This window comes from Campylobacter sp. GTC17093 (assembly GCF_055397635.1).
On the sequence record NZ_AP038832.1, the window covers coordinates 1,326,446 to 1,557,131 of the forward strand.

Genomic DNA, 230,686 nt, shown 5'->3' on the forward strand with positions numbered 1-230,686 from the left:
AAGATAGCCTAAAAGAGTATGAAGATAAAAAAAATGAGCTCACACTAACCAGAAAAAAGCGTTCAAATGCGCTTGAGAAATCAAAAAAAGATAAAGATATCTACCTTTCTAGGTTAACAAAACTTCAAGCACAACAAGATGAACTTAGAAAGACACTTGAAGAGTTAAAGATATTAAGTGCAAAAGAAGATGAAGAAAGAAGGCGAAGAGAAGAAGAAGCTAGGACTAAAACTTCCAAGTCTAAAAAAGGCTCACAATCAGATAGTGATGTCAAAGTTGTTGGCTCAAGCTATCAAAAGGGTAGTGTTAAAAGATATTCTGGAGAGAAAACTATTGCTCCGCTTGAAAATTTTAGTGTAAAGCAGAAATTTGGGAACTATGTTGATTCGGTTTATAATATAAAGATATTTAATGAATCAGTTGTTCTTTCTTCAAATGAACCAGATGCAAAAGTAAGAAGCGTGCTTTCTGGGCGAGTTGTATTTGCAAAAAATACAAGTGTTTTGAATAATGTTGTTATAATTGAAAATCCAAATGGCATTCATACTATTTATGCTCATCTTTCACAGATTGCGCCAACTATAAGTGTAGGAAGCAAAGTTTCTAAGGGTTATACCATAGGAAGAGTCAAAAAAGATTTAACATTTGAGGTTACACAACAAAACTATCATATAGATCCACTTGAGATGATTTCTTTTTAAATTATATAAGTTTAAACCATTTTTTGATAAAATATAGGGTTAATTAGGAGTCAAAAATGGATAAGAAAAAAAGAATACTGGTTAAATTTTCAGGTGAAGCTCTTGCTGGAACAACAGGGTTTGGCATAGATGTTTCGATACTTAAACAGATTTCATCTCATATAAAAGAGCTTGTTTTAAATGATATTGAAGTTAGCATAGTAATTGGTGGCGGAAATATTATAAGGGGTGTAAGTGCTTCAGCTGGTGGCATAATAAAAAGATCAAGCGGTGATCATATGGGAATGCTTGCAACTGTTATCAATGCCATTGCAATGAGAGAGGCTTTAGAAAATGTTGGAATGGATGTAAGGGTTCAAAGTGCAATAAAAATGGAAGCAATTTGTGAAACTTTTATCCTGGGTAGAGCCCAAAGACATTTGGAAAAAGGGCGTGTTGTTATCTTTGCGGCAGGAACTGGAAATCCATTTTTTACAACCGATACGGCTGCAACACTTAGAGCGGTTGAAATAGGTGCTGATCTTATAATAAAAGCTACAAAGGTAAATGGTGTATATGATAAAGATCCAAATAAATTTGAAGAAGCTACATTGTTAAATGTTTTAAGCTATGAAGATGCTTTAAAAGACAATATTAAGGTTATGGATGATACTGCAATTGCTTTAGCAAAAGATAATAATTTACCCATAGTAGTGTGTAATATGTTTAAAGAAGGAAATTTACTAAAAATTGCAAACGGTGATTTTAGTGAGTGTTCTATAGTGAGAAATTTAAATCAGGAGATATAATGAGAACAGAAGAAATCGTATCAAAAGCGCTTATAAATTTTAAAGGAGATAGATATAAGCTTGCACTTGCTGTTTCAAAAAGAGCTAAAGCGCTTTCTATGGGAGAAAAACCTCTTATAGATATGGATACTAGAAAGATGAAATTTGCCGATATTGCTATATTGGAAATAGCTGATGGAAAAGTTATAATAGAGGCTGATGTTGAAACAAAAAAATAGTAGTCTATTTTTAGAAGATCTTTTAATGGAATTATCTTATTGCAAAGATCTTGAGTCTGCTAAATCGGCGCTATTTAAATTTTGCACGCCAAGTGATAATGTAAAAGAAGCTATTGAGTTTTGCATAAATGCTCACAAGGATCAAACTAGAAAAAGTGGAGAGCCTTATGCTATACATCCGATACTTGTAAGCACTATAGTTGCTTACATGGGTGGAGAAGAAAGCATGGTTCTTTCAGCTCTTCTTCACGATGTTATAGAAGATACATGCTGTGGTTTTGAACAAATAAAAGCTAAATTTGGACTTGAGGTCGCAAATTTGGTTGAAGGCCTTACAAAAATAGTAGAGATTAGAGATGATCAACTTGTGCAATCAGACTCTAATGAAAGACTGGCAAGATCCGCTCTCAGTTTTAGGAAAATGCTACTTGTCTCAATAGAGGATGTTAGGGTTTTAATAATAAAGCTCTGTGATAGACTTCATAATATGTACACACTAGATGCGCTTTCGCCAGAAAAACAACTTCGAATAAGTGAAGAAACTCTAGTTGTTTATGCTCCAATTGCACATAGGCTAGGAATTTCTTCTATAAAAAATTTGCTTGAAGATATGAGCTTTAAGCATGTTTTACCAGAAGAATATGAAAAAATAGATGGTTATATTAATAAATTTAAACAGCAACTTCAGTTAAAGTTAAATAGTTTTAGCGACGATTTGACAAAAATTTTGCTTCAAAATGGATTTAGTGAAAATGATTTTATTATAGAAAAAAGACTAAAACACCATTACTCAACATATTTAAAAATGCAAAGAAAAGGCATTTCTATAGAAGAAGTTTTGGATTTATTAGCAGTTAGAATTTTGGTTAATAAGCCAAAAGATTGCTATTTAGTTTTAGGATGTTTGCATACAAACTTTAGTCCACTTATTTCTAGATTTAAAGATTATATCGCTCTTCCAAAGCAAAATGGCTATCAAACTATACACACTACACTTTTTGTAGATAAAGCCATAATAGAAGCTCAAATTAGAACTTTTGATATGCATAAGACTGCAGAATACGGCGTTGCAGCGCATTGGAAATATAAAGATGGCGAAAAGCTCCCAAAACCACATCTTGAATGGTTGGGGGATATTTCTACCATAAATCAAGATGATGAAAATCCAGAAGAACTTTATGAATATGCAAAAGATAGCTTATATATAGAAGATATAAATGTTTTATCTCCAAAAGGTGAAATCATAACTTTACCAAGAGGCGCAACCGCTCTTGACTTTGCTTATGAGATACATAGTGAAGTTGGTCTTCATGCAAAAGAAGCGTATATAAATAAAAGTAGAGCACCACTTCTTGCTGAGCTAAAAAATGGTGATTTTGTAAAAATTGTAACGGATGAAGTCCCAAGATATCGTTGTTCTTGGCTTAACAATGTAAAAACAGGCAAAGCAAAAGCAGCTATTAGAGGATTTTGCAAACAAAAGATAAAAGATATAAATAATTATATTGCTATTAGTATACTTTGCTCCACATTTAATACAAAAAAAAGAAACATTTTAAGATGGATTGAAAATGAAAATTTAGGAAAAAAAGTTTTTAAAATTGTTAATGACTCTGTATTTTTTAAAGATGTTGTGAATGCTTTGAAAAAATATCCAAGACAAAATATGACATTTTCTTTAAATTTTGGCAATAAATATGAGATAAAAAAGCAAAAATTTGATAATATAGTTGTGTATTCTAATTACAAAATAAATGATGTAGAATTTGACTACTGTTGTAACCCTAAGAGGGGTGATGATATTATAGGTTTTAGAAATAACCATAGTGTAATAGTTCATCATAAACTTTGTGAAACTGCCTCTAAGCTTATGCAAGCAGGCAAAGAAATGATTTTTGTAAAATGGACTAGAAATGCACCGCTTAGATATAAAATTATATTAAGCTTAGAAAATAAAAGAGGCTCTCTGGCAATTTTTTTAGGATTTCTTGCTAAAATGCAGGTTGATTTAGTTACAATTACTTTAAAAGAGAGTTATGATAGACAGTCAGATTTTTTTGAACTTACTATAGAAGTAGGTGAGAATGTTGATGTAAATGAACTTAGAGAAAAAATGAAAGATAGATATAAAATAGTAGAATTCATGTCTTTAAAAGATGCATATTCTGAGTAAAGGATTAATATGATAGAAGAAATTATAAAAGAACTAAAAAGAGGCGTTGCAGAGATAATAGATATGGAACGCATAGAAGCGCTTATAAAAAGATATTATGAAAAAGGTGAAAATTTTTATGTAAAGATAGGACTTGACCCAACTGCACCAGATTTACATCTAGGACATACTGTGGTATTGCAAAAAATGGCTTTTTTGCAAAAACATGGTGCTATAGTGCAGTTTTTGATAGGAGATTTTACAGCTCAAATTGGTGATCCAACTGGCAAAAGTGAAACAAGAAAAAAACTTGATGCAAAAACAGTTCTTAAAAATGCAAAAACATACGAAGATCAGGTTTTTAAAATTTTAGATTCTTATAAAACCGAGATTAAGTTTAATTCAGATTGGATAAATGATATCGGGGCATCTGGATTAATAGAGCTTTCTAGTACATTTAGTGTAGCTAGAATGCTAGAAAGAGAAGATTTTACAAAAAGATTTAAAAGTGGAGCTAGTATATCTATCAGTGAGTTTTTATATCCACTTTTGCAAGGTTATGATAGTGTTGAAATGAAAAGCGATATTGAAATGGGTGGAACTGATCAAAAATTTAATCTTTTAATGGGTAGAACTCTTCAAAGAACTTACAATATTGGTAAAGAACAAGCTATCATAATGATGCCTTTACTTGAAGGCTTAGATGGTGTAAATAAAATGAGTAAAAGTCTTGGCAATTATATTGGGGTTACAGAAGAACCAAATGATATGTATGGAAAACTTTTAAGCATTAGCGATGATTTGATGTGGAGATATTATGAGCTTTTGAGTGAAAAAAGTTTAGTAGAGATTGAAGAGATTAAAAATAGTGTAAACAATGGAAGTATGCATCCAAAAATTGCAAAAGAAAATTTAGCTTTAGAAATAACGACTAAATATCACGGAAAAGAAGCTGCAAATTTAGCAAAAATTGAGTTTGACAATATTCATAGTAAAAATGAAATTCCAACAGATATGCATAGTTTTACTATAAAAGATAGCCCGCTTTGGATCGTAAAAGCACTTGTTGAGTGCAAGATGTGCTCCACTAACAGTGAGGCAAGAAGAAAAATAGCTGAAAATGCGGTAAGTATAAATAAAAGTAAAATTTCAGATGAAAAATTGCAATTGATTTCAGGGGAGTATGTATTACAAGTAGGTAAAAAAAGCTTTGCTAAATTAAGGGTTATATAATGAGTTTTTCAAGTTTGAAAATAGGAAAATATGAGATTAAATTCCCGATCATACAAGGTGGCATGGGGCTGGGCATAAGCTGGGACAGACTTGCTGGAAATGTTAGCTTAAATGGAGGACTTGGAGTTATTAGCTCCGTTGGAACAGGATATTATGAAAACAAAGCTTATATAGAAAAAGAAATAAACTCAAAACCATACAATAGTGAGAATTTTTATTCATCTAAGGCTTTAAAAAAGATCATAGAAAATGCTAGAAAAATTTGTGCCAACTCTCCTCTTGGTGTGAATGTTATGTGTGCAGCAAATGATTATGAGAGAATAGTAAAAGATGCTTGTGAAGGTGGTATAAACATCATCATTTCTGGAGCAGGGCTTCCTACTAATTTACCTGAATTTACAAAAGATTTTAAACATGTTGCATTAGTGCCTATTGTTTCGTCTGCCAAAGCTCTTAAAATAATTTGTAAAAGATGGACAGGAAGATACGGTAAGCTTCCTGATGCTGTAGTGTTAGAAGGACCAAAGAGTGGCGGTCATCAAGGTTTTACTTATGAGCAGTGCATAGATCCCGAATATCAGTTAGAAAAACTTATTCCACAAGTTAAAGAAGAGATAAAAACTTGGGGAGATTTTCCGCTCATTGCAGCTGGTGGTATTTGGGATAAAAATGATATACAAAAAGCTATGGAACTTGGAGCAAATGGCGTTCAAATGGGTACAAGATTTATTGGAACTCACGAGTGTGATGCTCATAATAATTTTAAAGATACTTTGTTAAATGCTAATAAAGAAGATATTGAGCTTATAAAATCCCCAGTTGGCTATCCTGCAAGAGGTATTAGGACAAATCTTTTAAATTTGGTTGATAAAAGGATTGGACCAAAGATACAATGCATTAGTAACTGCGTTTCGCCTTGTCATAGGGGCGTGGAGTCAAAAAAAGTAGGATATTGTATAGCAGATAGACTCTATGATGCTTACGCTGGAGTTAAAGAAACCGGATTATTTTTTACTGGTGCTAATGGATATAAGTTAAAAGAAATAATAAGCGTAAAAGAACTATTTAAAAAGTTAATAGATGGTGAAAATTCTTAAAATAATATGTATTTTATGTGTTAGCTTTTGCTTGTGTTTTGGTGCATTTGCTGATGATATAAAGGCTTTTGATATGAATTTTAATTCTGCATCAAAAAGTGCAAAACTAAAGTACTATCACTCTATGAAAAACATTTATATCCAATCAATTCTTAAAAATAATAAAAACTTAAAAATAGACTCTCTAAAAAGGCTCATAATAAGCTCGCAAGCCTTAAATTTAGATTATAGTGAATATGAAAAAGAGCTTGCTGGACTTGGTGTAGCAAATTCTCAGACAAAACAAAATATAAAAGAAGAAATAAAAACTCAGCCAAAAACACAAAGCAGAACAATATCTAAAAAATTACAAAATCAAGATGTTGAAAATTCTTCACAAAATGAAACATTAAAACTTTTGGAAGTATCCAAAGTAGATTCTAATTCTATAAGACTTAAATTTAACAGAGCTCCGCTTAGTAGAGAAGTTAAAGAGTTTAATTTAAACAATAAAACTACAAATCGCTTTGTTATGGATTTTAACGGTCTTTTAATGGGCAAAACAAGAAGTATAAAAAATTACATAAGTGATGAGATTAGAATAGCCCAGTTTAACAATCAAACTCTAAGAGTTGTTTTTAGTGATAGTAATAAATTAGAGTATAATATATCAAGGGATGATAACTATATTATAATAACTTCAAATAAAAAACCAATTAATAATAATGCCTCAGTAAATAATGGTACTACAGTTGTAATTCCTGCTAAAAAACAGACAAATATTCAAAGAGCTGATAACGTAAAGATAAATTCTGCAAGAGCGAATAATTCAAAAGTACAAACAAAACAAATTATATCCACAGATAAAGTAAAAAGATCATCTAAACTTATAGTCTTAGATGCTGGTCATGGCGGTAAAGATGCAGGTGCAATTGGAAATGGGTATTATGAAAAAAATATAGTTTTGCAAGTTGCTTTAAAAACAGGAAAGATTCTTAAAGATATGGGTTATCAAGTAGCTTATACTAGAAGTAGTGATAAGTTTATAAATTTAAGGGATAGAACAAAAATGGCAAATGATAAAGCAGCGAGTCTTTTTATATCTATTCATGCAAATGCGGCACCAAATTCATCAAAAGCTAAATCAATGAGTGGTATAGAGACATTTTTCCTAAGTCCTGCAAGAAGTGAAAGAAGTATGAATGCTGCAGCACTTGAAAATAAATCCGACATAGAAGAAATGAATCACTTCTCAAAAATGACATTCTTAAATTTTTTAAATCGAGAAAAAATAATCTTATCAAACAAACTAGCTATAGATATTCAAGCAAATTTGCTAAATAGTATAAAATCAAAATATCAAGTAGTTGATGGCGGTGTTAGAGAAGCTCCATTTTGGGTTTTAGTTGGTGCTTTAATGCCTGCTGTTTTAGTTGAAGTTGGATACATTTCACACCCATCTGAAAGCAAAAAAATAGCAAGCGATGATTATCAAAGTGCATTAGCTAGAGGCATAGCTAGAGGCATAGAGGATTATTTTGCAAAAACTTCTATGTAAATTTGTGCATTTTTGATATAATTTTTAAGTTTAATATAATATAAAGATACAATATGATAGAAGTTAAAAATTTAGTTAAATTTTATGGCGATACAAAAGTTATTAATAGTGTTAATTTTAGTATAAAAGATGGTGAAATTTTTGCTCTTGTTGGACATAGTGGAGCAGGTAAAAGCACTTTACTTAGGTGTCTAAATGGTCTTGAGAGCTATCAAGATGGAAGCGTAAAAGTAAGTGGTAAAGAGATAAATAAGTTAAAAGAAGGCGAACTTAGAAAATTTAGAAAAGATGTTGGTATGATATTTCAACACTTTGCTTTGATGAGCAGAAAAACTGTTTTTGAAAATGTCGCAACACCACTTATTTTTTGGAAATATGATAAAGAATATATAAAAAAAAGAGTTAATGAGCTTTTAGATATTGTTGGGTTAAAACATAAAGAAAATGCATATCCCAAAGAGCTAAGTGGTGGACAAAAGCAAAGAGTTGCAATTGCTAGAGCACTTGCTTTAAATCCCAAAATTTTACTTAGCGATGAAGCAACTTCTGCTCTTGATCCAAATACTACAAAACAAATTTTAGAACTTTTGAAAGATATAAACCAAAAACTTGGCATTACTATAGTTATAGTTACTCATGAAATGGAAGTTGTAAAAAACATAGCAAATAGGGCAGTTTTATTGGTTGGAGGAGTTATAAAAGATAGTGGGCATATTCAAGATATGTTTTTAAAACCAAGCGATGAGATGAAAGAATTTTTGGGAGAAGATGAGATATTGCCTCAAGAGGGTGTAAATATAAGATTATTTTTTCCAAAAGAAGTTGCATTTGATTGTGTTATCACAAATATGGCAAGAAAACTAGATAAAAATTTTAATATCGTTTGGGGGCGAATCGAAAAACTTGGAGAACAGGTTTTAGGACTACTTGTTATAAATATAAAAGAAGAAGACAAAGACAATGTTTGTGAGTATTTAAAAAATAGCGGTGTTATTTGGGAGATTGCATAATGAAAACATTTTTTATAACATCTTTTGTAGTTTTGTGTCTTTTTTTCTTATATCCTTTTTTTATGGGAGAAAGTATTTTTGCAACTATTGATGGTTTTTTTATAGAGCCTGTTTTTGATACCATATTTGCATCGCTTAATGATAAACTTATGGATGTTTTGGGAACACATACATACAAGATAGCATTTGAAATTCTTCTAAAAGCAACTTGGGAAACTCTATATATGAGTATAACTGCTACATTTTTTGCTTCTATCTTGGGTCTAGGACTTGCTATAATTCTCGTTTTGACAAGGCGCGGTGGTCTAATGGAAAACACGAAAGTTTATTTTGTGCTTGATATTTTAGTAAATACGCTTAGAAGTTTTCCTTTTATAATACTGATAATAGTTCTTTTTCCGCTTGTTCGCGTTATAATTGGTACAAGTATAGGCACTGATGCTGCTATAGTTCCACTTACTATAGGCACTGCTCCTTTTATGGCAAGACTTATAGAAAACGCTCTAATTGAAGTTGATAGCGGAATAGTTGAGGCCGCAAAGAGTTTTGGCGCTAGTAAAATGCAAATTATTTTTAGAGTTGTTTTAGTTGAAGCAATTCCTGCGCTAATAAATGTTATAACTCTTAGTATGATAGTAGTTATTGGTTTTTCTGCTATGGCTGGAACACTTGGCGGCGGCGGTCTTGGTGATGTTGCTATTAGATATGGTTTTCAAAGATTTAGAGCAGACATAATGGCATATACCGTAATAATACTTATTGTTATGGTACAAGTTTTTCAAAGTACTGGAGATTCTTTATATAAAAAATCAAAAAGATAGGATATTATATAAATTTAAAAATAAATTTAATACAATCTTAAAATTAATTTTAAAAAGGTACATTATGAGTTCAGATATGTCTGACATGTGTGAAATGTGTCATTGCTTAAACATGCGTTGCCAAAAGCCTTTTTAGTCAAACACTTAATTTCCTTTAAGTGTTTTAGCTTATAAACATTTAAAGGAAATTTATGAAAAAATTACTCATAAGTTTATTTATAGATTCAAATTTAACACTTAGTTTATATGCGCAAAAACTTATAGTTGGCGCTACGTCTATCTTGCATGCTGAAATTGTTGATTTTATAAACCCTGAGCTTAAAAAAAGCTGGTTATGATACGATGCCAGTTCGCTAGTTTATAGAAGCAAAATATGATTGTTAGTGCATTTAAAAGGAGAGAAATATGAAAAAAATAGTTTTTAGTTTAGTTTTGTTATTTTTAGTAGCTAGTTTTGCAAACGCTACTGAAAAAATAGTAGTTGGTGCAACACCTGTTCCACATGCTGAGATTTTAGAGGTTATTAAACCAGAGCTTGCAAAAGAGGGATATAGTCTAGATATAAAAATCTTTAATGATTATGTTATTCCAAATATAGCAACAGATAGTGGCGAGCTTGATGCTAACTTCTTTCAGCATTTGCCATATCTTAAAGAGTTTAATAAAAACAAAGGCACAAAGCTTATAAATACAGTTTCAGTTCATATTGAGCCAATGGGAATATATAGCAAGAAGATTAAAGATTTAAAAGATCTCAAAAAGGGTGCAAAAGTTAGCATACCAAATGATCCGACAAACGAAAGTAGGGCTTTAGAGGTTTTAGCTACGGCTGGACTTATAAAATTAAGCAATGCAGAGCTTAAAACACCGCTAGATATAACAGAAAATCCTAAAAAACTTAAATTTGTAGAGATTGAAGCAGCTAGTTTACCAAGAACACTTGACGATGTTGATATTTCTGTTATTAATACAAATTTCGCTTTAAATATCAATTTAAATCCTAAAAATGATGCGCTTGCTCTTGAAAACAAAGATAGTCCATATGCAAATATCATTGTAGTTAGCGAAAAAAATAAAGATAGTAAAAAGACAAAAGCTCTTAATAAAGCTATCCAAAGTGAAGCTGTAAAAAAATTCATAGATGAAAAATACAAAGGCGCTATACTTCCAGCATTCTAACATTTTAAAAATAGCTAAATTTAAAATTTAGCTATTTTTATTTTATTTACATATATATACTACAATCCCATTTCATTTTAAAACAAGGCAATTATTTGAAAAACAAAGAACTCACACTTATAATGATAATATCAGCTCTTTTTGTAGCTTTTTATAATATTTCATTTTTTAGAAATATTTCTGCAATTTATGATATAAAAGAAAATTTTATATATTATATTTCTATAATTATAGCGCTTTTTTCTTTTAGCGTTTTCTTTTTCTCGCTTTTAAGCTCTAGTTATACTACAAAGCCATTGCTTATTTTAGTTGTTTTGATTTCATCTGGTACGGCTTATTTTATGGATAATTATAATATAGTTATAGATAATACGATGATTACAAATATAATTGAAACAAACTTAGCAGAAACGTCTGATTTGCTTAGCTTAAAGTTATTTTTGTATATTTTATTTTTAGGTATTTTTCCTGCAATATTTATCTATAAATTTAAGATAAACTATCCAAAATTAAAAACTAGAATTTTATCAAAGCTTAAAACTTTAGCCATTTTTTTACTCATTATAGTAGTTATTATGTTTAGCTTTTCTAAATTTTATACATCTTTTTTTAGAGAACACAAACATTTAAGATATAGTATAAATCCATTTTATTGGATGTATAATATTGGAGATTTTACAGTTAAATCTTTAAAAGGTGGGAGTGGTAAATTTCTAAAACTCGGAGAGGATGCTGTAATAATTGAAACAAATGATAAAAATAACAAAAATAATCAAAAAAAAGAACTAGTTATAGTAGTAGTAGGGGAGGCTGCAAGGGCTGATCATTTTAGTTTAAATGGATATGATAGAGAGACAAATCCTCTTTTAAAACAAGAAAATATTATTAATTTTAAAAATTTTACAAGCTGTGGCACAACTACTGCAGTTTCTGTTCCTTGTATGTTTTCTAGTTTAACAAGGGAAAATTTTAATAATGATAAATTCAAAAATCAAGATAATGTTTTAGATATTTTAAATAGGGCTGGAGTTAAAGTTTTGTGGAGAGATAATAACTCTGATTCAAAAGGCGTGGCAACTAGGATGGAATATGAGGATTTTAGAACTTCACAAAATAATAAAGTTTGCGAAGATGGGGAGTGCCGTGATATTGGTATGCTTGATGGATTAGATAAATTTATAAATAAAAATAAAGATAAAGATATCTTAATAGTTCTTCATCAGATGGGAAATCACGGCCCAGCTTACTACAAAAGATACCCGAAAGAATTTGAGAAATTTACTCCTGTTTGCGATAGTAATGATTTACAAAAATGTGATCAACAAAACATAATAAACGCTTATGATAATGCTATTTTATACACAGATTATTTTTTAAGTAAAGTTATCAAATTTTCTAAGAAATATTCTGCAAAATACCAAAATGCTGTAATTTATATAAGTGATCATGGCGAGAGTTTGGGGGAAAATAATATTTATCTTCACGGTTTGCCATACGCTATTGCTCCAAAAGCTCAAAAAAATGTAGGAGCTTTTATATGGCTTGATAAAAATTTTTATGATGTTGATCGTAAAAAACTTGAAGAAAAAGTAAAAAATGGCGAGTTTTCGCAAGACTATTTATTTCATACTTTGCTTAGTATTTTTGAGATAAAAAGCGAAATTTATGACAAAAATTTGGATATCTTAGATGGCACTAAAAAATAACATATTTGTTACGCCCCCCCCCATTTTTGCTAACTTTTATATCGTATTTTTTGAATTTACAAAGCTAGGTCTAAATTTATTAATTACTTTTTTATTTGTATACTTATAGCTACTGCTGGTGAGATTAAAAAAATAACAAATATGCCTTGCTCTAAGAATCTTGAAATTTATGGTGGAGATTATTTTTATATCAGTATTTTTCAAAATATCCACAAAATTTACATCTAAAACAAATTTTAATAACTTTATTTCTTTAGCTTTAAATTGAAGCATGGGAATTTATAAGGATACATTTGTAAGTTTATAGTTTCTATGCTTATGACATGGTTTGAAGTACTTATAATTTCTAGTTTAGTTTTATTGTTATTTTCTTTTTATCATTAGGAATTACTATTTTTATGTAAAAAATCAACACCAAATTTTACAGCTTTTGGGCAAACTTTAGAAAAAAGATTTTGGCTGATTATTTTTTGTAACTCATCTTCTTTGCTTAAATCATAACCCAAAATACCTCTACACTCCAAACTTTTAAACTCTTTTAAAAATGCTTTATCAAATTTAGCTTTTATCTCTTTAGGATCTTTAAATTTAAGCCCAAAAGCCATATATGCTCCAGTTACCGCTCCGCATGTTGTACCTGTGTGCATACCACCTTCAAAGCATGCGCTTAAATTTTTTATCATATCCTTTGTTAAAATATCGCTACAGCTTTGATTTAATACGATTTGCGTGCAGTTTTGCCTACACCTAAAAGCAGTTCTAGCTTCTTCTTCTGTCATTTTTTATCCTTTTTTACTCAAATTTTGCATATAAAACTATTTTAAAGCACCACTACAGCTAGATCCTGCTCCAGCTACGCATCCAAGACAGTGCTGTTTTAATATTATATTCTTGCTAACTTTATTTAAATTTTCCAAATTTTCATTTAAGCTAAGTCCCAGCATTTGATTAAAATCACAGTTATAAATTTGCCCATCAAAACCAACTGAAATCTGATTTTTACACATCAAATTTGGTATGATAGTTTCGTTGAAATTATCTTTTAAAAGTTTGATATAATCTTCTAATTTGCCATTTTTTTCAAGATCGTTTTTAAATCTACCTATAGGCATATTTGTTATCGTAAAAAGATGACTAAAGACTATGCCATAATTATCAAAAAGCATTTTTTTGTAATCTTGTTCAAGTCCATTTTGATCTCCTGGTAAAAATGCTCCACCTGGATTATAAACCAAATTTAGCTCCAAATTTTTGCCATATCCAAGCGAGTTTAGGCTCTTTAAAATTTTTATAGATCTTTCAAAGACGCCAGCACCTCGCTGTTTATTAACATTTTCTTTTGTATAGCAAGGAAGACTTGCTACAAGGGATATCTTATTTTTAGCATAAAACTGGGCTAAATCTTTGTATTCTTTTTCATCCAAGATAGTTAAATTTGTTCTAACTATGATTTTTTTTGCAACATTTCTTAAGTTTTCTATTATGTATTTGAAATTAGGATTCATCTCTGGTGCTCCGCCTGTGAGATCAAGTATTTCAAATCCGCTATCTTTAAAAGACTTTATAATTGCATCGGCAGTTTTTTTATCCATTACATTTTTGCCTTTTGGACTTGCTTCAACATGACAGTGATGACATGCTAAGTTGCAAAGATTGCCCAAGTTTACTTGCATTGTGGTAAATTTATCTGTTGTTAAAATGTCTTTTAAAAACTCATCTGCTTTCATTTGCTCTCCTTTTATAAAATTTAAACTTAAGCAGGTTTTTAAGGTAGTTTGTATTTGGTGTTTCATGGATGCCTACAAACTCACTTGTTAAGTGTTTTACATTTTTTATGCCATTTTTTTGAAAGTTTCCAGCACAAGTTGCGCAGTATGTATAGACATTTTCTGCATTTTTTTCTTTTATTATATTTATATTATTTTGATAAACTTCTGGCTCATCTTTTTTAGCTAGTCCGCCCATTCCACAGCAATTTACTTTTTTAAAAGTATTATCAAATTTGATATAGTTTTTAAAGTTTTCAAAAATTTCTTTTTGAAATTTATCAGGGCAGGGGAAAAATAGATTCATTTTTTCTTCTATATTTTTCATAAGCCCAAGTTCTTCAAGTTTAAGATATATACTTGAAATTTCTATGCCATTAAATTTATAATGATTTTTAAAAAAATAGTAGCAGTTTGGGCACGCTGTTATGATTTTTTTAACACCTTTATTATGAAGTAACTCTTCTAAATGATTTTTTGTTTTACCAAACTCTAAATTTGCTTCATACAAAGGTTTTCCGCAACAATCAATGCTAAAATCAATGCCTTGTTTGCCTAAAAGTTCTATTAAGTACTCAGTAGTTTTTGGAAAATATCCAGGAAAGTTACATCCAAAAAACATAAGTTCAGATGATTTTAAATTTGAGTTATTTGCGTAGATATATGGGGATTTAAACGGACTTTGTTTTGAGAAATTTAAATAGTTAAATTTTTTTGGTTTTTGTTTTCTAAGATAAAGCGAAATCTCCACTCCATCTATATTGACAGGGCAAATTTGTGTACAAATATCGCATAAAAAACAGCTATAAGCAAGATCTGGACGATTATAAAAATCAACTAAATTCAAATCATATTTAGTTAAAAAATCGCATTTTTTAGTACAAGCTGAACAGTTTATACATTTTTGTAAATTTTTAGGTTTATGCATTATAAAACCTTGCTATCTTCTCATCGCTAAACCCCGTTTTAAACATAAGACGAGAAAACTGCATCTTAAGCATGGTTTTTAATATGCCATTTTGCATAAATCTTCTAGAACTTGTCATGATAAATCCATCTAAGATTTTAAACTTAAAACCATTTTTTTTAGCTTTTAAGCTAAAATCATAATCTTCCATTATGGAAATTTCTTTAAATTCCCCAAGTTTATAAAAAAGTTCTTTTTTTATAAACATTCCTTGATCTCCAAAAGCGATGCTTTTAAATTTAAGTCTTAAATTTGACATAAAAGCGCAAATTTTCATTAAAGGTTTATTGCTATCAAATTTGATTTTAAATGCGCCAAGCTCATGTATTTTTAAAAAGCTTTCAATTTTTAAAATACTATTTTTGTTAATTTTACTATCAGCATGCAAAAACCAAAGTATTGGATATTTTGCATGTTTTGCCCCAAAGTTCATTTGAGTTCCTCTTCCTTTTTTAGATTTTAAAAGTTTGAAATTTTGCGTATCATAGCTATTATTATCGCCACTTACAAATATAAGCTCAAACTCACCTTTTAAATTTAAAAATTGCTCTAAAAAAGTACTTAAATTTTTTTCTTTATAAATTGGAACTATGATGCTAACCATCGTTTCAAATTCCTTATAAACTCTTTTCCTAAATAAAATTTTATCTTTTCATAAGCAGGACTTTTTTGTTTTTTTGTATTATTTACATACGCCATACAACACCAAGAAAATCCACGAAATAGTGTAAATTTATAGTATTTATTAAATAATTTTTCACTAAAACTTACAGATTTGGCATATTCATTTAAAAATACATCCATCTGCTCTTTTTTTAATACAACATCGCTTTTAAAAAATGTTGTAGTTGGAACTAAAAAATGAGCTAAATCTTGTTCTTTATCTCCAATTAACGGCTTTTCCCAATCAATGATGTAAGATTTTTTACCTATAATAAAATTTGAGTTATTAAGCTCAGTATTTATAATGTTTTTAGAAGAAATATCATCTTCTAACCCCATTGTCTTAAGAGTAATTTTAAATATTTCAAGCATATCCAAAACATCACTTTTTGCACCATCAAAGCTTTCATATATACTTGACATTTTTAAGCACTCTTGAAACATTTCTAAAAATGGCTTTTTTGCTACTATCAAATTCGAGCCATTTGTATCAAAAGAGTGAAGTTTGGAGAGTAGGTTTGCTGCTATTTTTAAGTCTGTTTCGTAATTTAGGACTTTGCCGTCTAAAAATTCCATACTAAAACCACCTAGTGGCAAAAATACGCTTTTATCGAAAAAATCATATACTTTAGGGGTAATATCAAGAGGTTCTAAAAACTTAAGCGCATTATACTCGTAAAGACTTGGATTTTCAACATTAATTTGTGAATCTCTTTTTATTCTAAGTATCTTTTTAATGCCATTTTTACAATATGAGAAATTTGCATTATATTCTCCTTTAGCTAAAAAATTGGTTTTGCACCCCACTATAAAATCGGCTATATCGTTTATTGTATCTATATCTGAAATTTTAGGAGTTATTTCATAGCTTAAATTTTCTTTTTGGACGGCACATATTGTTTTATCAAATACAAATTTGCTGCTAAACTTCTCAAGATTAAAAATGCTTTTATTTGGTTTTTTTAATCCAATTAGCGAATATCCTCCATCGTCGCTTGGCGAGATAACAACATCTTTAAAATCTAAAATTTCAAATGAAAGATTTAAAATTTCAGGTCTTAAATCACTTAAATCAGAACCTATTAAAATAACCTTTTCATATCCAATAGAAAGAATATCATTAAATGCATTTGACATCTTTTTGCCTATATTTTTACCACTTTGTTTTTTAACTTCATAATCCTTAAATTCGAAATTTCCATCAAGATATATAAAAATTTTAGCATTAATTGTATTTAAAATTTTTAAGTTTTTTTCTATGAGAAATTTTTGTAAATTTGAAGCATTATCATCGCCCATGAAATAGGCTAGGCGAGTTTTACAAAAGCCCGGTATCGGAGCTTTTGTAAAGAATATAATCGCGTTTTTCACTTAACTAGATTGTAGTTATAGTTTTTAATGCCATCTGCATTGTAGACATTTTTAATGCCTTTATCTTCTAGCTTTTTAGCGGCTTGACCACTTTGTTTTCCTGTATTGCAGTAAAAAATGATTTTTTTGCCATTAAATCCTTGGAATTTATCCATATTAGAATCAATATCGGCCAAAGGTATGTTTAAGGCACCCTCTATATGGCCAGCATCAAACTGATCTTTTGTCCTAACATCGACAATAACGCTATTTGGATTTGCAATTTCTTTTACAACTTGATCGCCTTTTAGGTAATTTGAGCTTGCTTTTGTAGAGTCTCCCCCACCGCACGCAACAAAAGATAAAGCAATAAATGCTAAAAGTAGAGTTTTTAAACTTTTCATGAAAGTTCCTATATAAATTAGTAAAGACAACCTGTCCTCTAAAACCACAATTATATCAAAAATCGTTTAATATAGTTTAAATTTAAAGACCAATTTGACTGATTGCAAAACAAATTATCTTAAAATAATTTTTATCATTCATTAATATTTATAATATATAATTTTTCTAAATTCAATTTTAAAGGATGGATATGAAAAAATTATTACTAGCAACTTTAATTTCAGGAACAGTACTTTTCGCAGCAGATGCTGATGCAGCAAAGACTTTTGATCCAAAGAGTGTTGAACATATAGTAATCAAAATGGATTTGCTTGGAGAAAATGGCAAGAATAAACAAGTTGGTGAAGTTGTAGCTATAAACACATCTTATGGTGTTGCATTTTATCCAAATTTAAAAGGTTTGCCTGTTAAAAATGCTGGACAACATGGTTTTCACATTCATGTTAATCCAGATTGTGGCTTAACAGAAAAAGGAAAAGGAATGAAAGCTGGCGGTCACTGGGATCCAGATGATACAAAAATGCATTCATTTCCATGGGATGATAAAGGTCACAAAGGTGATTTACCAGCACTTTTTGTAAATGCTGATGGCAGTGCAAACTATCCAGTTCTTGCTCCAAAGATTAAAAATATTAGCGATCTAAAAGATCATTCTTTAATGGTTCATGTTGGTGGAGATAACCATAGTGATCATCCAGTAGCAGTTGGCGGAGGTGGCGCTAGAATGGTTTGTGGTGTTATAAAATAAGTAAAAAGCCTAGTTTCTAGGCTTTTTACTTCAAATCATATAAAATTCTCTTTTTTTCTCCAAGTATTTTTATATTTTTTAGCAAAAGCTATAGATAATAAAGTAGCTATTATGGTTATTAATAGTGCAATAAGAAGACCATTTTTATCTCCAGAGTTTACGCCTATATTTACGAAAATTGGTGTCCATGGTAAAAACCCAATACATGAGCTTAGAATATAAGTTTTAAAATTTATATTACACATAGCTGGTATGTAGTTTAGAACATTATATGGAACTACTGGAAGCAATCTTAATATGCAAAAAGATATAAAAAGATTTTTTTCGCTTAGGTGTTTTAATCTATCTAGAAATTTAGGATATTTTAAATCTTTTCCTAGAAATTTGGCTATATAAAACATTAAAGTACAATTTATCATTGCTCCAGCCATTGTATAAATGCTACCCCAAAATAAACCAAAAAATGCGCCGCTAATTACTGCTAAAATAAAAACAGGAAAGAAAAATATTGGCAAAATTGCAAAACAAAGTAAAAATGCTAAATTTGCAAAAATGCCAAAATTTTCTATAAATTCTCTAACATCCCTAGCGCTTATAAAAAAAAGAGGAACTAAGCTTAGAAGTAAAATAATGTTAATTATGATTAGTTTTACTATATTTTTTTTCATAAATGTTTTTTGCTATATAGATAATAATGCTTATTGCAAATAAGAGCATAAGTGAAATAAAGATTAATCTAGCTCCACCGCTAAAGTTTCCACCAAAATAACTATATACAATAGTTGCTGGAAGTTGACCAATGCCAGTTGCTACAAAAAATGGAATAAATTTCATTCTTGTAAGACCTGCTGAGTAACTAATAAGATCAAAGCTGACAAAAGGAAGTAATCTGCAGACCAAAATGGTATGTTTGCCATATTTTTGGAAATATTCATCGCTGCTATCAAGAACTTTTTTGCTTACAAATTTTTCAACTACGTCTCTTCCAAGATATCTAGCTATGATAAAGCAAAGCGCTGCTCCAACCATGGATGAGCTCCACGAAAGAGCTACTCCTCCAATCCATCCAAAAATAGCCGCGTTTGAAAGAGTTATTAAAAATTGTGGAATAGGTGCTAAAATGGAGGCCAATATCATCAAAAAGAAACTTACAAATGCAGCTATTTTACCGTAACTTCTTAGAAATTCTATTACTTTTTCTATGTTTAAAGAACTTAAAATAGATATGCTTTCATTTATCCATGTATTAAAACTTGGCACAAAAAAGTAAACTCCTAGACATAATACAATGACTACAAGCACATAAATTTGGGATTTTTTCATAAAATTTCCTAGCATGTTATAAGATAAACTATCTTCTAATAATTAGGATTTTAACTTATTATTTATTAAAAATATTTTAATTTTTATAAGAGTATAATTTATCAAAAGTAAAATGAAATTAATTTCGTTAAATTCTGCGTTATAAGGATTGGTTTTGTATTTTAAACTTATACAATTCTTAGAAGATAAAGCTATAAAATATCTACTATTTTATAGCTTTTAATATACTATCTATCTCTTTACTTTGTCCAAGTCTGTAAAGCGCAAAATCGTATTTTATAGGATCTGTTTTATCAAATTCTCTTAACTTCTGTGTTAACTCCATAACTGCTCTAAAATCATAACTTTTTCTACTTATCAAACCAAGTTTTAGGGCAACTTTGTGTGTGTGCGTATCAAGTGGAATTAGTAAATCTTTTTTATCAATTGAGCTAAAAAGACCAAGATCGATATCGGTATTTCGAATCATCCATCTTAAAAACATATTATATCTTTTATATGGAGAAACTGGCTTTTTATAGACAGAACCAAAGTAAAAATTATATCCAAAAGAGTTGTATTTATTTAGAGAATATATAAATTTCATAAGATCATTTATGCCATCAATTATCTGCCCAGAATTTTTCATACCACTTGCGATAATTTTCTCTATATTTCCGTATTGCTTAAGTCTTTTATGAGTTATGAAAATCTCACTTACATCTAAAACGCTTTGAAATCTGTATTTATGGTTGGTGTAGAATTTTTTTATTTCGTCATCGCTTTTATCAAGCAAATCAAAATTTAGTGAGTTTAGAAATTTAACTATCATTTTTGCATTACCATAAGCAAAAAGGGCGCATATAAGGGCGATATTTGGATCTTTATATCTGCTAGCAATTTGAAGAGGATCTGGTGCTGCTAAAAGATTTTCATCGCAATTTTTTAGGTTTGCGTGAAAATCAAGCAGACTTTTTAGATTGGTCATTATTGTTTTATAGAAAGTAGTGTATCAAGCATTTTTTCAACTGTTGTGATAATTTTTGCACTAGCTCCATAACTTGATTGAAATCTTATCAAATTTGTAAGCTCTTCATTCATATTTACACCACTTATTGATTGATGCTCTTGCAAAGCAGTTGTATATAGTGCTTTATTTGTTTCATGAGCATTATTATTTGTTTCTGTTTCTGATGCAATTTGAGTTGTTAAAAATCTATAAAATCCTTCTATGCTTTCTTCTTTGATAAATGAATTTTTGGCATTGAAATCGAGTTTTTGATATTGAAGTTTTACCATCTCATTTGCTACTTCGTTGTTGCCATCAATTGGAGCTTTAAATCCTTGAATTTTAGATGGATCGTCTTTTAATGCGCTAGATAATTTTATATCTTTTGCACTATTTCCATCAAAGAATCTATTTAGACCCATAATACCAGGAAAATTTGTGCCTTTATCTTCAAATGATATAAAATACTCTCCATTGCCAAATTTAGGATTAATAGAAAGTTGTCCTATATTTTTTTGTTCATTATATCCATATGATGCACTGAAATAATCATCAACATCATTTAATGTGTTTTTATCTCCGTTGTCATCTTTATTTGAATTAAATTGCGCTATTATAGAGTTTGAGTTCGTGCCACCCATGGTTGTAAGTTGATCTACTGATATAGTTTTTCTAGCAACTTCCACTCCTTGTTTATTATAAACTACTACATCAAAAGTTCCTTCTTTGATGCCGTCGTTAAAATTTTTAAGAGAGTTTTCTGGTCTTAAAAAGTTTAAATCATTTGAATTTGCTTTTGTTTGAGATGATTTGGCATAGACATTATTTGTTTGAGTAATTAATGTTCTAGCAAAAGTATCGAGGTTATCTATATATTTTTGTATAGTTCCATCAGTTGTTTGTCCAGTTGAGCTATCTATATATCTACCGCGAAGCTCAAGTTCTGCCCCAATTTGACCGCCTGTTATATTTGGCATGATGTTTGTAAGTCTTCCATCTTGTCTCTGATAATAAATAGCTTGAAAATCAGTTGCAGAACTTTCTTTTTGTAAAACTAGAGGATGAAATGTAGTTCCTTCAACTATGCTAAATCCACCTAAATTTAGACAATAGTCTTGCCCCATATCTGTGATATTTCTATCTACACTCATATCACTTTCAAGAGATCCTTTAAAGGCAGTTATGTTTGCAAGTTTTGCCATTGCTTTTTCAAGCTGATCTCTTTTATCTCTTAAATCGTTTGCGTTGTTGCCTTTTACTGATTCTATTCTGTTTATTTCGGCATTTATATCTGCTATTTGTTTTCCTAATCTATTAAACTCCTCAACATTTATTTTTAGTTGATCGTTTACTGTTTGCTTCATTTTATAAAGCTCATTAGAAGTTTTTTGTATATTTTGAGTTAGAGTTTGTGTGAGCTGGGCAAGATTTATCTTTTGAGAACCATCTGCTGGTTTTGATGCAAAGTTATTCCAAGCTGCAAAATAATTCTCTAAATCTTTTAATATACCAACATCTTTCAAATCAGGAAATCTATGTGCAATTTCTTGTAATATATCTTGCTTATAGCCCGTATAAGAAAGCGCGCTTTCTGAATTTTTTAATCTAGCATAAGCAAATTCATCATGAATTCTTTTTATTTGATCTACTTTTGTGCCATTTCCTATATCTCCAGGAATATTATGAAAAGGCTCTACGGCTGATTGAACAACTCTTTGTCTTGTATAGTTTTCGTTGTCTATATTTGATATGTTGTGACCAGTTGTGCTTAATTGTATCTCAGCAGCATTTAAGCCCGAAAGCCCAATTCCTAAAGTGCTAAAGATTGCCATTTTAAACCCTTAATTTGAAATTTGAGTTAAAAACTTGCTTGCCTTCCTTGTTATAACCTTCGGAATTTTGCCCAAACATCTCTTTTACAAGTGAGTTGTAGTACTCTTTTATAACTACAACGTATTTTGAATACTCTCTGTTTTTACTTTGTAAGAGAGTAAGAGAGTCTTTAAGCTCGGCTAACTTGCTTTTATCCTCATCGTCTAATATGCCAGCAAGATCTGTTCCACTTTTTTCTTCTAACATTTTTAAAAGCTCTCTATCAAGAGTTTTTTTGGAATTCTCGAAGTTTTTAATTAGGATTGTTTTTATTTTTACGCTTTTTTCTACTTCTTCGTGCTTTGCGTTTTTTATATTGTCTATGTCGGTTTGTGTGATTTCTATAAGTTGTTTTAATGATGAGATTGCATCATCTAAGTGTTTTTTTATCATTTTTAGTCCCTTGAAAGCTCAAGGGACTAAAATTAAAATAGTTCGTTAGCTATTGCCTTTGCTGTTTTGCCTAGATCAACTTTGTAAGTTCCATCTGCTATAGCTTTTGCTATTTGGCTAACTTTACTATCATTTTCAGCGCTTTGAGCTGTTGTTTTTGAATTTTCTAATTTTTTTTCGTCATTTTTAATTTTATTAAGCGAAGAATCTGCTACGAAACTCGCTCCGACTGAATTAATCATCTCATATCCTTTATAGTTAGAACTCTTTGCTAACTATATCGGCACTATTTTAATTTTATGAAGACCTTTCTTTCAAAAAATTAAATAACATGTCGCTAAAACCAAAACCTCCACTCAATGCTTTACTCATAGTATCGTTATACATAGAGCCATAAATCTTATCTCCAGCATCTTTTGGAAAAAGTGGATTTTCGTTTTTTATAGACAGATCAAGAACTGTTTTTACTAAAAAAGATTCGAAAGCATCGGTTTGTTCTCTTAAGGCTTTTTCATCAAATCTTGGTTTATTTTGAGTTATTTTTTTGTCATTTGCTTGATTGTAAGCATTTATTGCTAGTGAATTATCTATATTCATTACATTATCTCCAAATCTGCGTGTATTGCGCCAACTTCTTTTAAGTTTTGTAAAATAGCTATTATATCTTTTGGTGTTGCGCCAAGTTTATTTAAAGCTCTTGTTACATTGGCAACTGTTGTTTTTTGTGAACCAATATTAAGCGTATTCATGACTCCATTAACAGTTGTTTGCTCACCAAGGTCTATTACATTAGCAGCTGTATTTTCTGGAGCTGGATTATAACTTTGAGGTTCTATTTTTAACGTTATTCCACCATGCGTTATAACAATTGGATCAACTGTTATATTTACTCCGCTTACGATAGTGCCAGTTCTTTCATTTATAACTATTTTTTGTTCAGGCTTATAATCAATGTCGGTTTGTAAAATTTGAGATAAAAAATCCACCATACTAGAGCCTTCTGGTTTCATTAGTCTTATTGTTCTAGGATCTGTTGCAACAGCAACTTCGCCATATACTCTATTTATTGCATTTTGGATATTTGTTGCGCTGTTAAAGCTTGTTGTTTTTAAGCTAAGATCTGCAAAATTTTGATTATAAATATCATACAAAACTTCTTTTTCTACAACCGCACCATCTGCTATAGTTGCTACTGTTGGATGGTTTCCGCTTGAATTATTTCCGGTACCTTCATTTTTTCCACCTATACTTATAGGGCCTTGTCCTATAGCATAAATGTCTCCATCAACTCCCTTTAATGCTGTCATAAGTAATGTTCCACCTTGTAAGCTTTTTGCATCGCCTAGTGAAGATACTACTATTTTGATTCTATCACCTTGTCTAGCAAATGCAGGAAGAGATGATGTAACCATAACTGCAGCTGTATTTTTTGACTTAATATCTGCTTGATTTATCTTCATTCCAACTGTTTGAAGCATATTTGCAATTGATTGTAGTGTAAACTGAGATGTGGTACCATCGCCACTGCCTTTTAGGCCTACAACCAAACCATATCCTATGAGTTGGTTTTCTCTTACGCCTACGATATTTGCGACATCGCCAACTTTTGCAGCATTTAATGTGCTAATGAAGACAAATAGCAAAAATAGTAATTTTATAAACCTCATCATCTATCCTTAATAAATGAAATTTATAAAAACAAAAGCAATAAGTGTTCCAAATAATAAATATTTTATAAAGAATAGTAGCTAAGAGAACTTTTACCAAATTTGCGAGTTTTTTCTAGGCTAAATTTTTCTAAATTTTCTGGCATTTCTAAAGTGCTCATATGTTCTATTATAATAAGATAAATATTATTATTTTTGATATTTTTTATCATATTAAAAACATCATTATAAATTTTCTCAAACCCTTCTCTTATTTCAAAAGGCGGATCTATATAAAGTATGAGTTCTTCTTTTAAATTTAAAAGCAACTTTGGAAGCTCAATAAAGCAGTCACCATATATAGGTATCAAATTTTGCTCATCTATACTTTTCATGTTTGATTTTGTTATCTCATAAGCAGATTTATCTTTTTCTATAGCAATGCCCATTTTAGCATAATTGCTATATGCTTCAATTGCCATTAAAGCACTTCCTCCAAAACACTCTATGAAAAATTTTCCATGAAGTTCATTTCTTATAGTATCAAAAAGAGAGCCTTTTACTATATTTTTAGTGCTTCTTGTCGTTTTTAAACTAGGAAGAGATAGTTTTTTACCTTTAAGTCTGCCTGTTGATATAGTTGTAAAAAGTTTATTTTTTGAATTCATTTTTTATAAGTTCCGTTAAATCTAGTCTAAATTTATCAAATAAGGCATTAAATTTATCATCAAAAGTATTTGAAATGTGACCCATGTTTTCATGATGTTCTATTTGCATAGCTGAGTAAAAATCTTCTAACGTGTAAATAAGATCTTGTTTGTTAAATGGAAATTTTAAGTATGGAGAATTTTCTCCGATGATGAAAACTGGCTTATTTGCTTCAATTTTCTTATCGCTTATGATAAGATCGCAATCTTTCCTACGTGCAGCAAATTTACCAAGAAAAAGCATGGCTGCTTTTTGCAATAAAATACACTCACATTCAAAAGATATTTTCATTGTTTTCCTCCATTTCGTTTTGTTATTTTAACTAAAAAAACAAAATTTGCAACATTTAACTAAATAAAATATACTTTTTGTCGATATAGTTGTAAGAAAATAATTTTAAGGAGAAAATTATGGAGATATTGAATGTAGCTTCAAGCCAAATAGACAGTTCTATCTCTTTAACACAACCTCAAAATAGTGCTAGGACAAATTTTGTTGCAAAAACAGAATTAAATAGTGGAAACGAGGGCGATTTGAACAAAAAGGATACTTTGTCAAATGAAGAGATAAACAAAGTAACAGAGCGTTTGAATGAACAAATGGAGTCGTTACAGACAAATATAAGATTTGCTTATAATGACAAGATAAGTTCTCTTTATGTAAATGTTATGGAAAAAGATACAGGCAGAGTTATAAGAAAAGTACCTACAGAAAATATGATGAAATTAAGTGAACATTTTAAAGAGATAATAGGTTTATTAGTAGATAAGGAAGGATAAATAAATCATGCCAGCAATAAAATCATTAGGAATTGGAAGCAATGTTTTAACAGGCGACATAATAGACAAATTAAAAGCAGCCGATGTAAAAGCTCAAATAGATCCAATTAATAAAAATATAACAGATAATGTTGCAAAACAGAAAGATGTTACAACTCTTTCTACTTTTTTAACATCATTGAAAACATCAGTAGGAACTTTAGGAAATGAGGTAACATTCTTAAAGAGAAAAGCAAATGTAACAGGAGATAGTGCGAGTGTGAGTGTTGCTTCTGGTGTTAGTTTAAATAACTTTAATATAGATGTAAAAAAACTAGCGCAAAATGATGTTTATCAAACTTCTAAATTTGGCAGTGCTACAGATATAGTTTCTGGTGGTGGAAAACTTTTTAATGATGGTAGTTTCACTATAAGCATAGGAACTGGTAGTGACAAAAAAGACTTTAAAATAGATGTAAAACAATCTGATACATATGAAGATATAGCTGCTAAAATAAACAAAGCAAGCGAAGGCGCTATATCTGCTAGAATTTTAAATGTTGGAGATGGAAAATCACAACTTATAATTCAATCAAAAGATTCTGGAACAAATAGCGCGATATCTTTTAGTGCTTCAAAGGTAGATGATCCAAATAATGCTGGAGCAAAAATAGATGATGCAAATTCTTTAAAGATACTTAATTCTCTTGGTCTTGGCAATACAATGGTTGATAAACTTGATGAAAAAGGCAACCCTGTACTTGATGAGTCTGGCAATAAAGTTCAAATAACACAACTTGAGGCAAATCATATTCAAAAAGCACAAAATGCTGAGTTTTTATATAATGGTGTAAATATGACAAGACAAAGTAATAAATTTAGTGATATTATAACTGGTGTTGATATTACTTTAAAAAAAACAGGCAAAACAAGTGTAAATATAGTAAATGATACTTCTAGTTTAGCTTCAGAATTAGAAAATTTTGTAAAATCATACAATGACCTCATGAATAACTTAAATGCTTCAATTGACTATAATGAAAAAACAGGTATGGGAGGTGTTTTGCAAGGTATGAATGAGATAACTGGTATAGAATCAAGCATAAATAAAATTCTTTTTTCTACTTTGCAAAATGCTAAAACGGTGGTTGATGTTACAAAATTAAAAAATGGAAAAGAGATTAGACAGATAGTTGCTGTGCCATCTTCTATATATGATTTTGGTATTAACATGTCAAAAGATGGTCTTTTAAGTTTTGACAAAGTTGCTTTTGATAAGCAAATAAATGAGAATTTTGATCAAGTTAAGGAATTCTTTGTAGGAAAAGATACTCATTCTAAACTATCTTATGAATCAAAAGATATAACAAGTGGTGCCATTTCTGTAACAAGTGGTGCTTTAAGAATAGGTGATAAAGAAATTCTATTTAAAACAGATGCTGCCAACACTAAAGAGCAAAATGCATTAGCACTTTTAGATGCTATCAACAAAGCTGATATAAAAGGTTTAAAAGCTGAGTTAAATGCTCAAAAAACTGGTATAAATTTTACAAAACAAGATGGTGGATCAATAGAGATAAGTGGTAGAGATGATGTACTTCAAGCTTTAGGATTAGAAAGAGTAACTCTTTATTCTAATTCAGAAACACAAAAAGGTGTATTTGCAAAACTAAATGATGAATTATCAGGTATGATTAGTCAAGAGACTGGTAAAGAAGGAAGCATAACAAAACTTTCTAACCATTTGATAAAAGAAAATAAAAATCTTAGCGATGAGAGAATTTCAACTCAAGAAAAATTAGACGAGAGATATAGCAGAATGGAAAACCAATTTGCTCAATACGATCAAATAATAGGTAGATTAAATAGGCAGTTTTCAGCACTTCAAAGTATGATAGATGCAGAACTTTCAAGAAAATAAAAAGGATAGTAAAATGCAGAGCAACGCCGCGTATTCAGCTTATATGCAAAACAGTGTGGGGATAGAGTCTCCAAAAAAACTTATAGAAATGCTTTATGAGGGGATACTCAAATTTGTTTATAGAACAAAAAAAGCTATAGATGATGATGATATAGAGGCAAAAGTTTATAATATAAACAGGGCAAATGCTATCTTTTTTGAGCTTATAAACTCTCTTGATTATAATCATGGCGATGTTGCTCACTATCTTGCAGGGCTTTATACAAGGGAAATTCAACTTCTAACTGAAGCAAATATTTCTAACGAAAAAGCGCCTCTTGATGAGGTTATCCATGTTGTAAAAGAACTTTTAGAAGCGTGGAAGGAAGTTACAAAAGAAGATGAACTGGCTTGATCAATTTAAAATCGCTATAGCAAGCAAAGATAGCGAAAAAATTCTCACTCTTATAGACAGTATGCCATCAAATTTTAAAACAGTTGATGATATGCTGTCTGCTTTAAGTCTTACTAAAGAGGCTTTAAATTTTATAAATTTTAAACGCGATGTTTTGGCTTCTGAATTACAAAAATTTAAAAGGGTTAGAAAATACGCCGATTATTTTTAATAGTTGCTTCAAAAATTATTATAACATTCTTGTGTATATTTTGTTTTTCTGGATGTGCTGTTTTTACTGGATACGATCAAGATATACATGAGTATGAAAATGATGTATATCTACAAAATTGTGATTTTAAAAGATACAAAAACGCAATAGATTCAAATGATGATAGGCTTTATTGGGCATTAAAAGGCGGAATGCTTGCTAGATATTGCAAGAATTATAATCAAAGTAATATATTTTTCGATGTGGCAGAAGATGAGTTTAGAAATTCTGTTGATTTAAAGGGATTTGTCTATACTTTAACTCAAGATTTTACCTCAACCATACTTAATGATAATATTCGTGATTACACTGGAAATGTATATGAGAGGATTATGGCAAATGTGTACAAGGGGCTAAATTTTATGTCACTTGATAATATGCCATATGCTAGAGTTGAGTTTAATAGGGCTTTATATAGACAACAAGTTGCCAAAGAACAATATGTTGATGAAATAAATAAAGCTAGAGAAAATGCCATAGCAAAAGCTAGTAATATGGGATCAGATACTACTTATAATATGCAAAGTATAAATGAAGCATATAAGTATTTTGATGAAAAAAGTTTTTATTATGATATAACTTCAAATTTTATAAATCCTTTTGCAACATATATGAGCGGTCTTTTTTATTTGCTAGATAAAGATTATCTAAAAGCTCAAAATATGTTTGAGGAGCTTGTTTTAGCTGATTCTAAAAATCCACAACTTTCAAATGATCTAGATTATGCTAAAAACAGAAATGAAAATAAACAAATTTGGCTAATTTATGAAAATGGTAAAAGCGTAGGATTGAAAGAAGAAATATATCATATTCCACTTTTTTTATTTAGCGATAGAATATATCATATTGGACTAGCCTTTTCTGTGCTTAGCGAGCCAAAATATTCTTTTTCTTATATAAATTTAAATGGTTATAAAACATCTATTATAGCTGATATGAATGCAATAATAGCTACTGAATACAAAAGCAGCTCATATATAAAAATTATAAGAGCCATTTTAGGCTCGATTTCTAAAATATCCATGCAATATGGTGCATCGAGATTAGACAATGGTTCATATATAAGTACGCTTTTGTTGTCTATATACTCTTTTGTGACAACAAGAGCAGATATTAGGCACATTAGTACCATGCCTTCAAATTTTCAAAGTGTTAGTATTAAAAATACGGGAATGGCAGTTATTAGTGATGAAAACGGAGCTATTATAACAAATATTGAAGTTAACAAAGATAAAAATGTTATAATTTACGTAAAATCATTAAGCAAAGATTTTAATATAATTGATAAAATTGAAATTTAAAAGGAAAAATAATGGCAAAGATTTTTTACTTAGTTTTGTTGGTAATATTTTTTAGCGGATGTAGTTTTTTTGGAGATACACAAAAAGAGCTTTTAGATCATAAGATAGTAGTTTTAGATGATAAATTTTATGATGATTTTAAGCTTTTAAATGTTGCATCTAGAAAAAATACCGATGGATTTACTGAGATTGAAGCTATGTTTGCAAATACAAAAACTAAAAACATCAAAGTTGCTTATAGAATAGATTGGTTCGATAAAGATAATTTTTTAGTTGATACTATTATGTCAAGATGGAAAGTTATAAATGTAGATTCTTTAAGAAATTTTGTTATAAGAGGTGTTTCCCCATCTATAAAAGCTGTGAATTATCAAGTTAGGATAATGTATCCAACAAAAGATGATGAGCTTAGAAATAACCCATTAAACTATGAATATCAAGGAAAATAGATGAAAAATTTAGCTTTAATAAGTGTGATTTTTGCGATTTTTTTAGTAGGTTGTACACCAAAAACACAGTACATCAGTGGCGGTATAAAAAGTGAAGAAAACGATATTATGACTATGGGGATTGATGCTGCTGATTTTGATGCAGCAGCTATTGATGCAACAGAAAGTTTATTAAAAAGTGGTGTTTTTGATAAAAAGGGAAAAAATAAAAACATACTAGCTATCGGCAGAATTACAAATGATACGACTCAGAGGATAGATACGGATCTTCTTACAAAAAAGATAAGGATAGAGCTTCTAAATTCAGGAAAAGTTCTTGTAACAACAGCTTTAAGTGAAGGCATGGCTGAAGATAGGATGACATATCAAACAAGAAATCTTAGAGAAAATGAAGAGTTCAAACAAGATACAGTGGCAAAAAAAGGCACACTTTACGCACCAGATTATAGTCTTAGTGGTAAAATTATACAAAGAAGTGCTAACTTAGATAGAAGTAAAAGAGTAGTGGATTATTATTTCCAACTAACTCTTACAGACGTAGAAACAGGCTTAGCCCTTTGGGAAAATGAGAACAAGATTAGTAAAGTTGGCTCAAATAAAACAGTAACTTGGTAGGTTAGTCTCTAACTTGCCCATTTCCTATGATTTGATATTTGTATGTGGTAAGTTCTTTTAGTCCCATTGGACCTCTTGCATGAAGTTTATTTGTGCTTATTCCAATTTCAGCACCAAATCCAAACTCTCCGCCATCGCTGAATCTAGTTGATGCGTTCACATACACACATGAGCTATCGACTAAATTTAAAAACTTTTGTATATTTTCTTCGTTTTGAGAGATAATAACTTCGGAGTGAGACGAGCTAAATTTATTTATATGATTTAATGCTTCGTCTATACTTGAAACAATTTTTAAGTTTGCTTTATAGTCTAGATATTCTGTATTAAAGTCTTTATATGTAGCTTTTTCGCACTCTATGATTTTATTTGTTTTTTTACAACCTTTTATGTTTATATTTAACTCATTAAATCTAGCTTTTAAAAGTGGTAAAAACTCACTAGATATATTTTTGTGTACAAGTATCGTCTCAACTGCGTTACAAGCTGATGGTCTTGAAAATTTAGCATTGATACATATTTCTAAAGCTTTTTGTAAATTTGCAAACTCATCAACATATGCATGACAAAGCCCTTTATCGTGTTTTATAACTGGTATGGTTGAGTTTTTGCTAACCATTTTTACTAAGCTTTCACCACCTCTTGGGATGATTAGATCTATAAATTTATCCATTTTTAAAAACTTTTTTATCTCATCTCTTGATATATCAAGATAACTAATGCACTCTTTTGGGATGTTAAATTTTTCTAATGAGCTGTGAAGAGCTTTTATGATAGCTAAATTTGAGTTTATTGCTTCTTTCCCACCTTTTAATACGCAAACATTTGAACTTTTTAAGCATAAAGATGCAACTTCTGCTGTAACATTTGGACGAGACTCATAAATGATACCAATTACTCCAATTGGGATTGATATTTTGCTTATTTTAAGTCCAGCGTAATTTACCCAACCATCAAGTATATTTCCTATTGGATCTTGTAGATTTGCTACTGTTTTTAGCGATTGGGAGATATTATTTATGCGTTTTTCATCAAGCATTAGCCTATCTTGCATTGCTTTACTAAGGTTACTTGCATTTTGCATATCTATTTTATTTGCTTTAATGATATCTTTAGAGTATTTTAAAATCTGTTCACTCATATCAAGTATGATATTTTTTTTAATCTCTGGATTTAATTCAAGTAAATTTTTAGATGCAAATCTTACTTTTTTGAGTGTATTTATCATGTTATTTTGCTCTTTTTAATCAAATTTAAACTAAAAAATTGGTATATTTTAACATTTAAAACTTAAAATATTGGAGATAAAATTGGAAACTATATATGATATAGCTATAATAGGAGGAGGGCCTTGCGGTATTGCCTCTGTCGTAGAATCTAAAAAAATGGGCTTTGAACATGTTTTACTTTTAGAAAAAGGTGATAATCATTCTCAAACTATAAGAAAATTTTATAAGGATCGCAAAAGGGTAGATAAAGAGTATAAAAATATGCCATCTGTTGTTATAGGAAATGTGCCTTTTGAGACAGCTTTAAAGGAAGAAGTTCTTGATTATTTTGATAAGCTTTTGGATGAAGAAAAGATAGATACCGAGTTTAATATTGAAGTTGAAAAAGTTATAAAAGTTGAAGATATTTTTAAAATTTCAACTCCAAAAACCGTTTATAAAGCTAAAAATGTAGTAGTTGCTATAGGTAGAATGGGTAGACCAAATAAGCCAGATTATAAAATACCATCAGCATTAAACCCAGTTGTAAATTTTAATCTAAATTCTTGTAGCGGTAATGAAAAAATTATAGTTGTAGGTGGGGGAAATTCTGCTGCTGAGTACGCAATAGATCTTAGCAAAACAGATGAAGTTACACTTTGTTATAGAAAAGATAGTTTTACAAGATTAAATGAGATAAATGAAGCCGAGCTTCTCGGTCTTGCTAAAGAGCAAAAACTTAGTTTGAAATTAGGTATTGATATAAATGAACTCGAAGATCAAAATGGTAAGATAAAAGTTATTTTTAATAATGGAACAAACGAAGTTTATGATAGGATTATTTATGCTATAGGTGGTTCTACGCCTGTTGATTTTTTACAAAAATGCTCAATTGAGATAAATGAAAACTCTCAGCCTGTAGTAGATGAAAATCTTATGACAAATATACCAGGTCTTTATGTTGGTGGAGATATAGTTACTAAAAATGGTGGTTCTATTGTATTTGCATTAAATCATGCCCATAATATTATAAGTCATATAAAAACTACAATGTAGTTTATAAGGAGATTTTGGTTGAGGTTTTTATTGGCTTTTCTAACACTACTTGCTGTGTGTTTATTTGGTGCAATTTGTTATGTGTTTTATGATACAAAATCACCACAAATAGCACATAATTATAATATACAAAAAGAGCACAGGGAGCTTAAATTTAGTGATTTGCCTCAAAGTGTTCAAAATGAATATATAAATAAAAATGATTTATCTCAGTATGGAGATTATATGACTCCATATTCTTATGCCTTAAATTTTGAGATAAATAGCCAAGATGGTGAGGTTAAGGGAAGTAATGAAGATCTAAAGGCTCAAATAATATCATTAAGAAACCAAAATAAGCTGTTGTATATAGATAATATTGATCTTGCTAATAAAAACTGGGAAGCTATAATTCGTCTTAGGGATCAGAAAAAAGACATAGAAAATGAAAAAAAAGAGTTTTTGGATAAAAATTTAAAACTTATGAGCGAAGCACAAGATCAGCACTATAAAAATATAGATGAGCTCACAAAAAGATTAAATGATGTTCAGCTTGAAAATATGCAAAATGCTAAATCTTATGAAAAAAAGATAGTTGAGTTAAGAAATGAAATTGATTTAATGCAAAAGATTTTGCATGATAAGGAAGTCGAATTTAGTGGTAAACTTGCAAATATTGCATCAAAAGAAAAACAAAACAATTCCACTTTAAATGAGAAAAACAATTATTTGGTAGAACAAATAAAAGATATGAAAACAAAAAATGCGCAAAATTTAGAAAATTTAGCAAAACAAAGCAAAGAATATGAGATTCAAAAAATAGAGCTAAAGCAAGCTCTAGATACGAAAGAAGCATATATAAATGAACTTTTGGGTAAGCATACTATCGAGCTTGCTGATTTAGAAAAGAAAAACAAATTAGCTCTTTTAGATGCTAGAAACGAGTTTGATAAAGAAAAAGAAGTATATATTAAAGATTTGGAGAAAAAAGATGAGGAGATTAAAAATCTAAACAATACTGTGCTTGAGGAAAAACAAAGTTATACAAATCAAATCTCGGGTCTTGAAAATAGACTAGCGCAAACACTTGCTGAAGTGACAAATCTAAAAGATAAAAATTTGGAGCAAAAATACTTTCTTAAGATAAATGAACAAAACTCTACTATAAATAGTTTGCGAAACGAGCTAAAAGGAATACAAGATAAAAATACAAGCAATATTATAGCAAATTTACAAAACGAGATAAGGCTAAAAGATGGTCAAATTTTAGAATTAAATCAACAAGTTGATAAATTTAAAGATGATAATAAAACAGCAAAGCAAATAGATGAAAAAAATTATAAAATTTTAAATGAAAAAATAGCATCTTTGTTAAGTGAAAAATCGTATTTGCAAACTACCTTAAATGCAAAAATTGATGAATTAAATAGCAAAATAAGCGGTCTAAAAGAAGAAAATGCAGCTAAAACTTTAAATTCAAATTTGGTTTTAAATTATGGGATAAAATCTAGAGAATATGAAGATAAAATAAAAATACTTAATAAAAAGCTAAGCGATATAGAAGATGAAAGACAAAATTCTCTTGATATGAAAAAAGAAAATGAGAAACTAAAAACTCAAGTCGCTCTCTTAAGTAAAACAAAGAAAAGCAATTTTGATACACAAGCTTTTAAGGGTGATAAAGATACAACTTTACTAAAAGAGAAAAACGAGATATTAAGTGCGGATATCAATAAGCTAAAAACACAACTTTTAAACAGTGAAAAACTTCTTTTGGATGTTGTAAGTGAAAATGAAAAACTAAAAGAAAATAGAATTTCTAGCAATCAAACAAATGATATCATAGCAAAATATGAAAAAAGCTTACAAAACTTAAAACAGCTTGAAATAGAAAATAGCAAACTAAGACATGAAATTTTAGCGTTAGATAAAAAAAGTATAGAAACGATAGTGCCAAAGAAGGCCATAGCAATAGATTCAATAACATGCGAGGATTTAAACGCTAAAAACAAACCAAGCGTAATGTGTAAAAATTTAGTTAGCGAATTTTTACAAAAATACAACTCTAATTTTACTTTTGTTGTAATTCCTATAAATGATTCAAATTTGGTAAGATCGGTATCGCAAAAATTACAAAATACTGGAGCAAGCGATGCAAATAAGCTTGCAAACTATGCCGTAGGATACGAAAGAGCAGAAGTTGGTGCTGAACTCATAAAAGATGAGTTTGGAGATTTTTCTAGGATATCTTATGCAAATGAGATCATAACAAAGCCGAACAAAAAAGGCTTTATGATAAAAGTATATAGATGAAACTTTTTCAACCAAAAGATGGATATCGTTACAACAGTGATACTGTAATGCTTTATAATTTTATAACAAAACTAAATGGGAATGTTTTAGATGTTGGCTGTGGATGTGGTATTTTAGGTCTTTTATTAAAAAGAGATTTTGAAAAAATTTCTTTAACAATGATAGATATATTAGAAAAAAATATCCAAATTTCTATCAAAAATTCTAATAACAACCTTTTAGAGGCAAATATAATAAATGGCAATTTTTGTGATATGAACGAAAGCTTAAAGTTTGATTTTATAGTATCAAATCCACCATTTTATAATGATGGAGCATTAAAAAGTGAAAATATGCATAGAAATTTTTCGAGATATAGCTCAAATTTGAGCTTAGAAAATTTTTTAGATAAATCATATAAACTTTTAAAACCAAAAGGAGCTATATTTTTTTGCTATGACGCAAAACGAATTCATGAGATAAGTTTTTTACTTTATAATCTTAAATTTACTCTAAATAAGGTACAATTCGTGCATCCAAAAGTTACTAAAAAATCAAAACTCGTTTTGATAGAGGCTAGGAAAAATTCTAAAAGTCTATGCGAAATTTTACCACCTATTTTTGTTAATTGTGATAATGGATATAGTGATGAAGCAAAGGAAATTTTTGCTAAAGCTGATTTATTGAGTGTTGATTATGAGTGAATTTAATTATGTTTTTGATGGATCTTGCTGTGAAAAGTGCGGAGGAAAATGTTGCACTGGGGAGAGTGGTTATATTTGGATAAATAATGATGAAATAGCACTCCTTTGTGAGAAATTAAATATGGACTTTGATGAGTTTAAATATAGATATTTAATCAAAGTTGGATTTAAATTTAGTCTAAAAGAGAAAAATTGTTATAATGGAAGGGCTTGTATATTTTTTGATGAAGAAAATCTAAATTGTGGTATTTATGATTTTCGTCCAAAACAGTGTAGGACTTTTCCATTTTGGGAATATTTTAAAAATCATTTTGATAAATTGGAGAAAGAATGTATTGGTGTAAAAAAATTGTATTGATGACTCTTTTGTGTGTAAGTGCTTTTTGCATAGATTTAACTAAAATAGAGACACAAAGATTTAATTTAATGCAAGCATTTTTATATGAAAATAGTGGAAACTTTGAAGAAGCAAAGTCTTTATTGCTTAAATTATATGATCAAACTAGTGAAAAATTATATCTAAAAGAAGCTATTAAGATATCTTTTTTAAATAAATCAAGTGATTTTGCAGAGCTTTTAAAAAAAGGTAATGCGGTTTTAAGAGATGATCCAGAATTTATAAGACTGGAAGTTTCAGATATGCTTATGAGAGGAAAATTTAATCTTGCCAAAAATAAAGTTCTTAATCTTATAAAAAAGGATCAGGATCCTAAAAACTTTTCAATACTTGGTATGATTTATATCTATGAAGCGGATTATCAGACTTCTGTTAAATATCTAAAAAAAGCTTATGATTTGGATCCAACTGAAAAAAATCTAATGCCAATTGTTGAAGTTTTGGATAAAAATTTATATAAAACAAAAGATGCTTTAAAATTTTTACAAGATCACATAAATAAAAATGGCTGCACTAGTGATACTTGTGAAACTGCTGGTGTACTTTATTTAAGAAGCAATGATTCTAAAAAAGCTATAGAAATGTATGAAAAACTTTATGAGAAATACTCAGATGATAAATATTTGCAAGCTATTATACAGATTTTTGTTATAGATAAAGAGTATGCTAAAGCGATAAAATATCTAGAAAATAGATATCCAAATAATGATATTTTAGCAGATCTTTATGCACAAATTGGCAAATACAAAGATGCGTATAATTTTGTAAAAAATAAATTTCATAAAACAAAAGACCCTCTATATCAAGCAAAAATGGCTATATATAGATATGAAGATGGTAAAAATAAACCAAGTAAAGATATGTTAGATGAAGTTATTTATAATTTTGAAAAATCAGTTTATACTCTAGAAGATCCTATATTTTATAACTATTATGGATATTTGCTTATAGAGCATGAAATTGATATAAAAAAGGGCTTGGATTTAGCAAAGAAAGCTCACGAACTTGATCCAAATTCTTTTTATATTATAGATTCTGTAGCATGGGGAGAATATAAAATAGGAGATTGCAAAAGCGCAAAAAATACAATATCTAAAATATCAAACAATGAAGAATTCATAAATTCAGATGAAGGAAAGGCCCATATAAAAGCTATAAATGAATGCTTGGCAAAAGGCATGAAATGATACTTGATAAGATTATAAAAAAAACAAAAGAGGATTTGGAAATTCAAAAAAAAGAAATCCCTTTTGATATATTAAATCGTACTATTTTTAGCGTTTCAAATATTCAAAGAGATGTAAAAAAAGCCCTTAAATCAACTTATAATGAACCATTTAGGCTAATATGTGAAGTTAAAAAAGCAAGCCCTAGCAAAGGTATAATAAGGGATGACTTTGATCCTATTAATATAGCAAGTATATATCAACAAAATGGTGCAAATGCGCTTTCAATTTTAACTGAACCACATTTTTTTAAAGGAAGTTTGGATTATTTATCTCTTGTAAGAAAATATACAAATATACCGCTTTTAAGAAAAGATTTTATAATAGATAAATATCAAATTTTACAAGCTTATTTGTATGGAGCTGATTTTATATTGCTTATTGCAAAAGCGCTTAGTAAAAAAGAATTAAAAGAATTTACTGAGCTTGCATTTGCTTTAGGAATGGAAGTTTTACTTGAAGCACATGATAAAGAAGATATAATAAAGGCTATATTTGCAGGAGTAAATATAATAGGGATAAATCATAGGGATTTACAAACTTTTGATATGCATATGGATTTGTGCGAAAAGCTTATACCAATTATTCCTAATGGAAAGATTATCGTAGCAGAAAGTGGTCTTAATTCTCATGAACAACTTGTAAATTTAAATAAGTTAGGCGTGGATGCATTTTTAATAGGCGAATATTTCATGAGGCAAGATAATATAGGAAAAGCATTAAAAGACATGAAAGGTTAGAAATGCAGCATTTAAATGCTCCTTGGAGATCTGAGTATTTTGAGAAAAAAAGTGACTGTTGTGTATTTTGCAATATTGTAAAAAATTTGCAAGATGATGAAAAAAATGGCGTTCTTTTTAGGGCAAAACATTGCTTTGGGGTAATGAATCTTTATCCGTATTCGCCTGGACATTTTATGATTATACCATATAAACACATCGATAATATTGAGAGCTTAGAAGAAGAAGCTTGGCTTGAAATGAGCTCATATGTAAGAATTGGAGTGGAGGTTTTAAAAAAAGCAGTAAATGCTAGTGGGATAAATATTGGTATGAACTTAGGGGCTGATGCTGGGGCTGGAATTTGCGAGCATGTACATTATCACTTAGTTCCAAGATGGCAAAGGGATACAAATTTTATAACAACTATAGCTGAAACTAGAGTTGCTGGAGTTGATTTTGAAAATTTATATAAAAAGATAAAGGAAGCTTTTAGTAAATTCTAATAACTACCCCCCCCCTACATGTATCTCTACATCTAGGGGGTATATATTTAGAAAGTATATTTTGAATATATGTTTTGTTTATTTTTAAAACCTATTCTTCCTTACACCTTCAACTATCTCTTTAGACATAGTATCTAGTTCTTTTGTTATAGCGTTTGTATTATTAGCAATACTTACATTTTCTTTTGTTAAAGCATCAACATCTGCAACAGAGTTATTTATCATAGATATTGCTTCAGTTTGTTCTCTTATGCTTTCACTCATCTCATTAATGCTTTGAGTTAATACATTTACATTAGCTTCTATTTCAGTAAGTGACTTACCTGTTTTTTCAGCTAGTTTTCTAACTTCATCTGCAACAACTGCAAAGCCACGTCCTGCTTCTCCAGCTCTAGCTGCTTCTATTGCAGCATTAAGTGCTAGTAGGTTTGTTTGTTCTGATATATCTTTTATTATAGTAATAACATTTTTAATCTCTTCAGATTGAGCTATAACTTCTGTTGTTTTTTGATTGATTGAGTTCATAGAACTACTCATCTCTTCAACTGCAGCCGCACTTTCTTCTAGAGCATTTGCTTGTTTGTTGGCTGAAGTGGTTATTTGATCTACTGCTTTAGATAAAGAATCTGCTTTTTGTTGTAAATTTTCTGCTTTTTCTAAATTTGATTTTAACATGTTTGATACAACATCACCAAGAGAGTTAATACCTTGAGCTATAGTTCCTTTATCTTCTATTCTAGAAGTAAAATTACTTCCTTTGTATTCATCTAAAAGTTTAAATATACGATTGCTATCATCTGCAATCCTACTACTTAAAACTTCTTGGAGCTCTTTAAATGTTCCTTTTAGTTTATTTAAAGATGGATTTGAAGTATTTGCATCCATAGTAGCTAGGAAATCACCTTGTTTTATCTCATCTACAAATTTATTAGACTTAGCTATAAACTCATTTTCTTCTTGTAAATTTATTTTTGTTTTTTCTATATTTTCATTGATGGCTTTTGCCATATTTCCAAATTCGTCTTTAGAAGATATTTTTATATTCTCAGCACTGCTTTTTTCGTGATTAATAAATTTAAAGAAATCGTTAAGTCCGTTTTGGATGATTGAGATTGGTTTTAGCATTAAGCTCAATATTATAAATATCGCGCCAATTGTTATAAATATAAATACAACGGCTAGTATTGCTGAATTACGAAGCTGTATTGAAACATCTTCATATGCTATGGATTCATCTACTGAGATAGCGAATTTCCAACCATGCGAATCTGTTGCATAAAACATAATTCTTTCTGATCCATTTAGTGAATATTTTTCAATACCTTGTTTATTTTGCATAATAGTATTGTAAACATTACTCATGTCACTATAAACTTCTTGAAAATTTTTACCAAGCATTCCTGGATCTTTTGCACCAACTATTATACCCTTATCATTTAGAAATAAGCCATTTCCACCCTTAACTTTTAATGCGTTTATTTTATCACTAAAGACTTTTAATGAAAAGTCAGACGCTATAACTCCTTTAAAAGTAGAGTTATTGATTATAGGAGAAGATGTTGAAATTACTAAAGCTTTTGTTTCGGCATCTATATAAGGATTTGAAATTGCTGTTTTTCCAGCACTTTTAGAATCTTTATACCAACTTCTTTGAGTTGGTAAATATGAAGTATCTGGAACCCAATCTCCACTATCAACAAAAGTATTGTCTTCAAAAGCCATAAAAGTAGATTTCGAACCACTTGCGCCAGCTCCAAGTTTTACAAGATCTGAAATTTGAGCTCTATCGTATGAGTTTTTTGGAGCTATTAGTTTAGCTGCATTTTCATTTGATCTAATTGCATTTTTAAGAAATTGCTCTACAAATTCTGAATTAGCAATAGCAAGTTCTGTGTTTGCAGACTCTATCTCCTTTGATATCATCTGTTTAGAACTACTATAACTTAAAAAAGTAAAGATGCCATATCCAAATATTAACATAAGTGCAAGAAATACAAATATCTTTTGCTTTAAACTCATTTTTAAACTCCTTTTATTGACTATATTTAACTTTTATTGTTAATTAATTATTCTATATAATAAATAAGTAATTGTCAATATAAATTTGTTTCCAAAATATATCCAAAATTGTATATAATAAAAATTTAGTTTTGAATATATCTTTGAAGTATTATCATTGCACTAAGGCTATCTAATTTTCCGTCTTTTTTCTTGTGATTAGCTATTGCAAAATTGCTAGCTTCCTTGCTTGTATAACTTTCATCAACAAAAATTATCTCGCCTTCAAAATTTATTAGGCTAACAAAATGTTTTATACGTCGCTTCATTTCATCTTCGCTACTTCCGCCAAGAGGAATTCCAACAACTAGCTTTGTGGCTTTGTATGCCGATAATACATGTTTTACATCATCTGAAGCTTGATTGCGATTTTTTCTTATGATGGCATCAAGTGGCAATATTACACCATTTTCATAAGCTATTGCAATGCCAATTCTTTTTAGTCCTACATCTATAGCTACTGTCATTTTATGCTCACATTAAGGCCTATTATATCGATTTTACCAAGAAGTTCGTATTCGTAAATTTTATTTCCAAATCTATTTAAACAATCTTGTAAATTTGAATTAGTTTTTATGAAATTTAGTATCTCATCTTTTTGATAATTAATCAAAGATTTGTTACCAAACTTCGCACCTAATTCATCAAAGTCATCCAAAAGTGTTGCATTCCCAAATTTTAAGAGAGAATTAGTGCCAGAACTTTCATCAATTCTTTGTGGAAAAACATATATTGGGATTCCTAATTCTTTGGCTATTTTAGCACTAGACATAGATCCGCTATTTATGTCAGCTTGAGCTATTACAATAGCATCGCAAAGTCCAACTACTATACGATTTCTTTCTAAAAATCTATACCTAAAAGGCGGTTCGTTTTCTTTGTATTCACTTAAGATAAGAGCATTTTTTTCTATTTCGCTTAATATGCTTGCATTTGCTTTAGGATATATGATATTAAGTCCATTTGCAAAAACAGCTATAGTATATGGTAAACTAGCTTTATGTGCTGCTATATCACATCCAATAGCACCTCCACTTACCACACAAATACCATAATTCTTAAGTGTAGAACAAAGATTGGTTATTAAGTTTTTGCTATATTGAGATATTTTTCTTGAGCCAACAACAGCTATTTTAGGCATATTTAAAAGAGCCTTATTGCCTTTGAAATATAGTTTTTTTGGCGGATTTTTTAGTTTTAGAAGAGCTGGTGGAATACTATCTAAAATTTCCATAAACTTCCTCATAAAGTTTATCTACATACACAACTTCAACATCTTTTAGCATATCTTTGCTTTTTTGCAAGGTTTTTAATGTTACATCGTGCGGATGACCTATCGCTATAGCATATCCTCTTTTTTTGGCTATAGCAATAGCATCTCTAAGTTGAGATTTTATCTCGTATTCTGTAATAGAATTGTCTAAAAATACATCTCTAAATAAATATGGCATATTGTATTTTTGGCTTAGAATTTGAACTTTGCTATTTGATATTGTTTTGCTATCAAGAAGTATTAAATTTTGAGATTTCAAAATATTCATCAGTTTATCAAGGGATTGATAATTTGATGTAAACTCACTTCCTGTATGATTATTTATAATTTTAAGTCTAGGAAAATCATTTTTTATTTTGATTACTCTTTTTAAAATTGTGTCACTGCTATCAGTTACATGAAGAGTATTTGGCTCCTCGTTTTTATAGTTAAGTGCACTCATTGGCATATGAACCATATAAAAGCTAAATTTATTTGCAATTTCTGGTGTGTTTGGAGTTCTTTTAGATTTAGGAAATATAGATGGTGTTATTTTAAGGTTAATTTTTTTTATTAGTTCTGCTTGTGATGCAGTAGAAACATCATCAATAATTATAGAAAGAAGTGGTTTTTTACCTTTTCTATTTATGACTTTAGCTGTTTTATCGTAAGTTGCTTTTTGTGATTTTTTTTCTAAATCATCATATTCAATCTTTTTTATTTTTTTTGGGGCTTGAATTGGAATTGTAATATTTTCTTCTTTTGAGATATTTTCTTCTATTTTTTGGTATTCGTTTTTATTTTGAAGAGTGTCATTTGCATCTAAAAATTTAAAAAATTCACTCAAGTTTTGCTCTGCTAATTCTTGCTGTTGAATGTGGCTAGTTTGCATGTTTGTTTGATATTGTGAGTAGTTTATATCTAAAAGAGTTTGTTCTTGTTTTGTTGTATTGATATCTTCTTTTTTTGGGATGTTATCTTCTTTTTTAGATGTTTGGATTTGATTTTGTAATGGTAAAAATATTTCTACTTTGGCGGTGGTATTTTTATCGTTTATAAATTTTTTTTGACCATTTATAGCAACACCATAAATAGCTGCAAAGAAAACAAGTATTATAAAAATACAAAAAATAAACCATTTAAAAGTATGCGTACTAGCATGCTTTTTTGAAGACTTTTTTTTACTCAAGATATTAATTTTTTGATTGATCTACTAGTTTGCCTTTTTTTATCCAAGGCATCATTCCGCGAAGCTTTTCACCAGTTTTATTTAAAAGAGAAGCTTGAGACATTTTTCTTTCAGCATTCATTCTAGTGTATCCTGCTTTTTTCTCTAAGATAAAATCTTTAGCAAATTTACCATTTTGAATTTCTTTTAAGATTTCTTTCATAGCTTTTTTGCTTTCTTCATTTATAACTTTTGGACCGCTTACATAATCTCCATACTCAGCTGTATTTGATATAGAATATCTCATATCAGCCATGCCGCCTTGATATATTAAATCAACTATAAGCTTTATCTCGTGTAGGCATTCAAAATAAGCCATTTCTGGTTCATAACCAGCTTCTACAAGTGTTTCAAATCCTGCATTTATAAGAGAGCATAGTCCACCACACAAAACAGCTTGCTCGCCAAAAAGATCTGTTTCTGTTTCATCTTTAAAAGTTGTTTCTATGATACCGCTTCTTCCACCACCTATTGCGCAAGCATAGCTAAGTGCAAGCTCTCTTGCTTTTCCAGATGCGTTTTGTTCAACTGCTATAAGATCAGGAATACCGCCACCTTTTACAAATTCGCTTCTTACAGTATGACCAGGAGCTTTTGGAGCTATCATGATACAATCTACGCCATCTGGTGCTTGGATTTGACCAAAGTGGACATTAAAACCATGTCCAAAAGCTATAGCGCAGCCTTTTTTTAGATTTGGTTTTATTTCATTTTGAAAAATTTCACCTTGATGTTCATCTGGTGTGAGTATCATGATAAGATCAGCTTCTTTTGTAGCTTCGCTAACGCTTAGAACTTTAAACCCTTTTGCTTCAGCTTTTGCCCAACTTTTGCCATCTTTTTTTAGTCCCACTATCACTTCAACACCACTATCTCTAAGATTTTCAGCGTGAGCATGACCTTGTGAACCAAAACCTATCATGGCAACTTTTTTGCTTTTTATAAGAGATAAATCGCAATCTTTATCATAAAATACATTTATAGCCATATGACATCCTTTTTGAAATAATCAAGAAGTGCATTATAATGAAAAGTAGTTAATAAACTACTGAATTTATTCATCAAAAAACAGTTCACTCTTTAATCTTATAAGGGATAAAAATGCCAAAATTGTACTTTGCTCTCTTATGTAGTCTCTGTTGCCTTTTAGAAAAAATCTTTCAACATTTATGCTTCCATCTTTTGAGCCAGAGCCTATAAATACTGTTCCAACTGGCTTTTCTATGCTTCCACCATCTGGTCCTGCTATACCACTTATTGCTAAAGCAAAATCAGCTCCACTTGCTATAAGTGCACCATTTATCATCTCTTCAATACACTGTGAACTAACTGCACCATAAGTTTCAAGAGTGCTTTGCTTAACGCCAAGCCAAGTTGATTTTATATCATTTGCATACGTTACAAGTGAGCCATTAAATGCTGCAGATACACCACCATATGAGCCAAATTTTGCAGCAAGTAAACCACACGAACAACTTTCTGCAAAAGTAATTTTTAACCCTTTTTTTATAAGCGTATTTGCTATATGTTTTATAGGATCTTTTTGCAATATAATTTTTTGGGAAAAAAGAGTTTTTGCGCTTTGTAAAAATCCTTCTATTTGGCCAAATTTATTTTCTTCTGCTCTAATAATTGTCCAGTTTGTAACTATTTGGCTTAAATTTATTGTGATATCATATGTTTTAGCAAGTGGCTCAAGAAGAATTTTTGCGCTTTCGCTATCTAAATCAAATATTGAAAAATAAGCAAAATTTCGTTCAAAATCGCTTAAAAATATTGGTAATTCCGACGTTGGATTTGCATTTATTAGATTTACTTCCGCATTATTGATTTTTACTATAAAACTTCCATTTGTAAATTTACTAACTCTACTTGGAACCAACATGCCGTCTTTTAGTTCTAAAATGTCGCTAGTTAGTGTTGCTAGAATTTTACTTGCTATATGGTAGTTATCATCGGTTGTAAATATTGTCAAAATATCATAAGAAAAAGTATAATGTTCTATACTAAAAGGAAGATTTTTATCGTTTTTATTGATATAATTTATCACGCCTTTTTCACCAAAATAATCTTCGTATTTTTCATATATGTACGATAAAAAGGAACTATTTAGTATTATATCTTCACCAATTATTAAGATTCCATGTTGCATATTTGACCTTTCATTTGATTAAATTTTTAGCTATCATAGAAATTTGATTTATATCCATATCTTCTTGGATAATTCTACTAAAGTCATTTTTGAATTTCTCTAAAATATTTTTTTCATTATCTATCATTAGAATAGTTTTAATTTTGACATTTTTGTTTGTTTGTCTATCTAGTAATAAACTTGAAATGTTTTCTAAATTTAAATTAGGAATATTGCTATCAATGATTACTAGCTTGTACGATATCTCTTTAATGTGTTTTTCAAAATCGTATAAATTTGTTACAAAGTCTATATTTTCACAAAATTCTAAGAATTTATTTTTCATAAGTGTATTTTGTAAAACGGATTTTTTAACTATCAAAATATCTTTATTGTATATGCTTTTATTCTCAGTAAGATAGCAAATTTCTGGTTGCTTTAACTGTAAATTAGGGATTATTTTATGTTCTGGTATAAGTTTGTTTAAAAGTTTTGATAGAATATTTATTTTTATTGGTTGTGATATAAACTCATCAAATCCCTTATTTTTAATTGATGCATCATTTGTTTTTACGTTATTATCTATAATTGCAATTATTGGAGAATGACCTATCTTGCTTTCTTTTTCGAACTCTATTATACTTTTTATATTGTGTTCATCGAATTTTACAGCTGGTTCTATTTCTATAAATATAATGTCGTATGATTGTTGTGTGTATTCGCTTATAAGCTCTTTTGTAGATTTAACAATTGTGGTTTCTATATACAAATAAGACAGTATGTATTTTATGAGTTTTTGCATAGTTTGATTTGTTGTTAGAACAAGTGCTTTTGCACTAAATTTATCATCTATTTTTTCTATTTTATTTTTTATTATGTAGTTTGGATTTGATTTTTTTATAGATAATATATGCTGTATGGTTTTATCAAGTTGTGTTAATTTTATAGGCTCACTTATGCAAAATATATTTTGGTCTAGTTCATTTGTGTCTATTGAGCTTAGAATTTTATAGTTTGCGCTAAGTATGATTGGTTTGTCAAATTTACTTTTTACACCTATATAATCATCAAATCTTATAAATATAAGATCAAATTTGTAAGTATTTTTTTTAAGACTGTTGATATCTTCAAAAAATTCTACATTTATTTTTAAACTTGATAAATATTTTTCTAAAAAATTATTAAAATAATCACTGCAAGATGAAAGAACACCTATTTTTATATTATAACTATTTTTTGTCATAGTAATATTTATTTCTTTTACTTGAAGATAAAAAATAAATTTATTTCCATTTTTTGGACTTGATTGAATACTTAAATCACCTCCCATAAGTACTGCTAACTTTTTAGATATACCAAGTCCTAGGCTCATATATTTTTTATTATTTGTGTCATCTTCTTGTAATGAGCTTACAAAGATTTCATCTATTTTTTCTAAATTAATATTTGCACCATTATCTTCAACGCTAAATTCTATTTTTATTTCATCTTTTGGTAAGTCTTCTATTTTGATTATACGAATGATTATTTTACCGCCAATTTGTGTAAATTTGATAGCGTTATCTATAAGATTAATTAAAATTTCTTTTATTTTGATTAAATCAGCGTTTATATAATTTGATAAATTTGGATCTATAAAAACATAAAATTTGATGTCTTTATTTAATGCTAGTAGTGCAAAAGCTTGGGTTGTTTTTTCAAATTCTTGTATTGGCAAAAAAGCACTCATATTAATTAAAATTTGATTATTTTCTAACTTTCTATTTTCTTTAATATTTTTTGCCATATTAAATATATTTTGAGCAATTTCTTTTATGTTTTTAGTTAAAATACTTGGAGATGTTTTATCTATAAGATCTATATAGCTAATGATACCTTGAAGAGGAGCTTGTATTTCGTGAGCTATATTTGATATAAGATCATTTTTTATCTGATTTGTATGTTGAAGAAAGTTTATAGTTGAAATCATACTTTTTATAGACTCATCTATATTTAGAAATGTTTTTTGTATCTGTTTTTTTGAATCAAAATTTAAGTTAGTTTTTTGATCTAAATACCCTTTTTCTTTTAGATTATCTATAGTATAAGTAAAGTATTTTATAAGATGATTATAGTTTTTTATACTTATAATAAAACCCAGAAAAAATAAAAAACATAATGCTAGTAAAAATGAATAAATTTGTATTTTTTTAACTAAGCTATTTTTATATTCCTCAAGGTCTGATAATATATTTTGATATAAGATATTGTTATATTCATTTAGTAGTGATATTTTATTATTTGCTACTTCTGTCCATTTTCTATAAGGTGTATCAAAAATACCTCTAGAAGCATCCGATATAGTTTTTGTTTTTATGGCTGTGTAGGATTGAAATACATCATTTACTTTTTCTTTTGGCATATATGTATATAATTTTGACTTCAAATCATTTGATATAAGCATAAATGGATTTATGTCTGTATTTTCTAATACAATATCTATCCAAAACTTAGCTTGCTTATCGTCTAGGGAAGTATTTGTTATAAGAAGATTATTTATATAGTCTCGTTGAAAATTCATTGTATTTATGATGTATTGAGAAAAAATCATATAATTTATTAATGAGCTGGATTTTATCTGAGAAGTATGATCTAAAATTTTTGTAAGTTTTTGTATTATTTCGCTATTTAGTTGTTTATAAATATCAATATATGGTGCATATAAAAGCTCAAAACTATCCATTTTTGGATTTTGCCTAATTTTGTTCATTTTTGTTAAAAATATATTGATATCTTCGCTAATATTTTCTTGATAAACATATTTTATAAGTCTATTTGTATTTTGAATTTCGCTAGTAAAAATTTTTACATTGTAGCTATTTTTTTTATCTAGTGTTAAAACTCCAACTTCAGCTTCTTTATCGATAGTTATTTTGAGTTGTTTTAGTGCCAAATACTCTTTAAGAAGAGCTTTGGTATTATTATTTTCTATACATTTTTCATAATTTATATAAATCAAATACAGTAGAGCAAACATTAAAGCAAGTATGGGAATGCCACTTGTTATTTTAAATATGTTTTTTAATGTTAGAGGCATGCTCATGGTCTATCCTTGCAATTTCGCATTTTATAAAGATACATTTTACCAAAAATTATCAAAAACTCATTTGAAATATCAAGTAAATTTAAATTTGCTTGATATTTACAGGGCATTTTATTATAAATTGAAGAGTCTAGTATTTTTAAGATCTGTCTGTTTCAAGTATTGTAGTAAGCAGTGTGAAGTACTTTTTTGTGCAATAAGTAAAAATATCACGACTCTAGGAACACTATATTTATCATTTAAAATAATATTTATTTATATTAAATTATATATTTTTAATTTTACTTGCTACACTTATGTTTGTTAGGGATTTTATTTCTTCAAAACTAGCTTCATAAATTTTATCAAACGAACCATAATAATTTAGTAGTTTTTTGATACTTCCATCACTAATGCCAAGATTTTTTAGCTTAGAGCTTCCTAAATCCATCTTCCTTTTTGTTTTTTGATGAAAAGATATTGCGTATCGGTGCGCTTCATCGCGAAGTTTTTGAATGAACTGCAAAATTTTATTATCTGGTTCAAATTTAAAAACGCCATTTTTTGTGTAAATTTTATCTCTTGCAGAGCCTTTTGCGCGGTGTGCTTTCGCATCTATTTTTTCTTTTGAGATTGCAATAACATCTATGTTTGCACCGCAACTTTCAATGATTAAATTTGCTAAATCAAGCAAAGCTTGCCCACCATCTATGACCCAAAGGTCTGGCGGGCTTAATTTATCAAATTTTTTTGCACGAAGCGTTAAAAACTCGCTCATCTGATCATAATCATTTTTACTTTGTAAATGTGCGTGTCTATACCCATCTTTTGCGAAATTATCAAGCTCAAAACACACCATTGAGCCCACATTTGCAACACCTTGCATATGTGAGTTGTCAAAAATTTCTATCCTTATAGGAGTATTGTTTAGGTCAAAAGTTTGTTTTATGAGATCTAATAGCTCGTAGTTGTTATTTTTTAGATGCTTTTGAATTTGTAAATCGCAGTTTTTATAAGCAATATCACAAATCTTTCTTTTTTCGCCTATTTTTGGAGTTTGAATGCTAAATTTAATGCCATGTCTTTTGCTTAAAATCTCACTTACTAAAGTGTTATCTTCAAAATCCTCGTAAGTGTAAATTTTAGAAGAGTTTACTGGACTTTGAGCAGGATAAGCTTCGAGTATAACTTGCTTATAAGCCTCGCTTAAATCATGCTCACTTGCGTTTTGAACCCTTGAGATGATGTGCTTTGAGTTGCTTATCTTGCCATCTCTTACATTGAAAATCACAGAGCAGATTATGTTCTTATTGGTTCTTATTGCAACCACTTCAAAATCTTCGAGTTTAGCTAAATCGACTTCTACTTTTATTTGCATATCTTTTATAGTTGCTATTTGATCACGCACGATAGCTGCTTCTTCGTAGTTTTCATTTTGTGCGTAGGATATCATTAAATCTTGTAAAAAAGGCGTAAATAAATTTGGGCTTTGGATATATTTTATGGCATCATTAACAATTTTTGCATAATCTTCTTTTGAAATTTTATTTTCACAAGGTGCGTGACAGCGTTTTATCTGATGAAAAAGACAAGCTTTTTTGCCTTTTATACATGATTTTTTCTGCACAAGGGGAAATTTAAGATACAAAGCGTTTAAAATTTCCCTGCTTCCTTTAAAATAGGGTCCAAAATACCTGATATTTTTACCTTTTATAACTTTTCTTGTGATCTCAAAACGCGGGAAATCAGCACTTAAATCTATATAAATGTAAGGATAGGTTTTATCATCTCTTAGCAAAATATTGTATTTTGGTTTTAGCTGTTTGATAAATGAGTTTTCAAGTATCAGTGCGTCGCTTTCAGAGTCTGTTATGATGTATTCTAGATGTGAGCTTTGATTTATCATGCGAGTTATACGCATACTTAAACGAGGATTTGGTGAGAGTTCGCCACTAAAACTAAAATAGCTTCTAACTCTGTTTTTAAGGTTTTTTGCTTTACCTATATAAAGAAGTTTGCCATCTTTATCAAAATACTGATAGACGCCAGGATTTTTAGGAAGTGCTAAAATATCATCAATTAGCATTTTTTAGCTCTTCTTTTATCTCTTCAAAAATTTCATGTAGTTTTTTAGATGTAGCTAAGTTTTTAAACTCCCCTCGCGACAAATGCGAATAGTCTTTTTTTATTTTTATTATTTTATTTTCTTCTTTTGGTTTTTTTATGATGATTTGTATATTTTTAACATCTGATAAAGTGCTATCTTTGTTGATTTGGCAGTATTTTTTTAATAAGTTTTTTATCTGATTTATACTACTATCACTATTTAATTCTTGCTTAAATGCAGGATGTGAAACAGCTATGTATATAGTTTCATCTTTGCAAAATGTGTAGTTTATGATGCTATTTTTAGCTCTCCCAAGCAAAGAAATGAACTCTTTTGTTTCGCTAAATTTTTTTAACTTACCAAAAGAAGGGGTATTTGACATATGAGTGATAATCTCTTTAACGCTTTTCATAAGATTATTTTAGCATTTTTTTTATTAATTTTCTTTGCGGCTTGTGGATACAAAGCACCACCGTTTTATTCTATAGAAGATGCAAACAAAACAACAGATGAAAATTTTATCATAAATTATGATGAAAAAACAAAATAGGGCTTTGTATAAATAAGTTTAAATTTGATACAATTGCCTTTAGTTTAGTTAAGATTAAATAAATTAGGATTTTTTATGAAAACAGCAGATATTATAGTTTTAGACTTTGGTTCACAATACACTCAGCTTATCGCTAGAAGATTGCGTGAAAATGGAGTATATGCGGAGCTTTTGCCATTTAATGTGAGTTTAAATGACATTAAAGCAAAATCGCCAAAAGGTATCATTTTAAGCGGTGGTCCTGCTAGTGTTTATGCAAGCGATGCTTATTTTTGTGATGAGGGTGTGTTTTCTTTGGGTGTGCCAGTTTTGGGAATTTGTTACGGAATGCAACTAATTGCTCATAAATTTGGAGCAAGCGTGGTTGCTGCGTCGCATAAAGAGTATGGCAAGGCAAATTTGAAGTTTCAAAAAGAGCATGATTTGTTTAAAGAAACTGATGACAATCAAGTTGTTTGGATGAGTCACTCAGATAAGGTTGAAAACTTACCAAATGGTTTTGAAACTATAGCAACAAGCGATAATTCGCCATTTTGTGCATTTGGAAATGAAGAAAAGAAAATTTATGCTCTTCAATTTCATCCCGAGGTTGCTCATTCTGAGTTTGGAGATAAAATCTTAAAGAATTTTGCAAAATACATTTGTGGTTGCGAAAGCACTTGGAATATGGGAAGTTTTGCTAAAACCCAATGTGAAGCAATAAAAGCAAAAGTTGGAAATGATAAGATTTTATGCGCAGTTAGTGGTGGTGTAGATAGCTCTGTGGTTGCAGCACTACTTGCCCACGCTGTGCCACAAAACTTAATCGTTGTTTTTGTAGATAATGGACTTTTAAGAACAGATGAGGCAAAGCAGGTTGAGGCTACATTTAAGCTAAAATTAGGTGTTGATTTAATCAGCATAGATGCAAGCGAGCTATTTTTAGGAAGACTTGCAGGAGTTAGCGACCCTGAGCAAAAAAGAAAGATAATAGGTGCAACTTTTATAGAAGTTTTTGATAAAGAAGCTAAAAAGCATGAAAATGTAAAATACCTTGCACAAGGCACTCTTTATACAGATATCATCGAAAGTAGCGTAGTTGGTTCAAGTAAAACGATAAAATCTCATCACAATGTTGGTGGACTTCCAAAAGATATGAAATTTGAGCTAATTGAGCCTTTAAAAGAAATTTTCAAAGATGAGGTTAGAAAGCTCGGAATAGAGCTTGGATTAAGTCCTGATTTAGTTTATCGCCATCCATTCCCTGGACCTGGTCTTGCTATACGTATAATGAGCGATGTGACAAAAGATAGACTTGAGCTACTTAGAAAAGCTGATGTTATCTTAAGGGATGAGCTTAAATCAAGCGGTTGGTATAATAAAACTTGGCAAGCATTTTGCGTCCTTTTAAATGTAAATTCAGTTGGCGTAATGGGCGATAACAGAACTTATGAAAATGCAGTTTGTGTGCGTGTAGTAGATGCAAGCGACGGCATGACTGCGAGTTTTTCAAGACTACCATATGATTTGCTTGAAAATGTAAGTAAGAGAATAATAAATGAGGTTGATGGGATTAACCGCGTGGTGTATGATATAAGTTCTAAGCCACCTGCAACGATAGAGTGGGAATAATTAAATTATTTTTACTATGCTATCTAGGGTATAGATATTAATTTATTGAAGGATAATTATAATGAATCTATTTTTGTGTTCTTACACTGCCGGTGTTAAAAAAATACTTTCATGCTTTCTAAAACCGTTTAATATAAAAGAGATTCTTTTTATACCAACAGCAGGAAATGTTGAAAATTATAGAGAGTATATTACGCAAGCGCAAAAAGTATTTGAAGAAATGGGCTTTAAAATAAATGTAATGGATATAGCTAAAAAAGAAGAATTGCAAATTACTAAATCATTAGAAAAAGCACAAGCTCTTTATATTTCAGGTGGGAATACATTTTATTTATTGCAGGAACTAAAAAGAAAACATATGATCGATAAGATTAAGGATCGCATTAGTGCAGGTATGCCATATATTGGTGAATCTGCTGGAGCTATAATTGCTCATAAAACTATTACTTATAATGAGATTATGGATGATAGAAAGATGGCTGTAGAGTTAAAAGACGATAAGGCTTTGGGAATTTTTAGCCATGCTATTCTTCCGCATTTTGGTGATCAGCCATTTGTAGATACAAGTAAGCTAACTTTTGAAACTTTTAAAGATTTAGTTGATTTAATCCCAATAAACAATAAAGAAGCAGTAATAGTTAAAAAATCTGGCTACGAAATAAGAAAAGAATTGTAAGGATTGTTATTTTATAAAAATTTAGTTAACTTTTGATTTCTATGGCTATAAAAAGATAAGAAAAATGATATACCTAATTTCGCATACTAAATTTGATGATAAGAGTGTTAAACACTTGCAAGTTTGTGATATTAAATTTAATAAATTTGATCTACATTTAGCAGATTTTGACGCTCTTGTTATAACTTCAAAAAATAGCATAAAAGCCTTAGGGTATAATCAAATAAAACCTGTAAATTTAGAAGTTTTTAGTATAGGTCAGGGTTCAAGTGACGAAGCTTTAAGATTTGGTTTTGGCAAAATTTATACATCTAAAAACTCACATGGAGATGAGTTTGCTAGTGAGATTGCGCCACTTTTGCAAGATAAAAAAACACTATTTTTAAGAGCAAAAGATGTGCTTTCAGATGTAACAGACATTTTAAAAGGAAATGGCGTAAGTTTAAAAGAGATTATAGCTTATGAAAATGGTTTTTTAAATTTATCAAAAGAGTTAATGCCTCCTAAAAGTAGTATCCTTATCTTTACATCTCCATCAAATGTCGAAGGATTTTTAAGAAATTACGAGCTAGATGGCAGTTACAAAGTTATCGCTATAGGTAAAAAAACAGCCAAAAAACTGCAAAATTTCCCAAATTTGATAGTAAGTGAAAGTCAAAATATAAAAGATTGTATAGGGATTGCAAAAAATTTGTAGTAAATTCTAAAATCATAACACTATTGGACATAAATTTAAGTATTGTTTTGTTATAATTTATCGCCTGAGCGAAGCGTCAGTATTTTTTGAGGGTCCAACACATAAAGTATGGCGATGATGTATATAGTTCGTGTGATGTGGTTTCGCTTGAGCTTTTTAAAAAGCGAGAAATTGCAACCTGTAGGGCTAATCTAGTCGCAAATTTGGCTTTTCGGGCCGACCATTTATAGCAACGCCCGCTTGGGTATTTCATTTTGGAGAATATATTTGAAAATTTTGATAATAGGAAGCGGTGGCAGAGAATACGCCATAGCGATAAAACTTCTTGAAAACAAAGATAATTCACTTTTTTTTGCGCCAGGAAATTGAGCTACGCATAGTCTTGGTACAAATTTAGATATAAAAGATTTTGAAAAATTAGCTGATTTTTGTGAACAAAATAGCATAGATTTAACCATAGTTGGTCCAGAAGATCCGCTTACAAATGGTATTGTGGATGTATTTAAAAAAAGAAATTTAACTATATTTGGACCAAGTATGGATGCTGCAAGGCTTGAGGGTAGTAAAGTTTATATGAAAAATTTTCTTAAAAAATACGGTATAAAAACGGCTAGATTTTTAAGCTCAAGTAGCAAAGATGAAATTTCCAAATTTATAGACACATTGGGCGAAAAAATAGTAGTAAAAGCTGATGGGCTTTGTGCTGGTAAAGGTGTTATCATAGCTACATCTAAGGATGAAGCAAAAAAGGCAGCTTTTGATATGCTTAGTGGAAAAAGCTTTGGGGATGCTGGAAAAAACGTCGTGATTGAGGAATTTTTAGATGGATATGAACTTAGCTTTTTTGCTATTTGTGATGGCAAAAATTTTCTAAGTCTTCCTTTTGCCCAAGATCATAAAAAACTTAGTGATGGTGATATGGGGCCAAATACAGGTGGTATGGGTGCATATGCACCAAGCCCATTAGCCGATGAGAAGCTTTTAAAAAGAGTTGAAAATGAGATAATAAGAGTAACTCTTGATGGCATGATAAAAGAAAATGCGCCATTTTGCGGTGTGCTTTTTGTTGGGCTTATGATAGTTAAAAATGAGCCTTATGTACTTGAGTATAATGTTAGATTTGGTGATCCAGAATGTGAAGTTTTGATGCCTTTAATAAAAGGGGATTTAGGAAGCATTTTAAAAGATGCTAGTTTAGGAAAACTAGGCAAGATAGAACTTCATGATAAATTTAGTGTTGGTGTTGTGATGGCTAGTGAAAACTATCCTTACTCCTCTTCGCCAAAAGAGGAAATTTTTATTCAAGATGTGCCAAATGATAGTTATATTTGCTATGCTGGTGTTAGTAGAGAAAATGATAAATTATATTCAAATGGTGGAAGAGTTTTAGTATGTGTTGGTAGTGGAAAAAGTATAAAAGAAGCCCAAAAGAATGCTTATAAGCTTTGCGAAAATATAAAATTTAAAGGTGCAAAATTTAGAAAAGATATCGCGTATCAGGCATTAAGATGAGCGATGAGATATTAAAAAAGTTAAATATAGAAGGCATGGAGGTTGCTTCTGCAAGTAAAAGAATGCTTTCTTATGCTATAGATGAAGTTCTACTGAGTATACTTTTTGTAGTTGCTTATTGGAATTCTTTTACATTAAGTGATGATTTTGAACAAACCGTTACTATGGTTTCATCGCTTAGTCTTCAACTTGCAATTTTAAAAATTTTATATCAAACATTTTTTATATGGTTTTATGGGGCTACTATAGGTAAAATAATTTGCAAAATAATTTGCATTGATGTGGTAATGCTCTCAAAGCCAAAATTAAGCGTAGCTCTTTTAAGGGCAATTTTTAGAATAATTAGTGAGAGCTTATTGTATCTTGGTTTTGTTTGGGCATTTGGAAATGAACTAAGACAAACTTGGCATGATAAAATTGCAAAAACAGTGGTGATAAATGCGTATTAAAAAAATAATTTTCTTTCTTTGTATATTATCTACAATTTCGTTTGCTAGAGTTGAAAATTTAGAGCTTTTAGCTGATGATATTAGCCGTGAAAACAATACAACTATAGCAAATGGTAATGTTTTGGTTTTTTCTCAAAGTTACCTTGCTACTGCTGATAAAGCAATATATCATGATGATGATAACAGTAGCATAGAGCTCTTTGGAAATGTAAATTTAATGTATAAAGATGGATATATAAGTAGGTCTTCTTATTCTAAATTATATCTAGAAAACAAGAATATAACATCAGATATATCTTTTATGATGAATAAAAAAAATGAAATTTGGATGCAAAGCGAAAATGCTTGTGATGACACAGAATATTATAATACAAGCGGTTCTGTTGTATCAAGCTGTAATGTAAATGATCCTGATTGGTCTATTAAATTTAGCAGTGGAATGCTAAATAAAGAGAGTAAATATCTACATCTTTTTAATCCAAGATTTTACATTGGCAATGTGCCTGTTTTTTATCTGCCATATTTTGGTTTTCCAACGGATAGAACACGAAGGACTGGACTTTTGATACCAAGTATTGGCTATAAACAACGAGAAGGATTTTTTTATAAACAACCTATATATTTTGCGCCACAAGATAGATGGGATTTAGAACTTGATCCACAAATTAGAACAAATAGAGGTACTGGAATTTATGGTACTTTTAGATTTGTTGATTCGCCTGATTCAAAAGGCAGTATTACAACTGGTATTTTTGAAGAAAAAGATGAATATCAAAAAGACCATAAAATAAAAAATAGCACACATAAAGGTTTTGAGCTAAAGTATGAAAGAGATAAGCTTGCAAAGTATCTATTAGATGATAGCTACAAAGAAGGACTTTGGATTGATTACACTTCATTAAGAGACATAGAATACCTTAAACTTCAAAATACAGGATCTGGGTATGATAAAGATGATTCTTTGATAGCTTCAAAATTTAACTATTTTCTTTCAAAAGATAATCACTATGTAGGTCTTTATGGCAGGTATTATGTAGATTTATATGAGCTAGCAACAAAAGGAAATAATGACAAAACGGTTCAAGAGCTTCCTACTGTGCAGTATCATAAATTTGTTGATTCTCTTTTTATACCAAAACTTCTTTATTCTGCAGATTTGATGTATCATAGGTATGATCGAGATATTGGTGCAACTGCAAATCAAGTTGAGTTTAATTTACCTGTAACTTGGAGTACAGATTTGGCAGATGAGTATTTAAAATTTAGTATTAAAGAAAATATATATGCTACAGATATTAAATATTCTGATAATAAAAGAATTATTAATGGCGAGCTAGGTGAGGTAAATAACAATGATTATTTAAATACTTATACTCAAATTGCATTGTTTACGGAGCTTTCAAGACCATATGAAAACTTTTTTCATACTATAAATTTTGGAATTGATTATGTAATTCCAGGATATGAAAAAAATAACATAGATAAAAAAATTTATGGTGGACCTAGATATCTAGATGATCCAGATTTGTTTGAGAGATACTTGGAAGATAACTTTGTAAATGTTATGGATGAAAAATATCTTTATGAAACAAGCTCTGTTAGCATGGTACAATATTTTTACAATAAAGAAGGTAGAAAGATTTTAAGACATAGTGCTGAAAGTGGCTATAATATAGATAAAGATAAATACTTAAATTTAAAACATAAAGTTTCTATTTTCCCTCTTCCAAATTTAGCTTTACACAATAGCTTTGAGTATAATTTTGAAGAAGATATTTTTGAAAAAGTTCAAAGCATGATGAGCTATTCTCAATCAATATTTTCATTTAGAGCTTGGCATAATTACGAAAATAGAGGAAGAAGTTCATCTACTAAACAATATGATAGGGAAGAGTATTTTGGTGTAGGAAGTAGTGTAAATATAAATAGGTCGTATTCTATTTTTGGAACAACTGAGTATAATTTCGAAGAAGATTACACTAAGATGTGGGCTTTAGGATTAAATTATAGAAGAAAGTGTTGGGGTTACACTCTTAAATTCCAAGAAGATGTAGAACCTGAGTTTACAAGTGCTGGTCCTGGAATGGAAAAGAAAAAAGCTGTATATTTGTATTTTAACTTTTATCCAATCGGTAGTGTTGGATATGATTATTCTACAACAGAGTCTGGTGCAGATAATAAATGATTAGTTTAGAAGAACTGCAGTTTGAAAATCAAATAGAGGCAGCTAAAAAGATAGTAGAAATTTTGCCAAATGATTTGGGCTATAATGATTATTTAATGGTTTGTTCATCTCTTGATTCTGTGGTAGTTGCAGATATTGTCGCAAGAGAACTAAAAGTAAGCTACGAGATAATGTTTTGCGAAAATATCTATGCGCCATATAATGATGAATGTGTTATAGGTATGGTAAGTGAAACTCAAGAAATAGTTTTGCATGAAAATTTAATAAATTCTTTTGGCATAACATTAGGTTATGTTTTTGGGGAGGCACATAGGAAATTTGAAGAAAAAGTTTTAAAAAATATATATAAGTATAGAAAAGGAAATTTATTAGGTGAATTAGCAAATAAAAACATTTTGCTTATCGACGAAGGTTGTGAGACAGGTCTTACGGCTGAAATTTGTGTAAAGACTTTATTGAATGAGGGAGTAAAATCTATAACTTATCTAACGCCACTTATTTCAATAGATATCGCCGATGAGCTAAATGTTTTGGTGGACAAAGTTTATGCTGTTCATAAAATTGCTAATTTTGTTGGTGTGGATTTTTATTATAAAAATAAAATCATTCCTAGTCCGGAAATTATAATGTCCATACTTGAGGAGAGTCCATACTACTTGCCACTTCAAAAAGGAGATAAAAATGCAAGTTAAGATAGAGGTTAATAATCAAAATGAGATTTTTGATATAGATAAGGTTGCAAAACAGGCATCTGGTGCTGTTTTAATGCAAGTTAAAAAAACGGTTATATTAGCAACAGTTGCTAGAGAAGAAAATCAAGTTGAAGAGGACTTTTTACCCCTAACAGTTCAATATATAGAAAAACAATATGCTGCTGGTAGAATTCCTGGGGGATATGTAAAAAGAGAAACAAAACCAGGTGATTTTGAGATTTTAACATCTAGAATAATAGATAGAAGCTTAAGACCGCTTTTCCCAAAAGGATATGCATATCCTACCCAAATTGTAGTGTATGTTTTATCTGCTGATCCTGAAGTAGATTTGCAAGTTGTAAGCTTAAATGCTGCAAGTGTAGCTCTTTATCTAAGTGATATACCTATTTCTGCCCCTGTTTGTGGCGTTAGGGTAGGTTGCATAGATGATAAATTTGTAATAAATCCAAGCAATAGCGAGCTTTCTAACTCAAGTTTGGATCTGTATGTTGCAGGATTAAAAGATGAACTTTTAATGATAGAAATGAGAAGTTTGCCGACATTAGATACTAAAGAAATACCAGTAAGTGATCTATCTGATACCATTGTAACTCAAAATATGAATGAGTTTAGTGAAGATAGAATGGTTGAGGCCATTGAATTTGCAAGATCTGCAATATTAAAAGGAAGCAATGCTTATGAAGAAGCTTTTGTAAATCTAAAAAAAGAAGATGCTAAAATCCAATTAAAACCAGAAGTTGAAAATGAAAGTATAGCTATTTATATAGATGAGTGTTATAAAAATGATGTAAAGAATGCCATAAATAAAATGGCTAAAAGCGAAAGAGCAAGCGAGCTAGATGCTATAGCTAGGGCAATATGCGATGATGAAATAGCTATCAAACAAGAGTGGGATTTGCAGACTATAAAAAATGTTTTAGGTAAATATAAAAGAAAGATTATTAGAGATCAAATAGTAAATGAACACAAAAGGGCTGATGGAAGAGGACTAAAAGATGTTAGACCTATAAGTATAGAAACAAATATTTTGCCAAATGTTCATGGTAGTTGCTTATTTACTAGAGGACAAACTCAAGCACTTGTTGTAACTACTCTAGGTTCTGATAGTGATGCTCAAATGAGTGAAACTCTTACGCAAAAAGGATCAGTTGCAGAAAGATTTATGTTTAACTATAATTTTCCTGGCTTTTGTGTTGGCGAGGCAAGTCCTTTAAGAAGCCCTGGAAGAAGAGAGCTTGGACATGGAAATTTAGCTAAAAGAGCCTTAGCACCAAGCATAGAAGAAGCTTCTCCTTATACTATAAGAGTTGTAAGCGAAATTTTAGAAAGTAATGGATCTAGTTCTATGGCTAGTGTTTGTGGCGGTTCTCTTTCTATGAGGGCAGCTGGTGTAAATACTGTAAAACTTGTTGCTGGCGTTGCAATGGGTTTAGTTTTTGAAGGCGATAAACATGCTATTTTAACTGATATAATGGGCCTTGAAGATCATGATGGAGATATGGATTTTAAAGTGGCAGGATCAATTGATGGTATAACTGCACTTCAAATGGATATCAAGCTTGGCGGTATCAGTTTGGATGTACTTAAAGAGGCGCTTTATCAAGCAAAAGATGGTAGAGAGCATATCTTAGGATTAATGGAAAAAGCAAATGATGAAATTGTATTAAATGATGATGTATTACCTAAATTTGAACTTTTTAACATAGATCCAAGCAAGATAGTTGATGTTATAGGACAAGCTGGAAAAACTATAAAAGAGATTATAGAAAAATTTGCAGTTAGCGTTGATTTGGATAGAGAAAAAGGTGAAGTTAAGATAGCTGGAGATGCTAAGAAAAATGTTGATGCTGCAAAAGATTATATAATTGAAATAATATCTAAAGATAAAAATCAAAAAAGAAGACCTAATGCTTACAATAAAAAAGAGCCTGTTAAATTTGAAGTTGGAGAAGAGTTTGATGGTGAGGTTAAAAATGTACTAGATTTTGGTGCGTTTGTTTCATTGAGAGATGGTATTGATGGACTATTACACATATCAAAGATAAAAACACCATTAAAAGCGGGGGATAGAGTAAAGGTAAAAGTTGGTGAACAAAAAGGTGGTAAAATATCTCTAGATTTAGTTGAATAAAATTATGTAAAAATATAGAGAAAGAGCTTATCTTTCTCTATTAAGCATAAATTTAAGCTTTGGCTATATATTCTATCTCCACTAAAACATTCTTTGGTAAATTTGCTATACCAACCGTGCTTCTAGCTGGTTTTATATCGCTTGTAAAATAACTTGCATAAATTTCATTTACCTTGGCAAAATCATTTATATCTTTTAAAAATATAGTAGTTTTTACTATATTATCTAAAGATGAGCCAGCTTCATTTAAAACAGCTTTTATGTTTTTCATAACTTGATGAGTTTGTTCGCTTACATTCTCACTTATGATCTCTCCATTTGGGGTTAATGGAATTTGTCCAGAGCCAAATATAAAACCATTTGCGCTAATTGCTTGTGAATATGGTCCAATGGCCGCTGGTGCATTTTGAGTTATAATTTTTTTCATTTTTGCTCCTAAAAATAAATTTTTTAAATTATATCATTTGTTATCTTTTGCTAAACTATAAAATTTTTATAAATTAACATAAATGCAAAAGCTAAAATTACAATAGCTGCAAAATAAGATAACTTAGTGGCTAGTTTATCACTTATAAAACCTCTGTTTTTATAAACAAAAAGTGGCATTAAAGAAATCCATGAAAATATAGCCATTATTAAACCAAAAATTATTATTGTATTTGTTGATTTATCGCTACTTATAGTTGCTATGCTTAGCCAAAATCCTATAGTGTAAGGATTGCTTATAGTTAGTATAAAACCTTTAAGAAAAGTTTTTGGCTTTGTTGAGAGCTGCATTTCTTTAAGTGATATTTTTTTTCTTGCATTTTTTATTAGTGCATATGATATAAATAATAAAAATATGGTTCCAAATATAGCTAAAAATTTTAAAATAATTGGCTGGTTTAAAAAATTTAAAACCCCATAATTTAGAAATAAGAGATAAAGAATATCTGCACACATTGCTCCCATGCCAAATAAAAATGCATATAAGTATGATTTTAATGCGTAAGACATTATTAGTATATTTATTGGTCCTATAGGAACAGCAGCACCATATCCTAGTAAAATTCCTTGAAAGAAAAAACTAATCAAGATAACAATTCTTTCTTAGGCTCGCCTAGATAGTATCCTTGAAACTCATCTATGCCAAGTTCTACGCATATATCAAAAACCTCTTTTGAAGATACAAACTCAGCTATAGTTTTTATATTTAGATCTTTTGCAAATGCCACAATTGCTCTTGTCATTATGTATGAGTTTCTGTCTTTATCTATATCGCGTATTATAGAGCCATCTATTTTTAAGTAATCAGGAAGCAATTTTAGTAAATATGCAAAGTTGCTATATCCACTACCAAAATCATCTATGGCTATTTTTGCACCCATTCGTTTGATTCTTTTTATAAAGTTTTCAATTCTTGATATATTTTCTGCACTTTCTATATTTTCTTCTTCTAGAATTTCAAATACAACTCTATTTCCTATGTTGTATTCGCTAAGTTTTTCTATAATGAAAGAACTTACATTTCCATCTAGCATGTCTGTCTTTGATACATTTACAGATATTACGGCATTTGGATTGTTTTTGATTGTTTGGAAAGTTTTATCTATGAGTATAGTTTCTATCTCGCTGTATCGTTTTGTTTTCTTTGAAACCTCTAGGAAAACAGCAGGACTTATAGTGCCTTCTATATCATTTACAATTCTTATTAATGATTCATATTTTATGACATTTTTATCTTTATCAAAAATAGGCTGAAAATACGGTATAACTTCGTTGTTATATATGGCTTTGTTTATCATATATGATTTTGATATATTTGATTTGAATTTTTTTATCTGATCAATTTCTTTAAAATAGCAAACATAATCTTTGTTTAAGCTCTTTGCCATTTTTAAAGCCGTAAATGCTTTTGCTAGCGTATTTTCTGGCTCTAGTGATAATCCCATTGTCACATGAAGTTCTATAGAGTAATCAAGTGTATTTTTTGGCGAAGTTACATTAAAAATTCTACCTTTAAATTTACTAACCAGTTCTTTTGCTATATCTTCGTATTTTTCTATATCAAAAAGTGAATTTTCAAGTAGTACAAACTGATCGCCAATAAGCCTATATGCTATTAAGTTATTTTCTTTAGCAAATTTTTGTAAAACGCTTCCTAGTTCTATGAGCAATTGATCGCATATATCCTTTCCAAAATAGTCGTTCATTGTTCTAAAGTTGTCTATATCTAAAACTATTATTTTTGGCATATCCATATCTTTTAAATCTCTGTTTATAGCTACTTGATTTAAAAGCCCAGTAAGTGGATCAATATATAATCTTTGTTGTAACTCTATATTTTGATTATAAAGTTCTTTATTTTTTTCGTTTATTTCATTTTGTATTTTTGAAATGAAATTAGAATAAAACTTATAAAACATAAACATTATAATCGCAGATAAAATAATCATTCCAATGCCAAGTAAAATGTTTGTTTTCATGTTATGGACTATCCAGTATCTAAAATCATGATTTTTAGCTAAATCATTTTCTAAGATAGAAACTACTTCAAATCCGATTATCAAATTTTCGTTTATTTTTTTAAAATGAACTATCTTTTTAACATATTTGGAGATGTCATAAAATCTATATATTTCATTTTCATTTATGGTTTGTATATAGTCATTTTTTGTTATTATAGATTCTTTATTTGAGATGTCTTTAGACTCTAGGTTTGGATGTCTAGAACTATAATAAATGATAGGTTCAGAAGAGTTTATAGAGCCTATAACCCATATTGAATCAGAGTCATTTTTTATATATTTATCAAAGCTAAAAGTTTTTATATCTTTTGCTTGTTTTAAATCATATTCTATGGTATCAATGATTTCTTTTGCATCCAAAAATTCAGTTTCTGTTTTAAAGCCATTATCAAGATAGTATTTTGATAAGAAAAATAAAGCATTTATAACTACTATAAATACAAAAAGTGCGATAGAAACTATTATAAGTTTGTTTTTTATATCATTTATACTTAAATTTACTTTATGCTCTTCTTGCATTATTTTGCCTTAAATACTATTAAATTAACCAAAATATTATACTTAAATAAAGTAAACTTGAGCATTATAATCTCACTATCTTTGCGCCAAAGCCACCTAAATTTGGTGGTGCATCAAAAAACTCTTTTACGCTAGGATGTTCTTTTAAAAACTCTTTTACAGCATGTGCTAGCTTTCCCGTACCAATGCCATGCTTTATCACAACTTCATCAAAACCTACAACCAAACTATCTGAGATAAACTTATCAACTTTTTGAAGTGCAACTTCAGTTCTGAGCCCATGTAGATCAAGTATCATACTCGCATTTTGTGGCTTTTGGATGTTTAAATTTACAGATGGGTTTTTTTGAGTTATTTGGTTGCCACTTGGTTTTACTGAGTTTAGTGAAACTCTTAGTTTGATTCCATCGCTTAAAATTATAACTTCATTTTTGTTTAGCACTATTATCTCGCCTTTTATGTTATTATATTTTACTTTATCGCCAACGCTAAATTTGTGCTCATTTTTAGCCTGTTTTGGTAAAACTATCGCCTTTTTAATCTCATTTGCTTTGTTTAAACTTCTTTGCTTGTCTTTTGTATCTTTTAAATTTATAGTTCTTTTAGCTTCATTTATAGCCTTAAAATATTCACTTTCAAGTCTATTTATCTTGTTATGTAGTATCTCATCATTTTTTTCTTGTTGGTCTTTTAAATTTGCTATGAGTTTGTCAAGTTTTTGTGATTTTATATCATTTTGTATGATTTTTTCTTTCAGTTCGCTTTGTGTGTTTATGGCTTGAGATATAGCTAAATTTAGGTTTTCTTTATCTTTGCCATAAGCCTTTTTAGCCTCGCTTATCAAGTTTTGATTTATGCCATATCTTAAAGCAGTTTCAAAAGCGTAGCTTTTGCCTATAACGCCTTTTAAAAATTCAAATTTAGGAGCTCCTTTTTCTTCGTCATAAAGTGCTGCAACAAGTTCTACATCATCATTTTTGCTAAGCAGCATTGCAAGGCGTTTGTGGTGAGTTGTGATAACCATTTTTATATCATTGTCTATAAGTTTATTTATCATCACGCTATAAAGACTTGCTGCTTCTTCAAAATCTGTTCCAAGTTCTATCTCATCAACGCCGATTAAAATGGATTTTTGGGAAAAAAGTTTAGAAAATTTAAGCATTCTACCAGCAAATGTTGAGATATCATTTTTTACATTTTGTGGATCTTCTATAATGGTTTCAAAACTTTTAAATGTGCCAATTTTTGATTTTGCGCTATTTATGCTCATTGGCAAAAGGTATTTTGCAAGTAGGCTAGCACTTATTATGGATTTTAAAAGCATACTTTTTCCACCCGCATTTACGCCTGTTATTAACAAAACTTTACCTGTAAATTCTACGCTTATTCTTTTTGGATGTTTTAGGGCAGGGTGTGCAAACTCGCTTAAAATGATATCTTTTGAGTTATCTGGTAAAACAAAGTTCAAATCCAAACTTTTTGCCATCATTGCTCTTGCGCTAAGAGCATCAAAGGTATCAAAAGCTTGGTTTATAAATTTTAAAAACAGATAGTTTTTTTGTAAAATTTGGCTAATTTTCACACAATGTTCATAAATAATCTCTTCTTTTTTGTCTATTATTTCGCTTTGTTCGTTTTTTAATTTACTTATATTTGTTGGGAAAATATAGAAAAATCCGCTACTACTTCTTCCTATCACGCTACCTTTTATAGCGTGGTTAAATCCACCTCTTAAAAGTAGAGCCTCGCTATCATTTATATAGTGAATTTGTGTATCAACAAGATATGGAGTTAAGCTTTTTGAGTAGATTAGCTTTTTAAGTTCTGTGTTTATTTGCTCTTTTTTGATTTTATAAGCTTCTTTTAGACTATAAAATCTTTCGTCTATCTCATCTTTAAACTCGCCATTTTTATCAAATTTTCCTGGTAAATCTTCTAAAATAGTTGGAATATCTATTTTTTGCAACCACTCATCAAGTCTTGATTCAAATTTGAGCTTTTTTAGGTATTTAAAATATCCTATGATTTTAGCAAATTCATAAATTTCGCTTATATGAAGTATGGATTGTTTTGTTAGCCTTATAAGGGCGTCATCAAGATTTGAAACGCTTGGTGGTGCAATAAACTCGCTATTTGATAAAATTAAGATTTTTTCATAGTTAAGCTTGCTATCGCCACCTAAAAAAAGCGGCTTTGCTCTTGATAAAAACGAGTTAAAATTTTCTATATAGTTTTGTAAATCAAGGTTTTTTAAAATCTCTTCATTCATTTACTTTGCAATCCTTGATACTTATAATAACACCTTTTAAATTTATAAACTCATTTTTTGGTATGAAAGTTGATGTGCCAAACTCGTAGTTAAAACCGCTTTTATTTACATCATAATTTCCACATTTTAAAACCTTGCCTTTGTTAAACTCAGTAACTAAGGTAGTTTTTTGCTCACTTATAGCTGAAAATTTGCTTTCATAGATAAAAATGAGAGTTGTTATTGTTACTACGGTAAAAAGTATGATGAGTTTGGATTTTTTACTAAGTTTTTCATCGCTTATATTGTATATTGTTATAGCTATTACGATAATGACTAAAAATAGCACAAATCTCATATTGCGCCTCTTAGCTGATATGTTATATCTCCTGCGCCAAATCCTATAACTATACCTTCATCTACTAGATGTTTAACCTTAAATTCATCATAATATGTTATTGCCCCATCTTCGTTAAAAACTCTTTGTGCAAAAGCTGGTTTCAAACATTTAAATTCTGTTTTTAAGCTTATTCCATTATCGCTTTCTCCACCTGAATAAACAGGAAGTATTATCATATCATCAATGCCTTCAAAGCATGTTTTAAAACCATCTAAATTTGCTTTTAGTCTAGTAAAACGGTGTGGTTGCCAAATGACTGTTATTTTAGAAATTCCAAGCATTTTAGCATACTCTTTTACGCCTTTTATAGTTGCTTTTATCTCTGTTGGATGATGTCCGTAATCATCTATTAAAACATAATCTTTACTAGCCTTTAATATGTCAAAACGCTTTTTTATCCCTTTATAACTTGCCAAGTTCTCTCTTATGCTCTCAAGACCCACTTCGCAATTTGCCGCAAGTATGGCTAAAGATGCGTCTATTGCTATATGCTCTCCTATTCCAAAAACCTCAAATGTGCCTAAATTTTTAAGGTTAAAACTCATATATGGTTCATAGTTTCTTAAAACCATTTTAAGATCTGTTATGTCTTTGCTTGGAAATAGTTTTATACAGTCCATTTTTAGCGTTGATAAAAACTCATCTTCAGCATTTATCACTCTAACTTTTGCTCTTTGTAAAAAGCCTGTGTAAGCAGCGTAAAATTTATCCAAATCATAATCATAATGCTCCATATGTTCTGGTTCAGCATTTGTTACAACTGCTAAGTATGGATTTGAGTTCAAAAAGCTACTATCGCTTTCATCTGCTTCAAAGATGACATTTTCACTTTCAAAATATTTCATATTTGAACCAAATTGTTTTGATATGGCACCAATGATAACAGAGCCATCTATTAAGCTTGCTAACATAGATGAAGTTGTACTTTTACCATGAGCTCCTGCTACTGAAAACACTCTTTTATCATTTAGTATAAAAGGCAACATTTCTTTTCTTGATAGGCATTTTATACCTTTTTCTTGAGCTGTTACTAGCTCTATATTGTCGCATTTTATGGCAGCTGAATACACTACTAGGTCTTGATCTTTTATAATATTAGCATTATGTGGAGTTATAACATGCATTCCTTCATTTTTTAAGTCTATTGTGGTTTGAGTTTCCTTGATATCAGAGCCACTTATTATCACATCTTTTTCTTTTAAAAACCTTGCAATTGCAGAAATCCCAATTCCGCCTATGCCTATAAAATGAACTTTTTTCATAAAATTTCCTAAAATTATTTTTATAATAAATTGTAACAAAAAATGACTTAATGTTTTATCTGGAAATTCAAATTTACTATGATATAATTAAGGCTCTAAAAGGAGTTTTTGGTGTATAAAAATAAAATTTTAGTTTTGGGTGCTGGATATGGTGGATTATCTTTTTTAAAAAACTTAGCGCAAACCACTTTAAATAATTGTGAGGTAACATTAATAAATCAAAACTCATATCATTATCATAGCGCTCTTTTGCATAAAGTTGCAAGCGGAGAATGCAAAAATAGGGCGATATATGAGCTAAACGAAGTACTTGATGATAGGATAAATTTAGTTGTAGATAGTGTAGTTGATATAAAAAAAAATATGGTTATAACAGTACATGGTGAGTATATATTTGATTACTTGGTAATCTCGCTTGGTTATAGCATAGAAGATTTTGGTATTATTGGCGTAAATAAGCTTCACTCTTTAAGTAATTACGAAAGTTCATTAAGTTTAAAAGAAGAAATTTATGAAAAAATCAATAATTACAAATTTACAAATGATAAAAAAGATCTAAGCTTTATTATTTGTGGCGGAGGACTTAGTGGGATTGAGCTTGCTGGTTCATTATCAAATGAGCTTAAAAAATATGTAAGAAAAATAGGTATTGATGAAAGAGAACTTAATATTTGTATAGTTGAAGCGCTACCAGATATTTTATCAATTTATGATCAAAAACTTAGAAATACAGCCAAAAAAAAGCTTGAAAGTATGGGGATAAAAGTATATGTAAATTCCAAAATAACATCTGTTTCATGGGATGAAATAGAAATTGAATATTTTGGAAAACTTAAGGCAAATACTATTATTTGGACAGCTGGAACAAAAGGAAATGTTTTAGTTAAAAATTTGCATTTTAAACAAAATAGATCTAGGATAGAAGTAGATGAATATCTTCATCCAATAACAGGAGAAAAAAATATTTTTGCCATAGGGGATAATAGTTCTTTTATATTAGAAAATGGTAAAGCGCATATTCAAAGTGCACAAATAAGCCTTAAAATGGGTAAATATGTTGCTACGAGCCTAGAGAGTATGATAAATTCTCAAAACAATATAGAAAAATTTAGCTTTAAATCTCTTGGAAGCGTTTGTTCTATTGGTTATGGATACGCGGTTGGAAAAGTTCTTGGTTTTAAAGTAAGTGGATATTTTGGTCATATAATGAAAGTTTTAATAGAACGAAAGTGGGATTTTATCTTAGATAATTTAAAAGGTTTGTTTAAAAACGATAATGATTGATATTTTTAATTGCATAGCCATTTATTTTATCCTAGTATAATTTGATAAAACGAAAGGCTATGTATGTTTAAAATTTTTATAACTCTACTTTTTACTTTTAGTATACTTTTTTCGCAAACTTTAAAAAACGATGATTCGGTTTTAACTGGCAAGCTTGAAAATGGTCTTACTTACTACATAAAACAAAATAAAACTCCTCAAAACACAACTTATCTTTATCTAAATTTAGCAGCTGGTTCAACAAATGAAAAAGATAACGAGCAAGGTTTGGCACATTTTATCGAGCATATGGTTTTTAATGGTACTGAGGATTTTAATAAAAACAGTCTTATAACAGAACTTGAAAGACTTGGTGTTAAATTTGGTGCTGATTTAAATGCTGCAACAAGTTTTAATAACACATTTTATAAGCTTGAGATAAAATCGTCAAAAGAAAATCTAAAAAGTGGTTTTAAAGTTCTTGAAAATATGGCAAGTAAAGCTCTTTTTGATGAAACTGAAGTTAAAAAAGAAAAGGGCATTATCATAGAAGAAGATAGGATGAGGAAAGATAGCTCTGAGCGTATATTCAAACAAGAACTCCCTTATATCTATAAAGATAGTATATACACAAAAAGACTTCCAATAGGTAAAATTGAAATTGTAAGCTCGGCAACTCCTACTCTTTTAAAAGAAGTTTATGCTAGAATTTATCAGCCAAAACTTATGAGCTTAATAGTAGTTGGCGATTTTGATGTAAATGATGTAAAAAGGCTTATAGATGAGCATTTTGTAAATATCAAAAATACAAAAGATGTTTTAGATGTAGATAGAAGTATAAAATCTTGGAATAGACTTGTAGTATTTAATGCTCATGATAGCGAGATCACAAGCGAGAGTGTAAGAGTATATTTTGAGGGCGATGCAAACATAATAAAAACAAAAGAAGCTTATAAAGATGATATAATAAAAAGATATTTTACCAAACTTTTTTCACAAATGAGCTCATATTTAGCTGATAAAGGTGTGATAACAAACGATATTTATTTTTATAATTACAACATTTTTGATCAAAAATCTTTAAATATTTTTGATCAAAAAGTAGTTTCAAATGACTATATGGGAAGCTTAAAAAATATCTTTTCTTTGATAAACAAAGTTAGGAAAGATGGCTTTGATAAGGTATATTTTGAGGCTGCGAAGAGCGATTTTCTATCACTAAATGAAATGCAATTTAAAAAAAGCATAACAAAAAGCTCTAAAGAGTATGTTATGGATATATTGAATTTTGTTCAAAATGGAGATGCTTTCCTTGGTCCAAAAGATGACTATGAAATAACAAAAGAGCTTTTAAATGAAATCACATTAAATGACATAAATGCCAAATTTAAAGATATGGTAGAAAAAAATGGCATAATGGTCGAGTTTTTAACAAAAGATAAGGTAAATATAGATGAAAATAAGATAAAAGCTATAAAAGACTCAAAGCCAATGGAAGTTAATTTTGCTTCAAATTTACCAAATTCTTTGGATGTTGGAGAGTTGAAAAGCGTTAAATTTGTAGATAAAAAGATTGATAAAAGTGGTGTTATAAAATATAGTTTTCAAAACGATATAAATGTTTACTATAAACCAAACGATAGACAAAAAAACAAGATGACATATCTTTTTAGCTCAAAAGGTGGTTTTAGTAATCTTGATAGTATTAAATTTCCTGCGATGAGCGTAGATATATCAAATGGAAGTGGTATTGGTAAATATAGTGATTTTGAGATAAATGTTATAACAAAAGGCCAAATGTTTAGTTTAAATAAATTTATAAATGAAACTTCAAGAGGCTATAAGGGTGAGAGTTCTCAAGATGACTTTGAAAACATGCTAAAAGCTCTGGTCTTAGATGTAAAAGCTCCAAAATTAAGCGATGAATACATGGCTAGATTTAAAGCCAAATCAATAGATGCGCTAAAGAAAAACAACACAAATCCAATGTTTTTATTTTTAAAAAAATATAATGAAAAATACTATAATGGTAATGAAAAAAAGAGATTTTTAGAAATCTCAGATATAAATAAATTTGATATAAATAAGGGTAGAAATTTTATAACAAAAGCTTACTCAAATCCTTACGCGTTTAATTTAATAGTAAGTGGCGATATGAGCGAAGATAAGTTTGAAGAACTTATAAACAAATATATAGGCTCTATGAGTACAACAAAACAAGTTAGCGAGATAAAAGATGATGGTATAAGGGCTGTTAAAAATGGCTTTTTTGAGGATTTTACATCTAGCGATGAAAGAAGTTTAGTACAGATTAAATTTACAAATAACGACATAAAATTTGAGCCAAAAAAAGATATAGTTTATGAGGCAGCTTCAAGTATACTTAGTAATATATTAAGAGAAAATATAAGAGAAAAAGATAGTGAAGTTTATTCTATAAGTGCAGCTCATGATATAAATAAATATCCATACCCAAGGGCTATTGGTCTCATAAACTACTCATCATCACCTAAAAATGCTAAGTCTATAGTAGAAAAAACAAAGAATATTATCAAGAAATATCAAAAAGAATTAGTTGATGAGGTGTATTTGCAAAATTATAAAAAATCTGCTATTATCGCTCTTGAAAAAGATATGGATAAATCATCGTTTTGGATAAATTATATAAATAAAAGTATATTAAATGATGAACAAATTTTAAGCTATGAAGAGCTTGTAAATATAATAAATTCTTTAACCCTTCAGGACATTAAAACTACGCTTAATGAGCTTTTTGATACTAATAAAATGTTTGTTGGTATTTTTTCTTCTAAAAAATGATTATAATAGTAATGACAAAATTAAAATGTCATTACTATGATTTAAGCTTAACTTTTTAAATATTTATATAATTGCATAAAATGCAATAAGATAAAACAAATGCTTGTTATGTCAACTGATCCAAATAAAGATTGTAGAAGCGCCTGTATTAAAGATATTGGTAGTTCTTGGCGCTGCTAGTGCAAATTCTAGAGAAAATGTATCAAGAGTAGATGTGCATATGCGGTCACAAATCAAGGGTTTATCTCTTGGCTTAGCTTATATAGAGAGCTAGAATGAGACTTGATTAGAAATAATAGCCTAACTAAAGACATAGATGAACTTGGTTGAAAGTATCTTATAAATTTAATGTATTAAACTAAATTTATATCTATTTAAAATTTTTACTCTCGCACTTTATATAACAAAACTACACAACTAAATATAAAGTATTATCAAAATATTGTAAATTTATTAATTTAGATCGTTATTTTACTAGTTTGTGTTAAAATAATATTGTTTAATCTATTTCGCACAAAGGAGACAAAATGGCAAATAGTATGTCAAGAAGAGATGCGCTTAAAATGGGCGCTTTGAGTGTTGGCGTAGCTGTTTTAGCTACAAACAATGCTATGGCTACAGAAGTTCCTATGGCTAAAGATATTAAATGGGATGAAGAAAAAGATGTTATTATTATAGGAAGTGGATTTGCTGGTATTTCTGGTGGCATAAGTGCGGCAAACAGAGGGCTTAGCGTTCTTATTTTGGAAAAAATGGGAAGAATTGGTGGAAACTCTGTTATAAATGGTGGTATTTTTGCCGTTCCTAATAATGAAGAGCAGGGTAAAGAGGGCATAAAAGATTCAAACGAACTCTTTATAAAAGATTGCTTAAAAGCTGGTCGTGGATTAAATTATACAGAGATGGTAGATACTATAGCAAGTCGCGCAAAAGATGCGTATCAACTTACCTTAAAATGTGGTGCAAAATATGTTGATAAAATGACTCATGCGGGTGGTCATAGTGTCCCAAGATCATTTCAAACAGCAAATGGAAGTGGAGCTGGTATAGTTTTACCGATGGTTGAGTATTTCAAAAAGCTACAAGATGCAGAAATTCGCACAAGAGTTAAGTTTGATAATTTTATATTAGACGAAAGTGGTAAAGTTATTGGCGTTAGTGTTAGAGAAAATTATAAATTTGATACAAACAGTTTGCAAGATGATTGGGAAAACAAAACTGGAGATAGAAAATTTATCAAAGCTAAAAAAGGCGTCATTTTAGCGAGTGGCGGTTTTTGTCGTGATACATATTTTAGACATGCACAAGATCCAATTATAACAGAAAAAACAGACTCTACGAATCACCCTGGAGCAACAGCAGGAGCTATGATTGAAGCGTTCAGAATTGGTGCCACCCCTGTTCAACTTAGCTGGATTCAATACGGACCTTGGGCTTGCCCAGATGAAAAAGGCTTTGGTGTAGGTTCTATGTTTAATGTTAATGGTTCATTTAGATATGGAATTTCTGTTAATCCTAAAACCGGTAAAAGATATATGAACGAACTTGCAGATAGAAAAACAAGAGCAGATGCTATGTTTAAAGTAATTGGCGAAGATGAGAACTATCCTATAAATTTATGCGATAGCGTTGGTGTTAGTAAAATACCAATTGAAGCACAATACGCAAAACCATTAGAAGCTAGCGTTTTAAAGAAATTTGATACGCTTGATGAACTTGCTAAATTTTATAAAATGCCTATTGATGAGTTTAAAAAGACTATAGAAACATATAATGGTTATGTTAAGAGTGAAAAAGATTTAGATTTTGATAAGCCTATGAAATCTACAGAGGGTGTTACAATCTCTAAAGCTCCATTTTATGCAATGCGTGGAACTCCAAAACTTCATCATACGATGGGCGGCATAAGGACAAATACTAAAGCCCAAGTTCTTAGTTGTGTAAATGGTAAGCCAATTCCTGGTCTCTACGCTGCTGGAGAAGTAACTGGTGGAGTTCATGGAGCTAGTAGACTTGGAAGTGTCGCAATAGCTGATTGTTTAACATTTGGAATGATTGCCGGCGAAAATATCTAAATTTGTAGCTCAAATTTTGAGCTACTTTACAAAGGAAAAAGATGAAATTTAAAATTTTTAAAATTTTTTTACTTTGTTTATTTTTTATTTTTCCGATGCTAGCTGCCGATAATAATGCAACAAATATCATTACTATAAGTCAGGAGCTAAGGGAAAAGCATACTATAAAACCGCATCACCAAAAGCTTAAATTTGATTGCACAGATTGCCATGTAAATCAAGGCGACGACCCAAGCAAATTTAAATCAATAGGCGACAAAGGCTGTTTGTCCTGTCATAAAAGTAAAGAGTATATGGCAAGCAGAACAGGATATATGGATATGCTAAAGGCAAATCCGCATAATTCCGTTCATGACGGCCCAAATTTATACTGCGATGAGTGTCATATGGAGCATAAAAAATCAACAAATATGTGTAGCGAATGCCACGAAAACGAAGTAAAAAAATGGATGAGGCCTACGCCATGAAAAAGAAAATATTTGGAATTTTATGTATAGGGGCATTAATCGGAGTTATTGGTTGTTGGCTCGCTTATGAAGGGCTTACTAGAACGAGTGACGATAAATTTTGCATAGTTTGTCATGAGATGACGCCTATGATTATATCGTATAGAAATGATGTTCATGGTGGCGTAGGAGAAGTTGGTTTTAAGGCGCAGTGTGTGGATTGTCACATGCCGCACGATAATATTTTTAACTACATTTATACAAAGGCTAAAAATGGGATCGTAGAAGGCAAAATTCACTTCTTTGGCAATGTGGATGCTATTGATTGGCATAAAAATAGAGTAGAGCGAAGAGAGAAATTTGTTTTTGATGATGGATGTATAAAATGTCACGAAAACTATCAAACTTTACCTAAACTCAGTGATACAGGCAAAAGAATGCACGAGCATTATGTTAAGCTAAAAGATAGCGGCGATACTATAAGCTGTGCAAGTTGTCATATTGAAACCGGTCACCATGGGCTAAATAATATGCTTAATTATTTCAAACCTCAGTATGAGATTTATGAAAAAGAAGCAAATGCTACTAAAAATAGACTGGTTGAAGGGTTGAAAAAAGATTTATAAAATAAAAGCTTTTCTTTTAGAACACAATGAAGCTCTAATTGGTAAGATCAAAAAGAGCTTCACCAATACGGCATGGATGTTGTATCCTTATAAGCAAGAAGCAGAAATTTACAAGGATATAAATAATCTATGAAGCGAATATTTTTTTTGCTAAATGCTGCTCTTTAGAGTACTGGCGAAAATTTATTGCGTGAATATGGGGGTTTGACACCCACCCCACATAATTTTTAGTGGATTCTAAAATAGATATAACTACTTAAAATAACTTTATTGTAATAGTCATCGAGAGAATATAATTGTTAAAAATTTTAAAATCTCAGAGCTCACATTTAGGATTTTAAACTGTTTAGAATCTTAAATAGGGCATCCTAAGAATAGGCAAAATTTATCTCTAGAGCAAATTTTAAACACTATTTATAAAAACGATATCGTAATGATGTTAGAATTAGCGCTTTAATTATAGAAATTCGCAAAAATACGGATAAAAATTTCATAAAAAATGTGCAAGGTTTTGGGTATAAAATAGAACTTACCTGCAATAACGACAAGATATAAATTTTTTAAATTTTACACTCTCGCCGTTTTTGTAAATTTAGTATTTGTCTGAAAATTTATTTGAAAAGCTCTTTGTGGTTGGATTTTAAAAACTCTATTACTTCTATAATCTCATCAACTCCTTCAGAATCACTATCTTCTAATATATCATCTATGTTATCAACATATATTTTAACCGCTTCTTGGAGTTTGTCTTTTTTTACACCAGCATAGTATAAAAGTCCTTCTAATAAAATATTAATTTCATACATTAGCTCATCTTGAGAAATTTCTGTACTTTGCCCTTTCATTGTTCTTCCTTATTTTGAATTGTCTTTTTTAATATATGATCTTTGATTTGGTTTTTTATATTTTCATAATCAAAACTATCTTTAAAACTTGCAAATAGTCCTCCACTTGCATTTTTATGCCCACCACCGTTAAATAGATCTGCTGCCATTAAACTTACATCTAGTTTGTTATTTGCTCTTAGACTTATGGTTTTTTTAGAACTAACATCCATAAAGAAATCAAACTCAGGGTTTCGCTCTAAAAACTCGTTTCCTATCACAGAAGTGTTTCCGATATTGTGTGTTAAAATTCCTTTATATTCTTTGTAATTTATACTAAATTTTTCTTTATTGCTTGATAGATTGTTTACTATAAAACATGATATCATATTGCTAAGAGTATCGTTGAATCCACCAAAAAAGTACTCTTTTTTTATTTTATGTATATTGTCATCCAAATTTATATGAGCAACATTTGACCACATAAATTCATTTGCTTTTCGAAGTAAAAAGTACACATATTCATTTGATTTTTCGCTAAACATAACTTTGTTTATTTCTTTTGAATTTGCTATAAGATTTAAACAAACTTTTCCAAACTCAAAATATTTATCATCTTTTAGCCAAATATCAACAGCATTTACCATCTTACAAAATTCACATAAGTCATCTTTTTGTCCGTAAATTGAGGCAAAAAAATCATAAGTTATAAGTGTTGCACATCTTGAATTATCAAGATAATACCAGCTAAACTTTTGAGCACATTCTACTCCGCTTTGATGATGATCTAATAAAAGCAACTTTGTCTTTTTGTCTCTTATGGTATTTTCAAAATCTTCACACTGTTTAATTGTCAAGTTTAAATCAGTTATTAGAATAATAGCTTCTTCATCATCAAGTAAGCTTACAATTTTAGCAAATTTTTCCTCTATTTCTTTTCCATAATTTGAGTTAAAAAATATTATATTGTCAAAATAAGCTTTTGTCACAAACTGAGCCGAATATCCGTCTAAATCAGTGTGGGAAAGATGGAAAAATTTCATTTATATCCTTATAAGTTTTCTATGTTTATTACGCCTATGGTTTCAAAAGGCGTATTTGGAGCAATCTCGGCAAAACTTAGCACAACTATATCTATGCCAAACTGTAAGCATATATCAGAGATAAATTTGCGTATAGATGACTCAACGCAAAGAACCATAGGTCCAACTTCACTAAGCGGTCTTTTTTCTCTTTGATCTCTTAATGCAGTTACAATTGCACTAGTTTGTGCCACGTTTACCATAAGATGATAACTTCCATCTTTGAGTTGGACTAAATCAACGAGTTTTTGTTGATCTGCTGAGTCTAGTATATAAAAATTTAGCTGTCCATTTTGATCACTATACATAGATGTTATAACCCTAGAAAGTGCTTTTCTTACATATTCTACTAGCATATCAAGATTTTTAGTGTATTCTGCTATATCGCCAATTGATTCAAGGATACTTAGCATATCTTTTATAGGTATATTATCTTTTAGAAGAGATTTTAGTATTTTTTGAATAAGTCCAACGCTTGCAACTCTTAGAGTATCTTCAACTAGAACTGGATAGTCTTCTTTTAGTTTATCGAGTATGTTTTGAGTCTCTTGTCTTGTTAAAAGCTCAGATGCGTTTTGTCTTACAAGTTCGCTCATATGAGTTGATATAACTGCTGCTGGTTCTATAGGGATATAGCCTTTTACCATAGCATCTTCTTTTGTGCTAGCATCTATCCAAAGAGCATCATAGCCAAAGGCTGGTTCTTTTGCTGGAATACCATCAATTTCATCACTTACCATTCCATCACTCATAGCCATAAATTTATCTGGATAAACTTCACTACTTCCTATAACTATGCCTTTTAGTTTAAAGTTATAGACATTTGGAGGAAGCTGTAAATTGTCCCTTATACGGATTTTTGGCATTAAAAATCCAAGATCATTTGCTATATTTCGTCTCATTGATCGAATTCTTTCTATGAGATCACTATCTGCCAATTTAAGCAGTCCATAGCCTAAATCAAGTTCTAAAATTTCAAGTTTTAATATATCATTTATGCGTTTTTCTTCTTCTCTTGCTATTTCTTCTTCACTTTTTTTAGGAGGTTTTTTAGCTACTGCTTCTTCGCTTTCAGCTTTTTGTTTCATTTCTTCTTTTTTCTTAGGAGTTAGTAAAATAGATCCTCCTACTTGAGATTGTCTCATTAGATAACCCATTCCTAGGAAAATACATCCAATAAAACCTAAAGAAAATGTAGGAAGACCTGGAACTAGGGCAAATATTACAAGGATAAATCCAACTATAAACATAGTTCTGTATTCGCCAAGGAGTTGATTTAAAACACCTTCTGCGAAGTTATCATCATCTTTGCTTGCTCTTGTTATAATTATAGCAGTAGCTGTTGATGTTATAAGTCCAGGAATTTGACTTACTAAACCATCTCCAATTGTTAAAATTGTATAAGTTGAGGCTGCATCAGCCATACTTAAACCATGCTGGAATGAGCCTATCATAAATCCACCAACTATATTGACTATAGTTATTATAATACCAGCAACTGCATCACCTTTTATAAATTTACTAGAACCATCCATTGCACCATAAAAGTTGGCTTCACCTATAATCTCTTGCCTCCTTTTACGCGCAGTTTGTTCATCTATTAGCCCTGCGTTAAGATCGGCATCGATTGCCATTTGTTTTCCAGGCATTGCATCTAGCGTAAATCTTGCTTGTACTTCACTAACACGAGTTGAACCTTTTGTTACGACCATAAAATTTATAAGTACAAGTATGGTAAAAACTATAACTCCTATAACATAGTTTCCGCCTACAACAAATTGTCCAAAACTCGAAATGATCTCACTTACAGCATCAGGTCCTTTATGCCCTTCACTTAATATCATTCTGGTTGTAGCAATATTTAGCGAAAGTCTAAAAAGAGTGATAAGTAAGATTAACGTTGGGAATGTTGTAAGATCGGTTGGTTTTGGTATGTAAATTGATATTAGTATTATTAAAACAGATAATGATATAGAAAGTGCCAAGAAAAAATCAAGTATGAAACTAGGAAGAGGGACTATAATGATTGCAATGATGGAGATAATAAGAGCAACTATAGAAAGACTCTTCATCTTTACAATAGGCTCCAAAAATGGAGCAACAAGAGTTATTATATTGTTCTTTGATTTTGCCAAGTTTATCTACTTTTGCATGATATCTTTTAAAGTTATTTTAGTTAAAAAATCATCCACTAATATTTGAAGCTTGTTAAAAATTGGCCAAATAGTGCAAATTTCTCCAATTTGACTTGAACAATTTTCTATATTTCCAGAACATTCAAATACATTCGTAGGACGTTTTTCTGCGTATTCTATAATGTTTGCTATAGTAATTTCGTCTGGTTTTTTTGCTAGTAAAAATCCACCATTTACGCCACGCGTTGATGCTAAAATACCATTTTTTGCAAGACTTTGTAAAATTTTTGCTAAAAAACTTTTTGATATATTTAGTTGTTTTGATATATTTTCCACATCTTTTGCCTCATTTGATTTTGCAAGTAAAATCAATGATAAAAGCGCATACTCACTAGCCTTTGTAAAAAGCATGACTCTCCTTTAAATCTCAATATATATTTTATCTTTTTTTTACTATAAATTATATTAAAGTGTAGTATATTTTAATTGTTTCAGTCTAAATTTAACTTTTTTAGATATAATTAAAATTTAAATTTACCAATCAGGAGGTCTAAAATGGCTTTGGATTCGGCTATAAAAGCAGAAATAGTTGCAAAATTTGCTAGAAAAAGTGGTGATACAGGTTCACCAGAAGTTCAAATTGCTCTACTTACTAAAAGAATTAGTGATTTAACAGAACACCTTAAAATTTACAAAAAAGATTTCAGTTCTCGTCTTGGTCTTTTAAAAATGGTAGGACAAAGAAAACGCTTAATGAAATACTTTAAAAATAAAGATTACGGCGCTTATATAAAACTTATTGAAGAGCTAGGCTTAAAAGACAAATAGTTTTTTCTTTTCCCCGTTTTACGGGGTTAGCTTTTTATAAAAATATATCCACAAAATCTTCCAGTTATTTTATCTCTTCTATATGAAAAATAGTCTTTATCGCAATGTGTACATGTATTGCTTATGTTGTAATGCTTTATTCCAATATTTTTAATTTCTTTTAAAAGTGCGTCTTTCATATAAAAATATCCATCTTTTTTAAACTCATTTATCTCTTTACCAAGATCTAAATTTCCAACTTCATAACACTTTCCTTGTATATGTGGTCCTGCTTGAAGTTCTAAATTTTCTATTTTGCATTCAAAAGATGAACTCATTTTTTTAGCCACTTTGCTTACAATTCTTTTGCATATACCAGCTCTTCCAGCATGTATTGCTGATATAACTTTTTTAGTTTTATCAAACATAAGTATTGGCATGCAATCAGCAACCATTACACATAAAACTAAATTTTCTAAATTTGTAATAATTGCATCGCAACTTTGGGTTTTGTAAGGTAGTTTATCTATAATGCAAATATCATCTGAGTGGATTTGATTCATAAATATTAAATTTGCATCATTAAAACCAAGACTATTAGCAAAAATTTCTCTATTTTTTAAAACTAAATTTTTATCATCATTTACATGAAGCCCTAAATTTAAGCTATTGTAGTTCTCTTTCGAAACGCCACCATGTATATTGCTAAAACCATATATTATACTCATTAATAAATACTCATTATCTTATCTATATCATCCCATGTTTGTGTAGTTTTTGATGAAATTATTCTATAAATATATCTTGCAAACATATCAGTTTCTATGTTTACTTCTCTTCCTATGTCAAATTTACCAAAAAGCGTATCTTTAATGCTAATTGGTATCAAACAGACCCTAAAAGCATCTTTTAGCACCTCTGCTATTGTTAGACTAACTCCATCTATGGCTATACTTCCTTGGGCAGAAATAAATTTCATAAGCTCATTTGGCGCTTTTATGTAAAAATCTGTACCATTTGAGTGTTTATTGATTTTATATATTTTTCCAATACCATCAATATGTCCTTGTATTAAATGCCCATCAATTTTATCTCCAAGTCTCATAGCTGGTTCTAAATGTACTTTGTTTTTATAGTTTTGTAAGGCAAGAATTTGTTTGCTTTGAGTACTAATTTCGACGCTAAAATCATTTCCATGCGTTTTTACAACGCTAAGGCAAGCACCATTTACTGCTATGCTATCGCCTAAATTTGGTTTTAAATTTGACTTTATATCTAATATATCGCCGTTAAAGCTTATAACTTCTCCAATTTCTCTTATAAGTCCATTAAACATTTTCAAGCTTTAACCGCTGAGCCTAGATCCCACATAGGCATGAAAATTCCAAGTGCAAGCAAAACAACCATAGCAGCAATTGCTACTATTAGTATTGGTTCAATATAGCTTGAGATATTGTCTATAATGTCATCAAATTTAGTTTTATAGTAAGCTGTTACTTTTTCCATCATTCCTTCTAAATTTCCTCCAAGTTCTCCGGCTTTTATCATTTGAACTAGCATACTTTCATAAAGTTCTGTTTCTTTGATACTTTGAGTGAAGTTTTTTCCATTTTGAATTGAAGTTTCAACAGAAGAGAGTTTTTTGTTTATGTAAAAATTTGGTATTGTCATTGTAGCTGTACTTAGTGCTTTTGAAATGGGAATACCAGCATTTATAAGTTCTCCAAAAATTAGATTGAATCTATACATACTAGAGTAAAACATTATTTTTTTTATTAGATAAACTTTATTTACTACAAATGTATCAAAAGCGGCTTTAAATTTATCATTTTTTTCATATTGATATTTTATAAATAATATACTTCCAATAATTCCACCAAGCATGAAAATGCCATAGTTGCTTAGAAAATATTCTATTTTTAAAAGTATTATAGTTGGGAGTGGAAGTTTTGCTCCAAGTTCATCAAATATCTCTTTAAATTTTGGAACTATTGCTAGCATTAAAAATATAAATGCTCCAGTTATTGCGATTATGACTATAGTTGGATAACGCATTGCCTTTTTAACATTTTGTTTGTTTTTCCAAACATCTTCTAAAATATTTGCAAGCTTGTTTAAAGATTCTGCTAATTTACCAGTGCTTTCGCCTAATTTAATCATTGCGACAACTATATCTCCAACTTCATTTTTGTATTTTTCCATGGATTCTGCAAAATTTTGTCCATTATCTAGCATTTCATTTACAGATTTAAAAATTTCTTTTAACTTTTTATCTTCACTAGAAGCTACTATCTCTTTAATAGAATCAGTTATTGGAATGCCGGCATTTATCATAACGGAAAGTTGCCTAATAGAAGATATTAAGTTTGGCATTTTTATTTTTGAGCCGCTAATTAGCCTTAAAAGTTTATCTTTGTTTTCTTCAAATTGTACTGATAATGATGCAGATTTTACTTCACCAATTTTTGTAATAGTTCCGCTTTTTTTAGCCATGCTCATAGCTTGTGCTCTATTTTGGGCACTTAGTTTCATTTTGTGCTTTTTGTTATTATTTATGTATTCTATCTCATAAATTTTCATGTTTTAGCAACCCTTAAAATTTCTTCATATGTTGTTATTCCTTTGGCTGCTCTTATTATTCCATCATGAAACATATCAATAAAACCTTCTTTATAAGCTATATCTTTTATATCATCTTTAGATGAATTTGAGGCTATTAGGCTTGAAATTTTATCACTTATTGGTAAAATTTCGCTTATCATTTCCCTACTAAGATATCCGGTTTGTGAGCAGTATTCACAACCTACGTTTTTGTAAAATTGATAATTTTGTGGTAGGTATTTTTCTATACTTTGTAAAGTTTTATCTGATAAAGTTATAGGTTGTTTGCAGTGTGGACAAAGCTTCCTAACAAGCCTTTGGGCTTCTATTGCAATGATAGAACCACTTATAAGATAAGGTTCTATACCCATATCTATCATTCTAGGAATTGCAGAAATGGCATCATTTGTGTGAAGTGTTGAAAATACTAAGTGTCCAGTAAGAGCTGATTGTATAGCAATTCTAAGTGTTTCTTGGTCTCTAATCTCTCCTATCATTATTATATCTGGATCTTGCCTTAAGATAGACCTTAAGGCTGATGCGAAAGTTAGACCAACTTTTTCATTTACATGAACTTGCTGTATCATGTTTAACTGATACTCTACTGGGTCTTCAACTGTAATAATTTTAGTTGTTATGTTTTTTAAGTCATTTAGTGCTGCATATAAAGTGGTTGTTTTACCGCTACCAGTTGGACCAGTAACTAATATAATTCCATACGGAGATTTCATGGAGCTATTAAATTTTTCCAAATTTTCTTGGTGCATCCCAAGATTATCAAGACTAATTATAACTTTTGATTTATCAAGTATTCTTAGAACTATGCTTTCGCCGTTTAAAACAGGTAAGGTTGATATACGGAAATCATACTCTTTGTCTAAAATTTGAGCCGAAAATCTACCATCTTGAGGTTTTCTTCGTTCTGCTATATCCATATTTGAAAGTAGTTTCATGCGAGAAACCATTGGTGGATATATGTCTTTATCAAAAATAAAAAGCTCTGTAAGCATTCCATCTATACGACTTCTAACTATACAGTTTGTTTCTGTTGGCTCTATATGTATATCGCTTGCCCTTGATGTTATTGATGTTTTTAGTATAATTTCAATTAAGCGAAGAATTCCGCTTGAATTAGTGCTATCATCGCTTGTAGAACTTGATATTTCTTTTCTTATCTCGTTTATGATTCCTTTTATATTTTCGTTTAATTCTGCTTTGGTGAGATATTTTTCTATTTGTGCTGGATCTGCAACAACTATTTTAAGAAGTTTTCTATTGAAAAGATGTTGAATTTTATCTTGTGAGTTTAGATCAAAAGGATTTTTAAATGCAACATATACATTTATTTCATCTTCTTTTATTGGCATGGCGCCAAGTTTTTTGAGTTGAAGTAGATTGATTTTTTCTGCTATTCTGTAATCTATATCGATACTATCAAGATTATAAAATGTAAATTTGAATCTATTAGAAACTATATTTAAAAACTCTTTTATATCTTGGGCAAAATCATTGCCAATGCTATTTATATCTATTCTTTGTCTTCTATATAGTTCAACAATCGTATTTATAAAGTCATCTTTGCTTATATATTCTTTTATTATATGTTCTAAATTATCATTATTTTCTATCTTTATTAGAATTTCTTCATATTGCGACTCGGATATTTTTTCATCTTTTAAAAGTTGATTTATAAATATCTGATAACTTTCTTTCATAAAATCTCCTTAAAAATGAGGCAATAAAAGAATTATAGCTTTATTTTATTGCTGATTTGTTAAAGACTTTGAAAAACCTAATTCTCTAGCAGCTTCTTGAATTGGAGTGCTTGTAGTTTCTATTAGTCTTGGCGTAACAAGAAATATAAGTTCAGTTGTGCTTACTTTGTCTCTTGTGCTACTAAATAAAGTTCCAATATACGGTAAATCTCCTAAGAATGGAACTTTGGTATTGTTTTTGCCTTTTGTTTCTCCTATAAGACCACCTATGATAACAGTATCACCATCATTTACTTGAACAACGGTTGAGAGTTTCTTTTGTAGAGTATCTGGGGCTATAACTCTAGGGTCTACATTTCCCTGATATGAATTATCCTGGTCATATTTAAAGTTGCTTAAAGATGGATTTATCCTAAGCATTATTTTGTTGTCATCGCTAATTTCAGGAAGTATATTTAGTAAAATTCCTATAAATACAGAGTATTGTTTCCAAGTGAAATTCGTTCTTCCGCCAATTGTATTGTCGTTTGTGGATTCTTCTTGAACGCGGTAATTTATATTATCTCCAACTGTGATTAAGGCTTGTTGATTATTAAGCGTCATAACTTTTGGGCTAGATACTACTTTTGTTTTACCTTTGGTTTCTAAGAAATTTAAAACACCATCAAGACTGAAATTTACATTTGCGCCTATTCTCCATATACCTTGTGACTGGCTTGACTTTAACCCAGGAAATGTATCCCATGCCCAAGTGCCAGGCTCAGTTAAAATACCATTTTCATATTTTGGAGCTTTAGTTATAGCTGGTCTTTCGTTTCTATTTCCCCAAGTATATCCACTTGGCTTTGTTGGGTCGTTTCCTAAAAATGAGTTAAATCCTATTTGAAATTTACTCCAATCAACACCTTTTTTATATTCGTTTTCTAATTCAACTGATATTATACTAACATCAAGCATAACCTGTTTTTTAAGTCTTTGTTGCATAACTCTAATATACTCTTCTATTCTATCTAGTTGAGATTTTGTACCAGTTACAGTAATAAGTCCTGCATTTTGATTTATAATTGGAATTGGTGCTTTTATAGTCTCTGCTCCATTATTTAAAACCGATAATAACTCAACTTGTAAATTTGTCCAAAAATCAAATTTTTCACTTGTTTTTATTGAGTTATCTAAATTTTCTAATTTGTTTCCACCGCTATTGTTATTGTTTTTTTCTTGTCCAACTTCAACAGGAGCTGAGTCAACCGAAGCTTTTATAACCGCAATTCCTTCTCTTACAGATGTTATATAGTCTATTTTAAAGGTTTTTGTATCAAGAGATGATATTCTTAATATATTTTTATCAAAATTATAATTTATATTTTTTTCTGATAACAAAAGATCAAAAATTTGGCTTAATTTTAAATTTTTTATATTTACGCCAGATACATCGCTATTTAGTAAAATCGTAGCATTTTCATCTTTTGCAATGATACTAAATTCACACATATCTGACAATTGATTTAGTATTTCATTTAATGTTACTTTTTGGCTTACTTTTAGATTAAAAAGCCTGTTATCGCAATTCGCACCATAAAGTGATTGAGACATAAATAAAATGTAAGTTAGTAGTATCGATATCTGTTTTTTATTAATATGAAATAACGACATTCTCGTTTCCTTGTGTTAAATTTAAAATTAAAGTTTCGTTGTTTCTAGTAAGTTTTACACTATTTTTTGAAATAGTGCTCAGTTTATAGTCTTTTACTTGATCTCCAACTTTATACCATCCATTGTTTATCTTTGCGGTATTATTTAAAATTGCATACAGAGCATACTCTGGTTGTGGTTCTATGCTAATGGGAGTTTTCTCATTGTTTTGGATAATTGGATTATTTTTTATGCTTATAAAAGGATCAACAGATGTGTTTAATTGCTCGTTTGTTAGACCTTTTCTAGATTTATCCAATGAGTTAAAAAGTTCTTCATAGTGTTTTATCATCTCAGTCATTTGTTCATTTCCTTTTGCAAACAAGCAATAAGAACCAAATGTTAAAAGCATAAAAATTTTAGTAATTTTTTTCATCAATACTTTACTCCCCATACTGAAATATCTATTTTGCCACTAAGTGTATTTTGTATGGCGACTATATTCATTTTATGTATGTCTACTATAAGTTTTGATTCTTCTATAGAATTAATAAACTCTAAAATATTATCAAAATTTCCCTCTAAATCTATACTGATATTTAAAACTTGTTCTATTTTTTGTGGTGTAAGAACCTTAAATTCGTTTTTTATCTCTTTTATTTTTATTTTATTTAGGTCTGCTAAAGTAGTAATTTTGTTTAAAAATATAGCCCAATTTTGTTCATTAAAAAGCAAATAAGATAGTTCTGTTAACTTATCATCAAAGTATTTATTGGCTTCTTGTAAGTTTTTTAGATTTTCTTTTAATGTATTTATTTCGGCTATTTTTTGGTTTATTAAAAAAATATCATCATTTTCTCTGGTGGCATTTTTTAGATAATCTTCTGTTGTCATTAGCTTTGTTTTTGTTGTATTATAATTTGTTTTAGCATTGTCTATGGCTAAGATGGATGAATCAAAAAAAAGTGTATAAAAAATAAATGCAATTATACAAAATGTGCCTAAAAATATTATAGTGGTTTCATTTTTTGTTTTAAGAGAAAAATAATTATCTATTTTGTCTATATAGGATGTTTTATTCACTTGTTTATCCTTATAGTAACATTGCTTTCATAAGCTTTTGTGTCATTTTCATCCAATACTATTTGTTTTGTGGAGACAGAATAAGAAGTTGTTTTGCTAATTTCTTTAATCAGTTCTGTAAGTTTTGTATCTGTGCTACTTCTTACAGTAACAGTTAGATTATCATCGGTGTTACTTATCTCATATACTTTTGTATCATATTTGTTGATTAGCATAGATAAATTGTGTAATACAATACTTTTCATAGGATAATTTTGTTTTTTATTGTATAGCTCGGCAAGTAATTTTTTTCTAAAATCAAGTTTTTCATTTTCTATTTTGATAACTTTATCTACTTCAATTTTTTCTTTAGCAATATTTGCTAACTGAGCTTCTATTTGTCTCTTTTTTGCATCTTTTATAGCAAGCTCTTCATTCATATTTTTTGTTTGTGCATTTAAGACAAATGCGCTTATGTAGTTATAAATAGGAATTCCAGCTGATATTAAAACAGCTAGTATTATGGTTAGTATAAATTTGCCAGATTGTCTTTGTAAAAGAGGAGGAGGTCTTAAAAATGTAGAGAAGTTAAACTCATCGTCTTTATTGTCTAGATAATCTTGAGCTGTTAAAAACATTAAAGTATGAAAAATATTTATTTTTAATGTTTTTGAATTTATGGCTATATCAAAGCTAAGATCATTTGTTTTTATTTCTGTTATTTTTTCTATTAGTTCATTAAATCCAGTTATATTACCTATATGCGTAGATACATATATATTGTTAATATTTATATTTTGTAGTCTTGATATGTTTTTTGTAAGATCTGATATATAATACACCATATCTTCAAAAACTTGATGTAAATTTTCATCAGTATTGTTTAGTCCATCTGAAACAAGTGATTCAAAAAATGATTCTTCGTTTAATCTAGTTGCGCTTAGCTCAGCAAATTTTTCACTTAAATATCTTAAAGAGTATCTAAAAGATCTAGAATTTATGTATTCTCCACCGCTATATATAGTTAGAAATGCTTCATTTTTCATCATTATTATAAAGCAATCACAGCCATCGCTTTGTAAAATATTTCTTGTATATAAAGATCTAAATAAAAGCGGCGCATAGCCTATATAATCAATATATTTCTTTTTATCTAAAAATTTGCGAAATAAAGTATTTAGCTTTGAATTCTCTATAACAAAAACATTAAAAATTCTAACATCTGAATTTGTTGTATTTAAAATTTCAATATATGAGATTTTATACTCTTCGTTTGGATCTAGGCTTTGTTCTTCATAAGTTCTAATGGTAATTGTATTTGCTATTTCCTCTTCTGGAGTTGAGCTTGGTATCTCTACAATAGTACTTACTTTTGCCTCATTGTAAGGCAAATAAGATATATAAAAATCATCTTTTTTGGATGCCAAAGCTATGTTGTGAGATGTTGCTATGCTATCTTTAAAACTAAATGCACTAACTTCTGTTATATCTATAGTTATGATATCATTAGCTGTTTTTTGTGTTTTTAACATTATCCAAACTTTTATGATTATTTATTTTTTGTTTATTATATCTAAATAATTTTAATTTTTGATATAATAGCAACTTAATAGTAACTTAGGAATTCAAATTTTTAATAAGATCTATATCTTTTGTCCAGTTTTTTATTATGTGTATATTTAAATTTATAAAAACTTTTTTTTGTAAAAAATTTGATATAAGCTTTCTAGATGTTATACCTATACGCTTAGATGTTTCGCCATTTTTACCTATGAGGATAGATTTATGGCTTTTTGTATCTGTGTAAATGGTTGCATAAATTTCAGCAATATCATCTTTTTCTATCATTTTATCTATCTTGACATCGCTTCCATAGGGCACTTCATCGCTTACATTTTGATAAATTGCCTCTAAGACAAGATCTCTTATGATATCTTTTTGATTATTTGTGCTTATCATTTCTGGATCATAGTAATATTCGTGAACTGGCAAAAATTTACATATCTCGCTTAAAATAACCTTTTTAAAAATTTGTTTTTTGGTATTTGTAGGTATGAGTGATAAAAACTCGTTTTGAAACTTTTGATACTCGGTTATTTTTTGGAGCACCTTTTTTTCGCTTGATTCATCTGTCTTTGTTAGAAGCAAGATGTGCGGATTTTTGCGCTCAAGCGATAAAAATTTCTCATAGTTTTCAGTTGAGTCATGAATACAAGCAAGAAATAATACTAAATCACAATCGCCTATCATTTTCTTGGCTTCATCTATCATGAATGAATTTAGGGTTTTATTACTTTCATGAAGCCCAGGAGTATCTGTAAATATAATTTGATTATCTTCATGCATCACAATGCCACTTATTTTGCGTCTTGTTGCATTTACTTTATGAGAAACCATGGCAATTTTTTCGTCTAAAAGATAATTAAGCAGGCTGCTTTTACCAGAGTTTGTCCTGCCAACTAAACTTACAAATCCACTTTTCAAAGTATATACCTTGCTAAATCCTCATTTTCTGAGATATCCCCAAGTTTTTCTTCTACCAAATCTTTTGTTATATTTATAGTTTCACCTTTGTGCTCATCAGCTTCAAAGCTTATATCTTCTAGAACTTTTTCTATAACAGTATGAAGTCTTCTTGCGCCTATATCTTCTATCTTGGCATTTGCATCAGCAGTAATCTTTGCTATAGCTTTTATGGCATCATCTTCAAATTTAAGCTCAACTCCTTCTATGTTCATCATGGATGTGTATTGCTTTAAAAGTGAGTTTTTTGGTTTTGTTAATATATCATAAAGCGCATCTTCATTTAAACTATCAAGTTCGACTCTAAGTGGAAATCTACCTTGAAGTTCTGGTATTAAATCACTTGGTTTACTTATATGAAACGCTCCTGCTGCTATAAAAAGTATGTGATCCGTGTTTAAAATCCCAAATTTAGTGCTTACGCTTGAACCTTCAACGATAGGAAGAAGGTCTCTTTGAACGCCTTCTTTGCTTGGATCTTGGCGGTTTGAGTTTGAGCTTGAAACAGCAACTTTATCTATCTCATCTATAAAGATAATGCCTTCATTTGCAGCTCTTTTTATAGCTTCTGTTTTGATGCTTTCCATATCGAGTATCTTATCGCTTGCTTCGTTTTTAAGGGCTATTTTAGCATCTTTTACTTTCATATCTTTTTTAACTTTTTTGCTGCTTATGCCTATAACTTTTATGAAGTTTTCTTGGATGGATGCCATTTCTGGAGGCAAAGAAGCATCTGATTGAACAGTATTTTCGTTTACTTCTATCTCTATGCTTAAATCATCGAGTTTGTTATTTTTAAACTTTTCAAGCATTTTTTCATAGCTTATTTTATAATCAGCTTGTTTTTCTTCGCTAGCACCTTTGGGAAGTGGTGGAAGAAGCTTTTCTATGATTTTATTTTCTATGTATTGATCTATTTTATCTGTATTTTTTTCGATATGTTCATGTTTTACTAAATTTACAGCAGCTGCTGCAAGATCCCTTACCATAGACTCAACATCTCTACCAACAAAACCAACTTCTGTATATTTGCTAGCTTCTACTTTTACAAAAGGGAGTGCTAACATTTTTGAAAGTCTTCTTGCTATTTCTGTCTTTCCAACGCCAGTTGATCCTATCATCAAAATGTTTTTTGGGATAATATCATCTTGAAGTTCTGTTGGTAGCTGCATTCTTCTATATCTGTTTCTAAGGGCAACTGCTATAGTTTTTTTTGCGTTTTTTTGTCCAATTATATATTGGTCTAAAAACTCGACAGTTTGCTTTGGTGTATAAGTCATTGCTCGTTATCCTTGATTTTAAAAGTTTTAATGTTATCATTTGTATATATACAAATTTCACTAGCTATTTTAAGGCTTTCTTTTACTAAATCCTCTTCGTCTAAATTTGCAAATTTATCTAGTGCACGTGCTGCTGACAGTGCGTAATTTCCACCGCTTCCAATAGCTGCTAATTTATCATCGTCAGGCACTACAACATCGCCATTTCCGCTTAGTAAAAATATATGTTTTCTATCAACTACAAGCATCATTGCTTCAAGTTTTCTAAGATATTTATCTTTTCTCCACTCTTTGCTAAAGTTTATAACAGCTTTTTCAAGATCTCCTTTTGCTGCGTCTAAACATTTTTCAAACATATCAAAGAGATTAAATGCATCAGCTGTACTTCCTGCAAATCCAGTAAGAACGCTTTTATCTTTGCCTATTTGCCTGATTTTAGTAGCTGTGCTTTTTAAAACCGTACTTCCAAAAGTAACCTGTCCATCACCACCTACAACAGAGCAGTTTTTGCCTTTGTAAGCAAGTATAGTTGTAGCTTCAAACACCTATTCTCCCTCCACATTTACTTTTAAATTTGCGCTAACTGAGTGACCAAGTTTTACTTTTATTTCGTAAATTCCAGTGCTTTTTATATGCTCTGCTATATCAAAGCTTTTTTTATCGATGTCGTATTTAAACTGTTCATTAAGAGCGCTAGATATCTCGTCTTTTGTAACAGAACCAAATAAAGAGCCATTTTCTCCAATTGGCTTTTTAATTTTAACTGTAATTTTTTCAAGATCTTCTTTTAATTTATTTGCACTTTCAACTTCGTATCTTAGTTCTTCAGCTTTTTTCTTTTGATATGATTCGTATTTTCTTAAAACATCAGGAGTTGCAGCTTTGGCAAACCCTTTTCCTATCAAAAAATTATTTCCATATCCGTCTTTTACTTCTTTTACTTCTCCTGCTTTTCCAAGAGATTTTACATCTTTTATAAGTAAAACTTTCATAAATTTGTCCTTTTTATTAAATTTTTCGTCCGTTTTTTCCTGCTATTATAAATCTTAAAGCGTTTAGTTTGATAAAGCCATTTGCATCTTTTTGATCAAATACAACATCTTCTTCAAAAGTAGAAAATTCTGTATTAAATAAGCTATCGTTCTTGCTTTCTCTTCCTATAATAGTAACATTTCCTTTGTAAAGTTCTATTTTTACAATCCCATTTACATGTTTTTGACTCTCATCGATTAGTGCTTGAAGCATTTGTCTTTCAGGCGAAAACCAGTATCCATTATAGATAAGCTCTGCGTATTTTGGCATGATTTCATCTTTTAAATGTGCTGCACCTCTATCAAGAGTAAGACTTTCTATAGCTCTATGTGCTTTTAGTAATATTGTCCCCCCTGGTGTTTCATAGCAACCTCTTGATTTCATGCCTACATATCTGTTTTCAACTAAATCAAGTCTGCCAATACCATGTTTTGCTCCAAGTTCATTTAATGTTTCTAAAACTTCGTGGGCTTTCATTTTTTTGCTATTTATTGCTATAGGATCGCCGTTTTGATACTCTATAGTTATAGTTTCACTCTCATTTGGTGCATCTTTTGGGCTATTTGTCCATCTCCACATATCATCTTCTGGTTTTGCAGCTGGATCTTCTAAAACTAATCCTTCATATGAAATGTGAAGTAGGTTTGCATCCATTGAATATGGAGATTTGCCAAGTTTTTTACTTATATCAATATCGTTTTTTTGTGCATATGCAAGAAGTTTTTCGCGACTATTTAAATCCCATTCTCTCCAAGGAGCGATAACTTTTATATCAGGATTTAAAGCGTAAGCACCAAGTTCAAATCTAACTTGATCATTTCCTTTTCCAGTTGCACCATGGCTTATAGCATCTGCGCCAGTTTTGCTTGCAATTTCTATTAGTTTTTTTGCTATAAGGGGTCTTGCAATTGAAGTCCCAAGCATATATTCACCCTCATAAACAGTATTTGCTCTAAACATAGGAAACACATACTCTTTTGCAAATTCCTCCCTTAGATCTTCTATAAAAATATTTTCAGGTTTTATGCCAAGTTTTACAGCTTTATTTTTAACGGGCGCTAAATCTTCTTTTTGACCTATATCTGCTGTAAAGGTAATAACTTCGCATCCATAATTATCGCCAAGCCATTTTAAAATAATACTAGTATCAAGTCCGCCAGAATAAGCTAAAACTACTTTTTTGATCTCTTTGCTCATGATAAAACCTTTGAAATAAAAATTTTGTTATAAAATAATATTTTATCTAAAATTATTAAATTTATTTTTAATTAAGAATATGGTTCTTTTATTTATGGAATTACCAAAGTTTTATATAATATTTATTATGTTTTATGTATAATATTTAGTTTTATTATTTCTTATAGGAGAATGTAAATGAGCACTACAAAAGAGCTTTATTTGAAAGTACAAGAGTTATTTAAGGAAAACGAAAAAGAAGGGTATATTACATTTGAAAAATTAATCAGATTTTTTGATAAAGCGCCAAATGCTAGTGTTGTAAAAAAGATAGAATCTTTAAGTAAAGAATATAATGTAAAACTTATAAGTGCAGCTCAAGTTGCAAAAATGAAAAATTTAGAAGATGCCAAAAAAGCAGAAGCCGAAAGACAAAAAATACAAAATGAAAGCTTGGAAGAGGAATTTAATATTTCGAACGAAAATGATCTTTTGGAATGGAGCAGGTCGGATAGTCCTGTGAGGATGTATCTTCGAGAAATGGGTCAAATTTCACTTCTTAGTAAAGACGAAGAGATAGAAATAAGCAAAAAAATAGAACTAGGTGAAGATATCATCATAGATGCATTTTGTTCTGTGCCATTTTTGATAGATTTTATATTAGAATATAAAGATCCTCTCATTAATAGGGAAAGAAGAGTTAAAGAGCTTTTTAAAAGTTTTGACAATGATAAAATTGGCGGAGAAGATGATGAGGATATAATAGATGATGAGGAAGAAGAGGAGTTTGATGGAGAAGAGGAAGAAGAGGCTAAAAAAGAACTTCCTAAGAAATTTGACAAAAGAGCTTTAAAAGTAACAGAAAGCTTTAAAGCGCTTGAAAAAGCAAAAAAAGACTGGTTAAAAATTATATCTAAGCAAGAAAAAACAGTTGAAGAGGCTGATGATTTGGTATCAAAACTATCAATTAGCTTTAAAAAGAAAATTCTAAAAGAAAAACTTATGGATCTAGGTCCAACAAGTAAACTCATAACTGAAATTGTAAAATCAATGGAAACAGCCCTAAAAAGCGATGATGAGTTTGATAAGGAGTTAAAAAGATTAGAATATAAGCTTCCTATGTTTAGTGCCGAGCTCAAGAAAAATCACAAAGCTATTTTAAAAGACATCATAAAGCTTTCAAAAGAGGAAATTGCTTCAAGAGTTCCTGAAACTACTATGGTTTCAACTTATGTTGAGATAAAAAAACTATTTTTAACAAAAGAAGCAAGCAAGCAAGGATTTAATCTTGATCCAAAGCTTCTTAAAGAAATTTTAGAGCAGATTAAACGTGGTAAAAACATATCTGATGAAGCAAAAGGTAGAATGGCTAGGTCAAACTTAAGACTTGTTGTAAGTATAGCCAAAAGATATACAAATCGTGGACTTCCGTTTTTAGATCTTATACAAGAGGGAAATATCGGTCTTATGAAGGCTGTTGATAAATTTGAGTATAAAAAAGGTTATAAATTTTCAACTTATGCAACATGGTGGATAAGACAAGCAATTTCAAGAGCTATAGCTGATCAAGCAAGAACTATCCGTATACCTATACATATGATAGAAACAATAAACCGCATAAATAAAATAAACAGAAAATATCTTCAAGAAACAGGAAAAGAGCCAGATGTTCAAATTATAGCAAAAGAAGTTGGGTTAAGCGTAGATAAAGTAAAACAAGTAATCAAAATCACAAAAGAGCCAATAAGTCTAGAAGCTCCTATTGGAAATGAAGATGATGGTAAATTTGGTGATTTTGTAGAAGATAGAGGTTCACTTTCTCCAATGGAAGAAATTTTAAAAGGTGATTTACAAGAACAAATAGATGAAGTTTTAGATCAATTAAATGATAGAGAAAGATCAGTTATTAGAATGCGTTTTGGACTAATGGAAGATGAGAGTGATAGAACGCTTGAAGAGATAGGTAAAGAATTAAATGTAACAAGAGAGCGTGTTAGACAGATAGAAAGCTCAGCTATCAAAAAGCTAAAACATCCAAAAGTTGGTAGAAAACTTAAAAATTATATGGAGGGTTAAATTTAACCCTCTAAAATTAACTTAATATTATATAGAAGCGATAAAATGAAACATAGACAAACTTGGAGCTCTCAGTTTACTTATATTTTGGCAGTTGCTGGCGCAACTGTTGGTTTTGGATGCACATGGCGTTTTCCGTATTTGGTTGGATTAAATGGCGGTGGTGCTTATGTGCTTATATTTTGCATGGCTATGATTTTAATAGGAATTCCTATGATACTTGTAGAAAATGCGATCGGAAGAAGATTACATGTAAATGTCCTTGATTCATTTGCTGGACAATCAAATGGAAAAAGATTGTCAAAATACTGGAAAATAGCTGGATATATGTCCTTGCTTGGTGCGTTTGGTATAATGGCTTACTATATGGTTATAGGTGGATGGGTTTTGGAGTATATTTACTCTATACTGCTTGGAGATTTTAATCTTTCAAATGGCGTTGTAAGCAAAGAAATGACAATAGCTTTTTATGAAAAAAACATCATAAGCAATCCTTTTTCTATCACAGTAACAACGGCTATTTTTGTGCTTATAAACTTTTTTATACTTAAATTTGGTGCAGTTAGGGGCACAGAAAATGCAGCCAAAATTCTTATGCCAATTCTATTTTTGCTTATGATAATTATGGTTTTAAGAAATATAACGCTAGATGGCGCAATGGAAGGTATAAAATACTATCTAACTCCTGATTTTTCTAAAATTACCTTAAAACTTTTCGTGGATGTTTTGGGACAGGTATTTTTTGCACTTTCACTTGGTTTTGGCGTAATGATAACAATGTCTAGCTATCTAAAAAAAGATGTTGACCTTATAAAAACTTCAGTGGCAACAGGCATGCTAAACACAGTTATAGCTGTAATTGCAGGTTTTATGATATTTCCATCGCTTTTTAGCTTTGGGCTTTCTCCTGATAGCGGTCCAAGTCTAGTTTTTAAAAGTTTGCCTATTGTATTTTCTCATATGATTTTTAGTAATTTTTTTGCAGTTTCATTTTTTACACTTTTAATGATAGCTGCTCTTACCACATCTTTGCCTATTTATGAGGTTTTGATAACTGTAATTTGCGAAAAAACGAAAATTTCAAGAAATAGTGCTATTGCTTTAGTTTTGGGTGGAATTTTCATTTTAGGAAATTTACCTTCACTAATGGCTACAAATATCTTAAGTAATATCGTTATATTTGGTAAAAATATTTTTGATGCATTTGATACAATAAGCGCTACTATATTTTTCATACTAACATCGCTTTTATGTTCTATTTTTGTTGGATGGGTTTTAAAAGATGAAGCAAAAAAAGAGGTTTTGCTCGGAACAAAATTTAATCTAAGAGTTGTGAATATTTGGTTCTTTTATATAAGATATATCATACCTGTGCTTATATTTATAGTATTTTTTAGCAGTTTTTATGATAGCTTTATAAAGTGATTTTAAAAACATTTATCAAATTTAGATACCATTGCCTAAAAAATGGAGATAAATAGTGCTTTTTACTTTAATTTTTATATATTTTATTTATACTATTTATAAAATTTATCTTTCAACCTTAGAGATAAATTTTATAAAAAATCATATTAATAAATCCCCTGTCATTCTTGATGAATACAACTATAAAAATGCAGGGCAAGCCGCTATAGTAAATCAAAAATTTTACATAATAGAATATATATATTCGTTTATCATAGTTACTTTTTGGCTTTTTATAGGCCTAAAGGCATTGAATGCAAATATAGACTATCAAAATTCTATCTTTCATGGTACTTTTTATATTTTATCTTTTTTGATTATTGGCATTTTACTTGCTTTACCCCTTGAAATTTATAGAACTTTTGTAAAAGATAGAAAACTTGGTTTTTCAAAAATTACACCAACTCTTTTCATTAAAGATAGTATAAAATCACTTGCTTTGCTTATTGTTTTTGGTGGACTTTTTATAGCTATGATTTTATGGTGCTTTAAAACATTGGGCGATTCGTGGTGGATATGGGCTTTTGTGGCTAGTTTTGTTATCTTGATTTTGATACAGCTTGTATATCCAACTTTAATTGCGCCTATTTTTAATAAAATAAAACCTTTAGATGATGAGGATTTAAGCTCTTCTATAAATTCACTTTTGGAGAATTGTGGTTTTAAAAGCAAAGGCGTTTTTGTTTTAGATGCAAGCAAAAGAGATTCAAGACTAAATGCATATTTTGGTGGGCTTGGTGCCACAAAAAGAGTTGTGCTTTTTGATACTCTCATCGCAAAACTTTCAAAAGATGAAATTTTAGCAGTTTTAGGGCATGAATTAGGACATTTTAAACACAAAGACATCTTAAAAATGCTTATAATATCTTGTGTTATAATTTTTGTTATGTTTTTTGTTTTTTCTCACATTCCAGGTTCTGTTATAGATGCGCTTAATATTAGTGATAATGGTGTTTCTATCATTATAATGTTTTTGCTTTTTTCACCAGTTTTATCAGCTCTGTTTGAGCCAATTATATCAAAGTTTAGCAGAAACAATGAGTTTGGTGCAGATGAGTTTGGTGCAGATGTTAAAAATAAAGATGATATGATAAATGCTCTTAAAAAGCTTGGCAGTGAAAATAAAGCTTTTCCGATATCGCACAAACTTTACTCAGCGGTTTATCACTCTCATCCAACACTTTATGAGCGCATAAATAGGCTTGAAGCTTGAAGATATTTGAACTTTTAAAAGTAGCCCAAAACCTAACAGGCTCAAGTTTTGTTGCAAAAGAGCTTATGAGATTTTACACAAAACTTAGTTTTGAAGAGATTTTTTTAAAATCAAATGAAAATTTAGATAATGAAAATGGATATTTAGCGCTTGCAAAAAGATACTCAAGTGGCGAACCACTTGAGTATATAACTGAAAGTTGTGAGTTTTATGGGTTAAGTTTTTATGTAAAAAAGGGTGTTTTAATACCAAGGTTTGAGACAGAAATTTTGATACAAAAAGCTTTAAATTTACTCTCAGGTATAAACTCGCCTAAAATTTGTGAGATCGGTTTTGGAAGTGGAATTATATCGATTTTGCTTGCAAAGAATATCCCAACTGCTAGCATTATAGCAACTGATATAAGTAAAGTCGCTTTTGAAGTTGCTAGTAAAAATGCAAAAATACATGGCGTAAATGTAGAGTTTATAAATACATCTTTGCTTGATGGAATTAGTGGCAAATTTGATTTAATCATCTCAAATCCACCTTACATATCAAACTCATATAAACTTGATAAGTGGGTTTTAAATGAGCCAAAAGAGGCGCTGTTTGGTGGCGAAGTTGGAGATGAAATTTTACATAAAATTATAGAGATTTCAGTAAACAGAACTAAATTTTTAACTTGTGAAATGGGTTATGATCAAAAAACTTCAATAGAGCAAAAATTAAAAGAGCATGGTTTTGAAAGTGAGTTTTACAAAGATTTAGCAGGTTTTTATAGGGGTTTTGTAGCAAGGAGTAAAAATGTTTGAGATAAGACATGTAAAAGAAAGTGAATTTAATGAGCTTTTAGAGCTTATAGCTGAGCTTGCTCAGCACTCAAACTTAAGCGATGAAATAAAATTTAACAAAGATGAGTTTAAAAAAAATATCTTTGAAAAAGAGTATGCAAAGTGTTTGGTTTGCATAGTGGATGACAAAATGGTAGCTTACGCGATGTATTTTATTACATTTTCAACTTTTTTGGGTAAAGCAGGTCTATTTTTAGAAGATCTGTATGTAAAAAAGCAGTTTAGAAAAAGAGGAATTGCAAGTAAGCTTTTTTCTAAGCTTGCGCAAATTTGTAAAGAAAACGGTTTTGGTAGAATTGATTGGGACTGTCTTGATACAAATGAACTTGGTATTCTATATTATGAGAAAATTGGTGCAAAGCATCTAAAGATATGGCGAAAATACAGAATTGAAGGTAATTTTGATAATTTGATAAAGGAAGAAAAGTGAGATTTTTAAACATATATCTTTTTTTACTAGCTATGGTTATAGGTATGGAAGTATCAATTGGTGCTTTTTTGGCTCCAACTATATTTTTTCCACAAAATATAATAGGCGAGGGTGTTTTGAGTCATTTTCAAAGTGGACAGCTAATGACAAATGTATTTGTGAAATATAACTATGTTTTGCTTGCAGTAAGTGTTATTAGTTTTATTTATGAGAGTGTAAATTTGAAATTTGATAAAAGCTTTTATAAAAAAACTTCATCATTTGCGCTTAGTTTTATAGTGCTTGTTTTAGCTTTAGCTTTTGTTTTTTACTTTACAGATTATATTTTAGAAGCTCAAAAACTAGGCGCTGAGGCTACGCAAAATGAACAATTTGGAAAAATTCATAGCACGAGCGAACTTGTTATGAAGATAATGATGATTGCTCAAATTTTGCTATTTTTTATCAAATTTCCTTGTGCATGTTGTGCTGTAAAAAAAGACTAATTTTTGCTTAATTGAATGCTATCTTTTGCTAAATGAAGCTGTTTAAAAATTTCTTCTAAAAGTTTTTGTTCATCTTCACTTAGCTCAAATTTTTCTTTTTTTAAAAGTAAATTTACAACATCTTCATTTTGAAGCAAAGGATTATCAAATTTTATAGCATTTTGAACTATTTTTAAAACTCTTGGATCTTTTAAATTTCTATAATTCATTTTTATTCTCCCCTTTGCTTTTTGTTATAAAGCTTGATATAGATGTGAAGTATATCAATGGCAGCTGGAGTTATGCCACTTATCTCGCTTGCTGCAAAAAGAGTAGGTGGATTAAATTTTTCCAGTTTTTCAACTACTTCGTTACTAAGTCCACTAACAACTCTAAAGTTGAAATTTTCTGGGATTTTTACATTTATCATATCTTTCATGCGCTCAACTTCTCGTTTTTGCATCTGTATGTAAAAATAATACTTTGCTTCTGTTAAAATTTGTTCTAAACTCTCATTGTCTAAGTTTTCAAAAAATGCGTCTAGTTTTTTTAGTTTTTCAAGTGTGAAAGTTTTTCTTGCAACTATTTTTTGAAGAGAGATTTTATCGCCTATTTTTTCTTCATCTATACTTTGTAAAAACGAATTTATTTCATTTGTGGGGGTTAAAATTTTATTTGTAAGTAAGCTTAAGCCTTTTTCTAAAGTTCCTTTAACTTTAATAGTTTTAGTATAAATTTCATCATCTATAAGCCCAAAATCATGTCCGTATTCATGGAGTCTAAGATGAGCGTTATCTTCTCTTAAAAGTAAGCGGTATTCGGCTCTGCTTGTAAACATTCTATAAGGCTCTTTTGTTCCCTTTGTAACCAAATCATCTATCAAAACACCGATATAAGCCTCATCTCTTCTTAAAACTAAAGCGTCTTTATCCATTAGTGATAAAGTTGCATTTATCCCAGCCATCAAACCTTGTGCAGCCGCTTCTTCGTATCCTGTGGTACCATTTATCTGACCTGCTAAGTAAAGTCCTTTTATCTTTTTTGTCTCAAGTGTATGGCTTAGCTCTAAGGGATCTACAAAATCATATTCTACTGCATAGCCGTGTCTTACAATTACTGCATTTTCAAAGCCTTTTACAGAGTGAAGCATGGAGACTTGTACATCATAAGGCAGACTTGTAGAAAATCCATTTATGTAGTATTCTGTTGCTTCTTTTGTTTGTGGTTCTATAAAAAGATGGTGTCTTTCTTTGTCTGCAAAGCGATTTATTTTATCTTCTATGCTAGGGCAATATCTTGGTCCAACACCTTCTATCTGTCCTGTAAAGAGTGGAGCTCTGTAGAAATTTGAGCGGATTATATCATGGGTTTTTTCATTTGTATATGCTATGTAGCAAGGAAGCTGAGTTGGGTTAAAGTCTTTTGTTCTAAAACTAAAAGGCTTTGTTTCTTCGTCTCCACCTTGTTTTTCTAATACACTAAAGTCTATACTTGTTGCCAAAACCCTAGGGCAAGTTCCGGTTTTTAGTCTTCCCATATTTAAGCCAAGTAATTTAAGTGAGCTAGAAAGCGAAGTTGAAGCTAGTTCGCCAACTCTGCCTGCTTTTAGTTTATTAAATCCAACATGTATAAGTCCGTTTAAAAAAGTTCCAGTTGTAATGATGAGTTTAGATGTGTGATAAGTGTTATCAAGATGAGTTTTTACGCCTATTATATGATTATCTTGGGTTAAAATTTCAGTTGCTATTTCTTGAGAGATAGCTAAATTTGGAGTTTGTAAAAGCAAATTTCGCATATAAACTCTGTATTGATCCATGTCTATCTGAGCTCTTGTGCCTCTAACTGCTGGACCCTTGCTTTCGTTTAATACTCTAAACTGAATGCCACATTTATCGGTTACAAGTCCCATAACTCCACCAAGTGCATCGATTTCTTTTACTAAATGTCCTTTTGCTAGACCACCGATTGCAGGATTACAGCTAGTTGCTCCAATTTGTTCTGCTAAAATTGTTATAAGAAGAGTTTTTTTACCCATATTTGCAGCTGCCATACATGCTTCAATACCAGCATGTCCGCCGCCAACTACTATTACATCATAATTCATAAGCATTCCTTATTTTAAAAAGCTTTGATTATACTACAATTTTTCTAAATTTACATCCAGTCTAAAACTTGCGCGATTTCTTTCGCTATAAAAGTTTTTATACTATTTTCCTCGGCTGTTTTTGATGGAGTGATGGCATTTTTAAATTTTTGTATATTTGCTTCTTTTAGTCTTGCATCAAGGTTGAGTACATCTCTTATCTCTCCATTTAGACTAACTTCGCCTATGAAAACAGTCTCTTTGCTAACAGGACGATTTTTAAAACTGCTTACTATTGCTGCAACTACAGCAAGATCTGCTGCAGTTTCGTTTATCTTAACACCACCTATAACATTTACAAAAACATCATAATGCCCTAATGGAAGCTCAATTTTTCGCTCAAGTAGAGCCAAAATCATGTCAAGGCGGTTTCTATCATATCCTGTTGAACTTCTTTTTGGATAAGAGCTTTCGCAAACAAGAGACTGAATTTCTACAACCAAAGGTCGAGAACCTTCCATTATTACAGTTACAGCACTTCCACTTATAGCTTTTCCTTTTGTAAAAAATTTGCTAGCTATGTTTTTTGCAGGTATTAAGCCATTTTTACTCATTTCAAAAATTCCAACTTCACTTGTTGAGCCAAAGCGGTTTTTAAACCCTCTTAATATCCGAAGTTCTTTGCTTGAGTCACCCTCAAAGTATAAAACCACATCAACCATATGTTCAAGCACTCTTGGGCCCGCAATACTTCCTTCTTTTGTGATGTGTCCGATGATAAAAATACATATATTTTGCTCTTTTGCTATGCGCATAAGCTCAAATGTTATTTCTCTTACTTGCGAAACACTGCCAGGAGCCGAAGTTATATTTTCGCTATAAAGCGTTTGTATGCTATCAACTACTATAATTTTATACTCTTTGTTTGCAAGTTCTGCTTTTATGTTTTCAAGACAAATTTCAGTTAATAAAAAAAGATTTTTATTTACGGCATTTAGTCTATCCGCGCGCATTTTTATCTGACTCTCACTCTCTTCTCCGCTTATATACAAAACATTTCTGTCGTTTTTGCTTAAATTTGAAGCTATTTTTAAAAGAAGTGTCGATTTGCCAATACCTGGACTCCCACCTATTAAAACCAAAGAGCCTTGTGCAACGCCACCACCTAAAACTAGATCAAGTTCATCATCGCCTGTGCTAAGTCTTTGGATTTCTTCTATTTCTATTTCATTTATAGGCTTTGCTTTAGGTGAGCTTATATTTGTTTTTGAAATTTCTTTTAGAGTTTTTATTTGTTCGGCTTTTAGTTCTATGAAGCTGTTAAATGCTCCACATTCTGGACATTTACCAAGCCATCTGTTTTGTTGATTGCCGCAATGTTCGCACTCAAATATCGTTGTTTTTGCCTTTGCCATATCTTTCTTTCTAAAATTTATATCTTTAAATTTTAGCAAAAAATAACTGAATTTGAAAAAATATGCTAAATTAAAATTTTATGATAAAATCGAATATCTTAAAATATCTCATAAGTTTTATAGCTAAGGACATTAATTTTAAAACAAAACTATCATTATATCAAGCTCAAATCTTTATAGTGGCGGTAAAATATACTTAATTTCAAACAATACTATAACAATAAAACAATTTTTAGTAAATTTTTAATGTTATTTTAATATTTATAAATATAAAATTAAGGCTTATTTTAAAATTGGAGAAAACTATGACAAAAATTAGCAAAAAGCAGTTTTTAGTTATATCGCTTATGTTGTTTTCAATGTTTTTTGGCGCTGGAAACTTTATTTTTCCACCAATGCTTGGAAAAGAAGCTGGTGTGAATGTTTATGAGGCGATACTGTTTTTTTGTCTAACAGGTGTTGCTCTGCCAGTCCTTGGTATAGCAGCAGTTGCTAAAAGTCACACTATGGATAATCTTGTAAGAAGAGTAGATCCATATTTTGCTATGATTTTTACTGTGCTTATTTATATAACTATTGGTCCTGCTTTTGCAATACCAAGAGCTGCAAATATGCCATTTGAGGTTACTATATCTCCTTTTATGTCTGGAGATAGCAAAGCTATTGGACTTTTTGTATATACATTTATATATTTTGTGATAAATTATTTGATATGTATAAATCCTAGTAAAATGGTTGAAACGCTTGGTAAAATTTTAACACCATTAATGCTTATTTTGATCGTTTTTTTATTTTTATCAAATGTAATAAATCCTATTGGTGAATTTGGACCAGCTACAGGAAAATACGCGGTTCATCCTATTGCTTCTGGATTTTTGGCTGGTTATGAGACTATGGATGCTCTTGCATCATTAGTTTTTGGAATTGTTGTTATAAATGCTATAAAAGGTCTTGGAATAACTCACAATGGAGTTATAATAAAATCAACTATAAAATCTGGTATTTTAGCAGGTGCTATACTTATGTTGATTTATATGATGCTTGCATATATTGGAGCTAGTGCATCTTCTCTTTTCCCAGAAATAAAAAATGGCGCTGCTTTACTTTCAAATATCACAAATCAACTTTTTGGCGGATTTGGTGTGTTTGTTTTGGGGGCTATATTTTTATTAGCTTGTTTAACCACAACTGTTGGGCTTATATCTTCAGCTAGTGAATTTTTCTCAGGTTTAGTAAAAAATACAAGTTATAAATTTTGGGTTATAACATGGTCTTTTCTTAGTTTTTGTGTAGCAAATGTTGGATTAAATGCACTTTTAACATATAGTATACCTGTTTTGATAGCGCTTTACCCAATAACTATAGTTTTAATTATCCTAGCTTTAGTTAATAACTTTATAAACTCATCTAAGCTTGTTTATAGAACTTGTGTTTATGTTGCAGTTGTTATTGGAATTGTAAATGGTTTTGATACAGCTGGAATCAAACTTCCTTTAGTTTCAGAACTTTTTGCCAAAATACCATTTTATGATATTGGTCTTGGTTGGATAATACCTGAGATTATGTGTTTTATGTTTACATATGTGATTAATTTATTTAGAAAAAAGGGCGGCATCTAATGATGATAAATTTGGGGATTTCAAATTCCTCAAATTTATTCAAATATACTATCTAGTATAGAATTAACAAACTCCTCACTATTAAACTTTATTATATCATTTTGTTTTTCGCCTGTTCCAACAAATAAAATAGGTAGCTCTAGTTCTCTTGCTATACTAAAAAGAGCACCACCTTTTGGTGTTCCGTCTAGTTTTGTTATGATAACTCCATCGAGTTTTACTATCTCATTAAATGCTTTTGCTTGAGAATACCCAGCAGTTCCTTGTGTGCCATCAAGTATTAAAATTTTTCTATGAGGAGCAGATTCCATAGCTTTTGAGCTTATTCTAACTATTTTATCAAGCTCATTTGCTAAATTTTTTTGATTTTGAAGTCTGCCAGCAGTATCTATTAAAACTCTATCGTATTTTTTTGATATTGCAGAGGTGATAGTATCAAAAGCAACTGCTGCTGGATCATGTCCTTGGGCTGAAAATATTATCGGAACTTCTATTTTTTTTGCCCATAATTTTAGCTGTTCGACCGCGCCAGCTCTAAAAGTATCACATGCTCCAAGCATAACCTTTTTACCATTTGTTTTATATAAATTTGCTAGCTTTGCTATAGTTGTTGTTTTGCCAGCACCATTTACTCCAAGTATTAGTTCCACAAAAGGTATTGAATTTTGTTCTTCTTGTTTTGGGTATAAAAAATATGTTAGCATAACTCTTTTTAAATCATCTCTTTTAACCATATCGCTTGGCGGTAAGTAGTAGATTATTTCTTCAACTATTGAGTATTCAACATCTGCTTCAAGAAGCATATCTTCAAGAGCCTCTTTTGATATTATTTTATTTTTTGGTTTAGCACTATTTATAGCACTAAATGTTTTTTTTAAAAAGTCAAACATTATAATATTGCCTTACTTATATCTGAAATCAACATTTCTCTTGGAGCAAGTCCTAGATATCTTGATATATATTTGCCATTTTTATCATAAAGTATGGTATATGGAACACCGTTTATTCCACCTATTGCTTTGCCAAAAAAGAAATTTGACTCACCATTTGATATTTCGTATTGTATGTCATATTTTTTTATAAAATCATCTATTTCAGCTTTTGATTTTTCTTCTAATAAAACACCTACAACTATTAGATTATCCTTAAACATATTTTGAATTTCATTTAAGTGAGGAATTTCTGCCTTGCAAGGAGGGCACCAAGTTGTAAAAAATGAAAATAGTATAGCTTTATCATTTTTTTCTATTTTAAATCCATCTTCATTTTTTTGCATAGAGATAAATTTTTCATTTTGTAAATTTAGTAAAAATGGAACCGTATAATCTTGTTCTATAACAGCTTCTGCAATTTGATTTGTTGTATCATTTTGATCTTGTTTTAGTATGTTTTGTGTATTATTTTGCTTGTCATCTGTATTTTTATCACACCCATAAAAAAATAAAGCGCATATTAATGGTATAATTAAACATTTCAATCTCATTTAATGAATTTCCTTAAATTATTTTTGGAAAAACATTATATTATAAAGTATATAAAATGTGCGTTAAAAAAGACAAAAATAGTTTAAGAAGAGATATTAAACAGGATATAAATAAACATACTAAATTTAAAGCAAAATGTTCACATTATAAAATGTTTAAAAATCTTTTAAATTTGATCGAGTTGACATCTTCAAAACGCATTTTAATATTCTTGCCGTTACAAAGTGAACCAAATTTGTATAAAATAATGAGAAATATGCGCAGGAAGTATGAATTATATGTTCCGTTTATGTTAAGTAAAAGTTTAAAAATGATAAAATTGAGAATGCCATTAAAAACAAAGCGTTTTGGCATAAAAGAACCAAATTTTTCAAATGCTTATGCAAGAAATATAGACCTAGCTATAGTCCCTGTCGTTGGGGTTGATGTGGATTTTGCTAGAATAGGACATGGAAAGGGATTTTACGATATGTTTTTTAATAGTTTAAATTATCGCCCAATCATAGTTTTTATAAGTATAAGTAATTATTTTGTTAATTATCGTGTATGTGAAAAACACGATATAAGATGTGATTTTTATCTAACCCCTACTAAAATTTATTCCAAAAGAGGATTTGATGATAGATATTTTAATAGGTTTAGGAGCAGGTGTAATAGGAGCAGGTGGAGGCTATTTAGTAGCTAAAAAGATAAATGATGCTAGTCATGAGATATATATAGCTCAAGCTAAAGAAAAAGCAAAAGCAATAGAAAAAGAAGCTGAAAAAAAATTAATGGAGTCTGATTTAAGGGTTCAAAAGGCTGAATTTGAAGCTAGAAAAAACTATGAAGATAAGAGCTATAAACTTCAAAAAGAATACAACCTTAAATTTGATGATATTGCTAAAAAAGAGAGTATTTTGCAAAGCGAGCAACAAATTCTAAAAAACACAAAATTTGATTTTGAAAAAGAAAAACAAGTTGTAGAAAAACTTAAAGAAGAAAATATAAATTTAAAAAAGAGCTATGAAGAAAAGCTTGTTGAATCTATACAAATACTTGAACGTGCAGCTGGCATGACACAAGAAGAAGCGAGATATAATATTTTAAAACAAGTGGAAGAAAAAAGTAGGGCTGATATTGCTCATATTGTAAGAAAACACGAAGAAGAGGCTAAAAAAGAATCAAAAAGAAGAGTTAATTATATCTTGGCTCAAGCTACAACTAGGTTTGCAGGAGAATTTGCTGCCGAAAGACTCATAAATGTTGTAAACATTAAAAACGATGAATTAAAAGGTAGAATTATCGGTAAAGAAGGTAGAAATATCAAAACATTAGAAATGGTTTTGGGTGTTGATGTTATTATAGACGATACACCCCATGCTATTGTTTTAAGTAGTTTTAATCTTTATAGAAGAGCGATTGCAACAAGAGTTATTGAACTTTTAGTTGAAGATGGAAGAATTCAGCCAGCTAGAATAGAAGATCTTTATAAAAAGGTTTATGATGAATTTGAACAAAGTGTGCAAGAAGAAGGTGAAAATATCGTGATGGATCTTGGATTAAGCGGTATACATCCAGAAATTATAAAGCTTATTGGAAAGCTTAAATTTAGAGCGAGTTATGGTCAAAATGCTCTTTCTCATAGTTTAGAAGTGGCCCATCTTGCAGGGATAATAGCTGCAGAAACTGGCGGGGATGAAAAGCTTGCCAAAAGAGCAGGACTTCTTCATGATATAGGTAAGGCTTTAACGCATGAATATGAGGGAAGTCATGTTGATTTGGGTGCTGAAATTTGTAAAAGATATAAAGAGAGCGATGTTGTTATAAACGCAATTTATGCTCACCATGGGCATAAAGAGGCTACTAGTATAGAAAGTGCTGCGGTTTGTACAGCAGATGTTTTGAGTGCTGCAAGACCAGGAGCCAGAAGAGAAGTTTTGGAGTCTTTCTTAAAAAGAGTTGAAGCTGTGGAAGATATTGCTAAAAGCAAACACGGAGTTAAACAAGCTTATGCGATAAATGCCGGACGCGAGATAAGGGTTATTGCAAACGCTAAGCTTATAAACGATGATGAGGCGGTTTTGGTGTCAAAAGAGATAGCCGATGAAATTCATGAAAAAGTTCAATATCCCGGAGAAATAAAAGTAAATGTTATTAGGGAAATTAGAGCTGTAAATTTTGCTAAGTAAATTATAATTATGAAAATAATCTTATTTGTATTTATTTTGTGTATAAATTCTGTTTTTGCAAACAACGAACTTCTTTTAGATGCTTCTAATTCTTATATAAATACTATGAGGGAAAACTCAAATGCTCCTACAAAACAGCTTTTTAATGGTGCAAAAGCTATTATTATATTTCCAAAAGTAACTAAAGTTGGTTTTGTCATAGGTGGCATGGGGGGTAGTGGTATTATAGTTGTTAAAAATGACAATGAAATTTCTAGTATTCAAAATGTAAAAATTGGTGGTGGAAGCCTTGGTTTGCAGATTGGTTATGAGAGTAGTTCGCTTGTTTTATTTATTTTTAAAGATCAAATTATAAAAGATATTTTAGACTCTAAATTTACTATTAATGCTAACTTAGCTGCCTCTTTTGGTGATTTTGGAAAAAAATATAGCAGAGTAAGTGATTTAAAACTTACAAATGATATTTATATATATACAAACAATAGAGGATTTTTTGCGGGAGCAAGTTTTGGAGGAGCATTTATAAGTTTGGGTGATAAATTTAGCTATTCGAAAGATTCTTATGCATATTCATCATTGATGAGTGCATTTTCAAAATTTTAAGGCAGTTATATGGATGAAATGTTAACTTCATTGTCAACTTATGGATATTTGATTTTATTTTTTTATTCTCTTGGCGGAGGAATGGGTGCTATTATAGCAGCTGGTGTATTAAGTAGTATTGGTAAAATGGATATAATTTTAAGTATAACTATAGCAACACTAGGAAATATTATTGGTGATAGTCTTATTTTTTATCTAAGTAGATATAATAAAAAAGAATTTATGCCGTATCTAAAAAAGCAAAGAAGAAATCTTGCCTTTTCTCAAATTTTATTTAAAAAGTATGGAAGTTTTATAATTATAATTAAAAAATATATATATGGTTTAAAAACCATAGTGCCCATAGCCATTGGATTTACAAAATATTCATTTGTTAAATTTAGTATATTTAATATAATTGGTTCAGCAATTTGGGGAATTAGTCTGGGGCTACTTAGTTATTTTATGGGTGATTATATTATCGAAACATATGATAGATTAAAAGATTATCCTTTTATAATGCCAATTTTCATACTATGTATAGCGTTGGTTATAATTTTGTATTTTAAAAAAGCAACAAAAGCTTCTTAGCATTATTAAATTTTTTTATACATCTTTTTTATGATATTAATCTTATCTAAAAATTTATTTGTAGCATAAATGTTGTAAAATATTATTATTTTCTTTAATGTATTTATATTTTATCAAATTCCCACCCCCCCCCACTTCAGCTACTTTTAAGCAATTCTTCTGTACAATTCAATTTCCGCTTCACAGAAAAACCTTTTGAAATCCAAAAGATCTTTTTTTATTGTTTGAAGTATGTTTTTTAAATTAATATTGTTAAACATTTTTAGTCAATCTTTGAAATCTAAACAAGTGATCGATTGAGCCATTTGCTCTTAGGCTTTCTTAGGAAAGTAAAGAGTAGATAAAAACAAGATAATAAAAATAAAAAGTTTTTAGATTAAAACTTCATATAATTTAAAACACCTTAATGTATCATTTAGGTGGTTCAAAAGGAGTATTTACTCCTTGAAGTTAATATGGAGAGTTTGATCCTGGCTCAGAGTGAACGCTGGCGGCGTGCCTAATACATGCAAGTCGAACGATGAAGTCCTAGCTTGCTAGGACGGATTAGTGGCGCACGGGTGAGTAATGTATAGCTAATCTGCCCCATAGAGAGGAACAACACTTAGAAATGAGTGCTAATACCTCATACTCCTATTTTGCATAAGTTTAATAGGGAAAGTCTTTTCGCTATGGGATGAGGCTATATTGTATCAGCTAGTTGGTGAGGTAATGGCTCACCAAGGCTTTGACGCATAACTGGTCTGAGAGGATGATCAGTCACATTGGAACTGAGACACGGTCCAAACTCCTACGGGAGGCAGCAGTAGGGAATATTGCTCAATGGGGGAAACCCTGAAGCAGCAACGCCGCGTGGAGGATGACACTTTTCGGAGCGTAAACTCCTTTTGTTGGGGAAGAACAATGACGGTACCCAACGAATAAGCACCGGCTAACTCCGTGCCAGCAGCCGCGGTAATACGGAGGGTGCAAGCGTTACTCGGAATCACTGGGCGTAAAGGACGCGTAGGTGGATAGATAAGTCTCTTGTGAAATCTAGTAGCTTAACTACTAAACTGCTTGGGAAACTATTTATCTAGAGTAAGGGAGAGGCAGATGGAATTCTTGGTGTAGGGGTAAAATCCGTAGATATCAAGAGGAATACTTATTGCGAAGGCGATCTGCTAGAACTTAACTGACACTAATGCGTGAAAGCGTGGGGAGCAAACAGGATTAGATACCCTGGTAGTCCACGCCCTAAACGATGTATACTGGTTGTTGCTATGCTAGTCATGGCAGTAATCCACCTAACGGATTAAGTATACCGCCTGGGGAGTACGGTCGCAAGATTAAAACTCAAAGGAATAGACGGGGACCCGCACAAGCGGTGGAGCATGTGGTTTAATTCGAAGATACGCGAAGAACCTTACCCGGACTTGATATCTAACAAATCATCCAGAGATGGAAGAGTGTCTGCTTGCAGAAATGTTAAGACAGGTGCTGCACGGCTGTCGTCAGCTCGTGTCGTGAGATGTTGGGTTAAGTCCCGCAACGAGCGCAACCCACGTGTTTAGTTGCTAACAGTTAGGCTGAGCACTCTAAACAGACTGCCTTCGTAAGGAGGAGGAAGGTGTGGACGACGTCAAGTCATCATGGCCCTTATGTCCGGGGCGACACACGTGCTACAATGGCATATACAATGAGAAGCAATATCGCGAGATGGAGCAAATCTATAAAATATGTCTTAGTTCGGATTGGAGTCTGCAACTCGACTCCATGAAGCCGGAATCGCTAGTAATCGTAGATCAGCCATGCTACGGTGAATACGTTCCCGGGTCTTGTACTCACCGCCCGTCACACCATGGGAGTTGATTTCACTCGAAGCCCAAATACCAAATTGGTTATGGTCCACAGTGGAATCAGCGACTGGGGTGAAGTCGTAACAAGGTAACCGTAGGAGAACCTGCGGTTGGATCACCTCCTTTCTAGAGTACAAACTGATAAGTCTCACAACTATCAGTCAAGAAAAGAGAATCTCAATCATCCTTGTTTAGTTTTGAAAGATTGACGGCTAATAAAAATTTGTCTAATTCCTAAAATATAGACAAAAAGAAAAATTAAATAATAAGTCTATGAACTATATTAGATTTATTAAGATTTTTTCTTTAGACAAGGAATATTTTAAGAAATCAAGGAACATACTTTTTGTATGTGACGTAGATTTTGAAGAAATATGACGAAGTATAAAGGAAAAAGATAATAAAGAGGGGAATTAGCTCAGCTGGGAGAGCGCCTGCTTTGCACGCAGGAGGTCAGCGGTTCGATCCCGCTATTCTCCACCATAAATTAAAGGGCCTATAGCTCAGCTGGTTAGAGTGCACCCCTGATAAGGGTGAGGTCATAAGTTCAAGTCTTATTAGGCCCACCATAGTTTCCCTTATTAGTATGTTAGTTATTCTATGTAGTTACATAAAAATGTTTATCATAGTAATAAAATAAAAATCTAAACTAAACTTATTGGTTAATTAAGTAAGTTTATTTTAGATTTTATAATCTAAATGTTATTTAAATTATTATTGTTAAAAGTCACAAACAAGTTTTAATAAAATAAAACAATTTTACAGGACCTTGTTAAAGCTTTAATCATTATGATTATAAAAAGCAAGCTTTTAAATTTATTTGTTATCCAAATTTAAAAGTTTAAAGATTATGTCACGGTATATAAAGAGTTAAAAACTTATCTTTATATATTATTAATCTCTTTCCGTCTTAAATCATATGATTAAATATTATAATTAGTATAAACTACTTTTATCTTTAGCAAGGAAGTGATGCGAATTAGAATATAAAAATATTCAAAAATCTTCTCAATAAGATGTAAACTTAACTACTTAAGTTTATCAACCTTACTAGTTATGATATGAGCTACAAAGTAGCGAATATCATCTGTAACTTTAGGTGGGTTGAGGGAGTGAAACTCCTCATCAAAACAAGAGCTTTGCTCTTGTGAGAAGTAAAAAAGGTAAGCTACTAAGAGCAAGTGGTGGATGCCTTGGCTGGTAGAGGCGATGAAGGACGTACTAGACTGCGATAAGCTATGGGGAGCTGTCAAGAAGCTTTGATCCATAGATTTCCGAATGGGGCAACCCAGTATATAGTGATATATACTACCTATATGGAGCGAACGTTGGGAATTGAAACATCTTAGTACCAACAGGAAAAGAAATCAAAAGAGATTACGCTAGTAGCGGCGAGCGAACGCGTAAGAGGGCAAACCACTAGTTTACTAGTGGGGTTGTAGGACTGCATAAAAGACTAAAACATGATAGTAAAACAATCTGGAAAGGTTGAGCATAGAGGGTGATACTCCCGTATACGAAATCATCTTTTTACTTAGCAGTATCCTGAGTAGGGCGAGGCACGTGAAACCTTGTCTGAAGCTGGGTCGACCACGATCCAACCCTAAATACTACTACTAGACCGATAGTGCACAAGTACCGTGAGGGAAAGGTGAAAAGAACTGAGGTGATCAGAGTGAAATAGAACCTGAAACCATTTGCTTACAATCATTCAGAGCACGATTCTTTATGACGTGTGATGGACTGCCTTTTGCATAATGAGCCTGCGAGTTGTGGTGTCTGGCAAGGTTAAGGAAACCCGGAGCCGTAGCGAAAGCGAGTCTTAATAGGGCGATAAGTCAGATGCTGCAGACCCGAAACGATGTGATCTATCCATGAGCAGGTTGAAACCGGTGTAAAAGCCGGTGGAGGACCGAACCGACGGCCATTGAAACGGCTCCGGATGACTTGTGGATAGGGGTGAAAGGCCAATCAAACATCGTGATAGCTGGTTCTCTCCGAAATATATTGAGGTATAGCGTTGTGTCGTAACTATAAGGGGTAGAGCACTGAATGGGCTAGGGCGTATACCAATGTACCAAACCCTATCAAACTCCGAATACTTATAGTGTAATCACAGCAGTCAGGCGGCGAGTGATAAAATCCGTCGTCAAGAGGGGAACAACCCAGACTACCGACTAAGGTCCCTAAATCTTATTTAAGTGGAAAACGATGTGAAGTTACTGAAACAACCAGGAGGTTGGCTTAGAAGCAGCCATCCTTTAAAGATAGCGTAATAGCTCACTGGTCTAGTGATTTTGCGCGGAAAATATAACGGGGCTAAAATAAGTACCGAAGTCGTAGATAGTGTCTATGACTATTTATACTAGCTTGTCTTTTGGCGATAAATTAATGAGTTTGATTTTTTCTTATGATAGACTTTAGGTCTTATATCTTTTTACAAAATCTTTACAACATTAATTTCTTATCCAAAATACTTTACTTTTAGTTTTAAATTTATCAAATTTAAAAACAAATAGCATAGTATATTAAAGACATTAAAAAGCAATTTAGTATGAATATTCATAGACACTGTGGTAGGAGAGCGTTCTATTCAGCGTTGAAGGTGTACCGGTAAGGAGCGCTGGAGCGAATAGAAGTGAGCATGCAGGCATGAGTAGCGATAATTAATGTGAGAATCATTAACGCCGTAAACCCAAGGTTTCCTACGCGATGCTCGTCATCGTAGGGTTAGTCGGGTCCTAAGCAAAGTCCGAAAGGGGTATGCGATGGAAAATTGGTTAATATTCCAATACCAATTATTATGTGCGATGGAAGGACGCTTAAAGTTAGTGGGGCTAACTGATGGAATAGTTAGTCTAAGGGCGTAGGTTGAAATTTAGGCAAATCCGAATTTCTTTATCTGAAACCTTAAAGGCTCACAACGCTCTTCGGAGTAGCGTGAGAACCCATGATACTATCGAGCCAAGAAAAGTTTCTAAGTTTAGTAATAATTGCCCGTACCGTAAACCGACACAGGTGGGTGGGATGAGTATTCTAAGGCGCGTGGAAGAACTCTCTTTAAGGAACTCTGCAAAATAGCACCGTATCTTCGGTATAAGGTGTGCCTACCAGTGTGAATAGCACTAGAGGTTACAACAAAGAGTCCCTCCCGACTGTTTACCAAAAACACAGCACTCTGCTAACACGTAAGTGGATGTATAGGGTGTGACGCCTGCCCGGTGCTCGAAGGTTAATTGATGGGGTTAGCATTAGCGAAGCTCTTGATCGAAGCCCGAGTAAACGGCGGCCGTAACTATAACGGTCCTAAGGTAGCGAAATTCCTTGTCGATTAAATATCGACCTGCATGAATGGCGTAACGAGATGGGAGCTGTCTCAAAGAGGGATCCAGTGAAATTGTAGTGGAGGTGAAAATTCCTCCTACCCGCGGCAAGACGGAAAGACCCCGTGGACCTTTACTATAGCTTGACACTGCTACTTGGATAAGAATGCGCAGGATAGGTGGGAGGCTTTGATCCATAGATTTTGGTTTATGGTGAGCCATTGTTGAGATACCACTCTTTTTTATTCGGGTAGCTAACTAGCATGAGTTATCCTCATGTAGGACAATGTCTGGTGGGTAGTTTGACTGGGGCGGTCGCCTCCCAAAATGTAACGGAGGCTTACAAAGGTTAGTTCAGAACGGTTGGAAATCGTTCGTAGAGTATAAAGGCATAAACTAGCTTAACTGCGAGGCATACAGGCCAAGCAGAGACGAAAGTCGGTCTTAGTGATCCGGTGGTTCTGTGTGGAAGGGCCATCGCTCAAAGGATAAAAGGTACCCCGGGGATAACAGGCTGATCTCCCCCAAGAGCTCACATCGACGGGGAGGTTTGGCACCTCGATGTCGGCTCATCGCATCCTGGGGCTGGAGCAGGTCCCAAGGGTATGGCTGTTCGCCATTTAAAGCGGTACGCGAGCTGGGTTCAGAACGTCGTGAGACAGTTCGGTCCCTATCTGCCGTGGGCGTAAGAAGATTGAGGAGAGTTGACCCTAGTACGAGAGGACCGGGTTGAACCAACCACTGGTGTATGGGTTGTTCTGCCAAGAGCATCGCCCAGTAGCTAAGTTGGGATGTGATAAGAGCTGAAAGCATCTAAGCTCGAAGCCAACTCCAAGATGAATCTTCTTTTAAGTTCTCTAGTAGACTACTAGTTTGATAGGCTGGATGTGTAAGTGATGTAAGTCATTTAGCTGACCAGTACTAATAGAACGTTTGCTTACTTTTATAAGCATCACTTCCTTGTTAAGGATAAAATTTGTTTCGTCTTTGTTCTACTCTACAGCGTCAGACTCTTAAAAACTTCGGTCACATACAAAAAAGTATGCTCCCTTGTTTTTAAATCGTCTTCCTTGTATAACAAACAAATACTCACAAATTAGAATTAAAGTTATAAAATAACTAATAAATTAAACAAGATTGAATAGTTTTATTATTAAAACTTAGACTTTTAACAATTTACATAACAGTGTTTAATAAGAGAATTTAATTAGTTCTTTTATTTAACACTGCTTTGTGGCTATACAGATATGGAAACGCCTTGTCCCATCTCGAACCAAGAAGCTAAGCATATCATGGCTGATGATACTCTCCCTTACTGGGATGTGGAAAAGTAAGTCGCTGCAAAGCGTGTTAATCTCTTAAATATTCTTTATATAATATATTTCAAAATAATCTTTCTTATAAATACTAGATTTAGTTTTATAGTGTTGCTTTGAGTGAGATATTGTAAATTTAATTTTATAAATTTAATAATTGTCTTATTGTCTTGTATGGTCGTATAAATGCATTATTTCAGTATATTAAATTATTTTTTTATAGTAAAAAGTTTTTTCTAAAAATTTTATATTTCTTTTATAATTAATGAGATAAAATACCAAACATTTTATTTTAAAGGATTGAGCATGAAAAAGTTGCTTTTATTGTTGGCATTTGCCTTTACGTATATGTTTGGAGCGGTTGATTTAAATACAGCTTCTAAAGAAGAATTAATGACTTTAAAAGGTGTTAATGAATCAAAGGCTCAGGCTATAATTGATTATAGACAAGATAAAAAGTTTAACAAAGCTTCTGATATTAAAAATGTTAAAGGTGTGGGTGATAAAATCTATAACGATAACAAAAAAAATATGATTGTTAAACATAGTGCAAAAAAATCAGATCATAAAGTCAAAAAAGTAGAAAATAAACATAAAAAAATGAATAAAATGGAAAAATAGTAGTTTAACTATTTTTAATTTCCAACATTTTTTAGATCATCCAGCCGATTTAATACCGACTTGGATGAGCTATCATATAATCTTATTTTACCCCTTTTACTAATTATAATTTTTTAAAATACATTATTTACAATAAATTTTAGTATATTTTTCATTTAAATAATTCTATTTATTAATCATAAAAAATATATTTTATTTATATGAATAGAATTTATAAACTTCAATTACAAAGGACATAAAATGAAAAAATTACTTTTATTGTTGGCATTTGCCTTTACGTATATGTTTGGAGCGGTTGATTTAAATACAGCTTCTAAAGAAGAATTAATGACTTTAAAAGGTGTTGGTGAATCAAAGGCACAAGCTATTATAGAATATAGAAACAATAATGGCTTTAAGAGTGTTGAAGATATTAAAAATGTTAAAGGTGTAGGTGATAAAATATACTCTGATAATAAAAACAACATAAGCGTAAGTAAAAAAGATCATAATACTAAAAATAAAGACAATAAAATTATGCATAAAAAGGATAATAAGTAAGTTAGATAGGATTATATACTTTTCCAAATAAGTTTCTTTCCAAATCCAAGCGTGTTGTCTGTAAATTTAATCCACTTTATATCAATCTCAAACATATCGCTTGGATATGCTAATGCATAAGGAAAATTTTTATAATAAATTTCTTTACTATTTTTAGTTGCTTTGTGTTATTCTACTTTAGCTTCTAGGACTTATTTTAACTAATTTGTTTAATAAGAGGAATTAAAAATCATCTCTTTGTTAGTTAGCTTATTATTCTAATAACATTCTTTGATTATTTCATTATAATTAATATTTCTTTTGTTTGGTATTTTTATGGATTTTTGATAAATTTTATATGTTATTTTTCCAAGCTCATACGAAAATTTTAAGAGTCTTATTTTTATACTATGATATTAATGTATCTGTATCATTTAGCTCTTTAACCATATCTAGGTTTATTTTTACTCCTATTTCTTCGCCAATATCATAAAAACTATCATTTGAGTAATTTAGTGTATCTACTTTAAGCTCTATACCGCAAACAGATATAGTATATCTTATGATATTTCCAAGTAAAGTTCTTTGGCATATACGCCCTCTTGTGCCGTCATTTTTTATTAAAGTAATTGTTTCTGGTCGTATAGCAAGTTCACCTTTAAAATTATGTGTTAAAATTTTGCTTAAATTTTCACTATTTATGATATTGTAATTACCTATAAATGATGCCACAAATTTAGATGCTGGAGCTAAATATAATTCACTAGCACTTGAGTTTTGGACTATTTTTCCATTTTGCATCAAAATGATTTTATCGCTCATTTCTAATGCTTCTTCCTGATCGTGTGTTACAAATATAGTTGTTAAATTTAACTCTTTTTGTATTTTTCTTATCTGTGCCCTTAAATGCTTTCTAATCCTTGCATCAAGTGCAGATAGTGGTTCATCTAACAAAAGCACATCTGGCTTTAAAATCAAAGATCTAGCTAGTGCAACACGTTGCATCTGTCCGCCGCTTAGATTATGTGGGTATTTTTTTGCAAATTCTCCAAGCTCTACTAAATCGAGTATCTTTTTTACATCTTTTTGAATTTCTGGTTTCTTGGTTTTTTTAATTTTTAGACCATATGCGACATTTTCAAAAACATTTAAATTTGGAAAAAGTGCGTAATTTTGGAAAACCATACCTATATTTCTTTTTTGTGGTGCAGTTTTTGTGATATCTTTATCATTTAAAATAATACTTCCTTTATCTATACTACTTAATCCAGATATACATTTCAAAAGAGTTGATTTTCCACATCCGCTTGGTCCTAAAAGTGTTATAAATTCACCCTTTTTTACTTCGAAATTTATGTTTTTAAAAACGATGGTTTTATCATAAGATTTTTTTAAATTTTCTATTTTTAGATATGCCACTATTTTTCCTTTTTTGAAGATAATGTTTCAGCTATCAATGTAGCAAAAAATATAAGCAAAAAGTAAGTTATTACCATAGCACTTGAGTAGTGCCCACTTTTGCCTTTCATGTTATACAAATAAACCTGAAGAGTTTCAAACCTAGTTCCTACCAAGATATTTGCAAATAAAAACTCACCTATTAAGAATGAAAATGATAGAAATAATGCAACTAAAACCCCATTTTTTATATTTGGTATTACAATTTTTAGTATGCTTTTTATGATATTTTCACCAAGTATTTTGCTACTTAGTATGATTTCTTCTAAATTTATGCCACTCATTGTATTGTCTATACTTCTATAAACAAAAGGCAAAGCCAAGCAAAAATAACATCCTATGAGTATATATGGTGTTCCGCCGATGCTATTTGAGTAAATTTGTAAAAGTCCCACGGTTGAAACAATTGGCGGTATTACAAAAGGAGAGATGACTAAGATATTCATTAAAGATTTTAGTTTTAAAAAGTAGTAATTAGCACAAAACACAACAGGGAAAATTAGTATAAATGCCAGTATCAATGTAGATATACAAACTATAAGTGAGTTTGTAAGTGCTTTCCAAAACCTTGGATCGTCAAAAAGTTCTAAATACCATTTTATGGTAATAGAATCTGGCAAAAGAGTTGCGCCCCAGCTACTAGAAAACGAGTATAAAAACGTAACTCCAATAGGTAAAATAAAAATCAAAAATAGCGTTAAAACTACCGAATAATGATAAATTTTTGTAAATTTACTCACTTTTTTGCCTTGAAATTGTATCTCTTGGATAGTAAATTTATCACAAATGCTACAAGTACCATAAGTGTAACTAGTAGCAACGCCAAAGCACTTGCTAGATACGGATTTAAGTTTAAATCACCAGATATTAGTGCACCAATGCGTATTGGAATGACATTGAAATTTCCAGAAGTTAAAGCATATATAGTCGCGTAAGCTCCGATTGCGTTTGCAAAAAGTATCACAAAAACTCCTAGTATTGCTTGACAAAGAAGAGGAATACCTATCTTTAGCCAGTATTGTATACTACTAGCTCCTAAAATTGTGTTTGCATCTTTTATTTTTTCATCTAGAATTTTAAAAGATGGAAAAAGCAAGAGTATGGCTAGCGGAATTTGAAAATATATATAGACCAAATTTACACCAAAATTTGAATATAAGTTTATTTGAGTATCTATACCAAAAATATCTCTAAAAAGTATATTTATAACACCTTGTGAACCAAGTAAAATTATAAAAGCAAAAGCTAGTGGAACACCAGAAAAATTACTTATCATTGTGTTAAATGATATAAATATGGTCGAAATTTTTGATGGAGTTATTTTGTATAGTGAATAGCTACCTAAAAAAGCAATGATTAAAGATATTAGGCTTGATATAATACTTATCTTAAAAGATATCTCAAAAGATTTTTGATAAAATTTGGAGTTTAAAATTTTTATGAAATTATCCAATCCATAACCGCTGTCTTCTACATAAAAACTATTTATCAAAATCCAAATAAATGGCAAAATTTGAAACATAAAAAATATGATAAAAAATGGCAAAATACTAAAAACGGCTAAGTTTTTTTCACTTATTTTTAGCATTTTATTAGATCCATATTTATGGTTTTATCATGGTTTATCTTTAAAATTTCGCATATACTTCCACAAATTTGAGTCTGTTTTACTTCGCACTCATTAAAGCTAAATTTATCACCAAAAACAAAAAATGGTACATTTGTTTCGCACTCTAGTGTGCCGCCATGAGAAAAATCATTATTTATTCCGTGATCGCTTGTTATGATGACGTTGTATTTATTATTTAGCCATTTTTGCAAATACTCGCTTAATATATTATCTGTTTTTCTTACTTGATTTCTATATTCTTTTGAATTAAGTGAAAATTTATGCCCAATGTCATCTATATTCATTGAATGAAATAATAAAAAATCAAGATCGTATTTTATTCTAAGACTTTCCCCATCTCCGAAAAGATGAGTATCTGGATAGTTATCTTCATAGTAAAAATGTCCATAAGGTATTGTTAAATTTATATCTTGAATATGTCTATGTAAAATTTTATCAAACGGTGATTTGTTATATAACTCGCTTACCCAATGATACGCAGCCGCTCCAGTTTTCAAACCAGCTTCTTTTGCATAGTGAAAAATAGATCTATTTTTTGATAACAAAGAATAATCATTGTTTGTTACGCCACTATTTATAGGATTAATACCGGTTAGTATACATTCATAAAGTGGGCGAGAAAGGCTTGGAAGTTCGCTTTTTATTTTGTAGCTTTTACCAAGCCCTTCTTTTATTATGCCAGATATGTAGCCCATGCAATCATGGGCTACACTATATTCTAATCCATCTAAAATGACTAAAATTACTTTTGGCATTATTTCATACTCGATATAACTTCTTCTTGCCAAAGCTGAGGAAGTTCTTTGGATGTTTTTTCCCAAATTTTTATATCTTTTATAGGTCTTGCGTTTTTATACTGCTCGCTTGGAATGAGCTTTGATTTGATATCTTGCGGGATATTTATGAAATCAGCTCTTATAGGTCTTGCGTAGCCTTTTGCTAAGTTTATTTGACCTTTATCGCTTAGTATGTATTCTCTAGCTAACTTGGCTGCGTTTTTGTTTTTAGCGTATTTATTAATGATTGTTGTATATCCGCTTATTATACTTCCATCTTTTGGTATGATTACGCTGTAGCGATTTTTGCCTATTTTATCTCTATAATTTAGACCATTAAAATCCCATACAATTCCAACTTCTATCTCGCCTTTTTCCAAATTTGATATATTTGGATCAGCCATAGAAAGTCTACCCTCGCTTGCTAATTTTGCAAAAAATTTCAAAGCCTTGCTTAGGTCTTTTTCATCTCCACCTAAAGCATAATTTGCAGCCAAAACTCCATTTACTGCTTGAGCTGCTACGCTTACATCACCTATTGTTACTTTGTATTTGCCTTTTAAAAGATCGCTCCAACTTGTCGGTTGGTTGTCTTTTATGACATCATTATTTATTATGAAAGCTATGGTTCCGGTGTATGCCAAGATCCAGTGTCCATCTGTATCTTTTGCCCATGATGGGACTTGATCCCAGTAACTTGTTTTAAATGGCTCTGTTACGCCCTTTTTAACAGCAATTGGTCCAAAACTAGAGCCAACATCGCCGATATCTGCTGTAGAATTATTTTTTTCTGCATCAAATTTGGCTATTTCTTGAGCTGAACTCATATCTGTATCTATATGTTTTAGTCCATAAATTTTAGATAAATCATCCCAAGTATCTTTCCAATTTGCCCAAGTATCTGGCATACCAACAGAATTTATTTTACCTTCATTTCTAGCAGCTTCTTCTATAGATTTTATATCAAATGCAAAAGAATTGCAAACCATAGCACAAAGTGTTAGTGCACAAACTGTAAGTTTTTTTAAATTCAACATAAAGACTCCTAAAATGTTTTTCGACAAAAATTATATTTTATTATGGAAACTTATAAGAAACAGAATAAAAATATTTTGATATTTAAAAAATGAAAGTAAAATATTTCAAAATAAAATTTCTCAATTTATTTAAGGAAAATTTTGAAACCAAAATATAATTTTTTAAAAAATACAAATTATGCATTAAGTGGTATTTTTTGTATGTTAAAATCAGAAACTTCTTTTAGGATAGAGCTTGTTTTGGGTTTTGTATTTATTATATTGGCTATATTTTTAAATACTACTTTGGTTTATAAAATTTTATTAATTTTTCCTATTTTATTAATTTGGATTGTTGAGTGTTTAAACTCTGCTATAGAAAGATGTGTCAATCTTGTTACTGAAGACTATCATATTTTAGCAAAAGAAGCAAAAGATATTGGCAGTAGTGCAGTTTTTATATCTATATTTGTTTGCATATCTATTTGGATTATTATACTTGCGTATATTTTATTTAAATAAACTTTTATTTTATAATAAAATATGCTAAAATTAACCAAATGAAAAACATAATACTTTTAATATTTATACTCTTTTTTTTAAGCGGATGCTTATGGTTTAATGAAAGAGGTATTTCTACAAGACAATATAATGGTTGCAAAGAGTACTATGATGCTACTGGGGCTTATCAAAAAAAATGTGATAAAAACGTTGTTGATTGGTAAAAAATGAATTTAGATATAATAAGAGAAGAAAAATCAAAAGAACTAAATTTATTTATTTATAAAGATATAATTAATAATATTAAAAACTTGCCATTTGTAGAATGTGAATGCAAATTTAATGATACCATTGAAATTGTTGCCAGTGTTGATGATAAGATAAAGGACTTAATATATCAAACAGCTCTAAATTTAAAACCTTGGAGAAAAGGTCCTTTTGATATATTACAGACTTATATTGATTCAGAATGGCAGAGTTTTATAAAATTTAATATTTTAAAGCCATTTTTAAATTTAGAAGGCAAAATTGTAGGCGATATTGGATGCAATAATGGGTATTATCTCTTTAGAATGTTAAATTTTAATCCTGCAAAATTAGTAGGATTTGATCCTTGTATTAGGACATATTTGCAGTTTAAGTTTATAAATCATTTTATAAATAGTAATATAAATTTTGAGCTTTTAGGTGTTGAACATTTGCCTTTTTATGAGCATAAATTTGATACTCTTTTTTGCTTAGGTGTTTTGTATCATAGAAGTGATCCTATAAAATGTTTAAAAGAACTTAAAATTTCTCTAAATGATAATGGAGAATTATTTTTAGATACAATGATTATAAATAGTGATAAAGAAATTGCTCTTTGTCCAAATAAAACTTATTCTAAAATACCAAATATATATTTTGTCCCAAGCATAAAGGCTTTACAAAATTGGTGTGAAAGAGCAAAATTTAAAGACTTTACAATACTAGCTACAAAAAAAACAGATGACAATGAACAAAGAAAAACAAGCTGGATTGATGGGGAAAGTCTAGATAATTTTCTAAGTAAAGAAGATGAAAACATAACAATTGAAGGCTATCCAGCACCACTTAGAGCTTATATAAAGCTTACTTTATAAAGGAAAATAATGGCAGATAATTTACAAAGCTTAAATAATGATACACAAACTATTGAGATGATGGAAAAATGGGAGATTATAAAAGGGGATCTTAAATTTGAATGGTTAATAAAGCCAAATATGTGTGGGTATATAGTTGAAATAGGAAAAAATGGTGCTAAAAGTATATTAAATACAAATGTAGATATGAAAACCGATAGTGAAAATCTTATAGATGTATCTTTTTTATTTTTAGCTGCGAATTACTGCGCTTATGCTGCAATAAATGAAAAATATTTGGTGACTATAAGTACAAAGATTAGTTTTTTAGCTCATCCAAAACTTGGAGATGTGATTGATTTTGTAGCAACTTCTAATTTCGAAGAGAGTAAAAAAAGAGAAGTTCGAGTTATTGGTTCTATAAAAGATATAAGAATATTTGATGCTGTTTTTCAGCTTTTAATACTTGAAGACCATGTGTTAAAAATAAAAGAAAAATTAAATAAAAAAAGCAAGGATGATTCAAAACAAAGTTAAATTCTATCTATCCATGTTTTAAAATTTTTTTGCTCATCTTTTAGTGTGGATGATCTTCCGTGTCCAGGAAAAAGTATAAAATCATCTTTTATCTCAGAGCATTTTAATAAGCTTTTTTTCATATCATCTACATTTGAATATGGAAAATCATATCTCCCAATTGAATTATAAAACAAAAAGTCTCCGCTAAACATATATTTTCCTATTTCTATCATAGAACACCCTGGTGTATGTCCAGGAAAATGATGAAATTTAACCTTAAAATCACCTATTTTAAACATTTCTCCATCATGTGTTTTGACATCTATTTTAATTGTTTTATATCCTAAATCAAATATATCTTTTTCTATCATAAAGGCATCTTCTTTTGGTGCATAAATTGGAATATTAAATTTATTTTTTACTTCAAAGTTATTATAAATATGATCAAAATGCCCATGTGTATTTAATATTGCTATAGGATTTGTTGCATTTTTGCAAATCCAAGAAAAGGCGTTTTCTCCTGGATCAATAATTATTTCTTTATTATTTAAGGATAATATGTAGCAGTTGGTTCTGTATCTACCGCACTCTTGCATTAAAATTTCCATTTTTGACCTTTTTATTAAATTATAGTATTACTTTTTAAATTTTTCAAATGCCGATTTTTGTTATATTAAAAGAAACTTTTAATATAAAAATAAGTAAAATAACTAAATTGATATTTTAAGTTAAAGATAAAAATGAGTAATTTTATTGATGTCCATGAAATAATGCTAGATTTTTTAAAATCAAACTTGAAAAATGCCAAGAATTTTATACTTGGGGTCAGTGGCGGACTAGATTCTGCCGTAGTAGCAACACTATGTGCACAAGTTTGCAAAGAAAAAACCTATGCTTTAATAATGCCAACAAATTATTCTAATTCTAAAAATTTAGAAGATGGTATTAATTTATGCAAAAAACTTGGTATAAATTATGAAGTTATATCAATTCAAGCTATATTAGAATCTTATAAAAATAGTATATATGGTGATTTAAATAACCTTAGAGTGGGTAATATTTGTGCAAGAATAAGAATGACTTTGCTTTATGATTATTCTGCTAAATTAGGTGGATTTGTTGTAGGAACTTCTAATAAGAGTGAACTTATGCTTGGATATGGTACGATATATGGTGATATGGCTTGTGCTATTAATCCAATAGGTGATATGTTTAAAAGTGATATTTTTGAGTTTGCAAGATATTTGAATATAGATAAGGATATTATTTTAAAAAAACCAAGTGCCGATTTATGGGAAAATCAAAGTGATGAAAGTGACCTTGGATATAGTTATATAAAAATAGATCCAGTTTTGAAATTTATTTGTAAAAATGGTATGGATGAAAAAGAGCTATTTGATAATTTTGATGAGAATTTAGTAAAAAAAGTTTTGCAAATGGTTAATAAAAATAGTTTCAAATTAAAACCACCTAAGATTGTTAAAATACATTAAAAGCGAAAAAGGAACAAAATGGAAAAGATAGATTTTTTTAGACCACAAATTGACGAAAGAGAAAAAGAACTTATACAAAAAGCACTAGAAAATCCAAATAGTACTGATATGGTGCTTGATTTTGAAAATACTATAAAAAAATATTTTGGAGTAAAACATGCAATTGCTACAAACAATAGCACATCTGCAAAACATTTGGCATTATGTGCTATGAATATAAAAAGAGGCGATAAAATAATATGTTCTGTTAATTCTTTTCCAGATATTGCCGAAGTTGTAAGACATTTTGATGCTGAGCCAGTATTTGTAGATATTAATGAGGATGATTTTAATATTAATCCTACAAAATTTGAAGAGGCTATTATTGCTCATAAAAGTAAAAAATTAAAATGTGCTTTTATAACACATGTTGCAGGTCAAGCTGCCAATATGGATGAAATTTATGATATCGCAAATAATCATGATATAGATATTATAGATGATGGCAGTGTTGCGCTTGGTGCCACTTATAAAGGCAAAAAAATTGGTAGCTTAAAATCAAAAATTTCTTGCTTTAAAATAAATGCACAGTTTAACATAAATATCTCAACTGCTGGATTTATGGTAACAAATGATGATGAAATAGCAAGTAGGGCTATGCTTTTAAGAAATCATGGTATTGTAAATAATTCTGGTAAAAATAATGATCTTGGTTATATTTATGATGTTGTTGATATTGGTATGAAATACAGTCTTTGTACTTTAGATGCCAGTTTTTGCTTGTCTCAGTTTAAAAAAGTAGATGGATTTATAAAGAAAAGAAGAGGGGTTGCAGCTATTTATAATGAGCGTCTTAAAAATTGTCCACATATTACATTGCCTATGGATAAAGGTGAGCATGTATTTTGTCAATATATAATTAAAATAGATAAAAATAGAGATAGTTTTGCCAGGGATTTAGGTGAACTTGGAATAAGCACTTCTCTGAATTACATACCTTTGAATTTATTAAGTTATTATAAAAATAAATATAATCTAAAAGTAAATGCATTTCCATCTGCTTTAAAGACATATCAAGTTGTACTTTCGTTACCAATTTTTGCTGATTTAAAACATAATGAAATAGAATACATTTGTGATGGAATTTTAAAAACAGCGCATGCACGTGGATAAACAAAAGCTTCATATCTGGATAAATAAATATTTTTATAGTCCAGATATAGTTGGAGTAGCTTTATGTATATTTTTGTTACCACTTAGTTTTATTTATTCATTGTTTGTATGTATAAAAAAACTTTTTTCAAAGAAAAAAAGTTTTGATATAAAAATTATAAGTGTTGGAAATTTAATAGTCGGAGGTAGCGGAAAAACACCTCTTGTAAAAGCTATCTATAATATATTTTCACCTCATTTAAAAACCTTTATCGTACTTAGGGGATACAAAAGACAATCAAAAGGTTGTATTTTAATATCTAATAATGAAGAGATATTTGTTGATATTTGCCAAAGTGGAGATGAGGCTATGGAATATGCTAAATTTAAAGCAAACGTTATAGTCAGTGAAGATAGAAAAATAGCAATAGATTTAGCGAAAAAAAATAGCGCAAAGCTTATAATATTTGATGATGGATTTTCTAAATTTGATATAGATAAATTTGATATCTTGCTTAAGCCTGCTATAGAGCCATTTTTTCCTTTTACTTTTCCAAGTGGAGCTTATAGATATCCTAAATTTTTTTATAAATTTGCAAATTTTATACCGCAAAAAGATGATATTATTAAAAAAAGTCATATCTTAAATCAAACAGATAGAATGCTTCTAGTAACTGCCATAGCAAATCCAAATAGACTAAAAGAGCATTTTGATAAATGTATAGATATTAAGTTTTATCCAGATCATTATTTTTTTAGCAAGGATGAGCTAGAAAATTTACTTCAGAAATTTAACGCAACAAGTCTGCTTGTAACAATGAAAGATTATGTAAAAATCGAGAGATTTAATCTACCAATTTCCATAATTATCCTTGAAACTAATATTAGTAAAAAATTTGAAAAAACGCTACATGATTATGTATTTGATAATAAATTTAGCTCTTTTTAGTTAAAATTATAAAATTTATATAGCGAAAGGTCTGTTTTGCAACCAAGTCTTAAAACTGCAGAGATTATACTCTCAGCTCTTCCTTATATACAAAAATTTAGAGATAAAATTATAGTTGTGAAATTTGGCGGATCAACTCAGATAAAATCTGAATTTAAAACAGAGTTTGTTAGAGATATGGTTTTACTCCAAATTGTTGGTATAAAAGTTGTTATAGTTCATGGTGGCGGTAAAAAAATAAACGAATTTTTACATAAAACAGGCGTTTATAGCGAATTTGTAGACGGAATCAGAAAAACATCTTTAGAGGCTTTAGAGATAGCTGAAATGGTTCTTTGTGGTAATATAAATAAAGAACTAGCAAATTTACTAAATTTTCATGGAGCTAAAGCCATTGGAATAAGTGGAAAAGATATGAATTTATTTAAGGCTAAGGCTTTAGATATGGAAAAATTTGGTTATGTTGGTAAAATAGTGGATGTAAATACTAAAGCAATAAATGATATCCTTGATCTTGGCATCATACCTGTCATTTCTCCTATTGCTACTGGTGATGAAAATAGCGTGAATGGATATAATATAAATGCGGATTTGTGTGCCTGCGAAATAGCAAAAGCACTAAATGCTAGTAAAGTTATATTTTTAAGTGATATTTCTGGTATATTAGACAAAGATGGAAAACTTATTGGTAAGTTAACTAAATTTGATATAAAAAAACTAATTGAAGATGGGACTATAAATGGCGGTATGATACCAAAAGCCTTGTCATGTGTTGAGTGTATAGAAAATGGCGTTGGAAAAGCTCACATCATAAATGGAATGATACCACACTCTATACTCCTAGAGCTATTTACTGATGGTGGCATAGGAAGCATGATAGGATAAAAGGAGAAAATATGATATTAACTGCAACTCGTTTAAAAGAAGGTGATGAGGCGCAATGTTCTAAATTTAGTGATGCACTTTTAAATCCAAGCAGTGTTTACGGCGGACTTTTTGCACCAAAAGAATTGCCAAAACTAAGTAGCAAATTTTTTAAAAAAGAAAGAAATTATGAAGAATTTGCGCTAAAAGTTATAGAGAAATTTGATTTTGATGTGAATATGAGTAGCTTTAAAAAGGCTCTTAAAAGATATAAGGAATTTGATGATAAAAATTTACCTATAAAAATAAAAAAAATATCAAAAAAACTATATATAAATGAACTTTTTCATGGTCCTACAAGAGCTTTTAAAGATATGGCACTTCAGCCTTTTGGTGTAATATTAGATGAACTAGCAAAAGATAGATTTGAAAAATACCTTATAATGTGTGCAACGAGTGGAGATACTGGACCTGCTACTTTAAATACATTTGAGAAATCAAAAAATATAAAAGTTGTTTGCCTTTATCCAGCTAATGGAACAAGTGAAGTGCAAAGACTTCAAATGATCACATCAAAAGGTAAAAATTTAAAAGTTATTGGCATAAATGGTAGTTTTGATGATGCTCAAAGAGCCTTAAAAGCACTTTTAAATGATGAGAATTTTAAAGAACGGCTTTTAAAGGAAAATTTAAGCTTAAGTGCTGCAAACTCAGTAAATTTTGGAAGAATATTGTTTCAAATTTTATATCATCTTTATGCCTATTCTTATTTGCTTTTTAATCAAAAAATAAATGATGATGAAGATATTGATATTATAGTTCCTAGTGGAAATTTTGGAAATGCACTTGGCGCATATTATGCAAAAAAAATGGGTGCAAAAATTGGTATGATAAAAATTGCATCTAATACAAACAATATCTTAACTGAACTTTTTAATACTGGCGTGTATGATTTAAGGGGTAAAGAACTTGTTAAAACTATGAGTCCTGCTATGGATATTTTGATAAGCTCAAATGTAGAGAGATTGCTTTTTGATAAATTTGGAGCCGTAAGGACAAAAGAGCTTATGTGCAATCTAAATCAAAATAAATTTTACGAGCTAAGCAAGGATGAACTAAAAGAACTTCAAAAAGACTTTGTAGCGGATTTTTGTAGTGATGAAGAGTGCACTAAATTTATAAAAAAATGCGCAAAGGATTCAAATTTAATTGATCCGCATACGGCAACTTGCTTTAAAATGGTTGAAGATCATAAATTTAGCGTAATAACTTCAACTGCACATTGGGTTAAATTTACTCCATCTATGATAAAAGCTATTAAAAATGAAGACATGGTAGATGAAAAGAAACAGATGATAAAACTAGCAAAAGAATTTGACTCAAAGGTACCAAAAAGCATTTTATCTCTTTTTGACGATAAAATAAATCATGGCGATATTGTAAATCAAGATGATATAAAAAATACAATTTTAAAGTGGATAAAATCATGATAGTAATACCAGCAAGACTTAGTTCAACTAGATTAAAAGATAAGATTTTACTTGATATTTTTGGTGTTCCTATGTTCATAGCAACTGCAAATAATGCTTCAAAAATAGACAAAGTTTTAATAGCGGTTGATGATGAAAAAGTTTATAATACAGCAAAAGAACATGGGTTTGAAGCTGTTATGACAGATTGCAATCATCAAAGTGGTACAGATAGGATAAATGAAGCAGTGAGCAAGATGAATCTAAAAGATAGCGAGCTAATAATAAATGTTCAAGCAGATGAGCCTTTTTTTGAAATAGCAAATTTGCTTAAGTTTAAAAAGTTTGCAAGCCAAAAAATAGAGCAGGGCTCATTTATGGCAAGCTGTTTTAAAATGGTTTCAAAAGATGAAGCAAATGATCCAAATTTAGTAAAAGTTGTAATAGATGACAACTTTGATGCCATGTATTTTTCGCGTTCGCTTTTGCCTTATCCAAGGAATGATTGCGAGCTTTATAAGGCTCATATTGGTATTTATGCTTATAGCGTTGCTACGCTTAGAGAATTTTGCTCATTTTTACCATCTTTTCTTGAAAATATAGAAAAGCTTGAGCAACTTCGAGCTCTTGAACACTCTAAAAAAATAGCAATGCTAGAAATATTTACAAAAAGCATTGGTATTGACTGTCAAGAAGACTATGAAAGAGCCATAAAAGCTTATAAAGAAGCGAGCCTATATGAGCAATGATAAATTTATAGAGCAGATTTCAACTGTTATTAAATTCATGCAAATTTACTGTGATGATAAACATAAAGGAGAAGTAAAAAATACTGATAAGATAGACTTAATATATAAAGATATAGATTTAAATGTTTGTCTAAACTATAATCTTTGTAAAGACTGTAAAAGTTTGCTTTTTTATGTATATAAAAGGCTTCAAAATTGTCCTCACGAAGAAAAACCAAAATGTAGAAAATGTCCTAATACTTGCTATGATAAAAACGAGTATAAAAAAATGGCAAAGATAATGGTAAGTTCCGGAACAAAGCTTGGACTTACAAAACTAGCCCAAAAGCTTGGTATAAAAAAGTTTCATAGCTAGTTTGGTTAAGCTAAATTTTTAAAACTTTCAAATCCGCTATTTTGAGTTTTTTTTATAGATAAAATTTGTAAATATTCAATTCTTTTTATTTCTTTTGCACCCATAAAGATAAGATGCGGATTTGTAACTTGGCAGTCTATTAGAAAATCAAAATCATTTAAAGCTTTGCAAAGATGATAAAGTGCAACTTTTGATGCGTTTTTTTTAGCTGAAATCATACTCTCTCCACAAAAAATTTTGCCAATTATAAGACCATATAATCCACCTATTAAAACACCATTTTCATAAATTTCTACACTATGGACAATGCCATCGTCAGCTAAAAGTGAGTACGCTCTTACAAATTCATCTGTAATCCATGTATCGCTTTTTTTAAGTCTTTGTTTTTGGCAAAAGTTTATAAATTCTTTTGGATTGAAGTCAAATTTGACTTCATATTTTTTAATGTAAGGTTTAAGACTTTTATGAAGTTTAAATTCGCTAGGATAAAGCACACACCTAGGATCTGGAGAAAACCAAACAGGATTTTTTTGAAGCAAAAACCAAGGGAATATGCCACTATTATAAGCGCTCATTAAACACTCTTTGTTAAGATCCCCGCCGTATGCTATGGGATCACTACTAGGAGCGTTATAAGGGTTTGGAAAAATATAGTCCATTAGCTAAATTTAAAGCTCAATCTTTCATTTTTTAATGTTATATTTGCAGTTCCACCATCTTTTAGCTTTCCAAATAAAATCTCTTCACTTAGCGTATCTAAAATTTCTTCACTTATAACTCTTTTTATATTTCTTGCACCAAATTCTTCACTATAGCCTTTTTTATATATAAACTCTCTTGCTTTTTTATCTGCTTTTATGGTTATTTTTTTATCTTTTAATGTATCTGATATCAAATTTAACTCTTTAAGTACGATATTATCTAAAATGTCATCGTTTAAATGTGAGAAATTTATAACTTTATCAAGTCTATTTCTAAATTCTGGTGCAAAGAAATTTTTGATAGCGCTTGTCGTTTTTAGATTATCATCTTTTTTAAAGCCCATTTGATTTGGTTCTTTTGTTCCCAAATTTGAAGTCATGATGATGATGGTGTTTTTAAAATCTGTTTTATTGCCACTATTATCAGTTAATGTACCGTTATCAAAAATTTGAAGAAATATATTTAGCATATCGTTATCTGCTTTTTCAACTTCATCAAAAAGTACAACGCTGTAAGGATTTTTCTTTATAGCATTTGTTAAAATCCCACCTTCTTCAAAGCCCACATATCCAGGAGGAGAACCGATTAGTTTTGCAACTGCATGTTTTTCCATATATTCACTCATGTCAAATCTTTCAAAATGCACATTTAACTCGCGAGCCAAAGTAATGGCAAGCTCACTTTTGCCAACGCCACTTGGTCCAGCAAATAAAAACACGCCAGTAGGTGAGTTTGGATTTTTTAGTCCTGCATAAGAGCGAATTATAGCTTTTACTAATGCGTCAATTGCTTCATCTTGTCCAAAAATTTGTTTTTTAAGATTTTGTTTTAGATTTTTAACTAAGTCGGTTTGGTTTGCATCAGCATTTAAATTTTGTATACCAGTAGCTTTTCTTATAACTTCATTTAATGCTTTTTTTGTGACTATTTTTTTGCCACTTAAATTTAAAGTTGCGCCAACTTCATCAATGATATCAACAGCGCTATCTGGTAAAAACCTATCACTCATGTATTTTTTAGCTAAAATTACACTTTGTTTTAAAATATCTTTTGGGTATGAAACTCCGTGAAAATCTTCATAATATTTTTTTAGTCCAAGCAAAATCTCAACACTATCTTCTATGCTTGGCTCATTTATATCTATTTTTGAAAATCTCCTGCTAAGGGCTTTATCTTTTGTAAAATTTCTATACTCCGTATAAGTTGTAGCTCCAATGCAACGTAATTTGCCATTTGCAAGTGAAGGCTTTAGTAAATTTGACATATCTAAACTACCACCACCACTAGCTCCAGCTCCTATGATAGTGTGAATTTCATCTATAAAAACTATTGCATCTTTCATCTGTTCTATTTCATTTATTGTATCTTTTAGTCTTTTTTCAAAGTCCCCTCTGTATTTTGTTCCAGAAATCATTGATCCTATATCTAGAGCATAGATAGTAGATTCTTTGAGTTTTTTTTGAGCTACATTTCCATTTACGATGTTTAGTGCTAATCCTTCAACTATTGCAGTTTTTCCAACTCCAGCTTCACCAACTAGTATTGGGCTGTTTTTCTTTCTACGGCTTAAAATTTGCACCATTCTCTCAAGCTCAACATCCCTACCTATAAGGGGATCTATTTTCCCATTTTTTGCTAATTCGTTTAAATTTATTGCATAAAGAGCTATGTTTGTTTTTTCTTGTTCGCTATTTTTAGAATTTATAATATCTTCTAAGGTTTTCAAATTTACACCATGATGAATAAAAAGATCATTCATTCCAAGATCACTGTCTTTTATGATATCTAAAAGAAAGTTTTTAGAACTATAAACGATATCTTTGTTTTCATCTAAATTTGCATTTTTGATTATGGAACTTAGATGTGGAGTAACACTTGGTTGTCTTTGTGTTCTTAAAACAGGAGTAGTAGCTATATAGCTTTCTAAATTTTTTGTTAGACTATCTAGATTTGCAACTCCTGCATTCATTAGAACTGTTTTTATATCATCATCTGTTTTTAATAATGTATATAAAACATGTTGACAAGTTATGTATTCGTGAGCATTTTTATATGCTAGTTCTCCTGCTTTTTGTATCAAAAAACTAAACTTTGTATCTAACATATTTTACTCCTCCTCTAAAATAGTCTGCAAAGGATAAGAGGCATTTTTTGATGCAATGTCTACTTCATTTTGTTTTGACATTGCAATTTCTTTTGTATAAATGCCACAAATCGCACTTCCTTCATTGTGAACTTTCAACATCAAATCAACTGCAACTGAAGCTTCGTGGTGAAAAATATCCATCAAAACTTGCACAACAAAATCCATGCTAGTAATATCATCATTTAAAAGCAGAACTTTATATAAATTAGGTGATTTAAATTTTATATCTTGTACAGTTTTTTCATTTATTTGAGGCATCTTTTATCCTATTTAGATCGTTTTGCAAAAGCGGTACATTTACATAGCCAAGATAATACTTTTTCATTTCACTGCTGTTTTTGTTTAGATTATCTGTTAAATCTTGATATTTTCCATCTTTTAATACAACTTTAAAAGGTATTTGCAAGGCATTTTTATACTCAATGTCTTTTAAAATTTGATCAACTATATCTATATTTCTATCCGAGTTTGCTATGAAATAATACGCATTATATTTCTTGGAAAAATTTTCAACTATATCTTTATTTGTTATATTTTCGAAATAAATAAGACCTATTATCATCATATCGTTATTGTTTTTTAGTTGATAATCCATAAGATTTGAAGCTTCAGCGCGGCATGGCTCACAAAATGTTCCAAAAATGTCAAACATTACTATCTTATTACTATCTTTTAGTTTAAAACCGTTTTGTGTTCTTACTATCGTTATATTAGAATCAAAAACGCTTGTAAGAGTTATTTCTTCGCCAACTTTTATTGGTGTTGGTGAATTTTTACTATGCTCATTTGAAGCGGAATTTTGATTATCGCAACCTATTAGAAATAGTCCCAAAATAAGTGCTAAAAATATTTTTTTCATATAATTTCCTTAAATATAAGAATTATACATATTCAATGTAAATTTTTGATAAAAATAATTGAAATTTTATTATCAAGATAGCTTATTAAGCTATCTTTAGTTATTTATTGGGTTTAAATTTAGATATTTTATTGTTGAGTTATTAGATATTTTGCTTAGATGTTCTTTTGTAGCACTTATTTCTTCAACTTCTTTGGTGTGATTTACTATGGATTTTATATTTTTAGCATTTTTTATAGTTTTACTTGAATCAACTGTTAAACCAACTACTGCATGAAAGTAGCACTTGATACTAAAATAAAGTATATTTAATTTTTATTAAATTTTTAATTCCATGAATATTAATATTCTTTTGAAGATATTAAAATATGACTTAAAAGTTTTTTATAGCAGCTCTTGCTTCTCTATCAGCTTCTTTTTTCTTTAGGGTTTCTCTTTTGTCATGTAAATTTTTACCTTTTGCAAGGGCAACTTTGGTTTTTACAATATTTTTTGAATTTAAATAAAAAGAAAGTGCAACCATTGTATATCCGCTAGTACTAACTTGTCCTAAAAGTTTATCAATCTGTTTTCTATGCATGAGAAGTTTTCTGGGTGCTCTTTCGTCTGGACGAAAATGGGCATTTGTGCTTTCTAAATGGCTTATGTGTGAGTTTAGTAAAAAAAGCTCACCTTTGATAACTCGAACAAAACTATCTTTTAGATTTGCTCTGCCGGCTCTAAGAGCTTTAACCTCACTACCTTTTAAAACAATGCCTGCTTCGTAAGTTTCAATTATAGTAAAATCGTGAAATGCTTTTTTATTTTTTGCTAAATCTTTTAACATTTTAACCTACTAAAAAGTAGCTACTTCCGCTGCCACTTAAAAATTCATTTTCTTTTAAATTTAAACCATAAAGTTTTTGGCATGGAGCTAAAAGATCATTTAATTGATTGTTTTTATAATTTTGTAAAATTTCTTTTGAGCTTAAGTTTTCTAAATTTTTAGCTAAATTTAGATCAAATTTGCCATTAAAATCACTTCTAAATTTTTGATATACATCTTTTGTTGAGCAGAAAAGTTTAGGAGTAAATACTTTTAAATTTGGTATATCATCATCAAATTTGACTATATTTTCTCCAATGCCATTTACATTTGCACTCTCAAGCTCGCTTAAAAAAAATGCAACATCAGCGCCAATTTGCGAACCAATTTGCATAAGTTTTTCATCGTTAATGCCTAGATCTATATCCTTATTTGCAAGTTTTAAAAACGTCGCAGCATCTGAACTCCCGCCACCAAGTCCTGCACCCATTGGGATATTTTTGATTAGTTTTACTTTGTGAAATTTAAAAAACTCATCAAGTTTATCTTTATATCCAAAAGCACATAGCTTATCATAGGCTTTTGTGATAATATTGTTTTGTATATTTGCATCTGTTTGTATTATAAATCCATCATTTTTATCAGTTTTTATAAACTCAACTTCATCAAATATGTCTTTAAATAGCACGAATCTTGATGAAATTTCGTGATAATTTTCTATAAAGCCAGTAATTTTTAGAAATATATTTAGCTTTGCGTAAGATCTCATTTTTTGAGTTTTTCGCTAAGTTTGCTAAGATTTTCAGTGCTTTGCTTACTTGCTTGAATATTTTCTTTTGTTACATCATGTGCAAGTTCGCCCCTTAAAATCATCATATCTTTTGGGGCATCTATGCCTACCTTAACGCCACTTTTACTAATGGAAACTATCTTTATAGTTACATTATTTCCTAGTTTTATAACTTCATCTTCTTTTCTTGAAAGTATTAACATTTTTCTACCTTATTTAAACAGTATTTTATTTCGCCATCGTTTATTTCAATGATACTAAAAAAATCATCAAATTCTATTAAATATTTGCCATTTTCTTTTTTACTAAAATTACAAATATCTAGTTTTTTCCCTAAATTTACATCTAAAGAATTGCCATTATACTCATTTTTTTCTAAATTTAAAAACTCAGTTGGATTTAGTTTTTTTTCGTTTTCATACTTAAATTTACCCTCACTAAGTCTTTTTAAAGAGCAAAGCGTAGCCTTAATTCCTAGTTTATTTGCAAAAAGCTGCGCATAAGATCTTATGTATGAACCTTCATTAACTGAAATTTTAAAAGTTAAAAATGGATGGCAGTATGATAAAATCTCACACTCATAAACATTCATCTTGCTTTGTTTTAGTTCAAAATTTATTCCATTTTTAGCTAAATTATAAGCTCTTTTACCATCAACTTTTTTTGCACTATATTTTGGAGGTGTGTATGAAATTTCTCCAAGAAGTGAGTTTTTAATGATATCAAGTGCGCTTGGATGAAAAGGAAGTATATTTTCAACACTAGTTATATTTTCATCATCTAAGCTTTCGCAAAAGGCTCCTATCCACATTGTGGCAACATATGTTTTTGGTGTTTTTTCTAAATAGCTAAAAAGCTTTGTGTATTGACCAAAAGCAACTATCAAGCATCCGCTTGCAAAAGGATCAAGTGTGCCGGAAAATCCAGCTTTTTTAACTCCGTATTTTCGTTTTATTTTATTTAAAAAGAAATTTGAGCTAATACCTCTTGGTTTGTTTGTAACAAAAAGAGCGTTCATACCGCTTTTTCCACGAAATTTGACATTATCTCGCGCGTTATACCGCCAAAGTTTATTTTTAGTTTGAAATCTTGATTTACTTTAGTTATAGCTACAACTCTTCCGATACCAAAAAGTTTATGTTTTATTAAATCACCCTTTTTGAACTCTTTTTGCTGTTCGATTTGTAGTGATCCTTCGCAAAGTCCAGATTCACTTAAAAATCTACTTTTTTTAAGTCTTTCTCTTTTACCTTTATAAAATCTTGATTCACAGTGGCATAATGTAAGATATTCTTTTGCTCTAGTGATCGCTACATATGCAAGCCTACGTTCTTCTTCTATATCACTTCCATCGCCAATTAATGGAAAAAATCCCTCTTCAAGTCCTATTACAAAAAGATGTTTAAACTCTAAACCTTTACTAGCATGAATGCTCATTATAGAGATACTTTCATCGCTTATCGTGTCTTGGTCACTTTGAAGCGAAATTTCATTTAAAAACTCTTCGAGTTCAAATCCGCTATCGTTCATAGCTTGATCTCTAAGTAGGGCATAAAATTCGTCGATGTTTGCAACTCTTTCTGTACCATCTGGCATGGCTTCGTAAAATTTTTTAATTTTAAATTTATTTTCTAACATATCTATTAGATTATAAATTCCATCAAAATGTGAAAGTTCTTCTAAATCAGAGCTAAGTTCCAAAAGAGTATTTAGGTTTTTTTTACCTATATTATCTGCATTTAAAGCGCCTATAGATTGATATATTGATATTTTATTATCATAGGCTGTTTTTTGAATTTTAGCTAATGTTACCTTGCCAAGCCCTCTTTTTGGGCGGTTTATGATGCGTTCAAACGAGAAATCATCGTTTTGATTTACTGCAAGTCTTAGATAGCTTATGATATCTTTTATTTCTGTTCTTTCGTAAAACTTAACTCCCCCAACCATTTTATAAGGGATATTTTCTCTGTTTAATCCCTCTTCCAGTGAGCGAGAAAGTGCGTTTATCCTATAAAGTATAGCTATATCTTTTGCCTGTGCACCTGAGTTTAAGAGTTCTTTTATGTTGTGAGCTATTTTACTTGATTCCATATTTTCATCGTCACAGCTAAATACCAAAATCTCATTCCCATCTTTTTTTGTGGTAATTAACTTTTTACCAAGACGGTTTCTATTATGTTCTATAAGCTCATTTGCTGCTTTTAGGATAGAAGCTGTTGAGCGGTAGTTTTGCTCTAATTTTATGATTTTAACACTCTTAAACTCATCTTTGAAATTTAATATGTTTTCTATCTTCGTGCCACGCCAACCATAAATGCTTTGGTCATCATCCCCAACTACACATATGTTGTTGTGTGTTTTGCAAAGCTTACGTAAGAGTTTGGATTGTAAATCATTTGTGTCTTGATACTCATCAACCATGATATATTGGTATCTTTGTGAAATTTCATTTTCTAGTTTGTCATCACTATCTAAAATTTTATATGTAAGCATCAAAAGATCATCAAAATCTACTAAGTTATTATCTTTTAAGTAGTTTTCATATCTTTCATAAATGCTAGCAACTTTGACATAAAAGTCATTTTCTTTGCTTTTAAGAACCGTAGAATAGTTTTTTTTGACATCTTCTACGCTTAAGAGTGTATTTTTATATTTTGATATCTCACTTCCTAAAATTGCAGTAGGTATATCGCTTTCAAAACTTTTTAGAATTCTTTTTTTATCATTCGTGTCAATGATAACAAAGTTATTTTTTCTTCCAAGCTTTGATATGTAAAACTTTAAAAAAAGTAGACCAAATTTATGGAATGTACAAAGCAAAGGAGGAGAGGAAAGGGTGCTAGTATTTAGCATATTTAATGCTCTATTTCTCATCTCATTTGCGGCTTTGTTTGTAAAAGTTAAAGTTAGTGTGTTTAGTGGATCAATACCAACAACTGATATAAGATAAGCTAATCTTGAAGTTATAGTTTTAGTTTTTCCGCTCCCAGCTCCAGCTAAGATTAGCATTGGTCCATCTATATGCTTAACTGCTTTTTTTTGTTCTTCATTTAGGTTTTCAAAAATTTTATCCATGTTAATCTTTATTTATAAATTTACTTTCTTTTAAATAGCTCTCTGTTTTTTGGATTGGATAAAAACATAGCCATAGATTCTTTGGTTTTGCTTTCGCTTGAGTTTTCTTTATGTATGGAAAAATTGACTAAAATAGGGCTATTTTCTACTAAAATTTGAACTATAGCACCAAGTGGAATTTTCACAAAAGATGCAAAATTTTCAGAACCAAATCCAGCTTCAAAAGTTATATAATTTTGTGTAAGCTTTGCACTCTCATAGGTATATCCATCAAGAGTAAAAAGTACAACAGGCATTGGCATATTTGCCATTATTGCACTTGGCAATGCTGGATCAAATTTAACATAAGACATATTTGAGAGCACTGAAAACTTTATATTATTTTGCAATAAAAACTCAATACACTCATAAGCATGCATTTTCATCAAAAGTCTGAAATTATCATTATCTAGTAATTCATCTAACATTTTATACCTTCAAATTCATCTACAAGTTTTTTTATCTCGTTTATCCCGATTTGCCAAAAATCTTTACTATTTATATCAAAACTAAATTTACTCACAAGTTCTTTTGGTTCCAAACTACCACCACTGCTTAAAAACTCTATATATAACTCTACGAAATTTTTACATTTTTTACTTTTGAATAAGCCAAAAAGTGCAAGCACAAGAAGTTGCGCGTAAGCGTAAGAATAGCAGTAAAATGGTGTGTGAATGAAATGCGGTATATAACTCCACCAATATGAATAGTACTTATTTAATTTTAAGCTCTTGCCAAACATTTTTTTAGATTCTTTTAGCCAAATTTGATTTATCTCTTCAAAGTTTAATTCATCTTTTTTGGCATGAATAGCTCTTTCAAATGTAGTAAAGTTTATCTGTCTATAAAATGTAGCAAAGATATCTTCCAGTTTTGATGCGTAAAGTGCTAACTTTTCCTTATCATTTAAATCATTTTTTATATAGTCAAATACAAGCATTTCACAAAAAACAGAAGCAGTTTCAGCCGTGGTTAGTGGTGTTTGTGAGTTTAAAAATCCGACATCATATGCAAGTTTTTGATGAACTAGATGCCCAAGCTCGTGAGCCATAGTAAAAAGATCCCTTAGTTTATTTGTGTGGTTTAAAAGCACATAAGGATGAGCATCTGTAGTAACTGAATGCGAAAAAGCGCCACTTATCTTGTTTTTTTCTGGCATTACATCAACATAGCCATTTTCAAGAGCATGCTTTGCAATGTCTACAAATTTAGGACTAAAGCTTTTAAAAGCTTTTAAAACTATCTCTTTAGATGTCTCATATGTATATTTTCTACCATCTTGTAGAGGTGCATATCTATCGTAATCATAAAGTGTTTTGTAGCCTAAAATCTCTCTTTTTTTATCATAAAAATTATGTACTAAATTAAAGCTATTTTCGGTTGCATCTACTAAAGAATCAACACTTTTTTTGTTTATCTGGTTATATATATGCATGATATCTTCTGGATATTTATAATTTCTTAGCTCACATTCTAGGGCACTATTTTTTCTTATCATGTTGTAGATATAAGTAAGAAGTTTTGAATTTTCTTTAAGTGTTTTGCTCAGTGTTAGCGCTGCTTTTTTTCTGATGTTTCTATCGTTATCGCTAAGTTTACTTAGGATTTCTTCTTCTTTTAAATTTTCGCCCTCAAATTTAAAAGTTAAGTTTGTAAAAGTTTCATCAAAAAGCCTAGAAAATGCATTTACGCCGACATTTTTTGTTCTAAGCATTATCCTTTCTTCTTTTTTGCTTAGTTGATGAGCTTTTTGTTTTACTAAATTTGAAAGATAATAGCTGTATTTTGTGCTAAATTTTATAAATTTATCTTGTATTTTTTTGTCAAGGTCGTTAAATTCAAGTTCAAAAAACAGTAAATTTTCTTGTAGTTTTGAACAAATTTCTTCATATTTTGCATAAAATACTCCATTATCACTATCTTTTGCAAAACATAAAAATGCATAACTTTCTATCTTTGTTATTTGTTCAAACAAATTTTCGTAGCAAATAATGGCATCTAAAAATTCGTTTTGTGTCAATTTATCTAAATTATTTTCATATTTATTCTTAAAATCGTTGCATTTTTTTTCTAAATTTTTACTATGATTTTCTAAATCTTTTTTACTTTTAAATATATTTTCTAACTTCCAAATCATAATTTTTCCTAGTTTTTAAATAGTATATATTTTACCAAAAAAATGCAAAAAATCATAATTAAACTAAATTTATTACTGGTCGATATAAGTTAAAATGGAGTTAAAAATGAAAATTGCAAATTTAAACTACTCGCAAAACCATATAAACACTTTTAAATTTGCTAAAAATGATGAGCTTAAAACTGTGCAAAATCAAAATTTAAAAGATGTTGTCGAAATATCAAAAGAAGCAAAAGAGATATTGAAAATTTCAAACTCAAAAACATCGCATAACTCATCTAGCATATATTTTGAAGACTCAGCCGCAGTTTTAAGAGCAATAGATAGAGGTTATGTAACAGTAGATGGTAAAAACATAAGATTAAGTGACGAGGATAAGAAAAATTTATTACAAATGGATAAAATTGCACAAGAAAAAAGACTAAGTACATTTTATAAAAGACATTTAGAACATGAAGTTGCGGTTTTCAAACAACAAAATGCGGCGTGGGATCTCTATTTCAAACAACTTTTATATGATATAGATATATTTAATACAAATGACAAACATATCCAAGATATTATGAAGATTGCTTCTAAAGGTGTTGATGGCAATGATTTTGAATGGAAAGGCTATGAGGGTGGTATGAATGTTTCTAATGGCGTAGTAAGCGATATTTTTATGAGTGAAAAAATTATAGTTAAAGGAGAAAACTAAGAGATAATCTCTTAGTTTAATGCATATATAAAAAAGCTTTTATGCCAGTTTCTTGAGCCTGTTCAACACTTTTATGAACATTGTCTGATGGAGAAATATTTACATCTCTACCATAAACATAGCTTTGTTCATCAACGACACTTTTATAAGCTTTATTTAGTTTTAGTGCTCTGTTTGCACTTGGCATCAAAAGATAACTTATATCATTTTTTAAGATATTCATAGCTTCATTTTTTAGTTTCCAGCTTCTATCCGTTACTGCGCCTGGTGTTTGTTGGTTTATCTCATACTCTTTTTTTATCATGTTTTTATTTTTTTCCCATCCAGCAACAAAAAATTTATCCATGATTTCTTGGTTTGAACGAAATTCATCGCCAGCATTATTTAATGCTAGATATTTTGCGTATTCGCTATCTCCATCACTTAAAACTAAATCCTTAATCCCTTCAAAGCCACGCTTGCTCCAGTGAAACCAGCCATCGTTTAAATTTTCTCCTTCAAATTTTCTTCCAAAAACAAAAGTTGAGTCAGTCGTAGCTCCTATATTTGTATGACAACCCATACAAAATAGTGTTTCTTCGTAGTTTTGCGGTCTAAGTTCGCCTTGTTTGTCTTCTATAAAAGCTTGAAAAATCCAGCCTTTATCATTGCTTAATCCGGTTTCTACATTTCCTACATATATATCTGTCCTATCTGGAAAATCTCTTTTTTCTTTCAATGCATTTGCTCCGATATCTGAAAGTTCTCCATATGTTTTCCACTCTTTTTTAATGCTGTATCTCAACTCTTTCATGCGTTTTGCCATGCTAGTTTTTTGGCCATTTACATCTATGTATCTAACAGAGTGTAAAAACTCGGTTCCAACAGGATAAAGACCAGGAGCTATTTGTATTTCATTTCTCAGCTGTTTTTTACCAGCAAGTCCTGCGTAATGCATAGAAAAATTAACTAATTTACCACTATTTATATCAAAGTTTGGTTTTATCCATTTGAAAACTATCTTATTTGTTATGTCAAATTTACCATTTTGATTAAGATCTAGTTTAATCTTACTCTCGTCTATAGGAGAAATTTGGATATCTCTTTGTTTTATAAGGCTTTCGATTATTAATAAATTTATATTATAAATTTCTGTGCTAAATTTACCGTTTTCATCTAAAGCAAAATCTTTTGGAAGTCTTATTAACACATCATCTGTGTTGCCATTTGTTGGCCAGAATGTCCCCAAAAACGGGTAATATGCGAAAGCTCTCCAACCTGTATATGAACCATCCTGTTTTCTGTCAAAACCTTTTTCATCGAAGTTGTATTCACAGTCTGGAATATATCCATCCCATTTTCCATTTTTGTTAAAATCCCAGCTACTATTTAAGTTATTTAGCTTTTTAGACAATATAATATCACCATTTTTGTCTTTATAGTTGTCTTGTTTTACATATTTTATAATCTCTTCATCGCTAATTTTTTCTATATCTTTGCTTCTATTTACAAATAAATTTGTAAAAGGATTTTTAAGGGCAGGGTATGGAAAATCATAACTTTCTTGATTTGCATAATCCTCAAAGTTGTAATTTGGTTCTTTGTTTAGACTATGGCATGAATAACAAGGATTTGAGACAATGTATTTGTTGTTTTGATTTATGGTTTTTGTATAGCATTGAGATGATACATATGAATTTTTAGAGTTTAGTATCTCTTTGCTAGTAATATCAATATCCATTGCATAACTACTTATAATTAATAAATTTGTTAAAATAATAATTTTATTCAAAGCTTATCCTTTAAGTTATAACAGCTAGCCAAAATGACTAGCTGTTAGTGTTTATTTTGAAATAACTGGAAATGGTCCGATATATCCTGTATAAGCTCTTGAGTCTTTTGGATCTTTTAGCATATCTTCATCGCTTTCACCATACGGGTGTTGAACGACGGCCATAATGTAGCCAAAGCCGTTGATGTTATTGTAGTAATAAGGTGAAGTTGTTTCACTTCCATAAGGTGTTGTAAGAATTCTTGTTAATTTATCTTGTGAGATGTTATATGACCAGATATAGTCATTTTGGTGTCCATCGCCTGTATCTTCACCTATTATTAAAGTGCCTGTATTGTTGATATAAGTAATATTATCTGGATTTGCTATGCCGTTTACATCGCAAGTGTTTTTAGGGTCAGCTTTACCAACTGGTTTGCCAGATACCAAACCTTTCATAACATCAGGAACATAGCTTGAACCTATTTTGTCATCTTTTTTAAGGCTAAGTCTATAAACTGCACCACAAGTATTTTCAGATAGTCTTATATGATCTTGCCCTTTTACATCATATTTTGTGCTATCTTTACCTTTTGATTTAAAGCTTTCCATGCCTTTGTTTATCTCGCTCATACTGATGTAAACTTCGTTTAAGTTGTTATTATAAGTAATACCCTCCATCTTTCTAAACTCAGTTGTAGCACCTTTTATAGCTGCAACTCTTCTGCTTTCAAGTCTGCTTGCTATTTTTTCCATACCGTTTTTTATCTTGATACATTCAGGCTTTGTTTCTTGGTTAGAATCAACATTTGCTTTAGTTGCTGAAAAGCCTGCAGGACAACTATCATCTTTAAATTCTGCTGTTTCAAATATATCACCAAATTTTATATTATTATCTACAGCTTTTTTTATTTCATCATTGTTTGCATGACCTAAACTAATCCACTCTAAATTTGCTGTGCCACTATTTTTATCATCTGTTTGATTCCATTTTGCAGCATAAAGTGTGCCTGAGCTTAAATCTTCTGCTTTATCAGCTATAAACATAAAAAGTGAAACATTTGTTCCATCATCACTCATAAGAACTGTTTTTTTATCTGGCATAACATAAGATAGTTCGTGTGCTAATCTTCCCATAGAATAATGTTTAGTAATTTTAACACCACCTTTTTCACTAATTATCTTAACTTCAGGCGTCCAACCATAATAATATGGATTTAGCTTTTTAAAGTCGCCTCCAAAATATTCAGCCATAAGATTATAGTACTCGCCATTTGAGCCATCTTCTTTAAGTGTTCTTGCATCTGGTTCATACTCTTCGCTTCCAAGGTGAGTTCCCCATGGTGTAACTGAACCAGCACATGGTACCCAAAGACCATGATAAGAACTAAAATCTATATTTTTTGTGTTGATTGCTTTTAAATTTCCATTTTTGTCTTGGCTTAGTTCTGTTACATACATAGCAGCAGGGCGAGATTCAAAGTGAGAAACCATAAAAATTTTGTCTTTATAAGTTAAAAGAGAAGAAAAGTCGTTGTCATTTGATATCCTTGGACTCCCATCTTTTGTAGTTATAATCTTACCATTTACATCATAAAGTGCGCCAAATATCCCATTTCCTACTTTATCTCCTGATCGGACTAAAGTGTTATAGCCAATCTTATGATCTTTGCCATTTATTTTTACATTATCACTAGCTCTTATTATGCGTTTATCTTGATCTGAGATTGGAACGCTAACTTCGCTAAATTCTATATTTATTAAATTGCTACCAATAGCTGCACTCGCGCAAATATTAGCTACAACAACTGAGAAAAAAAATTTCTTCATATAAGCTCCTTTAAATTTATGGATAGTATAATTCTATCCCTAAATGGAAACATTTTAATACATTGTTATAACATTCATTATCATTATAAATTTAGCCATTTATAATGAAAAATGGCTATAAATATTTTTAGATGTTTGTATTTGTTGGAGTGGTAGCGTTTGTTGTATATGAAGCAACTGCTGTAAAGAGTATATCAGTTGAGCTATTTATAGCAGTTTCTAGGCTATCTTGTATAACTCCTATGATAAAGCCAATTGCTACGACTTGCATGGCAATATCATCGCCTATACCAAATAAAGAACAAGCCAATGGTATGAGCATAAGTGAGCCACCAGCTACGCCACTTGCGCCACAAGCTCCAATAGTTGCAACTAAAGAAAGTAAAATCGCACTTGTAAAATCAGGATGAATACCAAGACTAAATGCAGCGCTAATAGACATTATGGCTATAACAACAGAAGCACCGCCCATATTTATGGTTGCTCCAAGAGGTATAGAGATAGGGTAAAGCTCTTCATCTAAATTTAGTTTTTTTGCTAGTGCTATATTTACTGGAATGTTTGCAGCCGAGCTTCTTGTAAAAAATGCCGTAATACCACTTTCTCTAAGGCAAGTTATAACAAGCGGATATGGATTTTTTTTGAGATAAAACAAAACTATAATAGGATTTATAATAAGAGCTAAAAATAGCATCGCGCTAACTAATAAAAGAATGATTTTACCATAACTTGATAAAACATTTAGTCCAGTACTATAAACGCTTATGCAAATAAGACCAAATATACCAAATGGTGCAAATTGTATGATAATTCTTACTATCTTTGTGATAGCTTTTGCTAAATCAGTAAAGAAGTGTTTTGTGCTTTCATTTGAATTTCTAAGCATAATGCCTAAAATTATCGCCCATGCTAAAATTCCTATATAGTTTGCGTTCATAAGGGCGTGTATAGGATTATCTACTATATTAAAAAGTAAGTTTTGTAAAACTACAATTAAACTACCTGGGTTTTTAAAATTTAAATCAGCTGGAACATTTAAAGCTAATGTTACTGGAAAAATATAAGAAAAAACAACGCCTGTTAAACCACCAAAAAAAGTTCCTAAAAGATATAAAAACAAAACTCTTTTTAAACCTTTTGAATTTGAAAAATTGTTTGAAAGTATAGAGTTAGCAACAAGTATAAAAACCAAGATGGGTGCAACACTTTTTAAAGAAGATATAAAAAGATCTCCTAAAAGTTTTGCAAAATTTACCAAATCAGCTTCAAATTCTAAATTAGTATATTTTGCACTTAGACCTAAAGCGATACCTAAAATCATACCTATAAGAATTCTAACAACTATGTTTTTTTCTGTATATGACTTAATGAGTCTATGTAGATTAGGCATATAAATTCCCCAATAAATTAAAATAAAAAATAATTCTATCTAAATTTTAATTAAACGGAGTTTTTTAACTAATATTTTTTGATATTTGTATATAATAAACTCAGTATTTCTGTTGCTAGATGTAAAATTTATTTTAAATTTTATGATATATGATGGTAATTATTAAGCTATAATTCAATTTTTAGTGTTAGAATTAACAATTTAATTGACAAAAACAATAAGGAATAAATATTATGTATCTTTTTACAAGCGAAGTTGTAAGTCCAGGACATCCAGATAAATGCGCTGATATTATAGCTGATAGTATAGTTGATGCTGTTTTAATGGAAGATAAAGATAGTAGGATTGCAAGTGAAGTTTTCGTAGCAGGAAAACACATCGTAATAGGTGGCGAAATAAGCTCTAAGGCTAAATTTAGCTTTAAAGAGTACGAATCTATAGTTAAAAATGCACTTCATAAGATAGGTTATAATGGAAATCCACATTTTAGCAAAGAGCAATGTTTACATCCAGACGATATAGAGGTTCATGTTCTTTTAAATCAACAAAGTCCTGATATAAATCAAGGCGTGGATCAAAAAGAGGGTGATATAGGAGCTGGTGATCAAGGTATAATGTTTGGTTTTGCTACAAATGAGACAAAAGAATTTATGCCAGCGGCTATAACTTACGCAAGAATGTTGTGTGATAAAATTTATAAATTTGCAAAAACAAATCCAGATAAATTTGGTGTTGATATAAAAACTCAAGTTACGATTGATTATGGAAATAAAGATAATTTTGAAAATTGTAAACCACAAAAAATTCATACTATTGTAGTTTCAGTTCCAAGCATTCAAACCATGAGTATAGATGAGGTTAGAAAGATAGTGGGCAACCTTATAGATGACGCAGGACTTCCAAAACATCTTTACAATAAAGATAAAACCATCATTTATATAAATCCAACCGGTAGATATGTAAATCACAGCTCACTTCACGATAGTGGATTAACTGGAAGAAAGCTTATAGTTGATAGTTTTGGTGGTTATGCTCCAATTGGCGGTGGTGCACAAAGCTCTAAAGATTATACAAAAGTTGATAGAAGTGGGCTATATGCGGCAAGATATATAGCTAAAAATATTGTCGCAGCAGGACTTGCTAAAAAATGTGTAGTTCAACTAAGTTATGCTATTGGAATATCAAAACCAACTTCTGTTAGTGTTGACACAATGGGAACTTATATAGATGGTGTAAATGACGATTTATTATCAGATTTTGTTATGAAAAATTTTCCATTAACTCCAAAGTGGATTATAAACAAATTTAGTCTTGACAATCCAAGCAAAGATACATTTTTATATGCAAAAGTTGCTGCAAATGGTCAAGTTGGACACAAAGATTATCCATGGGAACAACTAGACAGTGTTCAAATATTTGAAAAACTCAAAAAAATTTAATGATAGAATAAAATAGGGAAAGTATGAAAAGAGTCGGCATAATAGGTGGTATGGGGCCATTGGCAACTATTGATTTATATGAAAAGATAGTAAAACTAACAAATGCAAAGTGTGATCAAGAAAATATACCACTTTTGATAGATAATAACACACTTTTGCCAGATAGACCAACTTATATACTAGATCATAGTAAGCCAAATCCGCTTCCAGGTTTAGTTGAAAGCGCAAATAGGCTTAAAAGTGGTGGTTGCAAAGCGATATGTATGGCTTGCAATACTGCTCATTATTTTGTTGATGACATAGTAAAACAAACAGGCGTAAATTTTCTTAATATGCCAAAAATTACCGTAGAATCCATATTGAAAGATTATAAATTTGCTAAAAATATATGTGTTTTAGCTACAAATGTCACTATAAAGACCGGTATTTATGATAAAGAGCTTGAAAAAAATGGATTAAATAGCGTTAAATTATCACATGAAATACAAGATAAGCTAATGTCTTGTATTTATGATGGTGTAAAAGCTGGACAGATTAATGAATATGTAAAGCTTTTTGAAGATGTTGTAAATAGTTTAGATGCTGATTTATTTTTGGCTGCTTGCACTGAACTTCCTATATTTTTACCTCTCATAAAAACAAATAAAGTATTCTTAGATCCAACTTTAGAGCTTGCTAAAGAAATTATTAGATTTTCTAGATCTTAAAATATTTATAAAATAATTTGATATTAAATAGGCGGTATTTGAGTCAAAATTGACTCAAAACTATAATGTTTGAGGGTCCATATACTCTTCGTAAGTTCCTCTAAAGTCTATAACTTCACCATTTTCCTTTATTTCTATGATTCTGTTTGCAAAAGCATCAATTAGTTCTCTATCATGGCTAACGCAAATTGCATTTCCTTCATAGTTGTAAAGCGCTTCGCCAAGTGCAATAATGGCTTCTAAATCAAGGTGGTTGTTTGGCTCATCAAGTATAAGTAAATTTGGCTTTATAAGCATGAGTTTGCTAAGCATTACTCTATGTTTTTCGCCACCACTTAAATCCCCAACACTTTTTTCTTGCTCATCGCCACTAAATAGCATTCTTCCTAAGCATTTTCTAATCTCGTCTAAATCTTTATTTTTTGCATCTTGCAAATATTCATAAAGTTTTAGTTCGCCTTGGATTTTATTATTTGTATCTTGTGCAAAATATCCTGGTTCTATAGTCGCTCCAATATGTACATTTCCGCTATCTGGCTTAATTTCTTTCATAATAATTTTACATAGTGTTGTTTTTCCAACACCATTATGTCCTATAACTGCTACTTTATCACCTTTTTTTAGTTTCATGTTAAAGTTATCAAATATTACTTTATCTCCAAATTTCTTGCTGATATCGGTTAACTCTAAAATTTCGTTTCCTATTTCCCTATTTAGTTTAAATAAAATACTAGGCTCTCTTCTGCTTGAGATAGCGATATCTTCTATATTTAACTTTTCAAGTTGTTTTTGGCGACTAGTAGCTTGTTTTGCCTTGCTAGCATTTGCACTAAATCTAGCTATAAATTTATCTAAATCTTCTTTTTCTTTAAGCTTTTTTTCTCTTTGCATTTGAGCTTGTTTTTTTATTAAATTTGCTGCTATGTACCAATCATCATAATTTCCACTAAATTCGCGAATTTTCTTGAAATCAACATCTAGAATGTGTGTACAGACATTGTTTAAAAAGTGTCTATCGTGGCTTATAACAACCATTGTTCCTTCATGTCTATTTAGCTCATTTTCAAGCCATGAGATAGCGTTTATATCTAGGTTATTTGTGGGTTCGTCTAAAAACAAAATATCTGGTTTTGGGAAAAGTACTTGAGCTAGTAAAACTTTAAATTTATCCGAGTTTTCAAGCTCGCTCATAAGTTTATCATATTCATTTAACCCAAGAGAGCTTAGAATTTTTTCTATCCTTGTTTCACACTCGTAAGTTGGGTCTTCTTCTGCGGTTATGATTTCAAGTTTGCTAAGTCTTTCATTTATCTCATCTGTAAATTCTTCACTCATGTAAAGTTTTTCTTTTTCTTTTATAGCATCATAAAGCCTTTTATTTCCATATAAAACAGCATCTTTTATGGTAAAATTTTCAAAAGCAAACTGATCTTGTCCAAGTACGCCAGTTTTAAGACCATTTTCTACGATAATTTCACCACTACTATAATCTATTTCTCCAGATAAAATTTTTAAAAATGTAGACTTTCCGGCGCCGTTTGCACCAATAAGACCATATCTATTTCCTCTATTTAGTTTTAAATTTACATCCTCAAACAAAATTTGACTTCCAAATTTCATACTAAGAGAGTTAACTTCAAGCATATTTTTCCTTAATAATTTTTTGCAAATTGTAATCAAAAAATGTTTTTTTGTCAAAAAACTTTATATTTTATATTTTTTGTTAAAATTACGGTTTTAAAAAGGAAATAAATGAAAAATTTTAAACACGTTGTCATATCTTTAACTTGCGCGGTTTTTTTAGCCTCTTGTTCAAAAAGTCCAGAAATTAGCAACGCAAATAAACACTCCAATTCTCAAAGCTGTGAAATTTGTAAAGTAGATGAGCTTAGTTTAATAAAATTTGATATAGCTCAAAATATTAATTCTCTAAATTCCTATGATTTTAGTAGTTATTTTATAAATTATGATTTTATACAAAAAAGAGATAATGTTTTAGACAAAATTTTTATAAATATACCAGCAAGCGAAGCGCTTTGGGGGTTATCTTATAAAAATACATTAACTAGAAAATATTACTCTCCCAATAGACATCAAATTTCAGATGAGTGGTTTGAAAAAATTCACGATAATGCAAATAAAGAAGCCTACAAAAGTGTCTCAAGAGTAGCAATTACTACAAAAAATACTCTCGTAAGAAATTTGCCAACAAGTGAACCGATATTTATTAGTTTTAAAAAAGCAGGGGAGGGATATCCGTTTGATTATCTGCAATCATCTGTTTTACATATAGACGCTCCTGTTTTTGTTTCACACTACTCAAAAGATAGAGCTTGGGTTCTTGTAGAAAGTGATGCACTTTGGGGATGGATAGATGCAAGAGATATTCGCTATGTTAGTGAAAGTGAAAAAAATGAGATAAAAAACTCAAATTTAATGTCAGTTTTAGTTGATGATACACCAGTTTATGATAAATTTGGTAACTTTTTGTTTGAGGCTAGGATGGGTGCAGTTTTAAGGGTTTATGGACAAAATGATACTCATTATATAGGCAAAGTTTTTACAAAAAATGGCGAAGAAGAATTTTATATCCCAAAAGATAGAGTTACAAAATTTCCAGCTAAATTTACAAGTGAAAATCTAAAACTTGCTATAAATAGCGTTTTAGGAGAACCTTATGGTTGGGGTGGATTTGGGTATTATAGAGATTGTTCTTTATTTTTAAAAGATCTTTTTGCTAATTTTGGAATATTTCTTCCGAGAAATTCAAAAGCGCAAGGAAATGTAGGAGAGGTTATAAGTCTAAAAAATATGGATAATGAAAAAAAACTTCAAATGATAAAAAAATACGCCATCCCTTTTTTGACACTATTTTACATGCCAGGGCATGTAATGCTTTATGCAGGAGAAATAGATGGTAAGCCAGTGGCAGTTCATGATGCGTGGGGAATAAAAACAAAAGATAGTTCAAGAGCGCTTATCTCACAAGTTGCTATTACGCATCTTGATATAGGAAAAGATAGAGATGATATAAATGAGGAAAGTTTACTTTTATCAAAAATAACATCTATGAATATCATTGCAAAACCAAAAAGTGAAATTTTATCTAAAAGTTATGGTGTAAATATAAGAGATGGTAAAGTTATTTTTGAAGACGGCTCTAGTATGCCTTACAGAGATGATAAACAAAATAAAAAATTTGATGAACTACTTAACAATCCTAGTGTAGAAGATATGTTTGCTTTACCTTATCCAAAATACGCACAGATAGGAAAAAATTTAAGTGATGCTGGTAGATTTAGAAATGAGTTATTTTTTGGTAAAATTTATGGTCAAAATGAGCAGGAAGTAGAAAAAAATTTAGTAGATGTTGTTTGGCTTAAAAGTAGCGTAAATAAAAAGTTTAAATTTAACTCAAAAAATGGTGCTGCAAAAGCTTTTGAAAATGTTTCAAACGATTTAGATATACTTACAAAAACTCGTCCAGAATTATTAAAATATCTTAACAATCCGGCTGGAACATATAAGTATAGAAAAATAGCAAACTCAAACAATCTAAGTGCACATAGCTGGGGTATAGCGGTTGATATAAATACAAATTTCTCACATTATTGGCAATGGAGTAAAACTGGCTTATATGAAAATTCTATACCAAAAGAAATAATAGATGTTTTTGAAAGGCATGGTTTCATTTGGGGTGGTAGATGGGAGCATTTTGATACAATGCATTTTGAGTTTAGGCCAGAATTATTATAATTATACATACAATAATACATAATTTTTTATGTATTATTGTATTTTTAAATTTAAGAAATATACACTTTTTATAATAATAACAGGCTTGATTATACTTTGCTATTAATGAAAATGGTAAAATAGGTAAATTAATCATTGATAAGACTAGCGGAGAAACTAAATATATTACAAAAGTAAGACAAATGATTTAAAAAGATTAGAGCGAGCAAGAAAAACTCAAGAACAAAAACAAAATTAGATGTATACAAAGACTTAAAAATATTTATAAAAATAAAAACAAGCGCCCCCTGATGTAAACAAATCTCAAACTATACAAAGATGAATTATTAAGAATTTAAATCTAAAAAATGAGGATTATAAATTTTCTCATTAGTCTAAAATTTGCCTAGATTATGGACTTTACTTCCTTTTATAATGCCATAAAATCATTATAAAAGGAAAATAAAATGGCAATTACTTCAACAGGATACCAAGCGCCAGCAACACAAAGAGTTGGATTAGTCCCATCTGTTTATGACAAAATTATACTAATAGGTGCAGATGAAACACCATTGCTTAGTATGATTGGTAAAAGCACAGTTACAGGTATATTTAAAACACCAGTTATAAAGTCATTTCAATACAACTTTTGTTGATAGCAAATAATGATTACAAATAAGAAAAAATACTTAACGACAAAGTTTCAATACAACTTTTGTTGATAGCAAATACATTTTTTTCATCACTTTTAATATTTTTTATGATATGTTTCAATACAACTTTTGTTGATAGCAAATGGTTTATACAAATTATGAAAACTTAATATTGTTTTTAATGATTTTTTTCCTTTTGTAAATCTTATTTTAGTTATTTATTAAAAAAAGATACCTGTTGTAGATAACAAAAAACACAAAAATATTGATAGAATAATAAAATTGTTTATGATATTATTTTTAATGATTTTTTTATCAAAAGCTTTAAGGAATAAAACAGTTAAAAATATTTCTCGTGGAAGTAGTTCATCTCGTGGCGGTGGTAGTAGCAGTAGAAATATAAGTGAAACAAGCAGAGCATTAATGCTACCACAAGAGATAGAAGAAATGGATTTTGAAGATGAAATTATAAGAATAGAAGGCAAAGTACCTGTGAATCACTCTCACTTTAAGAAGTGAGAGTTTTCTTGCCTAGGGTTTGATAAAAATCTTTAATTCAAAAATTTGCATAGACAAACCTTTTTATTTTGATTTTTATATATTATAACTCAAACTAAGAAAAAAGATTGTATGTTTATATTGCATACTAAAAAACAATTTTTTATTATTACTATTTGTTACAGTTCACTTATAAATTTCTTAAAATCATCGCCCCTTTGGGCGTATGAGCTAAACTGATCTAGACTTGCGCAAGCTGGGCTTAGTAGACCAACTTCATTTTTACGTTGTAAATTTTTAGATATCTCTTTTACTGCGACATTTAAAAACTCACATCTAAATGATTTTAGGTTAAATTTAGTAGATAAACTCATAACTTTATTGGTATTTGAGCCGATTGCATAAACTATAGCATCTTGTTTGCTAAGAGTTTCAAAAATTTCGCTTAAATCCACACCTTTATCATCGCCACCGATTATCGCATGAATTTTAAACTCTTTGTAGCGTTTAAAGGCTTGAAGCGCTGCATCTATGTTGGTAGCCTTTGTGTCATTTACCCAAAGTCTGTTAAATTTATCCTTGATCTCTTCAAGCTTATTTGACTCTATAATAAATCTATTTAGAAGTTTAAAATTAGCTCTGTCAAAAAGGATTTTTTCTATGCAAAGCGCCATCAAAGCATCCATTAAAAATGGTGTTTTAAAAGCTATATCACTATTTTTTACGCCACAAATTTTCTCCAAATCGCTTTCATCTTCGTAGTATAAAATTTGTGCTAAACTATGCATACCTTCATATTTTTTAGGTAAAATCGCAACAGAACCTTCTTTCATCAATGAAAGTGGCTTTAGTTTTGCTTTTTCATATTCTTTCATGCTCCCATGCCAACTTATATGATCTGGCGTTATAGGAAGCAAAACATAAACATCAGGAGAGGCAAATTTAGTATAGTAAAGTGTGAAAGAACTGGTTTCTAAAACCCAAATTTTTGCGTTTTTATCTAAATTTGCGAGTGGATTTCCTACATTTCCACCCATATATGAGCCGTAATTTTCTAGTAAAAACTGAGCCATTTTTGTAGTTGTTGTTTTGCCATTTGTTCCACTTATCCAAACACTTGTTGGCATGACATCTTTAAAATAATCATACTCGCTTATTAAATTTCTAGCACTTTTAACTAGTTCGTGTGTGCGTGGAAAACCTGGACTTGGGATTTCAAGCTCGCTTTTTTGAGTGTCAAATTTATCTGTTGGTAAAAGTAAATTTCCATACTCATCATTTGAAATTTCTTTAAATTTATCATCATAGATATCCCATCCGCCACTTTTTGCTATAGCTTTTGTGGTTAGTGCATATCCAAATAGTGATTTTTTCATCATCTCAGCTTTAATGCAGTAAGTGCTATTAAATTTGCAAGTAGGGCAATGAGCCAAAATCTAATGATGATTTTGTTTTCAACCCAGCCTTTTATCTCAAAATGATGGTGTATAGGTGCCATTAAAAATATACGTTTTTTAAACATCTTAAAGCTTCCAACTTGAAGTATAACTGATGCTGTTTCCATTACAAAAACAAAACCTATAATGATAAGTAGAAACTCATTTTTACTCATTACTCCTACAAGTCCTATAAATGAACCCATACTTAAACTTCCACTATCACCCATAAAAACTTCTGCTGGATGACAGTTAAACCATAAAAATCCGACCAAAGCACCCATTAATGCACAAGTTATGATGATAACTTCTCCAAGCCCCTGTATGCTTGGCAAAAACAAATAACTACTAAAAACTATGTGCCCACTAAGATATGCAAATATGCTAAGGCTTAAAAGCGCAAATATACTTGGAACCGTAGCAAGTCCGTCAAGACCGTCTGTCAAATTTACAGCATTTGAACTAGCTACTATAACTATTATCCAAAAAGCTATAGCAAAAAGTTCCATATTTAGGATTGGGTATTTGTAAAACGGTATAAAAAGTTCTGTATTTGCTTTACCTATAAATAAAATAGCGCTTATTATAAGAGCGCAAAGTATCTGTAATGTAAATTTTCCTCTTGGAGTTAGTCCTGCGTGGTTGCTATTTTTTATAATCTTGCTATAATCATCACCAAAACCTATCATACAAAACAAAAACAGGCATAAAATAGAAGATATAACATATATATTATCAAGTCTAGCACAAAGTAAACTAGCTATTATTGTTGCAAAAATAAAAACTAGGCCACCCATTGTTGGGGTTTTATTTTTTACTTGATGGGTTTTTGGGGCAAGTTCGTATATTGGTTGATCGGCATGCTTTTTCTTTGCCCATCTTATAAATTTAGGCATAAGAAATATTGTAAGAACAAAAGCTATAAAAAACGAAAAACCTGCTCTAACTGTTGTGTATTGAAATAAATTTATATTTAAAAATGTATACAGATAATAAAACATAATGACCTTTATTGATAAAAAGCCAAATTTTAGTATAATAATGCTAAAAAATAATTAAAATTTAATATAAAGAATGAAGAAATGAAGCAAAAAACTATTTTAGTAATAACAGATGGTATTGGATACAATCCTAAAAACGAGTTTAACGCATTTGCAAATGCTAAAAAACCAACTTATGATTATCTTTTTAAAAATATTCCAAATTCACTTTTAAAAACAAGTGGTAAAAGTGTAGGGCTTCCTGATGGACAGATGGGAAATAGCGAAGTAGGGCATATGACCATAGGAAGTGGAAGGATTTTATATCAAAATTTAGTAAAAATAAATATGGCAATAGTTGATGGCTCGATAAGAAAAAATCCTGTTTTGATGGATTTAGCAAAAAAATGCAAAAGAGTGCATATAGTAGGGCTTTATAGTGATGGTGGAGTTCATTCTTCAAGTGAACATTTTGATGAGATTGCTAGTATTTATGAAAGCCTAGGACTTGAAGTGTGGGAACACGCAATAACTGATGGCAGAGACGTTTCGCCTGTAAGTGGAGAAAAATTTATAAAAGAACTTGAGCAAAAACAGGGTAAAAACAAAAAGATAGCGACAATTTGTGGTAGATTTTATGCCATGGATAGAGATAAAAGATGGGATAGGGTGCAAAAAGCATATGAAAATATGATAAGTGGTACAAATATCTCTAATTTAACTCCAAGCGAGTATATGCAAAAATCTTATCAAAAAGATATCACAGACGAGTTTATAGAGCCTGCTAGTTTTAATGGATTTGATGGTATAAAAAAAGATGATGGAATTGTGTTTATAAATTTTAGAAACGATAGAGCAAGAGAAATTTGCTCTGCATTGTCTTGCGAAATTTTTGATGGCTTTAAAAGAGAATTTGTTGTTAAAAATTTAGTAACTATGACAGATTATGATGATAGCTTTGATTTTCCTATAATTTTTGAAAAAGATGAGATAAAAGATACTTTAAGTGAAATTATCTCTAAAAATGGACTAAGGCAGTTTCATTGTGCTGAGACTGAAAAATACGCTCATGTTACTTTCTTTTTTAATGGCGGAAAAGAAGATGTGTTGCCAAATGAAACAAGAATTTTGGTTCCTAGCCCAAAAGTAAAAACCTATGATGAAATGCCACAAATGAGTGCTTATAAGGTTTGCGAAGTAATACTAAAGGCTATGAAAGATGAATTTGATTTTATAGTTGTAAATTTTGCAAATGGTGATATGGTTGGTCATACTGGAAATTACGAAGCATCTATAAAAGCTGTTGAAGCAGTTGATGAGTGTTTAGGCAAGATTATTGATACAGCTAAAGAACAAAATTATGCTTATATACAAATAAGTGATCATGGAAACTGTGAGGCTATAAAGGATGAAAATTTAGAGATTCTTACAAATCATACAACCTTTGATGTATTTTGTTTTGTGATGGCAGATGGTGTTAAAGAGATAAAAAATGGTGGCTTAAGTAATGTAGCTCCTACAGTACTTAAACTAATGGGTCTTGAAGTGCCAGTATCTATGGATAAGGCACTTATTTAAGTTAAATTTATTAAACAGCTGGCGTTATAGCACCAAAGTATATTAAAACTTTGAGTGTTATTAGCGCCCCAAGTCCTGCAAAAAATCCAGCTAGCATATCATCTCCCATCACGCCAAGACCACCCTTTACTTCTCTATCTATGCGTCCAATGACAGATGGTTTATATATGTCAAAAAGTCTAAAATAAACAACTCCCAATATGAAACCAAATAAAGAAAATCCACACATTGATAAAGTTAGCCATATTCCAGCAACCTCATCTATAACGATATGTGAGCTATCATGGGAGCCTGTCTCTTTTTCGTATTCATTTATAGGATTAATAGCTGCAACAAATACAAAAATAGATAGCAATACTAGAGTCTCAGCACCTAAATATTTAAGCACAAAATATGCTACAACAGCTCCTGCTAATGTTCCAAAAGTTCCTGGAGCAAAAGGCGCTAGCCCACTATAAAAAAATGTAAGAAATAGTTTTCGCATTATTATCCCTAGTTCATGATAGGTGTTTGATAAAGCTTCATAAGCTCTATATAAAAGTCTTTTTCATCATGTTTTTCTAAGATACCTTTATTTGCAAACAAATCATCATAAATTTTTTGTATATCTTTAAATCTATTTGGAAAAAGCTCACTTAGTATAAGAGCTGAAATATCGCTTCTCATAAGTATTGATGGTGGCATGATACCATTAAAAAGTAAGCTTCTTAGATTCTTTGTGTGATATTTTATATGGTGATGTCCGCCATGTGGGCAATTTCTTGTGCTTACTAAGCATTTGCATTCGTTGCAATACACAAACTCTGGCATAACTATTATTTCGATATCTAATTCTTTTTGATATACATCTAATGCAGTATGCGGTCTATTTCCATCATAAAACATTCCTATACCAATATGATTTTGTCCAACTACAAGCTTATTTGCACCTAGATTATGTGCGGCAATACATTCAAGTGCAGGATCTGCATGATCTCTAAAAAAGAATGTATTTTCAAAAGCAACTATTTCTATTTTATCTGTTGGGAGATACTTATTTGCAAAGTATTTTAGTGCTTTAACTCTTAGATCAAAATCTAGTTTATTTTCTTCTAAAGTTCTTATTAGAAACACTATTACAAGATCTGCTTTATCTATCATAATACGCATAAGTCTTTCATGGGCTCTATGAATTGGATTTGCCCTCAACATAATAGCACTTATTTTTTTTAGATTGCCATCTTTTATTTTATTTGAAATTCTTGCCTTGGTTTGTTCTAATGATGTGTCAAATGCATGTATTTTGCCACTTATTGCGTATTTTCCATATTTTAAATTAGGACCATATCTCAATAAATCAATCAAAAATATAGATTTATTAGCTATTTCCTTTTTTGTTTTGTAAATACTTTCTACTTCTATGTATCCAACTTTTTTATCATTTAATATAAGATCTAAAATATCACCACTTTTTAAATGCTTTATAATATGTTCATTTTCTATTGGTGCAAAAACATATGTAAATGGGCATGGTTCATCCTTAAATTTACCACTTACTGCAATTTGAGCTTCTTGCTCATCCATAAGCTTTGTAAATTTACCTAAAATTCCATTTTCTATAAGAGAAAGTATGCCGTAGTCTGCTTTGGTGATAGTTATAGATTTATTTTTGGATACCATATTTTTTTCTCTTTTCCCACAGTGATTTTCTTGAAATTCCAAGTTTTCTGGCTAGTTCTGTATCGCTATAAGTATTTTGATATTTAGATATAGCAAATTTTGTATAATCATCAATTCCTAAAATTTCATTTATCTCAAGACCACTATCTTCAATAGGAATGTCAATAGTTTCAATGTTTGCTTTTTCTAATAAGTTTGTTGTAGAAATAATAACTTGTTTTTTTACGCAAATGTCTAAAACTTCTTTCTTTTCTTCTTCTTTAAGAGATTGGAAATTTATCAAATATAATAAGTTTTTACCTATTCTTTTTTTTAGTTTTTCTATTGGGTTATTATCTTTTAGGTCGATTTGTTCAAATGCAATATCAAAATTTATAGTATAAAATAGCACAAAACTATCAGAACTTTTTGTTTTAATGGTACGAATCATAATTGGAAGTTTTATTTTTTTTATATCATGTTCATTAAAAGATGATGATCCAAAATGATTTTTTAAATAACTTTTATATGTTTTATTTAGCATTTTTAACTTATGGTAGTTTATGAAATGTTCTATCTTTCTAACTAACTCTTCCATTATAAACGGCTTTTGAATATAATCATGCGCACCAAGCTCTATAGGTCTTAATACGGTATCATTGCTAATATAAGTTATCATTACTATAATTATAGAGTCTTTATTTTCACATATGATTTGCTCAAATTTCTTATTTGAAAAATTTGTTGATAATAAAATTACATCGAAAAACTCGTTTTTATTATGCTCTTCATCATTTTCAAAAATTTTAGATTCAAATCCAAATTTGCTTAGTTTTGATGCTATACTTTGTGCTAAATATGTCTCATTTTCTACTATTAAAACCTTCATATTTCATCCAATCGTAAAATTTCAAATTCGCATTTGCTAAAGCCGCAATTCCTTCTTTTCTGCCTAAAAAGCCCAAATACTCGGCTGTAGTTGCTTTTACATTAACTCTATTTTGTGTTAAGTTTAAAACATTTGCTATGTTTTTTGCCATTTTATCTTTGTATGCTAAAAGTTTTGGTTCTTGAGCAATTATGGTTATATCTATATTTATTATCTCAAATCCAACTTTTCTTATCATATCATTTACTGTATCTAAAAGATCCAAGGAATTTGCATTTTCAAACTTATCATCTGTGTCTGGAAAAAGTTCACCAATATCTCCCAAAGAGCTTGCTCCAAGCATTGCATCTATTAAAGCATGAATTCCAACATCTCCATCAGAATGCGCTAGTATACCATGCTCATAAGGAATACTCTCTCCACAAATTACTAAATCTTTATCATTTTTAGATCCAAATTTATGTATATCAAAACCATTTCCACTAAATATATCAAGGGATGGTTTTGGTAAATTTAAATCAAGTAAATCATCATAATATGTGATCTTTTTGGCTTCTTTACTACCTTCAACGTACCAAATTTTGCCTCCAACTGCTTTTATGGCTGAGCTATCGTCTGTAAATGTTGTATTGCTTTGGAGAGCTTTTTTTAACATGTTTGTTTTTGAAAGTTGCGGTGTTTGGATAAGCTTTAATTTATCTCTATTTATGCTTTCTTCTTCAAAATATGCAGTATCGCTAACTTTAAGAGCCGGAACTACGCAATCGGCATTATTTAGACCATCTATGAGCTTTGAAAAAAGTTCTTTGCTAATACAAGGTCTTGCTATATCGCTAACTAAGACAAACTCGCTTTTTACTTCATCTAGAGCGTTTTTTAATGATTCTTGCCTAGTATTTCCGCCTTTTATAAACTTAAAGTTATTTGTAAATTTGCTCATATATGCACACTCATTGCTTACTATAAACACATCTTTAAAAGAGTAAAAGTTGCATAAATTTTGCGTTGCATAAAGCCAAAGAGGAGTATCGTTTAGTCTTATCCACTGCTTTTTTACAGGCATGGAAAATCTGCTAGATGTTCCTGCTCCAAGCATTATTAAAGAGATATCAAGCACTATCGTTCCTTTAATGTAATAAACTAAGGATAATTATACATTACAAAAGCTGTTTTTTAGCTTTTTATTGATATATTCTGATAATTATTTTTATTAGGAAAGAAAAATGATAGAGCACCATATGAAACATGCTAAAAACAATGATAAAAAAACACAACTTTATTATGCAAAACAAGGTCTAATAACTGATGAGATGAAATATGTTGCAAAAGTTGAGAATTTGGATGAAAACTTAATCATACAAGAAGTTGCAAAAGGCTCTTTGATAATTCCTGCAAATATAAATCATAAACATCTAAAGCCTATGGGTATTGGAATTGCAACAAAGTGTAAGGTAAACTCAAATATCGGCTCATCAAGCATTTCTAGCAATATAAATGAAGAAGTTGAAAAATTAAATATCTCTATAAAGTATGGCGCAGATACAGTTATGGATCTATCAACTGGTGGTGATTTAAACGCTATAAGAGAAGCTATCATTAAAGCATCATCAGTTCCAATAGGCACAGTGCCGATGTATCAGATAATTCACGATGTTGGCAGTGTTGAAAAGCTAGATATCAAAACTATGCTTAATGTTATAGAAAATCAGGCAAAGCAAGGTGTTAGCTACTTTACAATACATGCTGGTTTTAAGCTTGAGTTTATGCCACTTGTTGCAAAAAGAAAAATGGGGATAGTAAGTAGGGGTGGAAGTTTAATGGCTTCTTGGATGATGCACTATCATAAAGAAAATCCCTTTTATACATTTTTTGATGAGATTTGTGAAATTTGTGCAAAATATGATGTTTCGCTATCACTTGGCGATAGTTTACGTCCAGGCTGTCTTTATGATGCCACAGATGAAGCTCAAATTAGCGAGTTAAAAGTTCTAGGTGAGCTTGCAAAAAGAGCTTATGAAAAAGATGTGCAAGTTATGATAGAAGGTCCTGGCCACATTCCATTAAATCAAATAGAGTATAATGTCAAACTCGAACAAGAACTTTGTAACAATGCGCCATTTTATGTGCTTGGTCCACTAGTTACTGATATTGGTGCAGGATATGATCATATCACAAGTGCTATTGGTGGAGCAATAGCTGCATCGCATGGGGTTAGCATGCTTTGCTATGTTACGCCAAAAGAGCATCTAGGTTTGCCAAATGCAAAAGATGTTAGAGAGGGTCTTATAGCTCATAAAATAGCAGCTCATGCAGCAGATATAGCACGCGGTAGAATTGGCGCGATAGACAGGGATCATGCAATGAGTGATGCGAGGTATAATTTTGATTGGAACAAGCAATTTGAGCTTGCTTTAGACTCACAGAGAGCAAAAGAATATCACGATGAAACCTTGCCACAAGATGTGTTTAAAGAGGCTGAATTTTGCTCGATGTGTGGACCTAAGTTTTGTGCTTATAAGATAAGTAGAGAAATAGCTAAGAAAGAGTGTAAGGAGTATCCAAATGAATAAAGAAGAAATTTTAGAAAAGTTAAAACAAGTTATTTATCCAGGTTTTAAAAAAAGTATAGTTGAGTTTGGTTTTGTAAAAGATGTTAAAACTGATGGTGGTATAAGCATAGATTTGCAAATAGTATCTTCAAATCCTGAAGTTGCAAAGAAACTAGAAAGTGATATAAAAGCACTTTTAGGAGATGTAAAACTAAATATAATTCAACCAGAAATTCCAAAAGAACAAAGCAATACAAGAAGTGGGAAAAATTTAGCTCCACAAATAAAAAGTTTCGTAATGATAAGTAGCGGCAAAGGTGGTGTTGGTAAAAGCACTACAACTCTAAATTTAGCTATATCCTTAGCAAAACTTGGTAAAAAAGTTGGACTAATGGATGCTGACATTTATGGTCCAAATATCCCAAGAATGCTTGGTGTGGAAAATGAAAAGCCTTATGCGGTTGGTAGCAAGATAGAGCCTATAAAAACTCATGGTATAGAGATGATAAGTATGGGAAATTTAATGGAAAATGGTGCAGCTCTAATATGGAGAGGCACAATGATCATGAAAGTTATAAACCAGCTTTTAAAAGATGTTTCTTGGGGCGATTTAGATGTTCTTTTATTTGATATGCCCCCAGGAACTGGTGATGCGCAAATTAGCCTTGCTCAAAGTGTGCCAGTAACTGCAGGAGTGTGTGTAACAACTCCACAAACTGTTGCTCTTGATGATAGCTCAAGAGCTCTTGATATGTTTGAAAAACTTCACATCCCAGTAGCTGGAATTATAGAAAATATGAGTGGTTTTATAGCTCCAGATACTGGAAAAGAGTATGATATATTTGGCAAAGGCGGAGCAAAATCTCTATGTGAGAAATACAAAACAAAAATTTTAGCTGAAATTCCAATAGAACCAGCCATAAGAGAAGGCGGAGATAGTGGAAAGCCAGTAAGCTTTTATGATCCAAACTCAGTGAGTGCTAAAAGATATTTAGATGGTGCTGAAAAGCTTATAAAAATCATTGAAGATATAAACTCTAAAGGTGGTGCTGATAATTCTGCAATACAACCAGATATGAGTGGAAAAGCTCACTGTCACTAATAAAATGAGCTTTTAAGCTCATTTTTATCCATAAAACTAGGAAACTTTATGCAAACAGAAATAGAACTTAAAAAAGCAGGTAAAATCTCTCGTCTTACAAACGCTACATTTAAATTTGATGAGCGCATAGCAGAGGGCTTTTTTGCGGCAAATTACTTTTTAAAAACAAACAAAATTATAAAAGAAAATTTGCCAGATCAAAACGTAACACAGCAGTGGTTTTGTAGAACTGAAGAATATATGTTGTGTGGCATAGATGAATCTATAGCACTTTTACAAACTTTTGCAAAAAATCCACAAAATTTAAAAGTTGTAGCGTTAAATGATGGAGATATCGTAAAAGGATATGATCCTGTTTTAAAAGTTAGTGGAAAATACGAAGATTTTGGCTTTTTAGAAAATGTTATAGATGCTACGCTAGCAAGAAGGAGTTCGGTTGCAACCAATGTGCATGAAGTTTTAAAAGCAGCAAATGGTAAGATAGTTTTTAGTATGGCTGATAGGCAAGATGATATTTTAACGCAAATTGGCGATGGTTATGCCACTTTTGTTGCAGGGATTAACAGAGTTTCAACCAATGCGCAAGGTTTATGGTGGGGAGGAGAGGGTATGGGAACTATGCCTCACGCCCTTATTCAAATGTGTGATGGAGATATAATAAAAGCAGCAAACATTTATGCAAAAACTTTTCCAAAAGAAAAAATCACAGCTTTGGTTGATTATAACAACGACGTTATAACCGATGCGCTTAGAGTTGCAAAAGCTTTAAAAGATAGGCTTGGTGCACTTAGAGTTGATACATCTAAAAACTTGATAGATAAATATTTTATGGGAAAAGATACGAGCGGATTTGATCCTCATGGTGTCTGCAAAGAGCTTGTGTTTGCTTTAAGAAAAGCTCTTGATGAAAATGGGTTTGCTTATGTAAAGATAGTTGTTAGTTCATCTTTTAATCCAAAAACTATAAAAGAATTTGAAGAGGCAAAAACACCTGTTGATATGTATGGGGTTGGAACTTATACCGTGATAAACCAAACCTGTGGATTTACAGCTGATTTGGTTGAGTTAAATGGTAAAGACCAGGCAAAATATGGTAGAAGAAATTTTAAAAGTGATAGATTAAAAGAAGTTAAACTAAATCCTAGATAAAATTTTCCACTCATTTATAAGTTTTTCTAAGGAAAATCTAGCGTTTGCTGGACTTGTAGAGGGTAGGGCGTAATTTTGCATCAAAGTATGTTTTAAAATATATTTTTGATATAGCAAACTCGCTTTACCTCCATTTGTAAAAATGTGTGTAATTGGGCTGTATTCTAAAAGTTTAGCTATGTTATTTATTTTTAAATTTGATATACTTGCATCACTTGAGCCTTTTATGTTGCAACTTTGTATAATGTCCCATAATGCGATGTTGTGTTTAAGTAAAAGAGATTTTTTGTCTGTTAAATTTAGAGGTTCTTTTTCATCAAAAACCGCACTTATAACTTTCCAAAATCTGTTTTGTTTGTTTGCATAGAAAAAACCATTTTGTCTTGATATAACAGATGGAAAACTACCAAGTATAAGTAATTTTGAGTTTAGGTTACAAAATGGCTTAATATTATTTGTCATTATTTTAAATTTTTGCCCTTAAAAAAGGGCAAAAATTGTTATAAAGTATCGTGGATGATATCTTCTATATTTTTCTTACTTAGCAAGAAAGGCGCTACCTCAAATATCGTTTTAGCACCGCTTTCACCCATTTTTTCTAGCCTGTAAGCTGCTCTTGCATAAGCAACCATAACACTTGATGTAAACTCTGGATTTGACTCAAGCTTTAAAGAAAACTCCATCACATGATTATTTTGCGAGTCTTTACCAGTTTTACCTCCTCTTATAACATAACCTCCATGTGGTAAATTTGCGTGGTTTTTACTCATCTCATCTTGAGATATAAAATTTACAGTTGTATCATAGTCACTAAAATAATTTGGCATAGTAACTATCTCTTTTTCAACTCTTTTTCTCTCTTCTGCGTTATCATTTTTAAGCACAACAAAGCACTCTCTTAAATGTTTTTGTCTTGTTGTATAGTTTTTATTTGAGCCTGATCTAACTTCATCTAAAATATTTTTAACAGGTATTGTGTATTGTCTTGCGTCAGCTACACCAGAGATTCTTCTAATGGCATCAGAGTGTCCTTGTGAAACACCTTTTCCCCAAAATGTATAGTCTTTACCATCTTCTAAAACGCTTTGCATGATAAGTCTATTTAAAGAAAAAAGTCCTGGATCCCAGCCAATTGAAATAATGCCAACTTTTTTTGCATCTTTTGAAGCTTTGTCGACATTTTTATAGTGTTCTAAGGTTTTTGCGTGTGTATCAAAACTATCTATTATGTTAAAAGATTTAGCAAATTTAGGGCTTTGCTCCATTAAATCGTTTGCACTTCCACCACAAAGAATTAAAACATCGATTTTATCTTTCATATTAAAGCACTCATCTTGCGAAAAAACAGGAGTGTTGAAAAGTGTTTTTATACTTTTTGGATCTCTTCTTGTAAAGACCCCAACAAGCTCCATATCTCCAGATCTTTTTACAGCGTTTTCAACGCCTTTACCTAAATTACCGTATCCTACTATACCAATTCTTATCATTTTTTATCCTTTTTATATGAGGAAAGTATTATATTATTTAAAGTTAAATATTTTTTTTATACATTTCATAAAGCTTTGCTTCTTTTAAAAATGCATAATATGACAAATTCATAGCCAATATAAAACCTCTTTTGCCGTTTAAAAAATTTCTTCTAAATATATATATTTTAAAAAATGTAACTAAAAAAATTCCAAATAGTTTTAAATTTGAACTTTTTTTACCTTTTTTAAATTTTTCAGTTGCACGAAGAGTAGAGTAGTTGTTTAGTTTTGATATTTGCGTTTTTATTTCATCACTACCATAATCATATATAAAATTTTTACTTTTTTTAACTCTTCCTTGAAATGATATGCTTTCATGAACTATTTTTTGTGGATAATATCCCATTTCTTTTTTGAAAAATCTAATTCTTTTTATAAATCTTCCATATTTATTAAATTTACCTATATACATGCTTGAAATTTTAACTTCTAATGCGTCAAAATCATCATTTTTTATAGTCAAAATAATTTCATTTTTTAGCTCATTTGAAAGAATCTCATCAGCATCTAAATTTAAAACCCATTTGTTTGTACATAAATTTTTAGCATATTCTTTTTGTTTAGCATAATCAATAAACTCTTTGTGATAAATATTGTTTGTATATTTTCTTGCAATTTCAAGAGTATTATCGCTACTTCCACTATCAACTACAACAATTTCTGCAAATTCCTTTACACTATCTAAGCAGCGACTAATATATTTTTCTTCATCTTGTGTGATAATATAAACAGATGCATTTATCATATTTTGTTCCTAATTCTAGTAAACCTTAAATAAAAATCAAAAAAGCTTTCAGTTCCTAAAATTCCAATTCTTTTTATATTAAATTTATTATCATTATATTCAAATAGTCCACGTTTTACAATTACAGCATTTTTAAAACCACTATTTTTTACTAGATTTATAATATTTTCATCAAATTTTCCATATGGATAAGCAAAACTTTCGCATTTTTTTCCAGTAATTTTTTCTACTTCATGCTTTGAATTTTCTATCTCGTTTTTTTGATTATCACATGTTAGCAAATTTACATGGTTTATTGTATGGGCTCCAAACTCTATCAAGCCACTTTCTATCATATCTAAAATTTGATCATTTTTTAGCATATTTGAAATAAAGGCTGTATTTTTAGACTCCCAATGGTTTGTCGTTTGATTTGGTAAAAGATATATTGTTGCTTTAAAATTATACTTTTTTAAAACAGAAAAAGCATTTAGAAAAACACTTTCGTATCCATCATCAAACGTAATAACAACAGATTTTTTAGGTATGGAATTTAAGTCACAAAGTTCGCTTATGGTATAACTTTTAAATCCATTTTTATAAAGCCATTTTATCTGTTTTTCAAAGTCAAAAGGCTTTACTCGCCATTTATCAAATTTTTCATTGTGTTGTTTCTCTATGCTATGGTACATTAAAACTCTTGCTTTATTATAGCTTTTTGGTTTTCTCCACCAATTATAACGAAGAGAAAATACAGCGATAAAAACAAAAATTATAAACAATAAAATATAATTCATACCAAGCTCTTATATAGCTCAATATATTTTTTTGCGACATTTTTTATATCAAATTCTTGAGATTTTTCTTTTACTTTTTTAAATTTATCTAAATATACATTATAATTATTATAAATTTCATTAAGTTTATTTGTTAAAATATGTGAATCATTTTCAATTATAAAATCATCTCCAAGAACTTCTCTATGATTTGCAGTATCAAGAGCAAAGACCATTTTACCATAATATATACCCTCAATTAAAGCTAGAGAAAAAGCCTCTTTTATGGACGGTAAAAGTTGTAAATTTGAACTAGATATATAATCCCATGGATTTTCTACAAATCCTGTTAAAATTACTTTTTCTTGCAGGTTTAATTTTTTTATTAATTCAGCGAGATTTTTTTCGTAAATACCTTGTCCTAAAATGTAGAATTTATAATCAAATTTTACATTACTTAAAGCATTTATGGTTAATTGCCAGTTTTTATCTTCCTCAAGTCTACCAACTCCAATTATATTAAAATTACTTTGGTCTAAAATTTGTTTTGTTTGCTTAAAACTTATGCCATTTTCTATTAAAATGTTCTTTTTTGCATTGCATAGTTTTAATGTTTCTTGAGAAATCCCTACACAAGCATCTGCTAATTTTATCCTTTTTTTTGCAAAAGTATTGTGTTTTGTAAATACTATAGGAATCTTTTTATTAAGAAATATCTCTGAATATTTTATTATTTCGAGAAATTTTGCATTGTGGCAATGTATAACATCTGGAGAAATCTTTTTTAAAATTTTGGCAATATTGTATAAATATACTATATCATAGCGATTATTTTCTGTTTGTATTTCTATAAATTTTACACTTGGTAAAATATAATTTGTTATTTCTTTTCCCCAATAATCAACCTTATTGCTAATCAGTGTGACGTCGTTATATAAGCTTAGTTCATTGCATAAATCAGTACAAACTTTTTCTGTCCCGGCAAATTCAGTAAAATAGAGTATATGCAATATTTTCATTTTACACCGTTTTTATTAAATTTTGATAGGCTTGTATATAGTTTTTAGTCATTTTTTCTATACTAAAATCATCTTTATTTTCTTTGATTTTAGCAAAAATTTGTATAAATTTATCATAATTTATATAAATTTCATTTATTTTATTAGCTAAATTTATAGCTCCATCTTCATTAGAATTATCAAAAATAAGATTTGAACCTAAAATCTCTTTGTGGTTTGCTATATCGCTTGCAATTATTATATTTGAATAAAAAATTCCCTCAAGAAGAGCTATTGAAAGACCCTCTTCATATGAAGATATAACTTGCAATTGTGAGCCGTAGAGATAGTCATTTACATTTTTAACAAATCCTACGAGCTCAACTTTTTCTTCTAAATTTAGCTCTTTTATCAAATTTGAAAGATTTTCTCTTTCATCTCCTGTTCCTAGTATGCGAAGCTTTGCATCGAAACTTATATATTGAAAAGACCTTATTAATAAATCAAAACCTTTTACTTTTTCTAGCCTACCAACGGCTATTATATTAAATTTATCTTTAAAATTAATATTTTTAGGCTTGTTATAACGAATTCCATTTAATATTAATATATTTTTCTTTGCATTTGTAAATTTTAGCGTCTCGCTAGATACAGCAACGCCTAGATCTGCAAGGGAAAATTTCTTTTTTATAATAGGGTTATGTCTAGTTGCTACAATTGGTATTTTTTTATCTAAAAAAAATTGACAATATTTCATTATCTCTATTTCTTTTGTATTGTGACAATGTATAATGTCTGGAGAAATGCTTTTTAAAATTTTTGCTGTTTTATATAAAAAAAATGGATTATATCGATTGTAATTAAAGTCCCAATTTATAAGATGCACATTGTTACTAATATAATTTTGTATCCCTTTTTCGCTTGCAAGCAAATAAATTTCATGGTTTTTGGACATTTCATTGCACAAATCAGTGCAAACTTTTTCTGTCCCAGCAAAAGTTTTCCATTGTAATGTATGTAAAATTTTCATATGTTTTTTCCATTTTGATAAATATATTCTCGCCATTCATAAGTTTGACTAAAGTTTTCATTGCAAATGAGTTCTACCATAAATTTGCTAACTTTTTTAGCATTTGTTATTTCAAATGCTTTTATTTGTCCATTTTTTCCTATATTTGAATAATTTTTATTTTGTAAATAAAGTTTAATTTTTTCAAAGCAATCATTAGTATCATTAAAATAAACTATATCTTTCCCATCTTCAAAAAACTTTTCAAATCCAGGGATTTTAGGGCTAAAGGTACAAGTAGCACACCCTATAAATTGAGCCATTCTGTCGCTTGCGCCAAGGAGTTTGTTTGATTTTGTTGAATCAAGTTCATCATCACGGTTAAAATTTATAGCTATTTTTGCCTGATTTACTGCTTTTATAAAACTATTTCCAAAAATTGTTTGATTTCCAAGACTTGCGTATATTTTATGATTTATTTTATTATTTTTGCAAAATTCATCTAATTTTATAGCAAATTTATGTCTATTATCCTCTTTTTTATCTCTTGCAATATATATAATATCATCTATTTTTTTCATGTTTAAATTTTGTTCAAAAGCAGGATCTGATATGTTTGGGAAAAAAGCAAATTTTGCTTTATATTTAGATGAGAGATTTTTTAAATTAAGAGCATTGGCATAGAAAAATACGTCAATTAAATTTAGTTTTTTAAAAAAATCCTCATTTTCTTCTAAGTGATCTACATACCACATAGATATTTTTATATTCGGCAAGGCTTTTTTTATTTCTTCTATTGTAGAAATGCTTATTTTTTCAGCTTTAGCAAAAAGCAAAATATCCGCTTTTATGTTTTGGCAAATATTTACTAATTTTTCATTCATTTTCTTTAAGCCACTATTTTTTATCTTTAAAGTACGTAAATTTCTTTCCCAATCACGATAGCTAAAATCATATACAAAGTGCCCATTTTGATGAAGCCCATGGCTAATTTTTCGCTCTAAACCATAGTAAAAATTTCCGTCATCGTATTCGTTAAAAATACCGCAATGGATTATTTTTAATGGCGTCATTTTATATTTCCTTATAAATTTTTTTTAGATGTAAAATGTAATTATCAAAAGATAAAATATCTTTAAATTTACTTTCTTTTTGTATGAAATCTTTTTTATAATTATCATAGTTTTTATAAATATGATTTAAAAATTCACTTAAATTTTCTTGTTTAAAAAGAAATTGTGAATCTAAAATTTCGTTTATTCCACCAACATTTGTTGAAATTAATAAATTTGAATAAAAAATTCCTTCCATTAATGTTAAAGGCAATCCTTCATTTCTTGATGAGATTATTTGAATATGAGAATTTAATAGGACTTCTTCTACATTTTCGCAAAATCCTAATATATAAACTTTATTTTCTAAATGTAAATTTTTTATCATATTTTGAAGAGTTTCTTGCTCTTTTCCAGCTCCATATATGTTTAATCTAAAGTCAAATTCTAGATTAGCTGCTTCTTTTATCAAAATATCAAAGCCTTTTATATAATCAAGTCTTCCAATAGCAGTTATTGTAAAAATTTCTGGTAAATTTTGAATTATATTTTTTGATTTTATACCAAAATACAAAACGGTACTTTTATTTTTTATAGTATTAGCAACACTTTTTGAGACAGAAATAACGTTTTTAATTTTATTAAAAATATTTCCTTTTCTACCATTATGTTTTGTTGCAATAAATTTAAAATTCATAAATTTACTTAAGATATACCCAATTTGAGAAGATTTTGCGCCATGTGTATGTAAAATATCATATTTAGTAATAATCCTAGCAAGTTCTAAATATAGAAAAATATTATATCTTTTATCGTAACTTTTATACTCGTAAATTTTAACTCTTTTATCAAATTTATCGAGAAATTTAGCGCCTTTGGGAAGTATAATACAAACATCATTATCTTTGCAAAGTTCATTTAATGTTTGTAAAATTATATTTTCTATGCCGCCAAAAAGATTTGAGCAGTTAAGATAGCAAATTTTCATCTGCTTCTACCTTTTTTTATCTTTAAAATAAAATGTAATATATTTCCATTTCCACTTATCATAATTCGCGGAATTTCATAATTTGAGTAGCATTGTTTATAAACATCATTATGCGTTGTAAGCGCCACTTTGTACCCAGCATCTTTTGCTATTTTAGAACATTTGGTATCATAAAATCCAAATGGATAAGCAAAACTTTCGCATTTAATATTAAATAAATTTTCTATTTCTTTTTTTGATTTAACTATCTCTAGGTTTTTTTCTTCATCGTTTAAAACTGGCAAATTAGGATGGTTTAATGTGTGAGAGCCAATTTCTATAAGACCGCTTTGTATCATAGTTTTTATATCTTCATTACTTAGCATTTCTTCTGCATTTAATTCATTGCTTTTCTTGTTTAAGTCTTTGTCGGTTGCCCAGTTTTTATCAAATCTATTTAACACGATGAAAATAGTAGCCTTAAAATTATATTTTTGTAAAAGTCTAAAAGCATTTATAAAATTATCTTTATAACCATCATCAAATGTTATTATGACAGATTTTTGTGGCAAATTTGGTGAAATTTCGCTTGCAAAATAGCTTTTAAAGCCATTTCTTTTTAACCAAATTAGTTGTTTTTCAAACTCATTAGGTTTAACTCTTAAGCGATTAAATTTACTATACTTTTTTGCTAAGTGCTTACTTATCATATGATACATTAAAACGCGTGGAAATTTGTAGTCTATATTTTTTCTCCACCAAGTAAGGCGCAATGAAAAATATATGAAAATTCCAGAAGTTATTATCAGTAAAATTAATTTTGTTAGCAATGTCTGCTCTCAAATTTTTGTCTATACACTAAAAATAAAAATATAGTTATATAGCTAAAAAGTTCTTTTGAGTCAAATACGCTAAAATCAAATTGCGTCACAATTACAAAATAAACAAGTAGGCATAAGTATATATAGTTTTTACTTTTTATTATATCAAAGCCTACTTTTATGGTTGATATTATCCAAGTTAAAAGTCCAAAAAATCCAGTAAAGAGCAAAATTTCAAGAGTTGAATTATGAACACCGGTATGTTTTGAAATGTTTGAAGGCATCTCTAAAGATCTCCACACATCTAAGCCATGTCCAAAAATAGGATGATTTTTTATTTGCGAAATTGCATAACTCCAAAGATCTGTTCTATAACTAGAATTACCATGAATTAGCTGATTAAATCTTTGATGAAAAGAATCAACATTAAAATATAAAATTACAGCACTTATAATAATCATTAAAACAAATATAAAAAATTTTTTATTTAAATATTTGAAATTTAATAATATAAATAACGAAAAAGCAAAACCATTTGCAACCCAGTTTGATCTAGAAAAAGTAAAAATCATAAATACAGAAAAAAATACAAATAAAAAAGCGCCAACGTTAAAATTCTTTTTTAATATGAGTAAAGAAAAGACAACGCTTACACCCATCATAAGACCCATTGCATTACGGTTATCAAGAGTACCTCTTAATCCTGAATTTATATTTTCAACACTTAAAAATAATACATCTGGATTTTGGTAAATTTGAAAAAGTGCAGTTAAGGATAATATAAATGTTCCCAAAAACAAAAAAGTCAATAATTCTTTTTTTGAAAAAAAACTAAGCCTATAAAAATATGCAAGCGTTATAAAAACAAAGCAATATCTAAATACAAACATAAATATCAGATGGTAGGATTTTTTTCCAAGTAATTCTGGATTCAAAAAGTTTGAAATCAACATTCCTAAAATAATAAAACACACACATATACTAAAAATTTTTATTTTTTTTAAGTTATCCATTAAAATATAAAAATTTTTGTGATAAACAAAATGGATTATACAAAATATAGGTAAAAGAGTTGTTGATATCTGATAGATAGCATTTTTAAAGGGGATTGAACATAGCCAAATAATAAATATAACTTTAAATATATTTTGCCATATATCATCTTTTTTAATTTTAAATATTTCTTTAAAAAAACAACTATTATCTTTACAATTTACTGATTCATTCATGTAATACCTTTTTATAAATTTGCAAAGTTTCATTATACATTTTTTGAAGTGAAAATTTGCTTTTAATATATGAAAATCCATCAAAATTAAGATCTTTTGCAAGAATAATCTTTTGGGATAATTCAATATCATTTAATGGTTCAAAAAAGTAACCATTTGCTCCATCTAGTATTATATCTTTAACTCCGCCGTGATTACTTGCAACTACAGGGCAATTCATAGCTATGGCTTCGGCAACACTTCTACCAAAACTTTCTGGCTTAATAGAAGCACTTACCAAAACATCACTCAATGCATAAATTTCATTTATCTCTTTTATACTGCCAAGAAATTTAACTTCGTTTTGAAGATTTAATTCTTTAATCAATATTATCAAATTATCATAATATTTTTTTCTTTTTTCATGAACGCCACCAGCTACTAAAAGTTTTACATCAAATTTTTGCTCTTTTAATATATTTATGGCTTTTATAATGGTTTCTAAATTTTTTAAATTTGTAATTCTACCAACTACTGAAATTAAAAAAGAATTTAGTTCTAAGTTATATTTCGATCTTAAGGCTTGTTTTGAAATGCATTTATTTGGATTAAAACTACTTAAATCTACACCTCTAAAAATAACTTCAGTTTTTTTAATATCAGCTTTAAAGTTTTTAAGAATATACTCTTTTACACAGTTGCTTACACAAATTATTGCATCGGCCATCACCATGATTTTACTATAGAAATTTACTGAATTTAGACCATGAACAGTGCTTACAACTTTGAAATTTAGTCCATTTTTGGCAAAATATACAAGCCATGCTGGAATGCGACTTCTAACATGTACAATGTCTGGATTTAATGTTCTTAAGAGTTTTTTTAGTTTAAATACTCTTGGTAAAAAACTAATGACACTTTTGCTAGAAACATCAAATTTTATATGATTTTTTATATCTTTTGATAAAATTCCGCCATTACTTATAATATAATTTTCTATATTGTCATTATCTAAACATTTTGAAAGATCTATGGCTCCACGCTCAACTCCACCTTCTTTTAGTTCTGGCAATATTTGAACTATTCTCATAGGCTTATATCTTTTAAAATTTCTTTTAAATCTAGCTTCTTTGTCTGTTTAAAAGAAGAATTTTTATCATATACTATAACTAAATTTTTATCTTTTAAAATATCTAAAAATTTATCAAATTTTTCATTGTTTGCTATTTTTTTGAGTTTTAAAATACCTATATTTGCATTCCCATTGCATACGCTTTCGCTTATCATAGATATTGAATCTTGAGTTAAAAAAACCCACTCACAGTAATGCGTAAAATCATATATTGGATTGATTTTATTTTCACTATAAAATACAGAAAAATTATAGTTTTGTTTTTTAAGTAAGTTTTCTATATTTTTAGGTGTTCTTGGTGAAGTTGTAATTAAAACCTCATGATCTGGAAATTTATTTATAATATCATTTATATGACCTATGATTTTCTCATCCATTTTAAAAGTTGAATTATCTCCCCCTATAATAAAACCTATGGCTTTTTTATTTGGTTTATAATAATTTGTTTGATTTAAATAGTTTAAATTTATAGGTAGTAATGTTAAATTTGGCAATTTTTCTTCGGTATCATTAAGTGTAGCAAAGATATGATAAAAATTTTTTTTAAAGCCTTTTGGCAACATTAAAGCTATATTTTTAGCATTAAACTTTTTGGCAAAATATTTATTTGCATAATATGTGATTGAACCCGTAGAAACTATGAAATCATAACTATTTTTATCTATTTTTGTATGATCAAATATTTTTATATAAATACTTAGAAAATCTAAAATATAAGATAAAAGTTTTAAAAATTTATTTTTAAAACTAACATAACATATATTATAGTCTAAATTATTTAATTTTGCGTAAGCTATGCTTTGGTTTTCATGCCCAGGTCTTTTATCGCTTAAAATAAGAACTTTTGGCATTTATTTTTGTTTCCATCTGTTATGCATCCAAAACCATTGTTGTGGCGATTGGGATATTATTTTTTCATATATATCATTACAAGTTTTTGTAATTATTTCTACATCTTCATCTTTTTTTCCGCTCAGTTTTGGTTCAATAAAATCCTCTATAATTATTTCATATTTTCCATTTTCGTTTCTGCGGTTAAAAATAGGGATTATTTTTGGATTATATTTTATATAAAGTAGTCCAATGGTTTTTGTTGTTTGGGCTGGTCTTCCAAAAAAAGGTAAAGAAATTCCATTTTCGCTAAGATCTGTTAAAAGACCTACATTTCCGCCATCTTTTAATTTTTTTACCATTTTACTCATAGCTTCATTTTTATATGCAGTTTTATTTCCATATGTATGCCTAAATGGAAAAGTTATATTGTTTTCTATTAGAGTATTATTGCCTTCTCTTGCGATTACCAACTTTGGAAAACCAATTTTTGCAACAAACTGAGTTAAAATTTCCCAATTGCCAAAATGTGCTGTGAAAAATATAACTCCATTTGGGGAATTTTGTATAGCTTTTTTTATTTTCTCTATATCCTTAGATGGATTTTCAAAAAAATCTTCCAAATTTGCTTTTTTATTTATCAAAATTAAACAATCACTAATAGTTTTTCCTATTGATCTAAAACTCTCAAGTGCTATTTTGGTTGCTTTTTTTTCATCAATATTAAACGCCATTTTTAGATTATTTATGGCCAGATTTCTCCTAGATTTTAAAATTTTAAAAAACAAAATAGATATTTTATCAAATAAAAAATATATAAATTTGTTTGGCAAAATTTTAGCTACTTTTATAAAAAATACAACCGCTAAATACTCAGCCCACTCTCGCAATTTAACTCCTTTAAATTTGAAAATTATATCTTTTTTAAATAAAAAGCTGATAAAATATTGTTAGAATTACAAATTAAACCGAAAGAATACTTATATGATTTGCGTTTTTGATTGCGAAACAGTGCCTGATAGCGAGAGTCTAAAAAAAGCTTATGGTTATGAAGGCGATGACAATAATGTTGCACAACTTGCTTTTTTGGCTCAAAAAGAAAAAACTGGAAGTGAATTTTTGCCAGTAAATTTCCATAAAGTTGTAGCAATTAGTGCGGTTTTAGGAGACGATTTTGGTAAATTTATAAAAGTAAATACCATAGTTGGAAAAAATGAAAAAGAAAAAATTTCTAATTTTATAAATTTTATAAATAAATATAACCCGCGTTTAGTTAGCTTTAACGGACGTGGATTTGATCTACCAATGCTAATGGTTAGGGCTATGAAATATAATATTCAAGCTCAATCTTATTTTGAAACAAATAATAAAGAGTTAAATAAGTCAAAATGGGAAAACTACAGAAGTCGTTATGATGGGATTTTTCATCTTGATTTATTAGATCATATAAGCGATTTTAAAGCAGTTAGTGGACTAAGTTTGGATTTGCTTTGTAAAAGCTTAAATTTACCAGGAAAATATGATACCCATGGCGATCAAGTTACAAATCTTTTTTATGAGAATAAACTTGATAAAATTTACGAATACTGTGAAAGTGATACATTAAATACATACTGGCTTTTTTTAAAATATGAACTTTTAAGAGGTGATATAACAATAAATGATTACGCAAATAACATATTTACAATGAGTGAGTATCTTCAAAAAGAAAAGGAAAATATGAGCTATACTCCAGTTTTTAAAACTTTCATAGATGAAGAATTAAAAAGATTAAAAGATGATGTCTAAAGTTTTTTTTCTTGCTTTTTTTTGCCTTAATTTTATATTTGCCAAAGATATAATGCTTTTAAATGAGTATAAAGATGAGAACTTAAGTGGCTGGTATATAAGCGAAAAACTTGATGGTGTCCGCGGCATTTGGGATGGAAAAGAGTTAAAATCAAGAAGTGGATATAAATTTAATTATCCTTCAAGTTTTACAACTTGCTTTCCAAGCTATGCTCTTGATGGAGAACTTTATACAAAAAGAAATGATTTTGAAAACATCACTTCTATAACATCTAAGATGAACGAAAATGCTGCTTGGAGTGAGATAAAGTTTTATATTTTTGATATTCCTGATTTAAATGCAAGTTTTGATAAAAAATATGAAAAAATGATAGATTTTGCAAAAAACTGTAAAAACATAAAAGTAATTGAGCAAAAAGTAGCTAAAAATAATCAAGAGGTTTTCGCATATTTAGATGAAGTTGTAAAAAATGGTGGAGAAGGTTTAGTAGCAAGAGAGCCAAATTTGATATATGAAAATACTCGTTCAAGTAAAATTTTAAAAATTAAAAAATTTAAAGATGACGAATGTAAGGTTATAAAAATAAATAAAGGAAGCGGTAAATACAGCGATGTTATGGGTTCGCTTGATTGTAAAGACATAAAAAGAGGAGTCATTTTTAAAATTGGTTCAGGTTTTGATGATAAAATGCGCAAAAATCCACCAAAAATAGGACAAATCATAACTTATAAATATCAAAATTTAACTAAAAATAATAAGCCAAGATTTCCGGTATTTTTGCGTTTTAGAGATGAAATTTAAGGAGATAAAATGAAAATTTTAATTACAGGTGGGGCTGGATATATTGGTTCTCATGTTACAAAAGCGCTTTTAGAGCAAACTAAACATGAAATTTGTATTATAGATAATCTTTGTAAAGGTTCAATGAAAGCTATAAACTCACTAAAAACTATAAGAGATTTTGAGTTTATAAAGATGAGTTTAGAAGATTTAAATAATCTAGATAATCTTTTTGCTAAATCTAAATTTGATGCTATAATAGATTTTGCTGCATTTATAGAGGTTTTTGAAAGCACGCAACTTCCGCTAAAATATTACGAAAACAACACCAGCAATGTTGTAAATTTAGCAAATTTATGCCTAAAACATAGTGTAAATATATTTTTATTTAGCTCTACTGCCGCTGTTTATGGTGAGCCAGAAAATGGAGAAGTTACAGAAGAAACGCAGCAAAATCCTATAAACCCATATGGTAGAAGTAAACTCATGAGTGAGTGGATTTTAAAAGATACTGCTATTGCAAATCCAAATTTTAGATATGGCATTATGCGTTATTTTAATGTTGCAGGAGCAAGCAGTGATGGAATGCTTGGACAAAACTATCCAAACGCAACACATCTTATAAAAGTTGCAACGCAGACAATACTTGGGAAAAAAGAAAAAATGTCGATTTTTGGCGAAGATTACGATACTAAAGATGGCACTTGTATAAGGGATTATATCCATATAGAGGATTTAGCAGATGCTCATTTAAGTGTTTTAGATTATGTTAGCAAAAACAGAAGTGAAATTTTTAATGTTGGTTATGGTAGAGGTTTTAGTGTAAAAGAGGTTGTAAATACAGCTAAAAAAGTAAGTGGAGTTGATTTTAGAGCTGAGATTGCACCAAGAAGAGATGGTGATCCTGCTATGCTTATAGCAAATAGCGACAAGCTAAGAAAATTAACTAGTTGGAAGCCCAAAAAAGACAACCTTGAGGTTATCATAAAATCAGCCCTTGAGTGGGAAAAAAGATTATAACCAATATGAACAAAGATTAATAATAAATGATAAATTTATCACTTGTAAGCACAGATAAACAGCGCAAAATGGCGGTTGTGTTAACATATGCAAATGTTATTATTAGCGCTTGCATATCTTTGTTTTACACACCATTTTTACTTAGAATGCTTGGGCAAAGCGAGTTTGGGCTTTACTCACTTGCTACAAGTGTTATAGGATATTTAGAAATTTTAGACCTTGGGTTTGGCAATGCCGTTATAGTTTTTACATCAAAATATATAACGCAAAATAGAAAAGAAGATGAAAATAAGTTACACGGTACTATCTTTACCATTTATCTTATTATGAGCGTTATAATCATTATTTTGGGAACCTTGATAGTTATTTTTGCTGATACGATTTTTGGACAAAAAATGACCCCACGAGAGATTAGTGAGCTTAAAATAATGTTTGGATTGCTTACTTTTAATCTTGCAGTAAGTTTTCCTTTTAGCATATTTCCATCTATTTTGACAGCATATGAAAACTTTATTTTTATAAAAATAGTAGCTATTTTTAGAACCCTTATGCTCCCAGCTATGATGATACCAGTTCTTTTTATGGGCTATAAATCAGTATCATTTGTTGTTGTTGTTACTATTATAAATATTACATGCTTGATTGTTGATTTTTGGTATTGTAAAAAAAATATATCTCCTAATGTTAGTGTGAAAAATTTTGACTTCAAGCTTTTGAAAGAAATTTTTTCTTACTCATTTTTTATATTTTTAGGGGCTATAGTTGATCAAGTCAATTGGAGTGTGGATAATTTTATTTTAGGCGCAGTTGTAGGAAGTGTAGCTGTTTCTATTTATTCTGTAGCTATAATTATAAATAACATGTTTATTGTCCTATCTGTTACTATCTCTGGTGTAATGCTTCCAAAAATATCAAAGATGGTATCGCAAAACAGCTCAAATGAAGAATTAACTGACGAGTTTATAAAAGTTGGAAGAATTCAATTTTATATCATATTTTTAATATCTAGTTGTCTAGTTTTATTTGGTCAAGAATTTATAAACTTTTGGGTTGGTCCAAATTACGCACAAAGTTATACAATAGCACTTATACTAGTCATACCAGTTTCTATACCGCTTGTACAAAATTTAGGATTATCTATTTTACAAGCAAAAAATATGTATAAATTTAGAGCTATTATGGAATTTGCACTAACTTTTGTAAATGTTGGAATTTCTATACCTTTAGCAAAACTTTATGGCGGTATTGGATGTGCCATAGGCACAGCATTTGTTTTAATAGTTTTAAATGTGCTAATTATGAACTATTATTATCATTTTAAAGTTGGTCTAAATATCATTAAATTTTGGAAAAATATTTTAAAAATGAGCTTAAAATTTGGCGTAGCTGTGATGGCAATCCTTGCAATTTCGCATTACTTTCCTTTAAATGGCGTCAAATTTTTATTTATTTTTGGATTACTTTATATAGCAATGTACACTTTTATATCATGGAAATTTGTTATGAATGAGTATGAAAAAGCTATTATTTTATCTGTTATAGCAAAGCTAAGGCGCAAGAAGTGAGTCAAAATGTTGCAAGCTTAATTTCTAGCGAAAACAAATGCATAGGATGTGGTGTTTGTGTAAACTTTTGTCCAGCTAAAGTTTTGCAAATGAAAATGAATGATGAGAAAATTTATGAAGTTATGGCTAGTGATGGTTGTATAGAAAAATGTGATATTTGTCTTAAAATTTGTCCATTTTTTGATGCAAATGAAGATGATATAAATGCTGAAATTTATGTAAATTTACCAAATTTTAATGAGTATTTTAGAGCTTATTTAAGTACTTATGAGTTTTGTAAAAAAGATGATAATGAGCGTATAAGTTCTGCAAGTGGGGGAGCTGGAAATTTCATAATTACAAAGCTTTTTGAGCTTGATATGATAGATTATGCTATATGTCCAATTGGTGATGAAAGAGAACTTTTTAGCTTTCAAGTTTTATCAAAAAACGAGGCTTTTAAGATAAAAGGAAGTGTATATTATCCACTAAATTTAGAAAATGCAATTAAATTTATTATTCAAAATAACGCTCGTTTTGCTATAACTGCACTTCCATGTTTTGCAAAAGCATTAAGACTTGCTATGAAAAGAAGTGCAAGGTTAAAAAATAGACTTAAATTTATAATAGGCTTGGTTTGTGGTCAAAACAAAAGCGCAAATTATACTCAAAAATTAGCAAATTTAGCATTTCAAAATGAAAATACTCAATTAAAAAGTGTGAATTTTAGATATAAATTTAAAGATAAAAATGCTATGCAATTTGGAATAAAATTTACTGACATACATGATAAAATCGCCATAGATGATAGAACAAAAAGTGCTTTTTTATGGTGGGGAAGTAGGGCTTTTACACCTTTTGCTTGCAACTCTTGCAATGATGTTTTTGCAAAATGTGCAGATGCGGTTTTAATGGATGCTTGGCTTGAAGAAAAGATAGGAGATTTTAGGGGGGAAAGCTTAGTTGTGCTTAGAGATGAAGATTTGGAAAATATATTTAAAAACTGCGATCAAAACTGTAAAATTATAGATGAAAAAAAAGTGATTTTATCTCAAATGGGCGTTATAAGAAGTAAAAATTTAATTAAATTTGGATCATATAATCTAATAAAATCTAAGATTAGAAAGCTAAAACTTAATATACAAAAAGAGAGTTTAAGTAATTTTAACTGCGATGAATATGTAAAAATAAAATCAAAACAGATAGAAAAATTAGATAAGATAGATAATCAATTTGAGACACTTAAATACCGTTTTAAAAATTATACAAAAAAGATACATGTATGAAAATAGCTATAATGACACTTCCATTATGGAATAACTATGGAGGAATTTTACAAGCTTACGCATTACAAAAAACTTTGATAGATCTTGGACATAAGTGCGAAATTTTACATCTTGATATAACAAATAGTTACTTTAGTATGGATTTTTATAGATTTATAAAACTTAAAATAAAAGATCCACAAACATACAAAGACTACACTTTTAAACTTAGGCAGTTTAAAGATTGTAAAAATTTCATCAAAACAAACCTCATAACAACACGAAAAATAAAAGATCCACAAGAATTAAAAGATGTATTTATTAGTGGAAATTACAGTGCTATAGTATTAGGAAGCGATCAGGTTTTTAGACCATCTTACTTTATAAAGTTTTTAAATGATTTTTCTTTAGGATTTGTTTCTGGCAATGTTATAAAGTTAGCATATGCAGCAAGCTTTGGGGGAGATAAATTTGATAATTATGATTTAGATATAAATATCCATAAAGCAAATTTGGCTAAATTTAAAGCTATATCAGTTAGGGAAAAAAGTGGTGTAGAGATATGTAAAAAAGAGTTTAATCTTGAAGCAACTCATGTTTTAGACCCAACGCTTTTAGCCAAAAAAGAGATTTTTGAGAACGTAATAGATAAAGATTTTGATGCAACAAAAGGGAAAATTTTAGTTTATATTTTAGACGAAAATGCGCATAAATTAGATATTTTAAACGATGCTTCTAAAAAATACAATAAAGATATATTTAAAATAAGCGAAAAATCAAATAGGGTTAAGATAACTCAGTGGATAAGTGCTTTTAAAAATGCTGATTTTATCATAACTGATTCATTTCATGGATGCGTTTTTAGTATAATTTTCCAAAAAGACTTTTTTGTTTTTATAAACGAAAGTCGTGGAAGTGAGCGTTTTTATAGTCTTTTTGAGATGTTTGGATTAAGTAAGAGGATAATAAACCAAAAAGATGATATAAACTTAGATAAAAAAATATCTTGGCAAGATGTTGAAAATCATCTACAAAGCTGGAAAAAACACTCACTTGATTTTTTAGTTTCAAATTTAAAAGAGAGTAGATGAAAATTTTATTTATTATTTCAACATTAGGTCAGGGCGGAGCAGAGCGAGTTATGAGTGTTTTGGCTAATGAACTTAGTTTAACTCATGAGATTTACATTCTAAAATTTGATGATGAGGCACCGTTTTACGAGCTAAATCAAAATATAAAACTACTTAGCACAAAAAGTGGCGTTGGAGATAAAGGATTTTTAGGCAATATCACAAAAAGATTTGACAAAATTTTATCACTTCGTAAATTTCTAAAAAACAGCGATTTTGATGTTGTGATACCATTTTTAGATAATACAAACATCCTTACGCTTATAGCAAATTTTGGTCTTAAAAACAAAATCATAGTAAGTGAGCATACAAATCACACTTTTTTAAAATCCTTTATTTGGAAAGCTTTAAAACGCATAACTTATCCTCTTGCAAATGGTTTAACTGTGCTTACTAAATTTGATCTTGATTATTATACATTTGTGAAAAATAGAGAAGTTTTACCAAATCCTATGTTTAAAATACCACTTGTTCATGAACAAAATTTACAAAAAGAAAATATAATTTTAGCTGCTGGTAGACTTATGTATTTTAAGGGTTTTGACACATTTTTAAACTCACTAGCCCTTATAGATAAAAATCTTTTATCAAATTGGAAAATAATTATTGCTGGAGATGGGAGTGAGCGAGAAAAGCTGCAGAAGTTATCAATACAACTTGGCTTAAAAGTAGATTTTGTTGGTTTTGTAAAAAACATAGAAGATTATTATAAAAAAGCAAAAATAGTAGCAGTTACAAGTAGAGCAGAGGGGTTTTGCAATATCTTAATGGAGAGTATTTATTTTGATTGCACAAGGCTTTCAACAAATTGTGTGGCAGGGCCAAGTGATCTTATAAAAGATGGAATAGACGGATTTTTATGCGAGGTCGACAATAAAGAAGAAATAGCTAAAAAACTTGAAATATTGATTAGTGATGAAAATTTAAGAACAACATTTATAAAAAATGCAAATCTTAGAAAAGATGATTATAGGGTGGAAAATATAGCCAAAAAATGGCTTGAGTTTATAAAAATTTGCATACAAGGATAAGACCGTGTTAATAAGCGTTATAGTGCCTGTTTATAATGTAGAAAAGTATTTAAAAGATGCTTTAAATTCTATACTTAATCAAACTTACAAAAAACTAGAGATTATACTAATAGATGATGGTTCAACAGATTTAAGTGCTCAAATTTGCGATGAATTTGCTTTAAAAGACAGTCGTATAAAAGTTTTTCATAAACAAAATGCCGGGCAGTCAAGTGCAAGAAATATGGGGCTTGATGTTGCAAAGGGTGAATTTATAAGTTTTGTTGATAGTGATGATATAATAAAACAAGACTATATCCAAAAGCTTTACGATATGTCTTGTAAATTTCAAACAAAACTTAGTATGATAAGTTTGCGGCCATTTTATGGAGAATTTCCAAACTATGAGAACACTAAAACCTACGAAAATGAAAAAGTTTTAAGCGCAAAAGATCTTTTAAAATCAATTTGCACAGCAGATCTTTCTTTTTCCCCATGCATTTTTTTATATGCAAAAGAGATTTTTGATGGTTTGCGTTTTCCTCAAGGCAGAATTTATGAAGATATTTATATATCTTTTGATGTTATAAATAAAGCACAAAACATAGCTTACACTGATGGAATTTACTATTTTTACCGTATCAGATCAGGTTCAACAGTACATTCATTTGATGATAAACATCTAATCGCAGTTGATAGCGTACAAAGATTTACAACACTAGTTTACAAAACATATCCGGAGTTAAAAAACGAATCTAACTATGCACTTTGTTCATCCATGTTTGATACAAGTGTTGGTATTTTAAAAAGTGGAAAAAGCGAGTTTTATCCTAAAATTTATGAGTTTTCAAAACTTATAAGGAAAAGGCTTAGCTCTGTGTTAAAAATCAAAACAAAGTATTTTAAAAAGAAGGTTTTAATCATACTTTTAGCCATTCATCCAACTTTGCTAAAATTAGCTTTTAAAGCTTATAAAGGGTTAAAATGAAACTTCTTTTTGTTATTGCGGCTCTTAGAAATGGTGGTGCAGAACGCGTACTTGAAGTTGTAGCGAATCATTTTTCAAAAAACAATGAAGTAAGTATAGCAATACTTGAAAACAACGAAAATTTATACAAATTTGATAAAAATATAAATTTTATAAATTTAAATGTCTATGAAAATGGTGGTAAATTTAATAAATACATAAAACTAAGAGAGTGCTTTAAAGCTCAAAATCCAGATGTTATTATCAGTTTTATAGACTGGACAAATGTAGCTTGCGCTATAGCAAATTTTGGTCTAAAATACAAACTAATCGTGACAGAACATAACTCATATGAGTTTTTGAAAAGCAAACCTTTTAGTATTATAAGAAATTTAGCATATAGACAAGCTGATGCGCTAACTGTGCTAACAAAAAGCGATTTTTCTTATTACTCTAAATTTGTAAAAAACTGTGTTATCATGCATAATCCATTTTTTGGAGAAAGTTCGCAAAACTTACAAAAAGAAAATATCATTTTATGTGTAGCAAGGTTAGAAAAAGTAAAAGGGTATGATGTTTTTTTAAAAGCACTTTCTGGGATAAATAAAGTCTTGCTAAAAGAATATCGCATATTAATAGCAGGAGATGGTTCACAAAGGCAATATTTAGAAATAATGGCTAAAGACTTAAATTTAAATATAGAGTTTTTAGGTCATAAAATAGATATCAAAGAAATTTACGAAAAAGCTAAAATTTTCGTGCTCGCATCATTTAGTGAAGGACTTTCAAATGTGCTTATAGAAAGTGCATTTTATGAATGCGTTAGGATTTCAAGTAAAACAGCTGGCGGAATAGAGCTTATAGAAGATGGCAAAACTGGACTTTTGTTTGATATAGGAAACAGCAAAGAGCTTTCTAGGAAGCTTGAAATTGCAATTTGCAATGATAATTTAAGAAAAGAAATTATCCATAATACAAATAAGACATTAGAAAATTTTAACTATGAAAATATCATGCAAAAATGGCAAAAACTTATAGAAAATGTGATAGGAACTAAAAATGAACAACATTAAAAAATTAGGTGTTTTTATATACTCAATGGCTGGTGGTGGTGCAGAAAGAGTAGTTAGTAATCTACTAATAGAGCTTGCAAAACGCTATGAAGTACATTTAATACTTATGAATGACCGTATTTACTATGATATACCAAATGAAGTAAGTATACATTATATAGAAAAATCAGCTCCATTCGAAAATGGTATCAAAAAGCTTTTAAAGCTACCATTTTTGGGACTAAAATACAAGCAACTGTGCAAAAAAATAGGTATTGATATTCATTTTGTTTGGATGAATCGTCCATGTTATGTAGCTGGTTTTGCTAGGATGTTTGGATTAAAAGGTAGTATGATTTTTAACGAGTGTTCAACGCCGTCAGTACTTTACAAAGAAAAAAATCTTAAATCAATCATAAGTAAAGCATTGCTTAAATTTCTTTATCCAAAAGCAGATCTTATAATGCCAAATTCGCTTGGAAATTTAATTGATTTAGAGCAAAATTTTCATATAAATAGAGAAAAAATGTGGGTTTTATATAATGCAATTGATACACAAAAAATAACAGAGCTTTCAAGAGAGGATATAGATTCAAAATTAACAAGACCATTTTTTCTAAGTGTTGGTAGGCTTGATAGTGGCAAAAATCATACGCTTTTGATAAAAGCATTTTCAAAACTTAGAAATGATGAATTTGATCTTGTTATACTTGGCGAAGGTGTACTTAAAAACGAGCTTTTAAGCCTTGTAAAACAGTTAAAACTAGAAAAACGCGTTCATTTGATGGGTTTTGAAAAAAATCCTTACAAATACATGTCAAAATGCTATGCTTTTGTTTTTGTTAGTCTTTTTGAAGGTTTTTCAAATGCGCTTATAGAAGCTTTAGCTTGCCAAAAATTAGTTATTTCAAGCGATCATAAAAGTGGTGCAAGAGAACTTTTAGGAGATGACGAGTGGGGAGTTTTGGTGCCAGTTAATGATGAAATTGCTACTCAAAACGCTATGCAAAAAGCCATAGATAACAAAAACTTTGTTAAGTTTTATGAAGAAAAAGCAAAAACTAGAGCCATGTTTTTTGATAAAACTAAAATTTCAAATGAACTTATCGAAAAGATAGAACAATCTCATAATAAATATAAAAATATACTTTAAATGATATTTATTTATCTAACTATTATTTAAATTGTGATAGAATTGTAGTTCGCTTTAAGCAAAATTCGTTTATTGGAACAAGGTTTTATATGTCAAAGTTTGATGTTTCTAAAATTTTAAATAACTTTCCTAGGCTTTCTAAACATACTGTTTTAATGATACTTTTGGCTGTATGTTTTGGTATATTTTGTAGATTTTACTGGATTAGTTGGGCGAGTGTTTATCCTAATTTTTTATGGAATGATCAGCTAATGATAAGCACTAATGATGGTTACGCTTTTGCTGAAGGCGCAAGAGATATGATAGCTGGATTTCATCAACCAAATGATCTTTCATACTATGGGTCATCGCTTTCTACACTTACAATGTGGATATATAATCTTTTGCCATTTGAACTAGAAACTGTATTATTATATATGAGCGTATTTTTATCTCCACTTTTAGCCATTCCTCTGATACTTATAGGCAAAGAGTTAAATGTATCAAGAGTAGGTTTTATAGGTGCTCTTTTAGCAGTGATTGCAAATAGTTATTATAATAGAACAATGGCTGGATACTACGATACAGATATGTTAAATATAACGCTTCCAATGATGATCGTATGGAGCATGATAAGACTTTCAAAAAGAAAACAGCGTTCAAGTTTGATATTTATACCTATTTTTATGGCAATATATGGATGGTGGTATCCTTCTTCGTACTCGCTACTACTTGCTATGATAGGAATGTTTCTTTTATACACTCTTATTTTTGATAGATCTGAGAAGCTAAATTATGAAGCAATAGCGTTTATGATTTTAGCAATTACAAATTTTCAAACTGAAATAAAGTTCACTATAATATTTATTTTATATATCTTAATTTATCTTTTTCCTAAAATTTTCAATAAAAAAATTATTTTTGTTTTAATACTTGCTTTATCTGGAATTTTTATAACAACTGGCGGATTAAATCCCATACTTTTTAATCTAAAATTTTATATTTTTAGAGGTATGGCAGATAGTGGTGGAGAAGCATTTAACTTTTTTAATGTAAATCAAACTATTAGAGAAAGCTCAACGATAGACTTTGAAGCTATTGCGACTAGAATTAGTGGTCATTTATTTGTATTTATAATATCTGCAATTGGTTATATTTTGTTTATAAAAAATAATAAAATTTTAATTCTTACTTTGCCAATACTATTTTTAGGCTTTATATCTTTTAAAAGTGGTTTAAGATTTACAATATACTCAGTTCCGGTTATGGCTCTTGGTTTTGGTTATTTTATTATGTATTTCTACACAAAATTTGGCATAAAAGATCGGTTTTTGGGATATTTATTTTTATCCATAATAACTATAAGTGCGCTTTATCCATCATTAAAGCATATATATGATTATAAAGTATTTCCGGTCTTTACACATAGTGAAGTTGAAAGTTTAGATAATTTAAAAGAGATTGCCCAAAGAGAAGATTATGTTCTTTCATGGTGGGATTATGGATATCCTATAAGATATTATTCAGATGTAAAAACCCTTATAGATGGTGGAAAACATTTAGGAAGTGATAATTTTGCAGTTAGTTTTGCACTTGGGGCTGATCAGGTAAGCTCTGCAAATATGGCAAGACTTGAAGTTGAATATACAGAAAGAAATTATGAAGAGAATTTTGGATTAAACTTAAAACAGATGATGAAAGATTATAAAACCACAAATGTTAATGATTTCTTATTATCTTTAAAAGATGAAAATCTAACATTACCTCCAAAAACTAGAGATATTTACTATTATTTACCAGATAGAATGATTCATATCTATCCAACTGTTTTAGCATTTTCTAGACTTGATTTAACATCAGGTAAAAGTTTTGCACAACCATTTTTCCTAGGAACAGAGAGATTTTCATATACAAAAGATAAGCAAATCATGCTCAGTAACAATGTTACTTTAAGTAGTGATGGTACGAAATTATCTATAAATGGCAACTCATATAGTGTAAATACATATGTAGAAACAAGCTATGATGAAAATGAAAAACTAAATGTAAAATATTTTGATATAGATCCAACTAGTGATTTTTATGTAATTTTTATGAGAGATTATTCAAGAATATTAGTTCTTGATAAAACTTTATATAATAGTGCGTATATTCAGCTTTTTGTGCTAGAAAATTATGATAAAAATCTTTTTGAGCCAGTTATTTTAAACGGTGCAACTAAAGTTTATAAATTAAAAAAATGATAAAATGATTTGAAATTTTAAAAAGGTTTGAATATGGCTAGAATTGGTTTTCTTTCACACTCGGATATGAGTATTTATTATTTTAGAGCTCCAATTATGCGCGAATTAAAAAGATTAGGGCACGAAGTTATAGCCATCGAGCCATATGGAGCTTATACAAAGCCTATAGAAGAAGAGTTTAAAACTGTCATTTATGAGATAGATAAAGCGAGCTTAAATCCGCTAAAAGTAAAAAAAGATACCGCAAACCTTGCTTCTATATTATCAACCCTAAATTTAGATATGCTCCAAACAGCAGCTCACAAAAGCAATGTTTTTGGGACATTTGCAGCAAAAAAAGCTGGCATTAAAGTTGTACTAAATTTAGTCGAAGGACTAGGAAGCTTTTATGTTGATAATAATATAAAAGCAAAAATGGTAAGATTTGCTATAGAAATGCTTTACAAAAAGTCATTTTCGCTAAGTAATGGAACTATTTTTGTAAATGATAGCGACCCAGATTATATGATAAATCATGGCATTATAGATGAAAGAAAAGTAAAAAGGATAAAAAGCGTCGGTGTGGATGCAAATGAATTTGATCCAAATTTAGTAAATGTGTATGATTTCAAAACCCATAAAAAAATAGTTTTGATGATGGGTAGAGCACTTTGGCATAAAGGCATAAGAGAGTTTTACGAAGCTGCTGATATTTTAAAAGATAGAAACGATACACAGTTTGTTTTTGTTGGTGATGGATATGAGGGTAATCCAAGCAGTGCTGATAAGTCTTTTTTAAATAATAAAAATGTTATGTGGATAAAGTGGAGCAATAAAGTAAAAGAGCTATTAAAAGGCACATTTATCTATGTTTTACCAAGCTATAAAGAGGGTTTTCCAAGGACAGTTTTAGAAGCTATGAGTATGAGTTTGCCTTGCATTGTAAGCAACGTTAGTGGTTGCAATGAAGCTGTAGAAAATAATCATAACGGTTTAATTTGTAAACAAAAAGATGGCCTAGATTTAGCTAAAAAGATAGAAATTTTGCTAAATGATGAAAAATTAGCAAAACAAATGGGACAAAACGGTAGAAATTTGGTTCTTCAAAAATACAATCAAGATATTATAACAAAACAATACATTGAATATTACAGGCGGTTTTTAGATGTATAGAGCTTTTTTTAAAAGATTCTTTGATGTCGCAGGAGCACTTTTTCTTATTATTTTAACATCTCCAATTATGTTAATAACTTATATTATTATCAGAAAAAATATAAGTAAAAATACAATTTTTACACAATCTCGTCCTGGTAAAGGCGGACAAATTTTTAAAATTTATAAATTTAAAACTATGAGCGAAGAAATAGATAGTAACGGCAAACTTTTACCAGATGATATGCGTTTAAATGAGTGTGGTAAAAAAATTCGCTCTTTAAGTTTAGATGAACTCCCTCAGCTCTTTAATGTTTTAAAAGGAGATATGAGTTTTATAGGACCTAGACCACTTCTTGTAGAATATCTAAATATATATAATGATGAACAAAAACTTCGCCATAATGTTCGCCCTGGAATTACTGGACTTGCACAAGTTAATGGCAGAAACGCAATTTCATGGTCTAAAAAATTCGAATACGATGTGTATTATGCAAAAAATCTTAGCTTTATTTTAGATGTGAAAATCGCACTTCTAACTATAAAAAAAGTTATAAAAAAAGATGGCATAAGTAAAGATGGAATGGCTACAACGGAGAAATTTAATGGCTCAAACTAAAAGTATTTATATATACGGAGCGAGCGGGCATGGAAAAGTTGTTGCTGATATTGCAAGAGCTTGTAAGTATGAAAATATCATTTTCTTAGACGACTCAAGTGAAAATAAATTTACTACAAACTTAGAAAAATTTGATATCATAATAGCAATTGGAGATAACTCTATTCGTAAAAAACTGCAGCAAAAAGTAATTGATGCTGGTTTTAATGTAGTAAATTTAATACATCCAAGTGCCATACTATCACCTAATGCTAACCTAAAAAGAGGCATAGTTGTAATGCCAAATGTAGTTGTAAATGCTGATGCCACAATAAAAGATGGCGTTATTTTAAATACTGGTTGTATAGTTGAACATGACTGCATTATAGATGATTTTGTCCATCTTAGTCCAAATGTAAGCTTAGCTGGTGGCGTAAAAGTTGGAGAACTTTCTCATATAGGTATTGGAACAAGCGTTATACAAAAAATCTCAATTGGCAAAAATACAACCATAGGTGCAGGAGCAGTTGTTGTGCGGGATATAGGAGATAGTGTTGTAGCTGTTGGCACTCCAGCTAAAGCTATAAAAAATAAAATATGAAAATAATAAAAGCAAAGAAAATACTAAATTTTGATAATGGTTTTGAGATTTTACACAACAAAGCCATAGCTTTTGAGCAAAATATAGTAGAAGTTGGTGAGTTTGAAAATCTGAAAAACAAATATAAAAATGCCAAGATTATTGATTGCTCAACTGATATAATTGCGCCTGGTTTTATAAACACTCACACGCATTTAGAATTTAGCTCAAACAAAACTTCTCTTATTTATGGAGATTTTTTAAAGTGGGTTGATAGTATTGTAAACTCAAGAGATACTCTAAGCAAAGAAGCAAACGATAAACTAATAGAAGAAGCCATAAAATCTATAATGAAAAGTGGAGTTTGTACAATAGGTGAAATTTCAAGCTTTGGTGGAGATTTGCAAATTTGTGCAAACTCAGAGGCTAGGGTTGTATTTTTTAATGAAATTTTAGGAGTAAGTGAGGCTGTTTGTAGCGAAAATTGGGATAAATTTATGGCTAGATTTAATGCTAGTTTAAAATACAAAAATGATAAATTTATTCCTGCCGTATCTGTTCATTCACCTTACTCTACACATCCTAATTTGGTCCAAAAAGTGTGTGATTTTGCTAAGAAAAACTCGCTTTTAATCTCGGCTCACTTTCTAGAAAGCGAGCATGAGAAAAAATGGCTTACAAAAGGTGAGGGTGAGTTTAAAAAATGGCTTTCTCATTTTAGTAAAAATCCCAAGCCAATGTATAATATAGATAGCTTTTTAGAGTACTTTAAAGGTATAAAAACGCTTTTTACACACTGTGTTTATATGGATGATTTTTCTAAACTTGATAAAAATTTGCACTCAGTTACACATTGTGCATTTTCAAACAGACTGCTTAGTAAAAGAACTTTAAATTTAAAAAAATTACTTTCAAATAAAGCAAAATTAAATATCGGAACTGATGGGCTTAGCTCAAATATAAGCTTAAATTTCTTTGATGAACTAAGAGCAAATTTGCTAATTCATGATGATTTTAATCTACACAAAATAGCTCAAATTTTATGGATTAGTGCCACAAAAGAAGCTGCGAATTCATTAAATTTAAATAGTGGTTCATTAAGTAAAGGTAAATTATCAGATATAGCTGTTTACAAAGATTTAGACTGCAATGATAGTGAGCTTTTACTTCAGCTAATTTTGCAAACAAAAGAAGCGAAAAAACTTTTTATAGGAGGCAATGAATGCAATTTTTAAGAATTATTTTTGCACCAATTAGATGCATTTTTGAATTTATAAATAGGCATTTTAAAACACTTATATTTTTACTTATTGTATATTTTGTATTTTTTGGCACACATAACGAAAACAAAACAAATGCAAATTTACAAGAGATATTTTTGCAAGGTACTATAATGTCAAGCTCAGAGATACTTGAAGAGATAAAAAAAGCAAAAGATGATGAAAATATAAAAGGGGTTTTGCTTTTAGTAGATAGCCCAGGAGGCTCACTTAGCCCAAGTGTTGAAATAGCATTAGCTATAAAATCTCTAAATGAAACAAAACCGGTTTTAGCTTATGCAACTGGCACTATGGCAAGTGGAAGCTATCTAAGCAGTATATGGGCTGAGAAAATTTATGCAAATCCAGGTAGTTTTATAGGTTCAATTGGGGTTATAATGCAAGGATTTAACATAAGTGAGCTAACTAAAAAAGTTGGCATTACTGATCAAACCATTAGTGCAGGAGAGTTTAAACAAACTGGCACAATTATGCGTGAATGGACTGAAAAAGAAAAAATGGCTCTCCAAGAAATAGTAAACAAAAGCTATGATTTTTTTGTAAGTGAAGTTGCAAATGCGAGAAAACTAGATATTAACAAAAAAGATGAGTGGGCAAATGCTAGAGTTTTTTTGGGGGCAGATGCGCTTAAAGTAGGGCTTATAGACAAGGTTTCAAACTATTATGAAGCAAGAAGTGAGCTTGAAAAAATGAGCAAAGTTGAAAATCCTGTTTGGAAAGAAAAATCAAATTATGAGAAATTTATGGACTCACTTTCAAAACAAAGTACAAAAATGATGATGGATCTTTTAACTCCACGCATTATGTAGTTAAATTTTCAAACTAACACAAAATCTTTTTGGAGAGTCTTTTATAAAAAGCTCTCCATCATGAGCCTTTATTATCTGCTTGCAAAGACTTAGTCCAAGACCATTTCCTTTTAATTTTGTTGTTTTAAAAGGTTCAAAAAGTATATTTTTATCTTCTATTGCTACACCGCTATCTTTAACTTCAAATTCATAACTATCTTTTGTTTTATAAAAATTTATTTCAACATTGCCGCTATCATTATCATCGCTTTCTATAGCATCTATTGCGTTAAATATAAGATTTTGAAATACCATAGAAAGCAAATCTTTATCTCCAACATAAGGATAGCTTTCAAATTTAAAATCAAATGATATATCTTTTGAATAAGTGTATAGTTTAACTACATCTTCACACTCATTTTTTAAAGAAAGAAGATCAAATTTATATTTGTTTGGCACAACACCTTTTGTAAAAAGTAAAGTCGCTTTTATAATACGCTCAACCCTCCAAATAGCTTTTTGCATTTCTTCAAGTATAGGTCTGTTTTTTTCATCTATCCTTTTTAAAAGTGTTGAAGAAAGAAGGGAAATAGAGCCTATTGGATTTCTTATTTCATGAGCAAGATGTGCAGAAACTTGCCCCATAGATGCAAGTCTTTCGCTTCTTTTTTCATTTGTGATATCACTTGCTGAAATGATAGTTTTATCATCCTTTTGTCTTATAATAACTTGAAAATATGAAGTATCAAGAGCTATTTCTTGTCTTTGTTGTTTTATATCTATTAGTCCAAGCAAAGAAGAGAGGTCTTCAGCTTCACTATTTTGTAAAAAAACAGTTCCATTTTCATTTATAACCCAAAGTGCAGTTGGCAAAACTTCAACTATACTTTTTATAAAACTCTGCAAGCTAACATATGATTCATTTAGAGTTTTGTATTCTTTTTCTATTAGATAAGTTTGTTCTATAAGATTTTCTAAACTGCTCTTTATGTCTTTATCATTATTATTCACAATAGCTCCTTAAAATCTTCTAAGCTAAAAAGTATTAAATTTGAACTTTTTTCTTTTATAAGTTCATTACTAAAACCACTTTTTGAAACAAGTACAATTTTATTTGGCTTGATACTTAATTTTTCACATTTATTTTTTAAAATATTTATTATATTTTTGCAAACTTTTTTATTTTTATACTTCACTTCTCCAATAATATAGATATTTTTATATTTTATAAAAATATCTATCTCTACATCTTTATCCCAATAACTAACTATCTCAAATGGAGGTATTTTAAGTCTATTTGCGATAATTTCTTTTGCTAGAAGTTCAAATGGTAAGCTTGCATAATTATCAAAATCTTCTTTAATAATCTCCATCATTAAATCATATTTGCCAAGTTTAATTATGTCCAAATTTGGTTCAATAAATCTAAACCAAAATCTTGTAAAGTTATTTTTAAAGTGAAGTTTATCTTGAATGCTGTATTTTTTTATCTCTTTTTTTACTTTTTCGTTTTTATCTCTTAGAATTGGCTTTTCGCTACTTTTTTCTATATAAATCAAGTCACTAAAAAGTATATTTGTATATATTATATGAGCTAGGCCTCTAGGAAAAAGCTTAAAAATATAATTTTGTTTTCTATCATTTTTTGATAATTTATAAAGTGCTTTTGATATCAGTCTTTGATGCTCGCTATCAAAGTAAAATCTCTTTTTTAACTCATCTACTTTATATAAAATTTCAAATTTAATAGCTTCAAAAACATCGTAATATTTTGGGGTTATCTCATATGCGTCAAATACGAAATGAAATTCTATTAAAGAATGAGTGTCTAAATGCTTATGCGTTTGATATGTCGTTTTTAAAGTATAAATTTCGTACCCCTTTGGCGTATTTTAACATATTTTTGTTATAATTTGCCAATTTTTAAAAAGATGGGAAAAGATATTGACTTTTGAAGATTTAAGAAATGATATTATTTTAAAAGATGGAATTTATTATTTCGATTTTACAGCCTCTGGACTTGCTTGTAAAAGCGTAGAAAGACAAATTTCCTCTATACTTCAAACATATGCAAATACACACTCTGAGTGCTCAAGTTGTGCTAGAACAACAACTCAACACTATGAAAGAGCTAGAAAAGAACTTAAAAAACTACTTGAATTAAGTGAGGATTTTTATCTAATGCCATGCGGATATGGATCAAGCGCTGCTATGAAAAAATTTCAAGAACTTCTTGGCATTTATGTTCCGCCAATTCTAAAAAAAAGATTGCAACTAGAAAATAAAAATATAAAAAATCTCCCACTTGCCATAGTTGGCCCTTACGAACATCATTCAAATGAAGTAAGCCTTAGGTTAGGACTTTGCGAGTTTATCAGGATTAAATTTGATGAAAATAATCAAATTGATATGAATATGCTTGAAGATATACTTAAAAAAAATAGTGGTAGAGAAATCATAGCAAGTTTTAATGTGGCTTCAAATGTTACTGGAATTTTATGTGATTATAAAAAAATTTATAAACTTATAAAAAAATATAATGGTATTTTAGCGCTAGATAATTCAACTTACAGCCCATATGGAAATTTGGATTGTAATTTTTACGATGCTATGTTTTTATCACCTCATAAACTCATAGGTGGAATTGGGAGTTCTGGACTACTTGCTATAAGAAAAGAACTTTGTAAAAGTGATTTACCAACATTTGCAGGTGGTGGAACTGTTGCTTATGTAAGCAGAACATCTCAAAACTTTACTCATGACAAAGAACAATTAGAACAGGGCGGAACACCAGGTATAGTCCAGTTAATAAGAGCTCATCTTGCTTATAAAATAAGAAATTCTATAGGTTTTGAAAATATTAAAAACAAAGAATTGGAGTTAAAAAAATATTTTGAGCCTAAATTTGAAAAGATAAAAGATATTATCGCATATTATCCAAACAATCAAGAAAGATTACCTATATATGCTTTTAATTATAAGGATAAATCTCCTTATGAAATAACAAAAACTTTAAGTAATAAATTTGGCATACAATCCAGAGCTGGATGTGCTTGTGCAGGTCCTTATGGACACGATCTTCTTGGATTAAAAGATAATGATTATTTTGAAACTCGCCCAGGTTTTGTTAGAATAGGGCTTCACTATACACATACCAAGGATGATTTAGATTACCTTCTTAGTGCTCTAAATAGTATGCAAAATTAAATTCAATTATTAGCCTTTTTTTGATATAATCAACTTTTTAAATTTAAAAAGGAATTTGTGCATGAGAAAAGTTTTAACAATAGCTTCTTTACTTTTTGTATCTAGTATCGGATTTGCCCAAGAAACCTATGTTATAGAGGCCAAAGGGGAATTTGGTAAAGAACTACAATCTTTAATACAAAAATACGCGAAAGATCAAAATGTAAGTATAACAACTTATGAGCGCTCACAAGCCCCAGCTTCTAGTGGTGGATTAATTAACTTTGGCGTAAATAGAAACTATACTTATGATTCTAGTAAAGGAGAAGAGTTATATAAAGCTAACTGTTTTAGTTGTCATGGCGACAAGGGTACAAAAAGAGCCATGGGGGCATCTAGACGCTTAAGCGAAATAGATGCTGAAGAGATAGAAACGTCTTTTAGAGCTTATCAGGCAGAAAGTGATCATGGTGGAAGCTATAGAGATATAATGAGAACCGTTGCCTTTAAAACAAAAAATTCTGAACTTGGTGCAATCATTGCTTATTTAAAAGGATCAAATGCTCTAAAAAAAGAAGATTCTAAGCAAGAAAATAGTGCTATACAAAATTCTCCAACTCCACAAGGTAGCTATCTAAAATAAAAACTATAGAGCTTTGGCTGTATCTTCAGTCAAAGCCAATTTAATTTTTGATATAATATTTTTAAATTTAATAATTTATTAAGGCTAAAAATGAAAAATATCAAACTTATTTCACATCCGCTAATAGAACATAAACTAAGCATTTTAAGAGATGAAAAAACTGAGCCTTTTCAATTTCGTCTACTTGTAGATGAGATAACTTACCTAATGCTTTTTGAGGCCTGCAGTGACTTTACTCTAAAAGATGCAAAAATTAAAACTCCAATTTGTGAAACAAAATCAAAAAAACTAAAAACAAAAGTTACAATTTGTCCCATACTTAGAGCAGCCCTTGGTATGTTAGAAGGAGTTTTTAGACTTATTCCAGATGCTAGTGTGGGTTTTTTAGGTTATCAAAGAAATGAAAAAACGCTTGAAGCTGAGTTTTATTTCTCAAAACTTCCAAAAGATGTTCAAAATACTACAGTTATGATAATAGACCCTATGTTTGCAACTGGTTCAACTGCAATTAGTGCAGTAAAACATCTAAAAGAACAAGGCGTAAAACATATTAAATTTATCTCTTTAATTGCAGCACCTGAGGGATTAGAAAAATTTAGCAAAATTTATCCAGATGTAGAGGTTTATTTAGCCGCTATTGATGAAAAATTAAATAAAAAAGGCTATATTGTGCCTGGTCTTGGGGATGCTGGAGATAGGATATTTAACACATTGTAAATAAAAAGGATAAATTATGCCACTTTTAGATAGTTTTTTAGTTGATCATACACAAATGCAAGCTCCTGGGGTTAGATTTGCAAAAAAGATGAAAACACCAAAAGGCGACGATATAAGCGTTTTTGATCTTAGATTTTGCAAACCAAATGTAGATGTTTTGCCACCAAGAGGAATGCACACTTTAGAGCATCTTTTTGCAGGATTTATGAGAGATCATCTAAATTCAAGCAAAACTGAAATTATAGATATTTCGCCAATGGGTTGTAGAACTGGATTTTATATGAGTGTCATAGGTAAACCTAGTGAAGATGAAGTTATAAGTGCATGGAATAAAAGCATGGAAGATGTTTTAAAAGTTAAAACTCAAAACGACATACCAGAACTAAACAAATATCAATGTGGTAGCTATGAAATGCACTCTCTTGATGAAGCTAAAAATATAGCAAAAAATATCTTAGAAGCAAATCTTAGTGTCATAAAAAACGATGAAATAAAGCTTGATCTACACAAAATAGAAATAATATAAGGGCTAATTTAGCCCTTTAAAATCTTTCTTATTGTAAAAATATATTATTAACTATAAATTTTATTTTTGTTACAATAATATTTTAAATTAAGAATACTTTTGTTATTATTTAAACTAAAATAAATAAAAGGCTGCTTAATTGTTTAGATTAGATACAATAAATAAAAAAATTACTATAAGTATGATTTTTGTTCTTTTCATAAGTTTTTGCACTCTATTTTTTATGATACAAAAGGAATTTTATAATTTTACTAGAAATACTAGTGAAAACAACCTAAATATGCTTAGTATGTCGATACATCAGACGGTAAAAACATCTTTGAATACAGGTGATCCTGCTATAATAGAAAAAACCGTAAGCGAAGCAGGGCTTATAGAAGGTGTTGAAAATTTAAGCATTTATCTATCGGATTCAGTTATCCAAACTTTTGGTTTAAAAGAAATTATTTTAAACGATGAAATTATAAAAAGCCAATTCTTAAATCCAAGAAATTTAAATTTGTATATAAAAGATATAAATGGTAGTTCTCATTTGAGACTAATAAGACCATTTTTAGCAAAAGATGAATGTCTTGCATGTGATGTTAGCTCATAAAAGGGAGATGTGCTTGGAGTAATGGATTTATCTTATTCTTATGATAAAATAGATAGTGCTATGAATGAAAATTCTTACAAATTTATAGCTATTATACTTTTTTCATTTATTATAACTATAGGTATTTTGATATTTGTATTAAAAAAAGTAGTAATGAGGCCAATCCTTGAACTACTAAGTAAAGCTAAAAATTTATCAAGCGGAAATGGAGATTTAAGCGCTAGGATAAATATAAAAAGTAGCGATGAAATAGGGCAAAGTTCACAAAATATAAACTCATTTATATCAAATATACAAAAGACCATATCTACTGCAAAAACAAGCGCAAAAGATGTAGATGGGCAAACTAGACTTTTAAATGATAGCTCAAATACATTACTTCTAAGTGCAAATATGGGAAGAGAGCAGATCAAAGTCTCATATCAAATGGCACAAAATATAGAACAAACACTTTTAGACTCATCTGAGCTTACAAAAAAAGCTGATAAACTAAATAAAGAGTCTTTAAATGAGTTATCAAATATGATAAATTTACTTACAGAAGTAAATAGTAGTATAAGTTTAGCAAGCTCAAAAGAACACGATATATCCAGTAATTTACAAATAATAGTTTCTCAAACGAAAGATATGAAAGGAATAATAGATATGATAAGCGATATTGCAGAGCAAACAAATCTTCTAGCGCTAAATGCCGCCATAGAAGCTGCTCATGCCGGAGATCAAGGTAGAGGTTTTGCCGTAGTTGCAGATGAAGTTAGAAAATTAGCCGAAAGAACACAAGAATCTATAATAAGCATAAATACGACAACAAAAGGTATTATAGAAAATATAAACTCTCTTTATATCACATTGCAGGAAAATGCAAATGGAATTTATAAGATAAATGATAATGCAAACAAACTATCTTCTAAAGCAAAAATAGCAGAATGTACAACCCAACATGCCATAGAAATATCTAAAGAAATAGGGTTAAAGATAATTGATATGACATCATTTATTAAAGAATTTATAAAAGAGGCTAAAAACTCGGTTGAAATAACAGATAAAAATCAAGGTATATCAAAACAACTTGTCGAAATAGCAGATAAGCTAAGTTTAGTTATCAAAAATTTAGAAGATGATTTAAATAAATTTAAATCTTAAAGGAATTAAGCTAAAATCTCATCAACGATAATTTTAGCACCATCTTTTTGTATAATTTCCCCTAAGCCATTTGAAATTTTATGTAGATCCATACTATTTATATGACTTAAAATAACTTCTTTGTTAACATCATTTTGATTGATTAAAACACAAAGATTTTTATCACTTAAAAACTTGGCGTTAAAAAATTGATGATTTTTAGCAGCAAATGGAAATGGTATAAAGATGCAAGGAAGTTTGTTTGCGCAAAGCTCCCAAAGCGAACTAGCTCCAGCTCTACTAATGCAAATATCAGCTTCTTTCATCTTTTGCTCTATGTTTTTATGAAACGCGAAAATATCAGCATCTATACCAAGCTTATCATATCTTTGCTTTATCTCATCAAATTCTTTTGAACCACATTGATGGATGATTTTTATGTTTTTTTCTTTTAAATTTAAAGCTAGTTCAAGTGCTAAAGCATTTATAAATTTAGCTCCTTGTGAGCCTCCTAAAAACATTATAGTTTTTAGTCCACTTCTTAATCTTGATGTTTGAAAAAACTTCAAATTTACAGGATAACTATAAAACTTATCCTCATAAGAACTAAAAAATTTTTTAGCAAATTTTTTAGTAATTTTATTTAGTTTACCAGTTACTGCATTTTGTTCATGAATATATATTTCTTTTTTAGCTAAAATTGCAGCAAATGAAGCAGGGGCTGCACTATATCCACCAACACAAATTATTTTTTCTATATTGTGCTTTTTAAAAATTTCCATACATTTAAAAGACAGATTTATCATATTTAAAAGCGAAAATATCTTAGATAATCCTTTTTTATTCACAACACCACTACTTGGTAAAAAGTATTTATATTCAAAGCTACTGTCATTTTCAAACCAAAGTTTATCTTGACCGCTTTGAGAACCTATAAAAATAGTTTTTTCACCTCTTTTATTTAACTCTTCGCAAAGAGTTTTTGCGATTATTAAATGTCCGCCAGTTCCCCCACCGCTAATTGCTATCATAACTAGCCTTTTTTGAAGTCTTTTTAGAAAGCATTAGCACCATTCCTACGCCTATGCTAGTTGCAAGAAGAGAGCTACCGCCATAACTTAAAAATGGTACTGGTATACCTTTAAGAGGGATAACCGAACTTATGCCGTAGGAATTTATAATAAAAGCAGTAAAAATCATAAGAGCAATACCTAAAGAAAAAAGATGATAAACTTTATTTTCACTTCTTGCTGAAATTTTTAGTATAAAAAATATAACCATAAACATCAAAAATGCTATAAAACAAAACCCTATAAATCCTATTTCTTCACTAATGCCAGCAAGCACAAAGTCAGTATGAACATCTGGCAAAAATCCAAGTTTATAGCTTCCAAAACCAAATCCTTGACCATATATAGACCCATATTTTATAGCATTTAGTGAGTTCGCAACTTGTCCAGTTTGTTCTACGACAACTTCTATGCGTAAATGATCTGCTAAATTATCTGGTAAAAATTTCAAAAATATATCTTGTGCATAAGCCCACCAATTCATTATACGATTTAGTCTATGACTAGTTGAAAGTATAGCTACTACAGCAACACAAACAGAAAGAATAAACCCCATCATAAAAAGCTTAAAACTTGTCCCTGCAAAAAGTGCTAAAAATATCAAAATAACAGCTAAAACTACGATTTGACCCAAGTCGTTTTGCATAAAAGCTATTAAAAAAACATAAAATAAAAATAGAAGTATATAGGGTATTAAAATTTTTATTTCAGTTGTAAAACTTTTTTTAGTTCCATCTATTTTTCTTGAAAAACTCCAAGCTAGGCAGTAGATAAACCCTATTTTAAAAAACTCAACAGGAGAAATCGCAAAAAAAGGTGTATGAATCCATCTTTTTGCTCCATTTACAATCCTAGCGATAGAAGAGGGTAAAAATGGCATAGATATCATTAATATGGTAAAAATTATAAAAAATAAAACACCGATTCTAAAAAGCCATTTATCAGGATCAAGTCTTGATAGAAACCACATAAGAAATATAGATAAAATCCCAGCTCCAAACTGTCTTATAAAAAAATGATAAATTGAGTAATCGTTTCTTGCAACAAAATATATAGGCAAAGAAAAAGAAAAAATTATGCCTATGGTAATTAGTAAAGAACTTATATAAAAAAGTGATTTATCTGCACTCAAATTTCAAAACCTAAAAAATGAAATAGACTTAGCATTCTACTTAAATTTCTCTTTATATTTAATTTATTGATCATTTAAATCTTCCGCAACTTTAGCAGCAAGCTTTAACTTTTGTGAGTCAAAATGCGTATAAATTCTAGATGTATTTAAACTAGCATGACCTAAAGCTTCTTGTATCAAAACTAAGTCTTTTTGTTTTTTATAAAGCATTGTAGCAAATGTATGCCTAAGCATATGTGCACCATTCTTTTCTTTTCTAATGCCAGCTTTAAACAAAATTTGTTCTACTATTCTACTTACATAAGCCTGGGTTAATCGTCCGCCATTTTTATTTACAAACAAAAATCCTTCCTTATTATTGTAATTAACTTCAAGAGTATTTAAATATTCACTTATTAGATGTTGTTTTATCATTACAATGCGATATTTATTTCCTTTTCCTCTTATTCTTATAACAAAAAGATCGCCATCTTCTATGATATCTTTTCTTTTTACACTCAGGGCTTCACTAACCCTAATGCCTGTAAATAAAATAAGTTTTATAATGCATCTATTTCTATTGCTATTTGTCTTAAAATCACTATCATCTATTGCATTTAAAAATCTCTTAACTTCATCTTCGCTCATATACTCTGGTAGCTTATTTCCGCTATTTCCACTTATGCCACCCCAGTTTTTAAGCTCTATATCAAAGATATGCGCAGATCCGTTTTCTTCATTTTGCTTATCTAAAAAACTAAAGAAATTTATTACACTTATCCTATAGTTTTTTTTACTAGCATCACTTAAAGCGCCCGTTGCACTTGCTAAAATTTCACTTAAAAGCTCTTCATCTATCTGCTTTAAGCTATCTAAATCATAAATAAGAAGTTGTTCATAAATCTTTTTTAAGGGATTAAAGTAGGTATTTACACCGCCAATCCCAGCATTTCTTGCTTTTTTCACAAGTCCATCAAGCTCTTGGATATTTGCAACACCACTACTAAGAGCATAATTTACAGATGCCAAGGCTTTTTGATCTCTTAAATCTTTGTTTGAAAGAGAGCTAATTTTAAATTTGACATATCTAGTAAGCCAAAAGAGTAGGGATGAGCCAAAATTCTCTTTGCAATCAAGTTTAAATTTCATAAAAACCCTTTTATATTAAAGTGATATTATACATTAATATATTTAAATTTGTTTTGAAAATTAGATATATTTTTTACTAAATTTATCTGCAAATTATTTAAAATTCAAATACAAGTTATTTTACTGTATAAAATAAGATAAAAGGTAAAATCGGTACTTATTTTATATATTGTATTGAAAACTATAATTTTCAAACTTATTTATATTTTCAAATTTACTCTCTTTTTAAAGTTTTCAAAGCTCATATTTTAGTCAAATTTATAACTTTACTTTTTGTGTGATAAAAACTTATCCATTAAATTTAACAATAAAAAATATGCATTTAATTATGTAATATTATACGTATAATTAAGACTATAAATTTAACACTTTCAAGATATTTTTAATTAGAGTTTTATAAATTTAATTTATAAAATGAATAGTGTAGAGATAATTTTCTTACATACTCCCCTATTTTATTTTTTGCACATAAAAATTATTTTAATGCATTTAAGACTTTTGGAAGTAAAATTTCTTCAATTTGCTTATATAGTTCTTCGTAAGCTTTAAAATCTTTTCCATCAGGATCTTCAAATCCTATATGTATTTTTTTAACAGGTTTTGGAAATATAGGGCAAGTTTGTTTTGCATTATCACAGACGGTTACGACTAGATCAAAATCATCATTTATAAGCGTATCAAGAGTTTTTGAGTGATACTCATCCTTCCATATGTTTTTATTTATAAGAAGCCGTTTTGTGTTTTTATTTACCATTAAATTTGGCTTTGTGCCACCACTTTGTGCATAAATTCCATCTAGCTTTGCATTTATTAAAGCCTCGGCTATAATGCTCCTACAAGAATTTCCAGTGCATAAAACTAAAACTTTTTTCATTTTTTCCTCTTTTTAATTAAATTAAAGCTAATAAAACTATAAAAAGTACAGGAGGTGTAACAATTAGTCCAAATTTACTATACTGCCAAAAACTAATTTTCACGCCTTTTTGAGATAATACGTGTAGCCATAATAAAGTAGCTAAACTGCCAATTGGTGTCATTTTTGGACCTAAATTACAACCTATGATATTTGCATAAACCATAGCTTCATTTCCAATATCTTTTAGTGATATATCCATAATCATAATAGTTGGTAAGTTGTTCATAACAGAGCTTAAAAATGCACTTATAAACCCAGTTCCAACAACTGCCATAAAATCACCTCTCAGGCTAATATCTTTTAGTAAAAGCTCTAGATACACTGTAAGTCCTGCATTTTTTAAACCATAAACAACTATATAAAGCCCTATACTAAACCATACAACTTGCCAAGGAGCATTTTTTATGATTTCAATTGGATTTATAGTTTTAAAAAACCAAGAAATTATCAAAAACACCATAGCTCCACCAAGTGCAAAGATAGAAATTGGAAGATTATAGATATCACCTAAAAAATACGCACTAAGAAGCAAAGCCAAAAATATCCAAGAAAACTTAAATAAAGTTCTGTTTTTAAGCGCATTATCTGCATTTTTTAAAAGGGTTACATCTATAACTTTTGGTATATCTTTTCTTAAAACTATCCATAAAATAATTATAGAAGCTATTACACTTACAAAAAACGGAACTATCATATTTGAAAGATACCTAGCAAATCCTATTTCAAAGTAATTTGCAGTTACAATGTTTGTTAAATTTGAAAATACAAAAGGTAGTGATGCGCTATCACTTATAAATCCGCCTGCAAGTAAAAAAGCTAAAATGGTTTTGTGATTTAGTTTTAATATCTTTATATTTGCTAGTAAAATCGGAGTTAGTATCAAAACAGCACCATCGTTTGCGAATAATGCCGATATAAATGAGCCCAAAATCATCGTGTATACAAACATAAGATGCCCATTTCCTTTTGAAAACTTCGCCATTTTTATAGCACACCACTCAAAAAAACCAATTGAATCTAAAATCATAGATAAGATGATTATTCCAATAAAAGATAGTGTCGCATCCCAAACGATATCACTAACTATTAGAACATCTTTAAAGCTTACAACTCCGGTAAGTAAAGCCACTATAGCACCAATTACTGATGTAGTGCCAACTTTTATACCATATGGTTGCCATATGATTAAAATAAGAGTTATTAAAAATATTAAGCTAGCAATTATCATGAGCGGTTAAAAAACAAGTATGATAAAGCTGGTTTTGAAACCATTTTTATCTACTCATTTCTAAGAGTTTGTAGCACATCAACTTCAGTTGCCTTTTTAGCTGGATAATATGATGAAATAGCAACTATAAATATAGCACCAACAACTATCATAATGAAATCCAAAACTGAAAGTTCCATTGGCAGTTTTGAGCTTCCATAAACATCTGCTGGTAGATTTATAATATCAAAAGAGCCAAGTAGCCATACACCAAATAATCCTAGCAAAACACCTATAAGGATACCACCCCCACCTATGACTCCACCAAGACAAAAGAAGCTTTTTTTAATCTCAGCTTTGCTTGCTCCAAGGGCTAAAAGCAACGCTATTTCTTGGCGTCTATTCATAACTGTCATTAGAAGTGAACTTATAATATTAAGAGAAGCAACTAAAATTATAAGCATTAACACAATGAAAAGCGCTCTCTTTTCAAGCTTTAGAGCTGAGAAAAAATTTCCGTTTTGCTCCCACCATCCAATAGCTCTTTGATTTCTTGTAAGTTCTGCTTTTATTGTTTTTATATCATTAAACGGATCTTTTGAGTAAACATGTATACCATCATAAATTCCGTTTTCATATCCTAAAACTTTTTGTAACGCTGAACTTTCTACATATATATAGCTTTTATCATAAGCTATAAGACCTGATCTAAAAGTTGATTTTACATCAAACCTTTTTATTTTAGGTATAAGAGAAAATCCTCCCGGATCAGCTTTTGTAAAAATGAGTGTGATTTTATCTTCAGGAGAGAGTAAAAACATATCGCTAAGACCCTTGCCTATAAGTGCATCAAATTCGTTAAATTTTATATCTTTTATAGCATCTTTTACAACTTTGTTTATCTCTTTTTCATGTTCAAAATCAACACCAAATACTACAACACCCTCTAATCTTTCGCCTGACTTCGCAACTCCTTGTGTTGTTATATATGGACTAAATTTCAAATCCTTAAATTTATTTCTTAATTCATTTACACTCTGATCGTTTATACCGCCCTTTGTAAGACTTATGATTGTTATGGGGTAATTCATAGTAAAAAGTTTTCGCTCAAACTCTTTATCAAAACCATTCATTATAGCCATTGCTATGATTAATACCATAAGGCCTATGGTAACACCCAAAAATGCAAGTAGTGCACTAAGCATTATAAAAGGTTGAGTTTTATCAAACCGTAAATATTTAAAAAGAAGATATTTTACCATTAAGCAAAAATACCTTTTTTGGGCCCACTCTTTCCGCAGCAGTCTTTATATTTTTTTCCACTACCGCACGGACAAGGCTCATTTCTGCGAATCTTTTTTTTAGAATTTACAAACGGTTGCCTTTTTGTACTACTTTCTTCTTGTTGCTCTTTGTCTTTATTAAATTTTATATCTTCATTTTTTTCTTCAAGCTTTCTTAGAGCTTCTTCAGCTTCGATATCTTCTCTTGTTCTAAACTGAACTATTTGAAGAGATTTTATGCTATCAAATTTAAGCCTATTTACAAGATCCATGAAAAGATTATAGCTTTCTTTTTTATACTCAACCAATGGATCTTTATGATTATAACCTCTTAACCCTATGCCAGTTTTTAACACATCCATTTGATATAAGTGTTCTCTCCAAGCAGTATCTACTACTTGCAAATAAAGCACTTTTTCAATACGTCTTCTTTGCTCATGGTCGATAAAGCTCATTTTTGATTCATACGAGCTTTCTAAAATGTCATTTAATTTTTGCGCCAAATCATCATAGTCAAGATCCAATAAGTCTTCTTTTTTGAGATCAATGGCGCAGTCATTTGATATAATAGATACAACGCTTTCTAGATTGAAACTATCTTTTATGCTACTATGAAAAATTTCAGATACATCTAGAACATTTGCAATATATTCAGATCTATTTAGTTTTATTTTATCAGTTAAATCATAATTTTCATCGAGTAATTCGTTTCTATATCTATAAATAGTTTTTCTTTGCTCATTTGCAACATCATCATACTCAAGTATATGTTTTCTTGCTTCAAAATGCAAGCTCTCAACTTTCTTTTGAGCATTTTCAACAGCCCTTGTAACCATTTTTGATTCTATATGTTCGCCATCTTGTATACCAAGTCTTTCCATGATATTTTTTATCTTATCGCTACCAAAAATTCTAAGCAAATTATCTTCTAGGCTGAGAAAAAAACGACTCTCGCCAGGATCACCTTGGCGACCAGAACGACCACGAAGCTGATTGTCAATTCTTCTACTTTCATGTCTTTCGGTTCCTATAATATAAAGACCGCCAAGTTCTTTTATCTCATCATTTATCCTGATATCAACGCCACGACCGGCCATATTTGTAGCTATAGTTACAGCTCCTTTTATACCAGCTTCCATGATAATTTCAGCTTCTTTTTCATGATTTTTGGCATTTAAAACAGAGTGTGGGATATGCGCTTTAACTAAAAGATCATGAAGTTTTTCACTTTTTTCAATCGAAGCAGTTCCTACAAGAACAGGTTGGCCATTTTTATTTGCTCTTTTTATCTCATTTATTACAGCTTCAAATTTTTCCCTTTCTGTTTTATAGATAAGGTCATTTTGATCTTTTCTTCTAACTGGTACATTTGTTGGTATTGATACAACATCCAAACCATAAATTTGAGAAAACTCAGTTGCCTCAGTTTGTGCAGTTCCAGTCATACCTGAAAGTTTTTTATAAAGCCTAAAGTAATTTTGGAAAGTAATATCAGCTAGAGTTTGACTCTCTTCTTGAATTTTAACACCCTCTTTTGCCTCAAGTGCTTGATGAAGTCCTTCGCTATAGCGTCTTCCTTCACTAAGTCTTCCAGTAAACTCATCAACTATAATAATTTCACCCTCTCTTACAACATAATCCACATCTCTATGAAAAATGTTATGAGCTTTTAATGCTTGATCTAAAAGATGGCTTAGCATCGCATTATCTAGATTATAAAGGTTTTCTACACCAAAAAGCTTTTCTGCTTTTGTAATACCAGCTTCTGTTATCATAACTGTTTTATTTTTTTCATCTATTGTAAAATCACCAGTTGCTTTTTCTTCCGGAGTTTTAGGAGCTTCTCCTCTTACCATCTGTTTTGCAACTTCATTTGCTTTTATATAACCATCTAAAGTACGGTTTGTTGGGCCTGAAATGATAAGTGGTGTTCTAGCTTCATCTATTAAAATACTATCAACTTCGTCAACTATAACAAAATTATGTTCTCTTTGGGCTTTTTGATCTGCTGAAAATTTCATATTATCACGCAAATAATCAAATCCAAACTCATTGTTTGTTCCATAAGTTATATCAGCAGAGTATGCTTCTTGTCTAGCTTTATCATCATGTATGCCATTTAATACAACTCCAACGCTAAGCCCTAAGAAGTTATATAAAATACCCATTTGCTGTGCATCTCTTTTAGCAAGATAATCATTTACAGTTACGACATGTACGCCCTTCCCACTCATAGCATTTAAAACAACAGGTAGTGTTGCAACTAATGTTTTACCCTCACCTGTTTTCATTTCAGCGATCTTTCCATCATTTAAAACCATACCGCCTATAAGTTGAACATCGAAGTGACGCATATTTAAAACTCTTTTACTAGACTCTCTAACTATAGCAAAAACATCATTTAAAACTTCATTTTGCGTTTTTTTACCGTCCATAACTTCAGCTCTTAAAGCATTAAAAGATGTTTTTAACTCATCATCACTCATAGCCTGATATTTTGATTCTAGGGCGTTTATAGCTCTTATCTTTGAAAAGTATTTTTTTATCTCTCTATCGTTTTTTGTTCCAAATATTTTTTTAATTGCTGAAATCATTCTACTTACACCTTTTTTTAAATTTAAGCTGATATTTTATCATAGATTATTTTATTTATTGTTTAATTTTTGATGGTAGTATTTTGCCTTGATCACAACAAAAGGGTTTTTATATGAAAAAAATTTCTATTTTATTTGCATTTTGCGTTTTGGCTTTTAGCAATGAACTTGATTATACGAGTTTAAAAAGTGATTTTACACAAACTGTTACAAGCGGCGATGCAAAGATAATTTATAAAGGCAGCTTTAGCGCAACTGATGATAATAAGGCTGTTTGGATATACACAGAACCAACAAACAAAACTATATATTTTGGACAAGATAAAGTTATGATAGTTGAGCCTGATTTAGAGCAAGTTATAGTTTCAAACTTAAAAGATAGTCCAAATTTAACAAAGATTTTAAAAAGCGCAAAAAAAGTATCAAACGATAGATACGAAGCAACATTTGATGGTATTACTTATAAAGTTTTATTACAAAATTCCCTTCCAAGTATAATAACCTATAAAGATAAGTTGGACAATGCTGTAGAGATTAAGCTAAAAAATACACAAAAAGATATCTCTATAGATAGAGATGATTTTGTGCCAAAAATTCCAAATAACTACGATATAGTTAAAAATTAATTTTCTCCAAAGTCCTTACCAAAATTCGGATCTTTTGTATAATCATATCCATTTAAATTTGGACTTTTAGCACTATTTCCACCATTATAAAACTCATTTAAGTTAGGTTTTTGATTTATAGCAGGAGCATTTGGTTGTTGTGGAGTAACAACTTGTGGCACAGAAGGTTGTGGATGTTGCCCTACAGTTTTGCAAATATCAGTTGATCTAATGGCAGCTATGATCTCATCCATACTTGGCTCACTCATTGTTTTTAATTCTATAATATAAATTGCCTCCACATCTACATTGTATCTTTTTCTAGCATAGTCCAAAACCATATTTTTAAAGTTTTCTTTGCCTTTAGATGTCATAATATCTTCTACAAAATAACTACTTATAATAACATTTATGCTATCTAAAATTTTACCTTTATTTTCCATCAAATCTCTACCTATAACTTCAGCAGTTAATGAGACTTTTCGTATAGTATTTTTACCAGCCTTTGAATATAAATTTGTTTCAAAATTTTCTATGTTTATACCTTCACTAAATGCAAAAGTAAAAAACATTAAAATACAAAGAAAAATCCTCACAATATCTCCTTTATAAAGTTATTTTTTGCATAAAAATTTGCTACTTCTTGGTCTATTGTAGCATTTTTTTTAATATAATTTTCAAAGTTTTCATTTCTATTAAAGATGATTTTTAAATTTTTTGGATTGCTAGAGCGAGAAAGTGCTACATAAAGCTGGCCTGAAACAAAAATTTTATCTAAATTACAAGTAAGATTACTTATACTCATACCTTGCGATTTGTGTATTGTAATGGCATAAGCAAGTTTAAAAGGAAACTGAAAATAACTAGCTTTTACATTCTCATTTATTTCTCCATTTTCTATAACATAATCACTTAAATCATACTTTTGTCTTATTACCTCGAGTGTATTTCCGTTTTCAACTAAAATTTTTACAAGTTCTATTTCGCCATTTTGCTTTATAATATCAACTATTTGCCCTCTTTGCCCATTAAAAAACTCACCCCATTTGTTTGTTGTAAATATAACCTTTGCCCCTACTTTCATCTTTAGCTCATCAGTTACATTAAGATTTCCTATCCATTTTAACAAAAAACTTTCATTTATGTTCTCATCATAAACTTCAAAATAACCATGAGATATTTCAAGTTGAGAATTAAGTTCAGATAGTTTTAGCATATTTAATCTATCGGCTTCAATATTTGTTCCAAAAAGCACACTTGAGTCAAAATCAACCTCTTTACTTAAAAAAGTTTTTATATATGAAATTTCTCTAAATCCAATCTCTCCCACTCTTAAATTTGAAAGAAAAGTATAAAAAACTTTATCATTTGTTCTTTTTGATTCACAAAGCTCAATATTTACTAAGTTTAAATCACTCCAAGCGTTAGATGAAAAAGCGTAAATTTGATTAAAAAGTGTATTTGTAGGCTCTTTTTTGACTGGCGGTAGTTGATAAAAATCGCCTACTAAAAGCACTCTACCAGTAAATTTAGCATTTATCAGCCTAAGATATATTAGATCCATAATGCTTGCTGAAACCATAGAAATTTCATCTATTACTATAAGATCTGTTGTTTTTATAATTTCATTTAGATCTTTTAGTTTTTGACAATTTTTCTTATCGTAGGCTTTCAGTTCTTCATAGTTTGAGCAAATTCCAAGTTTAAAAAAGCTATGAAGCGTAATACCACCTATTCCAATTGCGCTTATACCAGTACTTCCAAGAGAAATAACTTTTTTTGAGTTATTTTGATAATACTTGATTATCTCTAAAACTAAATAACTCTTTCCAACTCCTCCACCACCAGTTAAAAACACATTAGATGTTTTTAAAATCTCTAAAATTTGCTCTAACAAAAATTTGCTTTCTTATAAACTAGCACTTATCTCATTTAAAATTTCGTCAAAAACACTTTGTATTTTTTCTAAGAACTCTTTTGAATTTGCCTCAAATCTAGTTACTAAAACAGGAGTTGTATTTGATGCTCTTACTAGCGCCCAACCCTCATCAAAATGAACTCTAATACCATCTATTTCTATAAGTTTTTTTATCTCAGGAAGTTCATCTATGCCATCTTTTATCTTACTTTTTAAAATTTCTATTATTTTAAATTTATTTTCTTCACTGGTTTTTACTTTTATCTCATCTGTACTATAAAGTTTTGGAAGCTTATCAAGCTCATCATCTAAATTATACCCAAGATGAATAAGCTCTAAAACCCTCATCATAGCATACATAGCATCATCAAATCCAAAATATCTCTCTTTAAAGAAGATGTGTCCACTAACTTCAGCAGCAAGGTCTATATTTTGTTCTTTCATGGCTTTTTTTATGTTGCTATGCCCAGTTTTTCCTATGAAGCTTTTACCAACCTTATCTATATAATCAAACATCACAGTGGAGCATTTTACTTCTCCTAAAACTCTAGGATTTTTCATATTTAACGTATAAAGACAAGCAAGCTCATCGCCCTTTATATCTCTTTTGGGTGTTAAAACCGCAACTCTATCAGCATCTCCATCAAAAGCTATACCTAAATTTAGGTTATTTTTTTTCATAAAATCTTTCACATCATTAAGATTTTCTTGTATTGTAGGATCTGGATGATGATTTGGGAAATTTCCATCTGGGTTTTCATAAAGTATCGTTGCATTTAAATTTAGTTTTTTACAAATTTCGCCAAGAGTTATGCCAGCAGCTCCATTTGCACAATCAGCAACAAAAGGAGTTTTAAAATCTTTAAGATGAGCGAATTCCTTTACAAAAAAGCTTATGTATTCGCTTAAAATATCATACTTTTGGATATTTGCATCAATACTTATATCTTTATCTAAATTTTGATTTAGCGCATCAATTACTAAATTTTTTAAATATTGCAAATCCTTTCCAAAATAGCTATCTTTAAAGATTGTTATTTTAAATCCATTATATTCTTTTGGATTATGTGATCCAGTTATCATTATATTTGCATTAAATTTCTCAGTAAACACACTAAAATAACCTACAGGAGTCGGTGCCATACCTATATCAAAAAGCTTGATATCGCTTTTTTTAAGTCCGCTAACTAGCCAAGAAAAAAGATCATTTGCACTAAGCCTTGCATCATACCCTATACTAAGTGTTTTTACACCTTTTTTTTGCATAATTTCGCCAAGTTTTAAGCCTATTAATTTAACACAACTCTCATTTAAATCATCACCAAAAATTCCTCTTATGTCATACTCTCTAAAAATTTGATCTATCATAATTTTCCTTTTAAATTTTAATTTATGATAATATTTAAAATTTTATAAATAACTAATAAAAATTTAAATATTATGCATGAAATTATAGTAAAATATATAAATTAAAATCAACCAAAAAGGATAAAGCTATGTTTAACAATTCCAAGCAAAATTTAGAAAATTTTATTAAAAATTTAGAAAGTTTCATGCAAACTGAAAACAAGGCTTATTTTGATAATTTAAACTTAAGCGATACTTCTAAAAACAGTTTAAATAATATACAAAATATGATATCTCAGTACAAAAATACAATAAATTTACAAAAAGAACAAATTGAAAATTTAAAAGATGGTGAAAATGCTGATTTAAAAACTTGCAAAACAGAACTAGAAGAAAAAAATTTAATGATGAATGTTTCAAGAGATGGTTTGTGGTATATGAATTTCCCAGAAGATGGAAATATAAAAGAAAACACCCCTTTTATGTGGTCTGATAAATTTAGACATATGCTTGGCTACAATGATGTAAATGATTTCCCAAATTTACTTGGAAGCTGGGCTGAGAAACTTCATCCTGAAGATCGCGATAAAACTCTAAATGCTTTTGCCGTAAGCTTAAATGATAAAACGGGAAGAACCCCTTACGATGTAAAATATAGACTAAAATTAAAAAGCGGTGAATACTACTGGTTTAAAGCAGCTGGTATAGTAAAAAGGGATTCGAAAAACAATCCACTAATGATAGCTGGTTCATTAACAGATATAAATGATGAAGTTGTTAATCAAGATAAACTTGAAAGCACAAATTTAAGATTTTTTTTATCACAAGATATGCTGAGTGATGGACTTTGGGATGTTGTGATAAAAGAAAAAGACATAAGAAGTAAAAAAAATATATTTTGGTTTTCAAATCACTTCAAAACACTTTTAGGAGAAAATGAAAATTTCACCACAGAGAACTCCATAGAAACAATTTTTTCAAGAGTCCACAAAGATGATTTAGATACACTAAAACAAAAATTAGAATATTTTATTAAACATAATGAAAGCATCCTAGATACAGAACTTAGATTAAATGTAAAAAATAAAGATTATAGATATTTTAGATTTCAATGTAGAGCAAATAGGTCTCAAAACGGAGATATAAACCGAATAGTTGGTGTAATATCAGATATTGATGCCGCTAAAAAAGAGATAAAGGCTCGTGAAATAGAAAAAGACCAAAATGAAAAGATAAAACAAAATATAGAAAATATATCATCTATAGTTGTTACAATGGACGAGATAGCTGACCAAACAAATCTACTTGCATTAAATGCTGCCATAGAAGCTGCAAGAGCTGGCGAATACGGCAGAGGATTTGCAGTAGTTGCAGATGAAGTAAGAAAATTAGCTGAAAAAACATCAGAATCAATAAATGAAATAACGCAAATGCTAAAAAATAATAAATAAAAGCTAAAATTTACAAGTCGTTTGACTTGTAAATTTATCTAAATTTAAAACCCATGCAACCTTTTTAAATCAGTATCTATAGGCTTCTTCTCTCCTGCTTTATTAACACTAACATATACAACTTCAGCTGTAGTGACAGGAACACATATTGTTGTATTATGATCTGTTAGTCTTTGAACAACTACTTTTACAAGAGTAGTTATGGATGTTTTTCCAACACTAATGACTTTTGCATAACAACTTACAATATCGCCTACAAAAACAGGTTCATTAAAAACAACCTCTTTCATAGATATAGTAACAACTCTTTCTGGCGCCATTTCTTTTGCTGCTATAGCTCCAGCTAAATCAATTTGAGACATAATCCATCCTCCAAATATATTTCCAGCCGGATTTGTATCACTTGGCATTGCTACTATTTTTATTTTTGGCTCGCCCATGTCTTTCATAATTTATATTCTCCTTATTAAATTAGAACAAAATATTACACTTTAAATTTTAATACTTTCTTACTATTCATAAAATATAGTTATTTTTATTTTATTTTGCTAAACTTCTTTTTAAAATTTTAAAGAAAGCCAAATATGAAAAAAGCACTTTTATGTATAGGAAATGAGCTAAGAGGAGATGACGGAATAGCTTTATATCTTGGAAATTTAGTAGAGAAAGAATTAAACGAATGGAAGGTTTTTTATGGTGAAGATGTGCCAGAAAATGAGTTTGGAGCTATTAGAAATTTTGCTCCAGACATTTTAGTAGTAGTTGATGCTATGAGTGGATTTAAAGAAGGAATTAGCGAGTTTTTAGATATAAGTGATGAAAAAACTTATATGTATTCTACTCACAATCTGCCAGCACCAGTCTTGCTAAGTTATCTTAGAACTATTTGTCCTAAGACTATATTTTTAGGTATCTCTGTCCTTTTTGAAAATGTTTTAGACTTTCAAAAAGGACTAAGCAAAAACGCTCTACACTCCGCAAATCTTGCTTTAGAAAAGATAAAATTACTAGATAATGAACTAAAATAACTCTTTTAATATTCCTTTTACAGCGTCTTTTGTCCTATCTTTTGATGAGCTATTTTGATCTAAAGTTTGTGTGCCATTTGTATCTGCGGTAGTGTTTGAATCAGATCCAAAAAGCTTATCCAAACCTTTATCTAGCTGTCTTGAAAATTTAGACTTTAAATAAGCAGAACCTACATTATATTTTGGCTCTTTTGTAGTTCCTGTTATATCTATTGATATATCTGTTTTTTCTATATTTCCTCTTACTGGTATATAGATTTCAGATGTCACTAAATTTAATGTTCCCTTTTTTACATCAAAAGCACCCTTGCTTTTTTTACCGCTTTTACCACTATTTCCAATCCAAGCATCAAAATTGATATTATCGTTTTGTATAGTTCCATTTACATCAGCTTTATCAAAAACCGTTGCATCAAAGCTACCTTCTGATACAGCTTTTAGTATGTTTATAAACTCGTTACTTGCAAGCATTCCATCATTTACATCTAAAGAGAAATTTCCATTCTTTTTAGATAAATCATAATTTAAACTAGCATCTCCCATACCATTATATATATGTTTGTAATTTAACATATCAGTTAATTTTTTAACATCAAAAGTTTTAAAATTTGAAGTTAAGATAAGGCCATTAAAACCAGTTTTATTAAAATTATCATTTTTTATATCTACTTTTAAATTTCCATTTAGAAAATTTGATATTATAGATGTTAAAAATTTACCATTTTGTATATTTGTGCTTCCGTTTGCAACAAAATTTCCAGTTAAATTTGTATTTGTAAGAAATGATAAAGCATTTAAATTAGGTATATCTAAAACATAATCCGAACTAAAATTGCCATTTTTTATAGCGGCATTTTTTATATCAAATTTTGCCAAGTTGCTATCTAAATTTGCTTTTGCATTTATGGCATCATCTTTTTTATCGAAATTTGCATCTAGGCTATATTTTATATTGCTTGGAAAGCTTTTTCCACTCATTTTATCAAGCTCAGGCTTGTTTAAAAGTGCATCTTTTATAGTCATTTTTCCTTTTGCGTTTTTAAAACTTATATTTGAAAGTATCTCACCGTTTATATTTCCATTTGATAAACTTGGTTGATTTAGGATTTTTAAAACTTTTTGTAAACTAACATTTTTAAGAGATATTTTAAGATCTTCGTCTTTTAAATTTGCAACTATATCACCATCTAAGCCCAAAACTTTAGCATAAAGGATAGTTATTTTATTATCTTTTATATTAGTAGCTCCGATTATATTAAGAGCTCCTACTAATTTTTGTTTAGTAAATGACTCAAGATTAGAAAGATCATTTAATTTTATATCAAAATCACTATCTATTTGTTTTGTTTTTAAATTTATAGTTGTATTTTTAGCACTCGCTTCTACTTTTAAATTTGAATTTATATATGTTTTAGCATTTATATTATCACCTTGCATCTTTAGCTCACTAATACCACTAAGAGTTGTATTTGAAGGGAGTGTTATATTTAGCTCATCGCTAAAAACTTTTTCATTTAATCTCACATCTTTTGCATTTATAGTAGCTGAACCTTGTGCATTTTGTATATCAGCATTTATATCTACATTTCCATAAGCATATAGGGGCTGCTTAGCAAGAGGTAAAGCTTTTGCTAAATTTAAGCCATTTGCATCTATTTTTAAGTTATATGGTTTCATATCTTTTATATTTGCAATAACTTTTATATCACTATCTAAAAATCTACCACTTGAGTTTGCATCAAAGTCATTCATGTTGCCATTTATTTTTCCGATTAAATTCATCTTTTCCCCAAGCTCAAAGCCAAAGCTTTTTAAATTTTCTATATTTATTTGATAATCAACATCAAAACTTCTAGAAAAGATAGAATAAGGGCCATTTAAATTTAAAAAAATTTCTTTATTAATATCTCCTTTTAAATTTAAATGATTAAAACCAACTCTAAATGTTTCAAATTTTACATCATATCCGCTCTTTTCTTTAATAACTTTTTCAACATAGGGCTTTATAAGACTATTGCCCGCACTAGAAAATAAAAATGCAACTACTAAAACCAAAAATATGGCTATACATCCCAAAATTAAAAATACTTTTTTCATATTTTCATCCTTAAATTTAATAACTTCTAGCATAAAACTTTAGTGTCTTAGACTAAAATTATATGATAATTTTTTATTTAACTATTGACATTTTATAAAAATTATCATATAATTTCATCACTCAAAGCAAAAGAGTGCTAATAAATTTATTTTAACAAAGGAAACAAAATGAAATTCAAACCACTCGGTAAACGTGTTTTAATTGAACGCGTAGAAGAAACAAACAAAACTGCTACAGGTATAATTATACCTGACAATGCTAAAGAAAAACCTTTAAGTGGAAAAGTAGTTGCAGTTAGCAAAGAAGTTGAATGCTTACAAGAAGGTGATAAAGTTGTATTTGCAAAATATGGCGGAACAGAAATAAATCTAGATGATAAAAAATATTTGGTTTTAAGCATTGATGATATTTTGGGTATTATAAAATAAGGAGATAAAAAATGGCAAAAGAGATAATTTTTTCAGATGACGCAAGAAATAGACTATATGAGGGTGTAAGAAAACTTAACGATGCAGTTAAAGTAACAATGGGACCAAGAGGTAGAAATGTGCTTATACAAAAAAGTTTTGGCGCTCCTTCTATCACAAAAGATGGTGTTAGTGTTGCAAAAGAAATAGAACTTAAAGATACAATAGAAAATATGGGCGCAGGACTTGTAAAAGAAGTTGCAAACAAAACAAATGATCAAGCAGGCGATGGTACAACAACTGCAACAGTTTTAGCTCATTCTATATTTAAAGAAGGTCTTAGAAATATTACAGCTGGAGCAAATCCGATCGAAGTAAAACGCGGTATGGACAAAGTTGCTGAAGCAATCATAACTGAGCTTAAAAATATGTCTAAAAAAGTAAAAGATAAAAAAGAGATAGCTCAAGTTGCTACGATCTCTGCAAACTCAGACGAAGCTGTTGGTTCACTTATAGCTGATGCTATGGATAAAGTTGGCAAAGATGGCGTTATAACAGTAGAAGAAGCAAAATCAATAAATGATGAGCTAAATGTTGTTGAGGGTATGCAGTTTGATAGAGGTTATTTAAGTCCATATTTTATCACAAATTCAGAAAAAATGACAGTTGAGTTAAGCAACCCTTACATTTTACTTTTTGATAAAAAGATAACAAATTTAAAAGATTTACTACCTGTTTTAGAACAAGTTCAAAAATCAGGCAAACCACTTCTTATTATAGCTGAAGATATCGAAGGTGAAGCACTTGCAACATTGGTTGTAAACAAACTTCGTGGAGTTTTAAACATTTCAGCCGTAAAAGCTCCTGGTTTTGGTGATAGAAGAAAAGCAATGCTTGAAGATATCGCTATTTTAACAGGCGGTGAAGTTGTTAGTGAAGAGTTAGGAAGAACACTAGAAAGTGCAACTGTGGCTGATCTTGGTGAAGCAGATAGAGTAGTAATAGATAAAGATAACACTACTATAGTAAATGGTAAAGGCGAGAAAGCATCAATTGACGCAAGAGTTAATCAAATAAAAGCTCAAATAGCTGAGACAACAAGCGATTATGATAGAGAAAAATTACAAGAAAGACTAGCTAAACTTAGCGGTGGTGTTGCAGTTATAAAAGTTGGTGCAGCAACTGAAACAGAAATGAAAGAGAAAAAAGACCGAGTTGATGATGCACTTTCTGCTACAAAAGCAGCAGTTGAAGAAGGTATTGTTATAGGCGGTGGTGCAGCTATTATAAAAGCTGGAGCAAAAGTTAAACTAGATCTTAAAGGTGATGAGGCAATAGGCGCTGATATAGTAAAAAGAGCTCTTCGTGCTCCACTTAGACAAATCGCTGAAAATGCTGGATTTGATGCTGGCGTTGTTGCAAATGCAGTTGAAACAAATACAGATGAAAATTATGGCTTTGATGCTGCAAAAGGCGAGTATGTAAATATGTTCGAAGCTGGTATCATTGACCCCGTTAAAGTATCAAGAGTAGCTTTACAAAACGCGATTAGCGTTGCAAGCCTACTTCTTACAACAGAAGCAACAGTAAGTGAGATAAAAGAAGATAAACCTGCTATGCCAGACATGAGTGGTATGGGCGGAATGGGTGGTATGGGCGGAATGATGTAGTTTGCCCTACTTTTTAAGCATCTCTTAATCATAGAGATGCTTAAATTTCTCATGAACTTACTACTTAAAATTTTAATCTTTTTTCTAATATTATCTTTCATATTTATTTTTGATCAGATAACCTGCACTGCGTTTTTATTATATTTTATACTATTTTTACTTGTGTTAAGTTATGAAATTTTTTCTTATAGCATAATTTCAAAAAGATTTTTAAACGAAGCAATATTTAGAAAAAGCAGTAAAATAAAACCATATTTAAGCGGGAATCTTCGCTACAGCATTTCTTCTTTTATAAAAGCTCTGTTTTTTACTTTTATAACGGTGCTTAACTTTGCCAATATAGATAATTACGTTTTTTTATATATATTTCTTGCTATACCTCTGATTTTTATAATAACTAAATTTATTATAATGAAAAGCTTGATGCGTGAGTTTAAAATGTCAAATTATAGCCTTAAAAAAGCTATTATTTACATTTCAAGCACTTTTACAACAGTTATTTTTATATTACTTTTTATAAATTTTATTTGGGGAAAAGACATTAGTTTATCTGAAATTTTCATTTTAGATCTAAAAAATTCTCAATGTATATTGATAAATGAAATACTAACCATAAATGGATTTATAGAAAATGTCCAAAACTATCTTTTTACCCTACTTCAAACAAAACTTGGTAAAATCATAGTTTGGGTTATAATAGGCTTGAATTATTTTGCATTTTTTGTAGCAATTACTCATATTTATTCATTTTTATTTACCAAAAAAGATAAAAAATATAGTTTTAAATTTGGCTACTTTTTGGAAACTATATTTATTTTAGCATTTGGTGTTTTGATATTTTTCTTAGCTTCATTTTTAAATGAAACTCATGAAAATGAGCTTAAAAGTAAGCAAATTTTGCTAAATTTAAAAAACGAAATAAATAGTGCAATAAGTCAAAATTTAACAAATACAAAAAATTCCCTAGATATTTACATAGATCAAATTTATGAAACAAGCGTTGATAAAGCTGTTAAAAAAATAGCTGATTTTGAGTATGCTTGGCATAGTGATTATGTAAAACTTTATCATTGGGCAGTTGATAAAAGCTCTTCAAACTTTTATCAAAATAAATTTGAAAATATAATAAAAGATAGTTTTCCTACTGACTTTAACGAAACTATAACAAATATCGTTGTATTAAATTTAGATAATTTAAAAAAAGACATAAGTAAAATACAAGAAGAAAGCACAGTAGATTCTAATGTATCAAATATCTTAAACATTATAGATATGCAAAGCTACAAACTAAAATTTGGAGTAAATTCGGTTTTAACTATTGGTAGTTTAGCAATGTTAAAAACTGGCACAAAAGTTGCTGCAAAAAGTGGAGCAAAGCTGGCTTTAAAAAGCTCAACTAGCTTAGGCGCTGGAACAAGTGGCACGTTTTGCGGTCCAGCAAGCATAATTTGTGTACCAATCCTTGCTATAACCACTTGGTTTGGATTTGATTATGTTGTATCAAAAGCTGATGAAAAGCTAAATAGGGAAGAATTTGAATCGGAGCTAAAAGCAGAACTTATGGCTCAAAAAGAAAATTTCAAAGCTCTTCTTTATCAAAATATAGATGAGCTTTATTTTCAGTTTAGATAGCTAAATTTTGATATTTAAAATCTCATTTTTCTCTTTTTGAAACTCTATGCGTTTTTCTTCATCTTTTTTCTCTTTTATTTTCTTCAAAAGCTCTTCAAACCAATCATCTTTGCTTCCAAACGTGTTAGTGTTTTTTATAACAAATGAAGATGAATTATCGCTAAATGATGGTGCACTCATTGCCATTCCTTTGTAAGGAACCCCACCAACATTTTCATTTTTATCACTTAGTGAAAAAACGGAACCTGTGATATTTGAACTTATAACATCACTGCCCATTCTTATCTTGTGATTTGTATCAAGCGAGTCATGTTCTCTTCTCATAAGTCCAAAAACTTTAGCTTTATAGCTTGGATCATTTGCCATTTTTTGTAAATTTTTATCATCTATATATAAAAGATGTTGCCCATTTATTGGGTCACTTGGTTCACTACTTACAAATTTATATTTTGAAAACTCTTTTTGGATCTCTTCTTTTAGTTTATCAACCGAGCTTTTTCCACCATTTTCATCATTTTTAAATTTATTTTCATAAATTTTTGTTTGATTTTCTCCATATTTTATAAGCGAACTGCTAAATTCATTTAATGATGAATAAGTTTTAGGTGAATTTACAATACCATCTCTTTGCAAATTTGTAGAAATAGAATTTATCATGCTATCTCCTTTATTCCTATATCGGCAAAAACAGAAATCAGTTTAATTTATCATAAAAAACTCTATTTAGATAAAGTCCGTTTGGAGAAAACGGTATCCTAGTTAAAGCTTTTAGCTCATACTCATTTTGTATAATTTTGCCATCATTTAAAGCTTTAAAAGAATTTGCCATCATTAGCCTAATTTGGGAGCGTAAAAAGCCATTTGCTTTAAATGTTATTATGCTTAGATTATCTTTTCTAAAAGCTCTTGCAAAGTGCACGGTTCGCACGCTTGATTTAACATCGCTTCCCATTTTCATATAGTTTTTAAAATCATGCTCTCCTACAAAAACTTGTAAAATTTCATTTAACTTTTGTATGTCAAATTCTGGCATAAAAAGGCAATATTTTGATAAAAAAGGACTAAATTTACCATGATTTATCAAATATCTATAACTTCTTGCAATGGCATCAAAACGCACATTAAAGTTATCATTTACAACTATAATTTTTTTAACATGCATTTTTGGATGCAAATGGCGATTTATAAGCTCACATAGTCTTTTTTTATCATTAAAATAATCATTTTCTATTGCTACACATGAGCACTGATTTAGCGCGTGAACCCCCTTATCTGTTCTAGAGCTAGATGTTAATTTAGAAAAAATGCCAACATGACTAAGTGCACTTTGAATATAATCTTCTACACTATTTTCATGTGGTTGACGCTGCGAGCCACAGAATTCGCTACCATCATAACTATAAATAAAAAGTAATTTCAATGCTTTAATATCTACTTAAAATTTTTGTTTTAAAATATATTATTGAAGATACTATGGTTGTTGTAAAAATAACCGGAATTGCTATAGCAGGATGTTTTACAAGTAACATTAAAGCCGTAAAATAAGAAAATAAAACCCCAAATATGCCAAAATATATAAAACCTTTTTCATACCTATAAGTTACTATTCCAAAAGAAAGTGCAAAATATACGCTAGCTAGTGGAAAAATAGAAACCAAGACATTTATAGTAAAATCTTTTTTACGCTTATCATCGCTTAATACTTGTTTCCAATAATCAATTATGCTAACAACTTCTTTTGATTTATCTTGTTGTTTACTTCTTATAATCATATTGTCAAATTTAGTAGCATGTATTGTATATTGGCGTATATCGTAATTATATCCATCAATCAGTTTTAATTCTATTATTCCATTTACATTACCGATTGTTCCTGTTTTAGCCATTAAAAGTCGCTCGTCTTCGCTACTATTTTGCGGATGGTACATTATTAAATTTTCATATATAGTTACATTTTGATCTATTTTTTCACCCTCAATATATACCATCCAATCAGAAAATTTCTGACCAAACTGAGAAGCTTTAATATTAAGTTGTGCATCATTTAATTTATGTCCTACAAAATTATCACTTAATTCTTCTGCAAGAGGAATCATAACCAATGAAGTTCCTAATAGCAAAATACTAACACAGCCAGCAAATATAGAAAAAAATCTACCTATAAGTCTAGTTGAATACCCTAAAGTAAAAATCACTATACTTTCGTTTTCTTTTGAGAGCTTAAAAAAACTTATAGCTAAAGATACAAAAAAACTTATTGGTATTGTAAAAAGTAAAATTTGAGGAAGCAAAAACAAATAAAGCTTTGCAAGTTCAAAAAAAGTCATACTAACATAAGATGTAATTCTTGAAATTTGTATAAAAAATACAAGTGAAACTATTATAAAAAGCGTTGTAAAAAGCGAAGCAAAACTGCTTAAAAAGCTGCTTAAAAGATATCTATTTACTTTATTCATACTAAACCAAATCATAAATTTTGTATATAATTATAGTATAATGAAATTAAATTTCTAATTTCATCTTCAAAAAGATATACAAAAATTAGCCCAAAAAACAAAAATGGTATCATAGGAAGAGCTATATCTGTTTGTTTTTTTGCCAAACTAAGATATATAAAAAACGGTATCATCAAAATACAAGCTAGCACAACCGCAATTATTCCCATTTTTATGCCAAGAATTGCTCCTATTGTTGCTATTATTATAGTATCAGCATCCCCCATAATCTCTACTTTCTGATCTATTTTACCGCGATTTTTTATAACAGATGTAGCAGTTTTTATCATAACAATAGCTCCAGCAAGTATCAAAGAATCTACAAAGTATGTATCATAAAAACTTATATATTTTAAGTGTGATATAAATAAATTTGCATCATAATTTGATAAAAGTGCAAAAATATATGCAAAAAATAGCAAATTTTCAGGTACCATTTTTAACTTATAATCAATAATGCCAAGGCAAAGAAGGATTATAAAACAAATACCAAGCATAAGAGCGTTAAAAAGCTCATATTTATAAATATAACCTAAAAGCATTAAAAGTCCGCTAGCTAGCTCTATAATTGGATAAATAATACTTATTTTATTTTTGCAAAACGCACATTTTCCACATAAAAATAACCAAGAAAATATAGGTATATTATGATAAAATCTTAGATTTTTTCCACATTTTGTGCAGTGCGAAGCTGGAAAAACTACGCTTTGTTTTAGAGGAATTCTATAAATTAAAACATTTCCAAATGAGCCTATAACAGTCCCAAGAAGAAAAAAGAAAACTCCTATCATCAAAGTCCACCAAATCTTCTGTGTTTTTGTTCAAATTTTTGAATCATATAATCAAGTTCTTTGGAAGTAAAATCAGGCCAAAATGTATCACTAAATGCAAGCTCGGCATAACTTGCCCCCCAAAGCATAAAGTTTGATAGCCTCATTTCTCCACCGGTTCTTATAAGTAAATCTACATCCCCATAACTTCCGCTATCTATTGCATTTGAGATACTTTCTTCACTTATAACGGTATTTTCTTCTATCAATTTTTTACAAGCCCTAACTATCTCATCTCTTCCCCCATAATTTAATGCGAGAACCAAATTCAATTTATCATTATCTTTTGTTAGGTTTTTTAAATTTAAAATTTCATTCTTTAAATCATCATCAAAAACAGAAATATCACCTATTGTATCAAATTTAATACAATTATTTATAAGTTTTTCTCTTTGAGAAATTATAAATTTCTTCAACAACTTCATGAGAAAATCAACTTCACTTTGTGGTCTTTTCCAATTTTCTGTGCTAAAGGCATATAAACTAAGCGTTTTTATGCCTTTTTTTGCACAATACGTAGTTATATCATCTACAACCTGTGCACCTTTTTCATGTCCATTTGTTCTAATCAAAGAGCGCTTTTTTGCCCATCTTCCATTTCCATCCATTATAATTGCTAAATGTTTAAGTTTATTCAACTATCTTAACCTTTAAAATCAATAAAGTTTGAGCTTTTTTTCCAAAGCATATCAAAGTTTGAATCTATTTGTATTTGTATATCAAAAAATCCACCAAGCAAAGTTGCAACAGTACTATATGGTGTTTTTATGGAAGACAATTTACTTTTTTCATATGTGAATATAAGTGGTCCAAAATTTAAAAATATCAGATAAATTTGCACCCTACAACCACTTTTTTTAAGCTGAAAAAGCTGTGGAGAATTTTCATATATAAAAGGTATATGAATGATATTTTCACTAAGCGCCATAAAAATGTCGGTCCACAGAGCAAAATGCTCTTTATCATCAGAACTCATAAGCATATTTAAACAAAGCTCATAAAATGATTTTAAGCTTTTTTCATAAATAATTTTTTCTATGATATTTGATCCATTTTCTAGCAAATAGCCTATGTCTGGCTTTTGTATAAGATTGCTAACTGCTATTAAATTTCCATTTTGTGATATCTCGCCCCAATACTCACTACCAACAACGAGGCTTTTTAAACTTTTTGTGCTTAAGGTTTTATTTCCAAATTTCAGCAAATATCGATTAAATGAAGTTTTTTCTAAAACCTTTATAGTTAATGGTAATGAATTATTTAACAAAACTTGGCTCATAAATTTTTAACCAAATTTGATATTTGCATAGCGATATTTTCTTTACTATTATAGCTTAAAAGCGTAGAGTTTTTAGATGTAATAAACTCTATTTGAGTTGAGTTTGAGCCAAAATTAATTCTATCATTTAAAACATTTAAACAAACTGCATCTAAATTTTTGTTTTTTAACATATTAATAGCATTTTGTTTTGCAGTATTTTCATCTATCTCCATTTTAAAGCCTATTTTCTTACAAGGACTTTTAAAATTTGATAAAATATCTTTATTTTTTGTAAGCTCCAAGCTAAATTTATCTCCAAAAACATCTTTTTTAACTTTGCCACTAAATTTTTGTTTTGGCACATAATCACTAATTGCAGCGGCCATAACCAATATGTCATTTTTAGTTAAATTTTGCTCATCAAGAAGAGTTTTTAACTCATTTGAACTTCTAAATTTACTAAGTTTATATGGCACTTTAAACTCAGCACTACTTATAAGATGGACGCTTGCACCAAGTATATAAAACGCATCGCTTAGTGCTTTTGCCATTTTTCCGCTTGAAAAGTTAGTAATAGCTCTAACATCATCAATATTTTCGTATGTCGAACCGCCTGTTATTACAACTTTTTTATCTTTAAAAAACTCATCTTCAAAGATAGTTCTTTTAACAGCATAGATAATATCTTCTATATCAGCTAAAGCACCCCTTCCAACATCGCCACAAGCTAGAGTTTTGCAAATTGGCTCAACTATCTTAATGCCATTTTCCTTCAAAATTTCTAAGCTTTTTTTAGTAGAAAAATGCTCTAGCATTGCGCTATTTGCAGCTGGAACAATAATGGTTTTTACACCACTTGCAACCATTAAAGTATCCATAAATACAGTTCCGCTTATTCCATAAGCAAGACGATTTATCACATTTACACTGCACGGAGCAATCAAGACTAGATCCATTTTTGCATATTTTATATGACTAAGACCTTCAGCCCAATTTTCGCTATGCGAGCAAAGAATTTTATGGCTGCAAAGTGCTTCAAAACTAAGAGGATTTGCAAATCTTAAAGCCCCATCACTAAGCATTACATAAACATCAGCACCAAGTTTTTTTAAAATAGACAAAATCTCATAAGCTTTGTAAAAGCTAACGCTTCCACAAACCCCAAGCAAGATTTTTTTATTTTTTAGCATCATTTTTTCCAAAAAATTTATAAAAATATTCCTCTTTATTTATTTGTTTTCCTCTACTAATTGCAAGGCATCCACTTTTTACATTTTGTGTTACGGTAGATCCTGCAGCTATTAAAACATCGTCTTCTATACTAACTGGAGCTACAAGTTGTGTATCGCTTCCTATAAATACATTTTTGCCGATGATGGTTTTATATTTTGCCTTACCATCATAATTGCAAGTTATCGTGCCACATCCTACATTTGTACCACTATTTATCTCGCAATCTCCAAGGTAACTTAAATGCCCTGCTTTAACGCCATTAAGTTTTGATTTCTTTAACTCTACAAAATTGCCAATATGTGTATCTTTTACCTCATTTCCAGGTCTAAGATGTGCCATAGGGCCGATATCAGAATTTTCTATAATACTATTTTCTATCACAGATGAACTTTTTATAATGCTACTTTTTATGACACATTTTCCTATAATGCTTACATTTTCCTCCACAACGCATTCGCCTTCAAATTTGGCTCTACTATCTATATATATGGTTTGAGGTAAACGCATATAAACACCGCTTTTCATAAGTTTTTCTTTTATCATATCTTGCATGATATTTTCAGCTTGTGACAGAGCAAATTTATCATTTATACCCATAAAATTTCGCTCCATAACATCAACAGCAACGCATTTTAAGTTCATTTCTTTAGCTATTTTTATGCTGTCTGTTAGATAATACTCGTTTTGTGCGTTATTGCTATCAATTTTTGGCAAAATCTCTTTTAAAGCATATGTATCAAAACAATAACATCCTGCATTTACTGTTTTTACCATTTTTTGCTCATCATTAGCATCTTTTTGTTCTACAATGCATTCTATCTGCCCATTTTTACTTATAACTCTACCATATCCGAAAGGATTGTTTGCTTCAAATGTACTAAGTGCAATATCGCACTCTTGCGAGATAAGTTTTTTTAGATCATCACTTTGAATGAGTGGCATATCTCCACATAAAACAAGAGTTTTTTTACTATCAAACTTAACATCAAAAAGGGCCCCAGCGGTTCCAGGAAATTTCTCCACATTTTGTCTATAAATTTTTACATTTGGAAATTCTTTTAAGATTATCTCTTTTATCTCATCAAATTGATAGTTTAAAATTACGCTCACATCACTACTTATCTCGTAACTTCGCTCTATTACATGATAAATCATAGGTTTTCCACTAA

At 29.8% G+C, this 230,686-nt stretch carries 217 protein-coding genes, 2 tRNA genes, 3 rRNA genes and 6 pseudogenes (2 of these 228 cut by a window edge); 111 read left to right on the top strand and 117 right to left on the bottom strand.

What is annotated here, in order from left to right:
• The 12 genes from ACZ5VL_RS06940 to ACZ5VL_RS06995 form a co-directional block, all read left to right on the top strand.
• Window positions 1-701: the 3' portion of a murein hydrolase activator EnvC family protein gene (locus tag ACZ5VL_RS06940; protein WP_464198258.1), read on the top strand. The gene continues 529 nt to the left of window position 1, outside the view; only the last 701 of its 1,230 coding nucleotides appear in the window; its start codon lies beyond the left edge, outside the window; the stop codon is at window positions 699-701.
• A 56-nt stretch (window positions 702-757) separates the two neighbouring features.
• A complete protein-coding gene (gene pyrH / locus ACZ5VL_RS06945) occupies window positions 758-1,489 on the top strand; it encodes a UMP kinase (RefSeq protein ID WP_464198259.1) in 732 nt (243 codons plus the stop codon).
• A complete protein-coding gene (locus tag ACZ5VL_RS06950) occupies window positions 1,489-1,707 on the top strand; it encodes a DNA-directed RNA polymerase subunit omega (RefSeq protein WP_464198260.1) in 219 nt (72 codons plus the stop codon). The genes pyrH and ACZ5VL_RS06950 overlap by 1 nt, the downstream gene beginning before the upstream one ends.
• Window positions 1,688-3,880: a RelA/SpoT family protein gene (locus ACZ5VL_RS06955; RefSeq protein ID WP_464198261.1), complete on the top strand. Its 2,193-nt coding sequence runs from the start codon at window positions 1,688-1,690 to the stop codon at window positions 3,878-3,880. Before ACZ5VL_RS06950 ends, ACZ5VL_RS06955 begins: the two co-directional genes overlap by 20 nt.
• Before the next feature lie 9 nt (window positions 3,881-3,889).
• Window positions 3,890-5,092 (top strand): tyrosine--tRNA ligase, encoded by a 1,203-nt coding sequence (gene tyrS, locus ACZ5VL_RS06960; RefSeq protein ID WP_464198262.1) that lies wholly within the window; start codon window positions 3,890-3,892, stop codon window positions 5,090-5,092.
• Complete coding sequence (locus tag ACZ5VL_RS06965; RefSeq protein WP_464198263.1) at window positions 5,092-6,189, top strand: nitronate monooxygenase; 1,098 nt, start codon at window positions 5,092-5,094, stop codon at window positions 6,187-6,189. The genes tyrS and ACZ5VL_RS06965 overlap by 1 nt, the downstream gene beginning before the upstream one ends.
• A complete protein-coding gene (locus ACZ5VL_RS06970; protein WP_464198264.1) occupies window positions 6,173-7,726 on the top strand; it encodes an N-acetylmuramoyl-L-alanine amidase in 1,554 nt (517 codons plus the stop codon). Before ACZ5VL_RS06965 ends, ACZ5VL_RS06970 begins: the two co-directional genes overlap by 17 nt.
• A gap of 53 nt (window positions 7,727-7,779) precedes the next feature.
• Complete coding sequence (locus ACZ5VL_RS06975) at window positions 7,780-8,736, top strand: methionine ABC transporter ATP-binding protein (RefSeq protein WP_464198265.1); 957 nt, start codon at window positions 7,780-7,782, stop codon at window positions 8,734-8,736.
• A gap of 149 nt (window positions 8,737-8,885) precedes the next feature.
• A complete protein-coding gene (locus ACZ5VL_RS06980) occupies window positions 8,886-9,557 on the top strand; it encodes a methionine ABC transporter permease (protein ID WP_464200299.1) in 672 nt (223 codons plus the stop codon).
• 191 nt (window positions 9,558-9,748) lie between these two features.
• Window positions 9,749-9,895 carry a hypothetical protein gene (locus ACZ5VL_RS06985; protein WP_464198266.1) on the top strand — a complete coding sequence of 49 codons (147 nt, stop codon included), beginning with the start codon at window positions 9,749-9,751 and terminating at the stop codon, window positions 9,893-9,895.
• A 67-nt stretch (window positions 9,896-9,962) separates the two neighbouring features.
• Complete coding sequence (locus ACZ5VL_RS06990; RefSeq protein WP_464198267.1) at window positions 9,963-10,736, top strand: MetQ/NlpA family ABC transporter substrate-binding protein; 774 nt, start codon at window positions 9,963-9,965, stop codon at window positions 10,734-10,736.
• Window positions 10,737-10,831: 95 nt separating this feature from the next.
• The gene (locus tag ACZ5VL_RS06995) at window positions 10,832-12,442 is read left to right on the top strand and encodes a phosphoethanolamine transferase (RefSeq protein WP_464198268.1); all 1,611 of its coding nucleotides are present in this window, start codon (window positions 10,832-10,834) and stop codon (window positions 12,440-12,442) included.
• Between the two features lie 380 nt (window positions 12,443-12,822).
• Here ACZ5VL_RS06995 and ACZ5VL_RS07000 read toward each other — a convergent pair whose 3' ends face one another.
• The 6 genes from ACZ5VL_RS07000 to ACZ5VL_RS07025 form a co-directional block, all read right to left on the bottom strand.
• Complete coding sequence (locus ACZ5VL_RS07000; protein ID WP_464198269.1) at window positions 12,823-13,221, bottom strand: C-GCAxxG-C-C family protein; 399 nt, start codon at window positions 13,219-13,221, stop codon at window positions 12,823-12,825.
• Window positions 13,222-13,257: 36 nt separating this feature from the next.
• Complete coding sequence (gene arsS / locus ACZ5VL_RS07005; protein ID WP_464198270.1) at window positions 13,258-14,169, bottom strand: arsenosugar biosynthesis radical SAM (seleno)protein ArsS; 912 nt, start codon at window positions 14,167-14,169, stop codon at window positions 13,258-13,260.
• Window positions 14,156-15,136 carry a heterodisulfide reductase-related iron-sulfur binding cluster gene (locus tag ACZ5VL_RS07010; RefSeq protein ID WP_464198271.1) on the bottom strand — a complete coding sequence of 327 codons (981 nt, stop codon included), beginning with the start codon at window positions 15,134-15,136 and terminating at the stop codon, window positions 14,156-14,158. Before ACZ5VL_RS07010 ends, arsS begins: the two co-directional genes overlap by 14 nt.
• Window positions 15,129-15,779, bottom strand: coding sequence for a TIGR04283 family arsenosugar biosynthesis glycosyltransferase (locus tag ACZ5VL_RS07015; RefSeq protein ID WP_464198272.1), 651 nt, complete (start codon window positions 15,777-15,779; stop codon window positions 15,129-15,131). The genes ACZ5VL_RS07010 and ACZ5VL_RS07015 overlap by 8 nt, the downstream gene beginning before the upstream one ends.
• Window positions 15,764-17,137, bottom strand: a complete 1,374-nt coding sequence (locus tag ACZ5VL_RS07020) for a DUF2064 domain-containing protein (RefSeq protein WP_464198273.1) — start codon at window positions 17,135-17,137, stop codon at window positions 15,764-15,766. Before ACZ5VL_RS07020 ends, ACZ5VL_RS07015 begins: the two co-directional genes overlap by 16 nt.
• Before the next feature lie 68 nt (window positions 17,138-17,205).
• Window positions 17,206-17,592 (bottom strand): rhodanese-like domain-containing protein, encoded by a 387-nt coding sequence (locus ACZ5VL_RS07025; RefSeq protein WP_464198274.1) that lies wholly within the window; start codon window positions 17,590-17,592, stop codon window positions 17,206-17,208.
• Between the two features lie 191 nt (window positions 17,593-17,783).
• On the opposite strand from ACZ5VL_RS07025, the gene ACZ5VL_RS07030 reads away from it, so the two are divergent.
• Window positions 17,784-18,341, top strand: coding sequence for a superoxide dismutase family protein (locus ACZ5VL_RS07030; RefSeq protein WP_464198275.1), 558 nt, complete (start codon window positions 17,784-17,786; stop codon window positions 18,339-18,341).
• Between the two features lie 35 nt (window positions 18,342-18,376).
• Here ACZ5VL_RS07030 and ACZ5VL_RS07035 read toward each other — a convergent pair whose 3' ends face one another.
• From ACZ5VL_RS07035 to ACZ5VL_RS07080, 10 genes are all read right to left on the bottom strand, one after another.
• The gene (locus ACZ5VL_RS07035; protein WP_464198276.1) at window positions 18,377-19,009 is read right to left on the bottom strand and encodes a TVP38/TMEM64 family protein; all 633 of its coding nucleotides are present in this window, start codon (window positions 19,007-19,009) and stop codon (window positions 18,377-18,379) included.
• A complete protein-coding gene (locus tag ACZ5VL_RS07040) occupies window positions 18,975-19,664 on the bottom strand; it encodes a TVP38/TMEM64 family protein (protein ID WP_464198277.1) in 690 nt (229 codons plus the stop codon). The genes ACZ5VL_RS07035 and ACZ5VL_RS07040 overlap by 35 nt, the downstream gene beginning before the upstream one ends.
• A gap of 205 nt (window positions 19,665-19,869) precedes the next feature.
• Complete coding sequence (locus ACZ5VL_RS07045; protein ID WP_464198278.1) at window positions 19,870-20,631, bottom strand: TIGR02757 family protein; 762 nt, start codon at window positions 20,629-20,631, stop codon at window positions 19,870-19,872.
• A complete protein-coding gene (flgK, locus tag ACZ5VL_RS07050) occupies window positions 20,631-22,484 on the bottom strand; it encodes a flagellar hook-associated protein FlgK (protein WP_464198279.1) in 1,854 nt (617 codons plus the stop codon). The genes ACZ5VL_RS07045 and flgK overlap by 1 nt, the downstream gene beginning before the upstream one ends.
• Window position 22,485: 1 nt before the next feature.
• Window positions 22,486-22,917, bottom strand: a complete 432-nt coding sequence (gene flgN, locus ACZ5VL_RS07055; RefSeq protein WP_464198280.1) for a flagellar export chaperone FlgN — start codon at window positions 22,915-22,917, stop codon at window positions 22,486-22,488.
• 32 nt (window positions 22,918-22,949) lie between these two features.
• Window positions 22,950-23,159, bottom strand: a complete 210-nt coding sequence (locus ACZ5VL_RS07060; RefSeq protein WP_464198281.1) for a flagellar biosynthesis anti-sigma factor FlgM — start codon at window positions 23,157-23,159, stop codon at window positions 22,950-22,952.
• 55 nt (window positions 23,160-23,214) lie between these two features.
• Window positions 23,215-23,514: a rod-binding protein gene (locus ACZ5VL_RS07065; protein ID WP_464198282.1), complete on the bottom strand. Its 300-nt coding sequence runs from the start codon at window positions 23,512-23,514 to the stop codon at window positions 23,215-23,217.
• Window positions 23,514-24,584, bottom strand: coding sequence for a flagellar basal body P-ring protein FlgI (locus tag ACZ5VL_RS07070; RefSeq protein WP_464198283.1), 1,071 nt, complete (start codon window positions 24,582-24,584; stop codon window positions 23,514-23,516). Before ACZ5VL_RS07070 ends, ACZ5VL_RS07065 begins: the two co-directional genes overlap by 1 nt.
• Window positions 24,585-24,649: 65 nt before the next feature.
• A complete protein-coding gene (gene rsmD / locus ACZ5VL_RS07075) occupies window positions 24,650-25,231 on the bottom strand; it encodes a 16S rRNA (guanine(966)-N(2))-methyltransferase RsmD (protein WP_464198284.1) in 582 nt (193 codons plus the stop codon).
• A complete protein-coding gene (locus ACZ5VL_RS07080) occupies window positions 25,215-25,562 on the bottom strand; it encodes a hypothetical protein (protein ID WP_464198285.1) in 348 nt (115 codons plus the stop codon). Before ACZ5VL_RS07080 ends, rsmD begins: the two co-directional genes overlap by 17 nt.
• Window positions 25,563-25,681: 119 nt before the next feature.
• On the opposite strand from ACZ5VL_RS07080, the gene ACZ5VL_RS07085 reads away from it, so the two are divergent.
• From ACZ5VL_RS07085 to lpoB, 7 genes are read left to right on the top strand one after another with little or no spacing between them, the layout of a single operon-like run.
• A complete protein-coding gene (locus ACZ5VL_RS07085) occupies window positions 25,682-26,050 on the top strand; it encodes a flagellar protein FlaG (RefSeq protein WP_464198286.1) in 369 nt (122 codons plus the stop codon).
• A gap of 7 nt (window positions 26,051-26,057) precedes the next feature.
• Window positions 26,058-27,950 (top strand): flagellar filament capping protein FliD, encoded by a 1,893-nt coding sequence (gene fliD / locus ACZ5VL_RS07090; RefSeq protein WP_464198288.1) that lies wholly within the window; start codon window positions 26,058-26,060, stop codon window positions 27,948-27,950.
• 13 nt (window positions 27,951-27,963) lie between these two features.
• Window positions 27,964-28,344 carry a flagellar export chaperone FliS gene (fliS, locus tag ACZ5VL_RS07095; protein WP_464198290.1) on the top strand — a complete coding sequence of 127 codons (381 nt, stop codon included), beginning with the start codon at window positions 27,964-27,966 and terminating at the stop codon, window positions 28,342-28,344.
• Window positions 28,331-28,555, top strand: coding sequence for a hypothetical protein (locus tag ACZ5VL_RS07100; RefSeq protein ID WP_464198292.1), 225 nt, complete (start codon window positions 28,331-28,333; stop codon window positions 28,553-28,555). Before fliS ends, ACZ5VL_RS07100 begins: the two co-directional genes overlap by 14 nt.
• 29 nt (window positions 28,556-28,584) lie before the next feature.
• The gene (locus tag ACZ5VL_RS07105; RefSeq protein WP_464198294.1) at window positions 28,585-29,895 is read left to right on the top strand and encodes a COG3014 family protein; all 1,311 of its coding nucleotides are present in this window, start codon (window positions 28,585-28,587) and stop codon (window positions 29,893-29,895) included.
• An 11-nt stretch (window positions 29,896-29,906) separates the two neighbouring features.
• Entirely contained in the window at window positions 29,907-30,344 is a 438-nt protein-coding gene (locus ACZ5VL_RS07110) for a YcfL family putative periplasmic lipoprotein (protein ID WP_464198296.1), read from the top strand.
• The gene (gene lpoB / locus ACZ5VL_RS07115) at window positions 30,345-30,959 is read left to right on the top strand and encodes a penicillin-binding protein activator LpoB (RefSeq protein ID WP_464198297.1); all 615 of its coding nucleotides are present in this window, start codon (window positions 30,345-30,347) and stop codon (window positions 30,957-30,959) included.
• Between the two features lies 1 nt (window position 30,960).
• On the opposite strand, the gene ACZ5VL_RS07120 is transcribed toward lpoB, so the two are convergent.
• Complete coding sequence (locus ACZ5VL_RS07120) at window positions 30,961-32,187, bottom strand: glutamate-5-semialdehyde dehydrogenase (protein ID WP_464198298.1); 1,227 nt, start codon at window positions 32,185-32,187, stop codon at window positions 30,961-30,963.
• Window positions 32,188-32,269: 82 nt separating this feature from the next.
• On the opposite strand from ACZ5VL_RS07120, the gene ACZ5VL_RS07125 reads away from it, so the two are divergent.
• From ACZ5VL_RS07125 to ACZ5VL_RS07155, 7 genes are read left to right on the top strand one after another with little or no spacing between them, the layout of a single operon-like run.
• Window positions 32,270-33,223 carry an NAD(P)-binding domain-containing protein gene (locus ACZ5VL_RS07125; protein WP_464198299.1) on the top strand — a complete coding sequence of 318 codons (954 nt, stop codon included), beginning with the start codon at window positions 32,270-32,272 and terminating at the stop codon, window positions 33,221-33,223.
• A gap of 18 nt (window positions 33,224-33,241) precedes the next feature.
• Entirely contained in the window at window positions 33,242-35,515 is a 2,274-nt protein-coding gene (locus ACZ5VL_RS07130; protein WP_464198300.1) for a hypothetical protein, read from the top strand.
• Window positions 35,512-36,198, top strand: a complete 687-nt coding sequence (locus tag ACZ5VL_RS07135; RefSeq protein WP_464198301.1) for a tRNA1(Val) (adenine(37)-N6)-methyltransferase — start codon at window positions 35,512-35,514, stop codon at window positions 36,196-36,198. The genes ACZ5VL_RS07130 and ACZ5VL_RS07135 overlap by 4 nt, the downstream gene beginning before the upstream one ends.
• Window positions 36,191-36,556 carry a YkgJ family cysteine cluster protein gene (locus ACZ5VL_RS07140; RefSeq protein WP_464198303.1) on the top strand — a complete coding sequence of 122 codons (366 nt, stop codon included), beginning with the start codon at window positions 36,191-36,193 and terminating at the stop codon, window positions 36,554-36,556. The genes ACZ5VL_RS07135 and ACZ5VL_RS07140 overlap by 8 nt, the downstream gene beginning before the upstream one ends.
• Window positions 36,529-37,782, top strand: coding sequence for a tetratricopeptide repeat protein (locus tag ACZ5VL_RS07145; protein WP_464198305.1), 1,254 nt, complete (start codon window positions 36,529-36,531; stop codon window positions 37,780-37,782). Before ACZ5VL_RS07140 ends, ACZ5VL_RS07145 begins: the two co-directional genes overlap by 28 nt.
• Window positions 37,779-38,561: an indole-3-glycerol phosphate synthase TrpC gene (gene trpC, locus ACZ5VL_RS07150; RefSeq protein WP_464198307.1), complete on the top strand. Its 783-nt coding sequence runs from the start codon at window positions 37,779-37,781 to the stop codon at window positions 38,559-38,561. The genes ACZ5VL_RS07145 and trpC overlap by 4 nt, the downstream gene beginning before the upstream one ends.
• A 2-nt stretch (window positions 38,562-38,563) precedes the next feature.
• Window positions 38,564-39,046, top strand: coding sequence for an HIT family protein (locus ACZ5VL_RS07155; RefSeq protein ID WP_464198309.1), 483 nt, complete (start codon window positions 38,564-38,566; stop codon window positions 39,044-39,046).
• Between the two features lie 84 nt (window positions 39,047-39,130).
• Here the strand turns inward: ACZ5VL_RS07155 and ACZ5VL_RS07160 are convergent.
• The 10 genes and pseudogenes from ACZ5VL_RS07160 to ACZ5VL_RS07205 all read right to left on the bottom strand — a co-directional run.
• Window positions 39,131-39,532: pseudogene (locus ACZ5VL_RS07160) on the bottom strand (methyl-accepting chemotaxis protein); the annotation flags it as partial.
• An 816-nt stretch (window positions 39,533-40,348) separates the two neighbouring features.
• A pseudogene (locus ACZ5VL_RS07165) lies at window positions 40,349-41,065 on the bottom strand (cache domain-containing protein); the annotation flags it as partial.
• A gap of 125 nt (window positions 41,066-41,190) precedes the next feature.
• Window positions 41,191-41,571 (bottom strand): Holliday junction resolvase RuvX, encoded by a 381-nt coding sequence (gene ruvX, locus ACZ5VL_RS07170; protein ID WP_464198311.1) that lies wholly within the window; start codon window positions 41,569-41,571, stop codon window positions 41,191-41,193.
• Window positions 41,568-42,338, bottom strand: a complete 771-nt coding sequence (gene dprA / locus ACZ5VL_RS07175; RefSeq protein ID WP_464198313.1) for a DNA-processing protein DprA — start codon at window positions 42,336-42,338, stop codon at window positions 41,568-41,570. The genes ruvX and dprA overlap by 4 nt, the downstream gene beginning before the upstream one ends.
• A complete protein-coding gene (locus tag ACZ5VL_RS07180; RefSeq protein WP_464198315.1) occupies window positions 42,322-43,545 on the bottom strand; it encodes a divergent polysaccharide deacetylase family protein in 1,224 nt (407 codons plus the stop codon). The genes dprA and ACZ5VL_RS07180 overlap by 17 nt, the downstream gene beginning before the upstream one ends.
• 4 nt (window positions 43,546-43,549) lie before the next feature.
• Entirely contained in the window at window positions 43,550-44,572 is a 1,023-nt protein-coding gene (ilvC, locus tag ACZ5VL_RS07185) for a ketol-acid reductoisomerase (protein WP_464198316.1), read from the bottom strand.
• 66 nt (window positions 44,573-44,638) lie between these two features.
• Window positions 44,639-45,736 (bottom strand): CinA family protein, encoded by a 1,098-nt coding sequence (locus ACZ5VL_RS07190; RefSeq protein ID WP_464198317.1) that lies wholly within the window; start codon window positions 45,734-45,736, stop codon window positions 44,639-44,641.
• A gap of 10 nt (window positions 45,737-45,746) precedes the next feature.
• Complete coding sequence (locus ACZ5VL_RS07195; protein ID WP_464198318.1) at window positions 45,747-48,797, bottom strand: hybrid sensor histidine kinase/response regulator; 3,051 nt, start codon at window positions 48,795-48,797, stop codon at window positions 45,747-45,749.
• Window positions 48,798-49,062: 265 nt separating this feature from the next.
• Window positions 49,063-50,862 (bottom strand): excinuclease ABC subunit UvrC, encoded by a 1,800-nt coding sequence (gene uvrC, locus ACZ5VL_RS07200; RefSeq protein WP_464198319.1) that lies wholly within the window; start codon window positions 50,860-50,862, stop codon window positions 49,063-49,065.
• Window positions 50,852-51,265, bottom strand: coding sequence for a hypothetical protein (locus ACZ5VL_RS07205; RefSeq protein ID WP_464198320.1), 414 nt, complete (start codon window positions 51,263-51,265; stop codon window positions 50,852-50,854). The genes uvrC and ACZ5VL_RS07205 overlap by 11 nt, the downstream gene beginning before the upstream one ends.
• On the opposite strand from ACZ5VL_RS07205, the gene ACZ5VL_RS07210 reads away from it, so the two are divergent.
• The 9 genes and pseudogenes from ACZ5VL_RS07210 to ACZ5VL_RS07250 all read left to right on the top strand — a co-directional run bounded on the left by ACZ5VL_RS07210 (window position 51,266) and on the right by ACZ5VL_RS07250 (window position 61,407).
• Window positions 51,266-51,433 carry a hypothetical protein gene (locus ACZ5VL_RS07210; RefSeq protein ID WP_464198321.1) on the top strand — a complete coding sequence of 56 codons (168 nt, stop codon included), beginning with the start codon at window positions 51,266-51,268 and terminating at the stop codon, window positions 51,431-51,433. It abuts the gene before it with no gap.
• A 75-nt stretch (window positions 51,434-51,508) separates the two neighbouring features.
• Window positions 51,509-53,044: a glutamine-hydrolyzing GMP synthase gene (guaA, locus tag ACZ5VL_RS07215; protein ID WP_464198323.1), complete on the top strand. Its 1,536-nt coding sequence runs from the start codon at window positions 51,509-51,511 to the stop codon at window positions 53,042-53,044.
• A 61-nt stretch (window positions 53,045-53,105) separates the two neighbouring features.
• The gene (locus tag ACZ5VL_RS07220; protein ID WP_464198325.1) at window positions 53,106-53,720 is read left to right on the top strand and encodes a Type 1 glutamine amidotransferase-like domain-containing protein; all 615 of its coding nucleotides are present in this window, start codon (window positions 53,106-53,108) and stop codon (window positions 53,718-53,720) included.
• A 64-nt stretch (window positions 53,721-53,784) separates the two neighbouring features.
• On the top strand, window positions 53,785-54,417 hold the full coding sequence (locus tag ACZ5VL_RS07225; protein ID WP_464198327.1) for a uroporphyrinogen-III synthase: 633 nt from the start codon (window positions 53,785-53,787) through the stop codon (window positions 54,415-54,417).
• A 267-nt stretch (window positions 54,418-54,684) separates the two neighbouring features.
• Window positions 54,685-55,929 (top strand): annotated as a pseudogene (gene purD, locus ACZ5VL_RS07230) (phosphoribosylamine--glycine ligase).
• A complete protein-coding gene (locus ACZ5VL_RS07235) occupies window positions 55,926-56,378 on the top strand; it encodes an RDD family protein (RefSeq protein ID WP_464198329.1) in 453 nt (150 codons plus the stop codon). Before purD ends, ACZ5VL_RS07235 begins: the two are co-directional and overlap by 4 nt.
• Window positions 56,368-58,563, top strand: coding sequence for an LPS-assembly protein LptD (locus ACZ5VL_RS07240; protein WP_464198330.1), 2,196 nt, complete (start codon window positions 56,368-56,370; stop codon window positions 58,561-58,563). The genes ACZ5VL_RS07235 and ACZ5VL_RS07240 overlap by 11 nt, the downstream gene beginning before the upstream one ends.
• On the top strand, window positions 58,560-59,255 hold the full coding sequence (locus ACZ5VL_RS07245) for a phosphoribosyltransferase (protein ID WP_464198332.1): 696 nt from the start codon (window positions 58,560-58,562) through the stop codon (window positions 59,253-59,255). The genes ACZ5VL_RS07240 and ACZ5VL_RS07245 overlap by 4 nt, the downstream gene beginning before the upstream one ends.
• Window positions 59,245-61,407, top strand: a complete 2,163-nt coding sequence (locus tag ACZ5VL_RS07250; protein ID WP_464198333.1) for a polyribonucleotide nucleotidyltransferase — start codon at window positions 59,245-59,247, stop codon at window positions 61,405-61,407. The genes ACZ5VL_RS07245 and ACZ5VL_RS07250 overlap by 11 nt, the downstream gene beginning before the upstream one ends.
• A 52-nt stretch (window positions 61,408-61,459) precedes the next feature.
• Here the strand turns inward: ACZ5VL_RS07250 and ACZ5VL_RS07255 are convergent, their stop codons facing one another.
• The 6 genes from ACZ5VL_RS07255 to murC all read right to left on the bottom strand — a co-directional run bounded on the left by ACZ5VL_RS07255 (window position 61,460) and on the right by murC (window position 68,343).
• On the bottom strand, window positions 61,460-61,834 hold the full coding sequence (locus tag ACZ5VL_RS07255) for a RidA family protein (protein ID WP_464198335.1): 375 nt from the start codon (window positions 61,832-61,834) through the stop codon (window positions 61,460-61,462).
• Between the two features lie 50 nt (window positions 61,835-61,884).
• Window positions 61,885-62,481, bottom strand: coding sequence for a LysE family translocator (locus ACZ5VL_RS07260; RefSeq protein ID WP_464198337.1), 597 nt, complete (start codon window positions 62,479-62,481; stop codon window positions 61,885-61,887).
• Window positions 62,478-64,433, bottom strand: a complete 1,956-nt coding sequence (locus ACZ5VL_RS07265; RefSeq protein ID WP_464198338.1) for an EAL domain-containing protein — start codon at window positions 64,431-64,433, stop codon at window positions 62,478-62,480. Before ACZ5VL_RS07265 ends, ACZ5VL_RS07260 begins: the two co-directional genes overlap by 4 nt.
• 64 nt (window positions 64,434-64,497) lie before the next feature.
• Window positions 64,498-66,702, bottom strand: coding sequence for an endonuclease MutS2 (locus ACZ5VL_RS07270; protein WP_464198340.1), 2,205 nt, complete (start codon window positions 66,700-66,702; stop codon window positions 64,498-64,500).
• A complete protein-coding gene (locus ACZ5VL_RS07275) occupies window positions 66,695-67,039 on the bottom strand; it encodes a hypothetical protein (RefSeq protein ID WP_464198342.1) in 345 nt (114 codons plus the stop codon). Before ACZ5VL_RS07275 ends, ACZ5VL_RS07270 begins: the two co-directional genes overlap by 8 nt.
• On the bottom strand, window positions 67,036-68,343 hold the full coding sequence (gene murC / locus ACZ5VL_RS07280; RefSeq protein ID WP_464198344.1) for a UDP-N-acetylmuramate--L-alanine ligase: 1,308 nt from the start codon (window positions 68,341-68,343) through the stop codon (window positions 67,036-67,038). Before murC ends, ACZ5VL_RS07275 begins: the two co-directional genes overlap by 4 nt.
• Window positions 68,344-68,454: 111 nt before the next feature.
• Here murC and ACZ5VL_RS07285 point away from each other — a divergent pair, with 111 nt between their 5' ends.
• From ACZ5VL_RS07285 to ACZ5VL_RS07305, 5 genes are all read left to right on the top strand, one after another.
• Entirely contained in the window at window positions 68,455-69,627 is a 1,173-nt protein-coding gene (locus ACZ5VL_RS07285) for an NAD(P)/FAD-dependent oxidoreductase (RefSeq protein ID WP_464198346.1), read from the top strand.
• Between the two features lie 63 nt (window positions 69,628-69,690).
• A complete protein-coding gene (locus ACZ5VL_RS07290; protein ID WP_464198347.1) occupies window positions 69,691-72,426 on the top strand; it encodes a M16 family metallopeptidase in 2,736 nt (911 codons plus the stop codon).
• Between the two features lie 527 nt (window positions 72,427-72,953).
• Window positions 72,954-74,501, top strand: coding sequence for a flavocytochrome c (locus ACZ5VL_RS07295; protein ID WP_464198349.1), 1,548 nt, complete (start codon window positions 72,954-72,956; stop codon window positions 74,499-74,501).
• A gap of 41 nt (window positions 74,502-74,542) precedes the next feature.
• Window positions 74,543-74,968: a cytochrome c3 family protein gene (locus tag ACZ5VL_RS07300; protein ID WP_464198350.1), complete on the top strand. Its 426-nt coding sequence runs from the start codon at window positions 74,543-74,545 to the stop codon at window positions 74,966-74,968.
• Window positions 74,965-75,573 carry a cytochrome c3 family protein gene (locus ACZ5VL_RS07305; protein ID WP_464198351.1) on the top strand — a complete coding sequence of 203 codons (609 nt, stop codon included), beginning with the start codon at window positions 74,965-74,967 and terminating at the stop codon, window positions 75,571-75,573. The genes ACZ5VL_RS07300 and ACZ5VL_RS07305 overlap by 4 nt, the downstream gene beginning before the upstream one ends.
• Before the next feature lie 611 nt (window positions 75,574-76,184).
• Here the strand turns inward: ACZ5VL_RS07305 and ACZ5VL_RS07310 are convergent.
• From ACZ5VL_RS07310 to ACZ5VL_RS07325, 4 genes are all read right to left on the bottom strand, one after another.
• Window positions 76,185-76,418, bottom strand: coding sequence for a hypothetical protein (locus ACZ5VL_RS07310; RefSeq protein WP_464198353.1), 234 nt, complete (start codon window positions 76,416-76,418; stop codon window positions 76,185-76,187).
• Window positions 76,415-77,440 carry a DHH family phosphoesterase gene (locus ACZ5VL_RS07315; protein ID WP_464198355.1) on the bottom strand — a complete coding sequence of 342 codons (1,026 nt, stop codon included), beginning with the start codon at window positions 77,438-77,440 and terminating at the stop codon, window positions 76,415-76,417. The genes ACZ5VL_RS07310 and ACZ5VL_RS07315 overlap by 4 nt, the downstream gene beginning before the upstream one ends.
• 8 nt (window positions 77,441-77,448) lie before the next feature.
• Entirely contained in the window at window positions 77,449-79,551 is a 2,103-nt protein-coding gene (gene flhA, locus ACZ5VL_RS07320; RefSeq protein ID WP_464200301.1) for a flagellar biosynthesis protein FlhA, read from the bottom strand.
• A gap of 69 nt (window positions 79,552-79,620) precedes the next feature.
• Window positions 79,621-80,025 carry an RrF2 family transcriptional regulator gene (locus ACZ5VL_RS07325; protein WP_464198357.1) on the bottom strand — a complete coding sequence of 135 codons (405 nt, stop codon included), beginning with the start codon at window positions 80,023-80,025 and terminating at the stop codon, window positions 79,621-79,623.
• Window positions 80,026-80,169: 144 nt separating this feature from the next.
• Here ACZ5VL_RS07325 and rpsO point away from each other — a divergent pair, with 144 nt between their 5' ends.
• Window positions 80,170-80,442 carry a 30S ribosomal protein S15 gene (gene rpsO / locus ACZ5VL_RS07330; RefSeq protein ID WP_464198359.1) on the top strand — a complete coding sequence of 91 codons (273 nt, stop codon included), beginning with the start codon at window positions 80,170-80,172 and terminating at the stop codon, window positions 80,440-80,442.
• Between the two features lie 26 nt (window positions 80,443-80,468).
• Here the strand turns inward: rpsO and pgeF are convergent, their stop codons facing one another.
• The 13 genes from pgeF to ACZ5VL_RS07395 all read right to left on the bottom strand — a co-directional run bounded on the left by pgeF (window position 80,469) and on the right by ACZ5VL_RS07395 (window position 93,463).
• The gene (gene pgeF / locus ACZ5VL_RS07335) at window positions 80,469-81,149 is read right to left on the bottom strand and encodes a peptidoglycan editing factor PgeF (protein WP_464198361.1); all 681 of its coding nucleotides are present in this window, start codon (window positions 81,147-81,149) and stop codon (window positions 80,469-80,471) included.
• On the bottom strand, window positions 81,149-81,757 hold the full coding sequence (gene ribE / locus ACZ5VL_RS07340) for a riboflavin synthase (protein WP_464198363.1): 609 nt from the start codon (window positions 81,755-81,757) through the stop codon (window positions 81,149-81,151). The genes pgeF and ribE overlap by 1 nt, the downstream gene beginning before the upstream one ends.
• Window positions 81,758-81,759: 2 nt before the next feature.
• The gene (locus ACZ5VL_RS07345) at window positions 81,760-83,001 is read right to left on the bottom strand and encodes a type II secretion system F family protein (RefSeq protein ID WP_464198365.1); all 1,242 of its coding nucleotides are present in this window, start codon (window positions 82,999-83,001) and stop codon (window positions 81,760-81,762) included.
• Complete coding sequence (locus ACZ5VL_RS07350; RefSeq protein WP_464198367.1) at window positions 82,998-84,737, bottom strand: GspE/PulE family protein; 1,740 nt, start codon at window positions 84,735-84,737, stop codon at window positions 82,998-83,000. The genes ACZ5VL_RS07345 and ACZ5VL_RS07350 overlap by 4 nt, the downstream gene beginning before the upstream one ends.
• Window positions 84,738-84,782: 45 nt before the next feature.
• Window positions 84,783-86,390: a pilus (MSHA type) biogenesis protein MshL gene (gene mshL / locus ACZ5VL_RS07355; protein WP_464198369.1), complete on the bottom strand. Its 1,608-nt coding sequence runs from the start codon at window positions 86,388-86,390 to the stop codon at window positions 84,783-84,785.
• Window positions 86,371-86,805, bottom strand: coding sequence for a hypothetical protein (locus ACZ5VL_RS07360; protein ID WP_464198371.1), 435 nt, complete (start codon window positions 86,803-86,805; stop codon window positions 86,371-86,373). Before ACZ5VL_RS07360 ends, mshL begins: the two co-directional genes overlap by 20 nt.
• On the bottom strand, window positions 86,805-87,452 hold the full coding sequence (pilO, locus tag ACZ5VL_RS07365) for a type 4a pilus biogenesis protein PilO (protein WP_464198373.1): 648 nt from the start codon (window positions 87,450-87,452) through the stop codon (window positions 86,805-86,807). Before pilO ends, ACZ5VL_RS07360 begins: the two co-directional genes overlap by 1 nt.
• Window positions 87,449-88,963: a hypothetical protein gene (locus ACZ5VL_RS07370; protein WP_464198375.1), complete on the bottom strand. Its 1,515-nt coding sequence runs from the start codon at window positions 88,961-88,963 to the stop codon at window positions 87,449-87,451. Before ACZ5VL_RS07370 ends, pilO begins: the two co-directional genes overlap by 4 nt.
• A gap of 85 nt (window positions 88,964-89,048) precedes the next feature.
• Window positions 89,049-89,915 carry a GTPase Era gene (era, locus tag ACZ5VL_RS07375; protein WP_464198377.1) on the bottom strand — a complete coding sequence of 289 codons (867 nt, stop codon included), beginning with the start codon at window positions 89,913-89,915 and terminating at the stop codon, window positions 89,049-89,051.
• Window positions 89,912-91,234 (bottom strand): HslU--HslV peptidase ATPase subunit, encoded by a 1,323-nt coding sequence (gene hslU / locus ACZ5VL_RS07380; RefSeq protein WP_464198379.1) that lies wholly within the window; start codon window positions 91,232-91,234, stop codon window positions 89,912-89,914. Before hslU ends, era begins: the two co-directional genes overlap by 4 nt.
• Complete coding sequence (gene hslV, locus ACZ5VL_RS07385) at window positions 91,231-91,779, bottom strand: ATP-dependent protease subunit HslV (protein WP_464198381.1); 549 nt, start codon at window positions 91,777-91,779, stop codon at window positions 91,231-91,233. Before hslV ends, hslU begins: the two co-directional genes overlap by 4 nt.
• Window positions 91,780-92,226, bottom strand: a complete 447-nt coding sequence (gene rplI, locus ACZ5VL_RS07390) for a 50S ribosomal protein L9 (RefSeq protein ID WP_464198383.1) — start codon at window positions 92,224-92,226, stop codon at window positions 91,780-91,782.
• Between the two features lie 16 nt (window positions 92,227-92,242).
• Entirely contained in the window at window positions 92,243-93,463 is a 1,221-nt protein-coding gene (locus ACZ5VL_RS07395; RefSeq protein ID WP_464198384.1) for an argininosuccinate synthase, read from the bottom strand.
• Window positions 93,464-93,640: 177 nt separating this feature from the next.
• Here ACZ5VL_RS07395 and rpoD point away from each other — a divergent pair, with 177 nt between their 5' ends.
• The 6 genes from rpoD to ACZ5VL_RS07425 are packed head-to-tail and all read left to right on the top strand — an operon-like array spanning window position 93,641 to window position 99,943.
• On the top strand, window positions 93,641-95,518 hold the full coding sequence (gene rpoD / locus ACZ5VL_RS07400) for an RNA polymerase sigma factor RpoD (protein ID WP_464198386.1): 1,878 nt from the start codon (window positions 93,641-93,643) through the stop codon (window positions 95,516-95,518).
• Window positions 95,519-95,563: 45 nt separating this feature from the next.
• Window positions 95,564-96,943: a sodium-dependent transporter gene (locus tag ACZ5VL_RS07405; RefSeq protein WP_464198387.1), complete on the top strand. Its 1,380-nt coding sequence runs from the start codon at window positions 95,564-95,566 to the stop codon at window positions 96,941-96,943.
• A gap of 55 nt (window positions 96,944-96,998) precedes the next feature.
• Window positions 96,999-98,195, top strand: a complete 1,197-nt coding sequence (locus tag ACZ5VL_RS07410) for a M48 family metallopeptidase (protein ID WP_464198388.1) — start codon at window positions 96,999-97,001, stop codon at window positions 98,193-98,195.
• Window positions 98,192-98,989, top strand: a complete 798-nt coding sequence (prmC, locus tag ACZ5VL_RS07415; RefSeq protein WP_464198389.1) for a peptide chain release factor N(5)-glutamine methyltransferase — start codon at window positions 98,192-98,194, stop codon at window positions 98,987-98,989. The genes ACZ5VL_RS07410 and prmC overlap by 4 nt, the downstream gene beginning before the upstream one ends.
• Window positions 98,982-99,458: an N-acetyltransferase family protein gene (locus ACZ5VL_RS07420; protein WP_464198391.1), complete on the top strand. Its 477-nt coding sequence runs from the start codon at window positions 98,982-98,984 to the stop codon at window positions 99,456-99,458. The genes prmC and ACZ5VL_RS07420 overlap by 8 nt, the downstream gene beginning before the upstream one ends.
• A gap of 32 nt (window positions 99,459-99,490) precedes the next feature.
• Window positions 99,491-99,943 (top strand): DUF4149 domain-containing protein, encoded by a 453-nt coding sequence (locus tag ACZ5VL_RS07425; RefSeq protein WP_464200303.1) that lies wholly within the window; start codon window positions 99,491-99,493, stop codon window positions 99,941-99,943.
• Here the strand turns inward: ACZ5VL_RS07425 and ACZ5VL_RS07430 are convergent.
• Genes ACZ5VL_RS07430 through radA form a run of 3 tightly spaced genes read right to left on the bottom strand, consistent with a single transcriptional unit; the run spans window position 99,940 to window position 103,420 of the window.
• The gene (locus ACZ5VL_RS07430) at window positions 99,940-100,152 is read right to left on the bottom strand and encodes an acetyltransferase (RefSeq protein WP_464198393.1); all 213 of its coding nucleotides are present in this window, start codon (window positions 100,150-100,152) and stop codon (window positions 99,940-99,942) included. The genes ACZ5VL_RS07425 and ACZ5VL_RS07430 overlap by 4 nt on opposite strands.
• Window positions 100,153-100,154: 2 nt before the next feature.
• Window positions 100,155-102,026, bottom strand: a complete 1,872-nt coding sequence (gene mnmG, locus ACZ5VL_RS07435) for a tRNA uridine-5-carboxymethylaminomethyl(34) synthesis enzyme MnmG (RefSeq protein ID WP_464198394.1) — start codon at window positions 102,024-102,026, stop codon at window positions 100,155-100,157.
• Window positions 102,027-102,076: 50 nt separating this feature from the next.
• Complete coding sequence (gene radA, locus ACZ5VL_RS07440; RefSeq protein ID WP_464200305.1) at window positions 102,077-103,420, bottom strand: DNA repair protein RadA; 1,344 nt, start codon at window positions 103,418-103,420, stop codon at window positions 102,077-102,079.
• Window positions 103,421-103,725: 305 nt separating this feature from the next.
• On the opposite strand from radA, the gene brnQ reads away from it, so the two are divergent.
• Window positions 103,726-105,039: a branched-chain amino acid transport system II carrier protein gene (gene brnQ, locus ACZ5VL_RS07445; RefSeq protein WP_464198395.1), complete on the top strand. Its 1,314-nt coding sequence runs from the start codon at window positions 103,726-103,728 to the stop codon at window positions 105,037-105,039.
• A gap of 35 nt (window positions 105,040-105,074) precedes the next feature.
• Here brnQ and ftsY read toward each other — a convergent pair whose 3' ends face one another.
• Window positions 105,075-105,929, bottom strand: coding sequence for a signal recognition particle-docking protein FtsY (ftsY, locus tag ACZ5VL_RS07450; RefSeq protein WP_464198397.1), 855 nt, complete (start codon window positions 105,927-105,929; stop codon window positions 105,075-105,077).
• The gene (locus ACZ5VL_RS07455) at window positions 105,929-106,522 is read right to left on the bottom strand and encodes a TlpA family protein disulfide reductase (RefSeq protein ID WP_464198399.1); all 594 of its coding nucleotides are present in this window, start codon (window positions 106,520-106,522) and stop codon (window positions 105,929-105,931) included. Before ACZ5VL_RS07455 ends, ftsY begins: the two co-directional genes overlap by 1 nt.
• A 56-nt stretch (window positions 106,523-106,578) precedes the next feature.
• Between ACZ5VL_RS07455 and ACZ5VL_RS07460 the strand changes: the two genes are divergently transcribed.
• The 11 genes from ACZ5VL_RS07460 (at window position 106,579) to ACZ5VL_RS07510 (ending at window position 117,505) form a co-directional block, all read left to right on the top strand.
• Complete coding sequence (locus ACZ5VL_RS07460; RefSeq protein ID WP_464198401.1) at window positions 106,579-107,208, top strand: 5-formyltetrahydrofolate cyclo-ligase; 630 nt, start codon at window positions 106,579-106,581, stop codon at window positions 107,206-107,208.
• The gene (rny, locus tag ACZ5VL_RS07465; RefSeq protein ID WP_464198403.1) at window positions 107,141-108,694 is read left to right on the top strand and encodes a ribonuclease Y; all 1,554 of its coding nucleotides are present in this window, start codon (window positions 107,141-107,143) and stop codon (window positions 108,692-108,694) included. Before ACZ5VL_RS07460 ends, rny begins: the two co-directional genes overlap by 68 nt.
• Before the next feature lie 9 nt (window positions 108,695-108,703).
• The gene (locus ACZ5VL_RS07470) at window positions 108,704-109,297 is read left to right on the top strand and encodes a lipid-binding SYLF domain-containing protein (protein WP_464198405.1); all 594 of its coding nucleotides are present in this window, start codon (window positions 108,704-108,706) and stop codon (window positions 109,295-109,297) included.
• A 9-nt stretch (window positions 109,298-109,306) separates the two neighbouring features.
• The gene (locus ACZ5VL_RS07475; RefSeq protein ID WP_464198407.1) at window positions 109,307-109,867 is read left to right on the top strand and encodes a DedA family protein; all 561 of its coding nucleotides are present in this window, start codon (window positions 109,307-109,309) and stop codon (window positions 109,865-109,867) included.
• Between the two features lie 452 nt (window positions 109,868-110,319).
• Window positions 110,320-111,831: ribosomal RNA gene (locus ACZ5VL_RS07480) — 16S ribosomal RNA — on the top strand.
• Between the two features lie 281 nt (window positions 111,832-112,112).
• Window positions 112,113-112,188 (top strand) — tRNA-Ala (locus ACZ5VL_RS07485).
• 9 nt (window positions 112,189-112,197) lie between these two features.
• Window positions 112,198-112,274: transfer RNA gene (locus tag ACZ5VL_RS07490), tRNA-Ile, on the top strand.
• A 592-nt stretch (window positions 112,275-112,866) separates the two neighbouring features.
• A 23S ribosomal RNA gene (locus ACZ5VL_RS07495) occupies window positions 112,867-115,973 on the top strand.
• A 284-nt stretch (window positions 115,974-116,257) separates the two neighbouring features.
• Window positions 116,258-116,375, top strand: a 5S ribosomal RNA gene (gene rrf, locus ACZ5VL_RS07500).
• The 16S, 23S and 5S rRNA genes sit together here with 2 tRNA genes alongside, the layout of an rRNA operon.
• Before the next feature lie 275 nt (window positions 116,376-116,650).
• Complete coding sequence (locus tag ACZ5VL_RS07505; protein WP_464198409.1) at window positions 116,651-116,965, top strand: ComEA family DNA-binding protein; 315 nt, start codon at window positions 116,651-116,653, stop codon at window positions 116,963-116,965.
• Window positions 116,966-117,205: 240 nt separating this feature from the next.
• A complete protein-coding gene (locus ACZ5VL_RS07510) occupies window positions 117,206-117,505 on the top strand; it encodes a ComEA family DNA-binding protein (RefSeq protein WP_464198410.1) in 300 nt (99 codons plus the stop codon).
• Window positions 117,506-117,892: 387 nt separating this feature from the next.
• On the opposite strand, the gene ACZ5VL_RS07515 is transcribed toward ACZ5VL_RS07510, so the two are convergent.
• Genes ACZ5VL_RS07515 through ACZ5VL_RS07535 form a run of 5 tightly spaced genes read right to left on the bottom strand, consistent with a single transcriptional unit; the run spans window position 117,893 to window position 122,385 of the window.
• Window positions 117,893-118,903 (bottom strand): ABC transporter ATP-binding protein, encoded by a 1,011-nt coding sequence (locus tag ACZ5VL_RS07515; RefSeq protein ID WP_464198412.1) that lies wholly within the window; start codon window positions 118,901-118,903, stop codon window positions 117,893-117,895.
• Complete coding sequence (locus ACZ5VL_RS07520) at window positions 118,903-119,682, bottom strand: ABC transporter permease (RefSeq protein ID WP_464198414.1); 780 nt, start codon at window positions 119,680-119,682, stop codon at window positions 118,903-118,905. The genes ACZ5VL_RS07515 and ACZ5VL_RS07520 overlap by 1 nt, the downstream gene beginning before the upstream one ends.
• Window positions 119,679-120,521, bottom strand: coding sequence for an ABC transporter permease (locus tag ACZ5VL_RS07525; RefSeq protein ID WP_464200307.1), 843 nt, complete (start codon window positions 120,519-120,521; stop codon window positions 119,679-119,681). Before ACZ5VL_RS07525 ends, ACZ5VL_RS07520 begins: the two co-directional genes overlap by 4 nt.
• Window positions 120,522-120,523: 2 nt before the next feature.
• On the bottom strand, window positions 120,524-121,327 hold the full coding sequence (locus ACZ5VL_RS07530) for an alkaline phosphatase family protein (RefSeq protein ID WP_464200309.1): 804 nt from the start codon (window positions 121,325-121,327) through the stop codon (window positions 120,524-120,526).
• Window positions 121,327-122,385: an ABC transporter substrate-binding protein gene (locus ACZ5VL_RS07535; protein WP_464198416.1), complete on the bottom strand. Its 1,059-nt coding sequence runs from the start codon at window positions 122,383-122,385 to the stop codon at window positions 121,327-121,329. The genes ACZ5VL_RS07530 and ACZ5VL_RS07535 overlap by 1 nt, the downstream gene beginning before the upstream one ends.
• Before the next feature lie 141 nt (window positions 122,386-122,526).
• Here ACZ5VL_RS07535 and ACZ5VL_RS07540 point away from each other — a divergent pair, with 141 nt between their 5' ends.
• Genes ACZ5VL_RS07540 through ACZ5VL_RS07555 form a run of 4 tightly spaced genes read left to right on the top strand, consistent with a single transcriptional unit; the run spans window position 122,527 to window position 124,502 of the window.
• Window positions 122,527-122,886, top strand: a complete 360-nt coding sequence (locus tag ACZ5VL_RS07540; protein WP_464198417.1) for a diacylglycerol kinase — start codon at window positions 122,527-122,529, stop codon at window positions 122,884-122,886.
• A 38-nt stretch (window positions 122,887-122,924) separates the two neighbouring features.
• The gene (locus tag ACZ5VL_RS07545) at window positions 122,925-123,089 is read left to right on the top strand and encodes a hypothetical protein (protein ID WP_464198419.1); all 165 of its coding nucleotides are present in this window, start codon (window positions 122,925-122,927) and stop codon (window positions 123,087-123,089) included.
• Window positions 123,090-123,092: 3 nt separating this feature from the next.
• On the top strand, window positions 123,093-123,986 hold the full coding sequence (cmoB, locus tag ACZ5VL_RS07550) for a tRNA 5-methoxyuridine(34)/uridine 5-oxyacetic acid(34) synthase CmoB (RefSeq protein ID WP_464198421.1): 894 nt from the start codon (window positions 123,093-123,095) through the stop codon (window positions 123,984-123,986).
• A gap of 9 nt (window positions 123,987-123,995) precedes the next feature.
• Complete coding sequence (locus tag ACZ5VL_RS07555; protein ID WP_464198423.1) at window positions 123,996-124,502, top strand: PaaI family thioesterase; 507 nt, start codon at window positions 123,996-123,998, stop codon at window positions 124,500-124,502.
• Here ACZ5VL_RS07555 and ACZ5VL_RS07560 read toward each other — a convergent pair.
• Window positions 124,499-125,092, bottom strand: a complete 594-nt coding sequence (locus tag ACZ5VL_RS07560) for an MBL fold metallo-hydrolase (protein WP_464198425.1) — start codon at window positions 125,090-125,092, stop codon at window positions 124,499-124,501. The two genes, ACZ5VL_RS07555 and ACZ5VL_RS07560, sit on opposite strands and share 4 nt — an antisense overlap.
• Before the next feature lie 132 nt (window positions 125,093-125,224).
• Here ACZ5VL_RS07560 and ACZ5VL_RS07565 point away from each other — a divergent pair, with 132 nt between their 5' ends.
• The 7 genes from ACZ5VL_RS07565 to ACZ5VL_RS07595 are packed head-to-tail and all read left to right on the top strand — an operon-like array spanning window position 125,225 to window position 131,494.
• Entirely contained in the window at window positions 125,225-125,977 is a 753-nt protein-coding gene (locus ACZ5VL_RS07565; protein ID WP_464198426.1) for an NAD+ synthase, read from the top strand.
• 18 nt (window positions 125,978-125,995) lie between these two features.
• Window positions 125,996-127,129, top strand: a complete 1,134-nt coding sequence (locus ACZ5VL_RS07570) for a DegT/DnrJ/EryC1/StrS family aminotransferase (protein ID WP_464198427.1) — start codon at window positions 125,996-125,998, stop codon at window positions 127,127-127,129.
• A complete protein-coding gene (locus ACZ5VL_RS07575) occupies window positions 127,116-128,057 on the top strand; it encodes a tetraacyldisaccharide 4'-kinase (RefSeq protein ID WP_464198429.1) in 942 nt (313 codons plus the stop codon). The genes ACZ5VL_RS07570 and ACZ5VL_RS07575 overlap by 14 nt, the downstream gene beginning before the upstream one ends.
• A gap of 36 nt (window positions 128,058-128,093) precedes the next feature.
• Entirely contained in the window at window positions 128,094-128,942 is an 849-nt protein-coding gene (gene argB / locus ACZ5VL_RS07580; RefSeq protein ID WP_464198431.1) for an acetylglutamate kinase, read from the top strand.
• Window positions 128,943-128,953: 11 nt separating this feature from the next.
• Window positions 128,954-130,411, top strand: coding sequence for a threonine synthase (gene thrC, locus ACZ5VL_RS07585; RefSeq protein WP_464198432.1), 1,458 nt, complete (start codon window positions 128,954-128,956; stop codon window positions 130,409-130,411).
• Entirely contained in the window at window positions 130,408-131,139 is a 732-nt protein-coding gene (gene kdsB, locus ACZ5VL_RS07590) for a 3-deoxy-manno-octulosonate cytidylyltransferase (protein WP_464198434.1), read from the top strand. The genes thrC and kdsB overlap by 4 nt, the downstream gene beginning before the upstream one ends.
• Window positions 131,129-131,494 carry a nitrous oxide-stimulated promoter family protein gene (locus ACZ5VL_RS07595; RefSeq protein ID WP_464198436.1) on the top strand — a complete coding sequence of 122 codons (366 nt, stop codon included), beginning with the start codon at window positions 131,129-131,131 and terminating at the stop codon, window positions 131,492-131,494. The genes kdsB and ACZ5VL_RS07595 overlap by 11 nt, the downstream gene beginning before the upstream one ends.
• 5 nt (window positions 131,495-131,499) lie before the next feature.
• Here the strand turns inward: ACZ5VL_RS07595 and aat are convergent, their stop codons facing one another.
• The 11 genes from aat to ACZ5VL_RS07650 form a co-directional block, all read right to left on the bottom strand.
• Window positions 131,500-132,153 carry a leucyl/phenylalanyl-tRNA--protein transferase gene (gene aat, locus ACZ5VL_RS07600; protein WP_464198438.1) on the bottom strand — a complete coding sequence of 218 codons (654 nt, stop codon included), beginning with the start codon at window positions 132,151-132,153 and terminating at the stop codon, window positions 131,500-131,502.
• Window positions 132,153-134,300 (bottom strand): AAA family ATPase, encoded by a 2,148-nt coding sequence (locus tag ACZ5VL_RS07605; RefSeq protein ID WP_464198440.1) that lies wholly within the window; start codon window positions 134,298-134,300, stop codon window positions 132,153-132,155. Before ACZ5VL_RS07605 ends, aat begins: the two co-directional genes overlap by 1 nt.
• Window positions 134,301-134,303: 3 nt before the next feature.
• On the bottom strand, window positions 134,304-134,600 hold the full coding sequence (locus ACZ5VL_RS07610; protein ID WP_464198442.1) for an ATP-dependent Clp protease adaptor ClpS: 297 nt from the start codon (window positions 134,598-134,600) through the stop codon (window positions 134,304-134,306).
• Window positions 134,584-135,201, bottom strand: a complete 618-nt coding sequence (locus ACZ5VL_RS07615) for a TlpA family protein disulfide reductase (RefSeq protein WP_464198444.1) — start codon at window positions 135,199-135,201, stop codon at window positions 134,584-134,586. The genes ACZ5VL_RS07610 and ACZ5VL_RS07615 overlap by 17 nt, the downstream gene beginning before the upstream one ends.
• 373 nt (window positions 135,202-135,574) lie before the next feature.
• Window positions 135,575-136,027: an SsrA-binding protein SmpB gene (gene smpB / locus ACZ5VL_RS07620; protein WP_464198446.1), complete on the bottom strand. Its 453-nt coding sequence runs from the start codon at window positions 136,025-136,027 to the stop codon at window positions 135,575-135,577.
• Between the two features lies 1 nt (window position 136,028).
• Window positions 136,029-136,775 (bottom strand): 4-(cytidine 5'-diphospho)-2-C-methyl-D-erythritol kinase, encoded by a 747-nt coding sequence (locus ACZ5VL_RS07625; RefSeq protein ID WP_464198448.1) that lies wholly within the window; start codon window positions 136,773-136,775, stop codon window positions 136,029-136,031.
• Entirely contained in the window at window positions 136,772-136,999 is a 228-nt protein-coding gene (locus ACZ5VL_RS07630; RefSeq protein WP_464198449.1) for a carbon storage regulator, read from the bottom strand. Before ACZ5VL_RS07630 ends, ACZ5VL_RS07625 begins: the two co-directional genes overlap by 4 nt.
• Window positions 136,993-137,814, bottom strand: a complete 822-nt coding sequence (gene truB, locus ACZ5VL_RS07635; protein WP_464198450.1) for a tRNA pseudouridine(55) synthase TruB — start codon at window positions 137,812-137,814, stop codon at window positions 136,993-136,995. Before truB ends, ACZ5VL_RS07630 begins: the two co-directional genes overlap by 7 nt.
• A complete protein-coding gene (locus tag ACZ5VL_RS07640; RefSeq protein ID WP_464198452.1) occupies window positions 137,811-139,871 on the bottom strand; it encodes an ATP-dependent helicase in 2,061 nt (686 codons plus the stop codon). Before ACZ5VL_RS07640 ends, truB begins: the two co-directional genes overlap by 4 nt.
• Window positions 139,872-139,891: 20 nt before the next feature.
• Window positions 139,892-140,338, bottom strand: a complete 447-nt coding sequence (locus tag ACZ5VL_RS07645) for a hypothetical protein (RefSeq protein ID WP_464198453.1) — start codon at window positions 140,336-140,338, stop codon at window positions 139,892-139,894.
• Entirely contained in the window at window positions 140,332-142,050 is a 1,719-nt protein-coding gene (locus ACZ5VL_RS07650) for a M3 family oligoendopeptidase (RefSeq protein WP_464200311.1), read from the bottom strand. The genes ACZ5VL_RS07645 and ACZ5VL_RS07650 overlap by 7 nt, the downstream gene beginning before the upstream one ends.
• Before the next feature lie 103 nt (window positions 142,051-142,153).
• On the opposite strand from ACZ5VL_RS07650, the gene ACZ5VL_RS07655 reads away from it, so the two are divergent.
• Entirely contained in the window at window positions 142,154-142,744 is a 591-nt protein-coding gene (locus ACZ5VL_RS07655) for a hypothetical protein (RefSeq protein ID WP_464198455.1), read from the top strand.
• 16 nt (window positions 142,745-142,760) lie between these two features.
• On the opposite strand, the gene ACZ5VL_RS07660 is transcribed toward ACZ5VL_RS07655, so the two are convergent.
• From ACZ5VL_RS07660 to sstT, 3 genes are all read right to left on the bottom strand, one after another.
• Window positions 142,761-144,515 carry a hypothetical protein gene (locus ACZ5VL_RS07660; protein ID WP_464198457.1) on the bottom strand — a complete coding sequence of 585 codons (1,755 nt, stop codon included), beginning with the start codon at window positions 144,513-144,515 and terminating at the stop codon, window positions 142,761-142,763.
• A gap of 51 nt (window positions 144,516-144,566) precedes the next feature.
• The gene (locus ACZ5VL_RS07665) at window positions 144,567-146,324 is read right to left on the bottom strand and encodes a PhoX family protein (RefSeq protein WP_464198459.1); all 1,758 of its coding nucleotides are present in this window, start codon (window positions 146,322-146,324) and stop codon (window positions 144,567-144,569) included.
• A gap of 127 nt (window positions 146,325-146,451) precedes the next feature.
• Window positions 146,452-147,714 (bottom strand): serine/threonine transporter SstT, encoded by a 1,263-nt coding sequence (gene sstT, locus ACZ5VL_RS07670; RefSeq protein ID WP_464198461.1) that lies wholly within the window; start codon window positions 147,712-147,714, stop codon window positions 146,452-146,454.
• Window positions 147,715-147,947: 233 nt separating this feature from the next.
• Between sstT and metK the strand changes: the two genes are divergently transcribed.
• Window positions 147,948-149,153 carry a methionine adenosyltransferase gene (metK, locus tag ACZ5VL_RS07675; RefSeq protein ID WP_464198463.1) on the top strand — a complete coding sequence of 402 codons (1,206 nt, stop codon included), beginning with the start codon at window positions 147,948-147,950 and terminating at the stop codon, window positions 149,151-149,153.
• Window positions 149,154-149,176: 23 nt separating this feature from the next.
• The gene (gene cuyB / locus ACZ5VL_RS07680; RefSeq protein ID WP_464198465.1) at window positions 149,177-149,860 is read left to right on the top strand and encodes a cysteate racemase; all 684 of its coding nucleotides are present in this window, start codon (window positions 149,177-149,179) and stop codon (window positions 149,858-149,860) included.
• Between the two features lie 60 nt (window positions 149,861-149,920).
• Here cuyB and abc-f read toward each other — a convergent pair whose 3' ends face one another.
• Window positions 149,921-151,504: a ribosomal protection-like ABC-F family protein gene (gene abc-f / locus ACZ5VL_RS07685; RefSeq protein WP_464198467.1), complete on the bottom strand. Its 1,584-nt coding sequence runs from the start codon at window positions 151,502-151,504 to the stop codon at window positions 149,921-149,923.
• Between the two features lie 108 nt (window positions 151,505-151,612).
• Here abc-f and ACZ5VL_RS07690 point away from each other — a divergent pair, with 108 nt between their 5' ends.
• From ACZ5VL_RS07690 to ACZ5VL_RS07700, 3 genes are all read left to right on the top strand, one after another.
• Window positions 151,613-153,616, top strand: a complete 2,004-nt coding sequence (locus ACZ5VL_RS07690; RefSeq protein WP_464198469.1) for a bifunctional C40 family peptidase/M15 family metallopeptidase — start codon at window positions 151,613-151,615, stop codon at window positions 153,614-153,616.
• Between the two features lie 446 nt (window positions 153,617-154,062).
• Window positions 154,063-154,251, top strand: coding sequence for a hypothetical protein (locus ACZ5VL_RS07695; RefSeq protein WP_464198471.1), 189 nt, complete (start codon window positions 154,063-154,065; stop codon window positions 154,249-154,251).
• 285 nt (window positions 154,252-154,536) lie between these two features.
• A complete protein-coding gene (locus tag ACZ5VL_RS07700; protein WP_464198473.1) occupies window positions 154,537-154,767 on the top strand; it encodes a type IV secretory system conjugative DNA transfer family protein in 231 nt (76 codons plus the stop codon).
• A gap of 158 nt (window positions 154,768-154,925) precedes the next feature.
• Here ACZ5VL_RS07700 and murD read toward each other — a convergent pair whose 3' ends face one another.
• Both murD and mraY read right to left on the bottom strand, forming a co-directional pair.
• Entirely contained in the window at window positions 154,926-156,122 is a 1,197-nt protein-coding gene (gene murD / locus ACZ5VL_RS07705) for a UDP-N-acetylmuramoyl-L-alanine--D-glutamate ligase (RefSeq protein WP_464198475.1), read from the bottom strand.
• Window positions 156,122-157,183: a phospho-N-acetylmuramoyl-pentapeptide-transferase gene (mraY, locus tag ACZ5VL_RS07710; protein ID WP_464198477.1), complete on the bottom strand. Its 1,062-nt coding sequence runs from the start codon at window positions 157,181-157,183 to the stop codon at window positions 156,122-156,124. The genes murD and mraY overlap by 1 nt, the downstream gene beginning before the upstream one ends.
• An 81-nt stretch (window positions 157,184-157,264) precedes the next feature.
• Between mraY and gpmI the strand changes: the two genes are divergently transcribed.
• Complete coding sequence (gene gpmI / locus ACZ5VL_RS07715; protein WP_464198479.1) at window positions 157,265-158,740, top strand: 2,3-bisphosphoglycerate-independent phosphoglycerate mutase; 1,476 nt, start codon at window positions 157,265-157,267, stop codon at window positions 158,738-158,740.
• Between the two features lie 10 nt (window positions 158,741-158,750).
• Here gpmI and ACZ5VL_RS07720 read toward each other — a convergent pair whose 3' ends face one another.
• The 4 genes from ACZ5VL_RS07720 to ACZ5VL_RS07735 are packed head-to-tail and all read right to left on the bottom strand — an operon-like array spanning window position 158,751 to window position 162,384.
• Entirely contained in the window at window positions 158,751-159,224 is a 474-nt protein-coding gene (locus ACZ5VL_RS07720; RefSeq protein ID WP_464198481.1) for a phosphatidylglycerophosphatase A family protein, read from the bottom strand.
• Window positions 159,225-159,232: 8 nt separating this feature from the next.
• On the bottom strand, window positions 159,233-160,399 hold the full coding sequence (locus ACZ5VL_RS07725; protein WP_464198482.1) for a sulfate adenylyltransferase: 1,167 nt from the start codon (window positions 160,397-160,399) through the stop codon (window positions 159,233-159,235).
• Window positions 160,383-161,267 carry a response regulator gene (locus ACZ5VL_RS07730; protein ID WP_464198484.1) on the bottom strand — a complete coding sequence of 295 codons (885 nt, stop codon included), beginning with the start codon at window positions 161,265-161,267 and terminating at the stop codon, window positions 160,383-160,385. Before ACZ5VL_RS07730 ends, ACZ5VL_RS07725 begins: the two co-directional genes overlap by 17 nt.
• The gene (locus tag ACZ5VL_RS07735) at window positions 161,242-162,384 is read right to left on the bottom strand and encodes a bifunctional 2-C-methyl-D-erythritol 4-phosphate cytidylyltransferase/2-C-methyl-D-erythritol 2,4-cyclodiphosphate synthase (protein WP_464198486.1); all 1,143 of its coding nucleotides are present in this window, start codon (window positions 162,382-162,384) and stop codon (window positions 161,242-161,244) included. The genes ACZ5VL_RS07730 and ACZ5VL_RS07735 overlap by 26 nt, the downstream gene beginning before the upstream one ends.
• A gap of 106 nt (window positions 162,385-162,490) precedes the next feature.
• On the opposite strand from ACZ5VL_RS07735, the gene thiC reads away from it, so the two are divergent.
• Genes thiC through ACZ5VL_RS07750 form a run of 3 tightly spaced genes read left to right on the top strand, consistent with a single transcriptional unit; the run spans window position 162,491 to window position 166,067 of the window.
• A complete protein-coding gene (gene thiC / locus ACZ5VL_RS07740) occupies window positions 162,491-163,837 on the top strand; it encodes a phosphomethylpyrimidine synthase ThiC (protein WP_464198488.1) in 1,347 nt (448 codons plus the stop codon).
• A complete protein-coding gene (locus tag ACZ5VL_RS07745) occupies window positions 163,830-164,918 on the top strand; it encodes an Mrp/NBP35 family ATP-binding protein (protein ID WP_464198490.1) in 1,089 nt (362 codons plus the stop codon). Before thiC ends, ACZ5VL_RS07745 begins: the two co-directional genes overlap by 8 nt.
• Before the next feature lie 48 nt (window positions 164,919-164,966).
• A complete protein-coding gene (locus ACZ5VL_RS07750) occupies window positions 164,967-166,067 on the top strand; it encodes a nicotinate phosphoribosyltransferase (protein WP_464198492.1) in 1,101 nt (366 codons plus the stop codon).
• Here the strand turns inward: ACZ5VL_RS07750 and ACZ5VL_RS07755 are convergent.
• From ACZ5VL_RS07755 to ACZ5VL_RS07815, 13 genes are read right to left on the bottom strand one after another with little or no spacing between them, the layout of a single operon-like run.
• Window positions 166,053-166,529, bottom strand: a complete 477-nt coding sequence (locus ACZ5VL_RS07755; RefSeq protein WP_464198494.1) for a DNA-deoxyinosine glycosylase — start codon at window positions 166,527-166,529, stop codon at window positions 166,053-166,055. The genes ACZ5VL_RS07750 and ACZ5VL_RS07755 overlap by 15 nt on opposite strands.
• 38 nt (window positions 166,530-166,567) lie before the next feature.
• On the bottom strand, window positions 166,568-167,554 hold the full coding sequence (locus ACZ5VL_RS07760) for a diaminopimelate dehydrogenase (protein WP_464198496.1): 987 nt from the start codon (window positions 167,552-167,554) through the stop codon (window positions 166,568-166,570).
• Between the two features lie 43 nt (window positions 167,555-167,597).
• Window positions 167,598-168,341 (bottom strand): glycosyltransferase family 2 protein, encoded by a 744-nt coding sequence (locus ACZ5VL_RS07765; RefSeq protein WP_464198498.1) that lies wholly within the window; start codon window positions 168,339-168,341, stop codon window positions 167,598-167,600.
• Window positions 168,338-169,117, bottom strand: coding sequence for a polysaccharide deacetylase family protein (locus tag ACZ5VL_RS07770; RefSeq protein ID WP_464198500.1), 780 nt, complete (start codon window positions 169,115-169,117; stop codon window positions 168,338-168,340). The genes ACZ5VL_RS07765 and ACZ5VL_RS07770 overlap by 4 nt, the downstream gene beginning before the upstream one ends.
• Window positions 169,114-170,115 carry a glycosyltransferase gene (locus tag ACZ5VL_RS07775; RefSeq protein WP_464198502.1) on the bottom strand — a complete coding sequence of 334 codons (1,002 nt, stop codon included), beginning with the start codon at window positions 170,113-170,115 and terminating at the stop codon, window positions 169,114-169,116. Before ACZ5VL_RS07775 ends, ACZ5VL_RS07770 begins: the two co-directional genes overlap by 4 nt.
• A gap of 1 nt (window position 170,116) precedes the next feature.
• Window positions 170,117-171,124: a glycosyltransferase gene (locus ACZ5VL_RS07780; protein WP_464198504.1), complete on the bottom strand. Its 1,008-nt coding sequence runs from the start codon at window positions 171,122-171,124 to the stop codon at window positions 170,117-170,119.
• Window positions 171,121-172,176 (bottom strand): glycosyltransferase family protein, encoded by a 1,056-nt coding sequence (locus ACZ5VL_RS07785; RefSeq protein ID WP_464198505.1) that lies wholly within the window; start codon window positions 172,174-172,176, stop codon window positions 171,121-171,123. Before ACZ5VL_RS07785 ends, ACZ5VL_RS07780 begins: the two co-directional genes overlap by 4 nt.
• A 1-nt stretch (window position 172,177) precedes the next feature.
• Window positions 172,178-173,143, bottom strand: a complete 966-nt coding sequence (locus ACZ5VL_RS07790; RefSeq protein WP_464198506.1) for a glycosyltransferase — start codon at window positions 173,141-173,143, stop codon at window positions 172,178-172,180.
• Window positions 173,140-173,952 (bottom strand): polysaccharide deacetylase family protein, encoded by an 813-nt coding sequence (locus ACZ5VL_RS07795; protein WP_464198508.1) that lies wholly within the window; start codon window positions 173,950-173,952, stop codon window positions 173,140-173,142. Before ACZ5VL_RS07795 ends, ACZ5VL_RS07790 begins: the two co-directional genes overlap by 4 nt.
• Window positions 173,946-175,172, bottom strand: coding sequence for an O-antigen ligase family protein (locus tag ACZ5VL_RS07800; protein ID WP_464198510.1), 1,227 nt, complete (start codon window positions 175,170-175,172; stop codon window positions 173,946-173,948). Before ACZ5VL_RS07800 ends, ACZ5VL_RS07795 begins: the two co-directional genes overlap by 7 nt.
• Entirely contained in the window at window positions 175,165-176,241 is a 1,077-nt protein-coding gene (locus tag ACZ5VL_RS07805) for a glycosyltransferase family 4 protein (protein WP_464198511.1), read from the bottom strand. Before ACZ5VL_RS07805 ends, ACZ5VL_RS07800 begins: the two co-directional genes overlap by 8 nt.
• Window positions 176,238-177,134 carry an ELM1/GtrOC1 family putative glycosyltransferase gene (locus tag ACZ5VL_RS07810; RefSeq protein ID WP_464198512.1) on the bottom strand — a complete coding sequence of 299 codons (897 nt, stop codon included), beginning with the start codon at window positions 177,132-177,134 and terminating at the stop codon, window positions 176,238-176,240. Before ACZ5VL_RS07810 ends, ACZ5VL_RS07805 begins: the two co-directional genes overlap by 4 nt.
• Window positions 177,135-178,004: a lysophospholipid acyltransferase family protein gene (locus ACZ5VL_RS07815; RefSeq protein ID WP_464198513.1), complete on the bottom strand. Its 870-nt coding sequence runs from the start codon at window positions 178,002-178,004 to the stop codon at window positions 177,135-177,137.
• Between the two features lie 94 nt (window positions 178,005-178,098).
• Here ACZ5VL_RS07815 and ACZ5VL_RS07820 point away from each other — a divergent pair, with 94 nt between their 5' ends.
• The 16 genes from ACZ5VL_RS07820 to sppA all read left to right on the top strand — a co-directional run bounded on the left by ACZ5VL_RS07820 (window position 178,099) and on the right by sppA (window position 195,444).
• Window positions 178,099-178,902 (top strand): 3'-5' exonuclease, encoded by an 804-nt coding sequence (locus tag ACZ5VL_RS07820; protein WP_464198514.1) that lies wholly within the window; start codon window positions 178,099-178,101, stop codon window positions 178,900-178,902.
• Window positions 178,895-179,704, top strand: coding sequence for a DNA ligase (locus ACZ5VL_RS07825; protein WP_464198516.1), 810 nt, complete (start codon window positions 178,895-178,897; stop codon window positions 179,702-179,704). Before ACZ5VL_RS07820 ends, ACZ5VL_RS07825 begins: the two co-directional genes overlap by 8 nt.
• 9 nt (window positions 179,705-179,713) lie before the next feature.
• The gene (galE, locus tag ACZ5VL_RS07830; RefSeq protein ID WP_464198518.1) at window positions 179,714-180,703 is read left to right on the top strand and encodes a UDP-glucose 4-epimerase GalE; all 990 of its coding nucleotides are present in this window, start codon (window positions 179,714-179,716) and stop codon (window positions 180,701-180,703) included.
• 26 nt (window positions 180,704-180,729) lie between these two features.
• Window positions 180,730-182,268 (top strand): oligosaccharide flippase family protein, encoded by a 1,539-nt coding sequence (locus tag ACZ5VL_RS07835; RefSeq protein WP_464198520.1) that lies wholly within the window; start codon window positions 180,730-180,732, stop codon window positions 182,266-182,268.
• Window positions 182,265-183,533 carry a Coenzyme F420 hydrogenase/dehydrogenase, beta subunit C-terminal domain gene (locus ACZ5VL_RS07840; RefSeq protein ID WP_464198522.1) on the top strand — a complete coding sequence of 423 codons (1,269 nt, stop codon included), beginning with the start codon at window positions 182,265-182,267 and terminating at the stop codon, window positions 183,531-183,533. The genes ACZ5VL_RS07835 and ACZ5VL_RS07840 overlap by 4 nt, the downstream gene beginning before the upstream one ends.
• Window positions 183,530-184,603 carry a polysaccharide pyruvyl transferase family protein gene (locus ACZ5VL_RS07845; protein WP_464198524.1) on the top strand — a complete coding sequence of 358 codons (1,074 nt, stop codon included), beginning with the start codon at window positions 183,530-183,532 and terminating at the stop codon, window positions 184,601-184,603. Before ACZ5VL_RS07840 ends, ACZ5VL_RS07845 begins: the two co-directional genes overlap by 4 nt.
• Window positions 184,600-185,673, top strand: coding sequence for a glycosyltransferase family 4 protein (locus tag ACZ5VL_RS07850; RefSeq protein ID WP_464198526.1), 1,074 nt, complete (start codon window positions 184,600-184,602; stop codon window positions 185,671-185,673). The genes ACZ5VL_RS07845 and ACZ5VL_RS07850 overlap by 4 nt, the downstream gene beginning before the upstream one ends.
• A 4-nt stretch (window positions 185,674-185,677) precedes the next feature.
• Window positions 185,678-186,640, top strand: a complete 963-nt coding sequence (locus ACZ5VL_RS07855) for a glycosyltransferase family 2 protein (RefSeq protein ID WP_464198528.1) — start codon at window positions 185,678-185,680, stop codon at window positions 186,638-186,640.
• Complete coding sequence (locus tag ACZ5VL_RS07860; RefSeq protein WP_464198530.1) at window positions 186,637-187,692, top strand: glycosyltransferase; 1,056 nt, start codon at window positions 186,637-186,639, stop codon at window positions 187,690-187,692. Before ACZ5VL_RS07855 ends, ACZ5VL_RS07860 begins: the two co-directional genes overlap by 4 nt.
• Window positions 187,688-188,824, top strand: coding sequence for an N-acetylgalactosamine-N,N'-diacetylbacillosaminyl-diphospho-undecaprenol 4-alpha-N-acetylgalactosaminyltransferase (gene pglJ / locus ACZ5VL_RS07865; protein ID WP_464200313.1), 1,137 nt, complete (start codon window positions 187,688-187,690; stop codon window positions 188,822-188,824). The genes ACZ5VL_RS07860 and pglJ overlap by 5 nt, the downstream gene beginning before the upstream one ends.
• A gap of 89 nt (window positions 188,825-188,913) precedes the next feature.
• A complete protein-coding gene (locus ACZ5VL_RS07870; protein WP_464198532.1) occupies window positions 188,914-191,046 on the top strand; it encodes an STT3 domain-containing protein in 2,133 nt (710 codons plus the stop codon).
• Between the two features lie 33 nt (window positions 191,047-191,079).
• On the top strand, window positions 191,080-192,198 hold the full coding sequence (gene pglA / locus ACZ5VL_RS07875; protein ID WP_464198534.1) for a N,N'-diacetylbacillosaminyl-diphospho-undecaprenol alpha-1,3-N-acetylgalactosaminyltransferase: 1,119 nt from the start codon (window positions 191,080-191,082) through the stop codon (window positions 192,196-192,198).
• Window positions 192,191-192,796, top strand: coding sequence for an undecaprenyl phosphate N,N'-diacetylbacillosamine 1-phosphate transferase (pglC, locus tag ACZ5VL_RS07880; protein ID WP_464198536.1), 606 nt, complete (start codon window positions 192,191-192,193; stop codon window positions 192,794-192,796). The genes pglA and pglC overlap by 8 nt, the downstream gene beginning before the upstream one ends.
• Window positions 192,783-193,376: an acetyltransferase gene (locus tag ACZ5VL_RS07885; RefSeq protein ID WP_464198538.1), complete on the top strand. Its 594-nt coding sequence runs from the start codon at window positions 192,783-192,785 to the stop codon at window positions 193,374-193,376. Before pglC ends, ACZ5VL_RS07885 begins: the two co-directional genes overlap by 14 nt.
• Window positions 193,373-194,590 carry an aminofutalosine deaminase family hydrolase gene (gene mqnF / locus ACZ5VL_RS07890; protein ID WP_464198539.1) on the top strand — a complete coding sequence of 406 codons (1,218 nt, stop codon included), beginning with the start codon at window positions 193,373-193,375 and terminating at the stop codon, window positions 194,588-194,590. The genes ACZ5VL_RS07885 and mqnF overlap by 4 nt, the downstream gene beginning before the upstream one ends.
• Window positions 194,578-195,444, top strand: coding sequence for a signal peptide peptidase SppA (gene sppA / locus ACZ5VL_RS07895; protein WP_464198540.1), 867 nt, complete (start codon window positions 194,578-194,580; stop codon window positions 195,442-195,444). Before mqnF ends, sppA begins: the two co-directional genes overlap by 13 nt.
• Here sppA and ACZ5VL_RS07900 read toward each other — a convergent pair whose 3' ends face one another.
• Together ACZ5VL_RS07900 and ACZ5VL_RS07905 are read right to left on the bottom strand one after the other, a co-directional pair.
• Window positions 195,445-196,434 carry a sensor histidine kinase gene (locus ACZ5VL_RS07900; RefSeq protein WP_464198541.1) on the bottom strand — a complete coding sequence of 330 codons (990 nt, stop codon included), beginning with the start codon at window positions 196,432-196,434 and terminating at the stop codon, window positions 195,445-195,447.
• On the bottom strand, window positions 196,431-196,982 hold the full coding sequence (locus ACZ5VL_RS07905) for a DUF234 domain-containing protein (protein WP_464198542.1): 552 nt from the start codon (window positions 196,980-196,982) through the stop codon (window positions 196,431-196,433). Before ACZ5VL_RS07905 ends, ACZ5VL_RS07900 begins: the two co-directional genes overlap by 4 nt.
• Before the next feature lie 385 nt (window positions 196,983-197,367).
• On the opposite strand from ACZ5VL_RS07905, the gene ACZ5VL_RS07910 reads away from it, so the two are divergent.
• The 7 genes and pseudogenes from ACZ5VL_RS07910 (at window position 197,368) to ACZ5VL_RS07940 (ending at window position 202,233) form a co-directional block, all read left to right on the top strand.
• Window positions 197,368-198,630 carry an aminotransferase class V-fold PLP-dependent enzyme gene (locus ACZ5VL_RS07910; RefSeq protein ID WP_464198543.1) on the top strand — a complete coding sequence of 421 codons (1,263 nt, stop codon included), beginning with the start codon at window positions 197,368-197,370 and terminating at the stop codon, window positions 198,628-198,630.
• Window positions 198,631-198,691: 61 nt separating this feature from the next.
• The gene (locus tag ACZ5VL_RS07915; protein ID WP_464198545.1) at window positions 198,692-199,252 is read left to right on the top strand and encodes a c-type cytochrome; all 561 of its coding nucleotides are present in this window, start codon (window positions 198,692-198,694) and stop codon (window positions 199,250-199,252) included.
• Between the two features lie 90 nt (window positions 199,253-199,342).
• Window positions 199,343-199,969: a uracil phosphoribosyltransferase gene (gene upp / locus ACZ5VL_RS07920; RefSeq protein ID WP_464198546.1), complete on the top strand. Its 627-nt coding sequence runs from the start codon at window positions 199,343-199,345 to the stop codon at window positions 199,967-199,969.
• 16 nt (window positions 199,970-199,985) lie between these two features.
• Entirely contained in the window at window positions 199,986-200,495 is a 510-nt protein-coding gene (gene luxS, locus ACZ5VL_RS07925) for an S-ribosylhomocysteine lyase (protein WP_464198548.1), read from the top strand.
• 139 nt (window positions 200,496-200,634) lie between these two features.
• Complete coding sequence (locus ACZ5VL_RS07930) at window positions 200,635-201,090, top strand: hypothetical protein (protein ID WP_464198549.1); 456 nt, start codon at window positions 200,635-200,637, stop codon at window positions 201,088-201,090.
• Window positions 201,091-201,243: 153 nt separating this feature from the next.
• Window positions 201,244-201,327, top strand: a pseudogene (locus ACZ5VL_RS07935) (hypothetical protein); the annotation flags it as partial.
• Window positions 201,328-201,483: 156 nt separating this feature from the next.
• Window positions 201,484-202,233, top strand: coding sequence for a methyl-accepting chemotaxis protein (locus tag ACZ5VL_RS07940; protein WP_464200314.1), 750 nt, complete (start codon window positions 201,484-201,486; stop codon window positions 202,231-202,233).
• Between the two features lie 5 nt (window positions 202,234-202,238).
• Here the strand turns inward: ACZ5VL_RS07940 and murG are convergent, their stop codons facing one another.
• From murG to secA, 7 genes are all read right to left on the bottom strand, one after another.
• Window positions 202,239-203,243, bottom strand: a complete 1,005-nt coding sequence (murG, locus tag ACZ5VL_RS07945) for an undecaprenyldiphospho-muramoylpentapeptide beta-N-acetylglucosaminyltransferase (protein WP_464198551.1) — start codon at window positions 203,241-203,243, stop codon at window positions 202,239-202,241.
• A complete protein-coding gene (locus tag ACZ5VL_RS07950; protein WP_464198553.1) occupies window positions 203,230-204,414 on the bottom strand; it encodes an FtsW/RodA/SpoVE family cell cycle protein in 1,185 nt (394 codons plus the stop codon). The genes murG and ACZ5VL_RS07950 overlap by 14 nt, the downstream gene beginning before the upstream one ends.
• A 63-nt stretch (window positions 204,415-204,477) precedes the next feature.
• Complete coding sequence (locus ACZ5VL_RS07955) at window positions 204,478-205,542, bottom strand: tyrosine-type recombinase/integrase (RefSeq protein WP_464198554.1); 1,065 nt, start codon at window positions 205,540-205,542, stop codon at window positions 204,478-204,480.
• Between the two features lie 475 nt (window positions 205,543-206,017).
• Window positions 206,018-206,416 carry an arsenate reductase ArsC gene (locus ACZ5VL_RS07960; protein ID WP_464198556.1) on the bottom strand — a complete coding sequence of 133 codons (399 nt, stop codon included), beginning with the start codon at window positions 206,414-206,416 and terminating at the stop codon, window positions 206,018-206,020.
• 16 nt (window positions 206,417-206,432) lie between these two features.
• On the bottom strand, window positions 206,433-207,686 hold the full coding sequence (locus ACZ5VL_RS07965; protein ID WP_464198558.1) for an arsenic transporter: 1,254 nt from the start codon (window positions 207,684-207,686) through the stop codon (window positions 206,433-206,435).
• Window positions 207,687-207,736: 50 nt separating this feature from the next.
• A complete protein-coding gene (locus ACZ5VL_RS07970; RefSeq protein ID WP_464198560.1) occupies window positions 207,737-208,927 on the bottom strand; it encodes an ABC transporter permease in 1,191 nt (396 codons plus the stop codon).
• The gene (gene secA, locus ACZ5VL_RS07975) at window positions 208,927-211,542 is read right to left on the bottom strand and encodes a preprotein translocase subunit SecA (RefSeq protein ID WP_464198562.1); all 2,616 of its coding nucleotides are present in this window, start codon (window positions 211,540-211,542) and stop codon (window positions 208,927-208,929) included. The genes ACZ5VL_RS07970 and secA overlap by 1 nt, the downstream gene beginning before the upstream one ends.
• A gap of 113 nt (window positions 211,543-211,655) precedes the next feature.
• Between secA and lolA the strand changes: the two genes are divergently transcribed.
• Window positions 211,656-212,168, top strand: a complete 513-nt coding sequence (lolA, locus tag ACZ5VL_RS07980) for a LolA-like outer membrane lipoprotein chaperone (RefSeq protein WP_464198564.1) — start codon at window positions 211,656-211,658, stop codon at window positions 212,166-212,168.
• Here the strand turns inward: lolA and ACZ5VL_RS07985 are convergent.
• Genes ACZ5VL_RS07985 through ACZ5VL_RS07995 form a run of 3 tightly spaced genes read right to left on the bottom strand, consistent with a single transcriptional unit; the run spans window position 212,165 to window position 215,433 of the window.
• Window positions 212,165-212,743 (bottom strand): hypothetical protein, encoded by a 579-nt coding sequence (locus tag ACZ5VL_RS07985; RefSeq protein WP_464198566.1) that lies wholly within the window; start codon window positions 212,741-212,743, stop codon window positions 212,165-212,167. The two genes, lolA and ACZ5VL_RS07985, sit on opposite strands and share 4 nt — an antisense overlap.
• On the bottom strand, window positions 212,740-214,044 hold the full coding sequence (locus ACZ5VL_RS07990) for an ATP-dependent DNA helicase (RefSeq protein WP_464198568.1): 1,305 nt from the start codon (window positions 214,042-214,044) through the stop codon (window positions 212,740-212,742). Before ACZ5VL_RS07990 ends, ACZ5VL_RS07985 begins: the two co-directional genes overlap by 4 nt.
• Window positions 214,045-214,056: 12 nt before the next feature.
• Window positions 214,057-215,433 (bottom strand): phosphomannomutase/phosphoglucomutase, encoded by a 1,377-nt coding sequence (locus ACZ5VL_RS07995; protein ID WP_464198570.1) that lies wholly within the window; start codon window positions 215,431-215,433, stop codon window positions 214,057-214,059.
• A 485-nt stretch (window positions 215,434-215,918) separates the two neighbouring features.
• Here ACZ5VL_RS07995 and ACZ5VL_RS08000 point away from each other — a divergent pair.
• Together ACZ5VL_RS08000 and ACZ5VL_RS08005 are read left to right on the top strand one after the other, a co-directional pair.
• Window positions 215,919-216,527, top strand: a pseudogene (locus tag ACZ5VL_RS08000) (PAS domain-containing protein); the annotation flags it as partial.
• Window positions 216,528-216,659: 132 nt separating this feature from the next.
• Window positions 216,660-216,836: pseudogene (locus tag ACZ5VL_RS08005) on the top strand (methyl-accepting chemotaxis protein); the annotation flags it as partial.
• A gap of 71 nt (window positions 216,837-216,907) precedes the next feature.
• On the opposite strand, the gene ACZ5VL_RS08010 reads toward ACZ5VL_RS08005, so the two are convergent.
• Window positions 216,908-217,312, bottom strand: a complete 405-nt coding sequence (locus ACZ5VL_RS08010; RefSeq protein ID WP_464198572.1) for an acyl-CoA thioesterase — start codon at window positions 217,310-217,312, stop codon at window positions 216,908-216,910.
• 135 nt (window positions 217,313-217,447) lie between these two features.
• Between ACZ5VL_RS08010 and ACZ5VL_RS08015 the strand changes: the two genes are divergently transcribed.
• On the top strand, window positions 217,448-217,891 hold the full coding sequence (locus tag ACZ5VL_RS08015) for a hydrogenase 3 maturation endopeptidase HyCI (RefSeq protein WP_464198574.1): 444 nt from the start codon (window positions 217,448-217,450) through the stop codon (window positions 217,889-217,891).
• Here ACZ5VL_RS08015 and ACZ5VL_RS08020 read toward each other — a convergent pair.
• A complete protein-coding gene (locus ACZ5VL_RS08020) occupies window positions 217,883-219,988 on the bottom strand; it encodes an AsmA family protein (protein ID WP_464198576.1) in 2,106 nt (701 codons plus the stop codon). The genes ACZ5VL_RS08015 and ACZ5VL_RS08020 overlap by 9 nt on opposite strands.
• A 168-nt stretch (window positions 219,989-220,156) precedes the next feature.
• On the opposite strand from ACZ5VL_RS08020, the gene groES reads away from it, so the two are divergent.
• The 3 genes from groES (at window position 220,157) to ACZ5VL_RS08035 (ending at window position 223,698) form a co-directional block, all read left to right on the top strand.
• Window positions 220,157-220,417: a co-chaperone GroES gene (gene groES, locus ACZ5VL_RS08025; protein ID WP_464198578.1), complete on the top strand. Its 261-nt coding sequence runs from the start codon at window positions 220,157-220,159 to the stop codon at window positions 220,415-220,417.
• A gap of 11 nt (window positions 220,418-220,428) precedes the next feature.
• Complete coding sequence (groL, locus tag ACZ5VL_RS08030) at window positions 220,429-222,066, top strand: chaperonin GroEL (protein ID WP_464198580.1); 1,638 nt, start codon at window positions 220,429-220,431, stop codon at window positions 222,064-222,066.
• Between the two features lie 438 nt (window positions 222,067-222,504).
• The gene (locus ACZ5VL_RS08035) at window positions 222,505-223,698 is read left to right on the top strand and encodes a hypothetical protein (protein ID WP_464198582.1); all 1,194 of its coding nucleotides are present in this window, start codon (window positions 222,505-222,507) and stop codon (window positions 223,696-223,698) included.
• On the opposite strand, the gene ACZ5VL_RS08040 is transcribed toward ACZ5VL_RS08035, so the two are convergent.
• The 8 genes in view from ACZ5VL_RS08040 to glmU are tightly spaced (at most 37 nt apart) and all read right to left on the bottom strand, a layout consistent with a single transcriptional unit that may run on beyond the window.
• The gene (locus ACZ5VL_RS08040; RefSeq protein ID WP_464198584.1) at window positions 223,699-224,355 is read right to left on the bottom strand and encodes a hypothetical protein; all 657 of its coding nucleotides are present in this window, start codon (window positions 224,353-224,355) and stop codon (window positions 223,699-223,701) included. It abuts the gene before it with no gap.
• A gap of 37 nt (window positions 224,356-224,392) precedes the next feature.
• Entirely contained in the window at window positions 224,393-225,118 is a 726-nt protein-coding gene (truA, locus tag ACZ5VL_RS08045) for a tRNA pseudouridine(38-40) synthase TruA (RefSeq protein WP_464198586.1), read from the bottom strand.
• 4 nt (window positions 225,119-225,122) lie between these two features.
• Window positions 225,123-226,154, bottom strand: a complete 1,032-nt coding sequence (locus ACZ5VL_RS08050; RefSeq protein WP_464198588.1) for an LptF/LptG family permease — start codon at window positions 226,152-226,154, stop codon at window positions 225,123-225,125.
• 11 nt (window positions 226,155-226,165) lie between these two features.
• Window positions 226,166-226,984, bottom strand: coding sequence for a prepilin peptidase (locus ACZ5VL_RS08055; protein WP_464198590.1), 819 nt, complete (start codon window positions 226,982-226,984; stop codon window positions 226,166-226,168).
• Window positions 226,984-227,661 (bottom strand): polyprenyl diphosphate synthase, encoded by a 678-nt coding sequence (gene uppS / locus ACZ5VL_RS08060; protein ID WP_464198592.1) that lies wholly within the window; start codon window positions 227,659-227,661, stop codon window positions 226,984-226,986. The genes ACZ5VL_RS08055 and uppS overlap by 1 nt, the downstream gene beginning before the upstream one ends.
• Window positions 227,662-227,666: 5 nt before the next feature.
• Window positions 227,667-228,290 carry a hypothetical protein gene (locus ACZ5VL_RS08065; RefSeq protein WP_464198594.1) on the bottom strand — a complete coding sequence of 208 codons (624 nt, stop codon included), beginning with the start codon at window positions 228,288-228,290 and terminating at the stop codon, window positions 227,667-227,669.
• A gap of 8 nt (window positions 228,291-228,298) precedes the next feature.
• Window positions 228,299-229,474, bottom strand: coding sequence for a bifunctional phosphopantothenoylcysteine decarboxylase/phosphopantothenate--cysteine ligase CoaBC (gene coaBC, locus ACZ5VL_RS08070; protein WP_464198596.1), 1,176 nt, complete (start codon window positions 229,472-229,474; stop codon window positions 228,299-228,301).
• A protein-coding gene (gene glmU, locus ACZ5VL_RS08075) for a bifunctional UDP-N-acetylglucosamine diphosphorylase/glucosamine-1-phosphate N-acetyltransferase GlmU (RefSeq protein WP_464198597.1) crosses the window boundary here: on the bottom strand, window positions 229,461-230,686 show its 3' portion. Its footprint extends 82 nt past the window's final position; the window shows 1,226 of its 1,308 coding nt (coding positions 83-1,308); its start codon lies off the right edge, out of view — the gene reads right to left on this strand; it ends in the stop codon at window positions 229,461-229,463. The genes coaBC and glmU overlap by 14 nt, the downstream gene beginning before the upstream one ends.

Excerpts from the sequence above, each read along its gene's own strand:
- flgK (WP_464198279.1), bottom strand. The coding sequence starts at position 22,484 with ATGGCAATCTTTAGCACTTTAGGAATTGGGCTTTCGGGCTTAAATGCT.
- ACZ5VL_RS07060 (WP_464198281.1), bottom strand. The coding sequence starts at position 23,159 with ATGATTAATTCAGTCGGAGCGAGTTTCGTAGCAGATTCTTCGCTTAAT.
- ACZ5VL_RS07530 (WP_464200309.1), bottom strand. The coding sequence starts at position 121,327 with ATGCCAAAAGTAATTTTAGTCATTTTAGATGGATTAGAATATAGTGTA.
- ACZ5VL_RS07475 (WP_464198407.1), top strand. The coding sequence starts at position 109,307 with ATGGATGAAATGTTAACTTCATTGTCAACTTATGGATATTTGATTTTA.
- ACZ5VL_RS07140 (WP_464198303.1), top strand. The coding sequence starts at position 36,191 with ATGAGTGAATTTAATTATGTTTTTGATGGATCTTGCTGTGAAAAGTGC.
- ACZ5VL_RS06970 (WP_464198264.1), top strand. The coding sequence starts at position 6,173 with ATGGTGAAAATTCTTAAAATAATATGTATTTTATGTGTTAGCTTTTGC.
- ACZ5VL_RS07860 (WP_464198530.1), top strand. The coding sequence starts at position 186,637 with ATGAAACTTCTTTTTGTTATTGCGGCTCTTAGAAATGGTGGTGCAGAA.
- mqnF (WP_464198539.1), top strand. The coding sequence starts at position 193,373 with ATGAAAATAATAAAAGCAAAGAAAATACTAAATTTTGATAATGGTTTT.
- ACZ5VL_RS07785 (WP_464198505.1), bottom strand. The coding sequence starts at position 172,176 with ATGACGCCATTAAAAATAATCCATTGCGGTATTTTTAACGAATACGAT.
- ribE (WP_464198363.1), bottom strand. The coding sequence starts at position 81,757 with ATGTTTAATGGACTTATAAGAGAAATTGGAGAAGTTATAAGCTTTAAC.
- ACZ5VL_RS08035 (WP_464198582.1), top strand. The coding sequence starts at position 222,505 with ATGTCAAATTATAGCCTTAAAAAAGCTATTATTTACATTTCAAGCACT.
- upp (WP_464198546.1), top strand. The coding sequence starts at position 199,343 with ATGAAAAATATCAAACTTATTTCACATCCGCTAATAGAACATAAACTA.
- ACZ5VL_RS07310 (WP_464198353.1), bottom strand. The coding sequence starts at position 76,418 with ATGAAAGGGCAAAGTACAGAAATTTCTCAAGATGAGCTAATGTATGAA.
- ftsY (WP_464198397.1), bottom strand. The coding sequence starts at position 105,929 with ATGTTTGACTTTTTAAAAAAAACATTTAGTGCTATAAATAGTGCTAAA.
- ACZ5VL_RS07745 (WP_464198490.1), top strand. The coding sequence starts at position 163,830 with ATGAATAAAGAAGAAATTTTAGAAAAGTTAAAACAAGTTATTTATCCA.
- ACZ5VL_RS07210 (WP_464198321.1), top strand. The coding sequence starts at position 51,266 with ATGAGTGATAATCTCTTTAACGCTTTTCATAAGATTATTTTAGCATTT.
- ACZ5VL_RS07610 (WP_464198442.1), bottom strand. The coding sequence starts at position 134,600 with ATGCCTCAAATAAATGAAAAAACTGTACAAGATATAAAATTTAAATCA.
- ACZ5VL_RS07725 (WP_464198482.1), bottom strand. The coding sequence starts at position 160,399 with ATGGTATCCAAAAATAAATCTATAACTATCACCAAAGCAGACTACGGC.
- ACZ5VL_RS07885 (WP_464198538.1), top strand. The coding sequence starts at position 192,783 with ATGGCTCAAACTAAAAGTATTTATATATACGGAGCGAGCGGGCATGGA.
- cuyB (WP_464198465.1), top strand. The coding sequence starts at position 149,177 with ATGAAAAGAGTCGGCATAATAGGTGGTATGGGGCCATTGGCAACTATT.
- ACZ5VL_RS07850 (WP_464198526.1), top strand. The coding sequence starts at position 184,600 with ATGAAAATTTTATTTATTATTTCAACATTAGGTCAGGGCGGAGCAGAG.
- ACZ5VL_RS07235 (WP_464198329.1), top strand. The coding sequence starts at position 55,926 with ATGAGCGATGAGATATTAAAAAAGTTAAATATAGAAGGCATGGAGGTT.
- ACZ5VL_RS07570 (WP_464198427.1), top strand. The coding sequence starts at position 125,996 with ATGGAAAAGATAGATTTTTTTAGACCACAAATTGACGAAAGAGAAAAA.
- thiC (WP_464198488.1), top strand. The coding sequence starts at position 162,491 with ATGATAGAGCACCATATGAAACATGCTAAAAACAATGATAAAAAAACA.
- ACZ5VL_RS07720 (WP_464198481.1), bottom strand. The coding sequence starts at position 159,224 with ATGCGAAAACTATTTCTTACATTTTTTTATAGTGGGCTAGCGCCTTTT.
- ACZ5VL_RS07760 (WP_464198496.1), bottom strand. The coding sequence starts at position 167,554 with ATGATAAGAATTGGTATAGTAGGATACGGTAATTTAGGTAAAGGCGTT.
- murD (WP_464198475.1), bottom strand. The coding sequence starts at position 156,122 with ATGAAAAAATCACTATTTGGATATGCACTAACCACAAAAGCTATAGCA.
- murC (WP_464198344.1), bottom strand. The coding sequence starts at position 68,343 with ATGAAAAAAGTTCATTTTATAGGCATAGGCGGAATTGGGATTTCTGCA.
- ACZ5VL_RS07625 (WP_464198448.1), bottom strand. The coding sequence starts at position 136,775 with ATGAGATCTTACGCAAAGCTAAATATATTTCTAAAAATTACTGGCTTT.
- uvrC (WP_464198319.1), bottom strand. The coding sequence starts at position 50,862 with ATGCTAATTGATGATATTTTAGCACTTCCTAAAAATCCTGGCGTCTAT.
- pyrH (WP_464198259.1), top strand. The coding sequence starts at position 758 with ATGGATAAGAAAAAAAGAATACTGGTTAAATTTTCAGGTGAAGCTCTT.
- ACZ5VL_RS07970 (WP_464198560.1), bottom strand. The coding sequence starts at position 208,927 with ATGGTAAAATATCTTCTTTTTAAATATTTACGGTTTGATAAAACTCAA.
- sstT (WP_464198461.1), bottom strand. The coding sequence starts at position 147,714 with ATGCCTAATCTACATAGACTCATTAAGTCATATACAGAAAAAAACATA.
- brnQ (WP_464198395.1), top strand. The coding sequence starts at position 103,726 with ATGACAAAAATTAGCAAAAAGCAGTTTTTAGTTATATCGCTTATGTTG.
- rplI (WP_464198383.1), bottom strand. The coding sequence starts at position 92,226 with ATGAAAGTTTTACTTATAAAAGATGTAAAATCTCTTGGAAAAGCAGGA.
- ACZ5VL_RS07655 (WP_464198455.1), top strand. The coding sequence starts at position 142,154 with ATGAAAATTGCAAATTTAAACTACTCGCAAAACCATATAAACACTTTT.
- luxS (WP_464198548.1), top strand. The coding sequence starts at position 199,986 with ATGCCACTTTTAGATAGTTTTTTAGTTGATCATACACAAATGCAAGCT.
- ACZ5VL_RS07250 (WP_464198333.1), top strand. The coding sequence starts at position 59,245 with ATGCAAGTTAAGATAGAGGTTAATAATCAAAATGAGATTTTTGATATA.
- murG (WP_464198551.1), bottom strand. The coding sequence starts at position 203,243 with ATGATAGCAATTAGCGGTGGGGGAACTGGCGGACATTTAATAATCGCA.
- ACZ5VL_RS07995 (WP_464198570.1), bottom strand. The coding sequence starts at position 215,433 with ATGATAGATCAAATTTTTAGAGAGTATGACATAAGAGGAATTTTTGGT.
- ACZ5VL_RS07295 (WP_464198349.1), top strand. The coding sequence starts at position 72,954 with ATGGCAAATAGTATGTCAAGAAGAGATGCGCTTAAAATGGGCGCTTTG.
- galE (WP_464198518.1), top strand. The coding sequence starts at position 179,714 with ATGAAAATTTTAATTACAGGTGGGGCTGGATATATTGGTTCTCATGTT.
- aat (WP_464198438.1), bottom strand. The coding sequence starts at position 132,153 with ATGGACTATATTTTTCCAAACCCTTATAACGCTCCTAGTAGTGATCCC.
- rpsO (WP_464198359.1), top strand. The coding sequence starts at position 80,170 with ATGGCTTTGGATTCGGCTATAAAAGCAGAAATAGTTGCAAAATTTGCT.
- ACZ5VL_RS07325 (WP_464198357.1), bottom strand. The coding sequence starts at position 80,025 with ATGCTTTTTACAAAGGCTAGTGAGTATGCGCTTTTATCATTGATTTTA.
- ACZ5VL_RS06975 (WP_464198265.1), top strand. The coding sequence starts at position 7,780 with ATGATAGAAGTTAAAAATTTAGTTAAATTTTATGGCGATACAAAAGTT.
- guaA (WP_464198323.1), top strand. The coding sequence starts at position 51,509 with ATGAAAACAGCAGATATTATAGTTTTAGACTTTGGTTCACAATACACT.
- ACZ5VL_RS07220 (WP_464198325.1), top strand. The coding sequence starts at position 53,106 with ATGAATCTATTTTTGTGTTCTTACACTGCCGGTGTTAAAAAAATACTT.
- ACZ5VL_RS08040 (WP_464198584.1), bottom strand. The coding sequence starts at position 224,355 with ATGATAAATTCTATTTCTACAAATTTGCAAAGAGATGGTATTGTAAAT.
- rpoD (WP_464198386.1), top strand. The coding sequence starts at position 93,641 with ATGAGCACTACAAAAGAGCTTTATTTGAAAGTACAAGAGTTATTTAAG.
- ACZ5VL_RS07460 (WP_464198401.1), top strand. The coding sequence starts at position 106,579 with ATGTGCGTTAAAAAAGACAAAAATAGTTTAAGAAGAGATATTAAACAG.
- lolA (WP_464198564.1), top strand. The coding sequence starts at position 211,656 with ATGAAAAAAATTTCTATTTTATTTGCATTTTGCGTTTTGGCTTTTAGC.
- ACZ5VL_RS06980 (WP_464200299.1), top strand. The coding sequence starts at position 8,886 with ATGGATGTTTTGGGAACACATACATACAAGATAGCATTTGAAATTCTT.
- dprA (WP_464198313.1), bottom strand. The coding sequence starts at position 42,338 with ATGGAAATTTTAGATAGTATTCCACCAGCTCTTCTAAAACTAAAAAAT.
- ACZ5VL_RS07960 (WP_464198556.1), bottom strand. The coding sequence starts at position 206,416 with ATGAAAAAAGTTTTAGTTTTATGCACTGGAAATTCTTGTAGGAGCATT.
- ACZ5VL_RS07085 (WP_464198286.1), top strand. The coding sequence starts at position 25,682 with ATGGAGATATTGAATGTAGCTTCAAGCCAAATAGACAGTTCTATCTCT.
- ACZ5VL_RS07405 (WP_464198387.1), top strand. The coding sequence starts at position 95,564 with ATGAAACATAGACAAACTTGGAGCTCTCAGTTTACTTATATTTTGGCA.
- ACZ5VL_RS07510 (WP_464198410.1), top strand. The coding sequence starts at position 117,206 with ATGAAAAAATTACTTTTATTGTTGGCATTTGCCTTTACGTATATGTTT.
- ACZ5VL_RS07770 (WP_464198500.1), bottom strand. The coding sequence starts at position 169,117 with ATGAATTATATTTTATTGTTTATAATTTTTGTTTTTATCGCTGTATTT.
- ACZ5VL_RS06990 (WP_464198267.1), top strand. The coding sequence starts at position 9,963 with ATGAAAAAAATAGTTTTTAGTTTAGTTTTGTTATTTTTAGTAGCTAGT.
- ACZ5VL_RS07805 (WP_464198511.1), bottom strand. The coding sequence starts at position 176,241 with ATGAGAATAGTTCAAATATTGCCAGAACTAAAAGAAGGTGGAGTTGAG.
- coaBC (WP_464198596.1), bottom strand. The coding sequence starts at position 229,474 with ATGCTAAAAAATAAAAAAATCTTGCTTGGGGTTTGTGGAAGCGTTAGC.
- ACZ5VL_RS07315 (WP_464198355.1), bottom strand. The coding sequence starts at position 77,440 with ATGAAATTTTTCCATCTTTCCCACACTGATTTAGACGGATATTCGGCT.
- fliS (WP_464198290.1), top strand. The coding sequence starts at position 27,964 with ATGCAGAGCAACGCCGCGTATTCAGCTTATATGCAAAACAGTGTGGGG.
- ACZ5VL_RS07135 (WP_464198301.1), top strand. The coding sequence starts at position 35,512 with ATGAAACTTTTTCAACCAAAAGATGGATATCGTTACAACAGTGATACT.
- ACZ5VL_RS07040 (WP_464198277.1), bottom strand. The coding sequence starts at position 19,664 with ATGAAAAAATCCCAAATTTATGTGCTTGTAGTCATTGTATTATGTCTA.
- ACZ5VL_RS07595 (WP_464198436.1), top strand. The coding sequence starts at position 131,129 with ATGAGCAATGATAAATTTATAGAGCAGATTTCAACTGTTATTAAATTC.
- ruvX (WP_464198311.1), bottom strand. The coding sequence starts at position 41,571 with ATGACAGTAGCTATAGATGTAGGACTAAAAAGAATTGGCATTGCAATA.
- rsmD (WP_464198284.1), bottom strand. The coding sequence starts at position 25,231 with ATGAATTCAAAAAATAAACTTTTTACAACTATATCAACAGGCAGACTT.
- ACZ5VL_RS07755 (WP_464198494.1), bottom strand. The coding sequence starts at position 166,529 with ATGACAAATAATATTAAGCCATTTTGTAACCTAAACTCAAAATTACTT.
- ACZ5VL_RS07810 (WP_464198512.1), bottom strand. The coding sequence starts at position 177,134 with ATGCCAAAAGTTCTTATTTTAAGCGATAAAAGACCTGGGCATGAAAAC.
- lpoB (WP_464198297.1), top strand. The coding sequence starts at position 30,345 with ATGAAAAATTTAGCTTTAATAAGTGTGATTTTTGCGATTTTTTTAGTA.
- trpC (WP_464198307.1), top strand. The coding sequence starts at position 37,779 with ATGATACTTGATAAGATTATAAAAAAAACAAAAGAGGATTTGGAAATT.
- ACZ5VL_RS07020 (WP_464198273.1), bottom strand. The coding sequence starts at position 17,137 with ATGGGCGATGATAATGCTTCAAATTTACAAAAATTTCTCATAGAAAAA.
- ACZ5VL_RS07575 (WP_464198429.1), top strand. The coding sequence starts at position 127,116 with ATGCACGTGGATAAACAAAAGCTTCATATCTGGATAAATAAATATTTT.
- ACZ5VL_RS07820 (WP_464198514.1), top strand. The coding sequence starts at position 178,099 with ATGATTTGCGTTTTTGATTGCGAAACAGTGCCTGATAGCGAGAGTCTA.
- ACZ5VL_RS07695 (WP_464198471.1), top strand. The coding sequence starts at position 154,063 with ATGGCAATTACTTCAACAGGATACCAAGCGCCAGCAACACAAAGAGTT.
- ACZ5VL_RS07190 (WP_464198317.1), bottom strand. The coding sequence starts at position 45,736 with ATGCAACATGGAATCTTAATAATTGGTGAAGATATAATACTAAATAGT.
- hslU (WP_464198379.1), bottom strand. The coding sequence starts at position 91,234 with ATGACTTATACACCAAAGCAAACTGTCGAGTTTTTAGACCAATATATA.
- ACZ5VL_RS07225 (WP_464198327.1), top strand. The coding sequence starts at position 53,785 with ATGATATACCTAATTTCGCATACTAAATTTGATGATAAGAGTGTTAAA.
- ACZ5VL_RS08015 (WP_464198574.1), top strand. The coding sequence starts at position 217,448 with ATGAAAAAAGCACTTTTATGTATAGGAAATGAGCTAAGAGGAGATGAC.
- ACZ5VL_RS07290 (WP_464198347.1), top strand. The coding sequence starts at position 69,691 with ATGTTTAAAATTTTTATAACTCTACTTTTTACTTTTAGTATACTTTTT.
- ACZ5VL_RS07700 (WP_464198473.1), top strand. The coding sequence starts at position 154,537 with ATGATATTATTTTTAATGATTTTTTTATCAAAAGCTTTAAGGAATAAA.
- kdsB (WP_464198434.1), top strand. The coding sequence starts at position 130,408 with ATGATAGTAATACCAGCAAGACTTAGTTCAACTAGATTAAAAGATAAG.
- ACZ5VL_RS07155 (WP_464198309.1), top strand. The coding sequence starts at position 38,564 with ATGCAGCATTTAAATGCTCCTTGGAGATCTGAGTATTTTGAGAAAAAA.
- ACZ5VL_RS07730 (WP_464198484.1), bottom strand. The coding sequence starts at position 161,267 with ATGAAGGTTTTAATAGTAGAAAATGAGACATATTTAGCACAAAGTATA.
- ACZ5VL_RS07245 (WP_464198332.1), top strand. The coding sequence starts at position 58,560 with ATGATTAGTTTAGAAGAACTGCAGTTTGAAAATCAAATAGAGGCAGCT.
- ACZ5VL_RS07000 (WP_464198269.1), bottom strand. The coding sequence starts at position 13,221 with ATGACAGAAGAAGAAGCTAGAACTGCTTTTAGGTGTAGGCAAAACTGC.
- ACZ5VL_RS07775 (WP_464198502.1), bottom strand. The coding sequence starts at position 170,115 with ATGAAAATATTGCATATACTCTATTTTACTGAATTTGCCGGGACAGAA.
- ACZ5VL_RS07305 (WP_464198351.1), top strand. The coding sequence starts at position 74,965 with ATGAAAAAGAAAATATTTGGAATTTTATGTATAGGGGCATTAATCGGA.
- ACZ5VL_RS07470 (WP_464198405.1), top strand. The coding sequence starts at position 108,704 with ATGAAAATAATCTTATTTGTATTTATTTTGTGTATAAATTCTGTTTTT.
- ACZ5VL_RS07420 (WP_464198391.1), top strand. The coding sequence starts at position 98,982 with ATGTTTGAGATAAGACATGTAAAAGAAAGTGAATTTAATGAGCTTTTA.
- arsS (WP_464198270.1), bottom strand. The coding sequence starts at position 14,169 with ATGAAAGCAGATGAGTTTTTAAAAGACATTTTAACAACAGATAAATTT.
- abc-f (WP_464198467.1), bottom strand. The coding sequence starts at position 151,504 with ATGCTTGAAGTTAACTCTCTTAGTATGAAATTTGGAAGTCAAATTTTG.
- ACZ5VL_RS08055 (WP_464198590.1), bottom strand. The coding sequence starts at position 226,984 with ATGATAGGAGTTTTCTTTTTTCTTCTTGGGACTGTTATAGGCTCATTT.
- ACZ5VL_RS07690 (WP_464198469.1), top strand. The coding sequence starts at position 151,613 with ATGAAAAATTTTAAACACGTTGTCATATCTTTAACTTGCGCGGTTTTT.
- flgN (WP_464198280.1), bottom strand. The coding sequence starts at position 22,917 with ATGATAAAAAAACACTTAGATGATGCAATCTCATCATTAAAACAACTT.
- ACZ5VL_RS07195 (WP_464198318.1), bottom strand. The coding sequence starts at position 48,797 with ATGAGCATGCCTCTAACATTAAAAAACATATTTAAAATAACAAGTGGC.
- ACZ5VL_RS07120 (WP_464198298.1), bottom strand. The coding sequence starts at position 32,187 with ATGATAAATACACTCAAAAAAGTAAGATTTGCATCTAAAAATTTACTT.
- fliD (WP_464198288.1), top strand. The coding sequence starts at position 26,058 with ATGCCAGCAATAAAATCATTAGGAATTGGAAGCAATGTTTTAACAGGC.
- ACZ5VL_RS07560 (WP_464198425.1), bottom strand. The coding sequence starts at position 125,092 with ATGGAAATTTTAATGCAAGAGTGCGGTAGATACAGAACCAACTGCTAC.
- ACZ5VL_RS07425 (WP_464200303.1), top strand. The coding sequence starts at position 99,491 with ATGGTTATAGGTATGGAAGTATCAATTGGTGCTTTTTTGGCTCCAACT.
- pgeF (WP_464198361.1), bottom strand. The coding sequence starts at position 81,149 with ATGAGTATAATATATGGTTTTAGCAATATACATGGTGGCGTTTCGAAA.
- ACZ5VL_RS07535 (WP_464198416.1), bottom strand. The coding sequence starts at position 122,385 with ATGTTGAATTTAAAAAAACTTACAGTTTGTGCACTAACACTTTGTGCT.
- ACZ5VL_RS07505 (WP_464198409.1), top strand. The coding sequence starts at position 116,651 with ATGAAAAAGTTGCTTTTATTGTTGGCATTTGCCTTTACGTATATGTTT.
- ACZ5VL_RS07065 (WP_464198282.1), bottom strand. The coding sequence starts at position 23,514 with ATGAATATAGATAATTCACTAGCAATAAATGCTTACAATCAAGCAAAT.
- ACZ5VL_RS07455 (WP_464198399.1), bottom strand. The coding sequence starts at position 106,522 with ATGAGATTGAAATGTTTAATTATACCATTAATATGCGCTTTATTTTTT.
- ACZ5VL_RS07845 (WP_464198524.1), top strand. The coding sequence starts at position 183,530 with ATGAAAATAGCTATAATGACACTTCCATTATGGAATAACTATGGAGGA.
- ACZ5VL_RS07790 (WP_464198506.1), bottom strand. The coding sequence starts at position 173,143 with ATGAAAATTTGCTATCTTAACTGCTCAAATCTTTTTGGCGGCATAGAA.
- ACZ5VL_RS07010 (WP_464198271.1), bottom strand. The coding sequence starts at position 15,136 with ATGCATAAACCTAAAAATTTACAAAAATGTATAAACTGTTCAGCTTGT.
- secA (WP_464198562.1), bottom strand. The coding sequence starts at position 211,542 with ATGATTTCAGCAATTAAAAAAATATTTGGAACAAAAAACGATAGAGAG.
- ACZ5VL_RS07565 (WP_464198426.1), top strand. The coding sequence starts at position 125,225 with ATGAGTAATTTTATTGATGTCCATGAAATAATGCTAGATTTTTTAAAA.
- ACZ5VL_RS07145 (WP_464198305.1), top strand. The coding sequence starts at position 36,529 with ATGTATTGGTGTAAAAAAATTGTATTGATGACTCTTTTGTGTGTAAGT.
- groL (WP_464198580.1), top strand. The coding sequence starts at position 220,429 with ATGGCAAAAGAGATAATTTTTTCAGATGACGCAAGAAATAGACTATAT.
- ACZ5VL_RS07630 (WP_464198449.1), bottom strand. The coding sequence starts at position 136,999 with ATGTTAATACTTTCAAGAAAAGAAGATGAAGTTATAAAACTAGGAAAT.
- pglC (WP_464198536.1), top strand. The coding sequence starts at position 192,191 with ATGTATAGAGCTTTTTTTAAAAGATTCTTTGATGTCGCAGGAGCACTT.
- cmoB (WP_464198421.1), top strand. The coding sequence starts at position 123,093 with ATGAATTTAGATATAATAAGAGAAGAAAAATCAAAAGAACTAAATTTA.
- ACZ5VL_RS07955 (WP_464198554.1), bottom strand. The coding sequence starts at position 205,542 with ATGAAATTTAAACTTGATTGCAAAGAGAATTTTGGCTCATCCCTACTC.
- ACZ5VL_RS07780 (WP_464198504.1), bottom strand. The coding sequence starts at position 171,124 with ATGAAAATTTTACATACATTACAATGGAAAACTTTTGCTGGGACAGAA.
- ACZ5VL_RS08050 (WP_464198588.1), bottom strand. The coding sequence starts at position 226,154 with ATGAATAAAGTAAATAGATATCTTTTAAGCAGCTTTTTAAGCAGTTTT.
- ACZ5VL_RS07825 (WP_464198516.1), top strand. The coding sequence starts at position 178,895 with ATGTCTAAAGTTTTTTTTCTTGCTTTTTTTTGCCTTAATTTTATATTT.
- ACZ5VL_RS07025 (WP_464198274.1), bottom strand. The coding sequence starts at position 17,592 with ATGAAAAGTTTAAAAACTCTACTTTTAGCATTTATTGCTTTATCTTTT.
- ACZ5VL_RS07300 (WP_464198350.1), top strand. The coding sequence starts at position 74,543 with ATGAAATTTAAAATTTTTAAAATTTTTTTACTTTGTTTATTTTTTATT.
- ACZ5VL_RS07100 (WP_464198292.1), top strand. The coding sequence starts at position 28,331 with ATGAACTGGCTTGATCAATTTAAAATCGCTATAGCAAGCAAAGATAGC.
- ACZ5VL_RS07255 (WP_464198335.1), bottom strand. The coding sequence starts at position 61,834 with ATGAAAAAAATTATAACTCAAAATGCACCAGCGGCCATTGGACCATAT.
- ilvC (WP_464198316.1), bottom strand. The coding sequence starts at position 44,572 with ATGGCTATAAATGTATTTTATGATAAAGATTGCGATTTATCTCTTATA.
- ACZ5VL_RS07205 (WP_464198320.1), bottom strand. The coding sequence starts at position 51,265 with ATGTCAAATACCCCTTCTTTTGGTAAGTTAAAAAAATTTAGCGAAACA.
- ACZ5VL_RS07350 (WP_464198367.1), bottom strand. The coding sequence starts at position 84,737 with ATGAAAGAAAGTTATCAGATATTTATAAATCAACTTTTAAAAGATGAA.
- ACZ5VL_RS07605 (WP_464198440.1), bottom strand. The coding sequence starts at position 134,300 with ATGTTAGATACAAAGTTTAGTTTTTTGATACAAAAAGCAGGAGAACTA.
- ACZ5VL_RS07615 (WP_464198444.1), bottom strand. The coding sequence starts at position 135,201 with ATGAAAAAAATATTTTTAGCACTTATTTTGGGACTATTTCTAATAGGT.
- ACZ5VL_RS07545 (WP_464198419.1), top strand. The coding sequence starts at position 122,925 with ATGAAAAACATAATACTTTTAATATTTATACTCTTTTTTTTAAGCGGA.
- ACZ5VL_RS07265 (WP_464198338.1), bottom strand. The coding sequence starts at position 64,433 with ATGCAAGAAGAGCATAAAGTAAATTTAAGTATAAATGATATAAAAAAC.
- ACZ5VL_RS07030 (WP_464198275.1), top strand. The coding sequence starts at position 17,784 with ATGAAAAAATTATTACTAGCAACTTTAATTTCAGGAACAGTACTTTTC.
- ACZ5VL_RS07645 (WP_464198453.1), bottom strand. The coding sequence starts at position 140,338 with ATGTTAGATGAATTACTAGATAATGATAATTTCAGACTTTTGATGAAA.
- ACZ5VL_RS07035 (WP_464198276.1), bottom strand. The coding sequence starts at position 19,009 with ATGAAAAAAAATATAGTAAAACTAATCATAATTAACATTATTTTACTT.
- ACZ5VL_RS07080 (WP_464198285.1), bottom strand. The coding sequence starts at position 25,562 with ATGAAAATATCTTTTGAATGTGAGTGTATTTTATTGCAAAAAGCAGCC.
- ACZ5VL_RS07345 (WP_464198365.1), bottom strand. The coding sequence starts at position 83,001 with ATGAAAATTTATGAGATAGAATACATAAATAATAACAAAAAGCACAAA.
- ACZ5VL_RS07915 (WP_464198545.1), top strand. The coding sequence starts at position 198,692 with ATGAGAAAAGTTTTAACAATAGCTTCTTTACTTTTTGTATCTAGTATC.
- pglA (WP_464198534.1), top strand. The coding sequence starts at position 191,080 with ATGGCTAGAATTGGTTTTCTTTCACACTCGGATATGAGTATTTATTAT.
- ACZ5VL_RS07015 (WP_464198272.1), bottom strand. The coding sequence starts at position 15,779 with ATGGTTAGCATCATAGTTCCAATTTATAAAGAAAAAAATTTAAGTACT.
- ACZ5VL_RS07070 (WP_464198283.1), bottom strand. The coding sequence starts at position 24,584 with ATGAGGTTTATAAAATTACTATTTTTGCTATTTGTCTTCATTAGCACA.
- mnmG (WP_464198394.1), bottom strand. The coding sequence starts at position 102,026 with ATGAATTATGATGTAATAGTAGTTGGCGGCGGACATGCTGGTATTGAA.
- sppA (WP_464198540.1), top strand. The coding sequence starts at position 194,578 with ATGCAATTTTTAAGAATTATTTTTGCACCAATTAGATGCATTTTTGAA.
- ACZ5VL_RS07360 (WP_464198371.1), bottom strand. The coding sequence starts at position 86,805 with ATGAAAAAAATTACTAAAATTTTTATGCTTTTAACATTTGGTTCTTAT.
- ACZ5VL_RS07940 (WP_464200314.1), top strand. The coding sequence starts at position 201,484 with ATGGGAAGAGAGCAGATCAAAGTCTCATATCAAATGGCACAAAATATA.
- ACZ5VL_RS07270 (WP_464198340.1), bottom strand. The coding sequence starts at position 66,702 with ATGAATGAAGAGATTTTAAAAAACCTTGATTTACAAAACTATATAGAA.
- ACZ5VL_RS07640 (WP_464198452.1), bottom strand. The coding sequence starts at position 139,871 with ATGGATAAAATTTTTGAAAACCTAAATGAAGAACAAAAAAAAGCAGTT.
- ACZ5VL_RS07045 (WP_464198278.1), bottom strand. The coding sequence starts at position 20,631 with ATGACCAATCTAAAAAGTCTGCTTGATTTTCACGCAAACCTAAAAAAT.
- radA (WP_464200305.1), bottom strand. The coding sequence starts at position 103,420 with ATGGCAAAGGCAAAAACAACGATATTTGAGTGCGAACATTGCGGCAAT.
- ACZ5VL_RS07275 (WP_464198342.1), bottom strand. The coding sequence starts at position 67,039 with ATGAGATTTGTGCTATTTTTAGTCATTATCGTAATAGCTATAACAATA.
- thrC (WP_464198432.1), top strand. The coding sequence starts at position 128,954 with ATGATATTAACTGCAACTCGTTTAAAAGAAGGTGATGAGGCGCAATGT.
- ACZ5VL_RS07430 (WP_464198393.1), bottom strand. The coding sequence starts at position 100,152 with ATGAATTATAGAAATTTAAAAGATCCAAGAGTTTTAAAAATAGTTCAA.
- ACZ5VL_RS07395 (WP_464198384.1), bottom strand. The coding sequence starts at position 93,463 with ATGAGCAAAGAGATCAAAAAAGTAGTTTTAGCTTATTCTGGCGGACTT.
- ACZ5VL_RS07800 (WP_464198510.1), bottom strand. The coding sequence starts at position 175,172 with ATGAATGAATCAGTAAATTGTAAAGATAATAGTTGTTTTTTTAAAGAA.
- ACZ5VL_RS08010 (WP_464198572.1), bottom strand. The coding sequence starts at position 217,312 with ATGAAAGACATGGGCGAGCCAAAAATAAAAATAGTAGCAATGCCAAGT.
- ACZ5VL_RS07240 (WP_464198330.1), top strand. The coding sequence starts at position 56,368 with ATGCGTATTAAAAAAATAATTTTCTTTCTTTGTATATTATCTACAATT.
- ACZ5VL_RS07555 (WP_464198423.1), top strand. The coding sequence starts at position 123,996 with ATGGCAGATAATTTACAAAGCTTAAATAATGATACACAAACTATTGAG.
- ACZ5VL_RS07110 (WP_464198296.1), top strand. The coding sequence starts at position 29,907 with ATGGCAAAGATTTTTTACTTAGTTTTGTTGGTAATATTTTTTAGCGGA.
- ACZ5VL_RS07665 (WP_464198459.1), bottom strand. The coding sequence starts at position 146,324 with ATGAAGAAATTTTTTTTCTCAGTTGTTGTAGCTAATATTTGCGCGAGT.
- ACZ5VL_RS07370 (WP_464198375.1), bottom strand. The coding sequence starts at position 88,963 with ATGTTAAAAACACAAAAAACAGCTAATGATATCATAACTATAGATATA.
- truB (WP_464198450.1), bottom strand. The coding sequence starts at position 137,814 with ATGAACGCTCTTTTTGTTACAAACAAACCAAGAGGTATTAGCTCAAAT.
- ACZ5VL_RS07870 (WP_464198532.1), top strand. The coding sequence starts at position 188,914 with ATGTCAAAGTTTGATGTTTCTAAAATTTTAAATAACTTTCCTAGGCTT.
- rny (WP_464198403.1), top strand. The coding sequence starts at position 107,141 with ATGATAGATATTTTAATAGGTTTAGGAGCAGGTGTAATAGGAGCAGGT.
- ACZ5VL_RS07765 (WP_464198498.1), bottom strand. The coding sequence starts at position 168,341 with ATGATAAATGCATCTGTTTATATTATCACACAAGATGAAGAAAAATAT.
- smpB (WP_464198446.1), bottom strand. The coding sequence starts at position 136,027 with ATGTTAAAAGATTTAGCAAAAAATAAAAAAGCATTTCACGATTTTACT.
- ACZ5VL_RS07835 (WP_464198520.1), top strand. The coding sequence starts at position 180,730 with ATGATAAATTTATCACTTGTAAGCACAGATAAACAGCGCAAAATGGCG.
- ACZ5VL_RS06950 (WP_464198260.1), top strand. The coding sequence starts at position 1,489 with ATGAGAACAGAAGAAATCGTATCAAAAGCGCTTATAAATTTTAAAGGA.
- flhA (WP_464200301.1), bottom strand. The coding sequence starts at position 79,551 with ATGAAGAGTCTTTCTATAGTTGCTCTTATTATCTCCATCATTGCAATC.
- gpmI (WP_464198479.1), top strand. The coding sequence starts at position 157,265 with ATGAAGCAAAAAACTATTTTAGTAATAACAGATGGTATTGGATACAAT.
- ACZ5VL_RS06965 (WP_464198263.1), top strand. The coding sequence starts at position 5,092 with ATGAGTTTTTCAAGTTTGAAAATAGGAAAATATGAGATTAAATTCCCG.
- groES (WP_464198578.1), top strand. The coding sequence starts at position 220,157 with ATGAAATTCAAACCACTCGGTAAACGTGTTTTAATTGAACGCGTAGAA.
- ACZ5VL_RS07750 (WP_464198492.1), top strand. The coding sequence starts at position 164,967 with ATGCAAACAGAAATAGAACTTAAAAAAGCAGGTAAAATCTCTCGTCTT.
- mraY (WP_464198477.1), bottom strand. The coding sequence starts at position 157,183 with ATGTTTTATTATCTGTATACATTTTTAAATATAAATTTATTTCAATAC.
- ACZ5VL_RS08020 (WP_464198576.1), bottom strand. The coding sequence starts at position 219,988 with ATGAAAAAAGTATTTTTAATTTTGGGATGTATAGCCATATTTTTGGTT.
- ACZ5VL_RS06955 (WP_464198261.1), top strand. The coding sequence starts at position 1,688 with ATGTTGAAACAAAAAAATAGTAGTCTATTTTTAGAAGATCTTTTAATG.
- ACZ5VL_RS06985 (WP_464198266.1), top strand. The coding sequence starts at position 9,749 with ATGAAAAAATTACTCATAAGTTTATTTATAGATTCAAATTTAACACTT.
- ACZ5VL_RS07965 (WP_464198558.1), bottom strand. The coding sequence starts at position 207,686 with ATGATAATTGCTAGCTTAATATTTTTAATAACTCTTATTTTAATCATA.
- mshL (WP_464198369.1), bottom strand. The coding sequence starts at position 86,390 with ATGTCGTTATTTCATATTAATAAAAAACAGATATCGATACTACTAACT.
- tyrS (WP_464198262.1), top strand. The coding sequence starts at position 3,890 with ATGATAGAAGAAATTATAAAAGAACTAAAAAGAGGCGTTGCAGAGATA.
- metK (WP_464198463.1), top strand. The coding sequence starts at position 147,948 with ATGTATCTTTTTACAAGCGAAGTTGTAAGTCCAGGACATCCAGATAAA.